Source organism: Mesorhizobium sp. U510, from assembly GCF_059180695.1.
The window spans coordinates 3,912,376-4,136,399 of sequence record NZ_CP180532.1 but is presented as its reverse complement, the minus strand read 5'-3'; the positions used below and the strand labels follow the sequence as shown (position 1 = coordinate 4,136,399).

Here is a 224,024-nt window from a genome sequence, read left to right as displayed (position 1 = left end):
GTGCCGGTTCTTCCCAGGCGCCGAAAGGAAAGGCCGCGTCGTCCGCGACATAGACGAAGCGCCGGTCCGGCATCAGCACGCGCGCCTCGCGCAGCACGGTCAGCCCGCCGACGCCGGAATCGAACATCAGGATCGGCTGGTCAGTCATTGTCGGTTCCCTTGCCGCCCAGCGGCGGCGCGTCCTCATCGTCACCCATAGGCTTGTGCGCCTGGCGATCTGCCTCTGCCTTGCCGGCGCGCGCGGCGGCCGGAAGCCGCCTTGGATCATCGCCCGGCGAGCCGTCGCCGCGCGGCATTGCCGGCGAAAATCTGTCAAGCGAGGAGATGATGCCGCGCAGCACCTTCAGCTCCGGCTCGGCAAAGCCGGCGCGCGTCAGCACGGCGCGCAGATTGTCGACCATCTTGGGCTTCTTCGGCGCCGGCCGGAAATAGCCGCGCGCTTCCAATGCGCCTTCGAGATAGGCAAAAAGGCCGTGCAGCTCTTCCTTGCTGGCCGGCTTCATCTGCGGCCCGGTGAAATTGGTCTTGGTCTCGTCCTCGAGGCCGGACTTCATCCACTCATAAGACATCAGCAGCGCGGCCTGTGCGATGTTGAGCGAGGAGAAATCGGGATCGACGGGAAAGGTGACGATCTCGTCGGCGAGCCCGACCTCGTCATTGTAGAGACCGAAGCGCTCGCGGCCGAACAGGATGCCGGTGCGCTGCCCCATGCCATGGCGGGCGCGCAGCACCCTGCCCGCTTCCACCGGCCCGCGCACAGCCTTGAAGCCGTCGCGCTGCCTGGCGGTTGTGGCGAAAACGAAATTCAGGTCGGCAAGCGCCGAGGCCAGATCGTCGAACACCTTCACGGCGTCGATGACATGGTCGGCACGGCTGGCGGCGGCGCGCGCCTTCTCGCTCGGCCAGCCGTCTCGCGGATTGACCAGACGCAGTTCCGACAGGCCGAAATTGGCCATGGCGCGCGCGACCATGCCGATGTTCTCGCCGAGCTGCGGCTCGACGAGGATTATCGCCGGACCGCCGGGGCCACGCTGAAAGTCTGTTCCGGTCATGTGTTCCAGATGATTGCGCTACGAGGTCACCGCGTCCTGCCATATCGATACGGCTTTTTGAAGAGTTGTCGGTGACCTGGCGACAAATAGCCTTGTCTCGCCACCCCTGTGTTTGCGCGAGAAATCCAAATTCGCTCCATCGGCGGGCTCGAGCAAATGGTCACGCGCCCGTACAAGCAGACCAGCCATGTGCTCCTTCTTCTCAAGAGATGGTGGAGATGTGGGCATCGCGGCACTCTGGCGACGACAAGCTATCCAACCCTATACTCCCTGATGGCCCGGCCTTACTCTTCTTATCGGCAACATCTTCCGGTTAAAGAAATAACCTATTAGCTATATGTATATTTAAATACAGCGATGCGCCTGTCGCTGTGACATAATCTTAGGAAATTGCAATATCAAAACCGCTTGGGGTCAAGCTGTATCGGAGAATGCATTTTGAAGACGGAGCGTGTCTTGCACGCTCCTGTCATTTATCTATGCCCCAAGCGTCTCGACACGGGTTTTCAATGGCCGACACGGGTGTTGGCCAAACGTCAGGAGGGGCAAATGAACGTCTTACGATTTTTCCTTTCAATCGCTGTGTTGCTTCTGGCATCAGTCTTCCTGATTGCTCCGGCTTCCGCGCAAGCGACCCGCACCTGGGTTTCCGGCGTCGGCAACGATGCCGATCCATGCAGCCGAACGGCACCTTGCAAGACGTTTGCCGGCGCCATCTCGAAGACGGCGACGGCCGGCGAGATCAACTGTCTGGACCCGGGCGGATTTGGCGCGGTCACCATCACCAAATCCATCACCATCGACTGCAGAACGACTGAAGGCGGTGTGCTTTCGGCGCTCGTGAACGGCATCATCATAAACACGCCTGTCGGCTCCGTCGTGCATCTTCGCGGTCTCGACATAGACGGCGCGGGCACCGGACTCGACGGCGTGCGGATGACCGGCCAAGGTCAACTGCATATCGAGGACTGCAACATCGAGCGGGTGACCAGCAATGGCGTCGAATTTCTTCCCAACGGTGCCAGCGAACTCTACATAATCAATACGCGGATAGCCGAGGCGGCCGGTGGCGCCATTCTCATCAAAACGACTGGCGCCATTGGCATCAATGCCATCCTGTCCAGAGTGGAACTGACCAACAGCGCCAATGGCATTCTTGTCGACGGCACCGGCAACACCTCTGCCATGAATATGGCACTGACCGACAGCCTGGTCAGCGGCAACACCGGCAACGGAGTGGCGGTCAAGTCCGTCGCCGCGGCATCGTCGGTACGCGCGACGATCGTCAACACCACGATCAGTTCCAATGCCGGCGTCGGCGTCAACGCCAACGGCGCCGCCGCCAGCGGCGCCGGCAGCGCCATCGCCTTTCTCGGCGCCTCGACGGTGTTCGGCAATGTCACCGGGGTCAGCAACACCGGCAGCGGCGCCGTCCAGTCGTTCAAGAACAACATGATCTCCGGCAACGTGGCCGACGGCACGCCGATCACGGCCTTCCCCGGCCCTGGCGGCACGCCGCTGCAATAAGCGCCTGCCGCCTGCGTGCGGCAGCATGAAACAAAGGCGATGCCGCCTGCCTCTCGATGGGCGGTGCGGCATCGGTTTTGTTCACGATTGCAGGATCGGTTCACCGTTCGCGGAAACGCCGAACCGCTCCGTCCCCTTGTTTTGCGGCAATTTCGAACGAAAAACCGCTTCACACTTTTCCTGGAATTGCGCCAGCAGCAGCCTGCTTCCGCATTGCCCCGGTTTGCGCCGCCCGGATCGCTTTGCTATAGGCGAAGTCCCTATCCTGGCGGGGCCGACCCGCCATCCCCCAACTGTTGAACGAGGCATTCTTTCCATGGCGAAGATCAAGGTGGCGAACCCGGTCGTCGAACTCGACGGCGACGAGATGACCCGCATCATCTGGCAGTTCATCAAGGACAAGCTGATCCACCCTTATCTCGACCTCAAGCTCGAATATTACGATCTCGGCATCGAGCATCGCGACGCCACCAACGACCAGGTGACCATCGATTCGGCCAACGCCATCAAGAAATACGGCGTCGGCGTGAAATGCGCGACGATCACCCCCGACGAACAGCGCGTCGAGGAGTTCAAGCTGAAGAAGATGTGGAAGTCGCCGAACGGCACCATCCGCAACATCCTCGGCGGCACCATCTTCCGCGAGCCGATCATCATGAAGAACGTGCCGCGCCTGGTGCCGGGCTGGACCAAGCCGATCATCGTCGGCCGCCACGCCTTCGGCGACCAGTACCGCGCCACCGATTTCCGCTTCCCCGGCAAGGGCAAGCTGACGATCAAGTTCGTCGGCGAGGACGGAAAGGTGATCGAACATGACGTGTTCGACGCGCCCGGCGCCGGCGTCGCCATGGCCATGTACAATCTCGACGAGTCGATCCGCGAATTCGCCCGCGCCTCGCTGAATTACGGCCTGCTGCGCAACTATCCGGTCTATCTGTCGACCAAGAACACCATCCTCAAGGCCTATGACGGCCGCTTCAAGGACATTTTCCAGGAAGTCTACGAGGCTGAATTCGAGGCCGAGTTCAAGGCGAAGAAGCTGTGGTACGAGCACCGCCTGATCGACGACATGGTGGCCTCGAGCCTGAAATGGTCGGGCGGCTATGTCTGGGCCTGCAAGAACTACGACGGCGACGTGCAGTCCGACACGGTGGCGCAGGGCTTTGGCTCGCTCGGCCTGATGACCTCGGTGCTGATGACGCCGGACGGCAAGACGGTGGAAGCCGAAGCCGCGCACGGCACCGTCACCCGCCACTACCGCCAGCACCAGAAGGGCGAGGAAACCTCGACCAATTCGATCGCCTCGATCTTCGCCTGGACGCGCGGGCTGGCGCACCGCGCCAAGCTCGACGACAATACCGAGCTGAAGCGCTTTGCCGAGACGCTGGAAAAGGTCTGCATCCAGACCGTCGAGTCCGGCTTCATGACCAAGGACCTGTCGCTCTTGATCGGCCCCGACCAGCCCTGGCTCTCGACCACCGGCTTCCTCGACAAGATCGACGAGAACTTGCAGAAGGCCATGGCCTAAGAACCCAGCTTTACACATGCCGAAGGCTCCGAAAGGGGCCTTCGCTTTTTTTGGGCCAGCGAAAGCGAAGGGCTGACAGCATGACCAAGCCGATCCTCTATGGCGCGGACTACAGCGTCTATGTGCGCATCGCGCGGATGGCGCTGGAGGAGAAGGGCATCGACTACGAACTCGTGCCGCTCGACATCTTCGCCGCCGAGGGCATCCCGGCCTGGTATCTCGAACATCACCCGTTCGGCCGCATCCCGGCTTTCGAGCATGACGGTTTTCGCCTTTTCGAGACGAATGCGATTACCCGCTATGTCGATGAGGCTTTCGACGGTCCGGCGCTGCAGCCCGCCGATACGCGTGGCCGCGCCAGGATGGGCCAGATGACGGGCATGCTCGACGCTTATGGCTACCGCGCCATGGTCTGGGACGTTGCCGTCGAGCGGCTCGAAAAGCCAGAGCCGGATGAGACCCTGATCGCTAGCGGCCTGAGCCAGGCCCAAACGGTCCTCAGGGTACTCACCTCACTCAAGGCTCCCGGACCTTGGCTCCTCGGCGATCACGTGACACTGGCCGACCTGCATGCCGCGCCGATCATCGCATATTTCCTCAAGGTTGCCGACGGGCAGAAGCTGCTGGCCGAGTTTCCCGAGATTCAGGCCTGGTGGGACCGCATCGCGGCCAGACAAGCCTTTGCCATGACCGAAAAGGCCGATTGAGAGCCAAGGCGGCGCTAAAACCCTATCTCGGGCCGGGTCACCATCAGCCAGAGAATGGCAAGCACGGCGGCGAAAGCCGGCAAGCCGCAAGCAAACCAGATGCGAAACAGGCGTTTCTCTTCGGCGGGCAGCGGCGCGTTTTCGATGGCGGCCTGCCGCGCCAGGTTGCGGATCCGGATCTGAATCCAGACGACCGGCAGCCAGAACAGGCCGGTGACGACATAAAGCAGCAAGGACAGAACGATCCAGCCTTCGTTGAGCGGCCAGCCCAGTGCCTGAGCCAGCAGCACGCCCGTGATCGGCTGCACGATGACGGCGGTCGCCGTAAAAATCGTGTCGGCGATGACGACCGTGCCCGCGACATGGGCGACGAGGTCGGCGCGTCCGCTGCGTTGCGCCATTAGCATGAAGAAGGCGATGCCGGCGCCAGTGCCGAACAGAACCGTGGCGCCGATAACATGCGCCCAGCGCAATATGTCGGCCCAGAGGCTCATCGCTCGTCGAGCACCGCGAGCGCCACCAGCACTAGGCAAAGCGCCGGGATCGTCTTGACCAGCGGTCCCAGTGGATCGAGCCATAGGCCGGGGACAAGGAGCGTCGCGCCCGCCAGATAGGACAGCGTGATCGCAATCATCGCCAGCAGCGCGTGCCGGGCCAGGGATCGAACCACGACAGCCGCGCCAACCAGGATATCCGCAGCACTTCCGACGAGAACCAAGATGTGAGCGAGGCTCGCCGAGACGCCGTGCGAAACAAGGATATCCGCCGCTGCCTCTTGCCGGATCAGACCGACGACACCCGAAACAAGCCAAAACAAGGACAGGCAAGCGAAGATGACAGGCTTTGCCAGCCAGAGGCGGCCGAACCATCGTTCCTGGACATTGGCGGACATATCGGCCAGCGTTGCTTCCAGCGGCTGAAGCGGACGGCCGGAAATTCGGTTCCAAGCCGCTGCGTCGCCCGTGACGCCGCGCGCCACGGCAGCAAGGGCTGCGCTGCGCAGCGGGGACCGCCAGCCGAGAATGCCAAGCATATCGGCAACCGCGCCCGCAAGCCGGCCGAGAATGGCAGGCATCGGCACCACTCTTGCGGGCTGCAGGCCAAGCCACGCACGCAAGGCGGTCAAGACCTCGGCGAGCGGTCTGGCATTGGCTTCAACGAGATCGACGGCAAGTCGGGGCGGCAGCGATCCGGCGACCGCCCGTGACACCGCTTCGGCAACGTCGGTGACCGCCACGGTCTGGATCGGCTGGCGCGTCATGACGGCCGGAACAAAACCCGGAAATGTCGCAAGGGCACGCAGAAGTGCCGTTCCGCCATAGGCGGCGGGCGCGATCACCAGGCCCGGCCGCAGGATGGTCCACGCCAGCGAGGAGCTTGCGACGGCCTGGTCGCCTTGCGCCTTGGTGCTGAAGAAAGGATTTGCCGAAGCGAGATCGGCGCCGATCGCGGAGATCTGCGCAAAGCGGTGAACACCGGCCTGTTCGCAGGCAGCAACGAGTGCCACCACCGAGCCCCGATGAACAGCGTCGAGGCGGTCGCGCGGGCCGTCCTGCAAGGCGCCCGCCGCATTGACCACCGCGTCCATGCCCGCAACCACCGGCAGCCAGTCTTCGGCGGCAAGCAGTTTCGACATGTCCGCCGCGATCCAGCGAACCGCGGGCCGACGCCGCCCGGCATCCTGAACATCGCGGCCGAGACCGGTCACATGATGACCGTCGCGAAGCAAACGGCCAATGACGGCGTCCCCGATCAACCCATAGCCACCGAGGACGAGAACATTCATGTCATGGCTTTCAGGCGGCTTCGAGCGCCGCCTTCACAGCCGCGATCGCATCATTGGCCTTCGAGGCATCCGGGCCGCCGGCCTGGGCCATGTCGGGCCGCCCGCCACCGCCCTGCCCGCCCAAGGCGGCGGAGGCGACGCGCACCAGGTCGACGGCGCTGAAGCGGCCGACGAGGTCGTCGGTAACGGCGACGACGACGCTTGCCTTGTTGTCCTCGCCGGCACCGACAAAGACGACGACGCCGGAGCCGAGCGAGGTCTTGCCGGCATCGGCCAGCGGCTTCAGATCCTTCGGCGAGACGCCGGAGACCGCCTTGCCGAGGAAGCCAACGCCCGCGACCGTCTCGTTCTCCGAGGGTGCACCCGCCGCGGCGCCGCCGCCCAGCGCCAGTTTCTTGCGCGCTTCGGTCAGGTCCTTCTCGAGCTTCTTGCGCTCTTCGAGCAAAGCCTCGACGCGGGCCGGCACGTCGGCGGGCGAGATTTTCAGCACGGCTGCCGCCGCCTTCAGACGCCGATCCTGCTCGTCGAGATGTTTTCTGGCCGCCTCGCCGGTCAGCGCCTCAATACGGCGCACGCCGGCGGCGACCGCGCTGTCGGAGACGACGCGGACCAGGCCGATATCGCCGGTCGCCCTGACATGCGTGCCGCCGCAGAGTTCGACCGAATAGGGCCGGTTGGCCTTGGCGCCGTGCAGGCCCGTGCCCATCGACACGACGCGTACCTCGTCGCCATACTTCTCGCCGAACAGCGCCATGGCGCCTTCCGCAATCGCGTCGTCGACCGACATCAGGCGCGTGGTCACCGGGCCGTTCTGCACGACGATTTCGTTGGCCATGCGCTCGACCTCTTCGAGTTCCTCGGCCGAGATCGGCTTGTTGTGCGAGATGTCGAAGCGCAGACGCTCGGGCGCGACCAGCGAGCCCTTCTGCGCGACATGAGTGCCCAGCACCTCGCGCAGCGCCTCGTGGATCAGGTGCGTGGCGGAGTGGTTCGCCCGCAGCCTGGTGCGGCGCGCATGGTCGACTTTGAGCTCGACGGCGGCGCCGGTCCTGACCGTGCCGCTCGCCACCTTGCCCAGATGCACGAACAGCCCGTCGGCCTTCTTCTGCGTGTCCGCGATCTCGATCGAGAACCCTTCGCCGGAGATGATGCCGGTGTCGCCCATCTGGCCGCCGGACTCGCCATAGAAAGGCGTCTGGTTGACGACCACCGCAACGGCATCGCCCTTTCCGGCGCTGTCGACGGTCTTGCCGTCCTTGACCAGCGCCTGGATCAGGCCTTCCGCCTGCTCGGTCTCGTAACCGAGGAATTCGGTGGCGCCGGTCTGTTCGCGCACGGAGAACCACACCGTCTCAGTGGCGGCCTCGCCAGACCCGGTCCAATGCTTGCGCGCCTCGGCCTTCTGCTGCTCCATCGCATTGGTGAAGCCGGCAAGATCGACCGAGATGTTGCGCTGGCGCAGCGCGTCCTGCGTCAGGTCAAGCGGGAAACCGTAGGTGTCATAAAGCTTGAAAGCCGTCTCGCCATCCAACATGTCGCCGGCATGCAGCGTTTCCGTCGCCTCGGAGAGCAGGCCGAGGCCGCGCACCAGCGTCTTGCGGAAGCGCGTCTCCTCGAGCTTCAGCGTCTCGGTGATCAGCTGTTCGCCGCGCAGCAGCTCGGGATAGGCCTGGCCCATCTCGCGCACCAGAGCCGGCACCAGCTTCCACATCAGCGGTTCGTTCGCGCCGAGCAGCTGCGCGTGGCGCATGGCGCGGCGCATGATGCGGCGCAGCACATAGCCGCGGCCTTCGTTCGAAGGCAGCACGCCGTCGGCGACCAGGAAGGACGACGAGCGCAAATGATCGGCAATGACGCGGTAGGAGGCCACCGTTTCCGCGTCAGGCGCGCGCCCGAGCGCGGAGGACGCCGCATCGATCAAATGCCGGAACAGGTCGGTTTCGAAAACGCTTTCCACGCCCTGCAGGATGGAGGCCATGCGCTCCAGCCCCATGCCGGTGTCGATCGACGGGCGCGGCAGGTCGATGCGCTCCTCCTTCGTCACCTGTTCATATTGCATGAACACCAGGTTCCAGAATTCGAGGAAGCGATCACCATCCTCTTCGGGGCTGCCGGGAGGACCGCCCCAGATGTGCTCGCCGCGATCGATGAAGATTTCCGAGCACGGCCCGCAGGGACCGGTGTCGCCCATCGCCCAGAAATTATCCGAGGTCGCGATGCGGATGATGCGATCATCCGAGAAGCCGGCGATCTTCTTCCAGAAGCCGGCCGCCTCATCGTCGGTGTGATAGACAGTGACCAGCAGCTTGTCCTTCTTCAGCCCGAACTCCTTGGTGATCAGGTTCCAGGCAAGCTCGATGGCACGCTCCTTGAAGTAATCGCCGAAGGAGAAATTGCCGAGCATTTCGAAGAAGGTCAGGTGGCGCGCGGTGTAGCCGACATTGTCGAGGTCGTTGTGCTTGCCGCCGGCGCGAACGCTCTTCTGGGCGGTGGTGGCGCGCGAATAGGACCGCTTCTCCAGACCGGTGAAGACGTTCTTGAACTGCACCATGCCGGCATTGGTGAACATCAATGTCGGATCGTTGCGCGGCACGAGCGGGCTCGAGGCCACGACCTCGTGGCCCTCCTTGCGGAAATAGTCGAGAAAGGTCGACCGGATCTCGTTCACGCCACTCATGACTGCTGCCTTTTCGCGAAAACCGCCGGCGCGGCCGGCGGAAACTGGTGTCTGCTTTCCAGAAATAGACTTGGCCTTTTAGCGGGCACGCTCCAGCCTGTCCAGAAACACGGAACTGGGCCAATCCTGGGAGTCTATTGGCCCCAAAAACGAAAACCGCCGGCGCGAAGGCCGGCGGTTTTGGACGCGGTACTAAAGAACTCGATTACTTAAGCATCAGGTCATAGGCCGACTTTATGGCCGAACTCTGTCCGTTGCCCTACATCGCGCCGGCTTCGTCCTCAAAACCGTCGTCGCCGCCTTCAGACCCGCCATTTTCGAGGAACTTTTCGGCGATCAGCCCGGCATTCTGCCTGAGCGCCAGTTCGATCTCGCGTGCCGTATCGGGATTGTCGCGCAGGAACAGTTTTGCATTTTCGCGGCCCTGGCCGAGGCGTTGCGAATTGTAGGAGAACCAGGCGCCGGACTTCTCGACCACGCCGGCCTTGACGCCGAGATCAACCAGCTCGCCGGTCTTGGACACGCCCTCGCCATACATGATGTCGAACTCTACCACCTTGAAGGGCGGCGCCAGCTTGTTCTTGACCACCTTGACGCGGGTCTGGTTGCCGACGACCTCGTCGCGGTCCTTGACCGAGCCGATGCGTCGAATGTCGAGGCGCACCGACGCGTAGAATTTCAGCGCGTTGCCGCCGGTCGTGGTCTCGGGCGAACCGAACATGACGCCGATCTTCATGCGGATCTGATTGATGAAGATGACCATGGTGTTGGATCGCGAGATCGAGGCGGTCAGCTTGCGCAGCGCCTGGCTCATCAGGCGGGCCTGCAGGCCGGGCAGCGAATCGCCCATCTCGCCCTCGATTTCGGCGCGCGGCGTCAGTGCCGCAACCGAATCGACCACCAGCACGTCGATGGCGCCGGAACGCACCAGCGTGTCGCAGATCTCCAGCGCCTGCTCGCCGGTGTCGGGCTGCGAGATCAGCAGGTTTTCAAGATCGACGCCGAGCTTGCGGGCATAGACCGGGTCGAGCGCGTGTTCGGCGTCGACGAAGGCGCAGATGCCGCCCTTCTTCTGGGCTTCGGCCACCGTGTGCAGCGCCAGCGTCGTCTTGCCCGAGCTTTCCGGCCCGTAGATCTCGATGATGCGGCCGCGCGGCAGGCCACCGACGCCGAGCGCGATGTCGAGGCCGAGCGAGCCGGTCGGCACCGTTTCGATCTCGACGACCTGCTCGTTCGCGCCGAGCCGCATGATCGAGCCCTTGCCGAAAGCCCGCTCGATTTGCGACAGCGCCGCATCCAGAGCCTTTGATTTGTCCACTGCCTTATCCTCTACAAGCCGCAAAGAATTCTGAGCCATGATACATCACCCCTTGGTCGTCAATGAAGGCCGGACAATCCGTAATCCCTGCCATTTTGTACCTTTTTTGTTCTCGTTTGGCAAGAGGGATCAAATATCTGAAAAACAAGTCATATCCGTATTTGTTCTTTTTTCGTACCAAGAGATCGAACAGGAACGCGCCCCACATTGGGCCAGACTGTTCGATTGTATCGATCCGCCGAATCGCCATCTTGCTGGCGAAGGTCTGCGGCGCAGTCTAGCGCTTGTGCAGTCGCAATAACAAAGGGCATATCGCCAGCATGGTGAAATCCATAGAGATACTGGCCGTGGGCGGCGCCCATATCGACCGGCGTGGCCAGGTGTCCGGCGCCTACGTGCCGGCCGCGTCCAATCCCGGCACGATGCGCGAGGATGTCGGCGGCGGCGTGTTCAACGCGCTGCGCAGCACGGTGCGGCGCGGCGTATCGGGCTCGCTGATGTCGATGCGCGGCGGCGATGCCGGGGCCGACACCATTTCGCGAGCCATCGCCGAGGCAGGCATCGCAGACCTGTCGGCGGTCTTCCTCGACCGCACGACGCCGAGCTATACGGCGCTGATCGATCGCGAGGGCGAGTTGATCGTCGGCTTCGCCGACATGGCGCTGTACGATCTGGCGTTTCCCAAGCAGATGAGGCGCTCCAAGGTCCGCGAGGCGATCGCAGCCGCCGATGCCATACTGTGCGATGCCAATCTGCCGTCTTCGGCACTGGAGCGGCTGGTTTCGCTTGCCGCCGGCAAGCCGGTCTATGCCATTGCCATTTCGCCGGCCAAGGTCGTGCGGCTGATACCGGTGCTCGGCGCGCTGGCACTGGTCTTCATGAACCGGCGCGAGGCCGTCGCGCTGGCCGGCGTCAATGCAAATGCCGCCGAGCGAGACGTCGTCGACGGTTTGCGATGCAGCGGCCTTGCCAGCGGCGTCGTGACGGCAGGCAGCGCGCCCGTGCTGGGTTTCGACGAGACAGGCGCTTTTTCGATCCAACCGCCTGCCCCCAGAAAAGTCGCCGACGTCACCGGCGCCGGCGACGCGCTGGCGGGTGCGACGGTGGCAGCCTTGCTGCGCGGCCTGCCGCTGCGCCAGGCCTTGCGCGAAGGCGTCGCGGCGGCGACGCTGGCCATCGAAAGCGCCGACGCCATCCCTGATTTTACCGCGGCAAGCTTCGCGGAAGCGCTGGCACTTGTGCCGGACGCGCAGGAAGTGGCATGAGACCGGCAAATTCATAGTGCCGCTGTATTGCCGGCATGCGCCGCACCGCGAGTTGGAGATCCAGATGAGCCCCGAAACCGCCCGCCCCTTCATCGACATCCACGCACCGGTGGCGCAAGCCCTGGCCGCCGGGCGCCCGGTTGTGGCGCTGGAAAGCACCATCATCACCCATGGCATGCCCTACCCCGACAATGGCGCCATGGCGGCCAATGTCGAGAAGATCATCAGCGACGGCGGCGCCATACCGGCGACGATCGCCGTGGTTGGCGGCCGCATCAAGATCGGCCTGTCCGACGGCGAGCGCGAATCGCTGGCCATGACCGGTGACGCCATGAAGCTGTCGCGCGCCGACCTCGGCTTTGCCGTCGCGCAAGGGCGCACGGGTGGCACGACAGTCGCCGCCACCATGATCGCGGCTGAAATGGTCGGGATAAAAGTGTTCGCCACCGGCGGCATTGGCGGCGTGCACAAGGGCGCCGAGAAGAGCTTCGACATCTCCGCCGATCTCGACGAATTGGCGCGCACGCCGGTCATCGTCGTCTCGGCCGGCGCCAAGGCGATCCTCGACATCGAAAAGACGCTGGAAGTGCTGGAGACGCGAGGCGTGCCTGTCGTCGGCCATGGCTGCGAGACCATGCCCGCCTTCTGGTCGCGGCAGTCGCCGTTCCGCGCCCCGCTGACCCTTTATAAGCCCGAAGAGATCGCGCATTTCTTCCGGACGCGGCAGGCACTGGGCTTGGGTGGCGGCATGTTGATCGCCAATCCGGTGCCGGAAAACCACGAAATCCCTGCTGAAGAGATGGCGGGCTATATCGACGCCGCGCAAAAGGCGGCCGAGGCGCTCAACGTGACCGGCAAGGCGGTGACGCCGTTCCTTCTGGGAAAAATCCTGGAGTTGACCGGCGGCCGCAGCCTCAAGACTAATATCGCGCTGGTCGAAAACAATGCGCGGCTGGCTGCCGAGATCGCCAAGGCGCTGTAGTTCACTTGCCTGCGCGCCGCCCTGCCTCATAGGCGCGGCGCGCCCACACCGTCATCTCGTCGGGATCGTCAAAGGCGCTGTCGGGAATGCTCCAATAGGGCATGGCGACCAGCTTGCCGTGGCGCTTGCCGGTATAGGCCCATTGCTTGCAGCCCTCGGCTTCGAAATCGGGCGCGCTTTGCTCGTCGGCCTTGAGCAGCAACTCGCCGCGCAGCACGATGGCGACGATGACGCCGTCGAAATAGATGCCCTTCCCGCCGAACAGCCGGCGAATGCTGACCGGGCCTAGCCCTGAGAACAGTTCGGCGATGCGTTCATTGTCCATGCCGCAATCATGTCACCGGCATTTGACATTGTCATCGCGCAACGAAAATCATGCTGACAGGTTGACCATTCCGTCGGAGTTCTTGTCATGCCGCTTCTGCTCAAGGGGTCCTGCCGCTGCAACGCCGTGCGTTTCGAGGTGGAGAGCCACACGCCCGTACCGTTCATGCTGTGCTACTGCTCGATCTGCCGCAAGCAGCAGGGCGGCGGTGGTTTCGCCATCAATCTCGGCGCCGACTACGAAACGCTGAACATCAGGGGTAAGCGGAACCTTGGCGTCTACCGTGCCGAGATCGAGGACGACGAGCATCCTCATTGCGAGGTCTCGACCGGCGAGCGCAATTTCTGCCGCAAATGCGGGTCGGCGCTCTGGCTTTACGACCCGACATGGCCGGAGTTGGTGCACCCCTTCGCCTCGGCGATCGACAGCGACCTGCCGAGGCCGCCTGAAAAGGTGCATCTGATGTTGAAATACAAGGCGAACTGGGTCGAACCCGATATCGGCAAAGGCGACAAGACGTTCGACGTCTACCCCGAGGAATCGATCGCCGACTGGCACAAGCGGATGGGGATGTGGGTGGATTAGCGGCCTTCGCCCCGTTTACGGGGACAAGATGAGGCTAGCCGCGGCAGCGCCAACCTTGGAGGGGCCAGTGCTGCCCCTCACCCATCACTTCGTGACACCTTCTCCCCGCAGACGGGGCGAAGTAAGATCAGGCCGAAGCGCGTGCTTCGGCCAGCGCCTTGAGGTCGGCCGGCTTGAGTTCGACCGACTCGCCGCAGCCGCAGGCCGAACTCTGGTTCGGGTTGTGGAAGGTGAAGCCGGTGCGCAGCGCGGTCTGCTCGAAATCCATCTCGGTGCCGAACAGGAAAAGCGCGGCCTCCGGCGCCACATAGACATGGGCGCCGTCGCGTTCGATGTGATCGTCCTTGGTGCTGGGCTCGGTCACCAGGTCGACCGTATATTCCATGCCGGCGCAGCCGCCCTTCTTGATGCCGAGGCGGATGCCGTGCGCGTTGTCTCGGGTAGCCACGATCTCGCGCACCCGGTCTGCGGCCTTTTCGGTCATCGTGATGACGGCGAAGCGTCCCATTCTCTTTCCTTCTCCATTCCATGCAGGTTAAAGGCCTGCCGAATGATTCCTCACCTAAAATGGTGAAGTTTTACCCCTGGCGCAAGTGTACCAGGCTCGACGCTAGTACCACCCCACCGCCACCTGCGCTTCTTCCGACATACGGTCGGGCGACCAGGGCGGGTCGAAGGTCATGTTGACCTCGACGCCGGACACGCCTTCGACGGCGCCGACGGCATTTTCGACCCAGCCCGGCATTTCACCGGCCACCGGGCAACCCGGCGCGGTCAGCGTCATGTCGATCTTGACCGAGCGGTCGTCCTCGATGTCGATCTTGTAGACGAGGCCGAGCTCGTAGATGTCGGCCGGAATTTCCGGGTCGTAGACCGTCTTCAGCGCCGACACGATGTCGTCGGTCAGCCGCGCCAGTTCGTCGGCGGGAATGGCCGAGGCCGATACGATGCCATTTGCAGCCGTTTCCGGCGCGGTCTCTTCGGTTGTGCTCACATCGTCCATGGTCGTCATCACCCAAAGAACTTTCGCGCTTTTTCAAGCGCCTCGGCCAAAGCGTCGACTTCGGCCCTGGTATTGTACATGCCGAACGATGCCCTGCATGTGGAGGTTACACCAAAGCGTTTCAACAGCGGCTGGGCACAATGGGTGCCGGCCCGCACTGCCACGCCCTGCCTGTCTATCACCATCGACACGTCATGGGCATGAATGCCTTGCAGTTCGAAGGAAATGATCGCGCCCTTGCCCGGCGCATCGCCGAAGATGCGCAGCGAGTTGATGGCGCGCAGCCGCTCGTGCGCGTAGGTCTTGAGGTCTTCCTCGTGCGCCGCGATCCGTTCGCGGCCGATCTTTTCCATGTAGTCGAGGGCGGCACCCAGCCCGATCGCCTGGACGATCGGCGGCGTGCCGGCCTCGAAGCGATGCGGCGGCTCGTTGTAGGTAACGATGTCTTCCGTCACCTCCTCGATCATCTCCCCGCCGCCCATGAAGGGGCGCATGCCCTGGAGAATGTCCTTCTTGCCGTAGAGCACGCCGATGCCAGACGGACCGTAGACCTTGTGGCCGGTGAAGACGAAGAAGTCGCAGTCGAGATCCTGCACGTCGATCGGCATATGCACGGCGCTCTGGCTGCCATCGACAAGGACGGGAATACCACGCGCGTGCGCGATGCGCACGATCTCCTTGATCGGCGTCACCGTGCCCAGCGCATTCGACATCTGCGTGATGGCGACCAGCTTGGTGCGGTCGGTCAGCCGCTTCTCGAACTCCTCAATGTGGAAGACGCCGAGATCGTCGACCGGCACCCAGACCAGCTTGGCGCCCTGCCGCTCGCGGATGAAATGCCAGGGAACGATGTTGGAGTGGTGCTCCATGATCGACAGCACGATCTCGTCGCCCTCGCCGATATTGGGCATGCCATAGCCATAGGCGACGGTGTTGATCGCCGAGGTCGTGTTGGAGGTGAAGACGATGTTGTCGGTGCTCGACGCGTTGAGGAAGCGGCGCACCGTCTCGCGCGCCTTTTCATAGGCATCGGTCGCTGCGTTGGACAGGAAATGCAGGCCGCGATGGACGTTGGCGTATTCCTGGCAATAGGCATGCTGGATCGTGTCCAGCACCACCTGCGGCTTCTGCGCCGAGGCGCCATTGTCGAGGTAGACCAACGGTTTGCCATAGACTTCGCGCGACAGGATCGGGAAGTCGCGGCGGATCGCCTCGACGTCGTAGAAATCTCCGATCTTGCCTGGAGCGTTCATCATTTCACCCGTGCGTCACAAACCATTCGTCGAGTCTCGCTTCCAGCGCCTCGACGATCGTCTCGTCGTCCAGTTCCTCGATCACCTCGGCCACGAAGGCCTTGACCAGCAGACCGCGAGCCGACTTCTCGTCGACACCGCGCGCCATCAGGTAGAACAGATGGTCGTGGTCGATTTCGGTCACCGTCGCGCCGTGGCCGCAGACGACGTCGTCGGCGAAGATTTCGAGCTCCGGCTTGGTCGAGAACTCGCCATCGTCCGACAACAACAGCGTGTTGCAGGCCATCTTGGCATTCGTCTTCTGCGCATATTGGTGGACGTTGATGCGGCCCTGGAAGACGCCGCGTGCCTTGCCCGTCACCACGTTGCGGATGACCTCGGTCGAGGTCGTATGCGGCACGGCGTGGTCGAGCACCATCGTCACGTCGGAGTGGGTGTCGCCGGCCAGAAGGTTGATGCCGCGCAGCTTGAAATCAGCGCCTTCGCCCGTCGTCTTGACCATGACCTCCTGGCGCACAAGCTTGCCGCCAGCGTTCATCACGAAAAGCGTCAGTTTCGCGTTCTTGCCGATATGGGCCTTAAACTGCGCCAGATGCGTCGCCCTGTCCGGCTGCTCCTGGACGATCAGCCATGTCACCTCGGCACCCTCGCCAAGCACGAGCTGGCTGACGGAACTGACCAGCGCGGCGCCATCACCCGCCTGACGCTCGACGATAACGGCCTTGGCGCCGGCGCCGACGCGAACGGCCAGGCGCACATGGGTCTGGCCGCCGGCCTGCACATTCTGCAGCTCGATCGGCTTTTCAAGTTCCGTGCCATCGGCGATGTCGACAAAATAACCATCGGCAACGAAAGCGGTGTTCAGCGCGCCTATGGCATCGTCGCTGCCATAGGGATCGAGCCCCGGCGCGATGCTGCCATCAATCAACTTTTCCGACAGGCACTGGACGGCAACGCCCTCGATGGCCGGCACCTTTGCGTCGGACTTGCCGTTCAGGACCGGCAGAACGGCGGAGCCTTCGACGATCGGCGCGATGGCCTTGGCCATGGCGGCTGGATCGAAGTCCGGCACCACGTTCAACAGCCGGCGCAGGTCCGTGTAATGCCAGGATTCGACGCGCCGCGTCGGCAGGCCGTGCTTGATCGCCTCAATCGCGTCGTCGCGCTTCAGCATCACCGCGCCGTCGCCCGGCAGCAGCGACAGCCGGTCGCCGAACGCGTCGATCAACGCTGTCTCGGCCGGTGTCCGCTGCGGTTGTGTGTGCATATTCATCAGTCTTGCCTCTGGCATCTCACGCGGCTTCGCCGATCACGCCGGCATAGCCATTGGCTTCGAGGTCGAGCGCCAGCGACTTGTCGCCGGACTTGATGACCTGGCCCCTGTAGAGCACGTGCACGCTATCAGGCACGATGTGCTCGAGCAGGCGCTGGTAGTGGGTGATGACCAGGAAGGCCCGGTCGGGTGCACGCAGCGCGTTGACGCCGTCGGAAACGATCTTCAGCGCATCGATGTCGAGGCCGGAATCGGTCTCGTCGAGCACGCAAAGTTTTGGCTCCAGCAGCTTCATTTGCAAAATCTCGGCGCGCTTCTTCTCGCCGCCGGAGAAGCCGACATTGAGCGGCCGCTTCAGCATCGCCATGTCCATGCTGAGCGAGGCCGCGGCTTCCTTCACCCGCTTGAGGAATTCGGGGATTTTCAGCGGCTCTTCGCCACGCGCCTTGCGCTGCTCGTTCATGGCCACTTTCAGGAATTCCATGGTCGCCACGCCCGGTATCTCCATCGGGTACTGGAAGGCGAGGAAAATGCCCGACGTGGCGCGCTCGGCCGGATCCATTTCGAGGATCGACTGGCCGTTGTAGAGGATGTCGCCTTCGGTGACTTCATAGTCCTCGCGGCCGGCAAGGATATAGGACAGCGTCGATTTGCCCGAGCCGTTCGGGCCCATGATCGCGGCGACCTCGCCGGCTTTCACCGTCAGATTCAGGCCGCGGATGATTTCGGTGCCGTCATCGACGATGCGGGCATGCAGGTTCTTGATCTCAAGCATTCTTTTGTTTCCTGAATATCTGTCCGGTCAGCCGACCGAGCCCTCAAGCGAGATACCGATCAGCTTCTGCGCCTCGACGGCAAACTCCATCGGCAGTTGCTGGATGACATCCTTGACGAAGCCATTGACGATCAGCGCGATGGCTTCCTCCTCGGGAATGCCGCGCTGCATGACGTAAAATTTCTGGTCCTCGGAAATCTTCGAAGTCGTCGCCTCATGCTCGAACTGCGCCGTCGAGTTCTTGGCTTCCATGTAAGGTACGGTATGCGCGCCGCACTGGTCGCCGATCAGCAGACTGTCGCAGTTGGTGAAGTTGCGGGCGTTGGTCGCCTTGCGGTGCGCCGAGACCTGGCCGCGATAGGTGTTCTGCGAGAAGCCGGCGGCGATGCCCTTGGAGATGATGCGGCTCGACGTGTTCTTGCCGAGATGGATCATCTTGGTGCCCGAGTCGACCTGCTGATAACCGTTGGAAACGGCGATCGAATAGAACTCACCGGAAGAGTCGTCGCCGCGCAGGATGCAGCTCGGGTACTTCCACGTGATGGCCGAACCGGTCTCAACCTGCGTCCACGAAATCTTCGAGCGGTCGCCACGGCAGTCGCCGCGCTTGGTGACGAAATTGTAGATGCCGCCCTTGCCCTCGGCGTCGCCGGGGTACCAGTTCTGCACGGTCGAATATTTGATCTCGGCGTCGTCGAGCGCCACCAGTTCGACGACTGCGGCATGCAGCTGGTTCTCGTCGCGCTGCGGCGCAGTGCAGCCTTCGAGATAAGAGACGTAAGCCCCCTCCTCGGCGATGATCAGCGTGCGCTCGAACTGGCCGGTGTTCTTCTCGTTCATGCGGAAATAGGTCGACAGCTCCATCGGGCAGCGCACACCCTTGGGCACGAAGACGAACGAGCCGTCGGTGAAGACAGCCGAATTCAGCGTGGCGTAGAAATTATCCGAGGTCGGCACGACCGAGCCGAGATATTTCTGAACCAGTTCCGGATGCTCGCGGATGGCTTCCGAGATCGAGCAGAAGATGACGCCGGCCTGCGCCAGCTCCTTCTTGAATGTGGTGACGACGGAGACGGAATCAAACACCGCGTCGACGGCGACGCGGCCGGATTTGTAGACGTTGTCGCTGGGCTCCTCGAGCTCCGAGGCGTCGGTCTTCTGCACGCCGGCGAGGATCTCCTGCTCGCGCAGCGGAATGCCGAGCTTTTCGTAGACCTTCAAGAGTTCCGGATCGACATCGCTGAGCGAGGACGGGCCGGGCGTGCTCTTGGGCGCGGCATAGTAGTAGATGTCCTGGAAATCGATCTTCGGATAGTGGACGCGCGCCCAGGTCGGCTCTTCCAGCGTCAGCCAGCGCCGATAGGCCTCCAGACGCCATTCCAGCATCCAGGACGGCTCGTCCTTCTTGGCCGAAATGAAACGGATGATGTCTTCGCTCAGGCCCTTGGGGGCCTTGTCGACAGCAATCTCGGTCTGGAATCCGTATTTGTATTGGTCGACGTCGATCTTTCGGACCCGATCGATCGTGTCCTGCACAGCAGGCATATGCGTTCTCCATCCACGCCGGGGTCAAGGCCCGGCAGTTTTCAAACTATGGCACCGCGAACGGCAGCCCCTTGAGGCGCCGGAAGTGGCGTAAGTCCCATATAGTGCGTTTCGACCGGAAATTCACCCGGCCACTTGCAAACGCACGGCTCTACCAGGCTGCGAAGCCTGAATTCCCTTTCACCGCGTCAGGCGGCCTGTTCCCTGCCCGCCCGGCGCTGGGCAATTCCCGCCAGCGCGGTTCGGAACAATTCAATGTCCTCGGCGCCCGTCGCAGCACCGATCGACACGCGCAAGGCGCCAAGACTGTCGCCATAGCCCATGGCTTTCAGCACGTGGCTCGGCCCGACCTTGCCCGACGAACAGGCGGAGCCGGCCGACAGCGCCACACCGGCGAGATCGAAGGCGATCTGCGCGGTTTCGGCCTTGATGCCCGCAATAGCGAAGAATGTCGTGTTGGCAAGCCTTGGCGCGTCGGTTCCAAAGATTTCCGCGTCTGGCGCCAGCATTTTCACGATGGCTTCGATCTCGTCGCGGTGCTGGCGCACCGCATCGATCGCCGGCAGGCCGGCCAGTGCTTCGCGCGCGGCGACACCAAAGCCTGATATGGCGGCGAGGTTTTCCGTGCCACCGCGATGGCCCTTTTCCTGGCCGCCGCCATTGATCAGGGGCTTCGGCATCATCAGATCGGCGGCGGCGACGATGGCGCCGACGCCCTTGGGACCGCCGATCTTGTGCGAAGACAGAATCAAATAATCGGCGTAACCCGCTGACATGTCGATGGAAACGCGGCCTGCGGCCTGAACGGCATCGACGACAAGAATGCCGCCAGCGGCCTTGACGATTTCGGCGATGCGATCGATCGGCTGGATCACGCCGGTCTCGTTGTTGGCGCCATGGATCGCGACCAGCGGCAGGCCATCGGCCTTGTCATGACCTGCAAGTGCCCCGGCCAAGGCCGCAAGGTCGGCAATGCCGTTGGCATCGACGCCGATGCGCGTCACCTGCCCCGCCGGGAAGCGTCCGCCATTCAACAGGCAGGGATGATCGGCCTCGCAGACGTAGAGTCGGCTCATGCGCACGCTGCCGCGCCCCATCTGCCAATCGGGGGACAGCAACGTCGAGGCGGCTTCTGTCGCGCCCGAGGTGAAAACGACATGTTCGGGCCTGGCATTGACCAGAGCCGCGACCTCGCGCCTTGCCGTCTCGATCAGGCGCCGCGCGGCGCGGCCTTCGGCATGGACCGATGACGGGTTGGCCGCCACGTCAAGCGCCGCGACCATAGCCTCGCGTGCCGCTGGAAGCAGCGGCGCACTGGCATTATAGTCGAGATAGGCGCGTTTTGCGGCCATTTTCGTCCAGTTGATCCCATCAGAAGCCATTCGGTCGTCGTATGGCGTTATTTCCTTGAAATTCCAAGGCGAGCCGTCCTATTTACGCGGCTTGCGGCGCGGGTGGCCGGGCTCGACGTCTGGCCACTCAGTTTTGAATAGTTCTAAACTAGCTTCTAAGAAGACGCTCGCCCTGCGTCAAGGCCAGAGGAAGACTCGTTCCGGGCGCCGCGCATTCGTATTACCCAAGTGGAGTATTTCATGCCTGAGGTCATTTTCACCGGTCCGGCCGGCCGCCTGGAGGGACGCTACCAGCCCTCCAAGGAAAAGAGCGCGCCGATCGCCATCGTCTTGCATCCCCATCCGCAGTTCGGCGGCACGATGAACAACAAGATCGTCTACGACCTCTTCTATATGTTCCAGAAGCGCGATTTCACCACGCTGCGCTTCAATTTCCGCGGCATCGGCCGCAGCCAGGGCGAATTCGACCACGGCACCGGCGAATTGTCGGATGCCGCCGCCGCACTCGACTGGGTCCAGTCGCTGCACCCGGATTCCAAGAGCTGCTGGGTCGCTGGCTATTCATTCGGCTCGTGGATCGGCATGCAGCTTTTGATGCGCCGGCCGGAGATCGAGGGCTTCATATCGATCGCGCCGCAGCCCAACACCTATGACTTCTCGTTCCTGGCGCCTTGCCCGTCATCGGGCCTGATCATCCATGGCGATGCCGACAAGGTGGCGCCGCCGAAGGATGTGCAAGGCCTGGTCGACAAGTTGCACACGCAGAAGGGCATCACCATCACGCAGAAGACCCTGCCCGGCGCCAACCACTTCTTCGCCAACCACGCCGATCTTTTGATCGAGGAATGCGCGGACTATCTCGATCGCCGGCTGGCGGGCGAATTGTCCGATCCGCGGCCCAAGCGGCTGAGATAAGCAGGAAAGGCGCCAGCGCCGATGTACGAGCCTCCCCATTTCCAGGAAACGCGGCCCGACGTGCTGCATGGACTGATCAGGGCGCATCCGCTCGGAATGCTGATCTCGAACGGGCCTGACGGCCCGGTCGCCAACGCCATTCCCTTCCTGCTCGACGCCGCAGCGGCGCCGAACGGTCGACTGCGGGCTCACCTGGCCAAGGCCAACCCGCACTGGCGCCTCATTGCCGACAATCCGGCGTCGCCCGTGCTCATCGTCTTCCAGGGCGCCGACGCCTATGTGACGCCCTCCTGGTACGAGACCAAGCGCGAGACCGGCAAGGTGGTGCCGACCTGGAACTACGCCATCGTGCAGGTACGCGGCACCGTAAAGGTGATCGACGACCAGGAGTGGCTGACGCGGCAGATCGGCGATCTGACCGCTTCCCAGGAAGGGACCCGCCAGGCGCCCTGGGCAGTGACCGATGCGCCGCCGCCCTTCATCCAGTCGCAGATCAAAGGCATTATCGGGCTGGAGATCGAGATCGGCGAGATCCACGGCAAGTGGAAGGTCAGCCAGAACCGCCCCGTCGCCGATCGCGCCGGCGTGGCGCAGGGGCTGGAAAGCGAAGTCGCTAACGCGTCCGACATGGCTCGCTTGGTAAGGTCCTACGGCGGCCTGGACAGCAATTAATCGGGCAACGACTTATTTTCCGGAGCAATCAGCCGGAACGATGCCTTGCGGACCGGCAACCCTGAGGGCGTCGGACGGAAGATGAAGCCGAGCCGGGCAAAGACCAGCCCGCAAGCCAGCGCGAAGGTGCAGCCAAGGCCGAAGCCGGCCACCGTATCGCTCGGATAGTGCGCGCCGACGAAAACCCTGGTCGAGGCGAGGCAGGCGGTGATCACCAGGGCGATGTACCAACGCCGCGGAAACAAGAGCAGGAGAACGCCGAACACCGCCCCCATCGTCGTGGCATGGCCGGATGGAAAACCGGCGAAGCGCGCGTCAAAGGCGAAGGGGTGCAGGGCGAGCACGCCAAAATCCTGGAAGTAGAGCGGGCGGGCCCGGCCGATCGCATATTTCAGGACATTGACCAGCAGGCCCGACAGGCCGACGGCGCTCAGCACCAGAAAAGCCAGGCAAGTCCAGTTGTAGACGAGCATCAGCGATCGCCGTGAAAGGCTGCGCCAATCGGTCAGATTGGCCCCAACGAGCAAAAGCGCCGACGGGATCAGGTACCAGCCGCCGAGAGCGAACTGGGTCAGGAATTCAGCCACCCCGGCTCCTGACCATTGGCCGTGGACCATCCCTGCCGGTGTATCGAGGCGAACAAAGGCCGCCGCCGTCAGCAACACCCAAACAACGAGCCAGACCGGCCATGCGATGTTGGGGTAGCGCGCGGGACGAGCGGCAAAGCGCCTTCTGACGATCTGCGTGGTGTCGCGAAAATTGCTCAGGGATCGGCGCCCTACCCCAAGGAGCCGACCGGAAACTGTAGGGCGCGATTTTACGAGCATTGGGAATTCGACCCCATTGTTGCCGTCATGGGCATCGACGAGCCGTCATGGGGCCACACGATAGAGGCCGAGCGACAATTTGTCTCCCGACGAATAGTTGAGGCCATCAACTTCCGCGACCCGGTTCATCGATTTGCCTTGCACCGACAGCATGCCATTCAGTTTCTGCTCGTCCTCGATCGGCGCCAGCCCCAGCGCGCAGGCAGGATCGGCAAGCAGATGCTGTGCCACGCCGCCGACATCAGTCAGCACCGTTTTGGTGCCGACCAGGAACACCAGGCTCGGCTCCTGATAACGCGAAGAGGCCAGCACCGTCATGGCGCAAGGCTTGTTGGCAAGCACCGCCTGCTTGATCGCCGGGCTCAGCCAGATCGGCTTCAGCGATGGGGCGATGACGCCGAACAGCAGGGCATAGGTGATGCCGGCACAGGCGGCGGTGGCTCCGATGCGGGGCAGCGGCACCTGCAACTGCCGCGAAAAGGCAAAATAGCCCGTGCCCAGTGCGGCGGCGGCCGCCGGTATGCTCCACCAGGAGAAGCTGTGGGTGAGATAGATCGGCGCTCCAATGCAGACCGCCGCCAGGCCGAGGCTGACCACGACGAGACCAAATGCGGTCGACCACCACAGCCATTGCTGCCAGCGCTTGAGCGGTGCATTGGCGTCCTCAGGCTGCAACATCAGCAGCCAGCCGATCAGCAGAGCCATGCCGGGATAGGCCGGCAGCACATAATGCGGCAGCTTGGTCGGGATCAGCTCGAACACCAGCCAGAACGGGATGTACCAGGCGAGGCAGAAGCGCAGCCTGACATCGTCGCGCATACGGTTGAGGGCCTGGAGGCCGGCGCCGACCGCGATCAGCCCGAAAGGCCACATGAACAGCGAATAGGTCAGCATGTAAAAACCAGGGGGCAGGCCGTGTGATTCCTCGCCCGACGCGACCTTGCCGAGCATGTCCTTGCCGACGGCTTGCTGCAGGAAGGCGCCATGGCTTTTCCAGGTGATCGCGGCAAGCCAGGGTAGTGCGATGACCACGACGAGCAACAGGCCGCGTCCGACCCTGAGCTTCGCCAGCCAGCGACCGTCACGTTCGAACGCGAACAGCACCGCGATGGTCAGCGCCGACAACAGCGGCGCAATCGGCCCCTTAATGAGGATCGCCGCGCCTTGCGCGATCCAGAAAATCCACCAGAGATGACCGGCGACCGGTTCATTGCGGCGCGACGCGAAATAGATCTGCGCCAGCGCGCCTTGCGCCGCCACGCAGCAGGCCAGCAGCATCGCATCGGTCTTGGCGTCGCGCCCCTCGAAGGCCGTGGCGAAGATCGCCGCCATCACCAGGCCGGCGGCGATGCCGGCATTGGCGCCGAAAAGATTGGTTCCCGTCCAGGCGATCGCCAGCACCGCGATGGCAATGCCCAGTGCCGAGATCGTGCGATAGACCCAGATCGGCGCCTCGGCGCCTTTGCCGCTCAGCGTCACCGCCGCCGACTGCAGCCAGTAAATGCCGATCGGCTTCTGGTAGCGCGAGGCCTCCTGGAAGCGGATGTCGACATAGTCGCCGCTCTCGGCCATCTGCTTGGTCGCCTGAACGAAGCGCGACTCGTCACGGTCGATCGGCGGCAGCGATGCCAGCCCCGAAAGCGTCATCGCCAGGCTGAACAGGAAGAGAAAAATGTAGTTCCTGTTCAGCGCCATGCATCAGCCTCTCTAACCATTTTCTCGCAGTGACGGGCCGCTCAATCGACCTTGGTCATCGCCGCCTTGCGCTCATTGGCGATCAGCCAGAGATTTCTGATATAGATGAACATGCCCATGGCCTGGCCGGCGATGAAGACCGGATCCTGGCGCTGGATGGCATAGATCAGAAGCAGGCCGCCGCCGAACAGGGAGAAGAACCAGAAGGCCACCGGCACGACGCTGCGCTTGGCCTTTTCCGAAGCCAGCCATTGTACGACGAAGCGCATGGTGAAGAAGAACTGCGCAACGAAGCCGAGCAGGATCCACGCATCGAATTGCTTGATGAAAACCTGGTGAAGCCAGGTCCCCAGTTCCTGAAGCACGTTAAACACGCTTGATTTCCTCTACTTTTGGCATTCTGCGGCGCCTGCGGCGCAGCCACCAGACACCGCCGAGATCGAGCGCGCCCTGCAGGCCGCGGTCGAAAATGCCGTAATTCGACTTGCCGTGCCGGCGCGAGCGATCCACGACATCGCAATGCACGACGCGATAGCCTTCCTGGATGACCAGGGCCGGGACGAAGCGATGGGTGCCGTCGAAGAACGGCAGTTTGCGCAGGATGTCGGTGTGAACCGCCTTCAGGCCGCAGCCGGTGTCGCGGGTCTCGTCATGCAGGATGGCGTTTCTCAGCCAGTTGGCGAAGCGCGACGCCAGTTGCTTGACCTTGCTGTCGCGGCGCTTGAGGCGCTGCCCCTGGGCGGCGCCGAAATCCGGCCCGGCCTGCCGCAGGGCGTCGACCAGCACCGGAATGTATTGCGGATCGTTCTGGCCGTCGCCGTCGATGGTGGCGACGATGCCGCCGCGAGCCGCCCAGGCGCCCGAGCGCACGGAAAGGCTCTGGCCGGCGGATTTCTGGTGCCGCAGTTCCCGCACCGGAAAGGAACGAAGCGCCGCCTGTTCGGTAAGCACGGCAGCCGTCTCGTCGGTCGAGCCGTCATTGACGATGATCAGTTCGAAGTCGCGCCCGGCCATCGCCGCCTCGATCTCGTCGATCAAGAGCGGCAGGTTTGCCGCCTCGTTCCTGCAAGGAATGACGATGGATATCAATGCGTCCGGCATGTCGCGTCGGGGCTCTGTCGTCGAATGTGGCATTGATGGATGCCGTGCGGTGCCGCTCGAGGTCGTGGGCTGCAAGAACCTTTGGCGCGGCGCCTCATTACGCCAGCCGAAACGATGAAGCAAGCATTCGTGCCGTAAGGCGCGATGCACCGTTTCAACAACCGATGATCGTCAGGAACTCATGATCCTTGGCGCAGAGGCAATCCGGCGCAAGACCGGATTCCACTTTTGCTGATCGCAACCTCCCGGTTGGCGCGCGATCTGACGCAAAACCGGATTCCACTTTTGCTGATCGCGCTTGGATGCTAAACGCGCCCGTTCACATATGCCCCCGCCGGACCGGGCGGACGCTTTCGGGAAAGAAAACATGCCTGCCTTCAAATCCGATTTCCTGCGCACGATGAGCGAGCGCGGCTTCATCCACCAGATTTCGGATGAGACCGGCCTCGACGAGCTTTTCGCCAAGGAAACGGTCACCGCCTATGTCGGCTACGACGCCACCGCCACCAGCCTGCATATCGGCAATCTGATCTCGGCGACCATGCTTTACTGGCTGCAGGAAACCGGACACCGTCCGATCGCACTGATGGGCGGCGGCACGTCGATGATCGGCGACCCGTCCTTCCGCGACGACCAGCGCAGCCTTTTGACGCCCGAGGCGATCGCCACCAACATCGAAGGCATCAAGCGCATCTTCGGCCGCATCCTGCGCTTCGGCGACGGCCCGAACGACGCCATCATGGTCAACAATGCCGACTGGCTGATGAAGCTCAACTATGTCGAGTTCCTGCGCGACGTCGGCCGGCATTTCTCCGTCAACCGCATGCTGACCTTCGACAGCGTCAAGCTCAGGCTCGACCGTGAGCAGTCGTTGTCGTTCCTCGAATTCAACTACATGATCCTGCAGGGCTACGATTTCGTCGAGCTCGCCCGGCGCCAGAACTGCCGCCTGCAGATGGGCGGATCGGACCAGTGGGGCAACATCATCAATGGCGTCGATCTCGGCCATCGCATGGGCACGCCGCAGCTTTACGCCCTGACCACGCCGCTGCTCACGACATCGTCAGGCGCCAAGATGGGCAAGTCGGCAAAGGGTGCGGTCTGGCTCAACGGCGACCTCTTCTCGCCCTATGATTTCTGGCAGTACTGGCGCAACACCGAGGATGCCGATGTCGAGCGCTTCCTGAAGATATTCACCCGCCTGCCGCTCGACGAGATCGCGCGCCTGGCCGCGCTTGGCGGCTCCGAGATCAACGAGGCCAAAAAGATCCTGGCCACGGAGACGACTGCGATCGTCCACGGCCGCGAGGCGGCAAACCAGGCCGAGGAAACCGCGCGCAAGACGTTCGAGGAAGGGGCGCTCGCCGACACATTGCCGACCGTCGGGGCCGACAAGGCAGCACTCGAAGCCGGCATCGGCATCCTGTCGCTGCTGGTCACGGCCGGGCTGGCTTCGTCCAATGGCGAGGCGCGGCGCCACATCCAAGGCGGAGCGGTTCGCATCAACGACCAGACGGTCAATGACGACCGCCGTATGGTCACGCTACAGGATTTGAGTCCGGAAAACGTCGTAAAGCTCTCATTGGGCAAGAAAAAACACGTTCTGGTGCGGCCGGCCTGAGGCCGTTCATCGATATTCGAAGATCGACCGGAATATGCCCGGCGCGATCACCGACAGCGGGTTGACGTCGAGCACCGGCTTGTTGGCATTGCCCCTGAGCCGATAGGTGACGCCGATCAGGCCTCGGTCGCGGCCGTTGCCCAGCAGCGCGCCAACGATGGGCAATTCGCCGAAGATGCGGTTGAGGCCATAGACCGGCATGAAGGTGCCGGTCATGTCCATATTGTTGTTCTGGTCGTAGAGGATGCCCTGGAACGTCGTGCCGATGCGCGGACCGCGCAGCACGCCATTGGCCAGCTTCAGATAGCCGCTGCCTTTCTCGATCTCGGCATAACCGCGTTCGAACTTGACCCGCGACGTGTCGAGATTGCCCTTGACCGCCTGGTTGAGGCTGCGGTTGTCGCCGGCCGGCGTGGTCGAGACGATGGAGGCGAGCTTCGGTTCGTTGACGATGAAGAAGTTGCTGGTGTCGACCTTGCCCTTCATCGGCCCGTCGCCGGCCCCGGTCAGCGCCAGCATGATCGAGCCGCCTTCCATATGCTCGTAGACGTTCAGGAACCTCAATATCGCGCCGGCGTCCGCTGACTTCACGTTGAGCGAGCGCCGGCCGTCGCCGGTTGTGTTGCTGATGGTGATGGCCGCGCCCGAACTTGCCGTGGCGCTGACCTTCAGCCCGTTCACCCTTGAGCCGGCCGCGCTGTAGTCGAGCTTCAAATTGGACAATTGCTCGTCATGGAAGCCTGTGAGCTGCTCGACGTCGGCGCTGACGGAAATGTTGTCTGTTCCGGTCGTCTTGGTCGCGGTGTCCACATCGGATGTGAACTGCTTGATGAGCGAACGGGCGTCGAGCGCGTTGCCATTGATGTCGACGGCGTAGCCCTTGCCTGACCGTTTCACCGAAATCGCGACATCGTCACCCCGGTTCAAGGTGACCTTGCCGAACTTGGCCGACGACAGGGCGCCGTTGATCAGCACGATGCTGCCGTCGATCGAGAATGTTTTGCCGTCGAGGCTGAAATCGGACAGTGTCGTGGTGTCCCCGGCCTTGGTCATGACGAAGGTGACGTTAGCGGGAACCCCTGCCCCCTTGCTCCAGCCGGCCCAGGGAATGTCCAGCCTGGCATTGGTCAGGTCGGCCGACACGTTCTGGTTGCCATCGCCGCTCTTGTCGATCGCGACCTTCACCGTTCCGCCAAGCAGCGGCGTCAGGCCTGGCATGGCCGCGGCACGGACCTTGTCGTCGAGCACCATGGCCACCTTGCGGCTGCGCGCCGGCCCGTTGTCCGCCAACGGCTCGATCAGGTCGAGTTCGGCAGGAATGCCGTTGAGCGCTGCCTTGGCGGAGATCACCGCTTTTTCGGGATCGACGGTGATCGAGCCGTCGGCATCCGTCACGGTCTGGCCCTCGAACGGCTTGGCCAGCGACAGGCCGGTGTAGTCGAGCGACACCAGCCAGTCGAGTTTCGAGGTATCGACGCCGGACTGCAGCGGAATGTCCGCCCGGACATGGCCGGTGACGCTGCCGGACAGGTCCTCAGGTAGGAAGCCGACATGGCGCATGGCGTTGATCGGCTCGTAGGAGGCGAGTTCGGCGACAGCCGGCGCTTCGCCCTCCACATCGATGTCGAGGGCGCCGATGACCGGCGGGCGGTTCGCCGCCTTGACCGCCAGCGTACCGTTGCTGGCCGCCACGGTGCGGCCACTGGGCATGTAAACGGTGCCCGAGGAGAGCGAAATGTCGACGTCATTGCCGTGGAAGGCGACGACGCCGACGGCGTCGCGTATCGGCGGAATACGGCCGGCCGTATCAAAACGCGAGCCTTCGATCTGGAAGCGGCCGAACACCTCCTCGGCCGAAAGCGGCACGCCGTTGCCGAGGCGATCCGGCACGACCTGGAACTGGAGGTCGGCGTCGACGACGCGGCCGCCGAACAGATTATCCAGCACCCACAACCGCGCATTGCGCGCCGAGAACCATGGCCACAGCTGCTTGACGTGCGAGACCGGCATGTCATGGACGTTGAGCGCCAGATTGACCCCGGGGGCCTTGCCGTCAACGAACGCCACGGCCGCGGTGCCGAGCACCTCGCCTGAGGCAGCGGACCGAACGGCGATCTGCTCGGCCACCAATTTATGGCTCTTGGTCTGATAGACGCCGGCAATGCGGGCGAGGAAGGTCAGCGCGGGCTCGGGCGATTCCGATGGCGCCAGGGTCGACCCGTCGCTGGTCAGGTCATAGCGATAGGAGGGTTCCTCGCCCGCCGCCCCTGTCGCCGGCTTTGGCCCTATCGAGCCGCCGAAATTGAAAGAAGACCGGCCGGTTTTCAGCAGCAGCCTGTCGACCTGGATCTTGTTGCTGCCGTGGACAAGCGTCGCGTCGACATCGACATCGGCCGGGAGCAAGCCGCGCGTGCCAAGATCGAGCACCGACCCGGCGGACGACAGAGAGGCCGTCAGCCGTGATTCATTGGTGCCGGACCCTTCAGCTCCTGTCAGCTTCAACGCGATCGCGCCCAGCTTCCCGGCGCCGGCAGCGGTTTCGTCGGCAGATACCAGATCGACGCTCGCATTCAGCGCCGTCACGCGATGCGCAGCGACATCTCGGGTGGCGGAGGCGGCAACCGTTACCTTTCTGCCGTCGACATCCGCCTCCGAGGAAAACTCCACAGCGCCCGGCCCCGATTGTAAGACGGTGGCGTCGGCGATCTTGACCAACTTGATCGCCCCCGCGTCGGGCAGCAGGAATTCGACATTGGTGAGATCGATCCGGCGCATCGAATCTTCCCGTACGGCGTCGAGCGCGCGATGTATGTTGCCGAACAGCGCGTCGGACAGTCTCTCCGGATCAACGAGGCCGTCCTCGTTGCGCAATTGCGCTGTCCAGTCGCCGCCGGACGGCATCGCCGCCACAACGATGTGTGCGTCCGATATCCTGGCGCTGGTCAGCCGCACCTCTCCCCAAAGAAGCGGGATCAGGCGCATGCCGAAGCGGACGCGACCAGCGTCCGCCATAGGTTTGTCGTCTGATGTCCTCAGGCTGACGTCGCTGACCTGGAGCGCGACGAAGCTCGAACTGTCGAGCGTGATGCGCGCCGGCCCGACCGCCACATTAACATCGACACCGGCGAGTTTCTCGATGGCGGTCTCCGCTTCCGCCCGAAGCCGCTCGGAGCCGACCCCGGATGCCCCGACCAGATAGACAACGACCGCGGCCAGCACCATGAACGCGACCATGCCGGCGAACACGCGCGAAAGGATGCGGAAGCCGCGGCCGATCGACGCCTGGCCGAGTGGTGGAACGCGGCACGCGGACGGCAAAGCCCCCAGGTCGGTGATCTCGTCACGCCTGAACCGGATCTTCTCGTGCTGCGGTTGCTCCTGATCCACGCAATCTTCCGTTGTACAAATTCGCTCGTGGACGAATCCCCGGTCGACACTATATCGGTGTGGCGTCGCGCGTAACCTCAAACAAGGGCATCGATATGGCTGACCTCGACGTGGGCGATCTTGCGCCGCAATTCGATCTGCCGCGGGACGGCGGCGGCTCGCTCAGCCTGACCGCGTCGGCCGGCAAACCCGTGGTGCTCTACTTCTATCCACAGGACGACACAACAAGCTGCACCCAGGAAGCGATCAGCTTTTCGCAGCTGAAACCGGAATTCGAGAAGGCAGGCGCCGTCGTGATCGGTCTGTCACCCGACAACGTCAAGAAGCACGACAAGTTCAAATCGAAATACAACCTCACCGTCGACCTCGCCGCCGACGAGGAGCGCAAGGTGATCGAGGCCTACCATCTGTGGGTCGAGAAATCGATGTATGGCCGCAAATATATGGGCGTCGAGCGAGCGACGTTCCTGATCGGCCGTGACGGGCGGATTGCCAGGATTTGGCGCAAGGTCCGGGTCAAGGGCCATGCCGAGGAAGTGCTGGAAGCAGTTCGCGCGCTTTGAGCGTCAAAGCCCAGGACGCTATCGACAATTCCGGTCGCGCGGGAATGGGCTTACTCGTCCGACGTTTGCGCTTTCGGCTGCGGCTGTGCCCGCCAGGATTCCGTGACATGGACCACACGATCAGCCAGCGCGGCGAGATGACCGCGCAGACCGCGCGCGCCGATCATCGACGACAGCCTGGCTGATTGCGTGGCGAAGCGCCGCTTGAAATCCTCGCCGCCGCAGAGAAAATCGACTTTGGCAAGGCCATGGTCGAGCGACCACTGGATATAGTCCATCATCAGCACCATGCCCGGCGAGGCGCGCTCATATTCGGGATCATAGGTGGTGACGAAAGCCATCATCGTGCCGTGCTGCTCGAAATTGATCGAGACGGCGATGATCGTGTCGTCGAGTTCCAGCACGAAGATGCGCAACAGCCCGAGCTCGGCCAGCACCGAAACCAGCGCGGCGAGAACGGGCGAGCCCTCGTCGAACAGGTCGGAGGCACGGCCATGCCGGGCGAGCCAGAGGCGCTTCAGCACCGCGACCCGTGCGAGCACCGGCTCGCGCGGGTCGTCCGCACCCAGCAGGCGGAAACGCACCGCCCCACCTTCCTCCATGAATTTGCGGCCGCGACGGTAGTTCTGCCGGGCCTTCTTGGACAGCGTCTCGAACCATTCCGCCCCACTTTGCCAGGGGCCGACGACACGGTAGCTGATTTCACTGCGGTGGTTGGGTCGAAGGTGCGAGGCCGGATCCAGCAGGCCTCGGACACCGGCATCCGGCAGCAGCCGGTTGAGATAGACGAGGTCGAAGCCGCCCTGATCAAAAACATGCTGCCAGAGGCGGGAGATCACATGCGGATCGCTGTCGGGCGCAACCAGCGCGTCACCATAGTCGCTGTGATCTTTCGCTGCCCATTCGAGCATGCGGATGCCGGAGCGCTTGAAGGTAGCGAGCGCGATCACGCCGTCGAGCCGATCGCCATTCCAGGCAAGCCCGATCCTGAGCGTGCGCCGCTGCTGATGCGGGGTGGTGCGCCACCAGGCCGCGATCCAGTCCGGGTGCTGGAAGACAAGCCCGCCGGCGCGCTGCCAGAGCGCGGCCCAGGCCGGTGCGATCTCGGCCAGACGCGCCGCTGATGTCACGACTTCGAAGGTGCGTGTCCGCGGGATCGCGAGCACGAAGGGAGCGTTCATGGCCGCGTCCCCTCTTCCGATGACTGTACGGTCCGTGGTTTTGCAGGCCGGATGCGCTTGGCAATATGCCCCCACATCCGCTTCAGCGGCATCACATAAAGGCCCGCGAGGGACTGGTAGTCGCGCACATTGCGGTCGACCAGTCCGAACTTGAAGTCCTCGTCAGGTTTCGGCACGCACAATGTTCCGAAGAGTCGGTCCCAGAACGAGAAGAGCAGGCCGAAATTCTTGTCGTAGTGGCGCGGATCGGTGCTGTGATGCAGTTGGTGCCAATGCGGACACAGGATCACATTGTTGAGCGGGCCGAACGAAATCTTGAAATGGGTGTGCCTGACGAAATCCATCATCAGGATGTTGCGCATGACATAGACGTTGACGCCAAAGACGGTCAGTTCGACAAGGTTCAGTGAAATCAGCGACCAGATGCCGAAGCAGACGCCGACGATGAGGCCATCCCAGGCGCGATTCATCAGTTCGTCGAGCGGGTGGACCCGGTCCTTGGTGATCCCGACCATCACCTCGGCCGAGTGATGCACCTTGTGCAATTCCCAGAGCACCGGATAGCGGTGCTGGGCGACGTGATAGAGATAATAGGAAATATCGTAGGCAAGCAGCATGGTGATGGTGAAGATCAGCACCGTCACCGGGCCTGCCGGTCCCTGGACCAGCGGCGGCTGGAACTGGACGAGTGTCGAAAACAGCCAGTTGGTTGCGTAGCCCACCGCCGAGACGAAGACTATTCCGGCGGGCAGCATCAGGAAGGGCATCAGGGCTTTTTTCGTGACCCAGAACAGCAGGTCGGCCCTCGCCGAGGGATGGGTGATGACCTCGTGCGGGATGACGAACTCGAAGAACTCCTTCCAGCTCTTCTCCTCGACCGTGCGCCAATAGGCGACGAGCGCGCTGACAAAAGCAGTCAACAGCAGAAGCCCGGTCGCCAGCAAACTGGTGCCCGAGATCTTGTCGAGGATCTTGCCAACCAGATCGCCCAGCATTCCTGCCGCCATAGTGAATCCCAAACCCCGGTACCGCTTCTAATCGAAAACCGTCAATTAAAAGCGATCGAAGACAGTTAAGGAAACCTAGACCTTGATCGCGACCGACAGGCCGCTCTGCTGGCAGCCGATTGGCGCTCATCGCCAATGATTTCGCGGCATTACGCACGCTTCTTTGGCCATTTTCATACAACCCTCTGCGCGCGCCGCATGCATTCGGCGCCAGGCGATCGATCAGGCAAGCCTTTGTTAACCCTAATAATGTGTAATCAAGCTGTCGTGGTGTCGTAAACGAAAGCTTGGTCCCGTGAACGCAACCGGTCAGTCCGCAGTCTTCGGCAGGCGCAAGGAACCCCACACGGTCATCATAGCCCGCGGCAACGAGATCAGGCATTTCACGATCCGGCCCTGGCTCGCGGCATTCATCGGCTCGGCACTCGCCGCCATTGCCATCGGCTACCTCCTGGCCACCTCCTATCTCGTGCTGCGCGACGACCTGATCGGCGCCACCACCGCGCGCCAGGCGCGCATGCAGCAGGCCTACGAAGACCGCATCTCGGCGCTTCGCGCCCAGGTCGACCGCATCACCAGCCGCCAGTTGCTCGACCAGCAATTGATGGAAAACAAGGTCAGCGAACTGATTGAACGCCAGACGCAGCTCAGCCAGCGCCACGGCCGTCTCGGACCATTGCTCGAGCGCGCCGAGAACGAGGTGGGAGCAGCGCCCGCCGAGGATCCGGCCGCGGCCGCCAAACCGGACAAGCACGCCGAGGTGACCGGCAGCATCAGCCAGCCCGCGCGGAATTATGCGGTCGCGAGCCTGGGTGCCGACCTGGGTGCTGCCGATACCAGGCCGTTCTCCTTGTGGTCGACCCGCACCGATCCGCTGCCCAGCGATACAGCCGCTGATCGTGCCGACAAGCTGTTCGTCTCGATCAACCAGTCGCTGAAATCCATCGAAAACGAACAGCTCACCCGCATCAGCACGCTTGCAGACAATGCCTACAAGAGCGCCGATGCCATCCAGCAGGCGCTGCAGGCGGCCGGACTGCCGGTCGACAGCGATTTCGGCAAGAACGAAAGCGATGTCGGCGGTCCGCTGATCCCGCTCGACAGTTCGATGATCTTCGACAGCAAGGTCAAGGAACTGGACGAAGCTCTGGATACGCTCGACCAGCTGAAGAAGGAAGCGCGCCAGCTGCCGCTTGCCAACCCCGCCCCCGGCCACTCCGTCACCAGCCCGTTCGGCGTGCGCACCGATCCCATCCTCGGCACCGCGGCACTGCATTCGGGCATGGATTTCAGGGCGCCCATCGGCATGGCGGCCAAGGTCACGGCGCCCGGCATCGTTACCAAGGCCGGCTGGAACGGTGGCTATGGCCGCATGGTGGAGGTCGACCACGGCAACGGCTTTGCGACCCGCTACGGGCATCTCAGCGAAATCGACGTGACCGTGGGCGAGAAGCTGGACGCCGGCGCCATCGTCGGCAAGACCGGTAGCAGCGGCCGCTCGACCGGCCCGCATCTGCACTATGAGGTGCGCCACAATGGCGAAGCGATCGATCCCTTGCGCTTCCTCACCGTCGGCAGGAAGGTCGCCCAGTATCTCTGAGGCGCCAGTCCTGACCTGATTGGCACTCAATACCTCTCGAATAGACCTTCCCGCTTCGATTTCGAGGTGAGTGATCGCCATCCGTGCGGCTTTCGGCCGCCTGTTTCGCCTCTTTTGCCTCCCAGCAGACGTATCATCCCCACGCGCCGGCAAGGCGACTAGTCCACGGCCTTCGGCCCTGTCGGTGTTGACACAATTCAAGTTGTAGGATGATATGTATAACCATATACCACAACATCAACGCCGACCCGACAATGACCATCCACGGCATCTCGCCTGACGTTCTCACCGCCCTGGAGCATGTGCTGGGGCAGAGCGGCGTGGCTGCCGATTCGGCCGACATGGCGAAATACCTCGTGGACTGGTCTGGCGATCATCATGGCGGCGCGCTTGCCGTGCTGAAGCCCGCGTCGGTCGCCGAGGTTCAGGCCGCGGTCCGGCTGTGCGGCACGCTGGGGCTGGCGATGATCCCGCAAGGCGGGAACACCGGACTTGTGGCAGGTGCGATCGACATCGGCACAGCCCGAGGCGCGGTGGTGATCAGCCTGGAGCGGCTGAACAGGATCCGCCTTGTCGATGCCGACAATTTCATCCTACAGGCCGATGCCGGCTGCATCCTGCAGCACATCAAGAACGCCGCCGACGAGCAGGACTGCCTGTTTCCGCTGTCGCTCGGCGCGCAAGGCAGCTGCCAGATCGGCGGCAACGCCGCCAGCAATGCCGGCGGCGTCAACGTCTTGCGCTACGGTATGGCCCGCGACCTCATCGTCGGCCTGGAAGCTGTGCTGCCGGACGGCGCGTTGTGGAACGGCTTTTCTGGCCTGCGCAAGGACAATCGCGGCTATGACCTGAAGCAGCTCTTCATCGGCGCCGAGGGCACGCTGGGCATCATCACCGGTGTCGAGATGAAGCTCTTTCCAAAACCCGGCCGCGTCGAGACCGCCTATCTGGGGCTCCCCTCATTCGAAGCGGCGATATCGCTGTTCAGGCGCGCCCGACGCCAATGCTGCGACCTGATATCCGCCTTCGAGATCATCGGCGCGGAATGCATGGAGCTTGCGCGCCTCGCCGACCCGAACATCGTGGCACCGGTCGCCGCGCCGGTCCATGTGCTGATCGAATTGTCGTCGAGTGCCGCGATCGATTTGCGCGCCCTGCTGGTGGATTTCCTTGCCGGCACGATGGCAGAAGACCTCGTCACCGACGCCGCCCTGGCCGAGAGCGGCGCGCAGGCCAGAGCATTCTGGGCCATTCGCGAGGGGTTGGTCGAGGGCCAAGCCAAGCGCGGCTACCATGTGCGCACCGACCTCTCGGTGCGCATCTCCGACATCCCCACGCTCATCGCCCAGGCCCGCCAGTTTATCGAACTGCAGCATCCGGGCTGGATTTCCCAGGCCTACGGCCACGCGGGCGACGGCAACATCCATTTCAACGTCCTGCCGCCGCTCGACCTTGCCGAGCCCGCCGCCCGCGCCACGGGCGCCACCATCACCACTGGCCTATACGACATCGTCAACGCCCTCGGCGGCTCGATCAGCGCCGAGCATGGCATCGGACGCACCCGCCAGCGTGTCTATTGGGCGGGAATGTCAGCAGTCCAGCGTCGGCTCGTCAGCACACTCAAAGATGCCCTCGATCCGGGCGGGCTGATGAACCCCGGCTGCCTCTTTCCCGCGACGGAGACTTCTTCATGAAACAAAGACTGGCCGCCATCGGCACTGTCGAGGCGCTGCCGCACCGGGTCGCGGCGTTCCTCAGCCGCGAGATCGAGTCCGGCGATCTCAATCCGGGCAGCCTGCTGCCGACGGAGCAGCAACTTTCGGAGAAATTCGGCGTCAGCCGCAACGTCGTGCGCGAGGCGATCGCGCAGTTGCGCGCCGACGGCATGGTCGAGGCACGGCAAGGCATCGGCTCCTTCGTCCTGGCGCCGGAACAGCGCGCGGCAATCCGCATCGACCGCGAGACACTGAAGGAGGGGCAGAACATGGAGCGGCTGTTCGAGCTGCGCTGCATCCTCGAGGCGGAATCGGCGGCACTTGCGGCCGAACGGCGCGAGCAGGAGCATCTCGACGCGATCAAGGGCGCGCTCGACCGGATGAGCGGCGAGGAGCGCTGGGAAGACGGCAGCATCGACGCCGATCTGCTGTTTCATCGCGAAATCGCCCGCGCGACCGGCAACAGCTACATCCACACCTTCATTTCCTTCGTCTGCGAACAAATCCGCCGCTCGATCTATTACGCGCGGCAGACCAATCCCTTGCACGATCTGGTGGAGGTCAATGTCGGCGAGCATGTGCGCATCTACGAGGCGTTGGTCGCCGGCGATCCGGCAGCAGCCGAAGCCGCGATGCGCGCGCATATTATCGGCGCTGCCAACCGTGTCGGCGTCAAGCTGCCTTCTGCCCGCGGCGAACGCACCGGCGGAGGGAAATGAGCATGGCTGTCGCAAGCATTACCCGCATTTCCGACGTCTGCCTTCTCGTCGAGGATATCGAGCGGACGGTGGCGTTCTATGTCGACAAGCTCGGCTTTCGCTTGCGCCGCCGCGCCGAAGGTTTCGCCGACTTCCATGGCGAAGGCGTGACGCTGGCCGCCTGGGAAATCGACCACATCAGCCAGCATGCCGGCGTCTCCAAACTGCGGTCGCCGCGCCATGCGCACAAGGTCTGCGTCGCCGTCCAACTCGGCGCGCCCGACGAGATCGATCGACTGCATGCCGAGCTGACGGCAAAGGGCGTGCCGTTTTATGGGCCGCCCGAAAACTATGTCTGGAACGCGCGCTGCGCCTACTTCACCGACCCGGACGACACGCTTTGGGAACTCTACGCCTGGCTCGACGGCGGCCCCGGCGACTACCACGACGAACAGCCGTAGACCACCCGCGCCAAGGGAACGGCGCGCAATGAAGAGACGAGACAGTCTTGCAACAGGAGCGAAAAATGAATGGGAATCACGACATGAACCGCCGCGGCTTCATGAAATCCGGCCTGGCGGCCGTTGCCATGGCATCGGGCGGCATGCAGCTGGTGCTGACTCCGGGCGCGAAGGCCGCCGGCAAGGTCGTCATCCAGTATGACTGGCTGATGTCCAACGGACAGATCGGCGACATCGTCGCCGTCGCCAATGGCTACTTCAAGGATGCCGGGCTCGACGTGGAATTCAGCCCGGGCGGCCCGAACGCCTCGACCGTGCCGCCGGTGATATCGGGCGCGGCACAGCTTGGCCAATTCTCCGAAACGCCCCAACTGTTTGCGGCGCGTGCCAGCGGCGTGCCGGTGAAGATCATCGCTTGCGGATTCCGCACCGGCCCCTACGCGCTCACCTCAAAGGCCTCGAATCCGATCAAGGGCGTGGCCGATCTCAAGGGCAAGAAGATCGGCATCCAGCCGACGGCGCGTTTCGTCATGGACGAGATCCTCGCCAAGAACGGCATGAGCGCATCCGACCTCACCGTCATCAATGTCGGCTTCGACAAGGGACCGCTGGTGCGCGGCGATGTCGACGCCATTGGCGGCTGGATCACCAACACGCAGGCGCTCAGCGTCGTCGGCGACGACCGCATCGATCTTCTGGTGCGCGATCTCGGCTTGAATTCCTATGCCGATGTCTATCTCGCCACAGACGCGGCGATCGAAAAGGATCCGGACACGCTGGCCAAGTTCATCGGCGCGGTCGCCAAGGGCTGGGGCTGGGTGCACGCCAACCCGCAGGAGGCGGTGAAGAAGATGGTCGCCGCCTATCCCGAAATGGACCTCGGCTGGGAAGAGAAGACAGTTAACCTCGTGCTGAGGCTCTCGTTCGACGGCGCGACGGCAAAGGACGGCTGGGGCACGTTCGACCTCGCCTCCATCGAAGAGCAGCTGGCGCTGCTCGACAAGGTCGGCCAGTACCCGAACGGGCGCCCCAAGGCCGCCGACGTCTACACCACCAAGATCCTCGAACTTTCGGCTGCCGACCGGCCGAAGCTCGACGCGCCCGCCGCCTGATGGCGAACGCGATCGAAGCCAGCCGGCTGGACGTCGGCTATGGCGGCCGCCAGACGGCCGTCAAGGTGCTCTCCGGCCTCGACCTCAGCGTCGAGGCCGGCTCCTTCCTGTCGATCCTCGGACCGTCCGGCTGCGGCAAGTCGACCTTGCTCAGAGTGGTCGCCGACCTGCTCGACCCGCTCGGCGGCACGATCAGCGTGCTCGGCGACACGCCGCATGCGGTGCGCTCGCGCCGCGATGTCGGCTTTGTCTTCCAGGACTCGACGCTGCTGCCCTGGCGCACGGTGCGCGACAATGTGCGCCTGCCGCTTGGCGTCGGGCAAGGCAGCCTGACGCGCAAGATCGAGGATCGCAGCGAAGAATTGTTAGAGCTGATGGGGCTTGCCGGCTTTGGCGAACGCCTGCCGCACCAGCTGTCCGGCGGCCAGCGCCAGCGTGTGGCGATCGCCAGGGCGCTGCTTGGCCAGCCGAAGCTGCTGCTCATGGACGAACCGTTCGGGGCGCTGGACGAAATCACCCGCGACCGGCTCAACGACGAGCTTCTCAACCTGTGGCGGCGCACGGGAACGACGATCCTGTTCGTCACCCATTCGATCGCCGAAGCCGCCTATCTCGGCGAGCGTGTCATTGTCCTCGCCGCCAATCCGGGGCGGCTGGTCAAGGATCTGGACATGCGGCCGCTCAAGCAGGACGGCAACCGTTGTAAGCGCGAAGACCCGGCAATCGTCGCCGCCATGGCGGAGCTGCGGGCCGCGCTGGAGCAGGCATCATGAGGCCGGCGCCGCTGTCGCCGCAATTGGCGATAGCCCTGCCCGTTCTTGGCGCTGCGTCGCTGCTGCTCGCCTGGCAGTATCTGCTGCCGCTTCTCGGCGTCCCGGCCTATATCGTGCCGACGCCGACAGCCATATCAGGCGTCTTCCAGAAAAATTTCGCGCTGCTCATGGACAATTTGAGGCCGACGCTGATCGAGGCGCTGGCCGGCTTTGTCATCGGCAATCTGGCCGCCGTGCTGCTGGCGGTCCTGTTCGTGCGCAACCGCATCCTGCAGGCCACCTATTTTCCGATCGTGCTGTTTTTCAACACCATTCCGATCCTGGCACTGTCGCCGATCATCATCCTCATCTTCGGGCTCGGCATGACGCCGAAGATCGTTATCGCCGCGGTGATCTGCTTCTTCCCGACGCTGGTGAACATGATCCGCGGCCTGGATTCGGCCAGCGACAATGAGCACGAACTGTTCCGGGTGCTGTCGGCGACACGTTCGGAGATTTTCTGGAGCCTGCGCCTGCCCCGCGCACTGCCGATGCTGTTCTCGTCGCTCAGGATCGCCTCGGCGACGGCGGTGATCGGGGCCATCGTCGGCGAATGGATCGGCTCGGACAAGGGCCTAGGCGCGCTGATTATCCAGGCGAGCTTCAATTACCAGTCGGACCGACTTTACGCGGCGATCGTGCTGTCATCTTGCCTGTCGATCGTGCTGTTCTGTGCCGTAGTGCTGGTCGAACGCCGGGTCATCAAATACTGAGCAGGCATCTAACCGGTTCGTGCAGGCTTGCACGAGCCGACTTTGGACCGCTTTGATCAGTCGGTATTTTCCGGCTGCGCCGACAGAAATCCGGTCGCCGCCGCAACCAGGGTGGCCGCGCCAACCTTCAAGGCGGCTTCGTCGACGCGAAATTTGGGATGGTGAAGCGGAAAGACCGATCCGACCGCCTCGTTGCGGATGCCGAGCCGGAAATAGACCGAAGGACGCCTCTCGCTGTAATAGCCAAAATCGTCGGCAATGGTCCATCCGGGCGTATCGAGAACATTGTCGGCGCCGATGCAGGCCTTGCCGCTGGCGGCAATCAGCTCGGCCATCTCGCCGTCATTGACCACACCCGGCTCGCCCTTGTGGATGGTGAGCTCCACATCGGCCCCGTGGCTCGCCGCCATGCCCTCCAGGATTTCGCGAACGCGCCGCCAGGCCCGCTCGCGGGTGGCGTCGCTGCCGCTGCGGATGGTGCCCTTCAAGGCGACCTTGCCGGCGACGACATTGTAGGCGCTGCCGCCATTGATGCCGGCGACGGAAATGACCAGCGGATCGTAAGGGTCGATCTCGCGCGAGACGATCTTCTGCAATTCGCCGACCATGGAACAGGCCACGGCGATAGCATCGATGCCCTCATAGGGCTTTGCCGCATGTGCCGCCTCGCCGATTACGACGGCGTCGAACGTATCGCATGCCAGCGTGTAGGGACCCGAACGGACCGCGATCTTGCCGGATGGCGTATACGGTCGACGTGAAGGCAGATCGCGGCGTCGACATCGTCGAGCAGCCCCTCCTCCACCACGCGTTTGCCGCCCGAGGGCGAATCCTCTTCTGCCGGCTGGAAGATCAGGCGGACGGTGCCACCAAAATCGGCTCTTGATCTATGCAGATGCGCGGCAACTGCGAAGCCCATCGATGCGTGGGCGTCGTGGCCGCAGGCATGCATCTCACCGGGATTGGCCGACGCATAGTCGACGCCGGACTCTTCTTCGATCGGCAAGGCATCGATGTCAGCGCGAATGGCAATCTTCCGGTTCGACGGCTTGCCGGTGCCGACTATGTCGACCGCGAGGCCAAAGCCGGCGACATCGCGAATGTCTGATATCCCCTCGCCGGCCAGCATCTGCCTGAGATAACGCTGCGTGTTGGCTTCGTGGTTCGACAGTTCCGGATTGCGGTGCAGATGCCGGCGGATCTCAATCATCTGGTCGAGAATTCCGGCATCGATAGCGACCGTGCCGGAACTTTCAGCACTGGCTGCCACGACGGCCCCCTTAGGATTTGACATGGATCTCTCGCGGGAACTTCGTCAGCGTTTCATGGCCGGTTTCGGTCACCAAAATGGTCTCGCTGACCTCGATGCCCCAACCGTCCATCCACATGCCGAGGATGGAGTGGACGACATTGCCGGGTTGAAGCACCGTCTTGTCGCCGGGTCTCAGGCTGATCGTGTGTTCACCCCAATCCGGCGGATAGGCGACGCCTATGGAATAGCCGATGCGCGATTCCTTCTTCAGTCCGTAACGCTGGATGACCTTGCGCCATGCAGCCTCGACCGCCTCGGCAGTCGTTCCCGGCCTCACCGCATCGAGCACCGCGTCCATGCCTTCGATCACCGCCTTTGCCGTGTCCGCAACCCGCGTCGGCGTCTTGCCGAGCTGCATCGTTCTTGCAAGCCCGGCGGCATAGCGGCGGCAGACACCGGCGAGCTCCAGTGCAATCGTCTCGTTGTCTCCAAACCGCCGGTCACTCCACATTATATGCGGGGCAGAAGCGTTCTCGCCGCCGAGGATGGTCGGCGGAAGGGCGGTGATATCGCCGGCAAAGTCCGGGCTGCCGGCGATCTGCGCCGCCTGGATGGAGGCGATGGCGTCGCATTCGCGCACCCCTGGCGCGATCACCTCGAAGGCCCGCGCGACGGCCGCTTCGGCCAGGGTCGACGCCTTGCGCAGATAGGCGATTTCGGGCGCCGATTTGACCGCGCGGATCCAGTTCACCAGCAGATCGGCGTCATGCCATTTCGCATTGGGGAGTCCGGCGACGAGCCGGGCATGGCCTTTCGGCGAGAAATAATAGGCTTCCAGCTCGATGCCGACATGCCTGTTTCCCCATCCCTTGGCGACGATCCAGCTCGCGATCCAGTCCATGGGGTGGCGATCGGCGCGTTGAACGTGATCCTCCGGGAAGCCAACGACATTCTCGGGCTTCATCCAAGCCGTGAGCAGCCCGCCAGCCGCATCCATGGCGCGGCCGATCCAGACCGGCTCGACCTCCTCCAAGGGAACCAGCACCACCTGCGGCGTGTAGAATGACCAGCCATCATAGCCGGTGATGTAGTGCTGGTTGGCAACGTCGTTGACGACAAGGAGTTCGAGACCGCGCTTCGCCATTTCGGCGCGGATCTTGCGAAGCCGCCGCTGGTACTCGTCGCGGGCAAACGGCAGTTCGATCATATTTGCTCCATGCATTTTTCGACGGTTGCGAACCTCGCCACCATTGAGGCGGTTTCGCTATGGCGGCAATCGGCCAAGGGCGGCAGGTGAACAGGTCCTAAGCCGGTGCGGCTTGCGGCTCTCTTGGGCGGGATGTTGCTCTCGTTTATTTTTGAATTCCATTTGACTGAATAAATCTTTGGTGCGAACCTTACGTCAATCGAGGACGCAAGGCATGGCATTGCGGGGGACCAATCAGGAGTTCGGGCGGCCGTACAACCGGCGCATCGTGCTTGAGTCCATCCGCCTGCATGGGCCGATCGCCCGCGGCGAGATCGCCAGCCGTGTCGGGCTTACCGTCCAGACCGTATCGACGATCGTTCGCGAACTGGAAGAACAGGGCTACATCCTCTCCCTGCGCGTGGAGCCCAAGGGGCGCGGCCTGCCGCCGGCGACGCTGCGGATCAATCCCGAGGGAGGCTATGCCGTCGGTATTCACATCACCCCGTTCGGCATCGATGCCGCCCTGATCAATCTGAGCGGCGACGTGATCGAGAGCACCTACCGCGAGGCCCCGAACGCGACGCCCGACCATGCCTTCGAGCTGATCGGTGCGATGGTGATTGAATTGACCGGATTGCGGGCCGGCGGTCGGGTGCTTGGGGTCGGCCTGGCCCTGCCCGGACCGTTCGGCGTCGAATCCATGAGTTTCGTCGGCCCGACCACCATGACTGGCTGGCAGGATGTGGCGCTGCGCGAGCGACTGGCGGCCTCGACCGGACTGCCTGCCTTCTTCGAAACCGACATGGCGGCCGCCGCCATGGGCGAGCGGCTCTACGGCCTCGGCGCCCAATTCTCCGACTATTACTACCTCTATTTCGGCGTCGGCCTTGGCGGCGTCATGGTTCATGACGGCATCGTGCAGCGCGGCGCCTGGGGGAATGCCGGCGAGGTCGGACACATCCCTGTCGTTCCTGGCGGCGAGGCCTGTCCCTGCGGGAACCGGGGTTGCCTCGAAAGATACCTCTCGCTCGAGGCGCTTCGGCGCTGGAACGGCACAGAGCCCGACTGGATCGCGGAAGTCGCGCCGATCTTTCACAATGCCGTCGCCGTCATCGAGAACCTGTTCGACCCCGAAACGGTCATCCTCGGCGGGCTGGCGTCCACCGACCTGCTGGAACGGCTGGCCGGTTCGACCGGCGGCCTGCACAACTCCGTCTCGGCGCGCAAGGACCGCATCGCGCCCCGGCTGATGGTCGCGCGCGGCGGGCAACATTCGGTGCTGCGCGGCGCCGCTGCCCTCGCGGTTTCCGGGGTCCTGTCGCCGCGCTTCGGCCAGATGTTCGCCGCCGAGCGCGAACGCGGCCGCGATCTTCTGACAGCCAAGGAGGTTGCGGCATGAGCGAACCGCTGCTGGTGCTCGACAACGTCACCAAGAACTATGGCGCGATCGAAGCGCTGAAGGGGATCAGCTTTTCCATCGGCAAGGGCGAGGTCGTGGCGTTGCTGGGCGACAACGGCGCCGGCAAATCCACGCTGGTCAAGATCATATCAGGCGGACTGGAGCCGACCTCGGGCCGCATGCTCTTCGAAGGCAAGGAGTTTCTCGCGAGGTCGCCGGCCGAGGCCAAGGCGGCGGGCATCGAAACCGTCTACCAGGACCTGTCGCTCTGCACCAATGTCGACGTGGTGGCGAATTTCTTCATGGGCCGTGAGATCACCAGGAAGGTGCTCGGCATTCCCGTGCTCGACGAGCGCGCCATGGAAGCCGTCGTCTCCAAGGCGCTGGCCAGCGCCGGTACCCGCATTCCGTCGCTGCGCACCAATGTCGAGCATCTCTCGGGCGGCCAGCGGCAAGCCATCGAGCTCAACCGCTTCGTGCACTGGGGCGGCAAGCTGGTGCTGCTCGACGAGCCGTTCGCGGCGCTGGGCGTCGAGCAGACGCGGCGCGGTCTCGACATGATCCGCCAGGTGGCGAGCCAGGGCATCGGCGTCGTCATCATCACCCACATCATGCAGCAGGCCTTTCAGGTCGCCGACCGGATCGTGGTGATCCGGCAAGGCGTCGTGGCCGGCGATGTGGCGCGCAACAAAACAAGTCCCGATGCGGTGATCAACATGATCACCGGGGAGACGCTTGCCGGTGCCGGACCGGCGGGCTGAGGGACAAAAGAGGGGTCCGGCTTAACAGGGAGCCAACGACATGAAGCGAATACTTCTTGCTGTCTTCGGCATCCTGGCACTGGCCTTTGCCACGCTCACGCCGGCATTCGCCCAGTCCAAGGGTGTCGTCTACTATCTTGTGCCGACACTACTCGATGAATTCCAGACCGGCTCGGTGACCGCGCTGGAGCTGTTCCTCAAGCAGGCCGGTTATGAGTTCAAGTCACTGAACGCCGACAACAAGACCGATGCCCAGCAATCGCAGATGAACGACGTCATCGCACTAAAGCCGGCGGCCATTATCCTCGCGGCTGTCGACTTCAACGCGCTGAAACCGTCCATCGAGGCCGCCCGTGCCGCCGGTATCCCGGTGGTCGAGTTCGACCGCCAGATCACTTCGACACCATCCGACTTCACGTCAGTCGCCGGAACGGTCGAAATCGGCCATGTCGCCGCCGACCAGGCCGAAAAACTGTTGAAGGCCAAAAACGGCTCGGTGAAGGGCAAGGTGCTGCAGGTGCTCGGCGATCCAGGCGATCCCTACACGCTCGACATCCAGAAAGGCTTCGAAGAGAAGATGAAGGCGTTTCCGGACGTCAAGATCATCTCGCTTCCGGCCATGCAGTGGGAAGCCAGCAACGCCGGCACCATCGTCGCCGACCAGATGCTGGCCAACCCCGACATCGACCTGATCTTCAGCCATGCCGCGCACCTCTCGGTGGCCGCCGTCGCCTCGCTCGAGGCCGCCGGCAAGAAGCCGGGCGACGTCATGCTGATGAGCTCGAACGGCGCGCCGGTCGGCCTCGACCTGATCCGCAAGGGCTGGCTCAACGTCGAAGTCGAGCAGCCGCTCTACGCGCAGGCCGCCGCCGTCGCCATGTTCATGGACAAGGTGGTCAAGAAGCAAGAGATCAAGCCCGGCGAATATGACGTGATCGGCCTGAAATCGACCGTGACCAAGGAAGCCTGGGGGCCGAACATCAAGATCCCCGGTGCCGCCATCACCAAGGAGAATGTCGACAACCCGGCTTTCTGGGGCAACCAGAAGCCGCCGACGGACGCCATTAAACCCGTCGAGTAGTCCTGTCGCACGGAGCGCTCCGGGCCATCGCGGCCCGGAGCCAATCCTTCGCAAATCGCGCCATTCGGAAGATCGAATTGATTCTTTCGGGCCATGCACCAGTCGGATCAGCCCCATGAACCCCCGCACCCGCCATGCCCTGGAGCTCATCCTCGACAACCTCGTCTGGTTCATGCTGGTCTTCGTGCTGGTGGTCTTTTCCATCTTCATCCCGAACTATTTCCAGCTCGGAATCTTCGCCAACATCATCGAGGCTTCGAGCGTGCTCGGCGTCATGTCGATCGGCCTGGCGCTGGTCATCATCGCCGGCCACATGGATTTGTCGGTCGAATCCGTCGCCGCACTCAGCGCCATGGCGGTCGGCATCCTGTTCTGCTCATCCGGAATCGGGCTTGGCGTCCAACTGCATCCGGAATGGCTGATGGTTCCGGTGTCGCTGCTGCTGGCGCTGGCCGTGGGCGGCCTGATCGGAGCCTTCAACGGGTTTCTGGTCGTCAAGGTGAAGATGAGCGCGTTCATCATCACGCTGGCCTCCTACATCTGGGTGCGCGGCCTGGTGCTGGTGATTTCGGGCGGCCGCTCGGCGCAGGATCTTGCACCGGCGATCCGCTGGTTCGGCATCCAGCGGCTGATCGGCCTGCCGCTCACCGCCTGGATCGCCATTGCCTGTTTCGTCGTCTTCTCACTGATCATGGCCAAGACACCGTTTGGCAGGCACCTGGTGATGATCGGCGGTAACGAGACGGCGACCTTCCGCGCCGGCATCCGGGTGAACCGCAACCTCATCATCGCCTTCGTGCTTGCCGGCGCTATCGCCGGCCTTGCCGGCTGGCTGCTGGCGATCCGCACCTCGGGCGCCACCGCAAATCTCGGCGTTGGCCTGTTGTTCAACGCCTTTGCCGCGGTCGTCATCGGCGGCGTCAGCCTGAAGGGCGGCGTCGGCACCCTGCCCGGCGTCTACGCCGGCGTGCTGCTGCTCTCGGCCATCAACACGGCGATCAATCTGATGGGGCTGCCGGCCAATTTCACCCAGGTCATCCACGGCCTGCTGGTACTTGCGGCCGTGCTGCTCGACGCATTCAAGCAAACCATTCGCCAAAGACTGGCATGACAGGACGGCTCGCATGGCTGGACGATTGAAAGACAAGGTGGCGCTGATCATCGGCAGCGCGCGCGGCATCGGCAAGGGCACCGCACTGCGCTTTGCCGAAGAAGGCGCACGACTCGTGCTGGCCGACAGCGAGGCCGAGGCCGGGCAAGCGACCGCCAGCGAGCTCGGTGTCCCCTTCATCGGCACCGACATTTCGCAAATGCGCGACGCCGAGGCCGCGGTGACACTGGCGCTGAACCATTACGGCCACCTCGACATCATCGTGCAGAATGCCGGGATCTATCCCTGGCAATTGATCGAGAACACCAGCACCGACGACTGGGATCGCGTCATGGCCGTCAATCTGCGCGGCACCTTCAATGCCACCCGCGCAGCCCTGGTGCCGATGAAGGCGCAGCGCTCCGGACGCATGCTCTACACCTCCTCCATCACCGGACCGCATGTCACAAGCCCCGGCCACGGCCATTATTCGGCGACAAAGGCAGGCATCAACGGCTTCATCCGGGCAGCAGCCCTGGAGTTCTCCGGCTACGGCATTACCGTCAACGGCGTCGAGCCCGGCAACATCCTGACCGAAGCCATCCAGGAGCATCGCGGCGCCGCTTATATCAAGAACATGGAGGATTCGATCCCGCTCGGCCGGCTCGGCAGTCCGCGCGATGTCGCCAATGCCTTCCTGTTCCTTGCCTCGGACGACGCAAGCTACATCACCGGCACGACCATTGTCGTCGATGGTGGGCAATTGCTGCCCGAGGGCAAGGATTTCCGGATGGTGCCGCCTTGATCGCCCATGTCTTTCGGACGGCGCAGGAGCGATCCGCCGGGTAGAGGCGTCAGGAAGCTCGCACCCCCTATGGCCTGCAACCCCTGATGATGAAAAACCCGCCACGGGAGCGACCCGCGGCGGGCTTTTGGAGTGGCTACATCCCGGAGGAATCGACCGCTTGCAATTGTATTGTGAACCGCGTGACCGTGTCAGCCTATGGTGTGATCGCGGAAGACAAGGCCATCACTTGCGATTGCGCCGAAAAGCCCTCGCGCCCTTGCCGAGAGACCTGGCAGCCTCCTTGGCGTCCTGCCAGCCTTTCAGCTTGATTGTCTTGCCCGTGCCCAGCACGGAGGACAAAAAGAACTGCTCGATCTCCTGGCGCAAATCCTGCGGCAAATGGTCGGCAGTCACGGGCTTGTCCGGCGCATCCTCCTTGCGCGGGCAGAAAATATAACGATCGTTGCGGATGACCGCCCCATCAGGGTCCTTCTGCTTCACCCGCAATGCACCGAGCAGATCGCATTTGATGACCACGCCAGGTGCTGTAGCGGCCTGGTGGATCACCATCCCGTCGAGCGGATCACCATCTTCCCCGACGGTGGAAGGTACGAACCCCCAATCATAAGGGTATGTGTTGCCGACCGGCAGCGGCCTTGAATATTGAAAGACGCCCGTCTTGGGGTCGTAGGCGAGCTTGGCGGCTGCTCCGCGCGGCGTTTCGACGACAACGCGAAACAGGTTCCGCGACTTCGCCGGGAGTTTCAGAAAGTTTGTCATGGCTCGTCCATCCAGCGCCCAGATCGCAGTAGCACGCGCGAACAGGCAAAAGGTTCCCGCGTGGCAACCAACGAACGGAACCCGGTGCCGATACAAATGTTCAACGTTGGAGCGAAGGGAGAGTGTGAATGGTCAAGGTTTCGCCGCATGCGCTCAAGGGTATCGGCTATGTGGTCTCGACGGTAAGCGTCATATTGCTGGCGGTGGTCAGCTGGAAAAATGCCTCGCAAGACCCGGTGCTTGCCGCATGCCTGTTCGGTGGCGCCACCACATCGATTGCGGGCATGTGCTGCCGCTGGACATCCTATGCTATCGAAAAGCGGCAGAACAAGCTGTAACGCGCCGGCCTTGTTCAATCGATCTTGCGCGCAGCGTTGACTGTGGGTTGTACGCCGCGCAAACAAGAGCACTGAAATGGCTCATGCAGGCGCGCCGATACGCAAACAGCATCCGGGCACAAGCTGCGTAGCCGAGCTTGGCCTCCCTCACTCCATAACGATACCAAGCACAGCCGCCTTCTTTGTGACGAGGGCTTTCAGATCCGCGTCAGAACGGTCCGTTCCCGTCCTTTGACGAAGCACTTCGATGAATTCGGCCATCGATAGAAAGGCAGGGCCGTCATGCTCCGTGAGCATCGTTTCGACCGCCTTGGCCACGTCGACGGTATCCGGTCCAACTGTCGTCTTCATCCGCCACCTCCGCGCAAGGTCGCCTTAGCGGTCAAGAAACTTCGAAGCCCTGCCAACGTTCCCATCGGCGAAATCGCAACCTGCGAAAAGCCTGCGGAGAATGGTCCGTCCGCATGATCGACGGTGACGAGGAACCAACCCGATCATTCTGTCTGGAGTCTTTCGCCCTCGCCTTCGCAGAGGGCCAGAGGATACGTGCGGGGCTTACCGACTTCAAACGGATCTAGGTTCAATCCTCGGAAGCATCAGGCGCCCATCGTCCTGCCTCCAGGAAGGGCCAAATCGCATCTTCAAGACGACGTGGAATGGTGGGCGATGACGGGCTCGAACCGCCGACATCTTCGGTGTAAACGAAGCGCTCTACCAACTGAGCTAATCGCCCGCTCCGGCGCGGACCTTTAAGCGGTCGGGACCGGCTTCGCAAGGCCAAATGAACAGGTGACGCCCTGTCCGCAGGCCCGATTTGCGAACAAAACGCCGGCTGTCAAAAAACCTTCTCCAGTTTGTTGTTATGATGGTTTGGTGCGCTTGACACCCGGTGGCGAACCCCTTATCCAGCGCCCCAACGACGAACACGGCTGACACGTGCTCGTCAATGCGCGGGTGTAGCTCAGTTGGTTAGAGTGCCGGCCTGTCACGCCGGAGGTCGCGGGTTCGAGCCCCGTCACTCGCGCCATTTCCCTCAAGGATCGCAATCCTTGGCACAGGGAAATGCCGACATGAATTGTCAGAATCCACTTTCAGAAATGAAGGGCCAAGGCGCGGTCTTTCCCGCCCTATCGCCGGTTTTGTAGCCTGGCGGTCGATGAGCATTCGCCGTCGCTGCGCGAATCGTGCGCGGCCGAAAAATTCAGCCACGCCTGCGCGGCAATCTGGCAAACGCGAGGCCACTCCAATAGGCTGAAAAGCAGCTCCTGGAACGACTCGGGCTTGAGCCGCGTTTGACCTTGGGAATCCCACTTGCGGATTTGCCCACAAAGCGCTGGATTCATTTCGCAGGTAGCGGAGTTGCATTCGTAGGCTGCCTGAACGGCATGGAGGACTTATCGTGTCAAACGCACCAAACATTTCTATGCGCACATTATTCACGCTCATGTACCTGGGCGGCGCGACGACGGTCGCCACCGCCCTTTTCCCGGCGACCGCGTCGGCCGACCGATTGCAGCCATGCGCGCGCGAGGGCGGGCTCTGCCGTCTGCCGTATCCCGCCGAAGTGGTCTACGGCGCCCGGGGCCGCACGACCTCGCGCTATTTCGACCGAGACGCGGTGCCGTGTTCAAATCGCGTTTTTGGCGATCCGGCACCGGGCATCCCAAAATCGTGTTTCATCGTCATGCGCGGCCGGGACCAGTCGGATGACAATTACGACGAACCCCGCCGCGAGAGATGGGCAGCCTGTGCCGATGAAGGCGACTACTGCGATTTCTATGGCCGCAAGGTGGTCAGGTACGGGGCACGCGGCCAATTCACGCAGGACGTGTTCCGCAACGGCGTCCAATGCGACAATGATACGTTCGGCGATCCCGCTCCCGGTCGTGAAAAGCGGTGCTACGTCAGGCAATAGCTGATCGGGCTATCGCCGGATGGACATCCAGGGCAGTTTGCCGTTTCATGGAAACAGCGAACTGCCCTAACACTTTGTTTTGGTGCAATTCCATTGGCGCAATTTCAAGGGGAAAGCGCTACGCACTTTTCATGGGTTTGCGCTGGGATTGGAACAGCCTGATGGCCCGGCTGCCCCGCATGCCTCAACCCTTCGCCAGCAGCGCCTCGACCTCTTGCAGCGTCGGCATCGACGGCGCGGTGCCGGGTCGCGTCACCGAGATGCCGGCGACGGCGCAGGCGAAGCGCACCGCCTGCAGCGGCTCCACGCCTCGCGACAGCGCCGCCGCGAAGCCGCCGTTGAAGGCGTCGCCCGCGCCGGTGGTTTCGACAACCGGCCCGGCGCTGATGGCTGCGACATGCTCGGAGCGTCCCTTCGAGTGCAGGAGCGCGCCCTTGTCGCCGAGTGTGACGATGACGGTCCCGACGCCCTTTTCGAGCAGCTTGCCGGCGGCGACCCGCGCCTCATCGACCGACGAGACCTTCAGTCCGGTCAATTCCTCCGTCTCGGTCTCGTTTGGCGTCAGATAGTCGCAGAGCGTGTAGATACGGTCGGGAAGCTTTGCCGCGGGGGCAGGGTTGAGGATGGTTGTCACCCCTGCCCCGCGCGCGATCTCCAGCGCCCGCATCGCGGCATCGATCGGCTGTTCGAGCTGGGTAACGAAGACGCCGGCGCCACGAATCAGGGCGGCATTGGCCTCGATATCGGCCGGCGAGATCAGCATGGCCGCACCCGGACTGACGATGATGGCGTTGTTGCCGCTGCCCTCCTCGACGAAGATGTAGGCGGCGCCCGTATAGCTGTCCGGCGTGTCGATGACGGCGCTTTTCACGCCGGCATCCTGCCAGGTCCGCTTGGCCATGTCGGCGAAGGCGTCGACGCCAAGGCGGGTCAGGAAGGTGGTGTCGGCGCCGAGCTTGCCGGCGGCCACCGCCTGGTTCGACCCCTTGCCACCCGGGCCCAGCTTGAACGAATTGCCGAGGATCGTCTCGCCCATGCGCGGCTGGCGATCGGCGCGATAGGCGGTATCGGCGACGAAGACGCCCAATATGACGACAGGCTTTCCGGCTGCCATATCCCTACTCCGCATCCGGCGGTACGACGCCCTTGCGGAAGGCAAAGCAGCCGTAGAAACGGCGTTCGCCGGTCTGGATGACGCAATAGGCCTGCTTGGCGCGCTCGTAGAAGGCGTAGCGCTCGACCGGCAGCATCGGCCAGGACTTGCCTTCAGCCGCGTCGATTTCCTTTTGCACTTCCTTCTGCACGGGTGGGATCTCGTCCGGCTTGCCGACGATTTCCATGCGCGCGGCCGCGTCGTCGACGAACGTATCCAGCGGATAAAGCGACAGCACTGCCTTGACCACCTCGGCGGCCGGCGCATCGATGCGCAGCAGCCGGCCGAGCGCCGTCTGACGCGCCACCGAATCGGAGGGGAAGTTGGTGTCGGCGATGATCAGGTCATCGCCATGGCCCATCGCCCGCAATGCCTGGAGCACGTCGGCATTGAGCAGCGGATTGATGCCTTTGAGCATGATAGTCCTCGTGATGTCCGTTGAAATCAGAGACGCTTGCCGGTCTCCGCATCGAAAAGATGAATGTGGTCGAGCCTGGGCTTCAGGGTCAGCGTGTCGCCGGGCTTGAAGTCGTGGCGCTCGCGAAACAGCGCCACCATCTCGCGGTCGCCAAAGCGCAGGAACACAAGCGTTTCCGAGCCGGTCGGTTCGACCACCGAAATCTTCGCCGGTACGCCATCGGGATGGATTTCCAGATGCTCCGGGCGCACGCCATAGACGACGGCCTGCCCGTCCTGCGCGGCATTGTCGGCAATCGGGAACAATGTGCCTGATATGTCGACGCCGGGCTTGTCGCCCTTTCGCACAACTCCCTTGAGCAGGTTCATCGACGGCGAGCCGATGAAGCCGGCGACGAAGAGATTGGCCGGCCGGTCGAACAGCTCCAGCGGCGCACCGACCTGCTCGATGCGGCCATCGCGCATGACGACGATCTTGTCGGCCATTGTCATGGCCTCGATCTGGTCGTGGGTGACGTAGATCGTGGTGGTCTTCAGTCGCTGGTGCAGTTCCTTGATCTCGGTGCGCATCTGCACGCGCAGCTTAGCGTCGAGGTTGGACAGCGGCTCGTCGAACAGAAACACCTGTGGATTGCGCACGATGGCGCGGCCCATCGCGACGCGCTGGCGCTGGCCGCCGGAGAGCTGCCGGGGATAGCGCTTCAGATAGGGGTTGAGGTCGAGGATATCGGCGGCGCGCTTGACCCGCTCGGCGACCACGGCCGGATCGGTTTTCCGCAATTTGAGGGCAAAGGCCATGTTCTGCTCGACCGTCTTGTGCGGGTAGAGCGCGTAGTTCTGGAACACCATGGCAATGTCGCGTTTTGCCGGCGGCAAATGGTTGACGACGCGGTCGCCGATGGCGATCGTGCCGCCGGAAACGGTCTCCAGCCCGGCCACCATCCTGAGCAGCGTGGACTTGCCGCAACCCGAGGGGCCGACCAGCACCACGAACTGTCCGTCAGCGATGTCGACGCTGACTTCGTGCAGAACCTTGACGGTTCCAAACGCCTTGGCCACCTTGCTGATTGCGACTTGAGCCATCTCTCCCCCATCGGCTCCAACTGGCCGTAGGCGCAGAAGCTAACCAACGCGCCCTGTCAGGGCAAGTCGGTCTCTTATAGATAAAAACCGTTCTCGTTGACACGGCGTTTGGTTGCGAGAATAGTGGCGGGTGCTGGTCCAAATGTCGGCACCGATCCGCAGGGAATTTCAATCGACGCAGGGTGGGGTCCTGCCTAATTCGTATCCGAGCCGGTAGCACAGTTGTGCTTCATCGTCCGACAGGTGGCCACATCCATTCACACTGATTCTGGGAGGAATAGTCGATGAGAACAGGTCTTTACGATAGGCTGGTCCGGGCCGGCGCCACGCGGCGCGACGTCTTGAAGGGTGCGGCCAGCATGGCCGCGATCGCGGCGGCATCCGGCGCCGGGCTTGGCGCCTTGACGCGCCCCGCTGCCGCCGCAAGCGAACTGCGCTCGAAGATCCTGCAGATTCCCGGCGTTGGCAAAGGTCAGCCGACCGATGCCGATTTCCAGAAGGTCGGCGAACTCTGCCTCGAGGCCACCAAGGCCAATGTCAAGGAAGGCGAATTCGCCGGCGTCGAGCTGACCTTCATGGGCCTCAACAACCAGAACCTGCACAATGTGCTGTTCCGCGGCTTCCTGAAGCCATGGGAGGCCTATACCGGCGCCAAGATCAGCTGGATCGACCTGGCGCAGGCCGACTACAATGCCCGCCTTCAGCAATCGATCGCCACCGGCACCGTCGACTTCGACATCATCGAGATGGGCGCGCCCTTCGAAGGCGATGTCTGCGGCAAGGGGCTGACCTCGGAGATGCCCGACTGGGTCAAGAAGCAGATCGATTTCGACGACCTGGTCAACTACCTGAAGCCGCCGGTCGGCACCTGGGACGGCAAGCAGTATCGCGTCACCATCGACGGCGACACGCACAATTTCAACTACCGCACCGACGTGTTCGCCGATGCCGACCTCGCCAAGCAGTGGAAGGATGGCGGCGGTGAAGGCGAATGGGGCGTGCCGAAGACCTGGCAGCAGGTGCAGGCCGTCACCAAGTTCCTCAAGGGCAAGAAATTCAAGGGTCAGGACGTTTACGGCTATCTCGACGCGCCCAAGCCATGGGGCGGTTTCGGCTTCTACTTCCTGGGCAGCCGCGCCACCGCCTACGCCAAGCATCCCGACGACAAGGCCTGGCTGTTCGACGCCGACACGATGAAGCCGCGCATCAACAATCCGGCTTGGGTGCGCGCCATCCAGGACGTGATCGACGCGCTGCCGTCGGAACCGGCGGACCAGATCAACGCCGACCCGAACACCACCGGGTTCCAGCAGTTCCTGGCCGGCACCGGTTCGATGATCCCCTGGTGGGGCGACATCGGCTCCAACGTCAAGACCAACGATTCCTCGGTCATCGGCGATGTCACCGGCTTCTCGATCCTGCCGGGTTCGGACGATGTCTACAATTCCAAGACCGGCAAATGGGAGAAGCTCGCCAGCGGGCCGAACTATTCGCCGAACTGCGCCTATCTCGGCTGGGGCGTCTATGTCATGGCTCGCGTCGACAAGGACGAGAAGAAGAAAAAGGCGGCATGGTCCGCCGCCGCTCATCTCGGCGGCAAGGACCTGTCGATCTGGACGGCGATGTATCCGTCCGGCTTCCAGCCCTACCGCAATTCGCATTTCGACATTCCGGAATGGGTGGCGGCCGGCTACGACGAGGCCTTCATCACCTCGTATCTGAAGTCGGAAGGCGACAGCTACAACCATCCGAACGCGGCGATCGAGCCACGCATCCCCGGCATCTTCCAGTATTATTCCGCCGCCGAGGACATTCTGGCCAACACCTTCGCCGGCAAGATGAAGGCACAGGAAGGCGCCGATGCCATCGCCGCCGCCTGGGAAAAGCTCACCGACCAGATCGGCCGCGAAAAGCAGATCAAGCTCTACAAGGCCTCGCTCGGCCTGGCCTGATCGTAGCGTGAACCAGGGGTCCGGCGACGAAAGCCGCCGGACCCTGTCTTGACCGGCATCGCCGGTCGCGAAGTGCCTTCTGCAACTGGATGAGACGCGTGGCTGACCAGATTTTGCCCACCAATGATTGGCCGGCAAACGCCGTCCCATCCGACCTGATACCGCCAGGCCGCAAACGCTTGGGCTGGGCGGTGATGGCCGCCGCAACGCTCGGCCTGCTGGCAACGATCCTCGTCCAGATCCTCTACAAGAGCGAAGTCGACACGATCGGCTTCGAGACATGGCGTCCGGTGGTCTATGCCTATGTGCTGTGGGGCGTGGCACTCGGCATCGGCCAGGTGCTGACGCGCGGCGAGGACGGCCAGCGCGCGCTGTTCCTGCTGCCGGCGCTGCTGTTCACCATCGCCATGGTGATCTTCCCGACGCTGTTCGGCTTCTACATCGCACTCACCGACTGGAACCTCTCCTCCTTCAGCGGCCGCAGGTTCAACGGGCTCGACAATTTCTGGCAGATGCTGGGCGATCCCTACTATCGCAACGCGCTGTTCAACATGGTGCTCTACGTGCTCGCCGTGCTGGTCGAATATGTCATCGCCTTCGGGCTGGCGCTGCTGCTCAACGCGCAGATCCGGGCGCGCAAATTCTTCCGCGTCGTCTTCCTGATGCCGCTGATGCTGTCCCCGGTCGCGGTGTCATGGATGATCGGCAAATCGCTGATGGAGTACCGGTTCGGACCGGCGGCAACACTGGCGCGCCATCTCGGCTGGGACAATCCCGCCTTCTTTTCCGATCCCATCATCGCCCGCATATCGATCATGATACTAGATGCCTGGACCTTCATCCCGTTCATGATGATCATGCTGCTCGCCGGCCTGCAGGCGATGTCGCGCGAGGTGCTGGAGGCCGCGCGCGTCGACGGCGCGACCACCTGGCAGACCTTCTGGCAGGTCACTTTCCCGCTGATGTTGCCGGTTTCGGTGACGGCGGTGATCCTGCGCATCATCTTCAAGCTGAAGCTGGCCGACATCATCATCACGGTGACCTCGGGCGGCCCCGGCGGCGCCACCGATTCCGTCTCCAGCTTCATCTACCGCGAATACCGCGACCGCTCCAATGTCGGCTACGGCACCATGCTGGCGATGGCCTATCTGGTCATCATCGTCGTGTTCGTGACCTGGCTGTTGAAGCTTGCCAACCGCTTCGTGCGCAACGTCAATTGAGTGGCCGGATCATGAGCGTTCAGACCACCGAATACACCGTCTCCGAAATCCGCTCTCCGGCGAGCTTCATCACCAGCCGCGTCTTCATCTATGGCGCGCTGGTGTTCTGGGCCTTGATCTGCCTGTTCCCGATCTACTGGACGATAACGACCTCGTTCAAATCGGCGGTCGACGTCACCCAAGGCCATCTGATCCCCTTCGTCGACTTCCAGCCGGACTGGAAAGGCTGGCGCTCGCTCGGCCTGTCGCCGGATTCGATCTTCCAGACCTCCACGGTGCGCGATGAGTTCTTCAAGCGCTTCATGAACTCGGTCATCACCTCGGTCGGCGCGTCGAGCCTCGCCATCGTCATCGGCAGCCTCGCCGCCTACGGCCTCACGCGCTACCGCTACAAGTTCGCCTGGTTCAAGAACGAGGACATCTCCTTCTTCTTCCTGTCGCAGCTGATCCTGCCGCCCGTGGTGCTCGCTCTGCCCTTCCTGGTGCTCTACCGCGAAGTCGGCCTGCTCGACACGCGCATCGGGCTGATCCTGCTCTACACGCTGATGGTGCTGCCGATCGTCATCTGGATCATGCGCGACCAGTTCAACTCCATCCCGGTCGAGCTGGAAGAAGCAGCGCTCGTCGACGGCCTGTCGATCTGGGGGGCGTTCTTCCGCATCGTCATGCCGATCGCGCTGCCGGGCATGGTCGCCGCCTTCATCCTGGCAATGGTGCTGTGCTGGAACGAATATTTCTTCGCTGCCCTTCTGACCTCGACCGATGCCAAGACCATCCCGGTCATGGTGGCGAGCCAGACCGGCTCGCAAGGCATCAACTGGTGGTCGATGGCAGCCCTTGCCACCGCCGCGATCGCGCCGCTGGCGGTCATCGGCATCGCGCTGGAACGCTATCTCATCATGGGCATGACGGCGGGAGCTGTGAAGTGACGAACCAATACTGGTTCGCACGCAACATCCGTGTCGGCTACAAGGGCTACGACCGCTACGGCAAGGGCGTCATGCCGATCGCCTGGCAAGGTCGAGCCGTCATCGCCGGCTTCGTGCTGGCCATGCTGTGCGGCGGCCTGGTCATGGCCCTGGAGGGATTCTACGGCTTGGCATAGCCCTCTATGTCGGCCTGGCGATAGCCGGCGCCGGGACGTTCATCTGGGCCGTTGCCACCAAGAGCGATCCGGGGACAGGTCGATTGCCGATTACCGGGCGGAGCGGCTGAAAAAACCTTTAGGCCTTCAGGATAGCGCGCAGGTGATCCATGATCATGGCGACGCCCTTGTCCCCAAGCTCAGCCGACGCATCCTTGGCGCTCGCCGTATACCAGCTGGTATTGTCGGCGAAGTGGGCGGCATCAACCGCCTCCGGACACAGCGCCAGCATCAGTGATGTCTCGCCGATGCCGGCATGGTCGAACGGGTACTTGCCGTTCATGGCGGCCGGCATCAGCGGATGCACCTGCACCCAGTTGAAGAAATTTTCACCGGCGGCGTGTCCGGCATAATAGTCGGCCATCGTCTCGGAACCCCACCACCCCTCGCCGCGCTGTTTCTCGAGGAAACGGAAGATCGCCTGGCGGCCGGCGGTCTTGAAGGCGAGATCGGTCGGCATGCCGGCGGCGAAATTCTCGGTCTGGTGGTGGATGATGGCGTGGATGTTGCGGAAACCGACGCGCAGCAGGCTGTAGAACAGTTCCTCGCCGAACGGCGCCAGCTGGTTGCCGCCGACCTGCACCGAGCCAGTGCCTTCCGGCGGCGCCACTGCGTAGCTCGCAGCACCGTAGTAGAAGGGCGGCAGGATGACGACATCCCTCTCCTTCTCGAACAGCTCCAGCGTCTTGATGACGGCCAGCGTGTCCATGCCGACAGCCATATGCTCGCCATGGTATTCGAGCACGCCGAGCGGCAGGGCGACCGGCCAATTCTCGGCGATCGCCTGGCGGATCTGGTGCGGCAGCATCAGTTCATAGCGCACGATCTATTCCATATTGGTGTGGCGTGCGCGCATGGCTTCGGGCGAAGCACCGATCAGGGATTTGAGCTTCAGCACCATCACCTCGAACAGCAGGAACAGCGCCCCTTCGAACAGCGAGCCCATCGGCAGGACCGAAGTCTTTTGCGGCCCCTGATCATTGGCCATGGTCTGGGCCGGAATGAGCAGCGTGGCATCGGCCAACCCCGCCGCGCTGCCGCCGGACTGGGCGGTGAGCAGCAGATTGGTCGCGCCGGCATCGCGCGCGACACGCATCAAGGTCAGCACCGTCGAGGTTTCTCCCGGCCCGGAACTGGCCAGGAAGACGTCGCCAGGCCCCAGTGGCGGCGTGGTCATGTCGCCAACCACCGCGACCGGCAGACCGAGATGGTAGAGCCGCATGGCGAAACCCTTGACCTGCAAGGCCTCGCGGCCGCAGCCATAGACGACGATCTGCCTCGCTTCGGCCAGAAGCTTGCAGGCGACGTCGATCTGGCTGTCATCCACGCGCGCCAGCACGTCGCCGAGTTCGTCGAGCGCGGTCTTGAACAGATTTTCGTTCCGGTCGCTCACGACAAACCCACCCTCGAAATCCTCCTCGGATTTTTTCACGAACAGCTTGATTTCATTCATGCTAGCAACCGCGAAAATGCGTGTCCAACGCCGCGCAGCGCTTTTGCCTGATCACAGGCATGATAGTGTCATGTCAGACAAATCAACCCCGGGAAAACTGCAAGACATGAAGACACGGCATTTCGACCGCATCGGCAATGGCGGCCTCACCTTTACGGAGCTCGGCTTCGGCACGGCACCGCTCGGCAATCTCTACCGCGCCGTTTCGGACGAGGATGCCAAGGCCACGCTCGACGCCGCCTGGGAGACCGGCTGCCGCTACTACGACACCGCGCCGCTCTACGGGCTTGGCCTGTCTGAAACACGCCTCAACCCCTTCCTGCGCGGCAAGAAGCGCGACGACTATGTGCTGTCCAGCAAGGTCGGCCGCCTCATGCGCGCCTGCCCGCCGGAGCAGCGCACCGGCATCGGCAAGTTCTTCGACACGCCATCACGCCAGGAGGTCTACGACTACAGCTATGACGGCGTCATGCGTTCGTTCGAGGCCTCGCTCGAGCGGCTTGGCGTCGACAGGATCGACATACTGTTCGTGCACGATGTCGACATCTTCACCCATGGCAGCAAGGAGGCGTCCGACCGGCGCATCGAAGAATTCATGCGCTCGGGCTACTATGGACTGCTGTCGCTGCGCGACCAGGGCGCGATCAAGGCGTTCGGCGGCGGCATCAACGAATGGCAGGTTGCCCAGACATTGGCCGAGCGCGGCGATTTCGACCTGTTCCTGCTTGCCGGGCGCTACACGCTGCTGGAACAGGAGGCGCTGACGTCCTTCCTGCCGCTCTGCCAGAAGCGCGGCATCGGTATCGTCCTTGGCGGCCCCTACAATTCCGGCATCCTGGCGACAGGACCCAAGCCCGGCGCCTATTACAACTATTCCGAGGCGCCGAAGGACATTCTCGAGCGGGTCGCCGGCATCGAGGCTGTCTGCAAACGCCATGGCGTCAGGCTGATCGAGGCGGCGCTGCAGTTTCCGCTGCTGCATCCCTCTGTCGTCTCGGTGATCCCAGGCGGCCAGCGGCCGAGCGAAGTGGAAGGCAACCGGGCACTGCTCGACGCGAAACTGCCGGCTGCGCTGTGGGCCGACCTCAAGAAGGAGGGCTTGATGCGCGACGACGCGCCGACCGCATAGGAGCGTTGCCGCCCCCAATTCGGGCCAAAATGAAAAGCCGGGTACCGGCGTCGGGCACAAAAAATGAAAAGCCGGGCAAGCCCGGCTTTTCTGTCTCTGAAAAGAAAAAACGCTTAGTTGACTGCGTCCTTCAGGCCTTTGCCGGCCGAGAACTTCGGCACGGTGCGTGCCGGGATCTTCACTTCGGCGCCGGTCTGCGGGTTGCGGCCGGTCGAGGCCGCACGCTTTGACACGGTGAAATTGCCAAAGCCGACAAGCCGGACATCGCCGCCCTTCTTCAGTTCGCCGGTGATGACGGAAAACACCGCATCGACCGCCGACTGCGCGTCACCCTTCGAAATGCTCGCGGCGTCGGCGACAGCGGACACCAGTTCGTTCTTGTTCATAAAAATTCCCTTCCATGAGAACACCGGAACTAACGACTCATCCGGCAGGAAACGGACTTTAGAAAGAAGCGCTGCCGCAACCAAGTCGAAAAGCCCGGAAAAAGTGGAAAAAAGCCCGGAAATCCGGGGTTTTTCACATGAAAAAGCCGGGCGCGAGGCCCGGCTTTCCGTTTGTGCACTGCAACCTTAGAAAGAATCTAATGTGCAAGCGACTTTCCAGCGTCATCGGCACTGTCGGTCGTGGCCGGCGGATTGACCGGTTCGACCCATTCGATCGGCTCCGGCATACGCACCAGCGCATGGCGCAACACCTCACCGACGCGCGAGACCGGAATGATCTCCATGCCGTTCTTCACATTGTCCGGAATCTCCGCCAGATCCTTGGCGTTGTCTTCCGGGATCAGCACCTTCTTGATGCCGCCGCGCAGCGCGGCGAGCAGTTTCTCCTTGAGGCCGCCGATCGGCAAGATGCGGCCGCGAAGCGTTATCTCGCCAGTCATCGCCACATCGGCCCGGACCGGAATGCCCGTCAGCACCGACACAATGGCTGTCGCCATGGCAGCACCAGCGGACGGACCATCCTTCGGCGTGGCGCCTTCCGGCAAGTGCACGTGGATGTCGCGCTTGTCGAACAGCGGAGGCTCGACGCCGAAATCGAGGGCTCTTGAGCGGACATAGGAGGCCGCCGCCGAGATCGATTCCTTCATCACATCGCGCAGATTGCCGGTCACCGTCATGCGGCCCTTGCCGGGCATCATGACGCCTTCGACCGTCAGCAGTTCACCGCCGACTTCCGTCCAGGCAAGACCGGTGACGACACCGACCTGATCGTCAGCCTCGACCTGACCGAAACGATAGCGCTGGACACCAAGGTAATCGGCGAGGTTCGCCGCCGTGATGCTCACCGTCTTCTTCTTCGTCTTCAGGATCTCGGTCACGGCCTTGCGCCCGAGCTTCATCAGCTCGCGCTCCAGGCTTCTGACACCCGCTTCACGGGTGTAGGTCTGGATGATGGCACGGATCGCATCCTCGCCGACGGAGAATTCCTTCGGCTGCAGCGCGTGATCGCGGATCACCTTCGGCATCAGGTGCCGCTTGGCGATTTCGATCTTTTCGTCCTCGGTGTAGCCGGCGATACGGATGATCTCCATGCGGTCCATCAAGGGCGCAGGGATGTTCAGCGTATTGGCCGTCGTCACGAACATCACGCTCGACAGGTCGTATTCGACCTCGAGGTAATGGTCCATGAACGTCGAGTTCTGCTCGGGATCGAGCACCTCGAGCAGCGCCGACGACGGATCGCCACGGAAGTCCTGGCCCATCTTGTCGATCTCGTCGAGCAGGAAGAGCGGGTTGGACTTCTTCGCCTTCTTCATCGACTGGATGACCTTGCCGGGCATCGAACCGATATAGGTGCGCCGATGGCCACGGATTTCGGCTTCGTCACGCACGCCGCCGAGCGCCATGCGGATGAATTCGCGGCCGGTCGCCTTGGCGATCGACTTGCCAAGCGAAGTCTTGCCGACGCCGGGAGGGCCGACAAGGCACAGGATCGGCCCCTTCAGCTTCTTCTGGCGGCTCTGGACGGCCAGATACTCGACGATGCGGTCCTTGACCTTGTCGAGGCCGAAGTGATCGGTGTCGAGCACGTTCTGGGCGTAGGCCAGGTCCTGCTTGACCTTGGAGTTCTTGCCCCACGGGATCGACAGCAGCCAATCGAGGTAGTTGCGCACGACGGTCGATTCCGCCGACATCGGCGACATCGTCCTCAGCTTCTTCAACTCGGCTTCCGCCTTTTCGCGGGCTTCCTTGGAGAGCTTGGTCTTCTTGATGCGCGCCTCGATCTCGGCGGCCTCATCGCGGCCGTCCTCGCCCTCGCCGAGCTCCTTCTGGATCGCCTTCATCTGCTCGTTGAGGTAGTACTCGCGCTGCGTCTTCTCCATCTGGCGCTTGACGCGCGAGCGGATGCGCTTCTCCACCTGCAGGACGGAGATTTCCGCTTCCATGAAGCCCATCGCCTTTTCCAGCCGCTCCTTGACCGAGAGCGTGGCCAGCATTTCCTGCTTTTCAGGGATCTTGATGGCGAGATGCGAGGCAACCGTATCGGCGAGCTTGGAATAGTCGTCGATCTGGCTGGCGGCACCCACCACTTCAGGCGAGATCTTCTTGTTCAGCTTGACGTAGTTCTCGAAGTCGGTGACGACCGAGCGGGCCAGCGCCTCAACCTCGACCTCCTCCTCTTCCGGCTCGACCAACGCGGTGGCGCGGGCCTCGTGGAAATCGGGACGGTCGGTGAACGAAACGATCTTGGCACGCGAAGCGCCCTCGACCAGGACCTTGACGGTGCCGTCGGGCAGCTTCAGCAATTGCAGCACATTGGCGAGCGTGCCGATGTCGAAGATGGCATCGGGCTCGGGATCGTCATCGGCAGCATTCATCTGGGTGGCAAGCAGGATCTGCTTTTCCTGACCCATCACCTCTTCCAGCGCCTTGATCGACTTTTCGCGCCCGACAAAGAGCGGAACGATCATGTGCGGGAACACCACGATGTCGCGCAGTGGGAGAACTGCGAAGACGCCGTCGCTGGGAGCCTTGGATATTTTGGCCATTGTCCAACCTTTCATGTCGCGGTCGCCATCAGGCCAACCGCGAATCTTATATTAACGACCGGGGATCGTTCCGCCTACCACCGTTTGTGACGGGAGTTTTACAGCACAGAAATCGGGCACCTCGGCCTTCTCGTGTTAGGTGGATGCAAGCAGGGCAAAGATCAAGAGTTAACATCGCCTGCAATCCACTCCATCGCCGAGGTCGCGTGCTCTACACAGCAAAACGGCGCCGCGACGGCGCCGTTCCACAAAAATATGCGGTGAAGTGCCATATCAGGCACTGACGTTGCCCTTCTTTTCCTTCTGTTCGGAATAGATGTAGAGCGGTCGGGCGCTGCCGGTCACCACTTCTTCCGAAATCACCACTTCGCGCACGCCTTCGAGCGCCGGCAGTTCGAACATGGTGTCGAGCAGGATCGCTTCCATGATCGAGCGCAGGCCGCGCGCGCCGGTCTTGCGCTCGATGGCGCGCTTGGCGATAGCCGACAGGGCGTTCTCGTGGAAGGTCAGGTCGACATTTTCCATCTCGAACAGCCGCTGGTACTGCTTGACCAGCGCGTTCTTCGGCTCGGTCAGGATCTGGATCAGCGCTGGTTCGTCGAGGTCTTCCAGCGTCGCCAGGACAGGCAGACGGCCGACGAACTCCGGAATGAGGCCGAACTTCAGGAGGTCCTCGGGCTCGACCTGGCGGAAGATGTCACCGGTGCGGCGGTCCTCCGGCGAGGCGACCGTGGCGCCGAAACCGATCGAGGTCTTGCGGCCGCGATCCGAGATGATCTTGTCCAGGCCGGCAAAGGCGCCGCCGCAGATGAACAGGATGTTGGCGGTGTCGACCTGCAGGAATTCCTGCTGCGGATGCTTCCTGCCGCCCTGCGGCGGCACGGAAGCGACGGTGCCTTCCATGATCTTCAGCAGCGCCTGCTGCACGCCCTCGCCGGACACGTCGCGGGTGATCGAGGGATTGTCGGACTTGCGCGAAATCTTGTCGATCTCGTCGATGTAGACGATGCCGCGCTGGGCGCGCTCGACATTGTAGTCGGCCGACTGCAGGAGCTTCAGGATGATGTTCTCGACGTCCTCGCCGACATAACCGGCTTCGGTCAGCGTCGTGGCGTCGGCCATGGTGAAGGGCACGTCGATGATGCGGGCCAGCGTCTGCGCGAGCAGCGTCTTGCCGCAACCGGTCGGGCCGATCAGCAAAATGTTGGACTTGGCCAACTCGACATCGTTGTTCTTGCCGGCATGCGCGAGACGCTTGTAGTGGTTGTGGACGGCCACCGACAGCACGCGCTTTGCGTAGGGCTGGCCGATGACATAGTCGTCGAGAACCTTGAGTATCTCCTGCGGTGTCGGCACGCCCTCGCGCGACTTCACCATCGAGGTCTTGTTCTCCTCGCGGATGATGTCCATGCAGAGTTCGACGCATTCGTCGCAGATGAAGACCGTCGGACCGGCGATCAGCTTGCGCACCTCATGCTGGCTTTTGCCGCAAAACGAGCAATAAAGCGTGTTCTTCGAGTCACCGCTGTTGTTGCCGACCTTGCTCATTTCCCTGTCCTTTCATCGCCGCCCGCCGATGGTCTGGCTGAAAGGGCGCATACTCTATTTATCGCGGGAATCCGCCGCCGCCAGTGTCCCGGCTCCCGCAACGTATTCCGTACGAAACACAAATCAGAAAACGTGGCAATGATTCGCAGCAACCCCACACAAAGCTAAGCCGTCGAAAATCAACATAGCCTTAACGTAGGCAATCCCGACCGTCGAGGGAACAGCCAATTGTGGCCGAAATGCCGCAAGACGCGCCAAAAGCGCGTGATGGTGTCATCCAACTGCCACCAAGCCCTTATGCCACGGCGCTCTCAGCCGGCTCGCGCGACGAAATGACCTTGTCGATGAGGCCGAAATCCTTGGCTTCGTCGGCGGTCATGAAATGGTCGCGGTCGAGCGTGCGTTCGATCTCCTCGTAGCTCTTGCCGGTGTGCTTGACATAGACCTCGTTGAGACGGCGCTTCAGCTTGACGATATCCATGGCGTGGCGCTCGATGTCGGAGGCCTGGCCCTGGAAGCCGCCGGACGGCTGGTGAACCATGATGCGGGCGTTCGGCGTGGCGAAACGCATGTCCTTGTGGCCGGCGGTCAGAAGCAGCGAGCCCATCGAGGCCGCCTGGCCGATGCAGAGCGTCGATACAGCCGGCTTGATGAACTGCATGGTGTCGTAGATCGCCATGCCCGAAGTGACCACGCCACCCGGCGAATTGATGTAGAGGTTGATTTCCTTCTTCGGATTCTCGGCTTCCAGGAAAAGAAGCTGCGCGCAGACCAGCGTCGCCATGCCGTCCTCGACCGGACCGGTGATAAAAATGATGCGCTCCTTGAGGAGGCGCGAGAAGATGTCGTAGGCCCGCTCGCCGCGATTGGTCTGTTCGACCACCATCGGAACGAGGTTCATGTAGGTTTCGACGGGGTTTTTCATCGGTTATCTCTTATCTCGCGGTGGGATTCCGGCGCCGGGAATGCTGGCAGATCGGGCAGAATCGGTTCTGGATCGTTGTTCCGTAGATAGGATGCCGGCTCATCCTTGTGCAAGGCCGACCCGTCCTAGCCATCTGGGTAAGTCGAATCAAGCTTTACGGCCAAGGATTCGCATCGCTGACGCCTGCACCGGTTCCGGAGCAGACGGTACCGGGCCGCAACGTAGCAGTTTCTTAACCGCGTCACTTAACGAAATGCGCCAAAACCGCTTTTCTCAGCGGCACCTTTCCCTACAATTCAACGTTGAACTTGTGCCTACGGTTCAAACAGGGGGAGTGTCATGTTCAGGAGAAGCGCATCCTTCGCCATTGCCGGGCTGGCCATGCTTGGCACGACTTCGCAGACGGCGGCCGGAGGCCGCGCCGTGGAATGCTACGAACCGGTCCACACGCCTGACGTCTACGACACGGTCTATGAAGACGTGATGGTCAGTCCGCCCGGCCAGCAGGTCGACTACACCCCGCCGATCTACGGCACACGCGAACGCGTGGTGATGACGGTTCCGGCACAAGTGACCTACGAGGTCGTGCCTGCCGTTACCCGCACCGTCTACCACACGGTGAGGGTCGATGGCGGCGGCTATTCCTGGGAATGGCGCGTCATCCATGGTCGCAGGGTTCTGTGCAAGATCTGGCACAAGGCGCGCTACGAACGCGTCGCCGAGACGGTGGTGATCCAGCCGGAGCGCACAAGGCGCGTCGTCATTCCGGCGCAATACGACCAGATCGCCGAGGAAGTGCTGGTGCGGCCGGAGCGAAGGCGCATCATCGATGTCCCCGCCTCCTACCTGACCGTCGCGCGGCGCGTGGTGGTCAGAGAAGGGTCGTCTGGCTGGCGGCGCGTGCATATTCCGAGGCACTGCCAGGACTAGGCCACCTCCGCCCGCAGCCACGCCTTCAGGCCGTCGTTATCGCCATCGCCGACAGCCGCCGCAACGCGCCTGCCGACCGCCGCGCCGAACTTGTAGCCATGGCCTGAGCAGGCCGAGACAACAAGGCACTTACCTTTCGCATGCGCCATGAATTTTTCGTCGGCGGTGAAGGTGTAGGCGCAGGTGACCACCTCGGTCACCTCATACTCCTGGATGCGGGCGATCGGTGGCGAAAAGAGGCTGCGGATCGCCTCCCCCTCGCCCGGCACAGGCTGACGGTTCCAGTCGGCGTCGCTCGTCGGCACCCTGTGCAGCCCGGAACCGAATTTCATGCCGGCGCCGCCGGAAGGCGGGATCACGTAGCCGTCGACCGCGCCGCCGACGTCGAGGACGACCGGTGCCACCTCCCAGGCCGCCTTCAGGTCAGCCGGCGGCTCGACATAGGCAAGGGCTGTCCGATAGGTCTTCAGTTCACCGTCCAGTTCCGGAAACAGTTTCAGCACCCAGGCGCCAGCAGCGACGACGATGCGGTCGGCCTGCATGGTTTCGCCGCTTTCGAGCACGATGCGGCCAGTTTCTGACTCGATCGCGGTCACCTTGCTGTGTTCGTAGACATTGGCACCATTGGTACGCAGCCAGGCGGCAAGGCCGGAAGCGATCTTGCGGCAATGGAGCGCGCCGCCTTCCGGCGAATAATAGGCATAGCGGAACGTGCCCGGCTCGAGAAAAGGCCAGCGCTTGACGGCGGCGTCTGGTTCGAACAGTTCGAAGGGGAAATTCCCCTCTTCCAGGCCCTCGCGGTATTCCTCGGCTTCGTCGCCCGGTTCGCGCGAAATGCAGACGAATCCGCGCGCATCGAGGTGGCTTTCGCCGAGATCGGTCCACATCTCGTCCCAGGCCTCGTAGGCTTCGGTGATCAGCCGGCCATAGCCGCTTCGGGCGCGGTAGGCGCGGCGGATGATGCGGTGATGATCGCCGGACGCGGCCAGCGGATTGGGGATCGGCCCCTGCTCGACGATCGACACGCTGTGGCCGGCCTTGACCAGCGACCACGCCGTGGAAAGACCGGCAATCCCCGCGCCAACAACGATCACGTTCATCGTTCACGCCTTCCGCAGCCGCATTGGCTGGCTCAATTCATTGGAGTGCGGGCGCCAACATACGGTCTGGAATGAGGCTGGCAAGCCGCGCTATGGGTCTGGCATGACCAATTCGACGCTCCCCTATCTTGCCTTTGATCCAGCCACTGGCCAGTTGCGGCTCGACCCGCACGAGCCGGCTTTCTTCCTGAACCCGTACGAGGCTTACGCCTTCCTGCACGGCGTCTCGAACGCCTTCTTCTGGGAGGAATTCGGCTTCTGGTGCTTGGGCGGCTTCGACGATGTCAACCGGCTGCTGCGCGACCGCCGCTTCGGCCGCCAGAACCCGGCCGGCATTCCCGACAGCCGTGGTGTTGGCCAGGACCGAAGCCATCTCAAGGCGTTCGACGGCATTGAAGCCAACTCCATGCTCGAATTGGAACCGCCAGTGCACACGCGGCTGAGAACACTGGTCAACCGGGCCTTCGTCTCGCGCCAGGTCGAGCGGCTGCGGCCGCGTGTCGAGGCGCTCGCCAACGAGCTGATCGACCGCTTTGACCCGGCCGGGCCGGTCGACCTGCTTCCCGCCTTCGCCTCCCCCCTGCCGATCACCATCATCGCCGAAATGCTCGGCGTGCCGGTCGAGATGGGGCCGCAACTGCTCGACTGGTCGCATCAAATGGTCGCCATGTACGTTCATGGCCGCACGCGCGAGACCGAGGAGACGGCCAATCGCGCCGCAGGCGAATTCACCGGTTTCCTGCGCGGCTACATTGTCGAGCGACGCAAGAACCCCAGCGACGATCTGCTGTCGCTGCTGATCTCGGCACAGGAGGACGGCCAGAGGCTGTCGGAGGACGAAATGGTGTCCTCGGCCATACTGCTGCTCAATGCCGGCCATGAAGCGACCGTGCATCAGGCCGGCAACGCCGTGCGCTCGATCCTGGCGCAAGGCGGCGATCCCAGCCGCTTCTTCACCTCGGCGGAAGCGACAGCCGCAACCGTCGAAGAATGCCTGCGCTTCGACGCGCCGCTGCACATGTTCACGCGCTACGCCTACCAGGAAATCGAGATTGCGCCCGGCATCGTCGTGCAGCCGGGCCAGACCATCGGGCTTTTGCTCGGCATGGCCAATCATGATCCGCGCGCCTTTGCCGAACCGCAGGCCTTCCGGCCGGACCGGAGCGACCAGAAGAACGTGTCCTTCGGCGCCGGCATCCATTTCTGCATCGGCGCGCCGCTGGCGCGGCTCGAATTGCAGGTGTCGCTGAAGACTTTGTTCGAGCGGCATCCGCGGCTGCATCTTGCCGAACAGCCCCGCTTCCGCGACACTTACCACTTCCATGGGCTGGAAATGCTCGCCGTCGACTTCTGAACGATCGCGGGCCTGGGGCTGCGCGATGAGACTGTTCTGGAGACCGGCGACGGCGTTCGCATTGGCGTTTCTATGCGCCAGCCTGGGCACGGCGCGTGCCCAGCAACAGCCGGAGAACATCCCGTGGGAGAACAGCATGGCCATCGCGCAGAAGATGGCGATAGGCCTCCTGGAGCGGCAGACCGGATCGAAGGGCCTGCCGCTGGCATCCTTCGCCATCGAGGTCGATCTCAATCTTGACGGCTTGCCTGAGATCTTCGCCTACCGCTATGCGCCGGGCTGCGACGGCGTCAATTGCGGCAACTTCCTGTTCGTCCTGGAAGGCGACAGCTATCAGGAGGTTCTCGGCGACATTCCCGGCGCGCGGCTGGTGCCGCAGGACAAGATCGCGCTCAGCCCCTTCAAACGGAACGGCTTTTTCGACATCCAATCCGACACGATGACTATCGGCTGGGGCGGAAAGCGCTATGTCGACGCTTCCACCCTTCCCGCTTCGACGCTTGATGGCACCGCTTTCGTGGCGGCCTGCCAGAAAAACAAGTTGAGCGAACAGCCGTCGCAGGGTGAAACGGAGCAGGTGAGCGCCGCTTGCCAATGCCAGTTCAACCGATTCCAGAAGGTCGGCTTCACGCAGGCCGACCTTGACGCCTATGCGGCCTCACTCATGGGCGAAGATTTCGACTATCCGATAGGCGACAAGGAGGATGCCTGGCTCGCTCTATCGAAAAGCGCCCAGGACGTCGCCACGGGCTGCGAGGTCGCGAGCGGCAAAAGCCAATGGCCGCCGGCCTATTTCGACCATGGCGACCAGCCGCAGCAGAAGCTGAATTTCGGCGCCTTTCTCGACGCCTGCCCGGCGCAGGATTTCATCATGACCAACCACAAGATTGGCTCGCCCGATCGCGCGCTCGCACTATGCGGCTGCGTCGCCCGCGAAATCCCGACCTATGGCGTCAGCCAGCAGGGGCTCGACCTCCTGGCGCAATATTATCGAGACGAGATCACGGACGCCGATATCGAAGCCCAGGACGCCGATCTGCTGACCGCGCATGACAAGGCGTCGGAAGCCTGCCTAAGCCAGTTTCCGGCGAAGTGATCACAGCTTGATCACATACTCCTTGCGGGTGGTTTCAAGCACTTCCCAGCTGCCCTTGAAGCCCGGCCTCAGCACGAAACTGTCACCCGACTTGACCGTGCGCGCTTGCCCACCGTCTTGCGCGATCACCGAAACGCCGGACAGGATGTGGCAGAATTCCCACTCGTCATAAACGATGCGCCATTTGCCGGGAGTCGATTCCCAGATGCCGGCATAGAGGCCGCCGTCCCGCTCCTCGACGTTCCAGGTGCGGAATTTTGGATCGCCCGAGATCAGGCGATCCGGCGCGGGCGCGCCGGATTCGGGTTCGACGCTCTTGGTGTCGACGGAAAGAAAAGCGGCCATCAGCAATCAAACCTTGGCGAGTGCCTGTTCGAGGTCGGCGACAATATCGGTGACGTCCTCGATGCCGATCGAAAGCCGCACGGTGTCCGGGCCGGCGCCGGCCTTGACCTTCTGCTCGTCGGAGAGCTGGCGGTGCGTGGTTGACGCTGGATGGATGACCAGCGACTTGGTGTCGCCGACATTGGCCAGATGCGAGAACAGTTCCAGCGCCTCGACGAATTTGACGCCGGCCTCGTAGCCGCCCTTGAGGCCGAAGGTGAAGACGGCGCCGGCGCCCAGCGGTGAGTATTTCTTCTGCAGCGCGTTGTTCTTGTCGCTGGGCAGGCCGGGGTAGTTCACCCAGGCGACCTTGGGGTGGTTGGACAGCCAGCCGGCGACCGTGACGGCGTTGTCGCAGTGACGCTGCATGCGCAGCGGCAAGGTTTCCAGGCCAGTCAGGATGAGGAAGGCGTTGAAGGGCGAGATCGCCGGGCCGAGATCGCGCAGGCCAAGCACGCGCGCAGCGATGGCGAAAGCGAAATTGCCGAAGGTTTCGTGCAGGACGAGGCCGCCATATTCGGGGCGCGGTTCCGACAGCATCGGGTACTTGCCCGACTTCGACCAGTCGAAGGTGCCACCATCGACAATGACGCCGCCGATCGAATTGCCATGGCCGCCGATGAACTTGGTCAGCGAATGCACGACGATATCGGCGCCGTGCTCGATCGGACGGATCAGATAGGGCGAGGCCAGCGTGTTGTCGACGATCAGCGGCAAGCCATGCTTGCGGGCGATGTCGCCGATCTTCTCAATGTCGACGAAAGTGCCGCCCGGATTGGCCAGGCTCTCGATGAAGATCGCCTTGGTCCTGTCGTCGATCTGGCTCTCGAAGGTCGAGATGTCGTTGGTGTCGGCCCAGCGCACTTCCCAGCCATAATTCTTGAAGGCATGACCGAACTGGTTGATCGAGCCGCCATAGAGCCTTGTCGCGGCGACGAAATTGTCGCCCGGCTGCATCAGATTGTGGAAGACGATGACCTGCGCGGCGTGGCCGGATGCGACCGCGAGGGCAGCCGTGCCGCCTTCGAGTGCGGCGACGCGCTCCTCGAGCACGGCCTGCGTCGGGTTCATGATACGGGTGTAGATGTTGCCAAACGCCTTCAGGCCGAACAGGGACGCGGCGTGGTCGGCATCATCGAAGACGAAGGAGGTCGTCTGGTAGATCGGCGTGGCGCGCGCGCCGGTGGCCGGATCGGGCTTGGCGCCGGCATGGACGGCGAGCGTGTTGAAACCGGGCGTACGGGTCACTTAAAACCTCCCTCGAGAACCTTCTGAAAATCGCCGAGCATTCTTGGCGAAGCCGGGCATGGAATGCAAAGAAGAAAATACCCTTCGGCGTGGGACCTTCGACCAAGCTGCAGGAAAATACGGCGCTAGCCGGAATAATTTTGCGCTTCTCGCTCGCGGCCTATTTCTGGCGCACGCCGAAACTCTGGAAGCCCTGGCGCATCAGCGGCTTCTTGGACGACAGCACCCCGGAATTGACACCGGTCCAGCCGATCTCGCCGGAGAGCTTGCCGTATTCGATCTTGGGGCAGCGGTTCATCACCACCTTGATGCCGGCGGCCTCGGCGCGAGCGGCGGCCTCGTCATGGCGCACACCGAGCTGCATCCAGATGACTTTCGGCAAGGGATCGAGCCGCAATACCTCGTCGACGATGCCCGGCACCGCGGTCGCGGCGCGGAAGATGTCGACCATATCGATCGGCTCCGGAATATCGGCCAGACTGGCATAGGTCATCCGGCCGAGGATATCCTTGCCGGCCTGGCCCGGATTGACCGGAAACACCGAAAAGCCCTTGGCCAGCAGGTATTTCAGCACGAAATAGCTCGGCCTGACGTCATTGGCCGACGCGCCGACCATGGCGATGGTCTTCACCGAATTGAGGATGCCGGCGATGTAGGTGTTGTCGTAGCTATCGTGATTCATGCCTCGTCCTCATACAACGCCTCGGCGAGAAAACCATCCGGGTCGTTGCTGAAATCGCGCAACATGCGGAAGTGGTCCGTATCACGAAAGTCGGCGGGCTCGAGCCCGAAGCGGCTGATGCGGAACAGCCGCGCGCCGGGACAGGCCATCAACAATGGCGAGTGCGTCGCCATGATCACCTGCGCGGTGCCGGACTGGTCCATGCGCCGCAGCATCTTCAGCAGCTCGATCTGGCGCGACGGCGAAAGCGCGCTCTCGGGCTCGTCGAGGATGTAGATGCCTTGCCTGCGGCAGCGCTCCTCGAAGAAGCGGATGAAACCCTCGCCATGCGACCAGGACAGGAAATCCGGCGGCGTCCCGCCCGATTCCCTAGCTGCCTCGTCGAGGTAACGGGCAACGGAATAGAAGGATTCGGCGCGGAAGAACCAACCCGCGGTAACCTTCGGCAGCCAGTGGCAACGAAAATTGTCGGCCAGTGCGGCACCGCTCTTGTCGATGGCACGAGAGTGGTCGACCGGGCGGTAACCCTTGCCGCCGCCGGCCTCGTCATAGCCGGCCAAAGCACCAATCGCTTCCAGCAGCGTCGATTTGCCGGTGCCGTTCTCACCGACGATGATGGTGATCGGCGTGGTGAATTCGAGTTCGAAGTCACGGCCGCGAAACAGCGGCAGGTTCCAGGGATATTTTTCCCAGTCCGCGACCCGCGCTGGGTCAAGCAGGACGCGCTTGAGGTATGGTGCCTTGAGCCGCGTCAGCTGTTTGCGGTAAGCCATCACCCGGGCAACGAAATCGTGCCGTCTTGCGCGATCGGAAAGGCCGGATTGTGCGCCACTTCCCAGACGTGCCCGTCCGCATCGGCGAAATAGCCGTACCAGCCACCCCAGAAGGCGCGGCCGGCCGGCTTGACGATACGGCCGCCGGCTTTCTCGGCCATGGCGAGCACCTCGTCGACCTCGGCGTCGGAGCGGGTGTTGTAGGCGAGATAGACGGCGGACGGCGCTCCGGCGAATGTAATGCCGGAATCCGCCTCGGCACTGGCGCGCGGGAACAGCCCGAGAATGACCCCGCCCATCTGGAAGAAGGCGACGCCGTCCGTTATCGCGGCATGCCGTTGCAGACCCATGGCTTCGTAGAAGCGCACGGCGCGATCGAGATCGTCCGTGGCGATGGTGACGATGGAGATGCGCGGCTCCACGGCTACTCGTCCGTCCATTCCGGCTTGCGCTTGCCGATGAAGGCGCCGATGCCTTCCTCGGCGTCCCGCGCCAACATGTTCTCCACCATGACGCGGCCGGTATAGGCATAGGCGTCCGCCAGGCCCATTTCGGCTTGCGCGTAAAAGGCCTCCTTGCCGGTCTTGACCACCAAAGATGATTTGGAAGCAATGGTTTGCGCGTATTTGGTGACGATCTGATTCAGGTATTCGCGCGGCACGACGCGGTTGACCAGGCCGAACTCCTTGGCGGTTGCCGCGTCGATCGTCTCGCCGGTCAGCAGCATCTCCATCGCCTGCTTGCGCGAGACGTTGCGCGACAGCGCCACCATCGGCGTCGAGCAGAACAGGCCGATATTGACGCCCGGCGTGCAGAAGGTCGCCTCATGCGAGGCGATCGCCAGGTCGCAGCTGGCGACAAGCTGCAGGCCGGCGGCCGTCGCGAGGCCGTCGACTTCTGCGATGACCGGCACGGGATGGCGCACGATCGCCTGCATCAGCTGGGCGCAAGCGGCGAATGTCTCTTCGAAGAAAGCCTTGCCGCGATCGGCGTCGGCGCGGCGCGCGGTCATTTCCTTGAGATCATGGCCGGCACAGAACACTTTCCCGGCCGCCGACAGGATGATGACACGAACCGCCTTGTCAGCCCTGGCGCGGTCGAGCTCCGCCGTCAGCGCCGCCATTACCGCTAGCGACAGAGCATTGGCCGGGGGATTGGCGAGGGTGAGCCGCAGCAGGCCCTTGTCCAGCCTGGTCGTGACCGGCCCCTCGGCAGCAACAGGCTTGATGGCAAGTATTTCGGCCATGGCTAAGGTCTCCGCGATTCCGGTCGGGCTTACGGACTATCTAATATCGGATCGGCTTTCATCCAACACCCATCGCTTGCGCCAGAAGGCCGAAGATGTTGCCAGCAACGCCCTGCCGCGTTCATACAGGCTTGGCGTAAAAGCGAGAGACCGACATGCCCGCCCAGACCAACCTCAAGCCGATGCTGACCGCAGCACAAGTCAATGTGCTGATGGAAACCGTCTATCCCCAGCTCAACGAGCAGTTCAAATATTATGAGGCCATCGACGTTTTCCCAGGCGGCTGCACCGTGCGGCTCAATGCCGGCGAGCGGCATTTGCGTCCGGGCGGCACGGTGTCCGGTCCATCGCTGTTCACGCTGGCCGACATTGGCGGCTATGTCTGCGTGCTTTCCCATGCCGGGCCGGATGCGCTGTCCGTGACGGTTAACCTCGACATCAACTTCGTGCGCAAGGCCGAGGCCGGGCCGATCGATGGCCATTGCCGCATCCTGAAGCTGGGAAAGAGCCTGATGGTGTTCGACATCGACATCGTCGCCGGCCCGGAAGCGCACACGATCGCGCACGCCACCGGCACCTATTCGATCCCACCGAAGCGCACCGGTGATGTGGTAAAATAATACCTTTTTACTAAGCTATTGTTTTTACTGCCGTTTCTTCGCTAAATGGCTTTTTGATCGGCTTGACGCGCAATTCCCCGTCGCCTATAAGCCCTCACGAAGCAGCGGCCCGCAAAGGCCGCCGTTTTGTTATTGGCGGCGGGCAAGCGTCTCATCGCCAATCCAAGCAACAAGAAACGCCTTCTCTTTGAAGGTCAAAACCGAGAGCAGAAAACATGACAACCTTTTCGCAGAAGCCTGCGGATGTGGTGAAGAAGTGGATCCTGATCGACGCCGAGGGTCTCGTCGTCGGCCGTCTCGCCACTGTCATCGCCAATCATCTTCGCGGCAAGCACAAGCCGACCTTCACCCCGCATGTCGACGACGGCGACAATGTCATCGTCATCAATGCCGACAAGGTGGTGTTCACCGGCAAGAAGTTCACCGACAAGGTCTATTACTGGCATACCGGCCACCCCGGCGGCATCAAGGAGCGCACCGCGCGCCAGCTGCTCGAGGGTCGCTTCCCCGAGCGCGTCGTCGAGAAGGCCGTTGAGCGCATGGTCCCGCGTGGTCCGCTCGGCCGTCGCCAGATGAAGAACCTGCGCGTCTATGCAGGCGCCGAGCATCCGCATGTCGCCCAGCAGCCAGAAGTCCTCGACGTGGCCAAGCTGAATTCCAAGAACAAGAAGGTCGCATAAGATGGCTGAGCTTTCCTCGCTCGCAGAACTGGGCGCCGCCACCGGCAACACCAATACGCAGGCCGCGGCACCCGTCCACGTCCAGAAGCTCGACAAGTCGGGCCGCGCCTATGCCACCGGCAAGCGCAAGAACGCCATTGCGCGCGTCTGGGTGAAGCCGGGTTCCGGCAAGATCGTCGTCAACGACAAGGAATTCGCGACCTATTTCGCGCGTCCGGTCCTGCAGATGATCCTCAACCAGCCGATCATCGCCTCCAACCGTTCGGGCCAGTATGACATCGTCGCCACCGTCGTCGGCGGCGGCCTCTCCGGCCAGGCCGGCGCGGTGCGTCACGGCATCTCCAAGGCGCTGACCTACTACGAGCCGGCGCTGCGCGCCGTGCTCAAGAAGGGCGGCTTCCTGACCCGCGACAGCCGTGTCGTCGAGCGCAAGAAGTACGGCAAGGCGAAGGCCCGCCGCTCCTTCCAGTTCTCGAAGCGCTAAGGGCTCCGCAGTTTCGACAATCGAAAGGCCGCCTCCGGGCGGCCTTTTTGCATTGCGAATCCCTATCCTGCGGAATGATCCGCGTCGCGGATGAACAGGAAGGCGCAGAGCGCCGAGAACGCCACGGCGAGCGCGGAGGCGAGGAAAGCAAGCTGCATGCCCTGGATCGTGCCCAGCGCCAAAGCGGAGCCGAACAGCGCGACGCCGATCGCCCCACCCGACTGGCGCACCGTGTTGAGCACGCCCGAGGCTGTTCCCGAGATTGCCGTCGGCACGGACGACAGCAACGCCGTGGTCATGGCGGGCACCGCAAGACCGATGCCGACCGGCAGAAACAGCAGCCGCCACAGCAGCGACAGATAAGAGGTGTCGGCCTGGATCAGCGCCATCAGGCCGAAACCGGCCGCGCCGATAAGCAGGCCGATCGCCATCGGCGACCGAGGGCCATACGTCGCGGCGATGCGTCCGGCGGCAATGTTCGACACGGTGACCGCCGCCATGAACGGCAGGAAGGCGAGCCCGGTCATTTCAGGCGAAAAATGCCTTTCCTGCTGGAAATAGAGGCTGAGCATGAAAATCGTGCCGTAGAGCGTCAGATTGACCGCCAGTCCAACGAGGCTGGTCGCCGCCGGCACGCGGCTGGCAAATAGCTTCAGTGGAAACATCGGCGCCTTGGTCCGGCTCTCGACCAGCAGGAACAGGCTTCCGGCCACTGCAGCCACGGCCAGTCCGCTGATAACCGGCAATGAAGCCCAACCGGACGAGCCGGTTTCGATGAAGGCGCCGGTCAGCGAAAACAGCGTCAGCACGACAAGCCCCTGCCCGGCCCAGTCGATCGGCGGCTTTTCAGCCTTCAGCGGCGTTTCGCGTAGAAACCGGTAGGCCATCCAGATGGCAAGAGCGCCGATGGGCAGGTTGACCAGGAAGATGCTTGCCCAGCCGAGCGACCCGACCATGAAGCCGCCGAGCACCGGCCCGGCCGAAAGCGCAACACCGCCTGCCGCCGTCCACAGGCCGACGGCCCGCGCGCGGCGCGCCTTGTCCGAAGCGTAGGCACGGTTGAGCAGCGCCAGCGAACACGGCATCAGCAATGCCGCACCCGCGCCTTGCACGGCGCGCGCCGCGATCAGCACCCAAGGGCTCCCTGCCAGGCCACAGACCAGCGAGGCGATGCTGAACAGCGCCATGCCGCCGACGAACACCCGGCGGGCGCCGATCCTGTCGCCGAGCGCACCGCCGGCGAGCAGCAACGAGGCGAAGGCAAGCGTGTAGGCATCGACCACCCATTGCAGGCCGCCTATGCCCATCGAAAGTGCAGCGCCGATCCTGTTGAGGGCGAGATTGACGATGGAGACATCGAGCTGCACCACCACGAACCCGAGACTGGTCGCGGCGACAGTGGCGGCATATGTGGCGCGGGGCTTGGAAAAGATGGTGTCGGTCATGCCTTGGCATAACGGCTTCTCGCTGACACCGTTCCGTCAGGAGAGGCCAGCCTGCGACAACCAGTCAGGGATGCCGATCCCGGCAAATCAATTGATGCTGGCGGTCGCGGCGGGTTCGATGCGTTCGCCCGTCCCGGCATAGGGCACGCGGTAACCGTTCGCCGCCAGCCAATCGATGGCCGCCTTCGGTTCGTCGGTCTGGATGATGGTGGCGCCGCGATCGGCCCAGAAACCCCAGGCTTCGCGCGGCAGGCTGGCCTGGACCGCCAATTCGTCGCCACGGCCGCCTGCGAGAAACCCGCCGGGCTTGTTGACGATGGCATAAGTGTCGGCCCAGATGTGCCAGTTGCCCCGCACCGCGGCCGCGCGCATGCGCGTGCTGAACAACGGTCCGCCGGTTTCGGTCAGCGTCTCGGCGCCAGCCCGCCAGTTGATCAGCTCGATCGCGCGCGGCGAGAAGGCGTGGTCGACCGTTTCGGCGAAACCGGCATCATGCACCGCGTCATCGGCGATGATCGGCATGAACTGGACGCCGCCGCCGATCGCGGCCATGGCGGCCTTCACCGTGGCAATCCTGGTCTGGTTCCAGAGGTTCTCCTTGACGATGACCTGGTCGGCCATGCCGAGATCGCGCGCCACCGCGATCATGCCCGGCAGGTCGCCGACTTCGAGCTTGTTGTCGAGATTGATCAGGATCCGGTCCCTGGTCGCCAGCAGCATCTCGCGCAGCGTCGAAACCCTCTCGTCGGTGACGGCGCGGGTGCCCTCGATCACCAAGCGGCAGGTCTTCAGTTCGGCCAGCGTGTATTTTGCCACCTCGCCGTTGCAGGTCGTGGTGCGGTCGAGCCAGCTGTCATGCATGACGACGAACGCGCCGTCCTTCGAGCGCCTGATGTCGACCTCGACGATCTCGGCGCCCATGGCGATCGAGCCTTCGACGGCGGCGAGCGAATTTTCCGCATAAAGCGTCTTGTCGGCCTGCATACTGCCTGCGCGATGGGCGGCCACCATGACATGGTCGCGCCACTGGTTGGCATGCTCGAAGCGGTCGAGGATCTGCCTGGCGCGGCTTTCGTCCGCAAAGGCCTGACCGGAGACGGCCGCAAGGGTCGTGCAAAGCAGAAGGCTCAGCCAGATCGTCCGCATTCGAGAATCGCTCCTTGCCGGATCGAAGCCGGGATAGGCGATGCCCATGACATCTGGGTGAACGAAGCCGGCTAGCGGATGGTCGCGATATCTGGCGTCAAATGCGCTTCGAGAGCCGGCGGAACCAGGCCATCGCCGGCATTTCAATGAAACGCCAGGTGATCCACGATGCGGCGATGGTGGCGACGAGCATGATGACGATTGCAACCGTTCCGGCCCAGCCGGTGCCGAAGCCCGTCGCCGGCGAGCCGCGCAGCACGATGTCGCCGACGAGGCCGAGGCCAAGCTTGTGCTTGACGAGCCCGGCAACGTTGATCAGGCGCGCCTGCACGAAGATGTGGACCATGTAAATCGAGTAGGACAGCGCGCCGAGCGTCAGCATGACCGGCGCCCGTAGCAAGGCGGAAATCCAGCCGCCTTCATGGGCGAAGAGAAACAGCGCCAGCGCGAACACCAGGGGTGCCGCGATGCCGAAATCATTGCTGCCCGCCAGCGACACGAAAAACACGATGGCCGCCACCATGACGATTTCGGCAAGGGTCCAGCTCAGCCGCGGGCCGCTTCTGGCGAGGAGCTGTCGTGCCCCTGCAATGGAATCATGCTGAAACCAAGCCAGCAGGGCGCCGAGCGAGAAGCCGTAGAGGCAGCGGATGAAGCCGAAATCGTAGGATACGTCCATATGATGCGTGGAGAAACCAAGCAGGAACAGCGGCGCGGTGACGGCGGCGGCGAAAAGCCATATCCAGGCACGCGCGCCGGCGATGAAGACCACGCCGGCAAACAGGAGATAGGCGAAGAACTCCGCCGAAATGCTCCAGCTTGGCGCATTCCAGGTCAGATGATCCTCGAAGCCCATCCCTTGCAGCAGGAGCAGATTGGCAAGCAGGCTCTTCAAATCGAAACCGCCGGTGAAGGGGGCAGCGCCGGTGCCATGCAATTGCGGCAGCATCAGCCGCAGCAGTTCGAAGCCCGCAAAGGCCGCGAGCATGATGACATGCAGCGGATAGATGCGGCCGAACCGCACCAGCGCGAAGCGGGCGACCTCTACCGGCTGACTCAGCCGATCGGCATAGCTGCTGGCGATGACGAAGCCGGAAAGGACGAAGAAGAAATCGACGAAAAGATAGGACGAACCGATGAAGGCGCTCTGCGAGATCGCGGAAGCGGTCGGGAAATGAAACAGCGCCACAAGCAGCGCGCAGATGCCGCGCCACGAATCGAGAACCTGGAAGCGCTCGCCGGCTATCGTGCCGGCATGGGTCGACACCACGGCATCGGACGGATTAAGAAACGCGGCCTGCGTCATGATGGTACAAATCCTGTCTTGCCGTGGCACCCGGGCGGCGCCGTTTCGTCTCCCCAAGCTGTGACTGGCATCTTCCATGCCGGTTCTGTAGTTGTTGCACCCCGATGAAAACGAGGACCAGTAATGGCGACCAAGAACATCGACCATGCCTTCACCGCCCGCTCCAAAACGGGCGGCGCCCTTGAGCCGACCTATTCCGGCGCGCTGTCGTTCATGCGGCGCAAATACACCAAGGACGTGAAGGGCGCGGATGCGGTGGTGTGGGGCATTCCCTTCGACGCCGCCGTCACGAACCGGCCCGGCGCCCGTTTCGGGCCGCAGGCGATTCGCCGCGCCTCGGCGATCCTCGACAATGACCCTCAGTATCCATTCTCGCGCGATCTGTTCGAACATCTCGCGGTGGTCGACTATGGCGACTGCCTGCTCGACTCCGGCAACCACCAGAAAACCCCCGGCACGATCGAGCGCGAAGCGGCGAAGATCCTGAAATCAGGCGCCTTCCTTTTGACGCTGGGCGGCGACCATTTCGTCACCTGGCCGCTGCTCAAGGCACATGCCGCCATCCACGGACCGCTCGCTTTGGTGCAGTTCGACGCGCATCAGGATACCTGGGAGGATGACGGCAAGCGCATCGACCACGGATCCTTTGTCGGCCGTGCGGTCAAGGAAGGCATCATCGATCCGGACCGTTCGATCCAGATCGGCATCCGCACCCACGCCCCTGATACGTTCGGCATCAAGATCCTCTACGGCCACGAAATCGAGGAGATGCGTGCCTCCGACATCGCCTACGCCATCGTCGACCGCACCGGCGGCAAGAAGACCTACCTGACCTTCGACATCGACTGCCTCGACCCGGCCTATGCGCCCGGAACCGGCACGCCGGTGGCCGGCGGCCCGTCCTCGGCGAAGATCCTGTCGACGCTGCGCCAGCTCAACCAGGTCGATATTGTCGGCGCCGATGTCGTGGAGGTTGCGCCGGCCTATGATCACGCCGATATAACGGCGATCGCCGGCTCGATGGTGGCCATGCAGTATCTCGGCCTGCTGGCTGAACGAAAGGCACGGCAGGAAGAGATGAACAACGGCAATCACAACGGTGCCGCGGTGAATCACGGCAACGGTATATAGTCTCGGAATATCAGGGAATTTGATCAGGTCATGAAACCGAAAATCTTCATCGACGGCGAGCACGGCACCACCGGCCTGCAGATCCGGGCGCTGCTTGCCGAGCGTGGCGACCTGGAGATCATTTCCATCCCCACCGAGCGCCGCAAGGAGACGGCGGCGCGCGCCGAATTCCTCAATGCGGCTGATATCGCGATCCTGTGCCTGCCGGACGATGCGGCGAAGGAGAGCGTCTCGCTGATCGCCAACGACACCACCAAGGTCATCGATGCATCGACCGCGCATCGCGTCGCCGAAGGCTGGGCCTATGGCTTCGCCGAGATGGACAAGGACCAGGCCAAGACGATCGCCACGGCCAAGCGCGTCGCCAATCCCGGCTGCTGGCCGCAGGGACCGATCGCCACGCTGAGGCCACTGGTCACGACAGGCCTGCTGCCGGCGGGTTTCCCCATCACCGTCAACGGCATTTCGGGCTATTCGGGCGGCGGACGCCCGATGATCGAGGACTACGTCGCCAAGGGCGAGGACGCCTCGGAGTTCCTGCCCTATGGCCTCACCCTGCAGCACAAGCATGTGCCGGAACTGCGGGCCTATGCAAAACTGTCACATGACCCGATCATGCAGCCGGCGGTCGGCAATTTCGCCCAAGGCATGATCACAGTGGTGCCGCTGCAGCTCGGCGGCCTCGAGCATGTGCCGACAGGCGCGGAGCTTCATGCAGCCATTGCCGACCATTTCGCCGCCATCAAGGGCGGCGTGGTCGAGGTGGCGCCCTATGCGCACCTGGAGCGCATGCCGGAGATCGATCCCGAGATCTACAACGGCACCAACCGCATGAAGGTCTATGTCTTCGCCAACGACAAACGCGCGCAGGCGCTGCTGCTGGCGGTCTACGACAATCTCGGCAAGGGTGCCTCGGGCGCAGCCGTCCAGAACATGGACCTGATGCTCGGGCTTTGATGGACGCACCAGTTTTCCCGGCGCGCTGGAAAGTCAGCGCGCCCGAACTCATTGCCGAGACCTTTTCGAGCCGCATCTGGAAGGTTGTTCGCGGCGACGGCTCGCCGGCTGTCGTCAAGGCGCTCAAGCCTTTCGACGATGTCGCCGACGAACTGCGTGGCGAGTATTTCCTCGCCTGGCGGCGCGGTGAAGGCGCGGTGCGCCTGCTTGGCCGCGACGGCCACAGCATGCTGCTGGAATATGGCGGCGACACCTTGCTTACCCAGGTTCTCGATGAACAGGGCGACAATGCCGCAACCGCAATCGCGGCTGAGGTGATGGCGAAACTGTTTTCGCCGTCGCATCACCCCTTTCCGCCCGAGCTGCAGCCGCTCAGGGAGCGGTACGCCAGCCTGTTCAGGAAAGCCGCAACCGACCGAGACGCGGGTCATGCCAGCATCTATGTCGAGGCAGCGTCGATCGCCGGACGGCTGCTGGATAATCCGCACGATATCAGGCCCTTGCATGGCGACCTGCACCACGACAACATCCTGCAGGGATCGCGCGGCTGGCTGGTGATCGATCCGAAGGGCGTGCTCGGCGATCCCGGCTTCGACGCCGCCAACATGTTCTACAACCCGCTCGACCGCGACGCGCTTTGCCTCGATCCCCAGCGGATCGCACACATGGCCGAAGTCTTTGCCAAGACGCTGGGGCAGTCGCCGCCGGCGATACTGGACCATGCCATCGCCTATGGCTGCCTGTCCGCGGCCTGGCACCACGAGGACGACAACGCGGTCGATGAGAACCGCGAACTGTCGATCGCCAAGGCGATCCGGGCGGTGCGGGCGAATTTCTGACCTGAGGGGCGGGCCAAGCGGCTCGGGATCAACTCCTGAGCACGATCTCCTGCGGCAAGGGATAGGCGCCCTTGGTGCCGCGCCAGTGCGCGGCAGCGAAACCCAGCACGATCAGTGCGAAACCTTGATGCGTCAGCGCCATATGCAGCGGCACCTGCATCAGCAGTGTGCCGATGCCGATCGAGGCCTGCACCAGCACCAGCACAAACAACAGCGTCGCGCGGCGGGCATGGGTTGAGCCGGGCAGTCGACGACGCGTGGCGATCATGTGCCAGAGCGCGACGGCGAAGACCGTATAGGCGCCGAGCCGATGGATGAACTGCACCGTCTTCGGGCTTTCGAAGAAGTTGCGCCATGCCGGCTCGAGGATCAGCAGATCGCCGGGGATGATCTTGCCGTCCATCAGCGGCCAGGTGTTGTAGCTCAGGCCGGCGTCGAGCCCGGCGACCAGGCCGCCGAGATAGATCTGGATCAGCGCCAGGAACACGATGAAGCCGGCCAGGCGCTGCGTCGAGCGATCGGCGGCGGGCTCCGAATGCGGCGCCAACCCACGCGCGACGACCATGGTGGCGGTGAAGATCAGCGCCGCCAGCGTCAGATGCGTCGCCAGCCGGTACTGACTCACGGACACACGGTCGACCAGGCCTGAGGCCACCATCCACCAGCCGATGGCGCCCTGCAGGCCGCCGAGGAGAAGAATACCGACGAGTTTCGGCCCAAGGCCGCGCTCGATGCGGCGGCTCACCCAGAAGAACAGCAGCGGCAAGGCGAAGACCAGGCCGACGCTGCGCGCCAGCAGACGGTGCGCCCATTCCCACCAGAAGATCGACTTGAACGCCTCGATGCTCATGCCCTTGTTGAGCTCGGTGTATTGCGGGATCTGCTGGTAGCGCTGGAATTCCTCCTGCCACTCGGCGTCGTTGAGCGGCGGGATGACGCCATGGATCGGCTGCCATTCGGTGATCGACAGGCCGGACTCCGTAAGCCGCGTGGCGCCGCCGACCAGCACCAGTGCAAACAGCACCAGAAGCACGACATAAAGCCAGCCGCGCACAAGCGCGCGGTTGTGCAGGTCGCGGTCGCGGGCGACGTATGGGTGGGCGGCTGATATGGCAGCCATGATCTGTCCAGTCCGGTTGAATGTCGCGGATTGGTGAACCATAGCATCCGTGCTGGCAAGACCATGCAGCGCGGCACGCCGTCGCGCCCGATGTCGCGGGTTGCGCGTGTCCTGCGTTCGGCCTAAGCGGTAGCGATCAACGAGGCCAAGCCATGCCCATTCGCCTGAAAAAGCTGATCGGAATGTTCCTGCTGGTGGCACTGGTCATCATCTATGCGCTGGTCGCATCGATCTTCGCCGTCGCCCGGCTGTCGGAGTCCAGCGCGTTGGTGCAATTCCTGTTCTTCCTGCTCAGCGGCCTGCTCTGGGTGCTGCCGGCGATGGGCATCATCAAGTGGCTGATGCTGGAGCCGCGCTCGAAAGGCTGAAACGGGCTGCCTTGGCTCGCAGCTCATACGCTGCTGGATCAGCGCGCAAGGCGGATTGACGGCAAACCCGGTCAGATGGTGACGACCATCTTGCCAGCATTGGCGAGCGGCGTCGTCACGCCCGACAGCATGGTGCGGATATGGGCAAGGTTCTGGTAGCGGCCATTGATCGAAATGCGCGGCAAGGCATGCAGGAAGCCGGCATGTCCGGCGCGCAGCACGCCATGGCGGGTCGTCACGGCGGAGACATAGCCGGCGTCGCGGGCAAAGCCGACTTCGCGGCAGCCGACGGCGCTTGCATAGCCATAGGGATAGGCGAAATGGAGTGGTTCGCTGCCAAGCTCTGCTCGCAACATGCCCTTCACGGCGTCGATCTCGCGCCGTGCATCGGCCTCGGAAAGCCGCTTCAGGTTGCTGTGGTTGATCGTATGGGCGCCGATCGTAACCAGCGGATGCGCGGCGACGGTGCGGATCTCATCCCAGTTCATCAGCGTCCGCAGGCGCGAGGCGTCCGCGTCGACGCCGTTTGAACTGGCGAGATCGCGCAGCACGGTGCGCAGATCTTCCTCACGAACCTCGGTGGCCAGGTAGGCGTGCAGCCGGGTTATGGCCTGGCTTTTCCTGGCCGGGGTCGCGCAATCGATCACCGCCGGACCATTCGAGGTCGACAGAGTCAGGCGGTCCGACGCGTTGACGATATCCTCGGCCACATCCCACCAAAGATCGGCGGTGCCGTCGATCAGCCCCGGCGCCACATAGATGGTGATCGGCGCGCGGTGCTTCTCCAGCACCGGCAGGGCCTCGGTCATGTTGTCACGATAGGCATCGTCTGCGGTGATGGTGGCGAACCGGCCGCCCTTGCCGCCTGCCTTGATGCGCTGCACGGCCTCGTCCATCGAGACGAAAACATAGCCGTCCGCTTTCATGTCGGCGATCACGGCGTCAAGGAAACTGGGGGCGATGTTAAGGTGCCGGTTAACGCTGTCAGGCTTTTCCGGTGTCGCAGTCACGCGGTGCAGCATCAGGATGGCACCGATGCCGCCGACAAATGGCCTGGCCAGTGGTGCGAGGCCGGTATAGCGAGCGACGTTGAGCGCCAGTTTCCGGATTGCCTCCCCACCGTCGATCATTCATTCACCTTTTGCGCCTAGGCTGATCCAAGCACGGAATACGCCTGCGCGCCCCCCAAATCGGGATCAATACGCCTTAAGGATTGAGGTATGGTTGACGCAATGGCGTCATTTGACGGCAATCGGCTTGCGGCGACCGAGGCTTCGCCACGCGCCCTGCCGAAGGATGCCGCCGGGCCATCGGTCTCCGTCGTGGGTGCGGACGGGCTGGCGGCCTATGCGGAATTCTGCCGGTCGGCGCTTTATGCGCCGGCCCAGGGCGCAACATGGATCCTGAACTGGGCCGCGCAGCTCGAGCCCGATCTGTTGGTGGCGACGCTCACTCTCGGAGGCAAGCCGGTCATCGCACTGGCGCTGGAGGTTGTCAGCCAGGGCCCGTTCCGGGTCGCCCGTTTCATGGGCGGCCGCCATGCCAATGGCAATTTCGCGGCCGCTGACCCGCAATGGCTGGCCAGGGCGGAGAGCGCGGTCGTCGGCTCAGTGTTTGGGGCCATTGCCAAGGCTAGGCCCGACATCGATCTCATCGCGCTGGAACGATTGCTGCCCGATCTCGACGGCATCGCCAATCCGCTCGCATCGCTCGATCATTTCTCCAGCCCCAATCTTTCGCTGGCCGTCGACCTTGGCGGGGGCTTCGATGCGCTGCTGCTGCGCGCCAGCGGCAAGCGCAAACGCAAGAAACATCGGTCGCAGATGCGCAAATTCGACGCCGTCGGCAGCCATCGGCGCATCGAGGCGCGCAGCCCGGACGAGGTGGAGAGATTGCTCGACGCCTTCTTCGAGATGAAGGAGCTCCGCTTTCGCAAGATGGGCATTGCCAATGTCTTCGGCGGCGACCAGACACGCGCCTTCTTCAGGGCGCTGTTCACGCAGGCCCTGGCCGAGGACACGCCCTCTTTCGTGCTGCATGGCTTGGAAGTCGCCGGCAAGCTACGCGCCGTCACCGGGTCGAGCCGCTCCGGGAAACGCCTGATCTGCGAGTTCGGAGCGATCGCCGAGGATGATCTCGCATCCAGCAGTCCCGGCGATTTCCTGTTCTTCGACAACATCCAGGAAGCCTGCGAGACGGGTTTCGCCGTCTACGATTTTTCCGTCGGCGACGAGCCCTACAAGCGGCAATGGTGCGATATCGAAACCCGGCATTTCGAGGTGCTGGTCCCGCTGACGCTGAAGGGCCGTGCGCTGGCGCAGACGCTTCGCCAGGGCGCGCGGCTGAAGGCCTTCGTCAAGAACAGCCCGACGATCTGGAAGCTGACCAAGATGCTGCGCCGCAAGGCAGCCGGACAGGCAGCAGCTGCCACGGACGAAAACTAGCCGTCAGAAATTGAGAGCCTCGCGAAGCGCCGGCCCCGCCCTGACGCGCAGATCGAGATCGGCCTCGATATGGTCGATGTGGCGCAGCATCAGCTGGCTGGCCCGTTCGCAATCGCTGCTCTCCAGCGCGCCGACAATTTCGGTATGCTCGCTGTGCCCGCAGGCTGACACGCCAGACCGCCCGTAAAGCGCGATGACAAGCGAGGAGCGCGCGACCAGTTCCTCCATGAAGCGCTGCAGGATGGCGTTGCCGGCGACCGAAGCAAGCAGCAGATGAAAATCGCCGGACGCCTTGATCTCGGAACGCCGCGCGGTCGGACCGCGCTCGGCGATGAAGCGGCCCTCCTCGTCGAGTTGAGCCCTGAAGGCGGCGATGTCGGCTGATGTGACGCGCCCGCAGGCGGCAATGGCAATGCCGGGCTCGATCAGCCGGCGCGAGGCGAACACCTGGCGCGCCTCCTCGGGCGAGGGGTTGGCGACGAACGCGCCGCGGTTGCGCTCCGTGCGCACCAGGCCTTCGAAGGACAACATCTGCAGGGCCGCGCGCGCCACGGTGCGCGACACATCGAACAGCGTGCCGACCTCGCCCTCCGACAGCTTGGTGCCCGGCGCCAGCCGGCGGTCGACGATGGCGTCGCGCAGATTGTCGCGGATCGCCTGCGCGCGATCCTGGTTGGCGCTATCGGTGGAATAGATGTGATCGGCAATATTCATGGCGATGATGTTCCCGCACCCTTTTAACGCGACTCGCCGTCTGCGCACGAGAGGCAAAGTGAACACAAAGCCGAAAAAGATTGCATACGATTTTTGTGCATATCGCGCACAATCGCCCATAATTTGTGCAATGCACAAAGCCGCCCGCCAGATAGGCAACGGCCGACAGGCCTGATTTTCTAGACAATTCAAATGTTTGGCCAGTCACCCCGATATTGGCACGCATGATGCATTGGTTAATGCGACCAAACGGGGAAGCCTGAATGTCCAAAGCCGCCGAGATCGACATCGTGTCCGTTTCGAAAGTCTATGGAACGACGACCGCCGTCGAGGATATCAGCCTGAAGATACCGGCGGGCACCTATTGCTGCCTGCTCGGTCCCTCCGGCTGCGGCAAGACCTCGACGCTGCGCATGATCGCCGGCCACGAAAGCATTTCATCGGGTGACGTCCGGCTCGGCAACACCGTCGTCACCGACCTGCCGCCGGCCAAACGCGGCACGGCGATGATGTTCCAATCCTATGCGCTGTTCCCGCATCTCGACCTCATCGACAATGTCGCCTTCAGCCTGAAGATGAAAGGCGTCGACAAGGAAAAGCGCCGCGCCAAGGCGCTCGACATGCTGAAGCTGATGCAGATGGAGGCCTATGCGACGCGCCGCCCGGCGCAGCTCTCCGGCGGTCAGCAGCAGCGCGTCGCGCTCGCCCGCGCTCTGATCACCGATCCCGAAGCGCTGCTGCTCGACGAGCCGCTTTCGGCGCTCGATCCGTTCTTGAAGATCCGCATGCGCGCCGAGCTGAAGAAATTGCAGACGTCGCTCGGTATCACCTTCGTCCACGTCACCCACAGCCAGGAGGAGGCGATGGCGCTTGCCGACCTGATCGTGGTGATGAATGACGGCCGCATCGAACAGGCAGCGCCGCCTCGCGACGTGTTCGAGCGGCCGGCCACGGCCTTCGTCGCGCGCTTCATGGGCGATCACAACGTCATCTCCGGCCGGGTCACCGGCGGCCGAGACGGCATGGTCGTCTTCGACGTCAACGGCGGCGGTTCGCTCGCCACCAGCGGCGCAGCACAGGAAGTGGGCGCGCCGATCGACATCGCCATCCGTACCGACCATGTGCGCATCGGCGAGGCACCCGCGCCCGGGCTCGGCTTCACCGGCATCGTCGCCAACATCGAATATCGCGGCGCCACGGTGAAGCTCTCCGTCACTGGCGCCGGCATCGACGACTTCACCGTCATCATCGACGATTCCGACTTCTTCGCCAAACCCGTCGCCATTGGCGACGCCGTACCGCTCGCCTGGGATGCCGGGGATGCAATCGTCCTCGGCCGCCTTCATTGATGAGATCAACCAAGCAAAACAAGACAGGGGAATAGACATGACAGACACAATGCAACCCAAGCAAAACAAGACTGGCATCTCGCGCCGCTCGCTGCTCAAGACGGGTGCGGCCGCGGTCGGCTTCGCCGCCGGCTCGGGCGTCATCACGGGCTTCCCGACCATCTGGGCGCAGTCCAACATCACGCTGCGCCAGTTTGGCACCGGCGTGTCGAACCTCAACGCCATTGCCGACAAGTGTAAGGCTGACCTCGGCATCACGCTGGAGATGACGGCAACCGATTCCGACGCCGCCGCCCAGCGCGCTGTGACCCAGCCCGACAGCTACGACATCGCCGATATCGAATACTGGATCTGCAAGAAGGTGTTCCCCACCGGCGTGCTGCAGCCGATGGATGTCAGCAAGCTGAAATATTACGACGAGCTGGTGCCGCTGTTCAAAACCGGCAAACTCACTCCCGACAGCGTGATCGCCCAGGGCACGGCGCCACACACGGTGGGCTACGTCGAGGCGCAGGACTCCAAGACCTTCGCCAAGGCGCCGACCAACTGGTTCACCATGGTGCCCACCATCTACAACGCCGACACGCTGGGCATCCGCCCCGACCTCGTCGGCCGCGATATCACTACCTGGGCCGACATCATGGACCCGGCCTTCAAGGGCAAGACCGCCATCCTCAACATCCCCTCCATCGGCATCATGGACGCAGCCATGATCATGGAAGCCATGGGCAACATTAAATATGCCGACAAGGGCAACATGACCAAGGACGAGATCGACAAGACGATCGACTTCCTGATCAAGGCCAAGCAGGGCGGCCAGTTCCGCGCCTTCTGGAAGTCCTTCGACGAGAGCGTCAATCTGATGGCATCGGGCGAAGTGGTCATCCAGTCCATGTGGTCGCCGGCGGTGGCCGCCGTGCGCTCCAAGGGCATCCCTTGCCGCTTCCAGCCGCTCAAGGAAGGCTACCGCTCATGGGGCGGCGGTCTCGGCCTTGCCGCCCACCTCAAGGGCGCGGAGCTCGACGCTGCCTACGAATACATCAACTGGTACACATCGGGCTGGGTTGGCGGCTACCTCAACCGCCAGGGCTACTACTCCGCCAACATGGTCTCGGCCAAGAAGTTCATGACCGAGGACGAGTGGGGCTACTGGATCGAGGGCAAGCCGGCCAAGGGCGAGATCAAGGCACCGGACGGCACCGTCATGGAGAAGGCCGGCGCCGTTCGCGATGGCGGCTCTTTCGAGGAGCGCATGGGCAAGGTCGCCTGCTGGAACTCGGTGATGGACGAGGACCGCTACATGGTGAAGCGCTGGAACGAGTTCATCGCGGCGTAAGGAACAAGCGCCTCTCCTCTTCCCCTTCTCCCCCTGGAGAAGGGGAAGGCAGCTCCGCCCGGACAGCAAACCCGCACCGAGAGCCTAGATGACAGTCGCCCTCGAACGCCCCACCATAGCCGCCAGTCCTATCAGGCGTCGCCGCCGCTTTTCGCTCGGTGCCGTCACGCCCTATCTGCAGTCGGCTCCGCTCGCGCTGATCCTCGGCGCGTTCCTGCTTTTGCCCATCATCATGATCGTCGTCGTGTCCTTCTGGGATTACGACTTCGCAGCCATGTATCCGGATTTCCTGACAACCAACTATTCCGACGTGCTGGGCTCCTGGGTCACCTGGAAGACCTATCTCAATACCATCAAATTCGCGGCCATCGTCTGGGCGCTGACCTTGTTCATCGGCTTCTGGGTCGCCTATTTCCTCGCCTTCCACATCCGCACCACGGCCATGCAGATGGTGCTGTTCCTGGTCTGCACCGTGCCGTTCCTGACCTCCAACATCATCCGCATGATCTCGTGGATCCCGGTGCTCGGCCGCAACGGGCTGATCAACTCGACGCTGGTGCATATGGGTCTGGTGCCAAAGCCCATCGAATGGCTGCTCTATTCCGAATTCGCGGTCGTGCTGGCCATGGTGCATCTCTACACGCTGTTCATGGTGACGCCGATCTTCAACACGTTGATGCGCATCGACCGCTCGCTGGTCGAGGCCGCGCGCGATGCCGGCGCCTCCGGCTGGCAGGTGCTTTGGAACGTCATCATTCCACTGGCCAAGCCCGGCATGGCGATCGGCACCATCTTCGTCGTCACGCTGGTGATGGCGGATTTCTCCACCGTGCAAGTGATGTCGGGCGGCCAGAGCGCTTCCGTGGCGCTGATGATGAAGAACCAGATGTCGCTGCTGCAATATCCGGCCGCCGCCGCCAACGCCGTGGTGCTTTTGGTGCTGGTGCTCTTGATGGTCGCCGGCATTCTGCGCATCGTCGATATCCGCCGGGAGCTTTGACGTGAGCCACGAAAAACGCACCCTCGAATTCTACGTGCTGGCGGCCTTCTTCGCGCTGTTCGTGCTGTTCCTCTACGGTCCGCTGTCGGCGATCCTGATCCTGTCGTTCCAAGGCGAGACCGGTGGCCTCACCTTCCCGCTCAACGGTGTGTCGCTGCACTGGTTCGCCAATCTGTTCGAGCGCCAGTCGGTCGGCGATTTCGGCGGCAGCTTCAAGCGCTCGCTGGTGCTCGGCCTGATGGTGATGGTCGTCACCGTCATCGTGTCGCTGCTGGCAGGCCTTGCCTTCCGCCGGAAGTTTCGCGGCGCCACCGCCCTGTTCTATCTGGCCGTCGCCAGTCTCGTCGTGCCCTCCATCATCATCTCGCTGGGCATCGGCGTGGTCTTCCAGCAAGTCGGCTTGCGGCCCGCCTGGTATACGTCGGCCTTCGGCGCGCATCTGACCTGGACCCTGCCGTTCGGCGTGCTCATCATGTTCGCCGTCTTCAACCGCTTCTCGCCGGCCTATGAGGAGGCCGCGCGCGATCTCGGCGCCACCTCCTGGCAGACCTTCGTCCATGTCGTGCTGCCGATGATCGCGCCGAGCCTGATCGGCGTCGGCCTGTTCGGCTTCACGCTCTCCTATGACGAGTTCGCCCGCACGTTGATGACATCGGGAACCTTCAACACGCTGCCGCTCGAGATCTACGGCATGACCACCAATGTCACGACGCCGGTGCTCTACGCGCTGGGCACGGTGACCACGGTGTTCTCCTTCCTGGTGATCCTGGCGACGCTGGGCGCCATCCTCTATGTCGGCCGCCGCCGGGCGAGAGCATGACCGTGCAGATCCTGGTGGTGAACCCCAACACGACGGCGAGCATGACCGAGACGATCGCGGCGGCCGCACGCGGCGTCGCCGGCGCCTGGACCGAAATCATCGCTGTCACCTCGTCCACGGGGCCGGCCTCGATCGAAGGCTATTATGACGAGGCGCTGGCCGTGCCCGGCCTTTTGATGGAGATCGCCGCCGGCGAACGCCGTGGCGTGCAGGCGGCGGTCATCGCCTGCTTCGACGACACCGGGCTCGACGCCGCGCGGGCCATGGCAAACATCCCCGTCATCGGCATCTGTGAGGCGGCACTCAGCATAGCCTCCTTCATCGCCCAGCGCTTCACCGTCGTGACCACCACCGAACGCTCCCGCGTGCCGGTAGAGGGGCTGGTGCAGCGCTACGGCATGACTGGACGGGCGCGTGTGCGGGCCGCCGACATTCCGGTGCTGGCGCTCGAGGACCCGGCGTCAGGCGCGATCGGCAAGCTGCGCGACGAGATCGCCCGGGCCGTGGAGGAGGATCGTGCCGAGGCGATCGTGCTTGGCTGCGCCGGCATGGCAGACCTTGCGCACCAGTTGCAGGCGGATTTCGGACTGCCTGTCATCGACGGTGTGGGCGCCGCGATCAAGCAGGCCGAAGCGCTCATCGCGCTCGGCCTTTCGACATCGAAGCGCGGCGCCTACGCCAGCCCGCTGGCCAAGCCCTATCGCGGCATGCTGAAATCGTTCTCGCCCGGAGCAGTCGCCGCGGAGTGAGCACCATGAATCGAACCATCCGCACGCTGTCGCTGGGGGAATTGTCCGGCCTCATCGACTGGGCGGCTGCGGAGGGCTGGAATCCCGGCCTTGAAGATGCTGCGATGTTTCAGGCCGCGGACCAGGAAGGCTTCATCGGTGCCTTTGTCGGGGACGACATGGTCGCCGCGATCTCGGCGGTAGCCTATGGGCAGGATTTCGGTTTCATCGGCCTCTACATCTGCCGCCCGGACATGCGCGGCAAGGGCTACGGCAAGGCGGTGTGGACCGCGGGCATGGACAGGCTGGTCGGGCGCGCCATCGGCCTCGATGGCGTCCAGGAACAGCAGGCCAACTACCGGAGCAAGGGGTTCATGCCGGTCTACGAGACCATCCGCTACAGCGGGCGCCCTGCTTCCCTGCCCGCCGCCGCCGAGCGGCCTCGTATCGTGACCGCGCAGCCGGTGCCCGACATCATAGCCTACGATGCGCTTTGCTTTCCTGCGCCCCGGCGCTCATTCCTGCAGCGATGGCTGCTGTCGCCACATCATGCCGTGGCGGCGATCACGTCGCGGGGAACGGCCGGCTATGCGGTGGCGCGAGCCTGCCGAAGCGGCTTCAAGATCGGCCCGCTTTTCGCCGACAACGTGCAGACCGCGCTTGAATTGCTCGGGGAGCTGGCGGGCGCATGCGAGGGTGGCGAATTGAACATCGACGTGCCGACTACCCAGGTGGATTTCATCGCGGCGCTCGAGGCGGCCGGTTTCTCACCGACCTTCAGCACCACCCGCATGTACAAGGGCTCGCCGCCGAAGCTCGATGCCAAGAGGGTGTTCGGCGTGACGACTCTGGAGCTGGGATAGGCCGAGCGCGCGGGTTTCAGGCCGCGGAGCGCCGTCCCGGAGTGCCCGGCGGCTCGTGGCCAAGCGGTGTCACCAGCGTCAGGTCGGGATAACCGCTTTCGATCAGCTTGACCGCGGCCTTGGTGACCTCGTCGTCCGGTTCGAGCATGGACAGGAACACCTCGGTGGTTTCGGCTCCCAGACGACTGATGCCTTGCGCGTCGGCCGGCCCGCATTCGACCACCACCAGATCATAGGCGGTGGTCAACGACTGCATGATGATCGGCAGCCGGTCGGCGGCGCGCATGGCGCGGACCGGATCGGCGGTGCCGACGGGAATGACGTGGCAATCAGAATAGAGATCGGCATGGATCACGTCGCTGAACTGCGCCTGCGAGGCGAGCAGGTCGGTGATCCCCGGTAAAAGCCCGCTGTCCAGCATCGGCCGTGAGGCAGCGCCCGAGGCGGTGAGGTCGAGCAACAGGACGCGCAGGCCGGCGTCGGACACTTCGCGCGCCACCAGGATCGCCGACGCAGCTGCCTCGTCGCCTTCGGGCGAAACGAATATGGCGCGGGCGGCCCCGCTGGCGATCAGCTTTTCCGCGGCCTTCTCGATGTCGATCTCACCGAGCACCGAGCGCGGCCTCTGGGCCTCGACAACCGGCTCCGGCTCGGCAACCGATTCGACTTCGGCGACAGGCTCTGCCTTGACGGCAGGCTCGGGCTCGGCAACGGGCCGCGGCTGCATCACTATCTGCGGTTCCGTGACCGCTACGGGCCATTGCGCCTCGGCGCCACGATCGACGAACCCGCTGGCGACAACCGGCTCCAGGCGGGATGGCTCAGGGGCGTCCGGCTGCTGGCGCGCCGTTGCCGGCATAGCCACTTCGTCGATCGGCGCAAAACGGGCGCCTGGGGCCGGGCGCATGGCGCGGCCCGAGAAGAGTTCCCTGAGCAACGTGAATATGGCCGCGAGCAGAAGCGAAGCCGCAGCAGCCGCGCCAACGATCGGCCCAACCTTGGGGAAGTATGGCTCGGAGGGCACCGAAGCCGGTGAGGCGACGCGGGCGTCGACCGGCACATAATTGCGGTCCTGACGCGAAGCTGCCTCGCGGTAATTGGTCAAATAGAGCTCGAGCTGCTGGCGCTTGGCGGCGGCGTCGCGCTGCAGCGCGTCGAGATCGACCTGCTGCTCGCCGGCTTGCGCCGAAGCCGCCTTCAGTTGATTGACGTCGGAGACGAGCTGGCTTTCGCGCGCCTTGGCGGCGTCGGCCTGCATCACCAGGCCCTTCATGATCTTCTGGGCTTCGTTGCGTATCTGCGCGTCGAGATCGGCGAGCTGTGATTTGGCGGCGCGAACGCGCGGATGATTGTCGAGCATCGTCGTCGACAGATCGGCGATGGTGGCGCGCAGCTCGGCCTGCCGTTCCCGCAAACGCTGGATCAGGTCGGACGACAGCACTTCGGGCAGCGAATCCAGCGAGCCGCCATTCTGCAGCGCCTTGCGCACGCTGTCGGCGGTGCCTTCGGCCGCGGCGCGATTGGCCCGCACCCGCGACAATTCCGTCGACAGCTCGGCCAGCTGCTGGGTGGCAAGGGTGGCATTGTTGCCGCCCATCAGCAGGTCGGATTGCGCACGGTAGGCCGCGACCTTGGCCTCGGCATCCCTGACCTGCTTCGACAGGTCGGCGATCTCGGGCGCCAGAAAGTCGGCGGCGGCGGTGTTCAATTCGCTCTTGGCCGCGCCCTGCCCCGCAATATAGGCAGCGGCAATCGCGTCGGGGATGGCGGCGGCGAGCTTGGGATCCTCGGAGGAGAACTCGATGGCGATGATGCGGGTCTTTTCAACGCCGAAGACGTTGAGCTTCTCGCGCATCTTCTTCAACACGCGTTCGTCGGCCGGAACATCCATCGGATCGTTCTTCAGCCCAAGCAGGATCAGCACGCGGCTGAGCGCCGACATGTTGATCGTTTCGTCGAACTCACGCAGCCGCGCCAGGCCGAGTTTCTGCGCCACCTGCTTGAGGATTTCGTTGGACGAAATGATCTGGACCTGGGTGGCGACGCCTTGTTCATCCAGGATCGGCTTGTCGCCATCATTGTTGCTGCCGGCCGGACGAGTATAGATGGATTCACGCGGGGCGATTTCCACCTGCGTCTGGGCCTTGTAATGCTTGGTCGCGAATGAAGCGAACGCAAACGCCAGACCGGTCACCACCAGAACGAAGAGCAATATGCGCAGCCAGTTCCTCGCCAGGCTGGCGAAGAGCTGCCTGAGGTCAACGTCGACATCTGCGGCCGCGGACTGAACGGACATGCATCCCTACTCCGAAACTGGGTCAGGACGCACCGTAAACAACTATGGTAACTCAGCCGTTAAGATCACGGTAATCCTCCATTAGGGATTACTGGCGGCGCCCAAGAAAAACGATAAAAATGCTTCGTGCAGCGCTATCGGCCGGCTCCTTTACCGGCCATTAACCCTAACAGGATGATAACGGACCCGATCCCAGATGTTTGCTGCGACGCCGCAGCGGCCAGTCGAAGGTACGTATCCGATCATGAAAAGCACTGCTTCCCTCTTTCACGCTCTGCTTGCCGTATCGATGCTTGCCGGCTGCTCCAGCTACCGCCCGACGCCGGCAGCCTTCCACGAGGTCCTCGACCAGCCTTACCGTCTCGGTGCCGGCGACCGTGTCCGCGTCACCGTGTTCGAGCAGGATGGCCTGACCAACACCTACAGCGTCGACCAATCCGGCTACCTCTCCTTCCCGCTTGTCGGCGCCATTCCGGCGCGTGGCCACACCGCGCAGCAGATGGAAAAGGAGATCGCCGACAAATTGCGGCAAGGCTATCTGCGCGACCCCGACGTCTCGGTCGAGATCGATCGCTACCGGCCGATCTTCGTCATGGGAGAAGTGGGTGCCGCCGGCCAGTATTCCTACGTGCCCGGCCTGACCGTGCAGAAGGCCATCGCCATTGCCGGTGGCTTCTCGCCGCGCGCCAACCAGGAAAGCGTCGACATCACCCGCGACATCAACGGCAAGGTGATGACCGGCCGCGTGGTGACATCCGATCCGCTGCTGCCCGGAGATACCGTCTACGTCCGCGAACGCCTGTTCTGACAGACACCACGTGGCGGACAAGCTCAGGATCGTCCACTGCTTTCGTTCACCGGTCGGAGGAATTTTCCGGCATGTGCGCGACCTGACCGAAGCACAGGTCGCCGCTGGCCATGTGGTCGGCATCGTCTGCGATTCGACCACAGGCGGGGAATTCGAAGAGCGCCTGTTCGAGCAGATGAAGGACATGCTGGCGCTCGGCATCCATCGCACGCCAATGCAGCGCCATGTCGGCCCGGGCGATCTCGCCTCGGCCCGGCGCACCTACAGGATCATCAAGGAATTGCGGCCGGACGTGTTGCATGGGCACGGCGCCAAGGGTGGCGCCTATGCCCGTCTGTTCGGCTCCTTGTTGCGGGTATCAAGGTCTCGCGTAGCCCGCCTTTATTCGCCGCATGGCGGCTCCCTCCACTATGACGAAACGACAGCCACGGGGAAGCTGTTCTTCGCGCTGGAGCGCTCCATGGCGCATTTCACCGATTGCCTGCTGTTCGTCTCGGACTACGAGCGGCGAACCTATCGCAGGAAGGTGGGCGAGCCGCCGATCCCCAACACACTGGTCTACAACGGACTGCGCGCCGCCGAATTCGAGCCGGTACTCATCGGACCCGATGCGGCGGATCTGCTCTATATCGGCATGATGCGCGACCTGAAGGGACCCGACATCTTCATCGACGCTTTGGCCGCCGCCGGCCCGCGGCTTGGCCGCGCACTGAGCGCGGTGATGGTCGGCGACGGCGACGACCTGCCGCGCTACCACGCGCAGGTAAAGCGCCTGGGACTTCAAGGCCATGTCCGCTTCCTGTCGCCGATGCCGGCCAGGGAAGCCTTCGCACTTGCCGAGCTCGTCGTCGTTCCATCCCGTGCGGAAGCCATGCCCTATATCGTGCTGGAAACACTTGCCGCGGCAAGACCGATGATCGCCACCTCCGTCGGCGGCATACCGGAGATCTTCGGTTCCGGCTCCCCTGCCCTGATCCGCCCCGATCCGGCCGAACTGGCCGGCAAGATGAGCGAGGCGCTGGCCGACCTTGCCGCCTATGGCGCCCTGATGCCCGATGGCCCTGGCCTCAGGGCGCGCTTCGGTGCCGACGTGATGGCCGCAGAAATCGAGAAGGCCTATTTCGCCGCGCTCGGCAGGTAACGCCTGAGCGTTTCCAAAGCCACGCGTTGTTTCAAGGGTTTCTTAGCTCTCTTTTGCTATTCACCCCGGGGAAGCTTGCGGACTGTTCCATGAATGAGATCGATCCCGCGCGCCGCTTTTCACCCGAAGCGGTGCGTAAATTCGACGGCCCGACCGATGGCGATGCGCCCGGCGGCATGAACGATGTCGCCCGGCAGGTCGCGTCGCAATACCGGCGCGATACGATGTCGCCGATCATGGTCAGCGGCGTCCTGCGCATGGTCGAATTCGGGCTGCTGTTCCTGTCGGGGCTCTGCGTCTATTTCTACTTTGTCGGTTTCTTCAACTATCTCGCCTGGCAATATCCGGTGACCATCGCCACCGCGTCGTTCCTCGCCGTGGTGCTGCTCGACGTTACCGACTGCTACCAGGTGGTCTCGCTGATGCGGCCGATCGCCAATTTCGGCCGCATCCTGCTGGTCTGGGCCGGCGCCTTCGCCCTGATGGCATTGACGGCCTTCGCCACGAAGATGTCAGAAGACTATTCGCGGCTTTTGTTCGGCACCTGGTTCGTCGTCGGCTTCGTTCTCTTGTTCGGCCTCAGACTGGTGATGTCGAGGCTGATCCGGCGCTGGGCGCGCGACGGCCGCATGGAGCGGCGCGCCGTCATCGTCGGCGGCGGCAAGGCGGCGGAAATCCTGATTCGCTCTGTCGAAAAGCAGCCCTACAACGACATCCGCATCTGCGGCATCTTCGATGACCGCTCCGACAAGCGCTCGCCGCCGATCGTTGCCGGTTATCCCAAGCTCGGCACAATTTCGGAATTGATCGAGTTCGCCCGCATCGCCCGCATCGACATGCTGATCGTGTCGCTGCCGCTGACCGCCGAGACGCGCGTGCTGCAGCTGTTGAAGAAGCTGTGGGTGCTGCCGGTCGACATCCGGCTTTCGGCGCATTCCAACGCGCTGCAGTTCCGCCCGCGCGCCTATTCCTTCATCGGCTCGGTGCCGATGCTCGATATTTTCGACAAGCCGATCAACGATTGGGATTCGGTCGCCAAGCGCGCCTTCGACATCGTTTTCTCGCTGATCGGTATCATCGTCTTCTCGCCGGTGATGCTGGCGACCGCGATCGCCATCAAGCTCGACAGCAAGGGGCCGGTGCTGTTCAAGCAAAAGCGGCACGGCTTCAACAATGAGATCATCGAGGTCTACAAGTTCCGCTCGATGTACACGGACCGGTCGGATCCGACCGCCAAGCAGACCGTGACCAAGAACGATCCGCGCGTCACCCGCGTCGGCCGCTTCATTCGCAAGACCTCGATCGACGAACTGCCGCAGTTCGTCAATTCGCTGCTGGGCTCGCTGTCGCTGATCGGCCCGCGCCCGCATGCGATCGCCGCGCAGTCGCACAACCTTCTCTACAACGAGGTGGTCGACGGCTATTTCGCTCGCCACAAGGTCAAGCCCGGCGTCACCGGCTGGGCGCAGATCAACGGCTGGCGCGGCGAGATGGACACCAACGAGAAGATCCGCATGCGGACGGAATACGACCTCTACTACATCGAGAACTGGTCGCTGCTGTTCGATCTCAAAATCCTGTTCCTGACGCCGATCCGGCTGCTCAACACGGAAAACGCCTATTGAGCGCGATTTCCCATGAGCTGCCGCAGGCCGCGGTCAACGCCAAGCTGATCGCCCTGATTTCCTCCAGTGCGGTGGTGGTCGGCATCCTTCTGTCCGGCTTCGTCATCAGCGAGCCGGCGCCCTACGAAATCTACATGGCCGGGCTGATCGCCATCTGGGCGCTCTTCGGCCTGCGGATTTCGCGCGCGGCCATGCCGCTTCTGGTGCTGCTGGTGACGATGAACATCGGCGGGATGATCTCCATGACGCAGATGGCGGACCTCGCCTTCACGCCGCTCTATCTCTCCGTGTCATTGTTTCTCGCCTTCAGCGCGGTGTTCTTCGCCTCGGTCACCGCCACGCAGCCAGGCCTCTACCGGCCGATCTTCAATGCCTATGTCGTCTCGGCGGTGGCGACCTCGCTGCTTGGCATAGCAGGCTATTTCCATGCCTTCCCCGGCGCCGAAATGTTCACCAAATACGACCGCGCCGCCGGCGCCTTCCAGGATCCCAACGTCTTTGGGCCGTTCCTGGTGCTGCCCGGCATCTATCTGCTCTATCTGATCCTGACAGGATCGATCGCGCGCATGCCGCTGCTGGCGGTGCCGCTGCTGATCATCGCATTGGGCATCTTCTTCTCCTTCTCGCGCGGCGCCTGGGGCATGTTCGCCGTCTCTGCCGTGCTGCTCACCGGCTGCCTGTTCCTGCAGAGCGCTAGCGGCAAGTTCCGGCTGCGCGTGGTGATCATGACCATCGCCGCGCTGGCACTGCTGACGGTCGCCATCATCGTCATCCTGCAATTGCCCGGTGTGTCGGAGATGTTCTCCAGCCGCGCGCATCTTGAACAGAGCTATGACACCGCCCGCCTCGGCCGCTTCGCCCGCTACGGAATCGGCTTCCAGATGGCGATGGAGCATCCGTTCGGCATCGGGCCGCTGGTCTTCGGCAAGATGTTCGGCGAGGACACGCACGACGTCTGGCTGAAAATGCTGATGGATTATGGCTGGCTCGGCTTCGTGTCGTTCCTGACGCTCGTCGTCTGGACCATGGTGGCCGGGTTCCGCATCCTGCTGCGCGACCGGCCGTGGCAGCCCTATCTGTTGTGCGCCTATGTCGCCTTCATCGGCAATATCGGCCTCGGCACCTTCATCGACATCGACCACTGGCGCCATATGTATCTGCTGCTCGGGCTGGTGTGGGGCGCCATCGCGCTCGAATACCGCCATCAGCGGCTGTCGCGGCCGGCATTTCGAGGCGCGCCGGCGATCGCATCCACACCCGCGTAATAAACGCCGAATTTCGGTTGACCCGGGCAGGGTTATCACGATACATCGCGCTCGGTCCGGAGTGTAGCGCAGCCCGGTAGCGCACTTGACTGGGGGTCAAGGGGTCGTCGGTTCGAATCCGGCCACTCCGACCATTTTAAGACAAGGACTTGCCCCCAAAAGTCCACCTTCATTTTCCATCTCTAGGGTAACTCAGGGGGGTAACACTCTCCCTTTCGGTGGCGTCCAGCGAGCTGGCGGCGCATCGCTCGCGTCTGGCGGTCGGTCAGGACTTCTTATCCCCGTTTGGATTTGGCACCGGTGCCTCTCGGACATCTCGCGGTGGTGGATCGACATGTTCAAGCTCCGAGGGCGCTTGATTGCCGCGATGAGGGACTGGTGTCTTCTTCTGGTCGGGCTCCTTCGGAGGAGGATCTTTGTTTCTGTTTTGCATATCAAGTTTCCAGCCCCTGCCGGCCGCGGGAGTAGCCGCGGCGCTGCAAGAAGGAAACCGAATCGTCAGCCTCTTGTTCCCGTTGTGCCCGTTAAAAGCCCGCCACCGTGAGGCAGCGGATGCTGGCGCGGAATGAGGCTGCGGAAGTGACACTGAAATTCGTCAGGCACCTTGCGCTTGTGGCACTACACCTGTCGGCGGTAGCCCTTCATGCGGATGTGCTCTGGCTCTACATTGGAGTGAGCAGACGCTTCGGGTCAGCCAGCACAGCGCTTCCTCGAGCCAGACTGGTCAGGCCCAGCGGCCACTGCTGCTAGTCCCCGCTACGACCAAGCCGCTGGGCCGCTCCATAGAAGAAAACCTCACCGGTATGCGGGCCCTTTGTCGGTCATTGCCCGCCCCCCTTCGAGAGGTTGCCTGCGCGTCGGGGCCGACCGATCGCAAGTTTCACCAAGGTCGCGTCGGACGCACGGCCAGAGCCGAGCGGAGCTTTACCCAGAGCCGCCTGGGCTCAGGGAGCAGGTGCGCCTTCGTGAATAGATTTCCTGACCTCGGAACGGAACTCAGGCGTATCGTGTTCCCCATGAACAGACACAGCGTGTTGTACCGCAGCCTCGATCAGTTCATCCTCCCGATCCGCGGAGATAGCAACGGTGCATTTCATTTCGCTCGGGAATTCTCGGCAGTCAATGTATTTGCGTGCCATCGGTTCCTCCTGGAAATCTCGCCGTTTTCGGCGACCAAACAGCATACTCCTGCCCGCTGAGGCAAACAATCTACGTCTATGGGGTGGGGTCGTCAGCTTTTCGGCCATGCGGAGCATCGCTCGATCGCTATTGACAGACATCGATCCATTCGGCGCCGGTGAGGTCGACCATGCGCTGCGGGCTGAGCCGCACGGCCGCATTGGTGGCTCCGGCGGCAGGCACCACTTCTTCGAATTCGCGCAGCGAGACATCGCAATAGACAGGCAGTGGTGCCGGCAGGCCGAACGGGCAGACACCGCCGACAGGATGGCTCGTGGCGGCAACCACTTCGTCCGCGTCCAGCATGCGCGGCTTGCCGCCGAACTGGTCCTTGAACTTGCGGTTGTCCAACCTGGCGATGCCGCTGGTCACCACCAGCATGGTGCGCTCGCCGACGCGCAGGCAGATCGTCTTGGCAATCTGCGCCGGCAGGACGCCATGCGCCTGCGCCGCCAGCGTCACCGTCGCCGAGCTTGCTTGCGTGACAATGACCTCGATGTCAGTTGCATGAGCGGCGAAGAAGGCACGAACGGAGTCCAGGCTCATATCGAAAAAACCACGGTTCAACCTCGGTACATGGCAGGCGCGATTGGCGCGGATTTGGATGCCGCAGGTATAAACACGCGCGATCTGTAGATCGGCAAGCCCGGCCTGATAGAGAACGCCGTCACATCAACAAGAAACCCGCCAGGCGGGCCTTGGCGGGTTCTTTTGTATGGCTGGTCCAGGCCTATGCCAGGGGTCGGCCTTGCGCGGCCGGTATCGGCGCGGCGGCAGCGATGAGGGCGTCCTGAGGCAGGCGAAGCGCGGACGCAATACGACGCAGCTTCGACGGATCGGCCGCCCGGCCGTTCTCGATGTCCTCGATCTCGCCGACCGACAGGCCGCAGGTCAGGGAAAGCTCTTCCACACTGTATCCGCGGGTTTCCCGCATGGCTCTGAGGGTGGTGTAATTCGGCCCGATCTCACTGGCTAACGGTTCGGAGAGGGCATGGCTTTTTGCATTGTTGGGCATTGGCAACTCCGCTGGCTGAAAGAGTTTGATCAAAATGGAGCGTTGCCTGAGACGAGCAGGAACATGCCCGCTCACCAGCGATTTGCCAAGAGCCAAACAGGCCGTCACGCTATCGTGAACCGGACCCGCAAGGCGATCCACGCACATCGACGCCCATCAAGTTCTTTTGAACGGCCCGGCACCTTTTTGCCCGGAGGTTTAGGCCCACCTGTTCGTTGTTCTGATGCGCCGGCGTGAAAACCATCCGGTTCCAGCCGGCCCGTTCCCAGAAGGATCCCCACTATGAACTTCAAGACGTCCCTCCTCGTGCTCGGCACGATTTCCAGCCTTTTCATCGCCGGAGCGGCGACCGCCCAGGCGGCTGACACGCTACGCGTGCGCGGCACGGTGGTCAGTTTCGAGCCGTCGCTGCTGACCGTCAAAACCCGCCAGGGCGACACCTCCGCGATCAAGCTCAATACCGGGTGGAAGATCTCCGGCGTCGCCAGCGCCTCGCAAAAGGACATCAAGCAGGGCGACTTCCTCGGCATCGCCTCCGTCTCGAAGGCGGATGGCGGCAGCGGCGCGCTGGAGGTGGTGATTTTCCCAGCCGCCCTGAAAGGCACCGGCGAAGGCGACCGTCCCTGGGATCTGCAGCCGAACAGCCGCATGACCAACGGCACCGTGGCCGACGTCACCGACATAAGCGGGCGCGCCGTGACGCTGACCTACGACAACGGGCAGACCAAGAAGATTTCGATCCCCGACGACACGCCCGTCGTGACCTTCGCCCCGGCCACGCCGGCCGATCTCAAGCCGGGCGCGACGGTCTTCGCCACCGCCCAGCGCGAGGCTGACGGGACGCTGAGTTCCAGCCGCGTCGTGGTGGGAAACAATGGCGTGATCCCGCCGATGTAGCCGAAATCAGCGGCAAGAGCCGGCTTTTCGGCCCTCACAATAAAGTGTCGGGAAGCCGGTCCCCAGAAACACGCCGGAAACAAAATTCTACAATCGGGAAATACTGACGAAAAAAATCAGGAGCGTAATTCCATTCGCGGCGATCGGGCCATCGACCCGATTTTAAGATCTGCCGGCGAAAGAAGGAAACGATCCATGAAGAAGTCCCTCCTCTCGGCCCTCGGGCTTGCAGTTGCACTCGCTTTCACGGCGCCGGTCATCGGTGCGACGAGCGCCGATGCGGCCCCGATGGCAAAGCATCATCGTCATCACCGCGTCCATCATCACCATGTTCGTCATCACCGCGTTCACCACTACGTTCATCACCGCCACCATGTGAAGAAGGCCTACTAAATACAGACTGCCAACGAGAAGACCGGCCTTGTTTTCTTGTTCAAGGCTGGTCTTCTCCTGGTCATGCAATGCCAAGCCCGAGACCGGGCCTTCGCGAACAGGGCCAGGCATCCCGATGATGGCCAGGCCGATATCTCCTGGACAGACAGCATCGTTCTGCCGGTCGCGCGATTGCAGCTCACGCTTCGCCAACCCGCCCTTGTGACGCGATTTTTCCTGAAGCTGAGCTATCTGCCCAATCCCGCCGCGTCCGTGCGCTCGCCATGAGCTGCGATACCTGCCCCGAGACCACCATGCCGACGCGTGCTGGGGCGGCTGCCGCTCTGATCACATCCCCGCACGCCCATGCCGATGACATCCCCCGCGCGTCCATGCCGACGCGCTCCGTACGGGATGCCAAAGCACGGCTGATCACTGGCGCGCAAAGCCCCTGCCGAGGGCGGCGCGCATTTTTATCCACGCCCGCATGAACCTTTCCTTCGAGGGCGGCACTCAGCCTGCATGGACGCCGGCAAGGCGATCCCCAACCAGACGGACGCCGGCAAGGCGATCCCCAATCAAACGGAAGGAAATGCAGAAATGACCAACATCTCGAGCTTCAAGCGCCTCTCGCTCGCTGCCGCCATCGCCATTTCGGCAATCGGCTCGATGTCGATGACGAATTCGGCTTTCGCCAACGGCACGCACCCCACCGGCGACGGCGGCGCGGTTTGCAAGGGCGCCGGCCACTGTCTGGTACTCTCGATCGAGTGCAAGGGCACCTATACCGACGCCACCGATAAGGATGGCACGGTCTATGGCAAATGCAGCCAGACCGCGCAGGTTTCGCCCCAGGCCAAGATCAAGCTCGCGAAGTAACCACTGACAGCGAAGAGAATGGCGGCTCACCCTCCAAGGGCCGCCGCCATTTTCTTGTTTGAATTCCTTGTCTTATGACCGAGAGCGCCCCTTAGCGCCGGCTGAACAGCAGGCTGGCGACCAGACCGAGCACCACAAGCCCAACCGCGGCGGCCGCAGCCGGATGGTCACGAGCCGATTTCTCGACCACCCTGCCCTGTTTGCGGATTGCCGGCATCGCATCGCGCAGGCGTCCCGCGAGATCCGAATACGTGTCGAAAGCGGCATCGCGGCCATCTTCATAGTAGGCGCCACCCCGCTTTGACACCGCCTTGCGCAACGCCGCGAGTTCCCTCGAGAGGGCCGCGACCTGCTTTTCGAGGTCGATGTCCGAAAGGGTCGAAAAAGATGCCATCATGCGTTTCCTTGTCTTGCCATGCGACGTCGTCTTGCTGAACGACGTCTTGCAGAAGGAAACGTAACGCCTCACCCCGAGGCGGGTTCCGGTATCGAGGCTTCAATGCGCTTCGCGCTGATGTCAGCGCACCTGGTCAAGCAGGCGCTTGCATTCCAGGAGGTCGAACAGCGCCTCCTGCAGCAGCGCGCGATTGTCGCGCGAGAGTTTCGACGAGTCCGGCTGAACCGGGCCTTCCTCATCGCTCTTGCCCAGGCCGAAAAAGCGGCGGCTCGGCTTGACCCTTGGCTGACCTACCAGCTCGTCATCGCCGCCGCGCGGCTGTGCCGCCGGCGTCAGAGGCACCTGATCGGCCTGCTTTCGTTGCGAGATCGCCTCGACGGCGGCCATGTCCCCATTGCCGATTGCAACCAGGAAATGATTGCCGTTCTCGCGCAGCAGCTTCTGCACGCCCTTGATGGTGTAGCCTTGGTCGTAGAGCATGTGGCGGATGCCCTTGATCAGTTCGACATCCTGCGGCCGGTAATAGCGACGGCCGCCGCCGCGCTTCATCGGCTTGATCTGGTTGAAGCGTGTCTCCCAGAAGCGCAGCACATGCTGTGGCAGGTCGAGATCTTCGGCGACCTCGCTGATGGTACGGAAGGCGTCAGGGCTCTTGTCCATGGGCGAAATCCTCACGCTGGAGCGTGATCCGGAACGGTCTTCAGCGAGATCAGGCTCAACAAAGAGAAGCTCATTCCGTTTGCGCGGAATGGATCATACGCGGAACACCAATCCGGCCATGCTGCCGAATCGGGCCTTATTTCAGCGGTTTGTGAAGCAATATTCAAGCCCGGCGTGATCGCGGGGCAGGTTTTCAACCGTACAATGAAGGCTATTTGCCGCCCTTTGCCTTGCTGTTCTGGTGAGAGCGCAAGATGCGGTTCTTCAGCACGTTGGACGATTTGAACGTCATCACCCGGCGCGGCAGGATCGGCACCTCTTCGCCGGTCTTGGGATTGCGCCCGATGCGCTCGTTCTTGGAGCGGACATGGAACGTCGCGAAAGACGACAGCTTGACCGTCTCGCCACGCACAATGGCTTCGCAGATTTCGTCCAGAACGGCTTCGACCAGTTCGGCGGATTCAGTGCGCGACAGGCCGACCTTTCGGTAGACGGCCTCCGCCAGGTCGGCACGCGTAAGTGTCTTTCCCCCCATGCGACCGTCCCATCAGTTCAAAACGTAAAATCGGCACAACAACGGCAGAGCCTAAGTAATTGATCCGGCAAGGTCAAGGACCGAAACCGAGCCGTTCGGCACTTACCAGCGAACCAGAACGGCGCCCCAGGTGAAGCCGCCGCCCATGGCTTCCAGGAGGACGAGGTCGCCCTTCTTGATGCGGCCATCGGCAACGGCCACCGCCAGCGCCAGCGGCACGGAGGCCGCCGAGGTGTTACCGTGCAAATCGACCGTAACCACCACTTTTTGCTCTGCTATCCCGAGCTTCTTGGCGGATGCGTCAATAATTCGTTTATTGGCCTGGTGCGGCACGAACCAGTCGAGATCGTCGGCCGATATGCCGGCGGCCGAGAAGGTTGCCTCGATGACGTCGGTGATCATGCCGACCGCATGCTTGAAGACTTCGCGGCCTTCCATCCTGAGGTGACCGACCGTTCCCGTGGTCGACGGTCCGCCGTCGACGAAAAGCTTGTCCTTGTGCACGCCGTCGGAGCGCAGGCTGGCCGCCAGGACACCGTGGTCGGCAATCGTGCCAGCTCCCTCGCCCGCCTCCAGGACAAGTGCCCCTGCGCCATCGCCGAACAGCACGCAGGTCGAGCGGTCGCTCCAGTCGAGGATGCGTGAGAACGTTTCCGAGCCGATCACCAGCACACGTTTGGCGAGCCCCCCACGGATGTAGAGGTCGGCTGTCGTCACCGCATAGACGAAGCCCGAACACACCGCCTGCATGTCGAAAGCGAAGCCGTGATGCATGCCGAGCCGGTTCTGGATCTCGACCGCGGTGGCCGGGAATGTGTTGTTGGGCGTCGACGTTGCCAGCACGATCAGGTCGATGTCATCAGGCGTCAGCCCGGCATTGGCAAGGGCGGCACGTGCCGCGGCCTCTCCCAGGGAAGCCGTCGTCTCGTCGTCGGCCGCGATATGACGCTGGCGGATGCCGGTACGCTGGGCGATCCACTCGTCCGAGGTTTCAACCATGCCCTCGAAATCGGCATTCTTCATGATGCGGCGGGGCAGCGCGGCGCCCGTGCCGCGCACGACTGATCTGATCAAAGTTCTTTCCTATTCCTTCGCGTCGGTAACGACGTCGGATTTCCGGGATGACAGGGCACGCGGGTTGCGCGCATGAAACAGGTCCAGGTCGGCTTCGATGCGGTCGAGCAGATTGTTGCGCACCATGTCATAGCCGAGCTCGATCGCCGCGGCGAACCCGTCCGAATCGGCACCGCCATGGCTTTTGACGACAATGCCGCTCAGCCCCAGGAAGACGCCGCCATTGGAGCGGCCGACATCCATCTTTTCGCGCAGGCGATCGAAGGCGCCCTTGGCGAAGACATAGCCGATCTTGGCCATCAGGGTGCGGCTCATCGCGGCGCGCAGATAGCCTGCGATCTGGCGAGCGGTGCCCTCCGCGGTCTTCAGCGCGATGTTGCCGGCGAAGCCCTCCGTCACCACAACATCGACCGTACCCTTGCCGATATCGTCGCCTTCGACAAAGCCATGATAGTTCATCGAGGCCATGTTGGCCTCGCGCAGCATGCGCCCTGCCTCCTTGACCTCTTCCTGGCCCTTGATCTCTTCGACGCCGACGTTGAGCAGGCCGACGGTGGGCCTAGCAATGCCGAATACGGCGCGCGCCATGCCGGTGCCGAGAATGGCAAAATCAATGAGCTGTTGCGCATCGGCGCCAATGGTGGCGCCGACGTCCAGAACCACGCTTTCGCCGCGCAATGTCGGCCACAATGCCGCGATCGCCGGGCGATCGATGGTGGCCATGGTGCGCAGGCAGAATTTCGACATCGCCATCAGCGCGCCGGTGTTGCCGGCGGAGATACAGGCGTCAGCGGCGCCCGACTTGACCGCTTCGACCGCCTTCCACATCGACGACTTCCAGCGGCCATGGCGCAACGCCTGGCTGGGCTTGTCGTCCATCCTGACCGCGATCTCGCAATGGAAGAATTCGCTCACCTCGGCCAATTTGGGGAACTTGGCCAGTTCGGGGCGCACAAGTTCCTCACGTCCGTAGATGACGAAGCGGATGTCGGGACGGCGAGTCGCGACCGTCATGAGCGCCGGAATGACCACGGCTGGTCCGTGATCGCCGCCCATGGCATCGATGGAAATCCTGATCACGCGGTATTTATCTCACGGTTATGCGGCAGGTCGCTTTAGTGATCGCGAAGGTTCGGCGAAAATAGCGGTTTTGGGTTTTCACACAACCGACTTTTCCATCGCGGGCGAGGTTTTCAGGATTTTCCCAGCAAGGATCGCAGTTTTTGCTGAAATTCATTCTCCACCGCTTCGGTCTCGCCGCCGGCATCCAGCGACGCGCCCGACTTGCGCGGATAGGGGTTGATCGCCAGTCCGAAGAACTGCTCGGCGAGAGCGCCGACATCGATCGTGTCGCCGGGGAATGTTTCGGGGCTGTCGGGACCATCCGCATCGAGCAGGATCTCGCCGCCGCCCTCGAACCCCTGCCGCCCAAGCTTGGAATCCTCGGGCAGCAGCAGCGCCTCGACCGGCTCGTCGATATGCGCTTCAACGGGATCGAGCGTGACGATGCAGGCTTGGGTGATATCGGCCTCGACACGGCCGCTGACCTTGACGCCATTGCGTTTCCAGGAAGCGACGAGGAGTTCGGCGCGATAGGCTTCGACTGACAGCAGCCCGTGCTCCTCGGCAAGCGCGGCGCGCTGGGCGGCATCGGCCTCGATCACCACCGGCAGGCCCTTCTGCGGCAGCCGGGCGACATTCGCGAAAAAGGAAACCGGACTAGGCGGATCAGCATGTTTCATCAAGCACCTCCCTTGGCGAGCGGAAACACCGCCGTGCCGGAAACGATCGATTGCGACGGCTGCGCGGCCAGTTGCCGGCAGGCGTCGGCGACATAGTCGGCCAGTTGCGACGCCTCCGGCCATGGACCGGTATCGGGCCGGACATTGCGGGCAAGCGCCGCGGTCAGCCCGTCACGATCGCTTCTTTCCAGCGCATCATCATAGGCGGCGGTGCGGCCATAGAACATCTTCGCCAGTTTCTTCATGCGCTTGGGCACGCCGACATCGCCAATGCCGAGTTCCCGCAGCGAATGATCGACGTCGAGAAAGAACTCGTCGATCAGCACCTGGGCGATCTCCTGCGCCACGCCGCCCTCGCCACGCAAGCGATGCTGGAACAGGAACATATGCAGCGAAAGCATCTCGAAACGGCCGAGCGGTGTGTCCGGCACATTCCAGTGGGAATAAAATACAGTCTGCCGCGCCGCCGCCACGATTTGTGCGTAAAGCGCGTCCGTTATGGCGCGGTTGGCGTAGCGTTCGCGACCAAAAAGGCGCTGGAACATGGGGATGGTCTCCCGGGGACCGTTTGTTGAATTGGCCTTGTTGCATCGGCAGGCAAGCTGGTTTACCGGTTTTGCGGCCCAGCGCAAGTTGCGGCGATATAATGGAGAATTGTTGTTGCGCGCGCTGAATTTCAAGTCGACCTTCTCGTCCAGGCCTGCCGGCGCAATCTCGCTGCTGCTCGTCGTTTCGGCGCTTTCGGCGTGTCACGCCAACAAGATGATCGGCGACCTCAATCCGAGCGAAACGTTCACGCAAGGTTACGTCTACGATCAGCAGGCCGTCGATTCGGTGCCCGTCGGTTCCAGCCGTGAGCAGGTGCTTCTGGCGCTTGGCACGCCGTCGACCACGGCGACTTTCGACAACGAGGCCTTTTATTACATTTCGCAGACGCGCAAGCGCTATGTCGCCTTCGATAAGCCTAGGCTCGTCGACCAGAAAGTTCTGGCGGTCTATTTCGGCGCGGATGGCCGCGTCACCCAGATCGCCAATTACGGCATGAAGGATGGCAAGATCTTCGACTTCATCTCGCGCACCACGCCGACTGGCGGCAAGGACCAGAACTTCCTCAGCCAGATCATCAACGGCGCCAGCAAGCTGGCGCCCGGCATCCCCGGCGGCGGCACTCCCTGATCATCAGATCCTGCTTCCCTCGGGAAGGCAGCAACATCTCAGGCGACCAAAAGCCCGTGGGAGCGATCTCACGGGTTTTTGTTTGGCCAAGGTGAGCCAGGACGGCCAGCACGGTGCAAGCCGGCGTCAAAAACCAGCGGGTCTTGGGGTTTGAAGTGAGCAACGGGCCTGATCCGGGCCAAACAAAAACCCGCGGGGATCGCTCCCCGCGGGTTTTATCTAACGGCCAGGCTCCGTTCAGCCGTGCGCGAGCACGGCCAGAAGCAGGAGCGCGACGATGTTGGTGATCTTGATCGCCGGGTTGACCGCGGGGCCGGCGGTGTCCTTGTAGGGGTCACCGACCGTATCGCCGGTCACCGAAGCCTTGTGCGCTTCGGAACCCTTGAGATGCTTGACGCCGTCCTTGTCGACAAAGCCGTCCTCGAACGACTTTTTCGCGTTGTCCCAGGCGCCACCGCCCGAAGTCATCGAGATGGCGACGAACAGGCCGTTGACGATGACGCCGAGCAGCGAGGCGCCGAGGGCGGCAAAGGCCGAGGCCTTCGACCCCGAGATCAAGAGCACGCCGAAATAGACGACGAGCGGCGCCAGCACCGGGAGCAGCGACGGGATGATCATTTCCCGGATCGCCGCCTTGGTCAGAAGGTCGACGGCTCGTGCGTAGTTCGGCTTGGAGGTGCCGGCCATGATGCCGGGATCCTCGCGGAACTGCTTGCGCACCTCCTCGACGATGGCGCCCGCCGCGCGGCCGACGGCCGTCATGGCGATGCCGCCGAACAGATAGGGGATCAGGCCGCCGAAGATCAGGCCGGCGACAACGTAAGGGTTGGAGAGATCGAAGGAAATCTCGCCCATGCCCTGGAAGTAGGGATATTTGTCGCCGTTGGCGGCAAAGAACTTCAGGTCGTTCGAGTAGGCGGCGAACAGCACCAATGCGCCGAGGCCGGCCGAGCCGATGGCATAGCCCTTGGTCACGGCCTTCGTGGTGTTGCCGACAGCGTCGAGCGCGTCGGTGGAGTGGCGCACTTCCTTGGGCAGACCGGCCATTTCGGCAATGCCGCCGGCATTGTCGGTGACCGGGCCGAAAGCGTCGAGCGCAACGATCATGCCGGCGAGGCCGAGCATGGTGGTGACGGCGATCGCCGTGCCGTAGAGGCCGGCGAGCTGGTAGGTCGAGATGATGCCGCCGACGATGACGATGGCCGGCAGCGCCGTCGATTCCAGCGAGACCGCGAGGCCCTGGATGACGTTGGTGCCGTGGCCGGTGACCGACGCCTGGGCAATCGAGTTGACCGGGCGCTTGTTGGTGCCGGTGTAGTATTCAGTGATCACCACGATCAAACCCGTCACCGCAAGCCCGATCAGGCCGCAGATGAAAAGGTTCTTGCCGGTGATGACCATGCCGGCGACCGTGCCGATCTCGCCCCAGCCAAGGCATACCGAGGTGGCGACGCCGAGGCCGACGATCGACAACAGGCCGGTCACGATCAGGCCCTTGTAGAGCGCGCCCATGATCGAACCGTTGGCCCCGAGCTTGACGAAGAAGGTGCCGACGATCGAGGTCAGGATGCAGGCGCCGCATATGGCGAGCGGATAGAGCATCGCGGCGCCGAGAATGGCGGTGCCGCCGAAGAAGATGGCGCCGAGAACCATGGTGGCAACGACCGTCACCGCATAGGTTTCGAACAGGTCGGCGGCCATGCCGGCGCAGTCGCCGACATTGTCGCCGACATTGTCGGCGATGGTGGCCGGATTGCGCGGATCGTCCTCGGGAATGCCGGCTTCGACCTTGCCGACGAGATCGCCGCCGACATCGGCGCCCTTAGTGAAGATGCCGCCGCCGAGACGGGCGAAGATGGAGATCAGCGAGGCGCCGAAGCCGAGCGAGACAAGCGAGTCAATGACGATGCGGTCATTGGGCTGCAGGCCCATGAAATGAGTCAGGATGAGGTAGTAGATCGAGACGCCGAGCAGCGCCAGGCCCGCCACCAGCATGCCGGTGATGGCCCCCGACTTGAAGGCGATGTCGAGACCGGCGGCCAGACTGTTGGAGGCCGCCTGTGCGGTGCGCACGTTGGCACGCACCGAAACATGCATGCCGATGAAGCCGGCAGCGCCCGACAGGACGGCGCCGATCAGGAAGCCGATCGCGGCGGTGATCGAAAGCAGCCACCAGGCGAGCAAGAGCACGACCACGCCAACGATGGCGATGGTGGTGTACTGGCGCGCCAGATAGGCTTGCGCGCCTTCGCGGATGGCGGCGGAGATTTCCTGCATGCGTGCGTTGCCCTGGTCGGACGCAAGGACCGAACGTGTCGCCCAGATAGCGTATAGGACAGAAAGCAAGCCGCAGGCGATGACGGCGGAAATAATGGTCATTGCCGATTTTTCCTCGATTGTTGGCCCAAATGAACCCCTCCCTGGGCCGATGAGACAAAGATGGAATCCCGCGAACGGAATCCGCCTCTTCGCATCGGTGTATGCGAAACAGTGCCGCGAACGTCAAGATATTGTTCAGTTTTTGCCCGGCTTTCGCCCAAAAGACAAAAGTCGCGACGACCCTGCCTGGCGCGGTCCTCATTTAGATCGATTGAAATGACCCAAAGGATCGTGCCGACAGGCCGTCAGCATCCCGAAGGACTACTCCGCCTCACGTCCCATGCGCCGCGCCGCATAGCGCTCGATCGCCGACAATCCGTCATAGATCAGCACGGCAAGGGCCGCCACGATCAGGCCGCCCTGCAGGATGAAAGCAAGATTGTTGGACAGAAGGCCAGCGATGATCACCTCGCCCAGCGTCTTGGCGGCAACCGTCGAGCCTATGGTGGCGGTGGCCAGGCTGATCACCACCGAGAGCCTGATGCCGCCCAGGATGATCGGCGCGCTGAGCGGCAGCTCGACCTTGGTGAGCCTTTGCCAGCCGGTCATGCCCGAGCCGCGCGCCGCCTCGACGACATTGGCCGGCAGCGTCGTCAGCCCGGTCAGAGCATTCTCGAAGATCGGCAGCAGGCCATAGAGAAACAGCGCGATCAAAGTCGGCTTCTCGCCGAAGCCGACAGCCGGCACGGCGAGCGCCAGGACCGCCACCGGTGGGAAAGTCTGGCCGATATTGACCAGGCTGCGCGACAGCGGCAGGAATTCGGCGCCCGCCGGCCTGGTGACAAGGATGGCCAGAGCCACCGCAACGATGGTCGCGGCGACGGTGGCGATCAGCACCGTGCGCAAATGCAGCAGCGTCAGCGTCAGCAGGCTGCCCTGATTGTAGATCACCGGCGCGTTGTTCTCGGTCAGCGGCTTGAGCATCGGCTCAAACCAGCCCGGACTGGTGACGAACGCCACAAGCAACACCACCAGCGCAAGCCTGAGCAGCAAAGGCAGCCAGGCTTTCATGCCGGCCTCGCCGCCCGCTTGACCAGCCCATCCACCGTAACGCGGCCCAGCGGCTTGCCGTCGGCGCCTTTGACCGGCAGCGCCGGCCGGCCTGTCCATAGGAGTTCAGCCAGCGCATCGCGCTGGCTGGCATCGCCGGGGATGGCTTCGCCCTCGGCGGCGCCGTTTTCCACCGCGTCACGCACCCGTCCGAGCGACAGCAGCCTGAATGGCCTTTCGCTGGCGCCGACCAGGGTCTCGACGAAGCTGCTGGCCGGGTTTGCCAGGATCTCGGCGGGTTTGGCGTATTGCACGAGCTTGCCGGCATCCATGACGGCGATCTTGTCGCCCATATGCACGGCCTCTTCCATGTCGTGGGTGACGAGGATGATGGTGGTGCCGAAGCGCTTCTGGATCGCCAACAGATCCTCCTGCGCCTTGGTGCGGATGATCGGATCGAGCGCGCCGAACGGCTCGTCCATCAACAGCACGTTGGGTTCGGCGGCGAGCGCGCGGGCCACGCCGACCCGCTGCTGCTGGCCACCGGACAGTTCGTGCGGGTAGCGCGGTCCGAATTCCTGGGGGTCGAGCTGATAGAGTGTCATCAGCTCATCGACGCGCGCCCTGATGCGATTCTTTTCCCAGCCAAGCAGGACCGGCACGGTGGCTATATTCTGCGCCACGGTGCGATGTGGAAACAGGCCGTGGCCTTGGATTGCATAGCCGATGCTTCGGCGCAGTTCGTAGCCCGGCACCGAACGATTGTCGGCGCCGTCGAGCTTGATAATGCCAGCGGTCGGTTCGACCAGCCGGTTGATCATGCGCAGCAGCGTCGTCTTGCCCGAGCCCGAGGTGCCGACAATGACGGCGATGGTACGTGGTTCGATGACCATCGAGACGTCGTCGACGACGGTGGTCGTGTCATAGCGCTTGGTGATGCCTTCGATCTCGATCATGCCGTTTCAACCCTGCGCTTGGTGGCGGTCATTTCGATCACTGCGTCGAGGATGATGGCGGCGGCGAAGGCGAGCGCCACGGTCGGCACCGCGCCGAGCAGCACCAGGTCCATCCCGGTCTGGCCAACGCCCTGGAAGACGAAGACGCCAAAGCCGCCGCCACCGATCAGCGCTGCGATGGTGGCGAGGCCGATGTTCTGCACCAGCACGATGCGGATGCCGGTGAGGATCACCGGAAAGGCCAGCGGGAATTCGACGCCGAACAGGCGCTGGCGGTCGGTCATGCCCATGCCGCGCGCCGCGTCGTTGGCGGCGCGCGGCACGCCAGCGAGGCCGACCACGGTGTTGGCCACAACCGGCAGCAGCGAATAGAGGAACAGGGCGACGAAGGCCGGCGCGGTGCCGATGCCACGAATGCCGAGCGCGGCCGCTCCAGGCACATGCGTGGCGATCCAGCCGAGCGGCGCGATCAGCAGGCCAAACAGCGCGATCGAAGGAATGGTCTGGATGATGTTGAGCACGTTGAGCACTCCGGCCCGCAGCCTTTCGACACGATGACAGAGTATGCCGAGCGGTAGGCCGACGACGACCGCCGCAAGCAGCGAGCCAAGCGCCAGCGTCACATGCTTGGAACCTTCGGCCCAGAAACTGTCGGCGCGGTTGGCGTATTCCTTCAGGATGGAAAGGTCGTTCCAGGCTCCCGACACTAGCAGCAGCCCGATGGCCACGGCGGCGGCGACCAGTACAGCGACGCGGGCCCAAGGCGACAAGTTCAGGCGCGTCAGCACGTCCGCCAGCAAAAGCGTGAAGGCGAAGATGAGTACCCAGAAACCGGAGGCCGGCGATACCCTGGCAAAGGTGTTGCCGGCCGGCGTCAAGAATGTGCCGGCAACTCCGACGAGCAGCGCGAGCGCGGCAAGCGCCACGACACTGGCCGCAAGGCGCAGCATAAGCGGTGTCCTGAAGAGCGCCATGAGCGCCGCGACGATCACGATAGCCATCAGCAATGGCCCGGCGGTTGCTGGCAGCGCCTCGAGAATCGAGCGCGCCTGGCCCGGAGCGATCCGATTGGCGCGGAACGTGGCGAAGGGAGCGAGGAACGCCGCATAGGCCGCGATCGCGGCAATGACCACGCCGAGCTTGTCGAAACGGATCTTCACGCCCTTCCCCGTCGGTCGTTCCGGCGCGCCGCGCGAGCGGCGCGCCGGAATCGTCCTACTTCAGAAAGCCGTTTTTCTTCAGGAAGTCCTCGGCGACGCCCTTGACCGGTTCGCCGCCAACCTGCACACGGCCGTTTAGCTCCTGTAGCGTGACCAGGTCGAGCTTGGCGAAGACCGGCTTCAGCAGCGTCTCGATCTCGGGATGTTGCTTGAGTACGGATTCACGGATGATCGGCGCCGGCTGGTAGACCGGCTGAACGCCCTTGTCGTCCTCAAGCACGACAAGGCCGGATGGCGCGATGCCGCCATCGGTGCCGTAGACCATGGCGGCGTTGGCGCCACTGGTCTGGTTGGCGGCCGCGGCGATGGTCGCCGCCGTGTCACCGCCCGAAAGCGTGATCAGCTGGTCCGGCTTCAGCGTGAAGCCGTAGGTGGTCTGGAAGGCCGGAAGGGCGGCCGCCGAATTGACGAACTCGGCGGAAGCCGCGAGCACCACCTTGCCGCCGCCGGCGACGTATTTGCCGAAGTCCGAAAGCGTGACGAGCTTGTTCTGGTCCGTCACTTCCTTGCGCAGGGCGATCGCCCAGGTGTTGTTGGCCGGCGCCGGCGACAGCCAGACGATTTTGTTGGCGTCGTAGTCGAGCTTCTTGGCCGTCTCATAGGCCTTGGCGGCGTCCTTCCAGACCGGGTCATCGGCCTTCTCGAAGAAGAAGGCGGCGTTGCCGGTGTATTCGGGATAGATGTCGATCTCGCCGGCGGTGATCGCCTTGCGCACCACCGGCGTGCCGCCGAGCTGAATGCGGTCCGATGTCTTGATGTTGTTGGCGTTGAGAACGAGCTGGATGATGTTGCCGAGCACGCCACCCTCGGTATCGATCTTCGAAGAGACGACCACCTGAGCACTGGCGGAAGTTGCCGTGATGGCCAGCGCCAATGCCGCGCCGGCGAAACCCTTGACTGAAAACATTGTGAAAACCCTTTGCTGTGAACCGGAATGCGGCGGCCGCATATGAGCATGGCTTCAACGGCCAGTCGGGGCACACGGTTTCATAACAATAGGCACAGACGCAATAATTTTGTTTCAGATCGGCAAATTCAACCGAAGCAATCCTGACAGCATCATGTCAGCTCGACAGCAGTTCAGGGATCAGGTGCGCGCGTTGCGCGGGGCCGTCAACTTGAGCGCGCCGAGGGCCACGAAGCACAGAACTGTGACCGGAAAGATCATCCAGTTCAGCATCTCCCAACCCCAGGCGTTGTAGACCATGCCCGACAGCAGCGACGCGCAGGCGACGGAGCCGAACAGGACGAAGTCGTGGAACCCCTGCACCTTGCCCTTTTCCGACGGCCTGTAGCTGGCCGCGACCATGGCGGTGGCGCCGATGAAGCCGAAATTCCAGCCAAGGCCGAGCAGGATCAGCGACGTCCAGAATTGCCACAGCGCCAGGCCCGACAAGGCAACGGCAGCACAGCCGATGAGCAGGATCAGGCCGATGGCGACGATGCGCTCGGCGCCGAAGCGATGGATCAGCGAGCCGGTGAAGAAGCTCGGCGCGAACATCGCCATGACGTGCCAGGAAATGCCAAGCGTCGCATCGTCCTCCGACAGGCCGCAGCCGACCATGGCCAGCGGCGCGCCGGTCATGACGAAGCTCATCAGCGCATAACTGCCGACGGCGCAGAACAGTGCGGCGACGAAGCGCGGCTTGGTGACGATTTCGGACAGGGGCCTGGCATCGCCGCCGGAAACGTCAACCTTGCTCGCCGCCTTCGCCGGCAGGCGCAGAAACGACAGGATAATCGCGCCCACGGCTGCCAGCGGCAGGATGGAGGCGAACGATCCGGCAAACATCACCGGTGCGAACAGTTCCCGGGTAAAGATGACGATCTGTGGCCCGAGGATGGCGGTGATAATGCCGCCGGCCAGCACAAAGGAGATGGCGCGCGCCTTGAACTGCGGCGGCGCATTGTCGGCGGCGGCGAAGCGGAATTGCTGGACGAAGGCTCCACCGATGCCGATCACCAGCAACGCGAACGCGAACAACCAGAAACTACCGTGGAAAAGCGCCAGCGTGGCAATCAGGCCGCCAAGCGCGGTGACGACAGTCCCGGTCATGAAGCCGCCCCGCTGGCCCAGTTGGCGGATAATGGCCGCGGCGGGTAAGGCGCCGAGAGCGACACCGACATTGAAGCCGGTGATCGGCGCCGTCGCCAGCGATTTGTCGGCACCAAGCAGGTATTGGCCGGCCAGCGCGCCCATCGAAATGGCGATGGGCGCCGCCGAGCCGATGATCGCCTGTGAGGCGGCGAGAATCAGCGCGGTGCGCCGCGCCTCCCTGCCCGTCTCAATGGCGATAGCCGTCACGATGCGTCCTTGCCGCGCCCCTCGCCGCGCACCCGGCGTGACACGCGGTCGAGCACGGCATTGACCAGCTTCGGCTCGTCTTCCTCGTAGAAGGCCTTGGCTATGTCGACATATTCCGAAACGATGACCGCCACCGGCACGTCTTCGCGCTTCATCAATTCATAGACGCCAGCGCGCATAATGGCGCGCAGCGTCGAATCGAGCCTAGACAGCGGCCAATCATCGGTCAGCGCCTGGCGGATGACTGGATCGATGGTTTTCTGGTTCTCGACGACGCCGGTCAGGATGGCGCGGAACCATTGGGCGTCCGCCTCGCGATAAAGCGCGCCGTCGACTTCCTTGCCAAGCCGGAACGCCTCATATTCGGCGGTGATCTCGAAGACGCCGCTGCCGGCGACATCCATCTGATAGAGCGCCTGCACGGCGGCCAGACGGGCCGCGCCACGCTTGTTGGCATGGCGCACAGCGGGCTGTCCGGGCGAAGCGGGTTCGCTCACGATCGCGCTCCCAATTGTTCCTTGAGCGCGATCATGGTCAGCGCCGCACGCGCGGCAAAGCCGCCCTTGTCGCCTTCCGAGCGCTTGGCCCGCGTCCATGCCTGCGCATCGTTCTCGGTGGTCAGGATGCCGTTGCCGACGCAGACCGAGTCCTGCACGGACAGGTCCATCAGCGCGCGGCTGGATTCATTGGCGACGATATCGAAGTGATAGGTGTCGCCACGGATGATCGTGCCGAGCGCGACAAAACCATGGTAATTTGTGCCGCCTTCCGCCGCGCCATCCAGCGCGAAGGTGATCACTGCGGGAATTTCGAGCGAACCTGGAACGGTGACGACGTCGTAAGTCGCGCCCGCTTCCTCGAGCGCGCTCGTCGCGCCGTCGAGCAGCGCGTCGGCAAGGTCGTCGTGAAAGCGCGCTTCGACAATCAGCAGATGCGCCTTCGCCTTCGGACGAATGAAGGCTTTGCCGTGTTGGGATGTACCAGCCATAAAAGTCTCCGGGGGGTTGCCGGTGACTTAGGCCGAAGCCAGATTGATCGCAAGCAGAAGATTGCTGGAGGGTGCCAGACGCGTTGGACCGGCCGGTTCGGCAGACTTGCTAGAGCCCCTCTTTCGCCGCCTCGATCAGCCGCGCGGCGTAGCGGGCCATGGTGTCGATCTCGAGATTGACGCGGTCGCCGAGCTTGCGCTCGCCCCAGGTGGTCACGGTCAGCGAGTGGTGGATCAACAGCACGTCGAAGCGGGTGCCCTCGACCTTGTTGACGGTGAGCGACGTGCCGTCGAGTGCGACGGAGCCCTTTGGCGCGATGAATTTGGCCAGATGGCGCGGCGCCTCCAGCGTGAAGCGCACCGCGTCGCCCTCGTCCTTGCGCTCGACGATCTCGGCGGTGCCGTCGACATGGCCCGACACGATATGGCCGCCGAGCTCATCGCCGATCTTCAGCGCCCGTTCGAGATTGACCTTGCTGCCGGATTTCCAGCTCGAGGCCGTGGTCAGCCGCAAGGCCTCTTCCCAGGCTTCGACCTCGAACCAGCGCGCGTTCGAGCCATGTTCGGGCAGCGCCGTGACCGTCAGGCAGACGCCGCCGCAGGAAATCGAGGCGCCGATGGCGATGGTTTCGGGGTCATAGGCGGTATCGATACGCAAGCCGACGCCTTCGCTGAGCGGCTTGATAGCCGCGACGGTGCCGATATCGGTGACAATTCCGGTAAACATCGATGCTGATCCCTAGAGCATGATGCCGAAAAGTGTGAAGCGGTTTTCGGACGACATCATGCTCTATCTCTTTGATTTAGAGCCGGATTCGGATTTCAGGTCGAACAGACCTGAAATCATCCGGCTCTAGAGGTCCCTTACCCACTCGGCGTAGCTGTCCTCGCCAAAACGCATCTCGCGCAGTTTGCGGAAGCCTGCCGGGATATGGTCTGCATCAACCGGCGATGCAATGCCATCCTCGCCGATCGCCTCCGGCCCCTGGAACAACACGATGCGGTCGACCAGATCTTCGTCGAGGAATGCCTTGGCGACCTGGGCGCCGCCCTCGACCAGCACGCTTGCCATGCCGAGCGCCGCCAAGTCTTCGAGCAGTTCCGGCAAGGCGACGACGCCGTCATGGGTTTCGGTACCGATGAAGCGTACGCCGGCGCGTTCGAGTGCAGCGCGACGGTGCGGATCGGCCTCAAGACACGCAGCGACATAGAGCGGCACGCGGTCGACACCGGAAACCAGCTTCGAGGCTTCCGGCAGCCGGATCTGGCGATCGAGGATGATGCGCGCCGGCGAACGGTTTTCCAGCCCCGGCAGTCGCACAGTCAGCGCCGGATCGTCTTCCAGCGCCGTGCCTATGCCAATCAGGATGGCGTCGGACTCCGCGCGCATCAGATAGACATCGCGACGCGCGATCTCGCCGGTGATCGCAACCTGGCCGGCGCCTTTCCTGCCGATCTTGCCGTCGCTCGAAAGCGCAAGCTTCAGCGTCACTTCCGGGCGTTTTCGCAGAGATCGAATCAAATAGCCTGCCATCTGCTCGGCGGCTTCCGTGGCCAGCACCTTCTCCACCACCTCGATGCCGGCGGCGCGCAGGATGGCATAGCCCTTGCCGGAGACACGCGGATCCGGATCGCTGGCAGCCCCCACGACGCGCGCAATGCCGGCATTGACCAGGGCATTGGCGCAAGGCGGCGTGCGGCCGTGATGGGCGCAAGGTTCCAGCGTGACATAGGCGGTGGCACCACGCGCGAGCTCGCCGGCCTCGGCCAACGCCTCGGTCTCGGCATGCGGCCGGCCGCCAATGGCGGTGACACCGGTACCGACGATCATCGGCCCCTCGCCGTCATCGCGCACGATCAGCGTGCCGACAGAAGGGTTGGTGGAGGTGCGGCCAGCATTCCTGCGCGAAAGCCGCAAGGCGGCGGCCATGAAACGACGATCAAGGGCCGCTTGTTCGGCCTCGCTCAGTTGCGATGCTGCCATGCTCAGCCGGCGTCCTCTTCACTCTTGTCTTCGTCGCCCTTCAGCTCGCCCAGGAGTTCATGGAAATCCTTGGCCTCGCGGAAATTGCGGTAGACCGAGGCAAAACGCACATAGGCAACGTCGTCGAGCGACTTGAGCGCCTCCATGACCAGCCGGCCGACCTCGCCGGAGGCCACTTCCGTCTCGCCGGAGCTTTCGAGCTGGCGCACGATGCCGGTCACCGCGCGGTCGATGCGTTCGGGATCGACATTGCGCTTGCGCACCGCGATCTCGACCGAGCGCAGCAGCTTGTCGCGGTCGAACGGCACTTTCCGGCCCGACTTCTTGACCACGACCAGATCGCGCAACTGGACGCGCTCGAAGGTGGTGAACCGGCCACCGCAATCGGGGCAGATACGCCGCCTGCGGATCGCCGCGCCATCTTCGGCGGGGCGCGAGTCCTTCACCTGCGTATCTTCGGACTGGCAATAGGGACAGCGCATGGAGAGCCTTGGGTTCGCGAATCTGGTGAGGCGAAAGGCTTAGAGCCTTTCCGACCGGGATTGAAGCCGTTGCGTCTCTTCAACGGACTGCAGCATCAGAGATAGCGAGGCGCGAGGAAGATTGCCAGCGCGGCAACCAGCCAGACGGCGATGCCGCCGGCAACAGCCAGGCGATAGTCGACCTTGTCTATGAACAACCAGCAGGCGCCGAGGAAGGCAAGATAGGTGGGAATTGTCTTCATTCCGGCAAGGCAGGCATCGCGAAAACCGCCCGGATCGCCTTTGGCGCCGACGGCGAGCAAGGCAATGACGGCAAAGGTCGGCGCCAGCGGCAGGATACCTGGCAGGACATTGCCCCGTTTGGACGCCCAGACGATCAGCGCCGTCACCAGCCCGCCGACCACACCCTTCCAGACGATGTCCATCCGCGGTCCCTACCGCGACCAGGCCGTCACGGCGCGACGTCCTTGGTCGGGAAGCCGCAAGACGTCCCGAGGTTGCGGTAGGCCTTGGTGAAGCCGTCCATAGGGATGCTGGCGAAGGCCTGCTTGCCGAAAGTCACGTCGAGCGAGACGACCTGACGCATGGCTCGCAGTAGCGCGAGACTGGTCTTGGCCTGATTGTCGACCGTCCAGCTCGGACGGCCGATGCCGGCATCGTTGGAATAGACCGTTGCCGAAACCTTGACCCCGGGATCGCCGAACGTCGCAGCGATCTTCTTGCCGGTCGGCAGTTGCTTGTTGTCGACGGTGAGCATGATGGCCGGATAGGCATTAGGCGGCAGCGCATCGCCGGTCGAGATCGACAAGGTCAGCGTACCCGAATTGCCGCTCGCATCGTAGAACGCCGTCGAAGCCGCGCAGGTCTTGTGCGCATCCTGGCCGGTATCGAGTGTATCGACCATGGTTGTCCATCGGCCGAAGGTGCTTGTGACAGGCATGTCCGGAGCGGGCTGTGTCTGCGCCGAAGCAGGTCCACAGACGGCCAGCCATCCCACAGCGCCGAGCAAGGCGATACGAAAATTGCGCATCATCGTTTCTCCAGTTCCATGCGCCACCCGATCAGGGGTGGCGCACCGCCGGCGGATAAAAGATGACGCTTCGCGCCTGGTCAATCGATAAGGATGTCAGCCGAGATAGGGATAGAGCGGAAACCGATCGGTCAGCGCCACGACCTTGGCCTTGACCGCCGCCTCGACCGCGGCATTGCCCTCGTCCGAATTGGCGACCTTGAGACCATCCAGCACTTCGGCGATCAGCTTGCCGATCTCGCGGAATTCGGCCTGGCCGAAGCCGCGCGTGGTGCCGGCCGGGGTGCCGAGACGCACGCCCGAGGTGACGAAGGGCTTTTCCGGGTCGAAGGGAATGCCGTTCTTGTTGCATGTGATGTTGGCGCGGCCAAGGGCTGCCTCGGCGCGCTTGCCGGTGGCGTTCTTGGGGCGCAAATCGACCAGCATCAGATGGTTGTCGGTGCCGCCGGAGACGATGTCGAGGCCCGTCTCCTTGAGGCTCGAAGCCAGCGCCTTGGCGTTGGCGGCCACACTCTCGGCATAGACCTTGAAGCTCGGCTTCAACGCCTCGCCGAAGGCCACCGCCTTGGCGGCGATGACATGCATCAGCGGGCCGCCCTGCAGGCCGGGGAACACCGCCGAGTTCATCTTCTTGGCGATGTCTTCGTCGTTGCACAGGATCATGCCGCCGCGCGGGCCGCGCAGCGACTTGTGCGTGGTGGTCGTCACCACATGGGCGTGCGGCAATGGCGAGGGATGCACGCCGCCGGCGACCAGGCCCGCAATATGCGCCATGTCGACCATCAGATACGCGCCGACCGCATCCGCGATCTCGCGAAAGCGCTTCCAGTCCCAGATGCGCGAATAGGCGGTGCCGCCAGCCAGGATCAGCTTCGGCTTGGTCTCATGCGCGGTCTTCTCGATCGCGTCCATGTCGAGCAGATGGTCTTCCTTGCGCACGCCGTAGGAGACAACCTTGAACCACTTGCCGCTCATGTTGACCGGCGAGCCGTGGGTGAGATGGCCACCGGAATTGAGGTCGAGGCCCATGAAGGTGTCGCCGGGCTGCAGCAGCGCCAGGAACACCGCCTGGTTCATCTGGCTGCCGGAGTTCGGCTGGACGTTGGCGAAATTGCAGCCGAACAGCTTCTTCGCCCGCTCGATGGCCAGTTCCTCGGCCACGTCGACGAACTGGCAGCCGCCATAGTAGCGCTTGCCCGGATAGCCCTCGGCGTATTTGTTGGTCATGATCGACCCCTGCGCCTCGAGCACCGCACGGGAAACGATGTTTTCCGAGGCGATCAGCTCGATCTCATGACGCTGGCGGCCAAGCTCGTTACGGATGGCGCCGAAAATCTCCGGATCGGCGTCTTCCAGCGTGGTTTCGAAGAAGGATTCGAATTTGTTCGACGCTGCCGCTGCTGTTGCCATGGCCTGAAATCCTCCGGTTCGGGGCAATTTGCTTATGCTTATCGTTGCCCCAAAACCGCTGCACACTTTTGGGCGACACGCATTGCCGCGCCATTAACACAGTTGTTTTCGACCCGCCACGTTTGCGGCGCGAAATTTGCTGGCCGGTTTGCGGCAGAGACTGCAAATCCGCGGCCGCTGAGCACCGCCGGTGCTATTTCCGTGTCTGCCTGCCGTTCAAAAGGGCTTCTGTCAGGGTGATCTCGGTGAACAGCGCCCGCGCTGTGTGGTCGTTGATCTCGCCGCGGCGAAGCATGGCGCGCAAGGCGTCACGCTCGGCGGCGATGCCGGCGAGCCTCAGATCGATCTCCAGCCTTCCCGCCTCGCGCACCTCGGCGCGCGCCTCATCGGCCTCGTCGGACGCCGCGATGCGGCGCCGGTAGGCAGCGACAATGCCGTTGGCGGCAGCGAGCTTGAGGCCTGGCACATCGCCCTCCTCTTCATCGGTCTGCGCGATGCTTTCGAGGTGGGCGATCGCCGCCTTCGCCGCGCCGACACGCGCCATGCGTTCCTCGGCGGCGCCGGCGTCTTCGCCGGGCTCGACCAGGCCGCGCGCGATCACCGGCAACGCCAGGCTGGCGATGACCAAGGAACAGATGATGACGCCGGCGGCGAGGAAGATGACCAGGTCGCGCGCGGGGAATGGCGAACCGTCCTGGAGGGCCAGCGGCAGCGACAATATGCCGGCCAGCGTGATGGCGCCGCGCACGCCCGCAACCGATCCGGCGAGCCGCACCCGCAGGCCGAACGGTTCGGCCTGCCGCTTGCCGAGCCGCGCCGCAAAACCCGCTGTGATGTCGCCAATCCAGATCCAGACGAAGCGGAGCGCGATCAGGCAAAGGGTCAGCAGCAGAACCGTCAGGACCGGCTCCAGAAGCCAATGGCGGCTGGACAGTTCGGGCGGCACCTTGCGAATGATTTCGGGAAGCTGCAGGCCAAGCACGATGAACAGCGCGCCGTTGAAGACGAAGGAAAACGTTGTCCAGAGCGAGATCGTCTGCATGCGCGCCGAGACGCCGAGAAAGCGGAATATCCCGGTGCTCCCGGTCAAGAGACCGGCGGTCACCGCGGCCAGGATGCCCGAGGCCCCGAAATGCTCGGCGCCGAGATAGGCGACGAAGGGCAGCAGAATGGTGATCAGCACCTGCGCCTCGGCCGGCACGCCGCCTATGCGGTTCAACAGTTGCAGCGCCTTGGCGGCGACGAACAAGGCCGCCACGCCGGCGAGGATACCGACCGCCACGGCGTAGACAAAACTCAGCGAAGCGGCGGCAAAGGAAAAACTGCCGGTCAATGCCGCCGCGACGGCAAAGCGGAACATGACCAGGCCCGACGCATCGTTGAGCAGGGACTCGCCTTCCAGAATGTGCATCAGCCGCGCCGGGACGACGTTCCTGTCGACGATCGAGGAGACGGCCACCGCATCGGTCGGCGACAACACGGCCGCGAGCGCGAAGGCAACGACCAGCGGAATGCTCGGCACGAGCCAGTGCAAGGCATAGCCGAAACCGACAATGGTGAAGAAGACGAGGCCGATGGCAAGGTCGAGTATCGGCCCGCGCAGTGCCACCAGCTCGCGCTTGGGCGCGCCGAAAGCATCGCTGAAGAGCAGCGGCGGAATGAACACCAGTAGGAACAGTTCCGGATCGATCTCGACATGGATGCCGCGCACCGGCCAGGCAAGGGCAGCACCTATGGCGATCTGCAGGACCGGCAGCGGCACCCGCACCAGCCGCACCAGCGCGCCTGAAACGGCGACGAAGACCAACACGACGAGGACGAAGATGGCGGCTTGCATGGCGCGATTCCGGCTGTTTAACGAACCATGCGCAATCGCCGGTCTCGCGTCCAGACAGCGCCGGGACGGCAGTGACCGATGGGGCAGCAGACCGTATGGCCGGCATCAAAAGGCGGTGGCGCGGCTGGTCAACCAGCAACTGATCTAACGATCCCGCAAACAAAAGGCCGCCCATTCGGGCGGCCTTTCGTCAGAATTATCAGTCTTTTAGAGCGAAGAGGTAATCTGCAGTTCGCTGGCGCCGTCCAAAGCGTAGACGTCGTCGCGGAACTGGACGACGCCGGGTCCGGTCGACCAGGCCGAGAGATAGAGGAAGTGCACCGGCACCGGGTTGGTGACCTGGATCGGCGTGTTCTGGCCGGTCTTGATCGCCGCCTCGAAATGCTGACGGTCCCAGCCGGGCGTGTCGCGCAGGATCCAGGTGACGAGATCGCGCACGTTCTGGACGCGCACGCAGCCCGAGGAATTGAAGCGCATCATCTTGCCGAACAGGCTCTGCTGCGGCGTGTCGTGCATGTAGACGCCGTCCGGGCTCGGGAAGTTGATCTTGACCGACGCCATGGCGTTTTCCGAACCGGGATCCTGGCGGAACCGGTACTTGGCCGCATCATCCGTCGACCAGTCGACATTCATCGGATCGACTTCGCTGCCATCCGGCGCGAACAGGCGGATATGGCTGTTCTTCAGATAGTTGGGATCCTTCCGCATCAGCGGAATGATGTCCTTGCGCACGATCGAGACCGGCGCGTTCCAGTATGGGTTGACGATGATCTCGTTGATCTTGGAATTGACGATCGGCGTCTGGCGATCGATCTTGCCGACGATAGCGGTGTGGCGGAGCACGACACGGTCATTCTCGACGGCTTCGATCTGTGCGGCCGGAATGTCGACCAGCACATAGCGGCTGCCGAGCGTGCCGGCCTTCTCCTTCAGCCGCTGCAAATTGGTCTGCAGCTGGCCAAGCCGGACCTGCGCCGAAACATTCATCGCCGCATAGGTGTATTTGCCCATGGAACCGTCAGCCGGCAAGCCATGGCGCAGTTGGAAGCGCTTGACGGCCGAGTCGACATAGGAATCGAAGGCGGTCGAAATGCCGGCGCTCTGCGACAGGTCGCCAGAGACGATGAGCCGCTTGCGCAGCGGGACGACATCCGGGTCATCGACGCCGAGTTCCAGTTTCTTGGTCGCGGGAACCTCTACCCAGCCGCCCTGCCCGACAATGTTCTGATACTGCGCGACCGCCTGCTCGGTAAACGCAACGGTCTGCGTGCTGAAGATCGGCAGTGTCGAGGCCACCTTGCCGCCTTCGCTGGCGCGGGCATCGAACTGGTCGTCCCAATTGCCGCGGGCCGAGGATTTCAGGATATCCCCGATCACGTCCTGCGCGCTCGCGCGGCCGGCCACCATGGTGGCGGCGAGCAACGAGGCTCCGGAAAGGAAAAAGCGGCGGCTGGTTCTCATGGACGTTCCAGACATTCTTGTAGCATTCGATCAGGGGCGATTTTGCCCGCACTCTAAAGTTGGCAATCTTAACAATTAGCCAACCATGTCCGCATCGGTTCGGCCACAAACGCGTGACGCACCGTCCGGTTCCAGGTGAACACATGGCCTTGACCGCAGCTTCACCGGCATCCTCGGTCCCATTGGAATATGGCGGCAACGTGGCCTTGGCCCGCAATTTGCGCCGCCCGGCATGGCGAAATGAAAGGGGCGTGGTTTTTCGGTATCGAAGCCGCCCTGTCGCGCATTGTCAGGGCCGGGGCGCCAAGGGCAGGAACCGAGGCGTTTCATCCGCGCAGACGGCTAGGGCCCTGGGTTGGTCTTGGCTTCCAGTTCCGAACACCGTTGCAGCACCTGGTACTCGGGATACCGCAATATCTTGTTGTCATCGAGCTTGAGCAACAGCGCGCGTCGCTTCTCGACACTCTGCTCATCATCCGAGCAGGTCATGTCCAGGATGACGGCGTCCAGGCCCCTGAGCTTCTGGACCCTGTCGAGGGTGCACCCAACTTCCCACATGTCCACCGATTTGTCGGTGAAGGTTACCCTGGAATCATTGTTCTCGCAGGGGCTGCTGCCTTCGATGGCGAAGGAATCTTTCCACCATTCCTGCGCGAAAGCCATCGCCGGTGCCGCCAAGAGCACCGCGGCAACCGAACAGATTTTGCAACAGCTGCTCCGACCCATCATGCCCCCTTGTACGGCGACACTAGCATTGTGGAGGCGAAAGCAAAGTGCGCGGCGGAACTCGCCGCTCACGGCTCCAAGTGCTGCATCGGTCAAGCGACGGCCACGCCAACTGCTGGCCGGCTGTCCATGATCAGAAAAAGGGCCGGTGCTTTCGGCACCGGCCCCTGACTGAAGGTCGCTGTTCGGGCCGTGCTTCTGCGGCACGGCTGCCGTTCGTGGATGGCTTACATCCGGTAGGCGATGGTATCGTTCCAGAAGCGGTCGAGCCGCTGCAAGGCGCGGTTCATCTGCTTGAACTCGTCCGTGTTGATGCCGCCGACCTGCTCGATCGAGCCGACATGGCGCTCGTAGAGACCGGCGACGACGTCGGCCACCTCATTGCCCTTCGGGGTCAGCGAAACGCGGACCGAACGACGGTCGATGCGCGAGCGCTGGTGGTTGATGAAGCCGAGATCGACCAGCTTCTTCAGATTGTAGGAGACGTTCGAGCCGAGATAGTAGCCGCGCGAGCGCAACTCGCCGGCGGTCAGCTCGGAATTGCCGATGTTGAAGAGCAGCAGCGCCTGGATGGCATTGATGTCGGAACGGCCGTTGCGGTCGAATTCGTCCTTGATGACATCAAGCAGACGGCGGTGCAGCCGCTCGACCAGCTGCAGCGATTCCATGTACAGCGAACGGATAGCCTCGCGGCGATCGTCGGAAACGTTGGCGGTCTTCGCCGCCGGACGCGAATTGATCATTGTCTTTGCCTCTCGTTTGTCGCCCTGGTGATTTTTTGTTTTTCACCTTGATCGCGACACTATCGAATACTCATAAAATTCGACTTAAACGCTAGGGCTAACAAGAGCTTACCGGTAAGAGGTTTCGGAAGAGGCTTAACGAACGGTCACCCGAGTAAGGATAATTAACCTAAAGGCTTAGGCACTTATCGCAGGGCTCAATCCGGTCGTTTGCCATGTCGTCAACGGCCTCAATGGCTTAGTGCCGGACGGGGCGTTTCTGCAGCCAGATGACGACGCGAAAGACGATGTAGAGCAGCGCCACCGCCGCATGCGAGACGACGATCAGCGGCCGATGGCCAAAAAGCTCGGGAAAACCGGCATACATGACGGTCTCGGTGACCGCGCAGATGAACCAGATCACCGGGCCCCACGAGGCCAGCATCCACAACCCCGCCGCGGCAAAGGGGAAAAAAACGGCGAGCATCACCGCCGCCACCTGCCAATGCACCGGCATCAGGTCGAAACGCCACAGCGGTCCGGGATAGAAGCCGATCAGCTTGATCCAGTACAGGATGCCGAACAGCAGGCAGTAGCCGGCGATGACGCGCTGGAACCAGGCGAAGATCACCTCGACCGTCGAGGGCTGCAGCACGACGCGTCTCGACGTCACCTCGCTCATAGCAGGAGTTCCCGTTCGCCGAGCGGGGCGAAATAGGCCTCGACATCCGCCTCGCCGACCGCGTCGAGCGTTGCCGGCCGCCATTGCGGCTTCGACCCCTTGTCGATAATGGCGGCGCGGATGCCTTCGTAGAAATCGTGGCCTGCAACCATGCGGTTGAGGATGCGGAACTCCATCTTCATGCACTCGTCCATCGACAAGGTCTGCCCGGCGCTGATCTGCCGCCAGGCGACGCGAAGGCTGGTGGGCGAGCGCGTGCGCATCGTCGCCAGCGTGTTTGCCGCGAATTCGTCGGTGCCCGCCGCGCGGTCAAGACTGTCGATGACATCCTGCAGCGACGGCTGAGCGAAATGGCGAGAGATCGCTTCCAGCGCCGCCCTGTCGGTCTCCCGCTTTGCCGGGACGAAGAAACCGCGCAGCACCGATTCCGGATCGCCGGTCAGCACCAGCCGATCAAGAAAGCTGGCCTGGTCCTCGGCCTTGATGGTGTGGGTGGCCAGCCCCGACCACAGCGCATCGCCATAGCGGATGCGGTTGCCGGTCAGGGCCAGGTACATGCCGAAGGAGCCACCAAGGTCGGGCAGCAAATGACTGGCGCCGACATCCGGGAAAAAGCCGATGCCGACCTCCGGCATGGCGAACTGGGCATTCTCGGTCATCACCCGGTGCGAGCCGTGAAAGGAAATGCCGACGCCGCCGCCCATGACGATGCCGTCGATGAGCGCCACATAGGGTTTCTTGAAGCTGTTGATGTGGGCGTTGAGCCTATACTCGTCGGCGAAGAACTCGACCGGCGGCTTTCCACCCCGGCCGGCTTCATAAATGTGCAGGATGTCGCCTCCGGCCGAAAACGCCCTGCCCTCGGCCTTGACCAGGACGACGTCCACGCCATCGTCGCACTCCCAGGCATGCAGGGCCTTGCCCAGCGCCCTGACCATGCGATGGGTGACGGCATTGAGCGCCTGCGGCCGCGTCAGCGTGACGACACCCGCCCTGCCCGAGCGCTCGAAGCGAATTTCGTCGCCTCCATCAAAATCCATCGCCAGAGAATCCCCTCCCCCGCGCCTGCGGGACTGAAGTGCTAAAGGCGCCGCATGGGTGCGTCAATGGCAGCAGCCTGTGCACCGTGGTCTTGGCGACTGGCGCCGGCCGATGCTACGAAGATCGCCGCCGTTGCAAGCGACGCGCCGATATCGCGCGCAGACGGCGTCGGAGAACAGTTGGCCATGCCCGGATTTCTTCGTGCCGTGCTTTTGACGGTCGTACTTGTGACAACCGGCTTTGCACCGCGTGCTGCATTCGCCATCACGACCGACGATCTCTACCAGTCTCGGACCATCGTCACCGGCCAGGGCGAGGTGAACCGCCGGATAGGCTTCAAGGATTGCCTGGACCGGGTCCTGGTCAGGGTTTCAGGCGATCAACGCCTGCTGGAGAAACCCGAAATGGCGGCTCTGCGCGACAAGGCCGGCGATTTTGTCGACGCCTTCCGCTACCACGACCGGCTGGAGGGCATTCCGATCCATGACGAGCAAGGCACGCATGACCGGCCGCATGATCTGACCTGTCTCTACAAGCCCACCACGGTCGACAAGCTGCTCGCGCAGCTCGGCAGCAAGCCCTGGCTTGGCGAGCGGCCAACGCTCGCCGTCTTTCTCACCGTCGAACAGGGCGCGAGGCATTTCGCGCTCAGCGCCGAGGAAGAGCGTGGCAAGACGATGCGCGAGTTTTTCGTCAATGCCACCGATCCGCTGTTGATGCATGTCGTATTTCCGAAGGCGGTACAGCTGGCCGAGCTGGACGAAAAAGGGCTGCGCACCGACGACATGGCAAGGCTGGATCTGCTGGCCAAACAGGCCGGTGGCGCGCAAGCGCTCGCCGGCAGCATCGTCTGGAGCGACAAGGATCTCGGCTGGATCGCCGATTGGCGCCTCGCCGATCACGGCAAGACCTATCGCTGGCAGGTGCGTGGCGTCAGCTTCGACGAGGCGTTCCGCGTGGCAATCGGAGGCGCTGCGCAGATTCTTTCGGGTAATGGCCAGCCCTGACCGGATAGATATGGCGGGACGCGCCCATCTCTGCTTTGCCGAGCATCTGCCTACAAGGCAGAGATTGGCGACTTCGGCCTGGCACAATCGTGTCGCATTGGTCAGCGGCAAGGGCTCGTGGTAAAACCCGCTGATCCGGAGTATTGGCCATGAACAAATTCACCCCGACAAAGCCAGCCGGCGCGCGTAGCGTCGACGACGTGACCGGCAGCCGCCGTCTGCGCCGCATGCGCAAGGCCGACTGGTCGCGCCGCCTGGTACAGGAGAACCGGCTTTCGGTCGACGACCTGATCTGGCCGATCTTCGTTGTCGAGGGCAGGAACGTACGCGAGCCGATCGCCGCCATGCCGGGTGTCTTCCGCCTGTCGGTTGATCTTGCCGTCAAGGAGGCCGAACGCGCGGCCAAGCTCGGCATTCCGGCACTCGCCACCTTCCCCAATGTCGAACTGGCCCTGCGCGACCAGACCGGCTCGCACATTCTCGATCCGGAAAACATCATCAACCGCGCCACCCGTGCGATCAAGGACGCGGTGCCCGGGATCGGCATCATCACCGACGCCGCGCTCGACCCGTTCACTAGCCACGGCCATGACGGCATCCTGCGCGACGGCATCATCGTCAACGACGAAACGGTCGAACAGGTCGCGGCGGCGGCCGTCATCCAGGCAGCGGCCGGCGCCGACATCATCGCGCCATCCGACATGATGGACGGCCGCATCGGCGCCATCCGCGACGCGCTCGATGCCAACGGCTTTCAGGACGTCGCGATCATGTCCTATGCGACGAAGTTCGCCTCGGCCTTCTACGGCCCCTATCGCGAGGCGGTCGGCACCGCCGGCCTGCTCAAGGGCGACAAGAAGACCTATTATATCGACCACGCCAATTCGGACGAGGCGGTGCGCGAGGCCGAACAGGACATTGCCGAGGGCGCCGACATGCTGATGGTCAAGCCCGGCCTGCCCTATCTCGACATCATCCGCCGGCTGAAGGACGAGTTCCAGATGCCGACCTTCGCCTACCAGGTGTCGGGCGAATATTCGATGATCAAGGCGGCGGGCGCCAATGGCTGGATCGACGGCGAGAAGGCGATGCTGGAATCGCTGCTCGCCTTCAAGCGCGCCGGCTGTGACGGCATCCTGACCTATTTCGCGCCCGAAGTGGCCGAAATGCTGAAGGGGTAGACCGGCCTCCCCGGCAAAGCCTTTCAGTAGACGTCACCAGTCTTTCCACCGGTCGGCGGTTCTTTCGAATTCCAGCAGACAAAAACCGGCAGCCGCGGCTATGATAGCCGCACGGCCGGAGGCGGCCGGCAGCCGCACCTCGCCCGAAGGTATGGCGGACGCCTCCAGAGGATGCTTCTGATCCATTTCATGGTTGGGCGATCGGCGGCCGTCCCAGCGGCCGGTTGTCATCCGAACCGATCATCACGAAACAATAGGGACACCGCTTGGCGGCGAGATCCGGGTATGTGTCTTTTCGCCTTAGAAAATAGCGCTTGCAATTCGCAACCGGTTTGCTAAACAGCAACCGATTGCAAAATACAACTGGTTATCGAGGAGGCTTTCATGTCCAAGCTGCGTGTCAACGCATTCACCCTATCGCTCGACGGCTATGGCGCCGGTCCCGATCAAGATCTGCAAAATCCGCTCGGCATCGGCGGGGAATCCTTGCACAAGTGGTTTGTCGACACCCGCACCTTCCGCAAGATGGTGCTCGGAAAAGATGGCGGCACCGCCGATGTAAACGATGGGTTCGCGGAGCGCAGTTTCGAAAATGTCGGCGCTTGGATTCTCGGCCGCAACATGTTCGGGCCGATCCGCGGCGAATGGCCTGACGACAACTGGAAAGGCTGGTGGGGCGACAACCCTCCCTACCACGTGCCGACTTTCGTGCTGACGCACCACGCGCGGGCACCCATCACGATGGAAGGCGGGACGACCTTTTATTTTGTGACCGACGGCATCCATTCGGCGCTCGAGCAGGCGAAGGCGGCGGCTGGCGGCAAGGATGTGCGGATCGGTGGCGGCGTCGCCACCATCCGGCAATATCTGCAGGAGAGCTTGATCGACGAGATGCATCTTGCAATCTCGCCGGTGCTGCTTGGCAAGGGCGAGCACCTCTTCGCCGGCCTGGATATGTTGAAGCTCGGCTATCAATGCACCGAGCAGGTGGCGACGGCGCTTGCCACGCATGTGGTGATCAAGCGGGGTTAGCCACTTTCTCCCCGTTCCACGGGGAGAAATGTCCGGCAGGGCAATGAGTGGCGGCGCCGACGTTTGGAGGTTAGAGCGTCCGATGGCAATAAATTCATCAACGCCAGCGCCGCCCTTCGGCGTTCGTTGTTCGAAAAGCCAAGCAGTTGGCTTTTCGTCTGCTGCGCAGACCACTCCTCACCTCCCCGTGACACGGGGAGAATGAAAAGGCGCTCAATACTTCTCCGGCACGTAAAGCTCGCGCGGCAGCGTCTGGCGCTCGTATTCGGGATTGAAGACGCGTTCCGGCAGCGTGATCTCCTCGTGCGGGACCTCTTCATACGGCATCTGCTTGAGCAGATGATCGATGCAGTTCAGCCGCGCCCGCTTCTTGTCATTGCCCTCGACGATGAACCAGGGCGCCTCGGGAATATTGGTGCGGGCGAAGGTCTCTTCCTTGGCCTTGGTGTACTGCTCCCAGCGCACGCGCGATTGCAGATCCATCGGCGACAGTTTCCACTGCTTCATCGGGTCATGGATGCGCATCAGGAAGCGCATCTGCTGCTCCTCGTCGGTGATCGAGAACCAGTATTTGACCACTGTGATGCCCGAGCGCACCAGCATCCGCTCGAACTCGGGGACGTCGCGGAAAAATTCCTCGACCTGGCCCGCATCGGCAAAGCCCATCACCCGCTCGACTCCGGAGCGGTTGTACCAGGAGCGGTCGAACAGCACGATCTCGCCGCCTGCCGGCAGATGCGGAACATAGCGCTGGAAGTACCATTGCGACTTCTCGCGTTCGGTCGGCGCCGGCAGCGCAACGACGCGGCAGATGCGCGGGTTGAGCCGCTGTGTTATGCGCTTGATGACGCCGCCCTTGCCGGCGGAGTCGCGGCCCTCGAAAATCACCACCAGCTTCTTCTTGTGGTAGGCGACCCAGGACTGCAGCTTGATCAATTCGGACTGCAGCGTGATCAGGTCGCGAAAATATTGCATGCGGTCGATCGAAGGCGGATGCGCGTTCTTGTAGATCTTGGCGATCTCCATCGACAGCGCCGGCTCCGACATTTCGAGCTCATAGTCTTCGTCGAGCGTGTCGGCGAGCTCGGCTTCGAGCCAGTCCTTGGCGGGAGAATTCTGTCTTAGCTCAGTCATTTGCACTGCTCCGCTTGCAAGCCCTGTCGGTTCCCGTACGGCGCCCAAATTGCTGGCCAGCAGCCTGGAAAGGGAAACACCTGAGCCGACTTCAATATAGACCGGCAGTGACGGTTTTATTGCAGCTCGGGCGCGATATATGCCGCCGGAGCGTCTGCTCTGTCCAATCGATCCATCACCATGCCATGGCGACAAGCCGCCCGAATTGTCCTACAAATCCACGGTCGCATTCCGGGCTCCCCCTTGGCCCCGCCGCCATTCAACACAATCGCGAGGACTGACATGGAATACCGCACCCTTGGCCGTTCGGGCCTTAAGGTTTCGACACTGACTTTGGGCACCATGACCTTCGGCGGCACCGGGCCTTTCGCCGCGGTCGGCAACAGCGATCTTGCCGAAGCCAGGCGCATGATCGACATGTGCATCGACGCCGGCATCAACCTCATCGACACCGCCAATGTCTATTCGAACGGCCTGTCGGAGGAGATCATCGGCGAAGCGCTCGGCGGCAAGCGCAGGAACGACGTGCTCATCGCCTCCAAGGCGCGCATGCGGATCGGCAGCGGACCGAACGACGAAGGCCTGTCGCGCCACCATCTGATCCGCGAATGCGAGAAGAGCCTGAAGCGGCTGAGGACCGACGTCATCGACATCTATTTCGTCCACCAGTGGGACGGGCTTACCCCGGTCGAGGAAACGGTCGCGGCGCTCGACACTTTGGTCAACCAGGGCAAGGTGCGCTATATAGGCTGCTCCAACTGGTCCGGCTGGCAGGTGATGAAGGCGCTCTCGATCAGCGACAGCCGCCACCAGCAGCGCTTCGTCACCCAGCAAATCCACTACACGCTGGAGGCGCGAGAGGCGGAATATGAACTGCTGCCGATCTCGGTCGACCAGGGACTGGGCGTGCTGGTCTGGAGCCCGCTCGCCGGCGGCCTGCTGTCCGGCAAATACCACCGCGACAGCCCGACCGCACGGCAACTCGCTGGCTGGTCCGAGCCGCCGATCCGCGACGAGGACCGGCTCTGGCGGATCGTCGATGTGCTGGTCGAGATCGGCAAGGCTCGCGGCGTATCGGCCGCTCAGGTGGCGCTGGCCTGGCTGCTCGGCCGCCCCGCCGTCTCCTCGCTGGTGATCGGCGCCCGCAACGATGCCCAGCTCAAGGATAATCTCGCTGCCGCAAGCCTGGCGCTCAGCCCTGAGGAACGCCAGCGCCTCGACGCGGTCAGCCGGCCGCCCGTGCTCTACCCCTATTGGCACCAGCAACTGACGGCAAGGGATCGCTTCGGCCCCGCCGACATGGTTCTCGACCGTAGCGTGATCTGACCACCAGGCGGAGGCGCTAGCCCTGGATGAAGCGCCACAGTTCGGGATCGGGTTCGATCTGGCCGCTGAGCACGAAATATTTGTAGAGCACGAGCAGGGAGATCGCCTGCTCGTGCCGCTCATTGGAGAATTTCCGGCAATAGGCGTTGGCTGCGGCGATGATGCGCTCGGCCTGCGCCGGATGCCGTTCGAAATAGCGCACCTTTTCGCTGAGATCGGCAAAATCCGGATCGAGCGGCACATAGTGGACATTGGCCTCGAGCTGCCGCTCCGCAAACCATGTCTCGTATGTCGGTGGCGGCATCAGGCAAAGCGACTTCGAGTTCAAGATCCATTTGAGGTTGGTCGCCACGTCATTGCCCTCGAGCGAGACGATGTAGCGGTAGCGCTGGTGCTGGCTGATGCTGAGAAAGGGCTTGGCGTATTCGGCCGGTGCGTTCGGCTTATGCGAGCCGGCATCGCAGAACGGCAGGTCGCGCACCGCTTGCAGAAACCGTGTCCTGATCGGATTGTTGAGATCACCACGCCAGACCACCATAGGCAACTTGTCGGCGAACGAGGTGGCGTCAGCCGGCATCTGGAAGTGGCGGAACTTGTCGAGCTTCATGATGACCGCGTTCTGGTCGTCATCACGGATCGGCCGATCCTTGACGATCGTCGGCACCTTCGGTACGTCCCTGACGTCGCCGAATTCGACGTCGATGAGCAATCCGGGATCGAAATAGCGGGCGAATTCCTTCAGGTCGTAATAGTACATGGTCGGCGTGAAGGGCAGTTTGCTGATGCGCACCGCATTGGCGCTTGGCGCGAAACCATCCTGCAGCTTGTTGTAGTCATTCAGCCGCCGCCGCGCCGCCTCGTCGGAAAGCATGGCCTGTTCGAGGCGAGCAGCCAGCCTGCGGCGGAACAGGGCTTGTGGAATGACATCGCGCACGACGTTTCGCGCATAGTAGAAAACCCGTGCCGACGTCCGCGCAATTGTGGCCATGATTTACTTGGTCAAAACAAACGGGCAGCTCTCAAATACGCTGGCGCCCCGCGTTTCCTACATCATTATGGCGCCGATCTGGCAAGCCCCCACGGATCTCCGGGGCCGTGCACTCGCACTGTCGTTTCAGCTGTTGTGTTTGACGGCTAATGCTCCTAGGCAGGGTCGGAGCCGCAAGGCAGGTCAAAAGGAGCCGATATGGCGCGAGCACCAAACTACGATCAGGAACGCAAGGAACGCGACCGGCAGAAGGCGGCGAAGAAGGCCGAAAAGCTGGCGGCCAAGGTTGCCGCGCGCGAACGTTCCAAGCCCGAGGCAGAGATCGAAAACGAAACGGCGGAATGACGGCAAAAGGCCCGCATATGCGGGCCTTGCCTCAATCCAGCCAATGGCTCTGCGTCAGGCAGGAGCCTTGTCGCTGACAAAAACGTCCACTTCGCGCGCCGCGGCGATAAAGGCACGCCGCGCGTTCATGGCCGGCTTGTCGCCGGCCAGCGCATCGTGGCAGGCCTGCAGCGCCGCGCGATGCTTGGGACTGCGCTTGCCGGGCCAGCTGTTGAGGAGGTATTCGGATGCCTCGCGGGCCGTTCGCAAGAGCTGAGTGCTTCCCGCCGTGACGGACTTGACGGTCACGGGTGTTTCAAATCGGTTGTTTTCCATCGCCGCTCTTACGCCATCGGCGTCCGTGAAGCGAGGCCGAAAGTGGGCTTGGCGTGAGGCGTCGCCTGTTTTTGCCGGCGAGCGCCCTGCCCTATAGCGGTGCTAAGCAGCCACGACGGCAAATCCCCTGGCGCGAAGGCCGCGTCGGTCGTTGGCGAGCGACGTCACAAGCCGGTCGCGGCTGCCGACGATGTGGGCAGAAAGCAGGCGGGCTGCCTGATCGGCATCGCCAAGGCGTGCCGCGGCCAGAATGGCTCGGTGTTCGGCCCAGGCGCGACCAAGGGCCGCTTCGTCACGCACTTCCAGCCAGCGAGCGCGCGACAGGCGTGTCATGGCATCGCGCACGGCCCTGAACAGAAATTCGTTGCCCGACAGGCGCGCCAGCTCGATGTGAAAATCCATGCCGACACGATGCCACTCCTCGCGCGGCGTATTGTCGTCGCAGGAATCGAGCATCGCCTCGATGACGTCGATGGCGCTGCTTTCGGCATGCATGCATGTCAGCCGCACAGCCGCGACCTCGACTGCTTCGCGATAGACCGCGATCTGCTCGAGCTCGGCAAGGTTGATGGGCGATACCGTCCAGCCGCGGCCATCCCTGCCCACCAGCCCCTCGGTCTCCAGCCGCAGAAGTGCTGCCCTGACCGGCGTGCGCGAGGCGCCGAAGCGGCCTTCGATCCAACGCTCGGTCAATTTCTCGCCTGGACCGATCTCGAGCCCCAGGATCATCTCGCGCAACTGCCGTTCGACATTCTGCATCTGCGACATAGCGCTTCCTTGTTCCGAAGCCGCATTGACAGCAGCTGGGTTGGAGTTCATGACGGATACCAGTTTGGTATCCCAAAATGGTATCCGCAACAAGCGCTGATATCGAGCAGGCAGGACATGACACAGGAAGACACGCAACAGAGCGGTTACAACATCCACTGGCGGCGCAATCTCGCCGTCTGTTTCGCTGGCTCGTTCAGCACGCTCATCGCCATGACCCTGCTGTTGCCCTTCCTGCCGCTTTATGTGGAACAGCTCGGCGCGCAGGGTCATGCCGCCATCGTGCAATGGTCCGGCGTCGCCTATGGCGCCACCTTCTTCGCCGCGGCCTTGGTCGCGCCATTGTGGGGGCGGCTGGGCGATCGCTATGGCCGCAAGGTGATGCTGGTGCGCGCCAGCTTCGGCATGGCGATCTGCATGTCGCTGACCGGCATGGTCGAGACGGTCTGGCAATTGGTGCTGCTGCGCCTGCTGATCGGCTTTGCCGGCGGCTATTCCTCGGGGTCGACCATACTGGTGGCCATGCAGACGCCCAAGGACCGTTCCGGCTGGGCGCTGGGCGTGCTGTCGGCAGGAATAACGGCGGGCTCGCTGGTCGGCCCCCTGCTTGGCGGTACGCTGCCGCCAGTGATCGGTATTCGCGCCACCTTCCTTCTGTCCGGCGGCGTCATCTTCCTTGCCTTCCTGGCAACGACCTTCCTCATCAAGGAGACACCGCGCCTGAAGCCGGTAAAGGCGGGATCGGCAGCCAGGTCGAAAAGCGGCTGGTCACGGATTCTGGACAAACGCCCGGTCGTGGCCATGCTGATAACCGGCATGCTGCTGGCCTTCGCCAACATGTCGATCGAGCCGATCATTACCGTCTATGTGCAGCAGCTCATCGAGGATCCGAGCCGGGTGACGATGGTCGCCGGCGTGGTGATGTCGGCGGCGGCGCTGGGCACCATCCTGTCGGCGTCCTGGCTCGGCAAGCTCGCTGACCGCGTCGGCCACTGGAACGTCGTCGTCGGAGCGCTGGCCGTCTCAGCCCTGCTGCTCATTCCGCAAGCCTTCGTCACCGATGGCTGGCAACTGATCGGGTTGCGCTTCCTGATGGGTCTGGCGCTCGGCGGCTTGCTGCCTTGCATCACCAGCGTCATCCGACACAACATCCCAGACGGCGTCGGCGGCAATGTGCTTGGCCTGGCGATCTCGGCGCAGTATGTCGGGCAGGTTGCGGGACCATTGACCGGCGGCTTCGTCGGCGGTCATTTCGGCATGCGGGCGGTGTTCCTCGGGACATCGGCACTGATGGCCGGCGGCGCCGTCTACAACTGGATTGTCCAGTCGCGGCGCACACGGCGTATGGCGCTGGAAGCAAGTGAGTCCTGAGAGCGTTAGAGGGAGTGGCCAACATGAATTCCGCCGAACCAACCGCCAGCCGTCTCCTTGTGCTTGCCGGCGGTCTCGTCGGCGCGGCGGGCGTGGCGCTGTCGGCGGCGGCCGCGCACCGCGGCGGCGGCTTCACCGGCACGGCCGCGTCGTTCCTCTTGATGCACGCGCCGGTCTTCGTCGCCGTCGGCCTCATGGGCGCGAATCGCTGCCTGCGCATCGCGAGCCTCGTCCTGCTTGTCGGGCTCCTGCTTTTCGCGGGCGATCTCCTCGCCCGCGATTTCCTCGGATCGAGACTGTTTCCGATGTCGGCGCCGATCGGAGGCACACTGCTCATCGCCGGCTGGCTGGGGATAGCGATTTCCGCCCTGGTACGCCCGCGTTCCTAGGCCAACTACGCAGGCATCAATCCCTGAGACGTTCGGTACGAAGCCAAAGATCGCGATTGCGCGCGGCCGGCTTCGTCAGGCGCCGCATCTTCGGCCGCTCCGCGGCCGGCGTGATGCCCCAGTAGTTGCGATAGATGTCCTCGAACAGATGTTTGATGGGGTGCATGGTCTTTCTCCACGGAATTGAATCGATCCAATCGGTGAGCAAAAAAACGCCGATCAGTTTCGCCTGCGCTCTGCAAGGAAGCGAAGGTCGCGAATCCATGGTCCGGCCCTGCCCCGGAGCCTGGAGCCGTTGGCGCCCGGCCCGATGCTCCAGTGGTTGCGATAGATGTCCTCGAACAGATAATTGACGGGATGCATGGCGCACCTCCCCTTGACATTCAGCAGCACAAATCTGCGACTTGGATCGATTCAAACGTAGGTCTTCATGCATCTTCGGTCAAGCAAAATTTGAATCGATCCAACGAAAGTGCTAGATGCAGATCGGGAACGTGCTAAATGCATGTCAGGAGGCACGCACAATGGCGTCACTCACCGTAGGCAATCGAAGACCCGTCCGGCTGGCCGACATCGCCAAGGCCGCCGGTGTTTCGCACGGCACCGCATCCAATGTCTTCAGCCGCCCCGAGATCGTGCGCGAGGAAGTCCGCGAACGGGTCAAGGCGGCGGCCGAGGCGATGGGCTATGGCGGACCGGACCCCAAGGGCCGCCTGTTGCGCGCGGGCAAGGTCAACGCCATTGGCGTCGCCACGGCCGAACCCCTCTCCTACTTCTTCGACGATCCCTTCGCACGCGTCATGATGGCGGGCATCTCGCAGGCTTGCGACGCGACAGGCGCCGGCATCTCGCTGGTCTCGGCCGCCAACAACGAGCAGCTTGCCTGGAACATCCAGAGCGCCCTGGTCGACGGCTTCATCGTCTTTTGTATCGAAGGCGGTTCACGCCTGGTGCAGTTGGCACGCGAGCGCAAATTGCCTTTCGTGGCGCTCGACCTCGCTTCCGAGGATGGGTCGGTCGCGACAATCGGCATCGACAATGTCGCCGGCGCGGCCATGGCGGCGCGCCATCTCACCGGCCTCGGGCACCGCCGCTTTGCCGTGCTGGCGCTACAGTTTGTCGACGGCAGGACAGGCCCCGTTTCCCCCGAGCAGGTGCAGACCGCGGTTTATGCGGGGACGCGAGACCGGCTCACCGGCTATTTCCAGGAGCTGTCGCGGGTTGGCGTCGACACATCCAAAGTGCCCGTCTACGAGACCGCCAACGATGCGACCAGCACGATCGCGGCACTCGAGGCGATCTTCGGCGTCGCCGAACCGCCCACGGCGATCCTGGCAATGTCGGACAGGATGGCTTTGGTGGCGCTCGAATGGCTGAGCGCGCGCAAACTGAAGGTCCCCGACGATATTTCGATCGTCGGGTTCGATGGCGTTCCGGAAGCTGCGGTGTCCGAGCCGCCATTGACCACCGTCGCCCAACCGATTGCCGAAATCGGCCGTCTCGCCGTCAAGGCGATCCTGGAAAACGACGGCACGACAAATCGCAGGCAACTGCCGGTCGAACTGATCCTGAGGGCCTCGTCGGCTCCTCCACGCGGCTGACCCACCCGCCACTCAACGATTGGCCCTCGCCACCGCCGAGATGCCGAAAGACGCACGCACCGGCGTGACATCTTTTTGCGACGTGCGGACCTTGCCCGAGCCGCCGATGGTCGACAGCCATTCGAGATAGAAGGCGAGCGCGAACTGCATGGCGATGCCGGCCGAAAGCAGCAGGGTGTCATAGGCAAGCCCGCCCGGATTGATCAGTTTCATCACCTGCGCGACCATGGCGATCACCGTGCCGGCGATGAAGACCGGCAGCGAGCGTTTTCCCAGTATCGCCAGTGGGTGGTCGTGGCTGGTGCGGAACAGGTTCGACAGTGCCGGCAAGGCGACGATGAGGTAGCTGACCGCCAGTATATGCAACAGCCGCGGCAGCGACAGGAAGGTTTTGTCGAAGCCACCGATCACCACGGGAAGCTTGAACCACGTTATCTGCCCCCAAAGTGGGCTGTGCACCCAGACCAGCGCCGTCGCCACATAGGCCGCGGCCGCGCCGACCAGCCAGCGGTTGACCGGAATGACGCCGCCGCGCCTGACATGCAGCATGGCGGCAAGGCCGATATTGAACAGGAACTGCCAGGACAGCGGGTTCAGGAACCAGAAGCCGGGTTCGGGATAGTTGGGCGGAGCGATCTGCCAGATGCCGGCAATCAGCCACAGCGCACCGGACGCGGCAAGTGCCGCGGCAGGCCGGTAGCTGATGAGCAGGACGAAGGCCGGAGCCATCAAAAGCAGCGCGGCATAGACCGGCAGGATGTTGTTGTAGCCAAGCTGATGGCCGAGCGTGACGATGCCGACCAGCACTTCCGGCGTGTTTTTCATCAATGGTTCGATGTTGATCAGCTTCAGCAGCTCCGGGCGCCTGGTGAACACCGCCACGGCGCAGAACAAACCGATCACCACCATCGTGGTGACGATGTGGGCGACGTAGAGCACGCCTGCGCGCCGCCACATCTTCAACGTGGCCAGAAGCCGGTCACCCGGCCGGAACTTCGTGCCGTAGGCAAGCGCGACAGAGATGCCGGAAATCAGCACGAAAGCCTCCGCCGCGTCCGAGAAACCGAAATTCTTGTAGGTCAGGGTTTCGAAAGCCGTGCCGGGCACATGGTCGATGAAAATGATGATCAGGGCCAGCGCGCGCAGCACATCGATACGCGTATCGCGATCCGAGATACGCGTATCGCGTTCAGGGATACGCAAATTGCGATCCGACAAAACAGGGGTAGTCATCGACAAAAGGCCTCAAAGCTGGTTGTTCATGTCCAGCAATGCGACCCCCGGCGCACCGCTTCGATTCCTCCCACGCGGAGTATATCGGCGCATAAACGGGCCGGAATGCGCCCGGTTCAATCAACTTTCGCGGAGCATGAAAATATTGCGTTTTGAAGCCGGCAAATTGAGCGGAACCTCATATAATCAAGAGGATGAGGGATGATCGGCGACGGCATCGAAAACGCCCCCCTGGTCACGGATATGGCCTTTGCCTACCGCCTCCTGGGCGCTGGCAGAGACAGCCGTCAGTGCCTGTTCCTGCTGCATGGGTCGGGTGTCGACGAGACCACTTTGGTGCCGCTGGCAAGACGGATCGCGCCCACCGCCACGCTGGTCGCGGCGCGAGGCCGCATCCCCCAGGAAGACGGTTTCCGCTGGTTCGAGCGGATAGACCCGACGCGCTTCGAACAGAAGAGCATCCTTGCCGAAACGGCGGCTTTCGCGGCATTCACAAACGAGGCCGCCAAGCGCCATGGGCTTAATCTCGACCACGCAACTTTTCTCGGCTATTCGAACGGCGCCAATCTGGTTTCCAGCCTGATGCTGCTTCATCCGGGCATCGTCCGCAGGGCTGTACTGCTGCGGCCTATGCCCGTGCTCGACCATGTGCCGGCGGCCGATCTCGCCGGCATACGGTCGCTGATCATCGCCGGTGCCGCCGACGAAACCTACGGGCCCTTCGCGCCGGCGCTGGTGACGCTGCTCAGCCGGCACGGCGCCGAGATCGACGCCCGGATCATCCCCTCGGGTCATGAAATCGGCGATCCGGACGCCGCCATCGTCAGGCAATGGCTGGTGGGGCCGGCTGCCGTGGCGTAGGCCCAATCACAGGCCGCGACCCGTGCCCGCGCTCCGGCAATCGTCAGGAGCGCCAGAGCCCTACCGCCCCATCCTGTTCCAGGCATCAAGCCCGGCGATCTTGTAGGCTTCCGCCAGCGTCGGATAGTTGAAGGTGTTGTTGACGAAGAAGTCGACGGTGCCGCCGAGATTGATGACGGCCTGGCCGATATGGATGAGCTCGGTGGCGCCCTCGCCGACAATGTGCGCGCCGAGCAGGCGGCGTGTTTCGATCGAGAACAACAGCTTGAGGAAGCCGGTGTTGACGCCCATGATGTGGCCGCGCGAGGTCTCGCGGAAACGCGCGACGCCGACCTCATAGGCGGCCCCACTTTCACGCACCTGTTCCTCGGACTGACCGACGGTCGAGATCTCCGGCACCGCATAGATGCCATAGGGGAAGGTTTCGGGCGGCGGCGGCAGGGTCACGCCGAAAGCGTGGCAGGCGGCCACCCGGCCCTGCTCCATCGAGGTCGAGGCGAGACTCGGAAAGCCGATGACGTCGCCAGCGGCGTAGATGTTGGGGACGCTGGTCTGGAAGGTCTGCGGATCGACCTTGATGCGGCCTCGGGAGTCGGCCTCGATGCCGACCACGTCGAGCCCCAGGCTGCCGACATTACCGGTGCGGCCAGCAGCGTAGAGCACGACTTCCGAGCGGATGGTGCGGCCATCGGCCAGTTCCACCTCGGCCGCCTCGGGCTTGGAGCGGATTTCCTTGACCGCGCTGCCAAGCCTTATCGTCATGCCGCGATCGCGCATCTGGTGGATGAAATCGTCGACGATCTCGCGGTCAACGAAATCGAGGATGGAATTGCGCGGCTCGACCAGCGTCACCGGCACGTCGAGCGCGGAAAAGATCGTGGCGTATTCGACGCCAATGACACCGCCTCCGATAACCGTCAGCGTGCGCGGCAGGCGGTCGAGTTCCAGCATCTCGTCGCTGTCGAAGATTCGGGTCTTGTCGAACGGCACATCGCGTGGCCGGTGCGGCCTGGTGCCGACCGCGATCAGCGCATTGGCGAATCCGACTTCGCTGTAGTCGCCATTGTCCGATGTCAGGCTGACCTTGTTGGGGCCGAGAAATTTTACCGAGGCGCGTGCGCTCTTGACGGTGTTGCGCATGAACTGGTGCTGTAGGACCTCAACCTCGTGGTCGAGCGTCTTGTGCAGGCGCTCGATGAGGTCGCCGACGGAAATGTCCTGCTTGACCCGATAGCCGCGTCCATAAAAACCGCGCTCGCGCCAGCCTGAGAGATTGAGCACGGTTTCGCGCAGCGTCTTCGAGGGAATCGTGCCGGTGTGCACGGAGACGCCGCCAAGACGCCGGCCGCGGTCGACCACCAGCACCGATTTGCCGAGCTTCGCCGACTGCACCGCGGCGCGGCGGCCGGAGGGGCCGCTGCCGATGACCAGCATGTCATAGTCCATAGTGCCCCGTCCCTCTGCCCTTGAGCGCTTTTGTTGCGCCGCAGCAAGCTAATGCTATCCGCACGGCAAATTCAACCGATTCGGATTGTGTCTCGCGTCGCTCTTGCCTTGCGCCCGGGCGAGAACCCCGACCTTGATTCCGACACAGGCCTTTACCATTTCATTTACGAGCGGCCCGCACCCTATGTCGGGCCCTGTTACGAGGAAATGACATGAACGCGCGCGTTCTCGACGGCGAAATCATCAACACCCGGCTTGACGATGTCAGGGCCTATGAAGGCGTGCGCACACGGCGCATCCTGGCCTTCGTGCTCGACTACATCATCGTCGCGCTGATCACCATTCCTTTTGCCATACTGGTGTTCTTCCTCGGGCTTTTGACCCTCGGTCTCGGCTGGATGCTGTTCGGCGTCCTCGTGCCGGCCGTCGCCATTCTCTACATCTGGAACACGCTGGGCAGCGCCGACCAGGCGACCACGGGCATGAAGATGATGGGTATCCGCCTCGATCGTCTCGACGGGCGGCCGATCGACGGGCTGACCGCCGTCGTCCATTCCGTGCTGTTCTGGGCGGGCAACGTCATCCTGTCGCCGCTGGTCCTGCTGGTGACCCTGTTCTCCGACCGCAAGCGCACGCTGCACGACCTTTTGCTCGGCACGGTGGTCAGCCGCACCGGCCGCTGAAGGCGTTTTCGGGAGCGCTTCCGCCTTGTCGGCGCAAATGTGAAGGCGTTCGCATGCCAGCATCTTCACAATCCTGTTGAATTTTTTGCTTTCCGCGCCAAAGGTAGAGCGACTCGAAGGAGCGTTTCCAAGACTTAGATGACGCAGCATCCGACCCAGTCGCCGCAGTTCTTCCTGACAGCGCCGTCGCCGTGCCCCTATCTCGACGGCCAGTTCGAGCGCAAGGTGTTCACGCATCTGGTTGGCGACAAGGCGTCGGAGATGAACGACCTCTTGACGCAAGGCGGCTTTCGGCGCTCGCAGAACATCGCCTACCGGCCGGCCTGCGAGACCTGCCGCGCCTGCGTTTCCGTACGCATCCTTGCCCAGGAATTCACCGCCAGCCGCAACATGAAGCGCGTGCTGCAGCACAATTCCGACCTCGTCGGCGCCATGCACAATGCCGAGCCGTCGACCGAACAATATTCGCTGTTCCGCAGCTATCTCGATGCCCGCCACCGTCGCGGCGGCATGTCCGACATGACGGTGCTCGACTATGCCATGATGGTCGAGGATACCCATGTCGACACCAAGGTGATCGAATACCGGCGACGTGGGCCCGACACCTTCATCACCGGCAAGGGTCAGGGTGAACTCATCGCGGTGGCGCTCACCGACAAAATGGCCGACGGCCTATCGATGGTCTATTCCTACTTCAATCCCGATTTCGATGAGCGTTCGCTCGGCACGTTCATGATCCTCGATCACATCGCCCGCGCCAGGGCGATGGGCCTGCCCCATGTCTACCTCGGCTACTGGGTCAACGGCTCGCGCAAGATGAATTATAAGATGCGCTTCATGCCGCAGGAGCATCTCGGCCCCAAGGGCTGGGAACGCTACACCAACGAAGCGGTTTCACGCTGAGTTTTTCCACGATCCACGCTTAAACAACTTCAAGGCAGGGATGCTGGTCTTTCAGCCGGTCGGCTGGGGAGAGTGCGCCATTGCACCGGTCAGCCCTCGGCCTGCATCTCATTGCGAAAGTTACTGCATGTCCCCGCACAACGATCACCAGAAGGGTCTCTTGATAACCGCCATCGGCGGGCTGACGCTGACCGTCGACATACCACTGATCCGCCTCGCCGATGGCGGCGCATGGACCATCATGCTGCTGCGCACCAGCACCACATTCGTCGCGGCGATGATCATCTGGTCGGTCTGGCGGGCACTCAGCCGAAATGCCCCGCCGCTCATCCCCGGCTGGGCCGGCATGATCGTGGCGACCTTGTATGGGCTGACAGGGATCAGCTTCGTCACCGCCGTCTATCACACCTCGACCGCCGACCTGGTGTTCATCCTGGCCTTCAACACTGTATTCGCAGGGCTATTGTCCTGGATATTCCTGCGGGAAAGACCTCGGCTGGTGACCATCGCGGCGATGCTGATCATGATCCTGGGCGTGCTGGTCATCGTCGGCGGCTCGGTCGGCACCGGCAAGCTGTTCGGTGATTTCATGGCGCTGTGCTCGGCCTTCTTCATCGCGGTCGCCATCACCATCTCGCGCGCCAGCGGCAAGGACATGGGCTTCACCTCACTCGTCGGCGTGCTTCTGCCGATGGCGCTCGCCGCCCTCATGGTGTCAGGCGAAGGCTTTCACGTGAACGCGCCCTGGTGGATCATCTTCAACGGCGCCGTCATCATGCCGATCTCGTTCTTCTGCCTCGCCGCCGGGCCGAAATACATTTCGGGGCCGGAAGTGGCGATGTTCTATCTGCTCGAAACCGTGCTGGCGCCGGTCTGGGTGTGGATGATCTTTGCCGAGACACCGACCCGCAACAGTCTGATCGGTGGCGCGATCCTTATCGTCACGCTGGTCGCCCATTCGCTCTGGCAACTGCATGACGGCCGTAGGCAGCGGGGTGACCTTGCGGTGCAGCATCCGGTCTAACCTGTAATTGATGGGCCCAGCGCAAGTTGCGTTTCGGGATCAGGCGCTGGCCTTCTTCGCCACGCCGGGTTCCGGCAGGATTTCGATTTGCGGCGGCCCGCCTTCGATCTCGGCCGCCGAGTCGGCGGTCAACTCGTCGACCAGTTCCACCTCTCGCAGCCACTCGCGCCAGATGGCGACCAGCAGCGCCATCAGCACCGGGCCGATGAACAGGCCGAGGAACCCCATCGTCTTGACGCCGCCGATCAGACCGAAAAAGGTCGGCAGGAAGGGCAGCTTTATCGGCCCGCCGACGAGCTTCGGGCGCAGTGTCTTGTCGACGATGAACAGTTCGACCGCGCCCCACAGGAACAGCGCCAGACCGGCCATGGGCGAGCCGCTGGCGGCGAGATAAATCGAGACAAGGGTGAAGGACAAAGGCGCCCCGCCGGGGATGAGCGCCATGACGCCGGTCAGGGCGCCAAGCGTCACCGGCGACGGCACGCCGGCCAGCCAGTAGGCGATGCCCAGCACCAACCCCTCGCCTATGGCGATGACGGTCATGCCGGTCACAGTCGAGGAAATGGTCGCCGGGACGACGCGCGAAATCCGCTCCCATCGCGTCGGCAGGATGCGTTCTCCCAGGCGATCGACCTGACCGGCAAAATGCTCGCCGTCACGATAGGCGAAGAACAGGGCGATCATCATGAACAGCAGTGTCAGAAGCAACCCAAAGGCACTGCCGCCTGCGGCGAGCGCGCCGCGATAGATGCTGCCTATGTTTGCGCCGCTGATCAGCTGGATCAGTTCACCAATGCCGCCGGGATGACCAAAATTGGTGGTCCATTGCTCGTTCAGCCAGTCGCCTATGACAGGCATCGTCGCGATCCAGTGCGGCGTCACGGCACCATGCCGATTGGTCTCGATCGCCCAGCCGACCCACTCGCGCACCTCGTTGATGGCGTAGGTGCCGGCAAGCCCGATCGGTATCACCAGGAAGGCGAGGATGAACAGGATGGCCAGAGTGGCGGCGATGGTGCGGTTGCCGCCGACGCCGGTCAGCAGCCGCTGATAAAGCGGCCAGCTGGCGAAGGCGATGACGAGCGCGGCCAGCACCGGGAACAGGAAGCCATGGAAGAAATAGACGCCGGCGGCGACGATCAGCACCAGCAGCCAGCGGGCCGCCGACAGCGGCGGAATGACAGCCGACCGCAGCGGCGTCGACAGGCCGAACAGGCGCTGCTGCCGTTCCGGTTTCTGGATCCTGGATTCCTTCAAACGCCCGTCTCTCCCAAACACCCTTCCCATTATGCACTGATATAGTGCAGCAATCGTGACGATACTCCAAATGATTGGGGTGCCTTTCTTCCTTCTCCCCCTGCGGGAGAAGGTGGATCGGCGCGATAGCGCCGAGACGGATGAGGGGGGGTCCAGCGGAGTGAGGCGTTGGCGTTCCCTGGAACACCCCTCATCCGACCTCGCTTCGCGAGGCCACCTTCCCCCACACAGGGGGGAAGGAAGAGACGTTTAGCTACCCGAACTTGCCCGTCCTCGGGAAACCCTTCGGCACCATGCGGCCGGCCGACGCCCGCGCGCCGATCCATTCGGCGAGTTCCTCGCGCGACCTTGTGAAGGTGCGGTCGGCCGAGTCCTGCCAGGACAGGCCCGTCTCCAAGCTGAACGGTTTGAGATCGAGCAGGCCGCCATCCTTGTATTTCTGCAGCCGCACGCCCTTGCCGCGGCCCATCTCGGGAATTTCCGAAAGCGCGAACACCAGCATTTTCCGATTCTCGCCGACGATGGCGAGGTGATCGCCGGTGACCGGTACGCAACGCTTGGCCTCGTCCGGCGCCTTGACGTTCATCACCTGCTTGCCCTTGCGGGTGTTGGCGACAACTTCCTCCTCCGACACGATGAAGCCGTTGGCGTCATAGGAGGCCAGCAGCAGCTTGCGCTTCGGATCGTGGACGAAGGCGGTGACGATGTCCTGGTCGTTGTCCATGTCGACGATGATGCGGATCGGCTCGCCATGGCCGCGCCCGCCCGGCAGCCGGTCGGCGCCGATGGTGTAGAACTTGCCCCCTGTCGTGAAGACCAGCACCTTGTCGGTGGTCTGCGCATGGAAGGCGAGCTTGAGACTGTCGCCCTCCTTGAAGGTCAGCGTCGAAAGGTCGGCCAGATGCCCCTTCATCGCCCGCAGCCAGCCCTTTTCCGAAACCACCACGGTGACCGGCTCGCGCTCGATCATGGCGTGGGCGATGTCGGTCAGGTCGTGCTCGGGTGCATCGGCGAACTGGGTGCGGCGCTTGCCAAGCTCGGTCTCCGGGCCGAACTTGTCGCGGATGTTGGTGACTTCCCACTTGATCGTCGACCATTGCTTGGCATCGGACGCCAGCAGCGCCTCGATCTGCTTCTTCTCCGCGCTCAGGCCGTCGAACTCCTTGCGGATCTCGAACTCTTCCAGCTTGCGCAAGGCGCGCAGGCGCATGTTGAGGATGGCTTCTGCCTGGGTATCGGTGAGCGACCAGCGGGCCATCATCACCTGCTTGGGCTCATCCTCCTCGCGGATGATCTTGATCACCTCGTCGATGTTCAGATAGGCGATCAGGTAGCCGGCGAGGATCTCCAGCCGTCTTTCGATCTCGCCCAGGCGATGTTTCGAGCGGCGGATCAGAACGTCGCGGCGATGGTCGAGCCATTCCTGCAGCACGCCCTTCAGCGACAGGACGTTGGGCACCTTGCCGCGCGACAGCACGTTCATGTTGAGCGGGAAACGGCTTTCAAGCTCAGTGAGCTTGAACAGCAATTCCATCAGGATGCCCGGGTCGACGGAACGGCTCTTGGGCACCAGCACGACGCGGATGTCTTCCGCACTTTCGTCCCTGATGTCCTCGAGCAACGGCAGTTTGCGCGCCATCAACAGCTCGGCGATCTTCTCGATCAACCGCGCCTTCTGCACCCCATAGGGGATTTCGGTGACGACGATGCTCCAGGTGCCCCTGCCCTGGTCCTCCTGGCTCCATTTCGAGCGGACACGGAAGCCACCGCGGCCGGTCTCGTAGGCTTCGAGGATGGAAGCGCGGCTGTCGACGATGATACCGCCGGTCGGGAAATCCGGACCCTGGACGAAATCCATCAGCTTCGAGACCGGCGCATCGCGATGCTCGATCAGGTGCAATGCGGCGTTGCAAAGCTCGGCCGCGTTGTGCGGCGGGATCGATGTCGCCATGCCGACCGCGATGCCGGACGAGCCGTTGGCCAGCAGGTTCGGGAAGGCGCCGGGGAGCACCACGGGCTCCTCGTCTTCTTCATTGTAGGTCGGCCGATAGTCGACGGCATCCTCGGTGATGCCGGACAACAATTCGGTCGCCACATCGGTCATGCGCGCTTCGGTGTAGCGCATGGCGGCAGCGTTATCGCCGTCGATGTTGCCGAAATTACCCTGCCCGTCGACCAAGGGATAGCGCATGGAAAAATCCTGCGCCAACCGCACCAGCGCGTCGTAGATCGACTGGTCGCCATGAGGATGGAACTTGCCCATCACCTCGCCGACGATGCGGGCGCATTTGGCAAAACCCTGGTCGGGGTTGAGCCTGAGCAGCCGCATGGCGTGCATGATGCGGCGGTGGACCGGCTTCAGCCCGTCGCGAACGTCGGGCAGCGCCCGGTGCATGATGGTCGACAGCGCATAGGCGAGATAGCGCTCTTCCAGCGCCTTCTTCAGATCGACCGGTTCAATGTGATCACCACCGCCATTTTCAGGCGGCAAAAGCCTTTTTCCCATGGGCTGGGACTAGCTGAGCGGGTGATTCGCGGCAAGAGGCCGACAGACATACCCGCCGTTCTGCAACATGAAACCGCACGCCTGGGGATGTCGACCAACATCAGCCTGTTACATCAGGCCTCTATGGCCAAGCGTGATGATATCGGGCAACCGGCTCTTCATGACAAATTCACCGATTTGCGCCAAGACGGTGGGATCGAGTTTGCCTTTCACTGTGATTTTCGACCATGGTACCGGGATACGCCTTTTTCCCGTCCAGTTCGTCACGGAATGGTGATGGTGCAAAGAATTGAAAAACAATTTCAGGACACTCTCAGGGACCTTGCGATGACAATCAAACGCTCAACTCTCCAGAAACTGGCTTTTTCGACCTTCTTGCTCACGCTGCCGCTAAATGCGGCCCTTGCCCAGGATGCCGCGGTTGCCGACCGGCTGAAGGCGGCGCTGGCGGCACAGGGCGTCGACATCTCCTGGACCGGCGTGACCGGCGACAACACCAGCATGGTGCTGCAGGGCGTTGCCATCAAGCCGGCGGCGGAAAAGGAAGCCCTCACCATCGGCGACGTCAAGCTAGAGAACGTGACCGCGGCCAATGGCGGCTTCGATATCGGTACCGTCTCTACCTCGGCCTTCGAACACGCCAAGGACGGCGTCACCCTCAACCTCAGCCCCTTCGTCATCCATGACATGACGGTTCCGGCCGATGGCGCCACCGGCCCGCTGGGCTCGCTGATGATGTACAAGTCCGCCGAACTCTCCAACATGACGGTCAAGGTCGCCGACAAGACCGCCTTCTCGATGGACGGGCTTGCCGTCGAGATCACGCCGCCGGCTGACGGCAAGGCGATGGAATTCACCGCCAACACGGAAAAGTTCAACGCCGACCTGACACTGGTCGACGATCCCAAGTCCAAGGAAGTCATCAACGCGCTCGGCTACCAGAACATTTCGGGCAATCTCGAAATGGCCGGCACCTGGCAGCCCTCGGACGGCAAGATGGAACTGTCGAAATACGACATCTCCGTCGAGAATGCCGGCACGCTCGGCATGACCTTCGACCTCGGCGGCTACACGATCGACTTCATAAAGTCGCTGCAGGAAATGCAGAAGAAGATGGCCGCGCAGCCTCAAGGCGCCGACAATTCGGCACAAGGCATGGCCATGCTCGGCCTGTTGCAGCAGCTTTCGTTCAACAGCGCCTCGATCCGCTTCGACGACGATTCGCTGACCGGCAAGGTGCTGGAATATGTCGGCAAGCAGCAGGGCATGTCGGCCAAGGACGTCGCCAACCAGGCCAAGGCGATCGTGCCGTTCGGCATGGCGCAGCTCAACAATCCGGAACTGACGGCGCAGGTGACCGCGGCGGTCAGCAAATATCTCGACGATCCGAAGAGCCTCGAAATCTCGGCCGAGCCCCCGGCATCGGTGCCGTTCGCGCTGATCATGGCTGGCGCCATGTCCAACCCGCTCGACCTGCCGAAGACGCTCGGCGTCAGCGTCAAGGCGAACGAGGACTGATCGAACGCCCTCAGGATCTACAAAAAAGCCCGGCAGCGATGCCGGGCTTTTTTGTGGGATTATCGAGTCGAAAGAATCGGTTCTGGCGGGTTTTTAAAGTACCGCTCGAAACTCGCGATCAGGCGTCCTTCTTGATCGGCGCGACACGCAGCGCCAGTTCGCGAAGCTGCTGCGGGCTGGCTTCAGACGGCGCATTCATCAACAGATCGTAGGCCTGCTGGTTCATCGGGAACATGGTGACCTCACGCAGGTTCTTGGCGCCAACCAGCAGCATCACGACGCGGTCGATGCCGGCGGCCATGCCGCCATGCGGCGGCGCGCCATACTGGAAGGCGCGGTAGAGGCCGCCAAAGCGTTCCTCGACGGTCGCACGGTCCAGTCCGACCGTCTCGAACGCCTTGACCATGGTTTCGGGCAGATGGTTGCGGATGCCGCCTGATGCAATCTCGAAACCGTTGCACACCATGTCGTACTGGAAGGCCTTGATGCCGAGCAGATCCTCGCCGTTCAGCGCATCGATGCCGCCCTGCGGCATCGAGAACGGGTTGTGGGCGAAGTCGATCTTCTTCTCCTCCTCGTTCCATTCGAAGAACGGGAAGTCGACGATCCAGCACAATTCGAAACGCTCGCGGTCAACGAGATTCAGCTCCTCGCCGGCGCGCGTGCGCGCGGCACCAGCGAAGGAGACGAATTTCTTCGGATCACCCGCAACGAAGAAGGCGGCGTCGCCGTCGGCAAGGCCGAGCTGCTGGCGGATCGCCTCGGTGCGCTCCTCGCCGATGTTCTTGGCGAGCGGGCCGGCGCCTTCGAGCCACTTACCATCAGGAGTTTTTGCGTGCTGCTCGCGCCAAGCCTCCAGAGCCGCAACAGCTTGCACATGGCTAGCATTTGCAACTGCGGGTGGAGACATTTCTTTGAAACCCAGTTGCTCAAAAGTGGGCTCCTCAACTTCCCGCCAGAAGATGTAGCCCAGCCCCGGCTGGCCCTCGCCCTGTGCCCAGGAATTCATGCGGTCGCAGAAGGCACGGCTGCCGCCGGTCTTGGCCGGAATGCCCCACACTTCGGCCTTCGCATCATTGGCCAGGATGTTGGCGAACACCTTGAAGCCGGAATCGCGGAAATGGTCGGAGACGGCCTGCATCTCGATCGGGTTGCGCAGGTCCGGCTTGTCGGAGCCGTATTTGCGCATGGCGACATCGTAGGGAATGCGCTGGAACTTCTGCGTCACCGGCTTGCCATTGGCAAAGGTCTCGAAGACCCCGCGGAGGACGGGCTCCATCGTATTGAGCACGTCGTCCTGCTCGACGAAGCTCATTTCGAGGTCGAGCTGATAGAACTCGCCGGGCAGACGATCCGCGCGCGGATCCTCGTCCCGGAAGCAGGGCGCGATCTGGAAATAGCGGTCGAAGCCCGACACCATGATCAGCTGCTTGTACTGCTGCGGCGCCTGCGGCAGCGCGTAGAACGTGCCGGGATGGATGCGCGACGGCACCAGGAAGTCGCGCGCGCCTTCTGGCGACGAAGCCGTCAGGATCGGCGTCGAGAATTCGGTGAAACCGACCTCGCCCATGCGTTTGCGCATCTCGGCAATGATCTTGGTGCGCGCCACGATGTTCTTGTGCAGCGTGTCGCGGCGCAGGTCGAGGAAGCGGTACTTCAGCCTGATGTCCTCGGGATAGTCCGGCTCGCCAAACACCGGCAGCGGCAATTCCTTGGCAGCCGACAGCACCTCGATTTCGCGTGCGAAAATCTCGATCTCGCCGGTCGGCAGGTTGGCGTTGACCGTCTCCGGCAGGCGCGCCTTGACCTCGCCGTCGACACGGATGACCCATTCGCCGCGCACGGTCTCTGCGACCCTGAAGGCCGGCGAATCGGGGTCGGCGACGATCTGGGTCAGGCCGTAGTGGTCGCGCAAGTCGATGAACAGCAGGCCGCCATGGTCGCGCACGCGATGCACCCAGCCCGACAGGCGAACGGAAGAGCCGACGTCGCTCTTTCTCAACTGGGCACAGGTATGGCTGCGGTAACGGTGCATTGTCATTGGTAAAGTCCGGGGTACTGGGTGGCAGGCCAAAGCATCAAAGCCCGGCCCAAAATTTGCGCGAAAAGCGCATGGGAGGCCGGATTTGTCAAGGCAAGGAGACATCGGGCCGTATCCAGGTTCGACCGCCAGGGTTTAAGTCTTTGCCGGCCTTAACGCATTGCCGCTAGACGTGCTTCCTGAGACAACGCACTTATCAAGCGATCTGGAGACCCCACGTGCCAAAACGCACTCTCCCGCCGGGAATAGGCCCGCACAATGGCCGCGAGATGGAACTGATGCTTCAGGGTGACAAGCCAATGGCCTTGTTCTCGGTCGAACCGGGTATGGACGCCGAAGATATTGGCGACGCGGACTTTGAGCCGTTTGTAGAAACAGGTCGTATTCTGAGGTTCACCCACACTGATCCTGGAACCTTGGTGGAGGAGCGCCGCTACTGCCTGCCTACAGAAGAATGGCGCTGCAAGCTCAGCCTGTTGATCTCCAGAATGTGTCGCAGCGGAGAGGCCTTCGACGTCTTCACATCGAATGATCTGGCCAGGCTTGAAGGAACCCTTCTCGGTTACTCGAAGCAAGATATCGAAGTGTTCATCGCACATGCGGCGTCGTGGAAGTAGCTCGCCGCCTTCAAGCAAAGTGGATTTCGGCGCCCTGGCGTTCGAAATCGGCGAGGATCGCGGCCGGCGCGGTCTTTTCGACCACCAGATGGCGGATCGCTTCGGCGCCGGCGACGCGATAAGGCGCCGCGGTGGCCAGCTTGTCGTTGGTGACGGCGATGACGATGCCGGCGCTGTTCCTGGCCATGGCCCGCTTGACCTCGGCCTCGGCCGAATCGAATGCCGTCACACCGCGTGAGGCATCCAGGCCGCACGAGCCAAGGAAAAACAGGTCGGCGCCAAGCTGTGCAATGGCGGCCAGCGTGTCGGCGCCGACGCAGGTTCCGAGGTCGCGGACAAACCTGCCGCCAAGCACGGTCAGTTCGACCAGGGGATGGTCGGACAGCGCCGAGGCAACGCCGAGCGAATTGGTGGCGATGGTCAGTTCGAGGTCGCAGGGAATGGCCTTGGCGATGGCGGTGTTGGTGCTGCCGCCGTCGATGAACAGGGTCTGTCCGCTGGAGAGCAACGCCATGGCCGTGCTCGCCAGCCGCGCCTTCTCCTCGACCGCATGGCCCCCGCGCAGACCGATGGGGGCCGCGGCAAAGGGCGCCGCCGCAACCGCGCCGCCATAGACCCGGCGACAGTGCCCGGCTTTCGCCAGTTCCCTGAGGTCACGGCGCACCGTGTCCTCCGAAACCCCGAAGCGGCTCGCCAGTTCGCCCGCCAGCACACTCCCCTCCGCCGCGAGGCGGTCACGGATAAGTTGGTGCCGTTGATCGGTCAGCATTGCCTGTTTCGCCTGATCTTATTTCTCTGTGCACGTTCTTGCATGTTCTGCACGTTTATGCAAGGAGTGGCCGACTGGGCTGTCGCACAAGCCAGCCTCCCTTCCTTTGAAAGCGCCGCCATGAGCTTTGGTCTCAACCTTGCCCCGCAACACCGCGTCTATGCCGGGTTCGCGATCTATTCCTTCGCGATGGGCAACATCTTTCCACGGCTGCCCGACATTAAGCACGCCATGGGCATTGGGGACGGCACGCTCGGCCTCAGCCTGATCGGAACGCCGATCGGCACCTTGACGGCACTGACGCTCGCGACGCCGCTGCTCGAGCGCGTCGGCTTCCGCCGCGCGCTGCTCGTCCTGGTACCACTGCTGGCGCTTGCCTATGCCGTTGCGGTGCATGCGCCGGGGCCGCTCGCGCTTTTCCTCATGCTCTTTCCAGTCGGCCTGATGATCGGCAGCGTCGAGATCATGCTCAATGTCGAGGCCGACCGGACCGAATTCCTGGTCAAGCGTCGCATCATGAACCGCGCGCATTCGTTCTGGAGCATGGGCTTTTTCGGCGCCGGCCTGTTCGGCGGGGCTCTTGCGCATCTCGGCATATCGCCGCAACTGCATCTGGCGCTGATCGTGCCGATCGTCGCGATCTCGATGGCGCTGTTCCTCGGCGGCTATCAGCCGGCGCCGAGTCGCTTCGTCGGCACCGGCAAGAAGGCACCCATGCTGGCGCGGCCGACCCTGCCGATCCTTGTTCTCGTCGCGGTGACACTCTCGGCGATGCTGATGGAAGGCGCCAGCATCGACTGGTCGGCGATCTATATGCGCACCGTGTTCGAGTCCGGCCCCTTCGTCGCCGGTTTCACCGTGGCGCTGTTCGCCTTTTCCCAGGCAACCACGCGCTTCTTCGCCGACAGTTTCGTCGACCGCTATTCGCCAAGCGGCGTGGCGCGGGTGCTGCTGGCAATGATGGCGACCGGCGTGCTCGTTGTCTTTTTCTCGCCCGCGCCGTTCTTCTCCATGCTGGGCTTTGCGCTTCTGGGGATCGGTACCAGCGCCCTCTTCCCGCTGGCGATCTCGGCTGCCGCCCAACGGACGGATCGACCGGCTGCGATCAATGTCGCGGCACTGTCGCAGATCTCCTTCGTCGCCTTCCTGCTCGGCCCGCCGCTGCTCGGCTTCGTCTCGGACCATTGGGGCATCCGCTCGGCCTTTGGTATCGGCATTCCGTTCATTATCCTCAGCCTGCTGACCGCGGGATCGCTTGGCCGGCGGCCGGCCGCCGACAAACCGGCCGCTTCGGTGGATGAGCCGCTCGAACCGACGCGTGACAAGATACTTGCGCGGGCAGCAGAGGGGTGACTGAAGGTTTCCCTCGCCGCGGACGGGACGGCCGGCCAGGTAAGATCGCGTCGCGAAACTGAGGTCGGCAGTTGGACCATACGGACCTGCGTCCGCTCCAAACCAGGCAATATAGTGGGGGCGCTGCAGAACCGCGATTGATCCTGCAAGCGGCAATTGCCGCTGGCATTGGTGGGAGGGATAGTTCAAGAAGGGATCACCGATACGTGATCGCCTTTTTCATGTCCTCCATCCGCCCGCTGATCCCGCTTCTTCTCGCCGCAGGCATCCTGCTCGGCGGCAATGGGTTGCAGAGCACGCTGATTGCGCTGCGCGGCGCGCAGGAGGGGTTTTCCGCTTCCGACATCGGCCTGATGGGCACGTTCTATTTCGCCGGCTTCCTGCTCGGCTGCCTGGCCATCACCCGCATCATGAAGGCGGTCGGCCATATCAGGGCGTTTTCGGCGCTGGCCGCGATTGCCTCGGTCGGCACTCTGCTTTTGGTGCTGGTGCTCGATCCAGTGATGTGGTGCGCGGTGCGCTTTGCCGGCGGCTTCTGTTTTGCCGGGCTGTTCACCATCGTCGAAAGCTGGCTGAATTCCGGCGTCACCAACAAGGACCGCGCCCGCGTGCTGGCGATCTACCGGATGGTCGATACCGGCTCGGTGACATCGGCCCAGTTCCTGATCCCCGTCTTCGGCGCCGGCGGCTTCACCATCTTCGCCATCATGTCGATCATGATCACGCTGTCGCTGGTGCCGGTCTCGCTCGGCGACCGTTCCAACCCGACGCCGCCGGAGGAGGTCAAGCTCGACCTGGCGCGCGTCTGGCGCATTTCGCCACTCGGCTGCTTCGGCTGTATCGCCGTCGGCGTGACCAACAGCGCCTTTCGCACGCTGTCGCCGGTCTATGCCGAGCAGATCGGCATGTCGGTCGCCGATGTCGTCACCTTCGTCAGCGTCGGCATCTTCGGCGGCGCCATCATCCAGTATCCGCTCGGCTACCTCTCCGACCGATGGGACCGGCGCCGGGTGCTGTTGCTGACGACCTGCTGCGCGATGCTTTCAGCCCTGGCGCTGGTGTTCATCGCCGGCAGCAATCCGCTGCTCAACTTCATCATCATCTTCATCTTCGGCTGTTTCGCCATGCCGCTTTATTCGCTGTCGGCGGCGCATTCCAACGACCGCGCCGACACGGGGGAGTTCGTGCTGATCAATGCGGCGCTGATGCTGTTCTATTCCTTCGGCGCCATCGGCGGCCCTTTCGCCGCCTCGACAGTGATGCAGCATTTCGGGCCGAGCGCGCTGTTCGTGTTCAGCGCCACCGTCTATGCGATCTTCATCGCCGTCATCCTCTACCGCATGCAGGCACGCTCCGGCGTGCCCGTGGGCAAGCGCGGCCGCTTCATCGCGCTGCTGCGCACGTCGACCGTTTTTGCGCGGCTGGCTAAGCGCAATGGCGATTCCGATGGTCCGGGAAGCCGATGATGGCTGCGCCAAAGCTTGACGAAAGCCTTTCCGGCTGAAATCTAGGAAGACCTTACTCCTGCCAAAAGCGATTTGATGCACGTCATCACCACCCAGAAAGAACTCGAGACCGTTCTCGCCGCTTTCGAAAAGTCGGATTTCGTTACCGTCGACACCGAGTTCATCCGCGAAACGACCTTCTGGCCGATCCTGTGCCTGATCCAGATGGCGGCGCCTGGCGTCACCGCGCTGATCGACCCGCTGTCGCCCGACATCAACCTCGCCCCGTTCTTCCGGCTGATGGCCAACGAGGCCGTGGTCAAGGTCTTCCACGCAGCGCGCCAGGACATCGAAATCATCGTCCATCTCGGCGATCTCGTGCCGCACCCGGTGTTCGACACGCAGGTCGCGGCCATGGTCTGCGGCTTCGGCGACAGCGTTTCCTACGACCAGCTCGTGCAGCGCATCACCGGCGCGCGGCTCGACAAGTCGTCGCGCTTCACCGACTGGCGCCACCGGCCGCTGTCCGACAAGCAGCTCGACTACGCGCTCGCCGACGTCACCCATCTGATCGAGGTCTATCAGCATTTGAGCGCCGAACTGGCGCGGGAGAACCGCGCCCACTGGCTGAACGAAGAGATGGACGTCCTGACCTCGCGCGAGACCTACGATCCGCATCCGGAGGACGCCTGGAAGCGGCTGAAAATGCGGCTGCGCAAGCCGCAGGAACTTGCGATCGTGCAGGCCGTGGCGGCATGGCGCGAGCGCGAGGCGCGCGAGCGCGACGTGCCGCGCGGCCGCGTGCTCAAGGACGACGCGATCTACGAGGTGGCGCAGCAGGCGCCGCGCGACGCGGCGGCCCTCGCCAAGCTGCGCACAACGCCCAAGGGCTGGGAGCGCTCCTCGACGGCGACGGCCCTGCTTGGAGCGGTCAACACCGCGCTGGCCTTGCCCAAGGAGCAGATGCCGAAACTGCCGAAGAATTTCCAGCCGCCGGAAGGCTCGAGCGCCGCGGCCGAACTGTTGAAAGTGCTGCTCAGGATCGTCGCCGAGAAGCAGGGCGTGGCCTCGAAGGTGCTGGCCTCCAGCGACGACATTGACCGCATCGCCGCCGAGGGCGAGGACGCCGACGTGCCGGCGCTGCAGGGCTGGCGGCGCGCCGTCTTCGGCGAAGCGGCACTGAAGCTGGTGCGCGGCGAGATCGGCATAAAGTTCGACAAGCGTAAAATAGCGGTGTTCGACCTCTAGAGGCTTCTGGCCGATGGGTTCGGATCAGGACGAGAACCGGCGATACGAGGCGATCGACGCATTGCGTGCGATCGCCGTGATGCTGGTGCTGATCTTCCACTATACGTCCCGCTTTCCCGCCGACTACATCGGGTTCGACCACCAGATGACGCTGCCATGGCAAGGGATAGTTGGCGTCTTTCTCTTTTTCATTATCAGTGGCTACTGCATCGCGATGACAGCCGAGCGGTCTGAGACCGTGTGGGTGTTCTGGCTGCAGAGATTTACGCGGCTGGAGCCCGCGCTCATCGCCTGTATCGCGACCACGCTTATTGTGGTTGCGGCTCTGGGTCTTCCGGGAAGAGAGGTTTCAGCGCTCGACGGCCTGAAAAACGCAAGCTGGGTAACCCTGTTTGTTCCAACGCCGCTGGTCGACGGCGCCGACTGGTCACTGCTTGCGGAAGCAAAATTCTACTTTGTGTTCGGCCTCATCTTCTACCTCTGGCCAAATCGCGTTCTCGTCCTTTTCACCAGCTTTACCGTTCTGGGCGCAATTGCATATTTTTCCGGGTTGTGGAGAGACCATCAGGCTCTGATTTTTCCCTTCAAGGGCATCGCCATGCCGTATTTTCTGTTCCCCTACAGCCTCTTCTTTTTGATGGGCATCGCGGCGAGGCGATCGACCCGAACCGTGCAGATGGTCGTGACAGCCGCATGCCTGATGGTTGTTGTCAAACTGTGGGGCGGTTCAGCATTCAGTGCCTGGGTCATCGCGCTTTCAATTGTTGGGGTCATCGGGGTCCAGCTGCGCGATATCAAGATCTGGCGAAGCGTGAGTTACATCGGCTTGATCAGCTATCCTCTGTATCTTCTGCACCAGAATGTCGGTGTCGCGATCATACGATGGCTGGCTCCGTGGGTCGGCTCCCCGTATCTTCGGATCGGCATAGCGTTCTGCACCGTGGTCGCCATTGCAGCATTCGTCGCGTGGACGGTCGAGCATAGATTTCGGCGGAGGATCGAAATCTATGCGTCGCGCTTGATGTCGAGGGCTGCAACCCCCGCGTGACCCTGCCTCAGACGAGGCCGAGCAGGTGCAGCGCGAACCAGATCCAGGCCAGCGCCAGCACCACCGCGCCAGCGAAGAAAGAACGGCTGCGCAGCCGCAGATTGTTGCTGGTCAGGTGAACCCAGGCATGAAAATAGCGCGTCAGGACGAAAATCCACGCCAACGTCAAGGTCAGATAGTTGACGCCGTTGGTGACGTGCAGCGTAAGGCACAGCACATAGAAAAGCACCGGCAGTTCGAACTGGTTGCACAGATTGGCGGCAACGGTGACGCTGGACGCCGGCTCGGTCGAGCGGGCCTTGTACTGTCCGACCTTGGCCTCACCTGATTTGACTGCGTCATATCTGCGGCGCCCCAACACGCCGTAGACGATGTAGACCAGAGCCACATGCGCCAGAATGGGCCAGAAGATCGTGGTCTGGTTCATGACATTCCCCTGCCCTGTCCGGTACCATGCTTAGAGTGTTCCACCGTCTTCACGGAAACGGCGAACCACTCTAACTCTTTGTTTTGACGCAATTCCCCAGGGAAAGCGCTACGCGCTTTTCCCGGAATTGCTCGAGCGTCTCTGACCCACCAGCCAAAACGCGGCGATGACGACCACCGGGATGGCGAGCAGCGCGAATTTGGTGACGATCAGAGCCGAGGCGAAAGACAGCGAATCCGGATTGGCCGACAGGAAATCGGACAGAAGCCGCGCCACGACGATGTTCTGGGCATAGTCGGCCAGCGTGTAGGGCAGCACCAGCACCAGCGCGAAGATCGACTGCACCTGCCCGGGAAGCTCGCGGAAGTTCTGCAGGCGCCGGCCAGTGGCCAGGACCAGGCTCACCAAGGTCAGCGACAGCAGCGCCGGGAACAACAGATCGAAGGTCAGATAGTGCCAGACCAGAATGATCTCGCCGCCGCGCCGGCCGAGCGCCGTCAGCCAGGCCATGCCTTCGTCGGGTGTGAAACCGAAATAGCGCATGTCGAGCGACGGCAGGCCGCCGCTCAACTGGCGGAAATAGAAGAATTCCATCACCGTCATGGCGATGAAAACCGCCGCCGACAGGAAACACAATGCGGCCGCGTGGCGTGGCAGCCGCAGGACCGTCGCGGTCAGGCTCCGCCCGAGCCCGTATTGTTCAGGCTCCGCCGGGATAGTTCGGGCTTTCGCGGGTAATCGTGACGTCATGGGCGTGGCTTTCACGAAGTCCGGCGTTGGATATGCGCACAAAAGTGGCGCGCTCGCGGAAATCGGCAAGGTCGCGGCCACCGACATAACCCATAGCGGCTTTTAGGCCGCCCGCAAGCTGGTGCAGCACGCCAGACACAGGTCCTTTGTATGGAACCTGGCCTTCAATGCCTTCCGGCACCAGTTTGAGGGTATCGCGCACCTCGGCCTGGAAGTAGCGATCGGCCGAGCCGCGCGCCATGGCACCGACCGAGCCCATGCCGCGATAGGCCTTGAAGGAGCGGCCCTGGTGCAGATAGACCTCGCCCGGGCTTTCGTCGGTGCCGGCCAGCAGCGAGCCGATCATGGCGGCGCTGGCGCCGGCGGCGAGCGCCTTGGCGAGATCGCCGGAATATTTGATGCCGCCATCGGCAATCACCGACACACCCGATTTGTGCGCCGTCTCGACCGCCGACATGATGGCCGAAAGCTGCGGCACGCCGACACCGGCAACGATGCGGGTGGTGCAGATGGAGCCCGGGCCGATGCCGACCTTGACGGCGTCGGCGCCAGCATCGATCAGCGCCTGCGTGCCTTCGGCGGTGGCGACGTTGCCGGCCAGGATGCGCACCGAGTTGGAGAGTTTTTTCGCCCGGGTGACAGCGTCGAGCACGCGCTGCGAGTGGCCGTGCGCGGTGTCGATGACCAGAAGGTCGACGCCGGCGTCGATCAGGCGCTCGGCGCGCTCAAAGCCATCGTCACCGACACTAGTGGCGGCCGCCGCGCGCAGGCGGCCCTGCGCATCCTTGGTGGCGTGCGGGTTGAGCTGCGACTTCTCGATGTCCTTGACGGTGATCAGGCCGACGCAATTGCCCTGCTTGTCGACGACGACAAGTTTTTCGATGCGGTGCTGGTGCAGAAGCCGTTTGGCTTCGTCCTGGTCGACATTCTCCTTGACCGTGATCAGGTTCTCACGGGTCATCAACTCATAGACCTTCTGCGCCGGGTCGGAGGCAAAGCGCACGTCGCGGTTGGTCAGGATGCCGACCAGCCGGCCGGTCTTGTGGCCGCCCGTGCCGCCATTCTCGACCACCGGAATGCCCGAGATCGAATAGGTGCGCATCAGCGACAGCGCATCGGCGAGCGTGGCGTCCGGACCGATGGTGACCGGATTGACCACCATGCCGGATTCGAATTTCTTCACCTGCCGTACCTGCTCGGCCTGTTCGGCCGGCGAGAAATTGCGGTGGATGACGCCGATGCCGCCGGCCTGGGCCATGGCGATGGCAAGGCGCGCCTCGGTGACGGTGTCCATCGCGGCGGAGAGGATCGGCACGTTGAGGTCGATGTCGCCTGCAATGCGGGTGCGGACATCAGTTTCGCCGGGCATGACCTCGGAGTGACCGGGCTGCAAAAGCACATCGTCAAAGGTCAGCGCCAGTGCGCCTGTGGACGTTTCGATGATTTTTGCCATGGCCAGCCCTTTAGAATGCGGAAAAAGCGCTGGACCGGAATGGACAGCGCCGACTCTCATCTTCCCTTTCAGGATTGGCGCTGGCTGGTAACACGTCGCGACGCGGATGAAAAGCCGATCGTTGCATTGCACAACAGCGTCTTCGACCATTTGATTGCGCCACCCGTGGTTGCGGTCGCACAAAAGTGACAGCAATTTAACACGACATCGGTGTCCAGCCATGATAACCGCCCCCTGTATCGGTTCGCCCCCGGCCGAATAGAAAATTTGAAAACGGTCACGCTTGTGAATCGCACCATTCCGCTGATCCTGGCGGTCGCACTTTTCATGGAAAACATGGATTCGACCGTCATCGCGACATCGCTGCCGGCGATCGCCATCGATATCCATACCAGCCCGATCGCGCTCAAGCTGGCGCTGACGGCCTATCTTGTGTCGCTGGCGATCTTCATTCCAATCAGCGGCTGGATGGCCGACCGCTTCGGCGCCAAGAACATTTTTCGCGCCGCGATTGCGGTGTTTATCGTCGGCTCGGTCGCCTGCGCCTTGTCCGGTTCGCTGCCGGCCTTCGTGGTGTCGCGCTTCCTGCAAGGCATTGGCGGCGCCATGATGACGCCGGTCGGGCGCCTGGTGCTGGTGCGCGCCACGCCCAAGAGCGACCTGGTCGCCGCCATGTCGTGGCTGACCGTTCCCGCACTGGTCGGACCGCTGGTCGGTCCCCCGATCGGCGGCTTCATCACCACCTATTTCACCTGGCACTGGATCTTCCTGATCAATGTGCCGATCGGCCTGGTCGGCATCTGGCTGGCGACGCGCTTCCTGCCGGAAACCGAATCGATGGAGACGCCGCCGCTCGATTTCATCGGCTTCGTGCTGAGCGGGCTTGCGGCATCCGGAGTGGTCTTCGGCCTGTCCGTGGTCAGCCTGCCCTATCTGCCGCCGGCCACCGGCTTCATCACCGTGGGGGTCGGGCTGCTGTCGGGCGCGCTCTACCTCATGCATGCGCGGCGCGCCAAAAATCCGCTGCTGGCGCTCGAACTGTTCCGCAACCAGGTGTTCCGCTCATCGGTGCTTGGCGGCTCGCTGTTTCGCATCGGCATCGGAGCAGTGCCGTTCCTGCTGCCGCTGATGTTCCAGATCGGCTTCGGGCTGACGCCGTTCCAGTCTGGCATGATCACCTTCGTCTCGGCGATCGGCGCCATCGGCATGAAATTCGTCACCGCGCTGATTTTTCGCGTTGCCGGCTTCCGCCGCGTGCTGATCGTCGGCTCGCTGGTCGCCGCCGCATCGATCGCCATCTACGGCCTCTTCACCCCCGAAACGCCTTACGTGCTGATGCTGGCCATATTGCTGGTCGGCGGCTTCATCCGCTCGATGTTCTTCACCGGCGTCAACGCGCTCTCCTATGCCGAAGTGTCGGCCGAAGACACCAGCAAGGCAACACCGATCACGGCGGTGTTCCAGCAATTGTCGATCGCGCTCGGCGTGGCGCTGGCCGGCGGCATTCTGGAAGTCTCGACCTCGATCCATGGCGGACCGCTGACGCTGGGCGATTTCCACATCGCCTTCTTCATCGTGGCGGCGGTATCGGCGGCGGCGTCGCTGTCCTTCATGCGGCTGGCGCCCGACGCCGGCAATGCCGTCTCCGGCCATGGCCGGCTGACGACGCCCAAGCCGCTGGAACCCGTGAGATCGCCGGGGGAGTGAAGGCCGGCTCAGCGGTCAGCGTCCCCCGGCCCTTCGCTATGGCTCCGGGCGCTCGAGTCCTTCGGAACGTCCACTGGACGTTCCGATCCGCCTGACGGCGGACCGGACTCTCGCCCCTTAAAATCTTTGGCCAACAGATAAAGCTCGACCGATTCATCGCGCGAGGCCGGCGGCTTGACGTGGTGGACGGAGCGGAAATTCTTCTTGAGCATGGAGAGCAGTTCGTTCTCGGCGCCGCCCTGAAAAGTCTTGGCGAGGAAATGGCCGCCCGGTTTCAGGACGGACAGCGCGAAATCGGCCGCCACCTCGCACAGATGCATGGTGCGGATGTGGTCGGTGCGCTTATGGCCGGTGGTTGGCGCCGCCATGTCGGACAGCACGACATCCGGGTCCCCACCCAGCGCTTCGGCGAGCTTGCGCGGCGCATCCGGATCCAGAAAATCCATCAACAGCACCGGCGCGCCGGGCACGGCGTCCATCTCCAGATAGTCGATGCCGACGACATGCGGATTTTCCGCCGTCGATTTCGTGCGTGCGGCCGCGACCTGGCACCAGCCGCCGGGGGCGGCACCGAGGTCGATCACCTTCATGCCGGGCTTCAGCAGATGGTGCTTGTCGTCGATCTCGATCAGCTTGTAGGCCGCGCGCGAGCGATAGCCGTCGGCCTTCGAGCGCTGGACATAGGGATCGTTGATGTGGCGCTGCAGCCAACGTCGCGACAATTCCTTCAGGCCGCTCTTCTTCTTGATCCGCGTCTTCAGCACGCGAATGCTGGCCGATCCTGGATTTTCCGGTTTCTTGGTCATTGTCGGCCACGCCCATCGTTGCGCCAGACGCCGTCATCGGCCATCAGCTCGCTCAATATGCCTTCGCGCAGGCCACGGTCGGCGACGCGCAGCCGCTCCGAGGGCCAGACGGCGCGGATCGCTTCGAGGATAGCGCAGCCGGCCAGCACCAGATCGGCGCGGTCGGCGCCGATGCAAGGGTTGGCGCAGCGCTGCTGGAAATCCCAGCCGACCAGTCGTTCCACCATGCGGTCGACGCTGTCGCGGTCCATCCACAGCCCGTCGACCCGACGACGGTCGTAACGCTCGAGATCTAGGTGGACGCCGGCCAGCGTCGTCACCGTGCCGGACGTGCCGAGCAGATGGAAATTCGGGCTGGCCTTGAGGTGGCTCAGCCGGTCGCGACCGTCGAAGCTCGCCAACCGGCCAGCGACATCGTCGACCATGGCGTTGAAGATCTCGCGCGTGACGGTACGGCCACCAAAGCGCTCGGCCAGAGAGACGACGCCGACCGGCAGCGACGTCCACGAGACGATATGGTTGGCGAGCCGCGGCGAGCGGCGGCCGGTGAGATCGATCAGCGCGATCTCCGAAGAGCCGCCGCCGATGTCGAACAGGACGACGCCCTGCGTGTCGCGCTCGACCAGCGAGCCGCAGCCGGACACCGCCAGCCGCGCCTCGGTCTGGCGGTCGATGATCTCGAGCTTCAGGCCGGCCTCGCGCTCGACGCGTTCGAGGAATTCGACGCCGTTCTCCGCGGAGCGGCAGGCTTCCGTGGCGATCAGCCTGGCCTTCCTGATCTTGCGGCTGCGCAATTTGTCACCGCAGATCTTCAGCGCCTCGACGGCGCGATCCATCGCCGGCTGGCCGAGCCGGCCATTAGCGGTGAGCCCCTCGCCCAGCCTGACGATGCGCGAGAAGGCGTCGATGACGCGGAACTGGCCATGCCGTGTGGGAACGGCGACCAGCAGCCGGCAATTGTTGGTGCCGAGGTCGAGGGCCGCAAAGACCGGCAGCTCATGCACCGGCGGCCGGCGCGTGCCCTGTTCGGGGCGCGGCGCTTGAGCGACGGGGGAGATTGCCGGCGCCGTCGGCTGCTTCGCTTCCAAAGCCGGGGCGGCCTGGCCTGGCACCGGCGATCGATTGCCCTGCGTTTCGTCGCGCGCAAAAACCTTGCGCCCGCGCCTTCGCTTGCGCCGCTTCTTGGGCTTGCCCTTCTGGTGATGGGGCGCGTCGCCCGCCTGCCCAGCGGCGGAGCGCGGCTCCGTCGGGCGGCGTTGCTGCCAGCCGGCAGTCCCCGAGCCCGATGGCCCTGGGGAAGCGCTGGACGCGCCCACCTCCGACGCGCCTGCGCCGGTGTCGCGGTCTTCCACTGTCGTTCCTTCCGGCGCCGCGCGAACCGGTGAAGGACGCAGCAGGCGCTTTGGCATGTTTCAAGTTGCCGCCAGACTAACAGTGCCGTGGCCGATCACCAAGAGCCGCATGCCGAATTTTGCCGGCTGGGCGAGACGGCCCTTTTGCGCCGCCGCGTAATGTACCCGCAAGGCTGGATTGGTAGCGCGGATGCCGGCGAAGACAACGCTGGCCGCAGCCGATGCCTTGTCGCCTGCCGTTTGCGCTGCTTTCGCTGCGGGCAGATCTTGCCGGCGGCCGGCGCGACATGTGTTCGCGGTTGAATAGCCGGCTTCAATGAGGCATTTCTGAAATGAATGGAAGTCACCGGGCGGCCGGGCTCCCACCATCAAGCGAAAAGGAAGCGGGCACGCAGCGCATGGCAGTCAGGCAATGAACTGGAAACGCTATTTCTGGCCGGTCGTCGGCATCGCCGCGGTGATCTTCTCGCTGCTGCTGCTCTGGCATGAACTGCGCGGCATTTCGCTCGACGATGTCTGGGATGGGCTCGCCGCCATCCCAACCCGCGGCTGGGTGCTGGCGGCGCTGAGTTCCGTCATCGCCTATGCCGCGCTCGCCGGCTACGACCACATCGCGCTGCTGCATATCGGCAAGCGTGTGTCGTGGCTGTTCGTGACGCTGTGCTCCTTCACCACCTATGCGCTGTCGCACAATATCGGCGGATCGGTCTTTTCCGGCGCCGTCATCCGCTACCGTGCCTATGGCACAAGGGGCCTGACCGGCCAGGATGTCGGCGTGCTGGTGGCGATCTGCTGGATCACCTTCGTGCTGTCGACGATTCTCGCCTCCGGCCTCGTGCTGGTGTTCGAGCCTCAGATCATCGATCGGTTCTCGGGCGTCGCCCATCATGGCCTGTCGGAAGCGGCGGGCATCGCGATGCTGCTCCTCGTCGCCGCCTATATCTTCGGCAGCTGGCTGCATCTGCGCCCGCTGAAGATCGCCAGCTTCCAACTGCACTATCCGGCACTGCCGATCGTCGCCAGGCAATTGCTGATCGGCCCGATCGAACTGATTGCCGCCGCGGCGATCATCTTCTTCGCCCTGCCCGAGGTGCACAATCCCGGCTATTTCGTCGTGCTTGGCGTCTTCCTCGTCTCCTTCTCGATCGCCCAGATCTCGCACGCGCCGGGCGGACTCGGCGTGTTCGAGGTGGTCTTCCTCACCGGCCTTTCCGACATGGAGCCGGTCGGCGTGCTGGCGGCGCTGCTGGTGTTCCGGCTGTTTTACCTGATCATCCCGCTGATTCTGGGCCTGGGCGTGGTGCTGTTCTTCGAGCGTTCGCAGTTCAGCCGGACAGAGAGCTGAGGCGCGGATGGGATCTTGTGCCCGCCGCGCGCACCTGAACCCCGGCGTCTGAAACCAGCTGTCAAAACGGAACGATTGAACCACACAGCAGGCTTGACTATTTTCCGCTGGCGGCTACAAGGCAGCGCTCAAGCGGCTCAGCCGTTCGGCCCGCGCGGTCCATGACCGCGCTTGCTGGGGAATAGGTTAACGGTAGACCCACGGACTCTGACTCCGTTAGTCCTGGTTCGAATCCAGGTTCCCCAGCCACTCTTTATTCATAATTTGAATCAGCAGCTTACACAGAACTTTATGTCCTGATGCGGGCCATTCCAGGTCACCCGTTCAGGTGGTGAGCGCGGCTGTGGTCGACCTTCGCAGATATAAAAGCAATTGCTAATATAATGGAAAGGTGCCAGCATTGGACTCCGCGTCGCGTATGGGAGGATGCCATGGCCGATGGTGGAATGAATGTCACCAAGTTTGAATCCAAATCTCACGACAACCCGGATGAGGTTCGCTCGCCCGCCAAGACACGCGTCGAGGTGGTGCGGCTTCCAGGCTTTACGCTCGGGCGGCTCAATATGGAGCCGGGATGGAAATGGTCCGAATGCGTGAAGCCGGTCGTCAAGACGGATAGCTGTCAGGTATCGCATGTCGGCTACGTCGTGTCCGGAACCATCACCATCAAGATGAATGACGGGACTCAGAAGACGTTCACGAAGGGTACGTCCTATACCATCCCGCCCGGCCACGACGCCTGGGTGGAAGGCAACGAACGCTTCGTCTGCATCGAAGTCATGAGCGCCGAGCAATACGCCAAGCCGGCGTAGGGCAGGCTGCAAACCTGCTGGCTAAAAGGCTCGCGTCGGGCCGCGAGACTGTCGGCGCGGCATGAATATGTAGCGAACAACCGCCGCGCCCATCAGCGCGGTGACATAGTCGTGGTTGCGCGCCGGTCGCCTCATCCCTTCCACATTGTCGATCGAAGAACAGCCTGCATATGCTCCGGGAGGTCGAGTTCGCCGCGCGCCTCTATCTCCAGAAGATATCGGGCCTTGGCCAGGCGATCGCCTTCCTCGACCGCGGCATGGCCGCAGATGGCGAGCAGCGCCCTCTCCTCCTCCCGGCTGGCTCCGCCGGAGTCGCCGCCTAAATCGTGCAGCGCCTTGCCGAACGCCGCATATGCAATCCTGTGCGCCTCAATCAGCTCTCGCAATCTATCTGACGGTTCCTGGTCTCGGCCCGGCGACCCTGTGGCGCGTGCGGTTGCCGCAACCGTCGAGGCGACGGCTGCGCTGCCGGAGTGGAAAAGCAAGGCGCGGCGGTTGATCCTGGACGTGGCGAACTCTCCCATTGCTTCGATGGCTATCAGATCGATGACATGACAGACCGTAACACGACGGCTTGCACATTCTTGTCAGGATGGAAGGCCTCAAGGCAGCCGACAGCAAGCGCGGGCTGGCTGATGCCGCCGCACCTGAAACAAGCTTCCCGTCCGAGAACACGCACGGCGCGTCACTTTGGGCGGCTTGAGGCAGGTGAGATTTCCGGAGTGAAAAAGATTGATGGTGGCAGGTGCGTTCCAATGGCTAAGTTGCGTAGAAGTTTCCAGCACGAGGCCGGATAATGGTCACTGACACCGAGTTCATTCACGAAAGCATCCGCCAAGGCTGCGTGACGCTTGCCGATGGTGAATTCCTCATCGACAGGCTGGTGAAGTATGTCGGCAACGGAAGGATCCGTTGGCATGTCGAGTTTCGTGGGCATCGCGTCGAGTTCACGACCGGCCAGATCAAGAAGCAGCCGACCTTCCGCAGGAAGATGCTCGAACAGGCCGGTGTGCTGCCGCCGCAGCGCGCGGGTTTCGATTATAGGCGATGGGCACTCGATCTGAGAAAGAATGCCATCGAGCTTCCTTGGCGGGATCGACCGGTCGATGCCGGTTTCTCGATCGACAGCCTTGTCAGTCTTGGAGGCGACCGCTGGACGGTCGACTATCAAGGCAAGGTCATCAAGTTCACGACGACCAAACTGCGCAGGCAAACCAGTTTCCGCAAACGCATGCTGGCCAAGGCCAAGGTGCTGCCACCCCAACTGGATCCGGTCGCCTATCGGAAGTGGATGGACTGGCTGATTCAAAACGCCACGGAGGCCGCACCGCAGGCCAGCGATGCTTTGATGAGCGAGAAAAGCTGGCTCGACGACCTGCCGGAGCTGGCCGGCTGGCAAAGCGAGGCGCCGCGCGAAGAGACCAACTAAGGGCGGCGCGCCACCGACAATCCCTTCACCCAAACCGCGCAGGGGGGAGCGCCTGCAGCAAGGTTGACGCGCGTTGGTGGTATGACCATAACACCAGCACGGTCTGGTGGCGGGACGGTGACGCATCGGTCTGCAAAACCGACGTAATGGGTTCAATTCCCATTCAGACCTCCATTTTCAAAGCCGCCCACGCCACGCACAAGCAGGGTGGCTTTCTTGTCAGAGACGCCAGCCTACCCTCTTAAACAGCGGCGGTGCCACCATGGCGCTTGCAACGCTTGGAGGCACACATTGATGGCGAGGGAATCCAGCCGCGGCCGGCTCACCGTGGCAACGCGGCTCCTCCGCGAACTCGAAGATCGGGGCGACAATCGTTTGGAAACAGGCCAAATGGCCCTCCAAAACGCCTTTTTGTTGCGCTGTAGCAACATGCTTTGGGGAAAGCGTGCGCTTCAACCATGCAATTGCGTTCCGTAAGGGAATTCCTGTGATACTGATACATAGAGTTCGGGTCAGGCATAGCTCCAGGCGGGGACAGACTATGAAATACATTTTGGCAGCAGCATTTTTTGGCGCCACCCTTTCCTCGGCCATGGCGGCCGATGTTGTGAATGAACTTCCGGTCGCTTCCACGTATGATTGGACAGGCGCCTATATCGGCGGCCAGATCGGTTACGCTTGGGGCAAGGACCATATCCAGGACGAGAACATCGCCAGCGGCGATTCAGATTATTCGGATAGCTTCAGGCTCCGTGGGGTCACCGGCGGTATTTTTGCCGGCTATAACATGCAATGGGGCAATATCGTCGGCGGCGTCGAAGGCGATATCGAGGCCTCCGGAATTGTCGGCCACAACCCGGACTGGCCGTTCGGAACTGACGACAATACCCATATCGACGCCCAGGGCTCATTGCGCGGGCGCCTGGGTTATGCCTTTGACAACTGGATGCCCTATGTCACCGGCGGTTTGGCGCTGGGAGACATTCACACGAAGTTCGAAGACGGGCCGGCAACGGATTCCAAGTCGACAATCAAGGCCGGCTGGACGGTCGGCGCGGGCCTCGCTTACGCTTTCAACAAAAACTGGGTCGGCCAGGCCGAATATCGCTATACAGATTTCGGCAAGGTCACGACTGCAACCGATAACACTGACTCGGGTTGGGAAGAGCACGAACACCTCAAGACCAACGAGGTCCGAATCGGGATCGCCTATAAATTCTGATTTGCAGATCCTGTATCAGGTCGCCCGCACAGCAGTTCCAAATATCGGTGCGTGTCCCGTATAATGGCGCCATTATATGGTGATGCGGATATGCGGGTGAAAATAGCCAAAGTGCAAGTTAGTCCGGATCGTGCCGAAGGTCAGAAAGCTTTGGGCACACCGACTGCGCTTGTCTGACGAAGGCAATGAGTCAGACGAGCCGGGAAATGGACCACTTCAACCTCGGCACCTATCGCCGCTCGATCTCCACCCGCTCCACTGAGACCCAGCGCTGGTTCGATATCGGGCTCAACTGGTGTTACGGCTTCAACCACGAGGAAGGCATCAAGTGTTTTGAGAAGGCGTTGCAGACCGATCCCGGCTGCGCGATGGTGCATTGGGGCATCGCCTATGCCGCCGGGCCTTTCTACAATCTGACCTGGAAGGAACATGGCGAGGCCGAGGCCAACAGCGCGACCAGGCGCTGCTTCCAGCATGTCCAGCTGGCGCGCGCCCATGCGGCTGGCGCCAGCGAGATCGAACGGCGATTGATCGAGGCGCTGGCCTCTCGCTTTCAGAAGCCGCACAAGGTGAGACCACAGGATTTCGAACGATGGGATGATGCCTATGCCGCCGCGATGCGGCGGGTTTACCACGATTTTCCCGACGATCATGATGTGATGGCGCTGCTGGTCGAGGCGCTAATGATGCGCACGGTGCGGCGGCTGTGGAACCTCAAGACGGGGGAACCGGCACCGAATTCGGACGTGCTGGAAGCCCTGGAGGTTTGCGAGCGGTCGATCCGGCTTGCCGACGAGGCAGGTGCCTCACAACACCCGGCGATCCTGCACCTGCACATCCATCTCCTGGAAATTTCGACCATGCCGGAACGCGGCTTGCGCTCGGCCGACCGGCTCGGCGAAATGTGCCCGGATGCCGGGCACATGAACCATATGCCTGGGCATATCTACGTGCTGTGCGGCGACTATGAGAAGGCGAGGATCGCCAGCGAAAAGGCGGTCCGCGCCAACGACCTCTATCTCGCCTATGCCGATGAGCCGACCTATTATCTGCTCGGCTGCTGTCACGATCTGCATCTGATGATGTTCACATGCATGTTCCTTGCCCAGTATCGGCCAGCGCTGTGGGCCGCCGACAAGGTGCGCAGCCTAGTGACGCGAGACGTGGTCGGCATCCAAGACCGCCCAAAACTCGCCCAGACCGTGGAAGGCTATCATGCGATGAAATCGCATGTGCAGGTGCGCTTCGGCCGCTGGCAGGAGATCATCGCCGAACCGGCGGTCGAAGAGCCCGGCCTGTATGTGCTGACGGCGGCCATGCAGCACTATGCCAAGGGTGTCGCGCATGCGACGCTGAGGCAATTCACGGAAGCCGAGCGCGAGCGCGACCGGTTCCACCGGCATATGGAGACCATTCCGACCGAACGGCGTTTCCTCAGCAACCCGACCCGCGCCTCGCTCGCTGTCGGTGCCGCCTTGCTCGACGGCGAGCTTGCCTACCATCAGGGCCGGCACGAGGAGGCCTATGGCCATTTGCGCCAGGCAGTCGAGCTGGATGACAACCTCTCCTACACCGAGCCATGGGCGTGGATGCACCCGCCCCGCCATGCGCTGGCGGCACTGCTTCTCGACCAGGGCCACATGCAAGAGGCCGAGGAGGTCTATCGCGACGATCTCGGCCTCACCGGCAAGGTGCAGCGCTGCACCCAGCACCCGGACAATGTCTGGGCGCTGCACGGGCTGGTGGAATGTTTGCGGCGGCGTGGCGAGAGCGAGGAGTTGCTGGCCCTGCAGGCAAGACTCGCCACGGCGCTGGTCAAGGCGGATGTGGCGATCAGCTCGTCATGCCTGTGCCGAACGAGCGTGCAGCGCGGCTGCTGAGATTCCGATCTGACGATGTTCCTATTCGAAGCCGACCTTCAGGAGATGGAAGCTCGAGCCGCCACCGCACAGACCGAGCCTTGGATCAGGATCTTATGGCCGCGGCGCGGCGGCATCAGCCGATCAGGCCAGGCTGAATGAACGGCTTTCCTCAATTAGCGCAGAGCAGTCGATCTCATCATGAAATTGGGCGTATGCATCAGGTGCAAGCCAGGAAGCGTAGGACCGAAGCCGCTTGAGCCTGGCCGTTTTCTCGAGCCGCGCCAGCCGCTCATCTTCGGCTGGTTGGGTGCGAGCCGGCCTCTTGTTCCTCTCGGCAGGATCATACATATCGACTATCCTCGGTCGGAGCCTATGAAGAGGCCGCTCAATGAGGGAGTTGGCCCACTCACCGGAATATGGACCTGTTGCTCCGGCGGTCCGCTCTCCAATTGGGCTGGATGCCACCACAAGCGCGGATGAAAGTCGCCATCCATTTTGATGAAGCTGCCGCAATTGGCCGGGCTCGGCAGAGCCATCCTCAAGCGTCATCACCCCCGACCCAGTTCGTCAGGCATGTGTCGGACGAGCGCGCAAACCATTCCGTCGTTGAAGTGGGCTGTCGCCCTCATGTGAATGGCGCCGTCCGCTACGAGAATATCTGCGCCAGTTCGTCGATGCTTGCGCCTTCCTTGACCTGGCGCAGTTCGACATAACTGACCGCGGCGGCGATCGACAGCACCATGGAGATCACGGTCTGCACCAGCGCGGCGCCCAGCTGCGCCAGAATCCCGCCAAACAGGACGAAAACCAGCAATATCCCCCACTGGGTGACCATCGCGATGATCATCAATATGAGAAACAGGCCAAACAGCGACCAGCGGTTTCCCTTGGTCAGGGCACGGCTGCGTGACATCGAGCCGAAAACGCCACGCCGCTCCTGGATCAGGACCGGCACCGACATCGACCATCCGAGCCACAAGATGATGCCGGGCACGATCAGGGCCAGCATGGCAAGGACCGAGCCAAAGGCGACGAGGAAGCCAATCGCCAGCGTCGGCAGCAGGAAGCGGATCGCAATCTGAATACAGTCGCCGAAGGAGGGCCGCCTGCCGTTCAGGTCCTCGATCGTCGCCCGGACCAGTGACGACTGAAGCAGCATGGTGAAAACGAAGGAAACCAGCCCGGCGACGAGGCTGAGATAGGAATTGCGGAACATCGCATGGGGATCCGCCATTGCACCCGGATCACCATGCAACATCGCGTCGACCTGCGGCTGGCTCCACAACCGGACAAGCAGCGTCGGCACGCCGGCGAACAGCGCGGCAAGGCCAAGGCAAAGCCCGATGTTGCGGCCTAAGACGGCAAAGGTGTTGTTGAACACCCTGCCGATCTCGAACCGGCCGGGTTGTCCCAATGTCGCAGTGGTCATGATATTCCCCCGAGCCGCCGCAACATCCAAACAACCAACCTCGAAAGTAAATCTGCCAAGATTAAAAGGCTTCGTCCAGTGGACTTGCAATTGTCCAGGCGTATTGCCAGTGTCGACACCGAACCGCAGGTGCAGAGGGGCGAGCGGGTGACAGTCGCACAGCCGCAGGACGCCGAATGGCTGGCAAAGATACACAAGCAGTTGCTTGCGGACGATTCCATCCAGTTTGACTTGCCGACACTGGTGCAGCCCGAGCCGCCGGAATGGCTGCGGCCTTTTCTGGAGGCATTGGCGAAGATCGGCCCTTACATGATCTACCTGTTCTGGGGCGCGGTGATCGTCGGCGTCGCGGTCATCGCGCTTCTCGTTGCCCTCGAAGCCAAGGGCGTGGCATGGCGCCTGCCGTGGCGGCGCGCCCGTAAGGAGGCAGAGGCGGAGGAGGCATGGCGCCCGAATGCGAGTGCCGCGCAGATCCTGCTGTCCGAGGCCGACGCACTCGCCGCGCGCGGCGAGTATGACGAGGCGGTGCATCTTCTGCTTCGCCGCTGCGTCGCCGACATTGCCGGGCGGCTGCCCGACTTTCTGCGCCCGTCGCTCACTTCACGCGACATCGCCAGCGCCACGTCGTTGCCGGCGCGGGCACGCAGCGCCTTCAGTGAGATCGCGCGCATTGTCGAGGCAGCGCTGTTTGCCCGCCGGCCGGTCGGAGCGGAAGGCTGGCAGCAGGCGCGTGGCGCCTATGAACGCTTCGTCTTCAGGGATGCCTGGACATGAGCGCGCCAGCGGTCGACGCCGCGCAGGAACCGTTCAGCCGCAAAACCCTGTTCTGGGGCATCTTTGCCAGCTTGCTGGCCGCGGCGGGGTTTTTCCTGCTGTCGACCTACGCGCCGGACTTTCGCCAGCCAGAAGGCGGCGGCACGCCGCTCTCCAAGGGCGGCTCCGGCTATGCCGGGCTCGTCGAATGGCTGAAACTCGCCAATGGACAGGCGCCACTCATGGCGCGCAGCGAGGAAGCGCTCGGCTCCGGCCTGGCGTCCGAATTCCTGCTGATCGTCACCATCGCGCCAAACAGCGACCCGGCCGCGCTGGCAAGGATCATCAAGCTTCGCTCCCGCAAGGCCACGCTGTTCGTGTTGCCCAAATGGATCATCTTGCCGCTGCAAGACCATGAAGGCTGGGAGATGAAGCTCGAACGGCTGCCCGATACGGTCGTCAACGACTGGCTCGGGCGCATCGCCAAGGCCAAGCTCGGCGAAGGCAAGAGTTCGGTCGGGCAGATCGACGTCGCAGGCCGCATGGTCACCGCGCCGGAAGACCTGCAATGGGTGGCGGATGACCACCCCTTGATCGCGGCGGGCAACGGCAAGGCCATTCTCACCGAGCTCGACGACGAGCCGTTCTACATCCTGACCGACCCCGATCTGATCAACAACGCGGCGCTGAAGGATCAGCAAAAGGCGGCGGCGGCACTGGACATGATCGCCATGCTGGAGCCCGGAAAGGGCGCCGTGATGTTCGACCTGACGCTGCATGGCGTCGGGCAGAAATACGATCTCGCCAAGCTTTTGGTCGAGCCACCCTTCCTGGCGCTGACGCTGTCGGTGCTGGCGGGGGCCGCCCTTGCCTTCCTGCATGGGCTCGGCAGGTTCGGACCGCCGCGCTCCGAGGCCCGGGCGATTGCCTTCGGCAAGCGGGCGCTGGTCGACACCACCGCGATGCTCCTGAAGCGCGCCGGGCGGCTCGGGCAGCTCGGCGATCGGTATGCGACGCTGATGCGTGCGCGTGCCGGCGCATTGCTCGGCGCGCCGCAAGGCTTGCCGGGCGAAGCGCTCGACCGCTGGCTCGATTCCCGCGACCGAAGCGAAACGCAGGGCTTCAGCCGCCGCTTCAAAGCCGCGAGCGAAGCCAGGACCCTGGTGCAAATGCATGAGGCAGCGGAAGCGCTGCATGAATGGACGACAAGGAGGCTCGGTGAACGTCGATGATGTGAAGGCCCTGGCGACCGCGATCAGGGAAGAAGTGGCGAAAGCGATCACCGGGCAGCGCGACACGGTCGATCTGATGCTGACGGCATTGTTTGCCGGCGGCCACATATTGCTGGAAGGCCCGCCGGGAACCGCCAAGACCATGACCGCGCGATGCTTCGCGCAAGCACTTGGCGTCGCCTATGGCCGCATCCAGTTCACGCCCGACCTGATGCCTGGCGATATCGTCGGCTCCAACATCTACAATTTCCAGAGCGGGCAGTTCACGCTGACGCGCGGGCCGATCTTCTGCGACCTTTTGCTCGCCGACGAGATCAACCGCACGCCGCCGAAGACGCAGGCCGCCCTTCTGGAGGCCATGCAGGAACACGCCGTCACCTTCGACGGCACCACGCATGCGCTCAGCCAGAACTTCATGGTGGTGGCGACGCAGAACCCGATCGAGCATCAGGGTGTCTACCCCCTGCCCGAGGCGCAACTCGACCGCTTCCTGTTCAAGCACCGGGTGAGCTATCCCGATCTCAAGGAGGAACAGGCTATCATCGTGCATCACGGCGGCGGCACCGCCTCGCATGATATCGCGCAATACGGCATCAAGGCGCAGACGGACCGCAAGACGCTGGAGGCGGCACTTGCCACGGTTGGTGAGGTGACGCTGGTTGACGATGTCGTCGGCTATATCGCTGCCCTTGTGCGCCGCACGCGCGAAAGCCCGGACCTCGAGGTTGGCGCCAGCCCACGGGCGGGCGCCATGCTGGCGCGCGCGGCACGCGCCAGGGCGGCTCTCGACGGCCGCGCCTATGTCATCCCCGACGACGTCAAGGCGCTCGCCATACCGGCGCTGCGCCACCGCGTCATCCTGTCGCCGGCGGCGCAGATCGATGGGCGGCTTGTCGAGCAGATCGTGTCCGATCTCGTCGACCAGACGGAGGCGCCGCGTTGATCTACCCGACCGGCAGAGCGGTGTGGGCTGCGGCGGCCGGGGCGATCCCTGCCTTCCTGATCGCGCTTGCGCTGCCGCATGTCTGGTATCTGGGCCTGCTGTGGATCTGCGCGCTGCTGGCATTTCTCGCTGTCGACGCGGCGGCCGGGCGTGGGCGTGCCTCGCTCAGCGCCAGTCTCTCGGCGCCGCCGCAGGTCGGCGTCGGCGGACGCTTTACCGTGCACGTCGCGGCCAGCCTCGGCCAGCGGGCGCGCAGGCTGCAAGCGCGTGTCGGCCACGATCAGCGTGTGGAGCCGGTCGGCCGCACAGGCGGCGCGTTGCCCGCGAATGGCGGCACGCTCGATCTCGAATTCACGGCGCGCCGGCGCGGCATTGCCAGTTTCGACCGAGTCTGGCTGCGCTGGAAAGGCCCGTTCGGACTGACCTGGAACCAGGTGGTCCTGCCGATGGACCGCAAGGTGGCGGTGCTGCCCGACGTCAGCAGCGCGCGCGATGAGGCCATCACCTTGCTGCAGCGCTCCGCGCTGGCCGACGGCCACGCGCAGAGGCGAGCCGGCCAGGGTCGCGAGTTCGAGGCGCTGAAGGACTATCAGCCAGGCATGGGCCGGCGGATGATCGACTGGAAGCGCAGCGCACGCCACGGCAAGCTTCTAGCGCGTGAGTTCAGGGTCGAGGAGAACAACAACATCGTGCTGGCGATCGACAGCGGCCGGCTGATGTGCGAGCCGGTCGACGGCGTGCCGAAAGTCGACCGGGCGGTAACGGCAGCACTTCTGTCGGCCTTCATTGCGCTCAAGGGCGGCGACCTCGTCAGCCTGTTCTCCTTTGATGCCACGCCCCGCGTCTCGAGCGGCGCGGTGCGCGGCTCGCCGAGTTTCACGATGATCCAGAAGCGTGCGGCCGAGATCGACTATTCCAGCGCGGAGACCAATTTCACGCTGGCGCTGACGACATTGGCGGCCAAGCTCGACCGTCGCTCGCTGGTCATCGTCTTCACCGATTTCGTCGACCCGATCAGCGCCGAATTGATGCTACGCACCGTCGGCAGGCTGACCGAGCGGCATCTGGTGCTGTTCATGCTGATGAAGGATGTCGAACTGGAGACGCTGGCCGACATGCAGCCTGCGAAACCCGAGGATGTGGCCCGCGCGGTCACCGCGGGCGGCCTGCTTCGGGAGCGGCAAGTGGTGATCGGGCGACTGCGGCTGCTTGGCGCGCATGTGATCGAGGCCGACCATCAGCGGCTCGGTCCGGCCCTGGTCGAGCGTTATATCCAGCTCAAGGAGGAAAACCTCCTATGACGCTGCCCGCAGGCACCGATGCCGTACGCCAGTCGCTGGCAAGCTTCCGCCACGAGCGCGAGGCCGACTGGAAGGCGTTCGAGGCGCTGCTGGCCCGCGTCGAAAAACGCGCGCCGCGCACGCTTTCGGAAGACGAGTTGCTGTCGCTGCCCCTGCTCTATCGTTCGGCGCTGTCGTCGCTCTCGGTGGCCCGTGCAACGTCGCTCGACAGCGCGCTGATCGCCTATCTGGAGGCGCTCAGCCTACGCGGGTACTTCTATCTCTATGGCGCGCGACGCGGCTTGAGGCAGCGCGTCGGCGATTTCTTCCTGCGTGACTGGCCGGCGGCAATCCGCGATCTGTGGCGCGAGACCTGGGTGTCGGTCGCACTGACTGTCGTCGGCGCCATTGCCGGCTACTGGCTGGTCGCCTCCGACAAGCGCTGGTACGACGCCATCATCGCGCCCAGCCTTGCCGGCGGGCGCAACCCGGATTCGTCGGTCGAAGTGCTGCGCAGCGTGCTGTACGATGGCGGCAGCAGCCACTTCCTGTCCGGCTTCGCCGCTTATCTGTTCACTCACAACACGCAGGTGGCGATCCTGGCCTTTGCTCTGGGCTTCGCCTTCGCGGTGCCGAGCGTGCTGATCATCCTGATGAACGGATGCATGCTGGGCGCGCTATTCCAGGTCTATGCGGCCAAGGGGCTGGGCTTGGAGCTCGGCGGCTGGCTGTCGATCCACGGCACGACGGAACTGTTCGCCATCGCGCTGGCGGGCGCGGCAGGCATGCGGATCGGCACGCGCATCGCCTTCCCCGGAGAACTGACCCGGATGGCGGCCGCGGCCCAGGCCGGGCGGGTGGCGGCGACCGCCATGGTCGGCGTCATGGTGATGCTTCTGTTTGCCGGCCTGCTCGAAGGCATCGGCCGGCAGACGATCACCAGCGATGCGACGCGCTACGCCATAGGCGGCGGCATGCTGGCCTTGTGGATCGCCTACTTCTACCTGTTCCGGATGGTGCGGCATGGCAACGGCTAGGAACCCTGCCGAGCTGATAAGGCCGCTGATCACGCCGGAAGGTGTCGACCTCAGGGTCAAGCTGGCGGACGCCGGTACGCGGGCTTCAGCCTTCCTGCTCGATGTGGTGATCATCGTCGCTGCCGCCATTGCGGTCACCCTCGTCGTCATCTTCGGCCTCGGCGGCCTTGGTGTGAAGGAGGCAGAGCCGCTCTTCATCGTCTGGATCATCTTCATCTTCCTGCTGCGCAACGTCTATTTCATCGCCTTCGAGGCGGGGCGGCGGGCCGCGACGCCCGGCAAGCGGATCGTCGGCGTGCGGGTCGCCTCGCGCAGCGGCGCGGGTCTCACCATCGATCAGGTCATCGCACGCAACCTGATGCGCGAGATCGAGGTCTTCCTGCCGCTGTCGATCATCGCCGCGCGCGGCGGCGCCGGCGTCGCCGACACGCTGTCGACGATTTTCGGCCTGGTGTGGGCGTTGCTGTTTTCGCTGTTTCTATTGTTCAACCGCGACCGGCTGCGCATTGGCGACCTGCTTGCCGGAACCTGGGTGGTGGAGACACCGAAATTCAAGCTGGTCGAGGACCTTTCACAGCGAAAGGACCCGGTCGACAAGCGCTTCCATTTCAGCCCGGAGCAGCTCGACGCCTATGGCATCGCCGAATTGCACAAGCTGGAAGACGTGCTGCGCCGCGACGATTATGCCGCGATGAAGGCAGTTGCCGAGACCATCGGCCGCAAGATCGGCGCGAAGGTCGAACCGATCGATTCAAAGGCCTTTTTGACCGCCTACTACGGTGATCTGCGGGCGTATCTCGAGCGCAAGCTGCTGCTCGGCAACCGCAAGGCGGACAAACACGCGCGGTAGCGCGGGGCCAAGCCGAGTTTGGCCTGCCCTACCTCAGCCACTTCTCATAGTCGGCCACCAGCAGGTGCACCGGGGCGACATCCTCGTCGATGTTGGAGAAGCGGCCGATCGGCTCGCGGAAGACATTGTCGGTGAGATCGTCGTTGACGGTCGACACCTCGCCGATCAGCACGTCCTTGCCCTCGGCCCAGAAGGCATGCCAGACGCCAGGCAGGAGCGTGACGCTCTGGCCCGGGTCGAGCTTCAGCAAACCGCCCGCCGGCAGCCTATGGATGGTTCCATCGACCGGCACCGACACCTCGGCCTTCGGGTCGATGCCGCCGTCGCGATCGTGCATGAACAGTTCCAGCACCAGCTTGCCGCCGCCACGGTTGATGATGTCCTCGGCCTTGATGTTGTGGCGGTGCATCGGCGACAGCTGGTCCTTGCGCGAGATCATGATCTTCTCGGCATAGAGCATGCCCATGCCCTTCTTCATATCCTCGTAGCGGCCGTTGCGCACGGTAAACAGGAACAGGCCGAGTTCGTTGAATTTTTCCTGGCCGTAATCGGTGATGTCCCAGCCGAGACGCGAGGTGTAGATGGCCGAAGAATCGACCTGGCGCGCCTTCATCTCCTCGGGCGACCAATAGGCGAAGGGGGGCATGATGTAGCCGAACGAGCGGATGAAAGCGTCGGCTTCGCGGATGATTTCGTTGATGGCGGAACGTTTCATGATCGTGACCCTTCGTGTCTACACGCTTTAGGTTGTTGCATGTCGTCATCCCAAAACCGCTGGGCACTTTTGGGCGTCATGCATTGCAAATCGCATAGCCGAACGCCGCTGCGGTGTCGATCCATCTCACTGCCTGCCGTGCCCTTCGCCATGCAGGGATGGCCCAGCGATCCGGTCCGCTGGCCGCGTGACATCAAGCACTTTCAGGCTCATAAACCCTGCGAATTCTCACAGGAATAGAAGATGCCGACCGTCCACGACCTTGATACGCCGTCGATCCTGATCGACGCCGCGCGCGCCGAAGCCAACATCGCCCGCGCACAGGCCCATGCCGACAAAAACGGACTGAAGCTCAGGCCGCATATCAAGACGCACAAGCTGCCCTATTGGGCGAAGAAGCAGGTGGCGGCGGGTGCCGTCGGCATAACCTGCCAGAAGATCGGTGAGGCCGAGGTGATGGCCGATGCCGGATTGTCCGATATTTTTCTGCCCTACAACATTCTCGGCCGCGCCAAGCTGGAACGGCTGAAGGCGCTGCACGGCCGCGTAACCCTGTCGATCACAGCGGACAGCACGGAAACGCTGGAAGGGCTGGCGGCGGCTTTCACCGATACCGGCCATCCTCTCCAGGTTCTGGTCGAATGCGACACCGGCATGGGCCGCTGCGGCGTGCAAACGGCTGATGAGGCGGTTGCGCTGGCAAGGCTGATCGACAAGGCCGGTGGCCTCGCCTTCGGCGGGCTGATGACCTATCCTGCCGCTGGCCGCGCGGCCAAGGCCGAAGCCTGGCTTGCGAAAGCCAAGCAGGCGCTGGCCGCTTCGGGCCTCGCTTGCGAACGCATCTCCAGCGGCGGCACCCCGGACATGTGGCGCTCCTGCAATGCATCGGTCGTCACCGAATATCGCCCTGGCACCTACATCTATCTCGACCGCTATCAGGTCGCCAAAGGCGTCGGCACCCTCGACGATTGCGCGCTGACGGTGCTCGCCACCGTCGTCAGCCACCCAACGGCAACACGCGCCATCCTCGATGCTGGCAGCAAGGCGCTGTCGAGCGACACGCTCGGGCTAGAGGATTTTGGCGAACTGCTCGGCGCTCCCGATGCAAGGGTCACCGGACTCAGTGAAGAACATGGCACTGTCACGCTTTCCGGTGATGCGAAGCTGCGCATCGGCGAGCGCGTGCGCGTGGTGCCCGACCATTGCTGCGTCGTCACCAATCTGTTCAACGAGGTCAACCTGATCGACGGCGAGCAGGTGCTCGAAACGCTGCCGGTGGCAGCGCGGGGGAAAATGGGTTGAGTGGCCTTCCCTTCTCCCCCTGTGGGAGAAGGTTAAGCCCGCTCCGCCTGCCGAGCCGCTACCCGCCGCATGGCGATCACCCGGCGGCGGCGGATTTCGGTGCGCATCGCCATCAGGTGCAGCGTGAAGAACAACGCCGTGAAACCGACGGCCATGACTAGCAGCGGCCAGAGCAGGCTGGGGTCGATGGTCGGGCCGTCCATCCGGAACACCGAGGCTGGCTGGTGCAGCGTGTTCCACCAATCGACCGAGAATTTGATGATCGGGATGTTGATGAAGCCGACCAGCGTGATGATGGCGGCGGCCCAGGCGGCGCGGCTTGCATCGTCGAGCGCACGGGTCAGCGCGATGATGCCGAGATACATCAGGAACAGCACGAAGACCGAAGTCAGGCGGGCATCCCAGACCCACCAGGTGCCCCACATCGGCTTGCCCCAGATCGAACCGGTGATCAGCGCAAGTGCCGTGAAGACCGCACCGATGGGAGCCGCCGATTTCAGCGCGACATCGGCCAGCGGATGCCGCCAGACCAGTGTGCCAAGGGCTGAGACCGCCATCAGCGAGTAACACATCATGGCGAGCCAGGCGAAGGGCACATGGATGTACATGATGCGCACGGTGATGCCTTGCTGGAAATCCTCAGGTGCGGCGAAGCTCATATAGAGGCCGACCGCAAGGATGAGCGCGGCGATCGTCGCCAGCCATGGCACGACCTTGTCGGCCAGCCCAACGAAGCGCGTCGGGTTGGCAAGGTCCATCCAGCCGCTCAGGCGTGAAGTCGTATCGCTCATGCGGCTTTACATAGACCGACAGCGCGATCGGGGCAATCGAGCGGTGGTGTCGCAGGCTTGGTTACCCTCCCCCTTGTGGGAAGGGTCGCTGCGAAGCAGCGGGATGGGGGCGGCGCTGCCCCCACCCGGATCTTCGGTCCGGCCTCCCCACGAGGGAGGTAAAAGATGATGCTTACGCGGCCTCGCCCTGCACGGAGCGGCTGAGGCGGCGGACTTCCTCGTCGTTGAGCAGGCCGCCGGCACGCAGCAGGCTGGCGAAGCGGCCGTTGCGCAGCGACAGCTCGGCGAAGCCGCCCATTTCGACCACCCTGCCCTTGTCCATGAACACGACCAGATCGGCGTCGCGAACGGTGGTCAGGCGGTGGGCGATGATAAAGGTGGTGCGGTCGCGCCGCAATTCGTCGATCGCTTCCTTGACGCGGTCCTCAGTCTCGACGTCGAGCGCGCTGGTCGCCTCGTCGAGCACCAGGATCGGGGCGTCCTTCAATACCGCGCGAGCGATGGCGATGCGCTGGCGCTCGCCGCCGGAGAGCTGGCCGCCACGTTCGCCGACCACCGTGTCGTAGCCATTGCTCTTGGCCAGGATGAAGTCCTGCGCGGCAGCCGCGACGGCGGCGGCGTAAATCTCGTCATTGCTGGCTTCGGCACGGCCGACGCGGATGTTGTCCTCGATCGAGCGGTTGAGCAGTCCGGCATCCTGGAACACCGTGGCGATCGAATGGCGCAGCGACTTGCGGGTCACGGTGCGGGTGTCGATGCCGTCGATCAGGATGCGGCCGCTCGACGGCGAGAAGACGCGCTGCAGCAAATTGATCAGCGTCGTCTTGCCGGCACCCGTCGGTCCGACGATGGCGACGGTCTGGCCGGCCTGAACCTCGAAGGACACATCGCTGACGCCCTGCCCCGAATTGGCGAATTCGAAGTTGACATCCTCGAAGCGGACATGGCCGGTGACATTGGTAAGGTCGCGCAGGCCATCCGGTTCGGCGGCATCGGCGGCCGAGTCCTCGAGCTTGTAGAACTCCTCGAGCTTGGCGCGAGCCTCCGAAATCTGGTTGGCGAAAGCCGACATCTGGTCGAGCCGCGAGATCAGCAGCGTGGCGAAGCCGGTGAAGGCGATGACATCACCGACGCGCAACTGGCCATGGGTCACCAGATAAGCGCCGATCAGAAGCACCACCATCATCGAGATGGTCGACGACAGACGATTGAGCGCATTGGCGATGGCCCACCAGTCGAGCACCGGGTTCTGCGCGTCGAGCAGGTTCTTGACATAGCGGCGCAGAGTCTCGGCCTCATGGCCAAGGCGGTTGTAGCTCTGGAGAACGGCGACGTTGCTCACAGAGTCCGTCACATGGGCGAACACCTTGTGGTAATGGCGCTCGACGGCTGCCTGGCCCGCCTTGGTGCGCTTCATCACCAGACGGCCGATGCCGACATAGAGCACGCCAAGCGCGAGCAGGACCATCGACATGCGGACATCCATGCTGAGCGCCGTCGGCACGAGAAGGACGAGCGCGACAGCCGTGGACAGATGCTGGCGCATGAATTCGAGCCATAGGCTGAACAGCGTCTCAACAGCACGCAGCAGCGTGTGCAGGGCGTTGGACGTGCCGCGCTGATGATGCCAGGCAAGCGGCATGGTGATGACGCGCTCGAAGGACTGGCACAGCACTTCGCTACGCCGGGCGTGAGCAAAGCGGTCGGCGCCGCGCGCCACCAGGACGAAAGCGATGACGTTGAAGGCGCCCAAACCGGCCCACACGGCAAGCGTGGAGAATACAGAGCCATGCGCGGAGATGGCATCGATCACCCGGCCAAACATGATCGGCTCCAGGATGGCGATAGCGGCAAGTGCGACATTGGCGCCGCAAATCAGCGCGACGCGCCTCTTGTCGGCGGCCAGATAGCCCAGCGCTCTCCAATAGATCTGCAGAAGTGACACTTCAGCTACTCCGCCAATTCTCTACTGTGCTCAATGCGGTATTGTGCACTGCACCATTGCTTGACACGTAACGGTTGACGCGTCGCAAAACAATGCCCGTCTATCGCTTCCGTTCCCATTTTGCGAACAAAAGATGACGACGATGCGAAATCTGACGTGATCACCTAACGGTTTGAGATAAAAGGTGAAATGCCAGCCTTGCGGCAAAATCATGGCAGTGGCCGAGCGCTGCCACATTTTTAATCACCGCAGGCTTGCATGAAGTGTCAGGCAATGCCTGGCGGATGCCGTCGCCAATCGCACGCAAGTAAACATTCGCGGCGTCGCGCGCCCCGAAGGACGCGCGACTTATTGACTTAAGGTATTGATTTTACGCCGGTATCTTGACCACGACCTCGGTCTTGGTACCAGCTTTGGGTTCGAAGGAGGCGGACTTTGTTTTCGAGCCGTCGACTTCAAGCGAGATCGTCTTGGTCTTTTTATCGCGAACGACATGAACCTTGATCTCGGCGCCCAGCATCTTCAGGGAAGCCTGGTAGCCATCCCAATGGCTGGGCAGTTTCGGCCGGAACGTGATCTGCTTGCCGCGCCGTTCGATGCCGAGAATGCCTTCGACCGCCGCCCGGTAGAGCCAGCCCGCCGAGCCGGTGTACCAGGTCCAGCCGCCGCGCCCGCCCTTGTCGTCTCCGGCATAGATATCGGCCGCCACCACATAGGGTTCGACGCGGTATTGCTCGGCCGAGGCCTCGTCGGATGCGTGGTTGACCGGGTTCAGCATGGAGAAGCAGCGATAGGCCTCGTCCGTCTGCCCCATCTCGGCCAGCGCTATGACGAACCACGTCGCCGCATGCGTGTACTGGCCGCCATTCTCGCGCACACCGGGCGGATAGCTCTTGATGTAGCCGGGGTCCTTCTGCGTCTTCGAGAAGGGCGGCGTGAACAGTTTGACGATCTTGAGCTTGTCGTCGACGAGCAGGTTGGTCGCCTGCTGCATCGCCGTCGTCGACCGCGCCGGGTCGCCCTCGCCCGAAAGCACGCTCCAGGACTGGGCGATGGAGTCGATCCTGCACTCTTCGGAGGTGCGCGACCCCAAGGGCGTGCCGTCGTCAAAACTGCCGCGCCGGTACCACTCGCCATCCCATGCCGTGCTCTCAAGCGCCCGCTTCAGCGCCTCGGCATGCTTTACCCAGGTCTGCGCTCGCTTGCTGTCGCCCTCGCTCTTGGCGACGGCGGCGAAGTCGCCCAGCGTCTTCAGCAGGAACCAGCCTAGCCACACACTCTCGCCCTTGCCGTGCTCGCCGACACGGTTCATGCCGTCGTTCCAGTCGCCGCCAAGGATCAGCGGCAGGCCGGCAGGACTGCTGCGCTTGATGGCCAGGTCGAGCGCACGCGCGCAATGGTCGTAAAGCGACACCGTCTTCTTCGAGATTTCCGGGGTGAAGAAGGCATCGTGTTCGCCCTCGCCCAGCGCCTGCCCGTCGATGAAGGGCAGTTGCTCCTTGAGGATGGCGGCGTCGCCGGTCACACTGAGATAGCGCGCCGTGGCGTGGGCCAGCCAGACCACATCGTCGGAGATCATGGTACGCACGCCGGCTCCGGTGCGCGGCAACCACCAGTGCTGCACGTCGCCTTCCGGGAACTGCCGCCGCGCGGCGTTGAGGATCTGGTCGCGCGCCAGGGTCGGATCATGCGCCAGCAGCGCCAGCGTGTCCTGCAGCTGGTCGCGGAAGCCGAAGGCGCCGCTTGCCTGGTAGAAGGCCGAGCGGGCGCGGATGCGGCAGGCCAGGCTCTGATAGGGCAGCCAGTGATTGACCATGGCATCGAGCGCCTTGTCCGGCGTCTCGACCTGAATGGTGTCGAGGAAACCGCGCCACTCGCGCTCATTGTCAGCCAGGCGCTGGTCGAAATCCTTGCCTCGGTGCGCCTGCACCAGCGCGCTCGCCTGCGCGGGGGTGTCGGCATCGCCGAGCAGCCACAGCAGCGTGACGTCGCCGCCGGCCGGAATCTCGACGTCGCGGGCGATCGCCGCGCAGGGGTCATCCCCGGCTTCGACACGGCCCGACAGGGCCGCGCCGGTCAGCACCGCGTGCGGCAGCTCGCTGGACCCGTGCCGGCCGAGGAATTCGGAGCGATCCGCCGTCACCGAATGAACAGCGGCATCGGCGGCGAGGAAAGCCACCCGCTCGCTGAAATCGAGCCCATAGGGGTTTTGCGCCAGCAACGCGCCGGTCGCCCCGTCGCGGGACGGGACGATGGTGGCGGCCGTCCGCGACCGATGCCCGCCAAGCACCCATTCGGCGTAGGCATAGACGCGCAGCCGCGCCGGCACCGCGCCTGAATTCTGGATGCGCAGCCGCGTGATCTTCACCGGATCGACGGGGTCGACCACATGGGTCAGGTCCATCGACAAAGGCCCACGCTTCGAGCGGAAGGTGGAGAAGCCCTGGCCATGCCAGGCCTCGTAGGTCATCGAGGGATCGCGCACCACGGCGGCGATCGGCGAGAACGCCCTGCCGCTAGCCTGATCGTAGATATAGATGCCCTCTCCCGGCCGGTTCGAGACCGGATCGTTGGACCACGGCGTCAACTGGTAATCGCGGCTGTTGCGGCTCCAGGTGAAGGCAGCACCCTCGGCCGACGTATGGAAACCGAACGAGGCGTTGGAAACGACATTGATCCAGGGCTGCGGCGTGGTGCGCCGGCCAGCCAGACGCACCACATAGTGCCGTCCGTCGCCGTCGAAACCGCCAAAGCCGTTCCATTGGCTGAGGCCAGAGCCATCGGCACTGACATCCGCCACTGACTGCGAGGCAAAGGCATGCGCCGCCGGGATTTCGCGCGGAGCCGGCGATCCGGTGGACGGCAAGCCATCGCGCGCCTGCAAGGCAGCCGCCTCGGCCCGTTCGATCTGATCGAAGATGGTGCCGTTGCGCGTATGCAGCACCACCCGGGCGACGGCGAGCAGCGTCTTGTAGGTGGTCTCTTCCATCAGGTCGCGGCGCACCGCGAAAATGTGCTGGCGGGGACCGAGTTCCTTGCCGCGCAGACGGCTGTTTTCGCACAGCGTCTCGACCGCGCGCTGCAGGTCCTGGACATAGGACGAAGCCTGCTCGTTGACGACGACGAAGTCGATCATCATGCCGCGGGTGCGCATATATTCCTGGAAGCGCAGCGCCTGGGCGACGATTTCCAGATCGGCTACGTCGCCGATCCTGACCAGGAAGATCGGGAAATCGCCCGAAATGCTGGTCGGCCACAGGCTCGACTGTTTGCCCAGGCCCGAAGCGAGGGATTCGGCCGGCAAGCGCAGGAACGCGTCGGGGTAGATCAGATAGCGCGCCAGTTTCTGCACATTGGCGGCATCGGTCAGGCTGAGGCCCATATGGCGGGTCTGCACCTGGCTGCGCGTCCAGGCAAGCATGGCCTGGCGGGCAAAGCTCTCCTGATGGTCGAGGCGGTTTATCGCTTCTTCCAGCTCGGTGCGGTTGGCCCCGACCACGGTCCAGAAGGTCAGCGATATCTTCTTGTTGGCGGGCACGCGCACCTGGCGGCGCAGCGAGGCGATGGGATCGAGCGTAAAGCCGGAATGGCCGCCGAGCCTGGCGCCCGGATCGAAAGCCGCGGCATCGACGATCGAGCGGCCACGGCCGATGAAGGCGCGCCTGTCGGTCTCGGCCTCGGCATCGCGCGCCGGTCCGGACGGATCGGTGACGAAATGCGCCAGCGTGATATCGGGCTCGCTGGTCTCGCGCTTGCGGCGCGTGGCGAAGATCGCTCCTTTATTGGCGGCGATTTCAGTCTCCACGAACATCTTGGAGAAGGCCGGATGCGCGTTATCGGACGCCTCCAAACCCAGTACCAGTTCGGCAAAGGACGTCACCTCGATGAAACGATCGGACGTGCTTTCATTGTAGAGCGTGATACGACGGCCTTCGCCATTGCCTTCGGAAACGACGATGCATTCGACCTCGGAGCGCAATGTGCCGACCAGTTTGACGAAGCTCGCCTTGTCGTCGGAGAACAGGGTCTGCACCTTCTCCTCTGCCGCGCGCTTTGGCTCCGCCGTTGCCGACCACCAGTCGCCGGTGCTGACGTCACGCAGGAAGATGTAGGAACCGAGACGGTCCTCGACCGGGTCCGGTTGCCAGCGCGTAACGGAAAGATCGCCCCAGCGGCTGTAGCCGGAGCCGGTTGCCGTCACCATCACCGAATAACGGCCGTTCGACATCACATTGGTCGAGCGGAGCGACCGCAGCGGATCGAGCACGATGCGGGTGTCGGGGCTCTCGGTTTCGGTCTCGTCCTTGGCGCGCTCGTCCGCCTCGGTCCTGACGGTCGCGGTCGGGATGTCGCGCGGGGCCCTTTCCTGCAGCAGGAGTTCAGCCGATTCAATGACCGGGTCGCTGTGGAAACGGTCGCGCAGGCGACCCTCGAAGATCGCGTCGGCGACCGCCGCGATCGACATGCCCGAATGGTGCGCATAGTAGTTCAGCACGACCGCGTGGTTGGTCCCTTCAGGCACCCGCTGCGGCGTGAAATCGACCGCATCGTAAAAGCCATGCGGGCCAAGCGCACCGATGTCGCGCAGACGCGCCAGATTGTGCACGGCTTCGCGCGGGTTGAACTGCGCCGCCAATATGGTGGCGTAGGGGGCTATCACCGTGTTCTGGCCAAGGCCGCGCTTCAGCCCAAGCCCGGGCACGCCGAAATTGGTGTACTGGTAGGTCAGTTCGCGGTCGCGGGCGTTGTAGGCCGCTTCCGAAATGCCCCAGGGCACGTTTTTCTGGCGACCGTACTGGATCTGGCGCTTGATGATGAGTTTGCTGGTCTGGTTGAGGATCGAGCCCTGCGCCTCCTTCATCACCAGCGGCGGCATCAGATACTCGAACATCGAGCCCGACCAGGACATCAGCGCGCCCTGGAAGCCGATCTCGACGATCGGACGGCCGAGCCGGAACCAATGTTCGGTCGGCAGGTCGCCCTTGGCGATGGCGAACAGGCTGGTCAGCCGCGCCTCGGAGGCGAGAAGGTCGTAGCAGCTTTCGTCGAGCTGGTGCTCCTCGACCCGATAGCCGATCGACAGCAGCTTACGCTCCGGCCGCATCAGGAAGGCGAATTCCATCTCGAAGGCGAAACGACGGGTGCGCTCGCGCAAGGTCAGAAGTTTGGCGCGTAGCGCTTCGACGGCGTTGTCGTCGCTGTGGGCATCATGGACATGCGCCTCGCAAGTGGCTTCCAGCCTCGCCGCCCAGTCGACGATGACGTCGCTCTGGGCCGACGCCGCCTCGGTGTGGATGGCGGTGGCCAGCTTGCGGATCTCGCCCGCCAGCACGGCGAGGTTGATGGTGCGGATCGAGGCCATTTCCGGCTGCGCCTTGATCGTCTCGACGGCGCGCCGCATGCCGTCCAGGCGATCGACGAGGCGCTGGCGCAGAGGCCTGAGCTGACGGCGGTCGTCGGGCAACTCATCGAGGCTCTCGCTCAGGATGGTCACCGTGTCGAGAATGCCTTCGAAATCACCCTGGAGGTGAACGGAAGGCGCTTCAGCCCATTCGGCACAGGCAGCCGCCACAGCCACCAAATGGCCGGCGAGATTGCCGCTGTCGACAGCCGAAATGTACAGCGGGTAGAGCGGCTTCAGCGTCGTGGTGTCGTACCAGTTGAAGAGATGGCCGCGGTGGCGCGGCATGCTCTCTATGGTCGTCATGGTGGCGTCGATGCGGGTGATGGCATCCGACAGGCTGATCCAGCCGAAATCGCGCGCCGAGACCACCGACAGGAGATAGACGCCGACATTGGTCGGCGACGTGCGCGGCGCCACGACCGGTGCCGGGCTTTCCTGGAAATTGTCCGGCGGCAGATTGTGATGCTCCGCCGTGACGAAGCTCTCGAAATAGTGCCAGGTGCGCCGCGCAATAGTGCGCAGCGTATGGATATCGGCCTGCGATATACGCAGCCGGTCCTCGGTTTCGGCCGAGCGGCTGATCCAGCTGGCAATCGCCGGCGAGCCGATCCAGAATAGGGCGAAGAAGAAGGCGACGAAGGCGCCGGTGGAATCGGCCAGCACCGGAATGGCCAGGCCGACGAAACCGATGATCACGGCGCCGTACATCATGCCGTAATAGGAGCCGACATCGTTGTCGCCGGCCTTGTGCGCCTGGGAAGCGGTGCGCCATTCCAAAAGATTCTGGCGGCTGACGAACAACCGGTAGAGCGTGCGCACGATGGCGTCGCCCATCATCCAGGCATTGTGCGCCATCAGCACGATCTTCAGCGCCACCATGGCGGTGCCGAAGGCGACGTCGCGCGCCAGCGCCGAGAAATGGCCGCGCGGCGTCTGGTCGCCGCTCTTGGGCAGGATGGCGTTGACCACGTCGAAGGTCGGCGCCATGAACAGGCTGAGGATCAGCAAGGCCTGCCATTGCGCGGCCTGCGTGAAGGGCAGCAGGGTCCAGCCTGCGATCGCCGCCATCACCCAGAAGATCGGCGTCAGCGAGCGGCGCAGATTGTCGACCATCTTCCAGCGCGACAGGGCCGGAACGCCGGAGCGCGGATCGAGGATGAAGCCCAGAAGCTGCCAGTCGCCGCGTGCCCAGCGATGGTGACGCGAGGCGTCGACCGAGTAGCGGGTCGGATAGTCCTCGACCAGTTCGACGTCGGTGACCAGTGCAGCGCGCGCCAGCGCGCCTTCGAGCAGATCGTGGCTGAGGACGGTGTTTTCCTCGATGCGGCCTTGCAGGGCGGCCTCGAAGGCATCGACATGGTAGAGGCCCTTACCAGTGAAGGACCCGTCGCTGAAGACATCCTGGTAGAGGTCGGAAACGGCGAAGACATAGGGGTCGAGGCCGCGATTGGCCGAGAACACACGCTGGAAGAACGAGGCCTCGTCGCCTGATGTCAGCGAAGCGGTGATGCGCGGCTGCAGGATCGTGTAACCGGCGGTGACGACGCGCCTGGCGGCGTCGAAATGCGGGCGGTTGAGCGGGTGGCAGAGCTTGCCGACGAGGCTCGCCACCGCGTCGCGGGTGGTGCGCGTGTCGGCGTCGAGCGTCATAACATGGACGACTTTTTCCGGCAGCGGCACGTCGAGCGGCAAGAAAGTGGTGTCGCTGTCGCCGCGCAGCAGAAGGTCAAGCTCATGCAGCTTGCCGCGCTTGCGCTCCCAGCCCATCCAGGCCCCTTGAGCGGCGTTGAAGAGGCGGCGGCGGTGCAGGATATAGAAGCGCGGCGCGCCTTCCGAGGGATAGCGGGCGTTGAGACGGGCGATCTCGGCGCGGGCATATTCGAGAATCTCGGTGTCGGCCGCATCGATCTCGATCTTGCTGTCGGGCCAGTCCGACAGCAGCGCGAAATGGATCTCGTCCACCAGATTGGCAAGGTAATGGACTTCGAGGTTGCGGATGTTCTCCTCGACATCGTCGCGCGAGCCGATCAGCGACGGCACAACCACCAGCGTGCGCGCCTCGGGCGGCACACCGTGCCTGTAATCGTAACCGATCAGGCGTGTCGGCTTGAGGAAGAGCGAGACCACCGTGTTGAAGAAGGCCAGCGCGCCCTCGCTCGCCGGCACGGCAAACAGCGCCAGCATCAGGACGATCGAGGTCACCGACAGGCCGAGATTGGCCAACGCATTGCCGGTGAGGACGAGAAGCAGGGCCGTCAGCGCGAAGACCGGCAGGACAATGCCCAACCATCCGGTCTTGGTGAACGTCCGCTTGACCGTCTGGCTGATGGTGGGCCGATAGCCGATCGCTTTTTCCAGCTCCAGACGGCGCGGACCGACGAGGAAGAAGCCGACATCGGTATGCGCGGACGGAGCCGGCGCGGAATCGTCGCCATCGCCGGCCGATACATGTTCGCCGGCGGCGTGTTCGCTAGCGGCCTGGCCGGCCAGTTCGATCGCCTTTTCGGCGACGCGGTATTCCGACAGGTTCGAGCGGCGGGCAAGTTCCTCGATCGCGGTGCGGTATTGGTCGCGCGAGAAGAAATCGAGCGCGGCAAAATCGGTGCGCTCGCGCAGCACGGTGTCGATGCGGCTGACGCCTTCGAACCACACCGTCCAGTCGACGTCGTTGATGAGGCGCAGGCCGCGGATGATGTTGCCGGTCGTCACATTGCCGCTGGACAGCGTGTGATGCTCGGAGATGATGATCTCCTCGGCATCGGAGCCGGTCTTTTCGAGCTCGCCTTCCAGCCATTCCAGGGCCTTGCCGGCATTCTGCGAACCATCGCGCAAGCGATAGAGAAGCTGCGTGGCAAAGGTGGTGTCCTGTGCGTGAGCGCTGAAATTGGCCAGGATCGCCTGGCGGTCGGCACTCTCGTCGGTCGCCAGCACCTTGTCGGCCACATCGTTGGCGATCTGGCGCATCTGGCGGGTGCGATTGACCCTGACGGCCAGCCGGCGGAGATTTTCGATAAGCACGAAGCGCAAAAGCGATGGCAGCGCCCAGAGTTCACCGATCTTCAGCGGCTCGACTGACTGAAAACCCTGGACGATGGACTTGAACATGGTCGCCGAGACGGAACTGTCCGAATGCGCCACATAGGTCCAGGCCAGCGCCAGCGCACGCGGCACGGTGCCGCCGTCAGGCAGTTTCAGCGTCGGCAGCTGACGATAGAAGCGGCGCGGCAGATCGCGCTTGACCTGGAAAATGGTCTCTTCGACCAGATAATTGTTGTCGAGCAGCCATTGCGCGGCCGGCGTGATCGTCTCACCCTTGGCCTGCGCCGCATTGGTCGAACGGTAGACTTCGAGGATCTTCTTGGCGCTGTCGCGGATGCGGGCCTGGAAATCAAATGGGATCAGGCCGAAAAGGTCGGCGAGATCGCCCTTTGCCAGGCTTTCACCGAGCAGCCTCAGGCGCTCCTCCGGCAGGAATGTCGACCTTATCGGCTCTTCCGTAATGGCCGGAAAGCTCGCGCTTGTCTTCTCGATCTGGGCAGGATTCGTCTGAATATTCATTGAAAATTCCGTAAGCGGGCACTCAGCGGCGTCACCGCCACGGCAATGGCCCTAAAACCGGTTCAAATGCAATTGGTTGCATCAACCCCTATGCCGAAAGTTTGTTTCCGCACCACGACAGAGCGTCATCTTTCGACTGAACTCAAAGACGAGCGCCCCTCGCTCCCGTCGGGTTCGATCGGCGGAGAGGATTCGGGCTTTTTCGTGATGCCGGCAGGAGCTTACGCTATATTTCGCCCGTATTGCGATCATGTTTGGAAACAGGCGGTAACCGTTGGCGCGAAGCCTCAGGCGGCGGCGGTTATCCGGACCACGAACAGCGTCGTATCCCGCGCCGGCTCGACCTTCAGGATGGGAGCATCCGGCCCGATCACCAGCGTGTCGAGCGACCCGAGGCGAATTGACCCGGCCTCGGGGAAGAAAGCTTCGCCCTTCTGACAAAGGATGAGGGTCGAACCGGCCCGGGTCGCGATGTCCACAGGCTGCGAAATCGCCAGCCGCTCGACCGAATGCAGCATGCGGCCGCGGCGCGTCATGACGTTGAGATCGGTGATCGGGCCGGCGATCAACGCGGCGCTGGTCGGCAGGTCGGCTGGAAAGGCAAAAGGCGCGGATGCCGGCGTCAGCCGCACCGCGGGCCGGTCGGCGACATCGAGCACGATCCCCTCGCCTTCCAGCACCGACAACGTGCGATCTATGCCGGCAAAGCTGGAAAACGGCCCACTGCCCTCGACGCGGGCCATCGACATGCGCCAGTCGAACTCGTCAAGGCCGGCGCCGTCAGGCGAGACGGCCATCTCGGTCGTCGTGCCGCCGCCGTTCTTCCACGGCATGACGCGGTAGTCGACGGCACGAAGAATGCGCATGATTTCAGCCTATCAGCCGAGAATGCCGGGCAAATTGAGCTGATGCTCCTTGGCGCACTCGATGGCGATATCGTAGCCGGCATCGGCATGACGCATGACGCCGGTCGCCGGATCGTTCCACAGCACGCGCTCCAGGCGCCTGGCGGCATCCTGCGTACCGTCGGCGACGATGACCATGCCGGCATGCTGGGAAAAACCCATGCCGACGCCGCCGCCATGATGCAGCGACACCCAGGTGGCGCCCGACGCGGTGTTGAGCAATGCATTGAGCAGAGGCCAGTCGGAGACGGCATCGGAGCCGTCCTTCATCGCCTCCGTTTCGCGGTTCGGCGAAGCGACCGAGCCGGAATCGAGGTGATCGCGGCCGATGACGACCGGCGCCTTGAGTTCGCCCTTGGCGACCATCTCGTTGAAGGCGAGGCCGAGCCGATGGCGGTCGCCGAGACCGACCCAGCAGATGCGCGCCGGCAGGCCCTGGAAGGCGATGCGCTCGCGCGCCATGTCCAGCCAGTTGTGCAGATGGGTGTTGCCAGGCGTCAGTTCGCGCACCTTGGCGTCGGTCTTGTAGATATCCTCCGGATCGCCAGAGAGTGCGGCCCAGCGGAACGGGCCGATGCCACGGCAGAACAGCGGACGGATATAGGCCGGCACGAAACCCGGGAAGGCGAAGGCGTTCTCGAACCCTTCGTCCTTGGCGACCTGGCGGATGTTGTTGCCATAGTCTAGCGTCGGCACGCCGGCGTTCCAGAAGGCCACCATCGCCTCGACATGTTCACGCATGGAAGCGCGGGCAGCCTTCTCGACCGCCTTGGGGTCGCTGACGCGCTTCTCGCGCCACTCGGCCATGGTCCAGCCCTTCGGCAGATAGCCGTTGATCGGGTCGTGGGCCGAAGTCTGGTCGGTGACCATATCGGGGCGGATGCCGCGCCTGAACATTTCCGGCACGATCTCGGCGGCATTGCCGAGCAGGCCGACCGACTTCGCCTCGCCGGCCTTGGTCCAGCGCTCGATCATTTCCATCGCTTCGTCGAGCGTCTCGGCTTTCTCGTCGACGTAGCGGGTGCGCAGGCGAAAATCGATGGAGTCCGGGTTGCATTCGATGGCCAGGCAGCAGGCGCCAGCCATGACGGCGGCCAGCGGCTGTGCGCCGCCCATGCCGCCGAGGCCGCCGGTCAGGATCCACTTTCCCTTGAGGTTGCCGCCGTAGTGCTGGCGGCCAGCTTCAACAAAGGTTTCATACGTGCCCTGCACGATGCCCTGCGTGCCGATATAGATCCACGAACCGGCCGTCATCTGGCCGTACATCATCAGGCCCTTTTTATCGAGCTCGTTGAATTTGTCCCAGGTCGCCCAGTGCGGCACGAGGTTGGAATTGGCGATCAGCACACGCGGCGCATCGGTGTGGGTGCGGAACACGCCGACCGGCTTGCCGGACTGCACCAGCAGCGTCTCGTCCTCGCCAAGCGTCTTCAGCGAGGCGACGATGCTGTCGAAATCGTTCCAGGTGCGTGCCGCCCGACCGATGCCGCCATAAACGACCAGTTCGTTGGGGTTCTCGGCGACATCGGGGTCGAGATTGTTCATCAGCATGCGCAGCGGCGCTTCGGTCGTCCAATATCGGGCGTTGAGCTTGTCGCCGCGGGGGCTGCGCACTTCACGGATGTTGTGGCGAGGATTGTTCATCATTGTCCCTTTCGAATGAGATGCGCGGTGCTGCGGGAGCCGTCGGCGCTAATCCAAGTGATCCGCTCGTTGGCAGGATTGGAGGAATCGATCGTCATGGTGTAGCAGGCCCAAACATCAGAGGGCGGCCACAGCGAGCAGTACTGGTCACCCCGCACGTCCCAGCGGCCTATCTGGTGACTGCCGCCTCTGGCATAGCTTGTTGCGCCGCCGTCATCGAAGTCTTGGGACCAGCCGTCGCCCTGGACCTGCGCGCCCTTCAGATCGGCAAGGATTTCCGGCCCTTTCATCGCCACTTCGGCGGCGAATGCCGAAACGATTGCAGCTAGAACCAGCCCCCCCGCGAGAAGGAATGTCCTGACATGTCCGGTCACTGCGTTCCTCCGAAGAATTGCCGATCAGCCCTGCGCCCAGGCAATCGCGGTTTTCAGAATGTTCTCCAGCGTTACGCGGATCGGCGCCGCAAATCCGGCTTCGTAAGGCACCGGCCAATTGTCAGGCGAGCCCTTCTCCTCGGGCTCGCGCATGTAGCCACGGTTGGAGAGCTCCATCTGCAGCGCATGCACGCCGCTTTGTGGCTGGCCGAAATGGCGCGTGATCCAGCCGCCCTTGAAGCGACCATTGACGACCCATGTCTCGCCAGTTCCGACCAGGATTGCGGCGACCCTTTCCTGCAGGATGGGATCGGCGCTCTTGCCGTCGTTGGTGCCGAGGTTGAAGACTGGCAGCGTGCCTTCGAACAGACGCGGCAATACCGAACGGATCGAATGGCAATCGTAGAGGACGATGTTGTCATGCAGGCCACGCAAGCGGTCGATTTCGGCCTGCAAGGCAGCATGGTAAGGCACGAAGAATTTTTCGCGACGCTCGTCGACCTCCGACGGTCCCGGCTCCTCGCCCTCGCGGTAGAGCGGGTCACCGTCGAAGGTCTCGGTCGGGCACAGGCTGGTGGTCGCCTGGCCGGGGTAGAGCGAGGCGCCGGATGGGTCGCGATTGACGTCGATCACGGTTCGCGAGATGGCCGTGTGAACGACGGTTGCGCCGAGGTCGTTGGCGAAGTCATAAAGCTTGTCGATCCACCAGTCACAATCGCGGCGGCCGAGCCAGGGCGACACCAGCCGGGGTTCGAGGCCGGCGAGGTCGATGCCAGTGTGCGGGATCGACACCAGCAGCGGTGCTGTGCCTCGGCTGACGGTAAGCCAGGGTGTGGCAGTCATCATGCCGCTCCCGCGATCGACGGCAGCGCCACCGCGCCGGCAGCCCTGACGGTCGCACCGCTGCGCACCATGGCGATTGCCTTTTCCATGTCGGGGTGGAAGTGGCGGTCATTGTCGAGATGCGGCACTTCAGCCCGGACCAGTTTGCGTACCGCTTCCAACGCGTTGCTCGACGCCAGCGGCTGGTGGAAGTCACAGCCTTGCGCGGCGGCCAGCAATTCGATGCCGATCACCGCCGTGGCGTTCTCGACCATGCCGATCAGCCGGCGTGCGCCGTGTGCCGCCATCGACACGTGGTCTTCCTGGTTGGCCGAGGTCGGGATCGAATCGACGCTGGCCGGATAGGCCTTCTGCTTGTTTTCCGAAACGAGTGCGGCCGCCGTCACCTGCGGGATCATGAAGCCGGAGTTGAGGCCCGGCTTGGGCGTCAGGAAGGCCGGCATGCCTGACAGCGCCGGATCGACCAGCATGGCGACGCGGCGTTCCGACAGCGAGCCGATCTCGCAGACGGCCAGTGCGATCATGTCGGCGGCGAAAGCCACCGGCTCGGCGTGGAAATTGCCGCCGGAAAGGGCCGTGTCATCCTCGGCGAAGATCAGCGGATTGTCGGTGACGCCATTGGCCTCGGTGCCGAGCGTATCGGCCGCCTTGCGCAACACGTCGAGCGCGGCGCCCATCACCTGCGGCTGGCAGCGCAGGCAATAGGGATCCTGCACGCGCTCGTCGCCGACACGATGCGATTCACGGATGGCGCTACCGGCCATCAGATTGCGCAGTGCCTCCGCCGTCTCGATCTGGCCACGGTGCTTTCTCAGGAGATGAATGCGCGGGTCGAACGGCGCGTCGGACCCCTTGGCGGCATCGGTCGACAGCGCGCCAGCAACCAGCGCCGACTGGTAGAGCACTTCGGCTTCGAACAGAGCGGCGAGCGCATAGGCGGTCGAAAACTGCGTGCCGTTGAGCAGCGCCAGACCTTCCTTGGCGCCCAGCGTCACCGGCTCGAGGCCGTGCGAGACGAAAGCGACCTTGGCCGGGAAACGACCATGCGGGGTAAAGCATTCGCCGACGCCGATCATCACCGCCGTCATGTGGGACAGCGGTGCAAGATCGCCGGACGCGCCGACGGAACCTTGCGCCGGCACCACCGGGATGACGTCGTTGGCGAGCATCGCTTCCAGCAAATCGATGGTTTCGGGTCGCACCCCGGACGCACCCTGCGCCAGGCTGGCAAGTTTCAACGCCATCATCAGCCGGGCAATTGCGACCGGCATCGGCTCGCCGACGCCGGCGGCGTGCGACAGCACGATATTGCGCTGCAAGGTTTCGAGATCGCCGGCCGGGATGCGCACGCTGGCCAGTTTGCCGAAGCCGGTGTTGATGCCGTAGACCGGCTCGCCCTTGGCGACGATCCGGGCGACGGCCTCGGCGCTCGCCTTGATTCTTGGACGGCAGGCCTCATCCAGCTTCGGCACGGCGCCACGGTAGATGGCGCGCCAGTCGGCCAGCGTCGCATTGCCAGGCTTCAGGGTCAGTTCGGTCATTGTCCTCTCCAGATGCGGGCATGGAGCGGGTTGAAGCCCATGCGGTAAACGAGTTCGGCCGGGCGCTCGATGTCCCAGATCGCCAGGTCGGCGGATTTGCCGGCTTCCAGCGTGCCGGCCTTGTCGAGAAGGCCAAGTGCACGCGCAGCCTCGCGGGTGACGCCGGCAAGGCATTCATCGACGGTCAAGCCAAAAAGCGTCGCGGCCATATTCATGGTGAGCAACAGCGAGGTGAGCGGCGAGGTGCCGGGATTGCTGTCCGTCGCCACCGCCATCTTCACGCCATGACGGCGGAACAGGTCGACAGGCGGCTTCTTGGTTTCGCGGATGAAGTAATAGGCGCCGGGCAGGATGGTCGCCACCGTGCCGGCCTTCGCCATCGCGGCAGCGCCTGCCTCATCGGTGTATTCGAGATGATCCGCCGACAACGCGCCATAGCTGGCGGCAAGTGCTGCGCCGTGCAGATTCGAAAGCTGGTCGGCATGGAGTTTCACGGGCAGTCCGAGCGCTCTGGCCTTGTCGAAGACGCGTGCGATCTGCTCCGGCGAAAAGGCGATGCCTTCGCAAAAACCGTCGACGGCGTCGGCAAGTTTCTCAGCGGCGACGTCGGGCAGGATCGTGGCGGCGACGAGATCGATGAAGGCGTCCTTGTCGCCCTTGGCTTCGGGCGGCAGCGCGTGCGCGGCGAGGCAGGTCGTGCGGATTGTGACGGGGCGCTCATTGGCCAGCCGGCGGGCGGCACGCAACGACTTCTTCTCATTGTCGAGATCGAGGCCATAGCCCGATTTGACCTCGACCGTCGTGACACCTTCGGCCATCAGCGCATCGAGGCGCGGCAGCGTCTGGGCAACAAGGTCATCCTCGTTTGCCGCGCGCAGCGACTTGACCGAAGACACAATGCCGCCGCCGGCCCGGGCGACTTCCTCATAGGTGGCGCCGGCCAGCCGCATCTCGAATTCATTGGCGCGGTTGCCGGCATAGACAAGATGCGTGTGGCAATCGATCATGCCCGGCGTGATCCAGCGGCCCTCGCAATCGACCGTGTCCGCGCCCTGCCCCGCCGAAGCCGGCATCGAGGCCTCCGCGCCGGCGTAAACAATGAGACCATCGCGCGCGGCGATCGCGCCTTTCTCGACAATGCCGAGGCCCGCCACACCGTCGGCCATGGTCGCCAGGCGCGCATTGCGCCAGACACGAAGGCCGCTCTTCCCGTTTGCTCCACCCATCATCTTTTCCATTTGAAAGGATGACGATTATGTATATACATATCGAAACGCGACGCAAGTGGTCTCGTCGCTTAGGCATGCAGATTTGGAGACGGACGTGACGGCGATCTTTGCGGAACAGGCGCTGCTGCCCGAGGGCTGGCAAGGCAATGTCAGGATCGCGCTCGATGATGGCCGCATCGCCTCAGTCGAGGCCGGCGCCACCCCGCAGGCCGGTGATGAGCGCCACGCCATTCTCGTGCCCGGCATGCCGAACCTGCACAGCCATGCCTTCCAGCGCGGCATGGCCGGCCTTGCCGAGCTTCGCGGCCCGTCGGCCGACAGTTTCTGGAGCTGGCGCGAGGTGATGTACCGCTTTGCGCTATCGATGACACCAGACCAGGTCGAAGCGGTCGCCGCGCAGCTCTATGTCGAGATGCTGGAGGCCGGTTTTTCCCGCGTCGGCGAATTTCACTATCTGCACCACGACCGCGACGGAAACCCCTACGCCAATCTTGCCGAGATGGCCGAGCGCATCGCCGCCGCCGCCGGCGAAACCGGTATCGGCCTGACGCTGCTGCCGGTGTTTTACGCGCACTCCTCCTTCGGCGGAGCGGCTCCGAACGAAGGTCAAAGGCGATTCATCAACGATGTGAATCGGTTCTCCCGGCTTGTTGAGAAGTCCAGCGAATCGGTTCGCGCGTTGAATCAAGCTGTCGTCGGCGTCGCCCCGCACAGTCTGCGCGCCGCGACGCCGGAGGAATTGACCCAAATTGCTGCTTTGGCGCCGAATGGGCCGGTCCACATCCACGTCGCCGAACAGGTGAAGGAGGTCGAGGACTGCCTCGCCTGGTCCGGCGCGCGTCCGGTCGAGTTCCTGCTGGCCAACACCAAAATCGACCGGCGCTGGTGCCTGATCCACGCCACCCATATGACCGACGCCGAAACCATCGGCATGGCCAAAAGCGGCGCCATCGCCGGTCTTTGCCCGATCACCGAGGCCAATCTCGGCGACGGGACGTTTGCCGCGCCGTTATTCACCGAGCATGGCGGCCGCTTCGGTATCGGCTCCGATTCCAACGTGCTGATCGGCCTGCCCGACGAATTGCGCCAACTCGAATATTCGCAGCGCCTCGCCCACCGCGCCCGCAATGTGCTGGCGGTGGCCGGCGGCTCGACCGGGCGGGCACTGTTCGACGCAGCACTCGACGGCGGCAGCCAGGCGCTCGGCGCCGGTGCCTCGCAGATCGCCGCCGGCGCCGCCGCAGATCTCGTCTCGCTCGACGCCGGCCATCCTTCTCTGGCCGGCAAGGCAGGCGACGCCATCCTCGACGCCTGGATCTTCGCCAATGGCAGCACGATCGATTGCGTCTGGGTGCACGGCAAGAAGCAGGTCAGCGGCGGCAGGCATGCCAGGCGCGAAGCTATCGCCGAGCGTTTTCGCGCCGTGATGAGGGCGCTTTCGGCATGAGCACGGTCGAGACGGCGGATGCGGACAGCGGCGGTTCCCTGCACCAACGCATCCTGTCCGACATCAGCGAAAAGATCCTGTCGGGCGCCTGGGCGCCCGGACATCGCATTCCGTTCGAGCACGAACTGACGACCGAGTACAATTGCTCGCGCATGACGGTGAACAAGGCGCTGTCGCAGTTGGCCAAGGCCGGGCTGATCGAACGCCGCCGCCGCTCGGGCAGCTTCGTCCGCCGGCCGCAGTCGCAGGCAGCAGTGCTGGAACTTCACGACATCAGGATCGAAGTCGAAGCGCTTGGCCTCCTCTATCGCTACGAGCGGCTGGAACAGCTCAAGCGCCGCAGCAATGCGGACGACAGAGCGCTGCTCGGCCTGTCCGCCGCAGGCTCGGTGCTCTGGATCGAAGGCCTGCATTTTGCCGGCGAACGGCCCTTCGCACTCGAGCAGCGCCTGATCAATCTTTCCGCGGTTCCGGAAGCCGGGAACGAAGAGTTTCTGGAGATCGCCGCCGGCCCCTGGCTGATCGGCCGCGTTCCATGGAGCGAGGCCGAGCATCGCATCCGCGCCATGGCCGCCGATGAGGCTATCGCCGACGCGCTCGACATCGATCCGGGCGCGCCATGCCTTGTGGTCGAGCGCCGCACCTGGAGCGCTGAACACCCGGTTACCCATGTGCGGTTTATCTATCCGGCGGAAAGCCATACGCTGGTGGCGAGATTCACGCCGTCGCAGGGGTGAGGCGTGTCCAGCCGACGGCTGGCGAAAAGCCAACGATTTGGCTTTTCGAACGCCGAACGCCCGGAGCCATAGCGAAGGGCAGTTGCGCAGTCCGGGACAAGACCCGATCTCCCCCCTTGTGGGGGAGATTGGCAGTTTCAGCGCCGTGCCTTAAATCGCCGCCGTAACGATAATCTCGACCAGATATTCCGGGCCAGCCAACTTGGCTTCGCCGGTGGCGCGGGCGGGGGTGTGGCCCTGCGGCACCCACTTGTCCCATTCCGAATTCATCTCGGCGAAGGTACCCATGTCCGCCAGCCAAATGATCGCCTGAACGATCTTGGTCTTGTCGGTGCCGGCCTTGGCCAGCAATTCGTCGATGGCCGCCAGAATGTCGCGGGTCTGCGAGGCGACGTTGCCGCCGGGCTCGCCGACCTGGCCGGCCAGATAGACGGTGTTGCCGTGGATGACGATCTGACTCATGCGCGGGCCAACATCGATGCGACGAATGCTCATGGGAGGTTCCTTCCTGTTATGGGTGGCGACTGTTTAGAGTTGCGGTTCGCTTCGGGCAAGGCCGCCGGGGCCAAATCCCCTTGGACCAGTGCGCAGAGGACTCACGGCAAGTTGAGCCGTCGGTCGCAATTCCGCCCGATTGGCTTGTTGACTAATGTAATAACATCACATATCCAATCGGCCCTGCCCGCGGCCGGGTTTCGCTGCTCCACGGACCGACATGACCCAGACCTGCCTGACATTTCGTGACCTGACGCTGGGCTATAACAGCCACCCGGCGATCCACCATCTCGACGGCACGATCCGCAAGGGCTCGCTGACCGCCGTTGTCGGCGCCAACGGCTCCGGCAAGTCGACGCTGATGAAGGGCATTGTCGGCGTGCTGAAGCCTATGGCCGGTGAGGTTGCTCGCGCACCCGGCGTGCGCGCCGCCTACCTGCCGCAGCAATCGGAGCTCGATCGCTCCTTTCCCGCCCGCGTCGTCGACCTGGTCTCGCTCGGTCTCTGGCCGAAGCGCGGCATGCTCGGCCGCTACACATCAGAGGATCGCGCGGCGGTCAGCCAGGCGCTGATGGCGGTCGGCCTCGGCGGCTTCGAGAAGCGGCCGATCGACACGCTGTCGGGTGGCCAGCTGCAGCGCACGCTGTTTGCCCGCGTGCTGCTGCAGGACGCCGACCTGATCCTGCTCGACGAGCCATTCAACGCCGTCGATGCCAAGACGGTCGGCGATCTGATCGCCCTGATCAAGCGTTGGCACGGCGAGGAACGGACCATCATGGTCGTCGTCCATGATCTCGATCTGGTGCGGCAGAATTTTCCGGAGACGCTGCTTTTGGCCCGCCAGCCGATCGCCTGGGGCGAAACGCGCGAGACGCTGAAGCCGGAAAACCTGCTGCGCGCCCGTCGCTTCCATGAAGCCTGGGAGGAGAACGCGCCCTGGTGCGAGCCGGACGGGCACGGTCATGATCATGCCCATGGCCACGATCATCATGGCCACGATCACGACCATGACGCCGGGCCGAGGGCTGTCTGATGGACGCGCTCTACGGTCTGTTCATCGCACCGTTCGCCGATTTCGGCTTCATGCAGCGGGCGCTGTTCGGCTCGCTGATGCTGTCGTTGGGCGCCTGCCCGATCGGCGTCTTCCTGATGCTGCGGCGCATGAGCCTGTCGGGCGACGCCATGGCGCATGCCATCCTGCCGGGCGCGGCCGCCGGCTTCCTGTTCTATGGGCTGGAAATCCTGCCGATGACCATTGGCGGGCTGATCGCCGGTATTATCGTCGCGCTCGGCGCCGGTGCTGTCTCGCGTTTCACCATCCAGCGCGAGGACGCCTCGATGGCGGCCTTCTATCTGATTTCGCTGGCCATCGGCGTGCTGATGGTGTCGATCCGCGGCTCAAGCGTCGATCTCATGCATGTGCTGTTCGGCACGGTGCTGGCGCTCAACAATGAGGCGCTGACGCTGATCGGCGGCATCGTCGCGGTGACGCTGGTCAGCCTCGCCATCTTCTGGCGGGCGCTGGTCGCCGAATGCCTCGATCCGCTGTTCCTGCGTTCGGTCAGCCGCATGGGCAGCCCGGTGCACTTCATCTTCCTTGGTCTCGTCGTGCTCAACCTCGTCGGCGGATTTCAGGCGCTCGGCACGCTTCTGTCGGTCGGACTGATGATGCTGCCGGCGGCAGCCGCCCGCTTCTGGACGGTGCGCGTCGAGCCAATGTGCGTGCTGGCCGTGCTGATCGGCTTTGCCTCCTGCATCGCCGGGCTGCTGTTGTCCTATCACGCCTCGCTGCCGTCCGGACCTGCCATCATCCTGTCGGCCGGTGTCGTCTACTTCGCCTCGATCCTGTTCGGCACGCGCGGCATTCTGCGCGCCCGCATCATCCATCACCGTCACAGAACGGCCTGATCCCTCGCCCCTCGAAAGGAGACCCCGCCTATGCTGAGATCCATCCGTGCCGCTCTGGCGATGAGCGTTATAACATTAACTGCCTTTGGCGCATCGTCGGCGTTCGCGGCGCCGCTGAAAGTCGTCGCCAGCTTCACCGTCATTGCCGATTTTGCCAAAAATGTCGGCGGCGATCGTGTCGACATCACCACCATCGTCGGCCCGGATGGCGATGCCCATGTCTATGAGCCGAGCCCGGCCGACGCGGTCGCCATGGCCAAGGCCGATATCGTGCTGGTCAATGGCCTGCATTTCGAAGGCTTTTTGCAGCGGCTGGTCGATGCCAGCGCCACCAAGGCCTCGATCGTCACCTTGACCAAAGGCGTGACGCCGATCGACTTCAAACCTGAATTCGCCGACGCCGACGCGGCCGAAGGTGCCGGCACCGGTGGCGGCAAGACCGTTACCGATCCGCACGCCTTCCAGTCGATCGCCAACGCCAAGATCTATGTGAAGAACATCGCCGAGGCTTTCTGCGCGGCCGACAGCGACGGCTGCGTCGGCTACCAGACCAATGCCGCCGCCTACACCAAGAAGCTCGATGCGCTGGAAGGCGAAGTGAAGGCCGCGATCCAGTCGATCCCCGAGGCCAAGCGCGTCGTCATCACCTCGCACGACGCCTTCGGCTATTTCGAACACGAATACGGCCTGACCTTCCTCGCCCCGCAAGGCATTTCTACCGATTCCGAACCGTCGGCCGCCGATGTCGCCAAGCTGGTCGAGCAGGTGAAGCAGGACAAGGCGGCGGCGATCTTCGTGGAAAACATCACCAACCCGCGCCTGATCGAACAGATCGCCAGCGAAACCGGCATCAAGGTGGGCGGCACGCTCTACTCGGATGCGCTGTCGCAGCCCGATGGCCCAGGATCGACCTATATCGACATGATGCACAACAACATCCGCCAGATCAAAGGCGCGATCCTCGGCAGCTGAGGAGCGCCGTTCCCGGAAAAGGCGGAGGCCTTCCAGCCCGAACTGTGGCGATGCCTGCCCGTTGGAATCCTCGCCGGAAACGTCTATCTCTGCAGAACGATTTCCGCTGGCGGATTGCCGGCCACGTCGGGGAGTGGCAAGACTCCCTGCAAATCAGATTGCGAGGATGCTGCGATGGAATACCGCGAAATCAGCGACGACTATTCGGTCTCTGGCCAGATCCAGCCCGAAGACGTCGCCGCCATCAAGGAAGCCGGTTTCAAGAGCGTCATCTGCAACCGGCCGGATGACGAGCAACCCGGCCAGCCTTCGGCCAAAAGCATCGGATCGGCGGTCGAAGCCGCCGGCCTCGCCTTCCGCTATATCCCCGTCATCAGCGGCCAGATCACCGCCGAGAATGTCGAGGACCAGGCCGAGGCGCTGGACGAAATGGAGGGCCCGGTGTTCGCCTATTGCCGCTCCGGCGCGCGCTGCACGAATCTGTACGGGCTGATCCAGCAGTCGAAGGGTTAGATCGGCAGCGCGCCGGTTTCCTTCAACGTTTCCAGCACGATCGCCGTCTTCACATGCTGCACGGATTCGTGCGGCAGGAGCACGCCGTTGACGAACTCCGACAGCGACTTCAAGTCGGGCGTCACCACCTTCAGGATATAGTCCATCTCGCCGGTCAGCGCGTGCGCCTCCTGCACCTCGGGCAGCCGCGCCACCAGTTCGCCGAAGCGCTGGGCGTTGTCGCGATTGTGGGTGGCCAGGGTCACCGAGATGACGTTGACCAGCGAGAAGCCGAGCTTGTCGCGGTCGAGCACCGCCCGATAACCCTTGATGTAGCCGTCCTCTTCGAGGCGCTGGCGGCGTCGCGAGCATTGCGACGCCGACAGGTTCACCCGCTCCGAGAGATCGTTGTTGGTCAGCCGCGCATCGCCTTGCAAGAGCGCCATTATCTTGCGGTCAAATTGGTCAACGCGCGTCTCATCCATGGTTTTATCTCTCAACATGCATGCTTCACGCATGACATCATCATTTCAAGCGTTTGAATGCAAGCACCATGCGCCTCCTCCGCGCTATGATGGCGTCAGATGGCCTTTTCGGGCCAAGCCAGCTTTGGAGGAACACCATGGGTCCCTTTCCACACGACGCCCCGCCCGCCAAAATCAGCAAGGACAACCCGGCCGGTACCGATGGTTTCGAGTTCGTCGAATTCGCGCATCCGGAGCCGCAGAAGCTGGCCGAACTGTTCACCCGCATGGGCTATGTGGCGGTCGCCAAGCATCGCAGCAAGGACATCACCGTCTGGCGCCAGGGCGACATCAACTATGTCGTCAATGCCGAGCCGGGCTCGCATGCCATGAAGTTCGCCGACAAGCACGGCCCGTGTGCCGCCTCGATGGCATGGCGCGTGGTCGATGCCAAGCACGCGTTCGACCATGCCGTCTCTAAGGGCGCCACGCCTTACGAAGGCGACGACAAGGCGCTCGACGTGCCGGCCATTGTCGGTATCGGCGGTTCGCTGCTCTATTTCATCGGTGCCTACGGCAAGAAGGGCTCGGCCTACGACGCCGAATTCGAATGGCTCGGCGCGCGCGATCCTCGGCCGCAAGGCGTCGGTTTCTATTATCTCGACCACCTCACCCACAATGTCTATCGCGGCCAGATGGACAAATGGTGGGATTTCTACCGCGAACTGTTCGGCTTCAAGCAGATCCATTTCTTCGACATCGACGGCAAGATCACCGGCCTGGTCAGCCGCGCCATCACCTCGCCCTGCGGCAAGATCCGCATTCCGCTCAACGAATCCAAGGACGAGACCAGCCAGATCGCCGAGTATCTGAAGAAGTACAATGGCGAGGGCATCCAGCACATCGCGGTCGGCACCGATGAGATCTATGCCGCCACCGACAAGCTCGCCGCCAACGGGCTGAAATTCATGCCCGGTCCGCCGGAAACCTATTACGACATGTCCTATGACCGCGTGAACGGCCATGACGAGCCGATTGAGCGGATGAAGAAGCACGGCATCCTGATCGACGGCGAAGGCGTAGTCGACGGCGGCATGACCAAGATCCTTTTGCAGATCTTCTCGAAAACCGTGATCGGGCCGATATTCTTCGAGTTCATCCAGCGCAAGGGAGACGAAGGCTTTGGCGAAGGCAATTTCCGCGCGCTGTTCGAATCGATCGAGCAGGACCAGATCAAGCGCGGCGTGATCAAGGTGGATGGCAAGGCGGCCTGAAGCCAAACTAGACGCTTACGGCTCCACCGGTTATGACGTTTTTTTAGGTAATAACCGGTCCTAGCCACGAACGTATGCATCTCGGAAGCGAAAGCCAAACTATCGGAGCTCGTTAGGCGCGCGGAGGCGGTGAGGATATTGCGCTCACGCGCCATGGGAAAATTGTTGCAAGGCTCGTGTCACCGGCCACGAATGGCGTTTTGCCCCGCATTGGCGCCTTCAAAGGCAGCGTCAGTATCGCGGAAGATTTTGACGAACTAGGCCCCAGGTGGGCTGAATATGAAATAATGGGTCACAATCCCAGCCACTCGACCTCCGCCTTCCTCAGCTTGATGTCGTAGTCGAGCAAAAACTCGTCCAGCTGCGGTGGCGCGACCGAAGTGCTGGAAAGCATGGCGTGCACCTGGCCGCGATGGTGGATGTCGTGCAGGAAGACATGGGCCAGGATGTCGCCGATGCGTTCGGGAATCATGCCGTCCTCGCGCCGGTCGGTGATGACGCGGCGGTCGAGATCGGCTTCCTTCAACCCATCGCAGAAGGCGATCAGCCGCCGGTCGGCCGCGGCTTGCGCGGCAAACAGCGCGTGGGGTTCGTCGAAGGGCACGAACTCATCATGGGCAGCGGCGCCGACGCCGCCCTCTTCGAGAAAATCGAGATAGAGATGATCGACCGCGAGAATGTGGTTGAGCGTCGCCTTGATCGACGGGAAGAAACTGGTGCGCTCGGCCTCGAACTCACCCGGCTTGAGCGCGAGCACGGCGCGATAGAGCCGGTCGTTCGACCAGAGATTGTTGCCGGCCATGCGGCGCAGATGGTCAAGCAGGGTCATGGTTTCATCCTGCGGAGCGGGTCAGATGCAAGCCTGCCGCCATAATCGCGAAGCCGGCAAGAACGATTAGCAGCAACCCGTTCATGCGCCGACGCATGGCTTGCGTTTCCGGATCCCGTGCGACCTTCATATTGGTGATGGTGTGAAGCATCATCGCTTTGCGCGAGTAGCCACTGCGGTTGATCAGGTTCGGCGAGCGCGCCTCGATGCGATAGCTCAACCGGATCGCCAGGATAAAGACGACCAGAATGGCGATCGCGCAGACACCGGCCAGCAGATAGAACGCCTCCCCCGCCATTCTACATTCCCCTATCCCTGGTATTTCTCGACCTTCTGCTCGATAGCGCCGAAGATCGAATGGCCCGTACTGTCCTTCATCTCGATGCGCACCGTGTCGCCAAAGCGCAGGAACGGCGTGCTCGGCTCGCCTGACACAATGGTCTCGATCATGCGCAGTTCGGCGATGCAGGAATAGCCGGCGCCGCCAGCCGAGACCGGCTTGCCCGGGCCGCCGTCGAGCTTGTTGGAGACCGTGCCCGAGCCGATGATGGTGCCTGCCACCAGCGGCCTTGTGCGGGCGGCATGGACGATCAGCGCCGGAAAATCGAAGGTCATGTCGACGCCGGCATTGGCGCGGCCGAACGGCTTGCCGTTGAGGTCGGCAAGCAGCGGCAGGCTGACCTTGCCACCATCCCAGGCATCGCCCAGTTCGTCCGGCGTCACCGCGACCGGCGAAAAGGCCGAGGACGGTTTAGACTGGAAGAAGCCAAACCCCTTGGCCAGTTCCGGCCCGGTGAGCGCGCGCAGCGTCACATCGTTGACCAACATGACCAGCCGGATCGCGGCGCGCGCCTCTTCGAGGCTAGCGCCCATCGGCACGTCGTCGACGATGACGGCGACTTCCGCCTCCATGTCGATGCCGAAAGCTTCGTCGGCTACGCGGATCGGATCGCGCGGTGGAATGAAGGAGTCCGAGCCACCCTGGTAGATCAGCGGATCGGTCCAGAAACTTGCCGGCATCTCGACGCCACGCGCTTTGCGCACCAGTTCAACATGGTTCACATAGGCGGACCCGTCAGCCCATTGATAGGCGCGCGGCAGCGGCGAATGCGCATCGTGCTCGTGAAAGCGGGCTGACGGCACCGCATTGTTCTCCAGCGATTCCGCTATTGTGCCGAGATGCGGCGAGACCCTGCGCCAGTCGTCGAGTGCCGCCTGCAGCGTGCGCGCCAGGAATGAGGCATCGGTGTACTGCGTCAGGTCGCGCGAGACGACGACGAGTTTCCCGTCGCGCGTCCCGTCCTTCAATGTGGCAAGCTTCATGCGGTTTCCTCTTCTTGCGCAGCTTTGGCGCCGCTTAATTCCACAACAAGGCCGTCGCGGGCGATCGTCAAGTCGCCGGCCCATGTTTTCCTGACAGCAGCAAGCCAGTCGACCTCGCCGATCTCCGCATCGTCAGCGGGAATGAGGTGGTTGAGCACCAGCCTCTTCACGCCGGCATCGCTGGCGATGCGTCCCGCGTCCTCGGCAAAGCTGTGGCTGGCGAGCAGATGTTCCCTGATCCGTGCGCCGTTGCCGGCTCTGGCAACCAGCCGCTCGATGCCCTCTTCCAACATGGCTTCATGGACGAGAATGTCGGCATCCTTGGCGAAATCGGCGAGCGGTGGAAAGAAAGCCGTATCGGCGGAGAACACCACGCTTTTGCCGCCCTGCTCGAAGCGCAGGGCAAAACAGTCGGTCACCGGCGGATGATCGACGCGCAACGCCGTCACCTTGAGGCCGTGTTGATCGAGCACATGGCCCTCAGCGAATTCGCTGATCGAAACCAGTTCGCGAATGTCAGGCCGGCCCTCATCAACGATGCGGATTTCGATGTCGAACTCCATCGCCTGGCAGAAGCGCCGCCAGTAATGGCCGGTGCCGGGCGGGCCGAACACATTGACCGGTGTCGCCAGCCCCGCCGTCCAGGCGGTGTGGACCAGCGGCCCGAGTTCCAGCAAATGGTCGGAATGCAGATGGGTGATGAAGATCAGGTCGAGCGCCTTCAGGCTGATCCCGGCATCGACCAGACCGCGCGTCACGCCGAGCCCGCAATCGACGACGATGGTTCGCCCTCCGATCTCAAGCAGTGAGGAGCTCGGCCACGGTCCGCCTGGCCGCAGCGCCGGGCCGCCCTTCGAGCCCAGCAGCACCAGCCGGTCCGGCATTGGCTTGCCGCTCAAGACCAGTCGCCCTCGGGCGTGCCATTGAAGCGCTTCTTTAGGTCGGCCCAGCAGTCGATGTAATTGTCCTGCCGGGTTTCCAGTTCGGCGCCGTAGCGGGTCAACATCTGCGGAAAGCGGGTTTCGAACATGAAGGCCATTGTGTTGTCGAGCTTGACCGGTTTCAGCTCCGCGCGCGAGGCCTTTTCGAAGCCAGGCGCATCCGGGCCATGGGCCAGCATCAGATTGTGCAGGCTGATGCCGCCGGGAACGAAGCCTTCCTCCTTGGCATCGTACTGGCCGTGGATCAGCCCCATGAACTCGCTCATGATGTTGCGGTGATACCAGGGCGGACGGAACGTATCTTCGGCCACCAGCCAGCGCGGCGGGAAGATGACGAAGTCGATGTTGGCTGTGCCTTCCTCGCCGCTTGGCGCCGTCAGCACGGTGAAGATCGATGGATCAGGGTGATCGAACAGGATGGCGCCGACCGGCGAAAAGGTCGCCAGATCATATTTGTAGGGCGCGTAGTTGCCATGCCAGGCGACGACGTCGAGCGGCGAATGGCCGATCTCGGTGACGTGGAAATTGCCGCACCATTTTACGATCAGCCGGCACGGCGTCTCCTTTTCCTCGAACCAGGCGCAGGGCGTCTTGAAGTCGCGCGGGTTGGCCAGGCAATTGGCGCCGATCGGGCCGCGGTCAGGTAAGGTCAGCTTGGCGCCGTAGTTTTCGCAGACATAGCCGCGCACTTCAGCGTCGACGAGCTCGACCTTGAAGACGAGGCCGCGCGGCAGCACGGCGATCTCGCCGGGCCGCAGTTCAATGACGCCCATCTCGGTGACGAAGCGCAAGGCGCCGACCTGCGGCACGACCAGCAACTCGCCGTCAGCGTTGAAGAAATGATCGTCGACCATCGATGTGTTTGCGACATAGACATGGGCTGCCATGCCGGTCTGCCCGAGCACGTCACCGGCCGTGGTGATGCTACGCATGCCCTGAATGAAATCGGTTGGCTCCTTCGGCATCGGCACCGGGTTCCAGCGATACTGGCCAAGCTCTAGTTCGTGATCGCCGACATTCGGCGCCGTCTTCCACAAGGGATAGCTCGCTGCCTTGAAACGGCCGGTGTGCTTGACGCTCGGCCGGATGCGATAGAGCCAGGAGCGCTCATTGGTGCCGCGCGGTGCGGTGAAGGGCGAGCCGGAAAGCTGCTCGGCATAGAGGCCGTAGGCCGGCCGCTGCGGCGAGTTCCGGCCTTGCGGCAGTGAGCCGGGGAGTGTCTCGGTCTCAAAATCGTTGCCGAAACCCGGCATGTAGGAAAAGGCCATCCGATCCTCCCTGATCCCGGCTCCAAGCTTCAAAATGCCAAGTCTGCCGGTGATATTGACCAAACTGGTTTCATCTGTAACCATCGAAAATGTAACTATCAACGGCCACGGCGCGCGTCATGGAACCCGACATTCTGGAGCTGGAAAGCTTCCTGCCCTACCGCCTCTACCGGCTTGCCGATGCCGTCAGCCGCGAATTCTCCAGGATCTACCGGGATCGCCACGGCCTGACGCGACCGGAATGGCGCACGCTTTCAGGCCTCGGCCAGCGCGGCACGATGACGGCGACCGAGCTCGGCGAGCAATCGGCCATGCACAAGACCAAGGTCTCGCGCGCGGTGGCCGAGCTGGAACGGCGGCGCTGGCTGACGCGCACGCCCGATGAAAGCGACCGGCGCGTCGAGCACCTGGCGCTGACCAAAGCGGGGCTTGCCGCCTATCGCGAGATGGTGCCGCTGGCGAAGGCGTTTGAAAGGCAGCTGCTGGAGAGGTTGAGCCACCAGGAGCGGGCTGCGATTGTCAGCGGAGTAGCCGCGCTGGAGGGCGCCTTGGAAGGAAAGTAGCTGATAGGCTGGCGCGAGGCGCCCCCCTCTCCTATCGGCAAACTACCAATCCATCACCACCTTGCCCGAGCTGCCGCTCCTCATCGCGTCAAACCCCTCCTGGAAATCGTCGATGCCAATCCGGTGCGTGATTAACCCGGTCACATCGAGCGGGCCCTGCACCAGCGCGATCATCTTGTACCAGGTCTCGAACATCTCGCGGCCATAGATGCCCTTGAGATGCAGCATCTTGAAGATGACCTTGTTCCAGTCGATCTCGAAGCCGGTGGGCGCGATGCCGAGGATGGCGATCTTGCCGCCATTGTTCATGGTGTCGATCATGTCGCGGAAGGCGGGTGCCGCGCCCGACATTTCGAGACCAACATCAAAACCCTCGGTCATGCCTAGCGCCGGCATGACGTCGCGCAGCTTTTCCTTGGAGGCGTCGACGACATGCTGGACGCCGAGCTTTTTCGCCAGCGCCAGCCGCACCGGGTTGATGTCGGTAATCACCACTTTGCGCGCACCGACGCATTGCGCCACCAGCGCACCCATGATGCCGATCGGCCCGGCGCCGGTGACCAGCACGTCCTCGCCGACAAGATCGAAGGACAGAGCGGTGTGGACCGCATTGCCGAGGGGATCGAAGATCGCGGCGATCTCGTCCGGCACGTCGTCCGGGATCGGCACGACATTGTGCTGCGGGATCGCCAGATATTCGCCGAAGGCGCCGGGCCGGTTGACGCCGACGCCGAGTGTGTTGCGGCACAGATGCCCTCGCCCCGCGCGGCAGTTGCGGCAGTGGCCGCAGACGATGTGGCCCTCGCCCGAGACACGCTGGCCGACCTTGTATTCGGTGACCGCGGCGCCGAAATCGGCCACCGTGCCGACAAACTCATGGCCGGTCACCATCGGCACCGGCACGGTCTTCTGCGCCCACTGGTCCCAATTGTAGATGTGCACGTCGGTGCCGCAGATCGCAGTCTTCCTGATCTTGATCAGCACGTCGTTGGGGCCGATCTCCGGCACCGGCACCTCTTCCATCCAGATGCCTGGCTCGGCCTTGGCCTTCACCAGCGCCTTCATCATGTTCGACATTCTTTTGTCCCTTGAATCTCTTGATCCGGAATCGCTTTTCGGCGCCAGCCGCTCAGGCAATCACGCCCAGCTCCCTGCCGACCGCGCCGAAGGCCTCGACCGCCCTGTCGATATCGGCGCTGGAATGCGCCGCCGACATCTGCGTGCGGATGCGCGCCTGGCCCTTCGGCACCACCGGGAAGGAAAAGCCGATGACATAGATGCCGCGCTTCAGCATGCGCGCCGCCATCTCCTGCGCCAGCGTCGCATCGCCCAGCATCACCGGAATGATCGGATGGTCGGCCCCGGCCAGCGTGAAGCCGAGTTTGCCCATCTGCGATCTGAATCGCGCCGCATTGGCATAGAGGCGTTCGCGCAAGGCGTCGCCATTGCGGATCAGTTCGAACACCTTGATCGAGGCGCCGGCGATCGCCGGCATCAGCGTGTTGGAGAACAGATAGGGCCGCGAGCGCTGGCGCAGCCAGTCGACCACTTGCCTCTTGCCCGATGTGTAGCCGCCCGAGGCGCCGCCGAGCGCCTTGCCGAGCGTGCCGGTGATGATGTCGACCCTGCCCTCGACGCCGCAATGCTCGGCCGAGCCACGGCCATGTCTGCCGACGAAGCCGACCGCATGGCTGTCGTCGACCATGACCATGGCATCGTATTTGTCGGCAAGGTCGCAGACGCCCTTCAGGTTGGCGATGATGCCGTCCATCGAAAACACGCCGTCGGTGGCGATCAGCCGGAAGCGGCAATCCCTGGCTTCCTTCAGCCGCGCCTCGAGATCGGCCATGTCGTTGTTGGCGTAGCGGAAGCGCTTGGCCTTCGACAGCCTGACGCCATCGATGATCGAGGCGTGGTTCAGCGCATCCGAGATGATCGCGTCTTCCTCGCCAAGCAGCGTCTCGAACAAGCCACCATTGGCGTCGAAGCAAGAGCCATAGAGGATGGTGTCTTCCAGGCCAAGGAAGGATGAGATCGTCGCTTCGAGCTCCTTGTGTTCCTCCTGCGTGCCGCAGATGAAGCGCACCGACGCCATGCCGTAGCCATAGCGGTCCAGAGCCTGCGTGGCCGCCTTTCGCAGGTCGATGCTGTCGGCGAGGCCGAGATAGTTGTTGGCGCAGAAGTTCAGCACCTTCTCACCGCCGACTTCGATCTGTGCCGACTGCATCGAGGAAATCACCCGCTCTGACTTGTAGAGGCCAGCTGATTTGAGCCCGGCAAGCTCGCTGTCGATATGGGAGAGAAATGCTGCGGTCATGATCGGGCCTCGTTTGACGTGGCCAGACTGTCGTCCCGCCTGCGCAAAAAATCCATCGCAAAAGCGACCGGATGGGGTGGCCGGGCAGCATCAGATGAAACGCACGGTCACAGCCGAGGCCACCAGTTGGGAACACTCGCGCCAACCAATGTTCAAATGCAGACCGGCGGCGAAAGGAGCCGATAACCATTTCGCGATCTTTCCGCGTCTTCTCCTTGCCGTCCGGCCGTCGGTTTCCGGTCCTGTTAACGTTTGCGGTTCAATGGTGCTCATACAGGAATCCGTTGGCGAGAGGGCCGCCCCCGAACATGTCGCAGCAGCCGGTGCAAACCGTTTCAGGCAAGCTCATATTGCTGATCAAGGCCGGCTATTGGCTGGCGCTGCTGATCATTGCCGCCATGGTGGCGGCCTCCTTCGTCCTGCTGCAGCAGACGATGGCCACGCAGCAGCACAACAACAACTTGCTCGACATTGTCGGCACGCAGAAGACCCTGTCGCAGCGTATCGTCTTCCTGGCCAGTGCAACGGGCGCCGCCTCGCGCGACAAGCGGCCGGCATTGGTCAGCGCGCTGAAGCAGGCCACCGCTGAATTCGAGACCAACTACGATCTGTTGCTCGAGCAGACCGGCGCGGATCCGCAATCGCCGGCCAAGCTCGATCCGAAGTCGATCGAGAGCGTGCTTTTCGCCAAACCCTTCCATCTCGATTATTTCTCGGTTGGGCTGATCGCCAATGGCGACCGTCTGATCTCAGCCCTTGAATCGCAACTCAATCTCGACAATGACGGCTACAAAGGCGGCGCCGAACGCGTCAACCTCGATGCCTCGGTCGCCAACGCCACCCTGTCGGGCTATGCCGCGCTTGGACAGCGCATCAGTGCCGATGCCGACGAGCGCTCCGAAAAGCTGCTCGCGCTTCACCGCACGCTGTTCTACGCCACCCTCGGCGTCATCCTGCTGGTGGCGCTGTTTATCTTCAGGCCGATGTCCAACGCGATCCTGCGCAAGACGCGTGAGCTGGTCGATGCGCGCAATTCGATGGCCTTCATCGCGGTTCATGACGGCCTGACCGGTCTGCACAACCGTACCTTCCTGACCGATCATTTCGACACGCTGATCAAGGGCGCACACCGCCGGCGCGAACGGCTGGCGGTGGTCCAGCTCGACCTCGACCGCTTCAAGCAGATCAACGATACGCTCGGCCACGCCGCCGGCGACTATGTCCTGGTCGTCACGGCCCAGCGCATGCGCGATTCCTGCCGGGCATCGGATCTGTGCGCGCGGCTCGGTGGCGACGAATTCGTGATGATCCTCAACGGAGCGGGCAGCACCGAGGACATCAACATGCTCGCGCGACGCATCCTGGCGCACATCAACGAGCCGATCGTCTTCCAGGGCACCACCATCCTTCCGGGCGCCAGCGGCGGCATCGCCGTCTATCCGATCGACGCCGACAACGCGCAGGACCTGCTCGTCCATGCCGATCTGGCGCTATACTCCGCCAAGAAAATGGGCGGCGGCAACTTCTCGTTCTTCTCGGAGGAGTTGCGCCGCGAGCTCGACTACCGCAAGCAGCTCGAACACGACATCAAGGTCGCCATCTCCGAGCGGGCATTCCAGGTCTATTTCCAGCCGCAGGTCTCCTTGACCGACGGCACGATCAGCGGCATCGAGGCCCTGGTGCGATGGAACCATCACGAGCGCGGCATGATCTCGCCGGGCGAGTTCATTCCGGTCGCCGAGAAATGCGGTTTCATGCCGGAGATCGGCCGCATCGTCATCAGCAAGGCGATCAACGAAGCCGCCGAATGGAACCGCGCCGGGATTGCCTTCGGACGGCTTGCCGTCAATGTCTCGGGCACCGAGTTGCGCGAGCACGATTTCGATGCGTTCCTGTTCGAGACGCTGGAAAAGGCCGGACTGCCGCCGCAGAAACTGTCGCTGGAAATCGTCGAATCCGTCATTCTCGACGATGAGAAGACAGGCATCGCGGCGAAGCTGCGTCACATCAGGGCCGCCGGCGTCCATCTGGAGCTCGATGATTTCGGCACCGGCTATGCGTCGCTCAGCCACGTCAATCCCAATGAGATCGATCGGCTCAAGATCGATCGCCGCTTCGTCCAGAACATCCATGAGAATGGCGACAACTCGAAGATCGTGCGCGCCATCACCGAGCTTGCCCGCGGCCTCGGCATATCCATCGTCGCCGAGGGTGCTGAAACCGAGGCCGAACTCGACTCGCTGATGGCGATCGGCTGCGACCAGGTACAGGGCTATTCCATCGCCTTCCCGATGCCGCAGGACAAGGCGCTGGAATGGCTGACCGCTCGCATGCCGAAGAAGGCCAAACTGCGGGTCTTGCAGGGCAGCCTGGCGTAACGGCCCGCCTTGACAACCAGCCGCCGAAATGGCGGCCTGTCGCAAGTGCAAGCGGATCGCTGGAACTTATGACATTCTTTCGGTTTGTCCTGGCGGCCGTTCTGATGTCCGCGCTGCCGGCCCATGGGGCTGATCGCACCATCTATCTCACCTTCGACGACGGCCCGCTGAACGGCACCAGTAACATCCTCGACGTGCTGCAGGCAGAGCAGGTTCCGGCAACACTGTTCATGGTCGACATGCATGCCGAGGCCAGTGCGTCCAACAAGGCGCTGGTGCGGCGCGCCGAGGCGATGCCGCTGGTGACGATCGGCAATCACAGCTACAGCCACGCCTATAATCACTACCGGCACTTCTATGGCGATACGGAAGGGGTGGTTGCCGACATGCTCATGGCGAATGCCGTGCTGGGCCTGAAGCCCGCGGTGCGTGCGCGACTGCCGGGGCGCGATGTGTTCCGGCTGCCCTCCATGTCAAAGGACGACAACTCGCTCGGGCCCGCGCAAACCGGCCGCGAGGACCCCGACTACGAGTTCGTCGCCGCTTCCGGCTTCTATCTCTATGGCTGGGACCACGAATGGGTGCACAAGGACAGCGGCGAGCCGGTACAGAGCGTCGATCATCTGGTCAGCGAGATCGATCATCTGTTCGGCTATGGCCACTTCGCCAAGCCGGGCAAGCTGATCCTCTTGATGCATGACGAGATGTTCCAGGACGGTTTTGACGGCAAGACGAAGCTTACCGACCTGATCACCGCGCTGAAGCTGCGCCACTACGCCTTCGGAGCGATCCCGAATTATGACAACTGAGCCAATGGTTCGGTGTTCCTAGCTTTCGACATTGTCGCGCAGCGCCGCCAGCACCTGCGCAAACTCCGCCAGGCGCTCGTCGGGCAGCCCCGTGCGAAGCCGCTTGTCGAAGGCAAGCGCGGCCTGGCGCAACGTCTCGAACAGCGCTTCTCCCGCTTGCGTCAATTCGACCAGATGGACCCGGCGGTTGACGGGATCGCGGCGGCGCGTCAGCAGGCCCTGTGCTTCCATCGCGTTCAGGTGGTGGGTCAGCGTCGCGCCCTGAATGCCGATCATGCCGGCGAGTTCGCGCTGATTGGCGAGTTCGCTCGACTTGACCGATAGCAGCGTGAGCCAGACCGGCAAGGTCCCGCCCGCTTCGACCAAAGCGGCGTCGAAGGCCTGGGCGACAAGCTTGGCGGTGCGGCCGAGATTCATGCCGACTGGCGGGCGTTCAAAGGGCGTCATTGCCGGACACTAGACGGTGTTTTTCCCAGATGGAACTGACTCCCGCTTTATACATTGACATCTAACTGTTAGATATCTAATTGTTAGATACCCTGCAGATGAGAGGAGAGCCGTCATGCAATATGTCTACATCGTCGTCATCGGTCTTCACGTCATGGCAGGGGTGTTCTGGGCCGGCACCACCGTCACGCTTGCCCGCGATCCCGAGATCAAGGCAGAACGCTTCATCCAGCCGCAGCTGGGCGCTGCCGGCATGGTTTTCCTGACCGGGGCGCTGCTGTGGTATTTCTTCCATGGCGCCTATTTCGGCTCGATGGAAATGGTGCTTGCACTCGGCATCCTCGCGGCTTTCGCCGCCGCCGGCGTGCTCGGCGCGATGGTCAGGGCGCCCAGCCGGCGGCTTGCCGGCGCCAATGCGGAAATCGAAACGCAACTGCGCGCCAGAATGGCCATGGGCGAACGCATCGCTGCCTGGCTGCTGGTGGTCACGGTGCTGTGCATGGCGATCGCCCGGATGGTCTGAGCATCGTCCGCGCCACAAAGCTTTGAGATCGCACGTTGCCGGCGGTGAGCCAACGACGTGCGGGCGCGCGGCCGGGCCGGCGTACATGGGCTCTCGTATGCAGGTCCGACCGCGCGCCACCGACGCCAACAATTGCGCCGGCCCGAGCGGGCCTTACGTCAGATCCGCAGGCCGAACCTGATGCCGTCATAGATGGCGGCGTGAATGTTACGCGAAGCGACCGCATCGCCGATGCGCAACAGCACGAAGCCTGCTTCGGGGTTGCGTGCCGGGAAAATGTCGCCGCCGCCGACCAGACGTTCATAGTCGATCGCACCGCCATTCTTCGAGAGCGGCTTCAGGCTGAGGTAGAGATCGTCGAGCGGCGCCGTGCCGTGCTCGACCACCACCTGGTCGACCCTGCGTTC

215 protein-coding genes, 5 tRNA genes and 1 pseudogene (2 of these 221 only partly in view) are annotated in these 224,024 nt (G+C 63.2%); 100 read left to right on the top strand and 121 right to left on the bottom strand.

All coding sequences use genetic code 11. The features are described 5' to 3' along the window. Together murI and ACLGL5_RS21535 are read right to left on the bottom strand one after the other, a co-directional pair. Window positions 1–148: the start of a glutamate racemase gene (gene murI, locus ACLGL5_RS21540; RefSeq protein ID WP_038652567.1), read on the bottom strand. 641 nt of this gene lie to the left of the window's left edge; the window shows 148 of its 789 coding nt (coding positions 1–148); its start codon is at window positions 146–148; its stop codon lies beyond the left edge, outside the window. Beyond that, window positions 141–1,052 carry an RNA methyltransferase gene (locus ACLGL5_RS21535; RefSeq protein WP_069091984.1) on the bottom strand — a complete coding sequence of 304 codons (912 nt, stop codon included), beginning with the start codon at window positions 1,050–1,052 and terminating at the stop codon, window positions 141–143. The genes murI and ACLGL5_RS21535 overlap by 8 nt, the downstream gene beginning before the upstream one ends. A 549-nt stretch (window positions 1,053–1,601) precedes the next feature. Here ACLGL5_RS21535 and ACLGL5_RS21530 point away from each other — a divergent pair. The 3 genes from ACLGL5_RS21530 (at window position 1,602) to ACLGL5_RS21520 (ending at window position 4,814) form a co-directional block, all read left to right on the top strand. Further along, the gene (locus ACLGL5_RS21530; protein ID WP_069091983.1) at window positions 1,602–2,579 is read left to right on the top strand and encodes a right-handed parallel beta-helix repeat-containing protein; all 978 of its coding nucleotides are present in this window, start codon (window positions 1,602–1,604) and stop codon (window positions 2,577–2,579) included. Window positions 2,580–2,895: 316 nt separating this feature from the next. Beyond that, a complete protein-coding gene (locus tag ACLGL5_RS21525; protein WP_069091982.1) occupies window positions 2,896–4,107 on the top strand; it encodes an NADP-dependent isocitrate dehydrogenase in 1,212 nt (403 codons plus the stop codon). Between the two features lie 80 nt (window positions 4,108–4,187). Next, window positions 4,188–4,814 (top strand): glutathione S-transferase family protein, encoded by a 627-nt coding sequence (locus tag ACLGL5_RS21520; protein WP_019857768.1) that lies wholly within the window; start codon window positions 4,188–4,190, stop codon window positions 4,812–4,814. A 14-nt stretch (window positions 4,815–4,828) separates the two neighbouring features. Here ACLGL5_RS21520 and ACLGL5_RS21515 read toward each other — a convergent pair whose 3' ends face one another. From ACLGL5_RS21515 to recA, 4 genes are all read right to left on the bottom strand, one after another. Beyond that, a complete protein-coding gene (locus tag ACLGL5_RS21515) occupies window positions 4,829–5,308 on the bottom strand; it encodes a DUF2269 family protein (RefSeq protein WP_019857766.1) in 480 nt (159 codons plus the stop codon). Next, complete coding sequence (locus ACLGL5_RS21510; RefSeq protein WP_019857765.1) at window positions 5,305–6,600, bottom strand: SDR family oxidoreductase; 1,296 nt, start codon at window positions 6,598–6,600, stop codon at window positions 5,305–5,307. Before ACLGL5_RS21510 ends, ACLGL5_RS21515 begins: the two co-directional genes overlap by 4 nt. 10 nt (window positions 6,601–6,610) lie before the next feature. Then, window positions 6,611–9,277, bottom strand: a complete 2,667-nt coding sequence (gene alaS, locus ACLGL5_RS21505; protein WP_019857764.1) for an alanine--tRNA ligase — start codon at window positions 9,275–9,277, stop codon at window positions 6,611–6,613. Between the two features lie 259 nt (window positions 9,278–9,536). After that, complete coding sequence (recA, locus tag ACLGL5_RS21500; RefSeq protein ID WP_010909075.1) at window positions 9,537–10,634, bottom strand: recombinase RecA; 1,098 nt, start codon at window positions 10,632–10,634, stop codon at window positions 9,537–9,539. A 281-nt stretch (window positions 10,635–10,915) separates the two neighbouring features. Here recA and ACLGL5_RS21495 point away from each other — a divergent pair, with 281 nt between their 5' ends. Together ACLGL5_RS21495 and ACLGL5_RS21490 are read left to right on the top strand one after the other, a co-directional pair. After that, window positions 10,916–11,860 carry a carbohydrate kinase family protein gene (locus tag ACLGL5_RS21495; RefSeq protein WP_019857763.1) on the top strand — a complete coding sequence of 315 codons (945 nt, stop codon included), beginning with the start codon at window positions 10,916–10,918 and terminating at the stop codon, window positions 11,858–11,860. 64 nt (window positions 11,861–11,924) lie between these two features. Then, window positions 11,925–12,842, top strand: coding sequence for a pseudouridine-5'-phosphate glycosidase (locus ACLGL5_RS21490; protein WP_027046767.1), 918 nt, complete (start codon window positions 11,925–11,927; stop codon window positions 12,840–12,842). A gap of 1 nt (window position 12,843) precedes the next feature. Here the strand turns inward: ACLGL5_RS21490 and ACLGL5_RS21485 are convergent, their stop codons facing one another. Beyond that, complete coding sequence (locus tag ACLGL5_RS21485) at window positions 12,844–13,167, bottom strand: TfoX/Sxy family protein (RefSeq protein ID WP_069091981.1); 324 nt, start codon at window positions 13,165–13,167, stop codon at window positions 12,844–12,846. Between the two features lie 87 nt (window positions 13,168–13,254). Here ACLGL5_RS21485 and ACLGL5_RS21480 point away from each other — a divergent pair, with 87 nt between their 5' ends. Then, window positions 13,255–13,752 (top strand): GFA family protein, encoded by a 498-nt coding sequence (locus ACLGL5_RS21480; RefSeq protein ID WP_069091980.1) that lies wholly within the window; start codon window positions 13,255–13,257, stop codon window positions 13,750–13,752. 127 nt (window positions 13,753–13,879) lie between these two features. Here the strand turns inward: ACLGL5_RS21480 and sufA are convergent, their stop codons facing one another. The 7 genes from sufA to ACLGL5_RS21445 all read right to left on the bottom strand — a co-directional run bounded on the left by sufA (window position 13,880) and on the right by ACLGL5_RS21445 (window position 20,953). Further along, entirely contained in the window at window positions 13,880–14,260 is a 381-nt protein-coding gene (sufA, locus tag ACLGL5_RS21475) for a Fe-S cluster assembly scaffold SufA (protein ID WP_069091979.1), read from the bottom strand. A 102-nt stretch (window positions 14,261–14,362) separates the two neighbouring features. Beyond that, a complete protein-coding gene (locus tag ACLGL5_RS21470) occupies window positions 14,363–14,755 on the bottom strand; it encodes an SUF system Fe-S cluster assembly protein (protein WP_027046765.1) in 393 nt (130 codons plus the stop codon). An 8-nt stretch (window positions 14,756–14,763) separates the two neighbouring features. Then, complete coding sequence (locus ACLGL5_RS21465) at window positions 14,764–16,008, bottom strand: cysteine desulfurase (protein ID WP_069093395.1); 1,245 nt, start codon at window positions 16,006–16,008, stop codon at window positions 14,764–14,766. A gap of 4 nt (window positions 16,009–16,012) precedes the next feature. Next, window positions 16,013–17,281, bottom strand: a complete 1,269-nt coding sequence (gene sufD / locus ACLGL5_RS21460; RefSeq protein WP_494372761.1) for a Fe-S cluster assembly protein SufD — start codon at window positions 17,279–17,281, stop codon at window positions 16,013–16,015. A gap of 19 nt (window positions 17,282–17,300) precedes the next feature. Beyond that, complete coding sequence (gene sufC, locus ACLGL5_RS21455) at window positions 17,301–18,056, bottom strand: Fe-S cluster assembly ATPase SufC (RefSeq protein ID WP_038646395.1); 756 nt, start codon at window positions 18,054–18,056, stop codon at window positions 17,301–17,303. Between the two features lie 27 nt (window positions 18,057–18,083). Further along, on the bottom strand, window positions 18,084–19,601 hold the full coding sequence (sufB, locus tag ACLGL5_RS21450) for a Fe-S cluster assembly protein SufB (RefSeq protein WP_019857752.1): 1,518 nt from the start codon (window positions 19,599–19,601) through the stop codon (window positions 18,084–18,086). Window positions 19,602–19,789: 188 nt separating this feature from the next. Next, window positions 19,790–20,953, bottom strand: coding sequence for a cysteine desulfurase family protein (locus tag ACLGL5_RS21445; protein ID WP_069093394.1), 1,164 nt, complete (start codon window positions 20,951–20,953; stop codon window positions 19,790–19,792). 240 nt (window positions 20,954–21,193) lie between these two features. On the opposite strand from ACLGL5_RS21445, the gene ACLGL5_RS21440 reads away from it, so the two are divergent. Together ACLGL5_RS21440 and ACLGL5_RS21435 are read left to right on the top strand one after the other, a co-directional pair. Continuing rightward, window positions 21,194–21,868, top strand: a complete 675-nt coding sequence (locus tag ACLGL5_RS21440; protein WP_027046762.1) for an alpha/beta hydrolase — start codon at window positions 21,194–21,196, stop codon at window positions 21,866–21,868. 21 nt (window positions 21,869–21,889) lie between these two features. Continuing rightward, window positions 21,890–22,540, top strand: coding sequence for an FMN-binding negative transcriptional regulator (locus ACLGL5_RS21435; RefSeq protein ID WP_069091977.1), 651 nt, complete (start codon window positions 21,890–21,892; stop codon window positions 22,538–22,540). Here the strand turns inward: ACLGL5_RS21435 and ACLGL5_RS21430 are convergent. The 4 genes from ACLGL5_RS21430 to ACLGL5_RS21415 form a co-directional block, all read right to left on the bottom strand. Next, window positions 22,537–23,127: a phosphatase PAP2 family protein gene (locus ACLGL5_RS21430; protein WP_223217740.1), complete on the bottom strand. Its 591-nt coding sequence runs from the start codon at window positions 23,125–23,127 to the stop codon at window positions 22,537–22,539. The two genes, ACLGL5_RS21435 and ACLGL5_RS21430, sit on opposite strands and share 4 nt — an antisense overlap. Window positions 23,128–23,412: 285 nt before the next feature. Continuing rightward, on the bottom strand, window positions 23,413–25,062 hold the full coding sequence (locus tag ACLGL5_RS21425; RefSeq protein WP_069091976.1) for an ArnT family glycosyltransferase: 1,650 nt from the start codon (window positions 25,060–25,062) through the stop codon (window positions 23,413–23,415). A gap of 41 nt (window positions 25,063–25,103) precedes the next feature. After that, entirely contained in the window at window positions 25,104–25,436 is a 333-nt protein-coding gene (locus tag ACLGL5_RS21420) for a lipid-A-disaccharide synthase N-terminal domain-containing protein (RefSeq protein ID WP_010909058.1), read from the bottom strand. After that, window positions 25,429–26,163, bottom strand: coding sequence for a glycosyltransferase family 2 protein (locus tag ACLGL5_RS21415; RefSeq protein ID WP_027051599.1), 735 nt, complete (start codon window positions 26,161–26,163; stop codon window positions 25,429–25,431). The genes ACLGL5_RS21420 and ACLGL5_RS21415 overlap by 8 nt, the downstream gene beginning before the upstream one ends. Window positions 26,164–26,530: 367 nt before the next feature. Between ACLGL5_RS21415 and tyrS the strand changes: the two genes are divergently transcribed. Then, the gene (gene tyrS / locus ACLGL5_RS21410) at window positions 26,531–27,784 is read left to right on the top strand and encodes a tyrosine--tRNA ligase (RefSeq protein WP_064982731.1); all 1,254 of its coding nucleotides are present in this window, start codon (window positions 26,531–26,533) and stop codon (window positions 27,782–27,784) included. 6 nt (window positions 27,785–27,790) lie between these two features. On the opposite strand, the gene ACLGL5_RS21405 is transcribed toward tyrS, so the two are convergent. Continuing rightward, window positions 27,791–31,171, bottom strand: a complete 3,381-nt coding sequence (locus ACLGL5_RS21405) for a DUF3971 domain-containing protein (RefSeq protein ID WP_069091975.1) — start codon at window positions 31,169–31,171, stop codon at window positions 27,791–27,793. A gap of 95 nt (window positions 31,172–31,266) precedes the next feature. On the opposite strand from ACLGL5_RS21405, the gene ACLGL5_RS21400 reads away from it, so the two are divergent. Next, the gene (locus ACLGL5_RS21400) at window positions 31,267–31,734 is read left to right on the top strand and encodes a peroxiredoxin (protein WP_038646379.1); all 468 of its coding nucleotides are present in this window, start codon (window positions 31,267–31,269) and stop codon (window positions 31,732–31,734) included. Between the two features lie 50 nt (window positions 31,735–31,784). Here ACLGL5_RS21400 and ACLGL5_RS21395 read toward each other — a convergent pair whose 3' ends face one another. Together ACLGL5_RS21395 and ACLGL5_RS21390 are read right to left on the bottom strand one after the other, a co-directional pair. Next, window positions 31,785–32,915 carry a GNAT family N-acetyltransferase gene (locus ACLGL5_RS21395; protein WP_038646376.1) on the bottom strand — a complete coding sequence of 377 codons (1,131 nt, stop codon included), beginning with the start codon at window positions 32,913–32,915 and terminating at the stop codon, window positions 31,785–31,787. Next, on the bottom strand, window positions 32,912–33,910 hold the full coding sequence (locus ACLGL5_RS21390; protein ID WP_069091974.1) for a sterol desaturase family protein: 999 nt from the start codon (window positions 33,908–33,910) through the stop codon (window positions 32,912–32,914). The genes ACLGL5_RS21395 and ACLGL5_RS21390 overlap by 4 nt, the downstream gene beginning before the upstream one ends. Window positions 33,911–34,217: 307 nt before the next feature. On the opposite strand from ACLGL5_RS21390, the gene ACLGL5_RS21385 reads away from it, so the two are divergent. The 7 genes from ACLGL5_RS21385 to ACLGL5_RS21355 all read left to right on the top strand — a co-directional run bounded on the left by ACLGL5_RS21385 (window position 34,218) and on the right by ACLGL5_RS21355 (window position 41,033). Continuing rightward, a complete protein-coding gene (locus ACLGL5_RS21385) occupies window positions 34,218–35,522 on the top strand; it encodes a M23 family metallopeptidase (RefSeq protein ID WP_038646373.1) in 1,305 nt (434 codons plus the stop codon). 254 nt (window positions 35,523–35,776) lie between these two features. Next, the gene (locus ACLGL5_RS21380) at window positions 35,777–37,216 is read left to right on the top strand and encodes an FAD-binding oxidoreductase (protein ID WP_069091973.1); all 1,440 of its coding nucleotides are present in this window, start codon (window positions 35,777–35,779) and stop codon (window positions 37,214–37,216) included. Continuing rightward, a complete protein-coding gene (locus ACLGL5_RS21375) occupies window positions 37,213–37,956 on the top strand; it encodes a FadR/GntR family transcriptional regulator (protein ID WP_038646368.1) in 744 nt (247 codons plus the stop codon). The genes ACLGL5_RS21380 and ACLGL5_RS21375 overlap by 4 nt, the downstream gene beginning before the upstream one ends. Then, complete coding sequence (locus ACLGL5_RS21370) at window positions 37,953–38,396, top strand: VOC family protein (RefSeq protein WP_019857737.1); 444 nt, start codon at window positions 37,953–37,955, stop codon at window positions 38,394–38,396. Before ACLGL5_RS21375 ends, ACLGL5_RS21370 begins: the two co-directional genes overlap by 4 nt. An 83-nt stretch (window positions 38,397–38,479) precedes the next feature. Beyond that, entirely contained in the window at window positions 38,480–39,508 is a 1,029-nt protein-coding gene (locus tag ACLGL5_RS21365) for an ABC transporter substrate-binding protein (protein WP_069093393.1), read from the top strand. Continuing rightward, window positions 39,508–40,281 (top strand): ABC transporter ATP-binding protein, encoded by a 774-nt coding sequence (locus ACLGL5_RS21360; protein WP_069091972.1) that lies wholly within the window; start codon window positions 39,508–39,510, stop codon window positions 40,279–40,281. The genes ACLGL5_RS21365 and ACLGL5_RS21360 overlap by 1 nt, the downstream gene beginning before the upstream one ends. Beyond that, window positions 40,278–41,033: an ABC transporter permease gene (locus tag ACLGL5_RS21355; protein WP_069091971.1), complete on the top strand. Its 756-nt coding sequence runs from the start codon at window positions 40,278–40,280 to the stop codon at window positions 41,031–41,033. Before ACLGL5_RS21360 ends, ACLGL5_RS21355 begins: the two co-directional genes overlap by 4 nt. Window positions 41,034–41,089: 56 nt before the next feature. Here ACLGL5_RS21355 and ACLGL5_RS21350 read toward each other — a convergent pair. Together ACLGL5_RS21350 and ACLGL5_RS21345 are read right to left on the bottom strand one after the other, a co-directional pair. Then, a pseudogene (locus ACLGL5_RS21350) lies at window positions 41,090–42,243 on the bottom strand (M20 metallopeptidase family protein). Between the two features lie 70 nt (window positions 42,244–42,313). Beyond that, the gene (locus ACLGL5_RS21345) at window positions 42,314–43,492 is read right to left on the bottom strand and encodes a M24 family metallopeptidase (RefSeq protein WP_069091970.1); all 1,179 of its coding nucleotides are present in this window, start codon (window positions 43,490–43,492) and stop codon (window positions 42,314–42,316) included. Window positions 43,493–43,706: 214 nt separating this feature from the next. On the opposite strand from ACLGL5_RS21345, the gene ACLGL5_RS21340 reads away from it, so the two are divergent. From ACLGL5_RS21340 to ACLGL5_RS21320, 5 genes are all read left to right on the top strand, one after another. Further along, complete coding sequence (locus ACLGL5_RS21340; RefSeq protein WP_069091969.1) at window positions 43,707–44,873, top strand: ROK family transcriptional regulator; 1,167 nt, start codon at window positions 43,707–43,709, stop codon at window positions 44,871–44,873. Further along, the gene (locus tag ACLGL5_RS21335; RefSeq protein WP_019857729.1) at window positions 44,870–45,634 is read left to right on the top strand and encodes an ATP-binding cassette domain-containing protein; all 765 of its coding nucleotides are present in this window, start codon (window positions 44,870–44,872) and stop codon (window positions 45,632–45,634) included. The genes ACLGL5_RS21340 and ACLGL5_RS21335 overlap by 4 nt, the downstream gene beginning before the upstream one ends. A 40-nt stretch (window positions 45,635–45,674) precedes the next feature. Then, window positions 45,675–46,715, top strand: a complete 1,041-nt coding sequence (locus ACLGL5_RS21330; RefSeq protein WP_019857728.1) for a sugar ABC transporter substrate-binding protein — start codon at window positions 45,675–45,677, stop codon at window positions 46,713–46,715. 115 nt (window positions 46,716–46,830) lie between these two features. Beyond that, window positions 46,831–47,826 carry an ABC transporter permease gene (locus ACLGL5_RS21325; RefSeq protein ID WP_019857727.1) on the top strand — a complete coding sequence of 332 codons (996 nt, stop codon included), beginning with the start codon at window positions 46,831–46,833 and terminating at the stop codon, window positions 47,824–47,826. A 13-nt stretch (window positions 47,827–47,839) separates the two neighbouring features. Next, entirely contained in the window at window positions 47,840–48,610 is a 771-nt protein-coding gene (locus ACLGL5_RS21320) for an SDR family NAD(P)-dependent oxidoreductase (RefSeq protein WP_038646358.1), read from the top strand. 225 nt (window positions 48,611–48,835) lie between these two features. Here the strand turns inward: ACLGL5_RS21320 and ACLGL5_RS21315 are convergent, their stop codons facing one another. Next, the gene (locus tag ACLGL5_RS21315; RefSeq protein WP_240564664.1) at window positions 48,836–49,468 is read right to left on the bottom strand and encodes an inorganic diphosphatase; all 633 of its coding nucleotides are present in this window, start codon (window positions 49,466–49,468) and stop codon (window positions 48,836–48,838) included. A 32-nt stretch (window positions 49,469–49,500) separates the two neighbouring features. Here ACLGL5_RS21315 and ACLGL5_RS21310 point away from each other — a divergent pair, with 32 nt between their 5' ends. Further along, window positions 49,501–49,710 carry a hypothetical protein gene (locus ACLGL5_RS21310; RefSeq protein WP_019857723.1) on the top strand — a complete coding sequence of 70 codons (210 nt, stop codon included), beginning with the start codon at window positions 49,501–49,503 and terminating at the stop codon, window positions 49,708–49,710. Window positions 49,711–49,857: 147 nt separating this feature from the next. Here ACLGL5_RS21310 and ACLGL5_RS21305 read toward each other — a convergent pair whose 3' ends face one another. Both ACLGL5_RS21305 and ACLGL5_RS21300 read right to left on the bottom strand, forming a co-directional pair. After that, window positions 49,858–50,061 carry a hypothetical protein gene (locus ACLGL5_RS21305; RefSeq protein ID WP_064982716.1) on the bottom strand — a complete coding sequence of 68 codons (204 nt, stop codon included), beginning with the start codon at window positions 50,059–50,061 and terminating at the stop codon, window positions 49,858–49,860. Window positions 50,062–50,367: 306 nt separating this feature from the next. Continuing rightward, window positions 50,368–50,443: transfer RNA gene (locus ACLGL5_RS21300), tRNA-Val, on the bottom strand. Between the two features lie 217 nt (window positions 50,444–50,660). Here ACLGL5_RS21300 and ACLGL5_RS21295 point away from each other — a divergent pair. Both ACLGL5_RS21295 and ACLGL5_RS21290 read left to right on the top strand, forming a co-directional pair. Then, window positions 50,661–50,737 (top strand) — tRNA-Asp (locus ACLGL5_RS21295). Between the two features lie 372 nt (window positions 50,738–51,109). Beyond that, a complete protein-coding gene (locus ACLGL5_RS21290) occupies window positions 51,110–51,625 on the top strand; it encodes a hypothetical protein (RefSeq protein ID WP_027046753.1) in 516 nt (171 codons plus the stop codon). Window positions 51,626–51,809: 184 nt separating this feature from the next. Here ACLGL5_RS21290 and rbsK read toward each other — a convergent pair whose 3' ends face one another. Genes rbsK through ACLGL5_RS21275 form a run of 3 tightly spaced genes read right to left on the bottom strand, consistent with a single transcriptional unit; the run spans window position 51,810 to window position 54,278 of the window. Continuing rightward, window positions 51,810–52,739 (bottom strand): ribokinase, encoded by a 930-nt coding sequence (gene rbsK, locus ACLGL5_RS21285; protein ID WP_069091968.1) that lies wholly within the window; start codon window positions 52,737–52,739, stop codon window positions 51,810–51,812. 4 nt (window positions 52,740–52,743) lie between these two features. Beyond that, complete coding sequence (locus ACLGL5_RS21280; protein WP_019857679.1) at window positions 52,744–53,196, bottom strand: RbsD/FucU family protein; 453 nt, start codon at window positions 53,194–53,196, stop codon at window positions 52,744–52,746. Window positions 53,197–53,222: 26 nt separating this feature from the next. Beyond that, on the bottom strand, window positions 53,223–54,278 hold the full coding sequence (locus ACLGL5_RS21275) for an ABC transporter ATP-binding protein (protein WP_019857678.1): 1,056 nt from the start codon (window positions 54,276–54,278) through the stop codon (window positions 53,223–53,225). A 284-nt stretch (window positions 54,279–54,562) separates the two neighbouring features. Between ACLGL5_RS21275 and ACLGL5_RS21270 the strand changes: the two genes are divergently transcribed. From ACLGL5_RS21270 to ACLGL5_RS21255, 4 genes are all read left to right on the top strand, one after another. Beyond that, entirely contained in the window at window positions 54,563–56,230 is a 1,668-nt protein-coding gene (locus ACLGL5_RS21270) for an ABC transporter substrate-binding protein (RefSeq protein WP_064982608.1), read from the top strand. Window positions 56,231–56,319: 89 nt separating this feature from the next. Continuing rightward, window positions 56,320–57,450, top strand: coding sequence for a carbohydrate ABC transporter permease (locus ACLGL5_RS21265; RefSeq protein ID WP_019857676.1), 1,131 nt, complete (start codon window positions 56,320–56,322; stop codon window positions 57,448–57,450). An 11-nt stretch (window positions 57,451–57,461) separates the two neighbouring features. After that, window positions 57,462–58,379, top strand: a complete 918-nt coding sequence (locus ACLGL5_RS21260; RefSeq protein WP_019857675.1) for a carbohydrate ABC transporter permease — start codon at window positions 57,462–57,464, stop codon at window positions 58,377–58,379. Beyond that, window positions 58,376–58,555, top strand: a complete 180-nt coding sequence (locus ACLGL5_RS21255) for a hypothetical protein (RefSeq protein ID WP_069091967.1) — start codon at window positions 58,376–58,378, stop codon at window positions 58,553–58,555. The genes ACLGL5_RS21260 and ACLGL5_RS21255 overlap by 4 nt, the downstream gene beginning before the upstream one ends. A 118-nt stretch (window positions 58,556–58,673) precedes the next feature. On the opposite strand, the gene ACLGL5_RS21250 is transcribed toward ACLGL5_RS21255, so the two are convergent. Further along, window positions 58,674–59,417, bottom strand: a complete 744-nt coding sequence (locus ACLGL5_RS21250) for a creatininase family protein (protein ID WP_069091966.1) — start codon at window positions 59,415–59,417, stop codon at window positions 58,674–58,676. A gap of 3 nt (window positions 59,418–59,420) precedes the next feature. After that, on the bottom strand, window positions 59,421–59,987 hold the full coding sequence (locus tag ACLGL5_RS21245; protein WP_069093392.1) for an SIS domain-containing protein: 567 nt from the start codon (window positions 59,985–59,987) through the stop codon (window positions 59,421–59,423). 166 nt (window positions 59,988–60,153) lie between these two features. Between ACLGL5_RS21245 and ACLGL5_RS21240 the strand changes: the two genes are divergently transcribed. Then, window positions 60,154–61,176 (top strand): aldo/keto reductase, encoded by a 1,023-nt coding sequence (locus ACLGL5_RS21240; RefSeq protein WP_069091965.1) that lies wholly within the window; start codon window positions 60,154–60,156, stop codon window positions 61,174–61,176. A 113-nt stretch (window positions 61,177–61,289) separates the two neighbouring features. Here ACLGL5_RS21240 and ACLGL5_RS21235 read toward each other — a convergent pair whose 3' ends face one another. From ACLGL5_RS21235 to clpP, 4 genes are all read right to left on the bottom strand, one after another. Further along, window positions 61,290–61,562, bottom strand: a complete 273-nt coding sequence (locus ACLGL5_RS21235) for an HU family DNA-binding protein (RefSeq protein ID WP_006201846.1) — start codon at window positions 61,560–61,562, stop codon at window positions 61,290–61,292. A gap of 197 nt (window positions 61,563–61,759) precedes the next feature. Beyond that, entirely contained in the window at window positions 61,760–64,171 is a 2,412-nt protein-coding gene (gene lon, locus ACLGL5_RS21230; RefSeq protein WP_069091964.1) for an endopeptidase La, read from the bottom strand. 273 nt (window positions 64,172–64,444) lie between these two features. Then, the gene (clpX, locus tag ACLGL5_RS21225; RefSeq protein WP_010915651.1) at window positions 64,445–65,719 is read right to left on the bottom strand and encodes an ATP-dependent Clp protease ATP-binding subunit ClpX; all 1,275 of its coding nucleotides are present in this window, start codon (window positions 65,717–65,719) and stop codon (window positions 64,445–64,447) included. 295 nt (window positions 65,720–66,014) lie between these two features. Continuing rightward, window positions 66,015–66,644, bottom strand: coding sequence for an ATP-dependent Clp endopeptidase proteolytic subunit ClpP (gene clpP / locus ACLGL5_RS21220; protein ID WP_010915650.1), 630 nt, complete (start codon window positions 66,642–66,644; stop codon window positions 66,015–66,017). A gap of 339 nt (window positions 66,645–66,983) precedes the next feature. Here clpP and ACLGL5_RS21215 point away from each other — a divergent pair, with 339 nt between their 5' ends. After that, window positions 66,984–67,574 (top strand): hypothetical protein, encoded by a 591-nt coding sequence (locus tag ACLGL5_RS21215; RefSeq protein WP_069091963.1) that lies wholly within the window; start codon window positions 66,984–66,986, stop codon window positions 67,572–67,574. Here the strand turns inward: ACLGL5_RS21215 and ACLGL5_RS21210 are convergent. Continuing rightward, on the bottom strand, window positions 67,571–68,674 hold the full coding sequence (locus tag ACLGL5_RS21210) for an NAD(P)/FAD-dependent oxidoreductase (protein ID WP_069091962.1): 1,104 nt from the start codon (window positions 68,672–68,674) through the stop codon (window positions 67,571–67,573). The two genes, ACLGL5_RS21215 and ACLGL5_RS21210, sit on opposite strands and share 4 nt — an antisense overlap. A 103-nt stretch (window positions 68,675–68,777) precedes the next feature. On the opposite strand from ACLGL5_RS21210, the gene ACLGL5_RS21205 reads away from it, so the two are divergent. Together ACLGL5_RS21205 and ACLGL5_RS21200 are read left to right on the top strand one after the other, a co-directional pair. Beyond that, the gene (locus ACLGL5_RS21205) at window positions 68,778–70,028 is read left to right on the top strand and encodes a cytochrome P450 (protein WP_069091961.1); all 1,251 of its coding nucleotides are present in this window, start codon (window positions 68,778–68,780) and stop codon (window positions 70,026–70,028) included. 25 nt (window positions 70,029–70,053) lie between these two features. Next, window positions 70,054–71,124: a hypothetical protein gene (locus tag ACLGL5_RS21200; protein WP_244748206.1), complete on the top strand. Its 1,071-nt coding sequence runs from the start codon at window positions 70,054–70,056 to the stop codon at window positions 71,122–71,124. On the opposite strand, the gene ACLGL5_RS21195 is transcribed toward ACLGL5_RS21200, so the two are convergent. From ACLGL5_RS21195 to ACLGL5_RS21170, 6 genes are all read right to left on the bottom strand, one after another. Beyond that, entirely contained in the window at window positions 71,125–71,469 is a 345-nt protein-coding gene (locus ACLGL5_RS21195; protein ID WP_027046750.1) for a cupin domain-containing protein, read from the bottom strand. Between the two features lie 6 nt (window positions 71,470–71,475). Next, window positions 71,476–72,756: an O-acetylhomoserine aminocarboxypropyltransferase gene (locus ACLGL5_RS21190; RefSeq protein WP_019857664.1), complete on the bottom strand. Its 1,281-nt coding sequence runs from the start codon at window positions 72,754–72,756 to the stop codon at window positions 71,476–71,478. A gap of 160 nt (window positions 72,757–72,916) precedes the next feature. Then, entirely contained in the window at window positions 72,917–73,438 is a 522-nt protein-coding gene (locus ACLGL5_RS21185; protein ID WP_019857663.1) for a CoA-binding protein, read from the bottom strand. Next, window positions 73,435–74,211 (bottom strand): AAA family ATPase, encoded by a 777-nt coding sequence (locus ACLGL5_RS21180; RefSeq protein ID WP_019857662.1) that lies wholly within the window; start codon window positions 74,209–74,211, stop codon window positions 73,435–73,437. Before ACLGL5_RS21180 ends, ACLGL5_RS21185 begins: the two co-directional genes overlap by 4 nt. Further along, a complete protein-coding gene (locus ACLGL5_RS21175) occupies window positions 74,211–74,633 on the bottom strand; it encodes a VOC family protein (RefSeq protein ID WP_027046749.1) in 423 nt (140 codons plus the stop codon). The genes ACLGL5_RS21180 and ACLGL5_RS21175 overlap by 1 nt, the downstream gene beginning before the upstream one ends. A 2-nt stretch (window positions 74,634–74,635) precedes the next feature. After that, a complete protein-coding gene (locus ACLGL5_RS21170; protein WP_069091959.1) occupies window positions 74,636–75,457 on the bottom strand; it encodes an enoyl-CoA hydratase in 822 nt (273 codons plus the stop codon). A gap of 155 nt (window positions 75,458–75,612) precedes the next feature. Between ACLGL5_RS21170 and ACLGL5_RS21165 the strand changes: the two genes are divergently transcribed. The 3 genes from ACLGL5_RS21165 to rpsI all read left to right on the top strand — a co-directional run bounded on the left by ACLGL5_RS21165 (window position 75,613) and on the right by rpsI (window position 77,241). After that, window positions 75,613–76,077, top strand: coding sequence for a PaaI family thioesterase (locus ACLGL5_RS21165; protein WP_019857659.1), 465 nt, complete (start codon window positions 75,613–75,615; stop codon window positions 76,075–76,077). 215 nt (window positions 76,078–76,292) lie between these two features. Continuing rightward, complete coding sequence (gene rplM, locus ACLGL5_RS21160) at window positions 76,293–76,757, top strand: 50S ribosomal protein L13 (RefSeq protein ID WP_010915638.1); 465 nt, start codon at window positions 76,293–76,295, stop codon at window positions 76,755–76,757. A 1-nt stretch (window position 76,758) separates the two neighbouring features. Further along, entirely contained in the window at window positions 76,759–77,241 is a 483-nt protein-coding gene (rpsI, locus tag ACLGL5_RS21155) for a 30S ribosomal protein S9 (protein ID WP_010915637.1), read from the top strand. A gap of 62 nt (window positions 77,242–77,303) precedes the next feature. Here rpsI and ACLGL5_RS21150 read toward each other — a convergent pair whose 3' ends face one another. The 3 genes from ACLGL5_RS21150 to ACLGL5_RS21140 all read right to left on the bottom strand — a co-directional run bounded on the left by ACLGL5_RS21150 (window position 77,304) and on the right by ACLGL5_RS21140 (window position 81,138). Next, window positions 77,304–78,686: an MFS transporter gene (locus ACLGL5_RS21150; protein WP_069091958.1), complete on the bottom strand. Its 1,383-nt coding sequence runs from the start codon at window positions 78,684–78,686 to the stop codon at window positions 77,304–77,306. Between the two features lie 87 nt (window positions 78,687–78,773). Next, the gene (locus ACLGL5_RS21145) at window positions 78,774–79,832 is read right to left on the bottom strand and encodes a glycerophosphodiester phosphodiesterase family protein (RefSeq protein WP_019857657.1); all 1,059 of its coding nucleotides are present in this window, start codon (window positions 79,830–79,832) and stop codon (window positions 78,774–78,776) included. A 97-nt stretch (window positions 79,833–79,929) separates the two neighbouring features. Beyond that, the gene (locus ACLGL5_RS21140; RefSeq protein WP_069091957.1) at window positions 79,930–81,138 is read right to left on the bottom strand and encodes an acyltransferase family protein; all 1,209 of its coding nucleotides are present in this window, start codon (window positions 81,136–81,138) and stop codon (window positions 79,930–79,932) included. Window positions 81,139–81,261: 123 nt separating this feature from the next. Between ACLGL5_RS21140 and speB the strand changes: the two genes are divergently transcribed. From speB to ACLGL5_RS21125, 3 genes are read left to right on the top strand one after another with little or no spacing between them, the layout of a single operon-like run. After that, complete coding sequence (speB, locus tag ACLGL5_RS21135) at window positions 81,262–82,269, top strand: agmatinase (RefSeq protein WP_010915634.1); 1,008 nt, start codon at window positions 81,262–81,264, stop codon at window positions 82,267–82,269. 30 nt (window positions 82,270–82,299) lie between these two features. After that, entirely contained in the window at window positions 82,300–83,226 is a 927-nt protein-coding gene (gene argC / locus ACLGL5_RS21130) for an N-acetyl-gamma-glutamyl-phosphate reductase (RefSeq protein ID WP_069091956.1), read from the top strand. Continuing rightward, window positions 83,226–84,065 (top strand): aminoglycoside phosphotransferase family protein, encoded by an 840-nt coding sequence (locus ACLGL5_RS21125; RefSeq protein WP_069091955.1) that lies wholly within the window; start codon window positions 83,226–83,228, stop codon window positions 84,063–84,065. Before argC ends, ACLGL5_RS21125 begins: the two co-directional genes overlap by 1 nt. A gap of 28 nt (window positions 84,066–84,093) precedes the next feature. Here ACLGL5_RS21125 and ACLGL5_RS21120 read toward each other — a convergent pair whose 3' ends face one another. Beyond that, the gene (locus ACLGL5_RS21120) at window positions 84,094–85,185 is read right to left on the bottom strand and encodes a COX15/CtaA family protein (protein WP_083246722.1); all 1,092 of its coding nucleotides are present in this window, start codon (window positions 85,183–85,185) and stop codon (window positions 84,094–84,096) included. A gap of 152 nt (window positions 85,186–85,337) precedes the next feature. On the opposite strand from ACLGL5_RS21120, the gene ACLGL5_RS21115 reads away from it, so the two are divergent. Continuing rightward, window positions 85,338–85,553, top strand: coding sequence for a DUF2842 domain-containing protein (locus ACLGL5_RS21115; protein ID WP_019857652.1), 216 nt, complete (start codon window positions 85,338–85,340; stop codon window positions 85,551–85,553). A 71-nt stretch (window positions 85,554–85,624) separates the two neighbouring features. On the opposite strand, the gene ACLGL5_RS21110 is transcribed toward ACLGL5_RS21115, so the two are convergent. Continuing rightward, complete coding sequence (locus ACLGL5_RS21110) at window positions 85,625–86,683, bottom strand: polysaccharide deacetylase family protein (protein ID WP_064982568.1); 1,059 nt, start codon at window positions 86,681–86,683, stop codon at window positions 85,625–85,627. A gap of 90 nt (window positions 86,684–86,773) precedes the next feature. On the opposite strand from ACLGL5_RS21110, the gene ACLGL5_RS21105 reads away from it, so the two are divergent. Beyond that, complete coding sequence (locus ACLGL5_RS21105) at window positions 86,774–87,997, top strand: GNAT family N-acetyltransferase (protein ID WP_069091953.1); 1,224 nt, start codon at window positions 86,774–86,776, stop codon at window positions 87,995–87,997. Window positions 87,998–88,000: 3 nt separating this feature from the next. On the opposite strand, the gene ACLGL5_RS21100 is transcribed toward ACLGL5_RS21105, so the two are convergent. After that, window positions 88,001–88,711 (bottom strand): GntR family transcriptional regulator, encoded by a 711-nt coding sequence (locus ACLGL5_RS21100; RefSeq protein ID WP_038646315.1) that lies wholly within the window; start codon window positions 88,709–88,711, stop codon window positions 88,001–88,003. A 263-nt stretch (window positions 88,712–88,974) separates the two neighbouring features. Between ACLGL5_RS21100 and ACLGL5_RS21095 the strand changes: the two genes are divergently transcribed. From ACLGL5_RS21095 to ACLGL5_RS21070, 6 genes are all read left to right on the top strand, one after another. Next, window positions 88,975–90,060 (top strand): ABC transporter ATP-binding protein, encoded by a 1,086-nt coding sequence (locus ACLGL5_RS21095; protein ID WP_069091952.1) that lies wholly within the window; start codon window positions 88,975–88,977, stop codon window positions 90,058–90,060. 37 nt (window positions 90,061–90,097) lie between these two features. Next, window positions 90,098–91,396, top strand: coding sequence for an ABC transporter substrate-binding protein (locus tag ACLGL5_RS21090; RefSeq protein WP_038646310.1), 1,299 nt, complete (start codon window positions 90,098–90,100; stop codon window positions 91,394–91,396). A gap of 88 nt (window positions 91,397–91,484) precedes the next feature. Next, window positions 91,485–92,396 (top strand): ABC transporter permease, encoded by a 912-nt coding sequence (locus tag ACLGL5_RS21085; RefSeq protein WP_069091951.1) that lies wholly within the window; start codon window positions 91,485–91,487, stop codon window positions 92,394–92,396. Window position 92,397: 1 nt separating this feature from the next. Then, entirely contained in the window at window positions 92,398–93,216 is an 819-nt protein-coding gene (locus ACLGL5_RS21080) for an ABC transporter permease (protein ID WP_010915623.1), read from the top strand. Further along, entirely contained in the window at window positions 93,213–93,965 is a 753-nt protein-coding gene (locus tag ACLGL5_RS21075) for an aspartate/glutamate racemase family protein (RefSeq protein ID WP_069091950.1), read from the top strand. Before ACLGL5_RS21080 ends, ACLGL5_RS21075 begins: the two co-directional genes overlap by 4 nt. 5 nt (window positions 93,966–93,970) lie before the next feature. Beyond that, window positions 93,971–94,807, top strand: a complete 837-nt coding sequence (locus tag ACLGL5_RS21070; protein WP_069093391.1) for a GNAT family N-acetyltransferase — start codon at window positions 93,971–93,973, stop codon at window positions 94,805–94,807. A gap of 16 nt (window positions 94,808–94,823) precedes the next feature. Here ACLGL5_RS21070 and ACLGL5_RS21065 read toward each other — a convergent pair whose 3' ends face one another. Beyond that, window positions 94,824–97,103, bottom strand: coding sequence for a GumC family protein (locus ACLGL5_RS21065; RefSeq protein ID WP_494372760.1), 2,280 nt, complete (start codon window positions 97,101–97,103; stop codon window positions 94,824–94,826). Between the two features lie 244 nt (window positions 97,104–97,347). Between ACLGL5_RS21065 and ACLGL5_RS21060 the strand changes: the two genes are divergently transcribed. The 5 genes from ACLGL5_RS21060 (at window position 97,348) to ACLGL5_RS21040 (ending at window position 102,076) form a co-directional block, all read left to right on the top strand. Beyond that, complete coding sequence (locus ACLGL5_RS21060) at window positions 97,348–97,911, top strand: polysaccharide biosynthesis/export family protein (RefSeq protein ID WP_027046744.1); 564 nt, start codon at window positions 97,348–97,350, stop codon at window positions 97,909–97,911. 10 nt (window positions 97,912–97,921) lie between these two features. Further along, the gene (locus ACLGL5_RS21055) at window positions 97,922–99,052 is read left to right on the top strand and encodes a glycosyltransferase family 4 protein (RefSeq protein WP_038646304.1); all 1,131 of its coding nucleotides are present in this window, start codon (window positions 97,922–97,924) and stop codon (window positions 99,050–99,052) included. An 89-nt stretch (window positions 99,053–99,141) separates the two neighbouring features. Beyond that, the gene (locus ACLGL5_RS21050) at window positions 99,142–100,677 is read left to right on the top strand and encodes an undecaprenyl-phosphate glucose phosphotransferase (RefSeq protein WP_494372759.1); all 1,536 of its coding nucleotides are present in this window, start codon (window positions 99,142–99,144) and stop codon (window positions 100,675–100,677) included. Then, window positions 100,674–101,942 (top strand): O-antigen ligase family protein, encoded by a 1,269-nt coding sequence (locus ACLGL5_RS21045; protein WP_069091948.1) that lies wholly within the window; start codon window positions 100,674–100,676, stop codon window positions 101,940–101,942. Before ACLGL5_RS21050 ends, ACLGL5_RS21045 begins: the two co-directional genes overlap by 4 nt. A 57-nt stretch (window positions 101,943–101,999) precedes the next feature. Then, window positions 102,000–102,076, top strand: a tRNA-Pro gene (locus ACLGL5_RS21040). Between the two features lie 810 nt (window positions 102,077–102,886). Here the strand turns inward: ACLGL5_RS21040 and ACLGL5_RS21035 are convergent. The 3 genes from ACLGL5_RS21035 to ACLGL5_RS21025 form a co-directional block, all read right to left on the bottom strand. After that, the gene (locus tag ACLGL5_RS21035; RefSeq protein WP_080643723.1) at window positions 102,887–103,081 is read right to left on the bottom strand and encodes a DUF1059 domain-containing protein; all 195 of its coding nucleotides are present in this window, start codon (window positions 103,079–103,081) and stop codon (window positions 102,887–102,889) included. Window positions 103,082–103,208: 127 nt separating this feature from the next. Then, on the bottom strand, window positions 103,209–103,667 hold the full coding sequence (locus tag ACLGL5_RS21030; protein ID WP_069091947.1) for a YbaK/EbsC family protein: 459 nt from the start codon (window positions 103,665–103,667) through the stop codon (window positions 103,209–103,211). A gap of 184 nt (window positions 103,668–103,851) precedes the next feature. Next, window positions 103,852–104,136, bottom strand: coding sequence for a helix-turn-helix domain-containing protein (locus tag ACLGL5_RS21025; RefSeq protein WP_069093390.1), 285 nt, complete (start codon window positions 104,134–104,136; stop codon window positions 103,852–103,854). 282 nt (window positions 104,137–104,418) lie between these two features. Here ACLGL5_RS21025 and ACLGL5_RS21020 point away from each other — a divergent pair, with 282 nt between their 5' ends. Further along, on the top strand, window positions 104,419–105,033 hold the full coding sequence (locus ACLGL5_RS21020; protein ID WP_019857634.1) for a hypothetical protein: 615 nt from the start codon (window positions 104,419–104,421) through the stop codon (window positions 105,031–105,033). 162 nt (window positions 105,034–105,195) lie between these two features. Here ACLGL5_RS21020 and ACLGL5_RS21015 read toward each other — a convergent pair whose 3' ends face one another. Further along, window positions 105,196–105,618 (bottom strand): hypothetical protein, encoded by a 423-nt coding sequence (locus ACLGL5_RS21015; protein ID WP_069091946.1) that lies wholly within the window; start codon window positions 105,616–105,618, stop codon window positions 105,196–105,198. A gap of 387 nt (window positions 105,619–106,005) precedes the next feature. Between ACLGL5_RS21015 and ACLGL5_RS21010 the strand changes: the two genes are divergently transcribed. Then, window positions 106,006–106,284 carry a hypothetical protein gene (locus ACLGL5_RS21010; RefSeq protein ID WP_069093389.1) on the top strand — a complete coding sequence of 93 codons (279 nt, stop codon included), beginning with the start codon at window positions 106,006–106,008 and terminating at the stop codon, window positions 106,282–106,284. A gap of 91 nt (window positions 106,285–106,375) precedes the next feature. On the opposite strand, the gene ACLGL5_RS21005 is transcribed toward ACLGL5_RS21010, so the two are convergent. The 7 genes from ACLGL5_RS21005 to ACLGL5_RS20975 form a co-directional block, all read right to left on the bottom strand. Then, complete coding sequence (locus ACLGL5_RS21005) at window positions 106,376–106,678, bottom strand: MDR/zinc-dependent alcohol dehydrogenase-like family protein (RefSeq protein ID WP_027046742.1); 303 nt, start codon at window positions 106,676–106,678, stop codon at window positions 106,376–106,378. A gap of 123 nt (window positions 106,679–106,801) precedes the next feature. Continuing rightward, complete coding sequence (locus ACLGL5_RS21000) at window positions 106,802–107,341, bottom strand: MerR family transcriptional regulator (protein ID WP_027046741.1); 540 nt, start codon at window positions 107,339–107,341, stop codon at window positions 106,802–106,804. A gap of 211 nt (window positions 107,342–107,552) precedes the next feature. Further along, window positions 107,553–107,876: an integration host factor subunit alpha gene (locus ACLGL5_RS20995; RefSeq protein WP_010915609.1), complete on the bottom strand. Its 324-nt coding sequence runs from the start codon at window positions 107,874–107,876 to the stop codon at window positions 107,553–107,555. Window positions 107,877–107,978: 102 nt separating this feature from the next. Continuing rightward, window positions 107,979–108,950, bottom strand: a complete 972-nt coding sequence (locus ACLGL5_RS20990) for a beta-ketoacyl-ACP synthase III (RefSeq protein WP_019857627.1) — start codon at window positions 108,948–108,950, stop codon at window positions 107,979–107,981. A gap of 9 nt (window positions 108,951–108,959) precedes the next feature. Beyond that, window positions 108,960–110,030: a phosphate acyltransferase PlsX gene (gene plsX, locus ACLGL5_RS20985; protein WP_019857626.1), complete on the bottom strand. Its 1,071-nt coding sequence runs from the start codon at window positions 110,028–110,030 to the stop codon at window positions 108,960–108,962. A gap of 113 nt (window positions 110,031–110,143) precedes the next feature. Continuing rightward, window positions 110,144–110,692, bottom strand: coding sequence for a YceD family protein (locus ACLGL5_RS20980; RefSeq protein ID WP_069091945.1), 549 nt, complete (start codon window positions 110,690–110,692; stop codon window positions 110,144–110,146). Beyond that, window positions 110,692–111,237: a ubiquinol-cytochrome C chaperone family protein gene (locus tag ACLGL5_RS20975; protein WP_038646279.1), complete on the bottom strand. Its 546-nt coding sequence runs from the start codon at window positions 111,235–111,237 to the stop codon at window positions 110,692–110,694. The genes ACLGL5_RS20980 and ACLGL5_RS20975 overlap by 1 nt, the downstream gene beginning before the upstream one ends. A 115-nt stretch (window positions 111,238–111,352) precedes the next feature. Between ACLGL5_RS20975 and ACLGL5_RS20970 the strand changes: the two genes are divergently transcribed. Beyond that, window positions 111,353–111,868 carry an outer membrane protein assembly factor BamE gene (locus tag ACLGL5_RS20970; protein WP_038646277.1) on the top strand — a complete coding sequence of 172 codons (516 nt, stop codon included), beginning with the start codon at window positions 111,353–111,355 and terminating at the stop codon, window positions 111,866–111,868. Window positions 111,869–112,105: 237 nt separating this feature from the next. Here ACLGL5_RS20970 and ACLGL5_RS20965 read toward each other — a convergent pair whose 3' ends face one another. The 20 genes from ACLGL5_RS20965 to ACLGL5_RS20870 form a co-directional block, all read right to left on the bottom strand. Next, window positions 112,106–114,247 (bottom strand): sodium-translocating pyrophosphatase, encoded by a 2,142-nt coding sequence (locus ACLGL5_RS20965; protein WP_038646275.1) that lies wholly within the window; start codon window positions 114,245–114,247, stop codon window positions 112,106–112,108. Between the two features lie 261 nt (window positions 114,248–114,508). Beyond that, on the bottom strand, window positions 114,509–115,258 hold the full coding sequence (locus ACLGL5_RS20960; protein WP_019857621.1) for an ABC transporter permease: 750 nt from the start codon (window positions 115,256–115,258) through the stop codon (window positions 114,509–114,511). Continuing rightward, window positions 115,255–116,193, bottom strand: coding sequence for an ABC transporter ATP-binding protein (locus ACLGL5_RS20955; protein ID WP_064982550.1), 939 nt, complete (start codon window positions 116,191–116,193; stop codon window positions 115,255–115,257). The genes ACLGL5_RS20960 and ACLGL5_RS20955 overlap by 4 nt, the downstream gene beginning before the upstream one ends. Then, window positions 116,190–117,353, bottom strand: a complete 1,164-nt coding sequence (locus ACLGL5_RS20950; RefSeq protein ID WP_069091944.1) for an ABC transporter permease — start codon at window positions 117,351–117,353, stop codon at window positions 116,190–116,192. The genes ACLGL5_RS20955 and ACLGL5_RS20950 overlap by 4 nt, the downstream gene beginning before the upstream one ends. 55 nt (window positions 117,354–117,408) lie before the next feature. Then, window positions 117,409–118,320, bottom strand: a complete 912-nt coding sequence (gene osmF, locus ACLGL5_RS20945; RefSeq protein ID WP_027046738.1) for a glycine betaine ABC transporter substrate-binding protein OsmF — start codon at window positions 118,318–118,320, stop codon at window positions 117,409–117,411. 180 nt (window positions 118,321–118,500) lie between these two features. Continuing rightward, complete coding sequence (locus tag ACLGL5_RS20940; protein ID WP_019857617.1) at window positions 118,501–119,718, bottom strand: MFS transporter; 1,218 nt, start codon at window positions 119,716–119,718, stop codon at window positions 118,501–118,503. After that, complete coding sequence (gene nusB, locus ACLGL5_RS20935) at window positions 119,715–120,215, bottom strand: transcription antitermination factor NusB (RefSeq protein ID WP_019857616.1); 501 nt, start codon at window positions 120,213–120,215, stop codon at window positions 119,715–119,717. The genes ACLGL5_RS20940 and nusB overlap by 4 nt, the downstream gene beginning before the upstream one ends. After that, window positions 120,212–120,706, bottom strand: a complete 495-nt coding sequence (gene ribH, locus ACLGL5_RS20930) for a 6,7-dimethyl-8-ribityllumazine synthase (protein ID WP_069091943.1) — start codon at window positions 120,704–120,706, stop codon at window positions 120,212–120,214. The genes nusB and ribH overlap by 4 nt, the downstream gene beginning before the upstream one ends. Window positions 120,707–120,815: 109 nt before the next feature. Continuing rightward, complete coding sequence (locus ACLGL5_RS20925) at window positions 120,816–121,433, bottom strand: riboflavin synthase (RefSeq protein ID WP_019857614.1); 618 nt, start codon at window positions 121,431–121,433, stop codon at window positions 120,816–120,818. A gap of 126 nt (window positions 121,434–121,559) precedes the next feature. After that, the gene (gene ribD, locus ACLGL5_RS20920) at window positions 121,560–122,690 is read right to left on the bottom strand and encodes a bifunctional diaminohydroxyphosphoribosylaminopyrimidine deaminase/5-amino-6-(5-phosphoribosylamino)uracil reductase RibD (protein ID WP_019857612.1); all 1,131 of its coding nucleotides are present in this window, start codon (window positions 122,688–122,690) and stop codon (window positions 121,560–121,562) included. A 2-nt stretch (window positions 122,691–122,692) separates the two neighbouring features. After that, window positions 122,693–123,172, bottom strand: coding sequence for a transcriptional regulator NrdR (gene nrdR / locus ACLGL5_RS20915; RefSeq protein ID WP_019857611.1), 480 nt, complete (start codon window positions 123,170–123,172; stop codon window positions 122,693–122,695). 95 nt (window positions 123,173–123,267) lie between these two features. Continuing rightward, window positions 123,268–123,597, bottom strand: a complete 330-nt coding sequence (locus tag ACLGL5_RS20910) for a GlpM family protein (RefSeq protein WP_069091942.1) — start codon at window positions 123,595–123,597, stop codon at window positions 123,268–123,270. Between the two features lie 26 nt (window positions 123,598–123,623). Continuing rightward, the gene (locus tag ACLGL5_RS20905) at window positions 123,624–124,202 is read right to left on the bottom strand and encodes a hypothetical protein (RefSeq protein WP_171903327.1); all 579 of its coding nucleotides are present in this window, start codon (window positions 124,200–124,202) and stop codon (window positions 123,624–123,626) included. A gap of 96 nt (window positions 124,203–124,298) precedes the next feature. Then, window positions 124,299–125,612, bottom strand: a complete 1,314-nt coding sequence (gene glyA / locus ACLGL5_RS20900; RefSeq protein WP_019857608.1) for a serine hydroxymethyltransferase — start codon at window positions 125,610–125,612, stop codon at window positions 124,299–124,301. Window positions 125,613–125,805: 193 nt separating this feature from the next. Continuing rightward, entirely contained in the window at window positions 125,806–127,449 is a 1,644-nt protein-coding gene (locus tag ACLGL5_RS20895; protein WP_069091940.1) for a Na+/H+ antiporter, read from the bottom strand. Window positions 127,450–127,656: 207 nt separating this feature from the next. Next, the gene (locus tag ACLGL5_RS20890) at window positions 127,657–128,910 is read right to left on the bottom strand and encodes a L,D-transpeptidase family protein (RefSeq protein ID WP_494372758.1); all 1,254 of its coding nucleotides are present in this window, start codon (window positions 128,908–128,910) and stop codon (window positions 127,657–127,659) included. Between the two features lie 342 nt (window positions 128,911–129,252). Beyond that, window positions 129,253–129,573 (bottom strand): hypothetical protein, encoded by a 321-nt coding sequence (locus ACLGL5_RS20885; RefSeq protein WP_196232817.1) that lies wholly within the window; start codon window positions 129,571–129,573, stop codon window positions 129,253–129,255. Between the two features lie 290 nt (window positions 129,574–129,863). Beyond that, window positions 129,864–130,379 carry a transcriptional regulator LdtR gene (ldtR, locus tag ACLGL5_RS20880; protein WP_013896002.1) on the bottom strand — a complete coding sequence of 172 codons (516 nt, stop codon included), beginning with the start codon at window positions 130,377–130,379 and terminating at the stop codon, window positions 129,864–129,866. Between the two features lie 238 nt (window positions 130,380–130,617). Then, entirely contained in the window at window positions 130,618–131,040 is a 423-nt protein-coding gene (locus ACLGL5_RS20875; protein ID WP_019857605.1) for a DUF6163 family protein, read from the bottom strand. Continuing rightward, window positions 131,037–132,080: an enoyl-CoA hydratase/isomerase family protein gene (locus ACLGL5_RS20870; RefSeq protein ID WP_069091939.1), complete on the bottom strand. Its 1,044-nt coding sequence runs from the start codon at window positions 132,078–132,080 to the stop codon at window positions 131,037–131,039. Before ACLGL5_RS20870 ends, ACLGL5_RS20875 begins: the two co-directional genes overlap by 4 nt. A gap of 186 nt (window positions 132,081–132,266) precedes the next feature. Here ACLGL5_RS20870 and ACLGL5_RS20865 point away from each other — a divergent pair, with 186 nt between their 5' ends. From ACLGL5_RS20865 to ACLGL5_RS20855, 3 genes are all read left to right on the top strand, one after another. Further along, window positions 132,267–133,088, top strand: a complete 822-nt coding sequence (locus ACLGL5_RS20865) for a DUF8605 domain-containing protein (protein ID WP_494372757.1) — start codon at window positions 132,267–132,269, stop codon at window positions 133,086–133,088. A gap of 149 nt (window positions 133,089–133,237) precedes the next feature. Further along, window positions 133,238–134,269: a porphobilinogen synthase gene (gene hemB / locus ACLGL5_RS20860; RefSeq protein WP_019857603.1), complete on the top strand. Its 1,032-nt coding sequence runs from the start codon at window positions 133,238–133,240 to the stop codon at window positions 134,267–134,269. A 384-nt stretch (window positions 134,270–134,653) separates the two neighbouring features. After that, a complete protein-coding gene (locus ACLGL5_RS20855; protein ID WP_064982525.1) occupies window positions 134,654–135,301 on the top strand; it encodes a dihydrofolate reductase family protein in 648 nt (215 codons plus the stop codon). Window positions 135,302–135,514: 213 nt separating this feature from the next. Here the strand turns inward: ACLGL5_RS20855 and ppk2 are convergent, their stop codons facing one another. After that, a complete protein-coding gene (gene ppk2, locus ACLGL5_RS20850; RefSeq protein ID WP_044550210.1) occupies window positions 135,515–136,435 on the bottom strand; it encodes a polyphosphate kinase 2 in 921 nt (306 codons plus the stop codon). A 282-nt stretch (window positions 136,436–136,717) separates the two neighbouring features. On the opposite strand from ppk2, the gene ACLGL5_RS20845 reads away from it, so the two are divergent. Beyond that, complete coding sequence (locus tag ACLGL5_RS20845) at window positions 136,718–137,761, top strand: aldo/keto reductase (RefSeq protein ID WP_019857600.1); 1,044 nt, start codon at window positions 136,718–136,720, stop codon at window positions 137,759–137,761. A 16-nt stretch (window positions 137,762–137,777) separates the two neighbouring features. Here the strand turns inward: ACLGL5_RS20845 and ACLGL5_RS20840 are convergent, their stop codons facing one another. Next, window positions 137,778–138,749, bottom strand: a complete 972-nt coding sequence (locus ACLGL5_RS20840) for a glycosyl transferase family 90 (protein ID WP_019857599.1) — start codon at window positions 138,747–138,749, stop codon at window positions 137,778–137,780. A 198-nt stretch (window positions 138,750–138,947) separates the two neighbouring features. Here ACLGL5_RS20840 and ACLGL5_RS20835 point away from each other — a divergent pair, with 198 nt between their 5' ends. After that, window positions 138,948–139,094 (top strand): hypothetical protein, encoded by a 147-nt coding sequence (locus tag ACLGL5_RS20835; protein ID WP_019857598.1) that lies wholly within the window; start codon window positions 138,948–138,950, stop codon window positions 139,092–139,094. A gap of 54 nt (window positions 139,095–139,148) precedes the next feature. Here ACLGL5_RS20835 and ACLGL5_RS20830 read toward each other — a convergent pair whose 3' ends face one another. Together ACLGL5_RS20830 and ACLGL5_RS20825 are read right to left on the bottom strand one after the other, a co-directional pair. Then, window positions 139,149–139,409, bottom strand: coding sequence for a DUF982 domain-containing protein (locus ACLGL5_RS20830; RefSeq protein ID WP_010915577.1), 261 nt, complete (start codon window positions 139,407–139,409; stop codon window positions 139,149–139,151). A 102-nt stretch (window positions 139,410–139,511) separates the two neighbouring features. Beyond that, complete coding sequence (locus ACLGL5_RS20825; protein ID WP_019857597.1) at window positions 139,512–140,177, bottom strand: GntR family transcriptional regulator; 666 nt, start codon at window positions 140,175–140,177, stop codon at window positions 139,512–139,514. Window positions 140,178–140,294: 117 nt separating this feature from the next. Between ACLGL5_RS20825 and ACLGL5_RS20820 the strand changes: the two genes are divergently transcribed. Both ACLGL5_RS20820 and ACLGL5_RS20815 read left to right on the top strand, forming a co-directional pair. Continuing rightward, window positions 140,295–141,548: a multidrug efflux MFS transporter gene (locus ACLGL5_RS20820; RefSeq protein WP_019857596.1), complete on the top strand. Its 1,254-nt coding sequence runs from the start codon at window positions 140,295–140,297 to the stop codon at window positions 141,546–141,548. A 23-nt stretch (window positions 141,549–141,571) separates the two neighbouring features. Continuing rightward, the gene (locus tag ACLGL5_RS20815; RefSeq protein ID WP_019857595.1) at window positions 141,572–141,937 is read left to right on the top strand and encodes a DUF423 domain-containing protein; all 366 of its coding nucleotides are present in this window, start codon (window positions 141,572–141,574) and stop codon (window positions 141,935–141,937) included. A 16-nt stretch (window positions 141,938–141,953) separates the two neighbouring features. On the opposite strand, the gene ACLGL5_RS20810 is transcribed toward ACLGL5_RS20815, so the two are convergent. After that, window positions 141,954–142,103 carry a hypothetical protein gene (locus tag ACLGL5_RS20810; protein WP_019857594.1) on the bottom strand — a complete coding sequence of 50 codons (150 nt, stop codon included), beginning with the start codon at window positions 142,101–142,103 and terminating at the stop codon, window positions 141,954–141,956. Window positions 142,104–142,461: 358 nt separating this feature from the next. Between ACLGL5_RS20810 and ACLGL5_RS20805 the strand changes: the two genes are divergently transcribed. After that, window positions 142,462–143,538 carry a LacI family DNA-binding transcriptional regulator gene (locus ACLGL5_RS20805; RefSeq protein ID WP_069091936.1) on the top strand — a complete coding sequence of 359 codons (1,077 nt, stop codon included), beginning with the start codon at window positions 142,462–142,464 and terminating at the stop codon, window positions 143,536–143,538. Between the two features lie 12 nt (window positions 143,539–143,550). On the opposite strand, the gene ACLGL5_RS20800 is transcribed toward ACLGL5_RS20805, so the two are convergent. After that, window positions 143,551–144,771, bottom strand: coding sequence for an OpgC family protein (locus ACLGL5_RS20800; RefSeq protein ID WP_027046732.1), 1,221 nt, complete (start codon window positions 144,769–144,771; stop codon window positions 143,551–143,553). 201 nt (window positions 144,772–144,972) lie between these two features. On the opposite strand from ACLGL5_RS20800, the gene ACLGL5_RS20795 reads away from it, so the two are divergent. Beyond that, window positions 144,973–145,632, top strand: a complete 660-nt coding sequence (locus ACLGL5_RS20795; protein WP_038646230.1) for an alpha/beta hydrolase — start codon at window positions 144,973–144,975, stop codon at window positions 145,630–145,632. A 60-nt stretch (window positions 145,633–145,692) separates the two neighbouring features. On the opposite strand, the gene sthA is transcribed toward ACLGL5_RS20795, so the two are convergent. Beyond that, window positions 145,693–147,078 carry a Si-specific NAD(P)(+) transhydrogenase gene (gene sthA, locus ACLGL5_RS20790; protein WP_069091935.1) on the bottom strand — a complete coding sequence of 462 codons (1,386 nt, stop codon included), beginning with the start codon at window positions 147,076–147,078 and terminating at the stop codon, window positions 145,693–145,695. Between the two features lie 212 nt (window positions 147,079–147,290). Between sthA and ACLGL5_RS20785 the strand changes: the two genes are divergently transcribed. The 3 genes from ACLGL5_RS20785 to ACLGL5_RS20775 all read left to right on the top strand — a co-directional run bounded on the left by ACLGL5_RS20785 (window position 147,291) and on the right by ACLGL5_RS20775 (window position 149,688). Next, window positions 147,291–147,761, top strand: coding sequence for an RDD family protein (locus ACLGL5_RS20785; RefSeq protein WP_069091934.1), 471 nt, complete (start codon window positions 147,291–147,293; stop codon window positions 147,759–147,761). A gap of 138 nt (window positions 147,762–147,899) precedes the next feature. Then, window positions 147,900–148,664: an arginyltransferase gene (locus tag ACLGL5_RS20780; protein ID WP_069091933.1), complete on the top strand. Its 765-nt coding sequence runs from the start codon at window positions 147,900–147,902 to the stop codon at window positions 148,662–148,664. Between the two features lie 127 nt (window positions 148,665–148,791). Next, window positions 148,792–149,688: a DMT family transporter gene (locus ACLGL5_RS20775; protein WP_069091932.1), complete on the top strand. Its 897-nt coding sequence runs from the start codon at window positions 148,792–148,794 to the stop codon at window positions 149,686–149,688. A 39-nt stretch (window positions 149,689–149,727) separates the two neighbouring features. On the opposite strand, the gene ACLGL5_RS20770 is transcribed toward ACLGL5_RS20775, so the two are convergent. Together ACLGL5_RS20770 and parC are read right to left on the bottom strand one after the other, a co-directional pair. Beyond that, the gene (locus tag ACLGL5_RS20770; protein ID WP_038646226.1) at window positions 149,728–150,945 is read right to left on the bottom strand and encodes an AI-2E family transporter; all 1,218 of its coding nucleotides are present in this window, start codon (window positions 150,943–150,945) and stop codon (window positions 149,728–149,730) included. Between the two features lie 253 nt (window positions 150,946–151,198). After that, entirely contained in the window at window positions 151,199–153,451 is a 2,253-nt protein-coding gene (parC, locus tag ACLGL5_RS20765; protein ID WP_494372756.1) for a DNA topoisomerase IV subunit A, read from the bottom strand. A gap of 327 nt (window positions 153,452–153,778) precedes the next feature. Here parC and ACLGL5_RS20760 point away from each other — a divergent pair, with 327 nt between their 5' ends. Beyond that, window positions 153,779–154,969, top strand: a complete 1,191-nt coding sequence (locus ACLGL5_RS20760) for an aq_1923 C-terminal domain (protein WP_027046730.1) — start codon at window positions 153,779–153,781, stop codon at window positions 154,967–154,969. A 118-nt stretch (window positions 154,970–155,087) separates the two neighbouring features. Here the strand turns inward: ACLGL5_RS20760 and aspS are convergent, their stop codons facing one another. Next, window positions 155,088–157,004: an aspartate--tRNA ligase gene (gene aspS, locus ACLGL5_RS20755; RefSeq protein ID WP_069093388.1), complete on the bottom strand. Its 1,917-nt coding sequence runs from the start codon at window positions 157,002–157,004 to the stop codon at window positions 155,088–155,090. Window positions 157,005–157,228: 224 nt separating this feature from the next. Here aspS and ACLGL5_RS20750 point away from each other — a divergent pair, with 224 nt between their 5' ends. After that, window positions 157,229–157,627 carry a hemin receptor gene (locus ACLGL5_RS20750; protein WP_069091931.1) on the top strand — a complete coding sequence of 133 codons (399 nt, stop codon included), beginning with the start codon at window positions 157,229–157,231 and terminating at the stop codon, window positions 157,625–157,627. Between the two features lie 10 nt (window positions 157,628–157,637). Here ACLGL5_RS20750 and ACLGL5_RS20745 read toward each other — a convergent pair whose 3' ends face one another. Further along, on the bottom strand, window positions 157,638–158,396 hold the full coding sequence (locus tag ACLGL5_RS20745; RefSeq protein ID WP_064984746.1) for a DeoR/GlpR family DNA-binding transcription regulator: 759 nt from the start codon (window positions 158,394–158,396) through the stop codon (window positions 157,638–157,640). A 120-nt stretch (window positions 158,397–158,516) separates the two neighbouring features. On the opposite strand from ACLGL5_RS20745, the gene ACLGL5_RS20740 reads away from it, so the two are divergent. The 4 genes from ACLGL5_RS20740 to ACLGL5_RS20725 all read left to right on the top strand — a co-directional run bounded on the left by ACLGL5_RS20740 (window position 158,517) and on the right by ACLGL5_RS20725 (window position 163,490). Next, the gene (locus ACLGL5_RS20740) at window positions 158,517–159,749 is read left to right on the top strand and encodes an MFS transporter (protein WP_019857576.1); all 1,233 of its coding nucleotides are present in this window, start codon (window positions 158,517–158,519) and stop codon (window positions 159,747–159,749) included. Window positions 159,750–159,970: 221 nt separating this feature from the next. Then, on the top strand, window positions 159,971–161,215 hold the full coding sequence (locus ACLGL5_RS20735; RefSeq protein WP_064985063.1) for an MFS transporter: 1,245 nt from the start codon (window positions 159,971–159,973) through the stop codon (window positions 161,213–161,215). Between the two features lie 75 nt (window positions 161,216–161,290). After that, a complete protein-coding gene (gene rnd / locus ACLGL5_RS20730) occupies window positions 161,291–162,442 on the top strand; it encodes a ribonuclease D (RefSeq protein ID WP_010915555.1) in 1,152 nt (383 codons plus the stop codon). A 13-nt stretch (window positions 162,443–162,455) separates the two neighbouring features. Beyond that, window positions 162,456–163,490 carry an acyltransferase family protein gene (locus tag ACLGL5_RS20725; protein ID WP_069091930.1) on the top strand — a complete coding sequence of 345 codons (1,035 nt, stop codon included), beginning with the start codon at window positions 162,456–162,458 and terminating at the stop codon, window positions 163,488–163,490. A 7-nt stretch (window positions 163,491–163,497) separates the two neighbouring features. Here the strand turns inward: ACLGL5_RS20725 and ACLGL5_RS20720 are convergent, their stop codons facing one another. The 3 genes from ACLGL5_RS20720 to guaB all read right to left on the bottom strand — a co-directional run bounded on the left by ACLGL5_RS20720 (window position 163,498) and on the right by guaB (window position 166,120). Beyond that, window positions 163,498–163,917 carry an MAPEG family protein gene (locus tag ACLGL5_RS20720; protein ID WP_069091929.1) on the bottom strand — a complete coding sequence of 140 codons (420 nt, stop codon included), beginning with the start codon at window positions 163,915–163,917 and terminating at the stop codon, window positions 163,498–163,500. Between the two features lie 108 nt (window positions 163,918–164,025). Beyond that, entirely contained in the window at window positions 164,026–164,667 is a 642-nt protein-coding gene (locus tag ACLGL5_RS20715; protein ID WP_083246716.1) for a hypothetical protein, read from the bottom strand. Then, entirely contained in the window at window positions 164,618–166,120 is a 1,503-nt protein-coding gene (guaB, locus tag ACLGL5_RS20710; protein ID WP_010915551.1) for an IMP dehydrogenase, read from the bottom strand. Before guaB ends, ACLGL5_RS20715 begins: the two co-directional genes overlap by 50 nt. Window positions 166,121–166,159: 39 nt before the next feature. Between guaB and ACLGL5_RS20705 the strand changes: the two genes are divergently transcribed. Together ACLGL5_RS20705 and ACLGL5_RS20700 are read left to right on the top strand one after the other, a co-directional pair. Next, window positions 166,160–166,309, top strand: coding sequence for a hypothetical protein (locus ACLGL5_RS20705; protein ID WP_155772703.1), 150 nt, complete (start codon window positions 166,160–166,162; stop codon window positions 166,307–166,309). Window positions 166,310–166,405: 96 nt separating this feature from the next. After that, window positions 166,406–167,827, top strand: a complete 1,422-nt coding sequence (locus tag ACLGL5_RS20700) for an MFS transporter (protein WP_027046726.1) — start codon at window positions 166,406–166,408, stop codon at window positions 167,825–167,827. 8 nt (window positions 167,828–167,835) lie between these two features. Here ACLGL5_RS20700 and ACLGL5_RS20695 read toward each other — a convergent pair whose 3' ends face one another. Both ACLGL5_RS20695 and ACLGL5_RS20690 read right to left on the bottom strand, forming a co-directional pair. Next, complete coding sequence (locus tag ACLGL5_RS20695; RefSeq protein ID WP_494372755.1) at window positions 167,836–168,633, bottom strand: RlmE family RNA methyltransferase; 798 nt, start codon at window positions 168,631–168,633, stop codon at window positions 167,836–167,838. After that, on the bottom strand, window positions 168,630–169,985 hold the full coding sequence (locus ACLGL5_RS20690) for a Ppx/GppA phosphatase family protein (RefSeq protein ID WP_019857568.1): 1,356 nt from the start codon (window positions 169,983–169,985) through the stop codon (window positions 168,630–168,632). Before ACLGL5_RS20690 ends, ACLGL5_RS20695 begins: the two co-directional genes overlap by 4 nt. 412 nt (window positions 169,986–170,397) lie before the next feature. Between ACLGL5_RS20690 and ACLGL5_RS20685 the strand changes: the two genes are divergently transcribed. The 3 genes from ACLGL5_RS20685 (at window position 170,398) to ACLGL5_RS20675 (ending at window position 172,142) form a co-directional block, all read left to right on the top strand. Continuing rightward, a complete protein-coding gene (locus tag ACLGL5_RS20685) occupies window positions 170,398–171,330 on the top strand; it encodes a lysylphosphatidylglycerol synthase domain-containing protein (protein ID WP_064984753.1) in 933 nt (310 codons plus the stop codon). Between the two features lie 175 nt (window positions 171,331–171,505). Next, window positions 171,506–171,579, top strand: a tRNA-Gln gene (locus ACLGL5_RS20680). A 182-nt stretch (window positions 171,580–171,761) separates the two neighbouring features. Continuing rightward, entirely contained in the window at window positions 171,762–172,142 is a 381-nt protein-coding gene (locus tag ACLGL5_RS20675; protein ID WP_019857555.1) for a cupin domain-containing protein, read from the top strand. Window positions 172,143–172,273: 131 nt separating this feature from the next. Here the strand turns inward: ACLGL5_RS20675 and ACLGL5_RS20670 are convergent, their stop codons facing one another. Next, window positions 172,274–172,528, bottom strand: a complete 255-nt coding sequence (locus ACLGL5_RS20670; protein WP_223217745.1) for a hypothetical protein — start codon at window positions 172,526–172,528, stop codon at window positions 172,274–172,276. Window positions 172,529–172,938: 410 nt separating this feature from the next. Here ACLGL5_RS20670 and ACLGL5_RS20665 point away from each other — a divergent pair, with 410 nt between their 5' ends. The 4 genes from ACLGL5_RS20665 (at window position 172,939) to ACLGL5_RS20650 (ending at window position 176,673) form a co-directional block, all read left to right on the top strand. Next, a complete protein-coding gene (locus ACLGL5_RS20665) occupies window positions 172,939–173,571 on the top strand; it encodes a hypothetical protein (protein WP_064984755.1) in 633 nt (210 codons plus the stop codon). 100 nt (window positions 173,572–173,671) lie between these two features. After that, window positions 173,672–173,745, top strand: a tRNA-Cys gene (locus ACLGL5_RS20660). Window positions 173,746–174,112: 367 nt separating this feature from the next. After that, window positions 174,113–174,793, top strand: a complete 681-nt coding sequence (locus tag ACLGL5_RS20655) for an outer membrane protein (RefSeq protein ID WP_019857552.1) — start codon at window positions 174,113–174,115, stop codon at window positions 174,791–174,793. A gap of 206 nt (window positions 174,794–174,999) precedes the next feature. Next, a complete protein-coding gene (locus tag ACLGL5_RS20650) occupies window positions 175,000–176,673 on the top strand; it encodes a hypothetical protein (protein WP_069091928.1) in 1,674 nt (557 codons plus the stop codon). A 123-nt stretch (window positions 176,674–176,796) separates the two neighbouring features. Here the strand turns inward: ACLGL5_RS20650 and ACLGL5_RS20645 are convergent, their stop codons facing one another. Further along, window positions 176,797–177,003, bottom strand: a complete 207-nt coding sequence (locus tag ACLGL5_RS20645; protein ID WP_210184879.1) for a hypothetical protein — start codon at window positions 177,001–177,003, stop codon at window positions 176,797–176,799. Between the two features lie 298 nt (window positions 177,004–177,301). Beyond that, complete coding sequence (locus ACLGL5_RS20640; RefSeq protein WP_069091927.1) at window positions 177,302–178,084, bottom strand: YciC family protein; 783 nt, start codon at window positions 178,082–178,084, stop codon at window positions 177,302–177,304. 90 nt (window positions 178,085–178,174) lie between these two features. On the opposite strand from ACLGL5_RS20640, the gene ACLGL5_RS20635 reads away from it, so the two are divergent. From ACLGL5_RS20635 to ACLGL5_RS20610, 6 genes are read left to right on the top strand one after another with little or no spacing between them, the layout of a single operon-like run. Then, a complete protein-coding gene (locus ACLGL5_RS20635) occupies window positions 178,175–178,858 on the top strand; it encodes a DUF4129 domain-containing protein (protein WP_083246960.1) in 684 nt (227 codons plus the stop codon). After that, window positions 178,855–180,069, top strand: a complete 1,215-nt coding sequence (locus tag ACLGL5_RS20630) for a DUF4350 domain-containing protein (protein ID WP_069091926.1) — start codon at window positions 178,855–178,857, stop codon at window positions 180,067–180,069. Before ACLGL5_RS20635 ends, ACLGL5_RS20630 begins: the two co-directional genes overlap by 4 nt. Continuing rightward, a complete protein-coding gene (locus ACLGL5_RS20625; protein WP_069091925.1) occupies window positions 180,056–181,012 on the top strand; it encodes an AAA family ATPase in 957 nt (318 codons plus the stop codon). Before ACLGL5_RS20630 ends, ACLGL5_RS20625 begins: the two co-directional genes overlap by 14 nt. Then, window positions 181,009–182,313, top strand: a complete 1,305-nt coding sequence (locus ACLGL5_RS20620) for a DUF58 domain-containing protein (protein ID WP_069091924.1) — start codon at window positions 181,009–181,011, stop codon at window positions 182,311–182,313. The genes ACLGL5_RS20625 and ACLGL5_RS20620 overlap by 4 nt, the downstream gene beginning before the upstream one ends. Next, entirely contained in the window at window positions 182,310–183,329 is a 1,020-nt protein-coding gene (locus ACLGL5_RS20615) for a stage II sporulation protein M (RefSeq protein WP_069091923.1), read from the top strand. Before ACLGL5_RS20620 ends, ACLGL5_RS20615 begins: the two co-directional genes overlap by 4 nt. After that, window positions 183,316–184,179: an RDD family protein gene (locus ACLGL5_RS20610; RefSeq protein WP_038646185.1), complete on the top strand. Its 864-nt coding sequence runs from the start codon at window positions 183,316–183,318 to the stop codon at window positions 184,177–184,179. Before ACLGL5_RS20615 ends, ACLGL5_RS20610 begins: the two co-directional genes overlap by 14 nt. 28 nt (window positions 184,180–184,207) lie before the next feature. On the opposite strand, the gene ACLGL5_RS20605 is transcribed toward ACLGL5_RS20610, so the two are convergent. Next, window positions 184,208–184,894 (bottom strand): D-lyxose/D-mannose family sugar isomerase, encoded by a 687-nt coding sequence (locus ACLGL5_RS20605; protein ID WP_027046725.1) that lies wholly within the window; start codon window positions 184,892–184,894, stop codon window positions 184,208–184,210. A gap of 243 nt (window positions 184,895–185,137) precedes the next feature. Here ACLGL5_RS20605 and ACLGL5_RS20600 point away from each other — a divergent pair, with 243 nt between their 5' ends. Next, the gene (locus ACLGL5_RS20600) at window positions 185,138–186,196 is read left to right on the top strand and encodes a D-TA family PLP-dependent enzyme (RefSeq protein WP_069091922.1); all 1,059 of its coding nucleotides are present in this window, start codon (window positions 185,138–185,140) and stop codon (window positions 186,194–186,196) included. Between the two features lie 32 nt (window positions 186,197–186,228). On the opposite strand, the gene ACLGL5_RS20595 is transcribed toward ACLGL5_RS20600, so the two are convergent. From ACLGL5_RS20595 to hutI, 9 genes are all read right to left on the bottom strand, one after another. Next, complete coding sequence (locus ACLGL5_RS20595) at window positions 186,229–186,987, bottom strand: heme ABC transporter permease (protein ID WP_019857541.1); 759 nt, start codon at window positions 186,985–186,987, stop codon at window positions 186,229–186,231. A gap of 172 nt (window positions 186,988–187,159) precedes the next feature. Further along, on the bottom strand, window positions 187,160–188,932 hold the full coding sequence (locus tag ACLGL5_RS20590; RefSeq protein WP_494372754.1) for a glucan ABC transporter ATP-binding protein/ permease: 1,773 nt from the start codon (window positions 188,930–188,932) through the stop codon (window positions 187,160–187,162). A gap of 370 nt (window positions 188,933–189,302) precedes the next feature. Beyond that, window positions 189,303–197,894 carry a glycoside hydrolase family 94 protein gene (locus tag ACLGL5_RS20585; protein ID WP_069091921.1) on the bottom strand — a complete coding sequence of 2,864 codons (8,592 nt, stop codon included), beginning with the start codon at window positions 197,892–197,894 and terminating at the stop codon, window positions 189,303–189,305. Window positions 197,895–198,181: 287 nt separating this feature from the next. Next, a complete protein-coding gene (locus ACLGL5_RS20580; RefSeq protein WP_069091920.1) occupies window positions 198,182–198,760 on the bottom strand; it encodes a HutD/Ves family protein in 579 nt (192 codons plus the stop codon). Between the two features lie 12 nt (window positions 198,761–198,772). After that, a complete protein-coding gene (gene hutU, locus ACLGL5_RS20575) occupies window positions 198,773–200,446 on the bottom strand; it encodes a urocanate hydratase (RefSeq protein WP_171903282.1) in 1,674 nt (557 codons plus the stop codon). Continuing rightward, window positions 200,443–200,817, bottom strand: a complete 375-nt coding sequence (locus ACLGL5_RS20570) for a hypothetical protein (RefSeq protein WP_069091919.1) — start codon at window positions 200,815–200,817, stop codon at window positions 200,443–200,445. The genes hutU and ACLGL5_RS20570 overlap by 4 nt, the downstream gene beginning before the upstream one ends. Window positions 200,818–200,841: 24 nt before the next feature. Continuing rightward, on the bottom strand, window positions 200,842–201,660 hold the full coding sequence (hutG, locus tag ACLGL5_RS20565) for an N-formylglutamate deformylase (protein ID WP_069091918.1): 819 nt from the start codon (window positions 201,658–201,660) through the stop codon (window positions 200,842–200,844). Then, window positions 201,660–203,201 (bottom strand): histidine ammonia-lyase, encoded by a 1,542-nt coding sequence (hutH, locus tag ACLGL5_RS20560; protein WP_069091917.1) that lies wholly within the window; start codon window positions 203,199–203,201, stop codon window positions 201,660–201,662. Before hutH ends, hutG begins: the two co-directional genes overlap by 1 nt. Further along, complete coding sequence (hutI, locus tag ACLGL5_RS20555; protein ID WP_171903281.1) at window positions 203,198–204,427, bottom strand: imidazolonepropionase; 1,230 nt, start codon at window positions 204,425–204,427, stop codon at window positions 203,198–203,200. The genes hutH and hutI overlap by 4 nt, the downstream gene beginning before the upstream one ends. A 97-nt stretch (window positions 204,428–204,524) precedes the next feature. On the opposite strand from hutI, the gene ACLGL5_RS20550 reads away from it, so the two are divergent. Beyond that, window positions 204,525–205,877 carry a formimidoylglutamate deiminase gene (locus ACLGL5_RS20550; protein WP_069093384.1) on the top strand — a complete coding sequence of 451 codons (1,353 nt, stop codon included), beginning with the start codon at window positions 204,525–204,527 and terminating at the stop codon, window positions 205,875–205,877. Next, entirely contained in the window at window positions 205,874–206,614 is a 741-nt protein-coding gene (hutC, locus tag ACLGL5_RS20545; RefSeq protein ID WP_069091915.1) for a histidine utilization transcriptional repressor HutC, read from the top strand. Before ACLGL5_RS20550 ends, hutC begins: the two co-directional genes overlap by 4 nt. Before the next feature lie 150 nt (window positions 206,615–206,764). Here the strand turns inward: hutC and ACLGL5_RS20540 are convergent, their stop codons facing one another. Next, on the bottom strand, window positions 206,765–207,109 hold the full coding sequence (locus ACLGL5_RS20540; RefSeq protein WP_019857529.1) for a RidA family protein: 345 nt from the start codon (window positions 207,107–207,109) through the stop codon (window positions 206,765–206,767). A gap of 220 nt (window positions 207,110–207,329) precedes the next feature. On the opposite strand from ACLGL5_RS20540, the gene aztA reads away from it, so the two are divergent. The 4 genes from aztA (at window position 207,330) to ACLGL5_RS20520 (ending at window position 210,502) form a co-directional block, all read left to right on the top strand. Then, the gene (gene aztA / locus ACLGL5_RS20535; RefSeq protein WP_069091914.1) at window positions 207,330–208,142 is read left to right on the top strand and encodes a zinc ABC transporter ATP-binding protein AztA; all 813 of its coding nucleotides are present in this window, start codon (window positions 207,330–207,332) and stop codon (window positions 208,140–208,142) included. Next, window positions 208,142–209,017 (top strand): zinc ABC transporter permease AztB, encoded by an 876-nt coding sequence (gene aztB, locus ACLGL5_RS20530; protein ID WP_019857527.1) that lies wholly within the window; start codon window positions 208,142–208,144, stop codon window positions 209,015–209,017. Before aztA ends, aztB begins: the two co-directional genes overlap by 1 nt. 30 nt (window positions 209,018–209,047) lie before the next feature. Beyond that, the gene (gene aztC, locus ACLGL5_RS20525; RefSeq protein WP_064984786.1) at window positions 209,048–209,989 is read left to right on the top strand and encodes a zinc ABC transporter substrate-binding protein AztC; all 942 of its coding nucleotides are present in this window, start codon (window positions 209,048–209,050) and stop codon (window positions 209,987–209,989) included. A gap of 174 nt (window positions 209,990–210,163) precedes the next feature. Further along, on the top strand, window positions 210,164–210,502 hold the full coding sequence (locus ACLGL5_RS20520; RefSeq protein ID WP_019857525.1) for a protein tyrosine phosphatase family protein: 339 nt from the start codon (window positions 210,164–210,166) through the stop codon (window positions 210,500–210,502). Here the strand turns inward: ACLGL5_RS20520 and ACLGL5_RS20515 are convergent. Continuing rightward, the gene (locus ACLGL5_RS20515; RefSeq protein WP_027046722.1) at window positions 210,499–210,966 is read right to left on the bottom strand and encodes an Lrp/AsnC family transcriptional regulator; all 468 of its coding nucleotides are present in this window, start codon (window positions 210,964–210,966) and stop codon (window positions 210,499–210,501) included. The genes ACLGL5_RS20520 and ACLGL5_RS20515 overlap by 4 nt on opposite strands. Window positions 210,967–211,103: 137 nt before the next feature. Here ACLGL5_RS20515 and hppD point away from each other — a divergent pair, with 137 nt between their 5' ends. Next, on the top strand, window positions 211,104–212,219 hold the full coding sequence (gene hppD, locus ACLGL5_RS20510; protein ID WP_069091913.1) for a 4-hydroxyphenylpyruvate dioxygenase: 1,116 nt from the start codon (window positions 211,104–211,106) through the stop codon (window positions 212,217–212,219). A 292-nt stretch (window positions 212,220–212,511) separates the two neighbouring features. Here hppD and ACLGL5_RS20505 read toward each other — a convergent pair whose 3' ends face one another. From ACLGL5_RS20505 to hmgA, 5 genes are read right to left on the bottom strand one after another with little or no spacing between them, the layout of a single operon-like run. Then, window positions 212,512–213,048: a DinB family protein gene (locus ACLGL5_RS20505; protein ID WP_069091912.1), complete on the bottom strand. Its 537-nt coding sequence runs from the start codon at window positions 213,046–213,048 to the stop codon at window positions 212,512–212,514. A 4-nt stretch (window positions 213,049–213,052) separates the two neighbouring features. Further along, window positions 213,053–213,346, bottom strand: coding sequence for a hypothetical protein (locus ACLGL5_RS20500; RefSeq protein ID WP_064984788.1), 294 nt, complete (start codon window positions 213,344–213,346; stop codon window positions 213,053–213,055). A gap of 11 nt (window positions 213,347–213,357) precedes the next feature. Beyond that, window positions 213,358–214,371: a fumarylacetoacetate hydrolase family protein gene (locus ACLGL5_RS20495; RefSeq protein ID WP_038646158.1), complete on the bottom strand. Its 1,014-nt coding sequence runs from the start codon at window positions 214,369–214,371 to the stop codon at window positions 213,358–213,360. Next, complete coding sequence (locus tag ACLGL5_RS20490) at window positions 214,368–215,255, bottom strand: MBL fold metallo-hydrolase (protein ID WP_069091911.1); 888 nt, start codon at window positions 215,253–215,255, stop codon at window positions 214,368–214,370. The genes ACLGL5_RS20495 and ACLGL5_RS20490 overlap by 4 nt, the downstream gene beginning before the upstream one ends. 11 nt (window positions 215,256–215,266) lie before the next feature. Further along, entirely contained in the window at window positions 215,267–216,580 is a 1,314-nt protein-coding gene (gene hmgA / locus ACLGL5_RS20485) for a homogentisate 1,2-dioxygenase (protein WP_069091910.1), read from the bottom strand. Between the two features lie 119 nt (window positions 216,581–216,699). On the opposite strand from hmgA, the gene ACLGL5_RS20480 reads away from it, so the two are divergent. Next, complete coding sequence (locus tag ACLGL5_RS20480; RefSeq protein WP_019857516.1) at window positions 216,700–217,143, top strand: MarR family winged helix-turn-helix transcriptional regulator; 444 nt, start codon at window positions 216,700–216,702, stop codon at window positions 217,141–217,143. Window positions 217,144–217,185: 42 nt separating this feature from the next. On the opposite strand, the gene tdh is transcribed toward ACLGL5_RS20480, so the two are convergent. From tdh to ACLGL5_RS20465, 3 genes are all read right to left on the bottom strand, one after another. Continuing rightward, complete coding sequence (gene tdh, locus ACLGL5_RS20475) at window positions 217,186–218,220, bottom strand: L-threonine 3-dehydrogenase (protein WP_019857515.1); 1,035 nt, start codon at window positions 218,218–218,220, stop codon at window positions 217,186–217,188. A gap of 52 nt (window positions 218,221–218,272) precedes the next feature. Beyond that, window positions 218,273–219,460 (bottom strand): glycine C-acetyltransferase, encoded by a 1,188-nt coding sequence (locus ACLGL5_RS20470; protein ID WP_069091909.1) that lies wholly within the window; start codon window positions 219,458–219,460, stop codon window positions 218,273–218,275. 90 nt (window positions 219,461–219,550) lie between these two features. Continuing rightward, the gene (locus ACLGL5_RS20465) at window positions 219,551–219,733 is read right to left on the bottom strand and encodes a hypothetical protein (RefSeq protein WP_141700922.1); all 183 of its coding nucleotides are present in this window, start codon (window positions 219,731–219,733) and stop codon (window positions 219,551–219,553) included. Between the two features lie 35 nt (window positions 219,734–219,768). Between ACLGL5_RS20465 and ACLGL5_RS20460 the strand changes: the two genes are divergently transcribed. Together ACLGL5_RS20460 and ACLGL5_RS20455 are read left to right on the top strand one after the other, a co-directional pair. After that, a complete protein-coding gene (locus tag ACLGL5_RS20460) occupies window positions 219,769–221,838 on the top strand; it encodes a putative bifunctional diguanylate cyclase/phosphodiesterase (protein WP_064984797.1) in 2,070 nt (689 codons plus the stop codon). Between the two features lie 104 nt (window positions 221,839–221,942). Further along, window positions 221,943–222,647 carry a polysaccharide deacetylase family protein gene (locus ACLGL5_RS20455; RefSeq protein WP_245307127.1) on the top strand — a complete coding sequence of 235 codons (705 nt, stop codon included), beginning with the start codon at window positions 221,943–221,945 and terminating at the stop codon, window positions 222,645–222,647. An 18-nt stretch (window positions 222,648–222,665) separates the two neighbouring features. On the opposite strand, the gene ACLGL5_RS20450 is transcribed toward ACLGL5_RS20455, so the two are convergent. Next, a complete protein-coding gene (locus tag ACLGL5_RS20450) occupies window positions 222,666–223,094 on the bottom strand; it encodes a MarR family winged helix-turn-helix transcriptional regulator (RefSeq protein ID WP_019857512.1) in 429 nt (142 codons plus the stop codon). Window positions 223,095–223,209: 115 nt separating this feature from the next. On the opposite strand from ACLGL5_RS20450, the gene ACLGL5_RS20445 reads away from it, so the two are divergent. Further along, entirely contained in the window at window positions 223,210–223,617 is a 408-nt protein-coding gene (locus ACLGL5_RS20445; protein ID WP_019857511.1) for a hypothetical protein, read from the top strand. Between the two features lie 158 nt (window positions 223,618–223,775). Here the strand turns inward: ACLGL5_RS20445 and ACLGL5_RS20440 are convergent, their stop codons facing one another. Further along, window positions 223,776–224,024 carry the 3' portion of an oxidoreductase gene (locus ACLGL5_RS20440; RefSeq protein WP_069091907.1) on the bottom strand. It continues 1,797 nt past the right edge of the window, so 249 of the gene's 2,046 nt are visible here — the last part of the coding sequence; the start codon falls outside the window, past its right edge; the stop codon is at window positions 223,776–223,778.

Excerpts from the sequence above, each read along its gene's own strand:
- ACLGL5_RS21535 (WP_069091984.1), bottom strand. The coding sequence starts at position 1,052 with ATGACCGGAACAGACTTTCAGCGTGGCCCCGGCGGTCCGGCGATAATC.
- ACLGL5_RS21530 (WP_069091983.1), top strand. The coding sequence starts at position 1,602 with ATGAACGTCTTACGATTTTTCCTTTCAATCGCTGTGTTGCTTCTGGCA.
- ACLGL5_RS21525 (WP_069091982.1), top strand. The coding sequence starts at position 2,896 with ATGGCGAAGATCAAGGTGGCGAACCCGGTCGTCGAACTCGACGGCGAC.
- ACLGL5_RS21520 (WP_019857768.1), top strand. The coding sequence starts at position 4,188 with ATGACCAAGCCGATCCTCTATGGCGCGGACTACAGCGTCTATGTGCGC.
- ACLGL5_RS21515 (WP_019857766.1), bottom strand. The coding sequence starts at position 5,308 with ATGAGCCTCTGGGCCGACATATTGCGCTGGGCGCATGTTATCGGCGCC.
- ACLGL5_RS21510 (WP_019857765.1), bottom strand. The coding sequence starts at position 6,600 with ATGAATGTTCTCGTCCTCGGTGGCTATGGGTTGATCGGGGACGCCGTC.
- alaS (WP_019857764.1), bottom strand. The coding sequence starts at position 9,277 with ATGAGTGGCGTGAACGAGATCCGGTCGACCTTTCTCGACTATTTCCGC.
- recA (WP_010909075.1), bottom strand. The coding sequence starts at position 10,634 with ATGGCTCAGAATTCTTTGCGGCTTGTAGAGGATAAGGCAGTGGACAAA.
- ACLGL5_RS21495 (WP_019857763.1), top strand. The coding sequence starts at position 10,916 with ATGGTGAAATCCATAGAGATACTGGCCGTGGGCGGCGCCCATATCGAC.
- ACLGL5_RS21490 (WP_027046767.1), top strand. The coding sequence starts at position 11,925 with ATGAGCCCCGAAACCGCCCGCCCCTTCATCGACATCCACGCACCGGTG.
- ACLGL5_RS21485 (WP_069091981.1), bottom strand. The coding sequence starts at position 13,167 with ATGGACAATGAACGCATCGCCGAACTGTTCTCAGGGCTAGGCCCGGTC.
- ACLGL5_RS21480 (WP_069091980.1), top strand. The coding sequence starts at position 13,255 with ATGCCGCTTCTGCTCAAGGGGTCCTGCCGCTGCAACGCCGTGCGTTTC.
- sufA (WP_069091979.1), bottom strand. The coding sequence starts at position 14,260 with ATGGGACGCTTCGCCGTCATCACGATGACCGAAAAGGCCGCAGACCGG.
- ACLGL5_RS21470 (WP_027046765.1), bottom strand. The coding sequence starts at position 14,755 with ATGGACGATGTGAGCACAACCGAAGAGACCGCGCCGGAAACGGCTGCA.
- ACLGL5_RS21465 (WP_069093395.1), bottom strand. The coding sequence starts at position 16,008 with ATGAACGCTCCAGGCAAGATCGGAGATTTCTACGACGTCGAGGCGATC.
- sufD (WP_494372761.1), bottom strand. The coding sequence starts at position 17,281 with ATGAATATGCACACACAACCGCAGCGGACACCGGCCGAGACAGCGTTG.
- sufC (WP_038646395.1), bottom strand. The coding sequence starts at position 18,056 with ATGCTTGAGATCAAGAACCTGCATGCCCGCATCGTCGATGACGGCACC.
- sufB (WP_019857752.1), bottom strand. The coding sequence starts at position 19,601 with ATGCCTGCTGTGCAGGACACGATCGATCGGGTCCGAAAGATCGACGTC.
- ACLGL5_RS21445 (WP_069093394.1), bottom strand. The coding sequence starts at position 20,953 with ATGGCCGCAAAACGCGCCTATCTCGACTATAATGCCAGTGCGCCGCTG.
- ACLGL5_RS21440 (WP_027046762.1), top strand. The coding sequence starts at position 21,194 with ATGCCTGAGGTCATTTTCACCGGTCCGGCCGGCCGCCTGGAGGGACGC.
- ACLGL5_RS21435 (WP_069091977.1), top strand. The coding sequence starts at position 21,890 with ATGTACGAGCCTCCCCATTTCCAGGAAACGCGGCCCGACGTGCTGCAT.
- ACLGL5_RS21425 (WP_069091976.1), bottom strand. The coding sequence starts at position 25,062 with ATGGCGCTGAACAGGAACTACATTTTTCTCTTCCTGTTCAGCCTGGCG.
- ACLGL5_RS21415 (WP_027051599.1), bottom strand. The coding sequence starts at position 26,163 with ATGCCGGACGCATTGATATCCATCGTCATTCCTTGCAGGAACGAGGCG.
- tyrS (WP_064982731.1), top strand. The coding sequence starts at position 26,531 with ATGCCTGCCTTCAAATCCGATTTCCTGCGCACGATGAGCGAGCGCGGC.
- ACLGL5_RS21400 (WP_038646379.1), top strand. The coding sequence starts at position 31,267 with ATGGCTGACCTCGACGTGGGCGATCTTGCGCCGCAATTCGATCTGCCG.
- ACLGL5_RS21395 (WP_038646376.1), bottom strand. The coding sequence starts at position 32,915 with ATGAACGCTCCCTTCGTGCTCGCGATCCCGCGGACACGCACCTTCGAA.
- ACLGL5_RS21390 (WP_069091974.1), bottom strand. The coding sequence starts at position 33,910 with ATGCTGGGCGATCTGGTTGGCAAGATCCTCGACAAGATCTCGGGCACC.
- ACLGL5_RS21380 (WP_069091973.1), top strand. The coding sequence starts at position 35,777 with ATGACCATCCACGGCATCTCGCCTGACGTTCTCACCGCCCTGGAGCAT.
- ACLGL5_RS21375 (WP_038646368.1), top strand. The coding sequence starts at position 37,213 with ATGAAACAAAGACTGGCCGCCATCGGCACTGTCGAGGCGCTGCCGCAC.
- ACLGL5_RS21370 (WP_019857737.1), top strand. The coding sequence starts at position 37,953 with ATGAGCATGGCTGTCGCAAGCATTACCCGCATTTCCGACGTCTGCCTT.
- ACLGL5_RS21365 (WP_069093393.1), top strand. The coding sequence starts at position 38,480 with ATGAACCGCCGCGGCTTCATGAAATCCGGCCTGGCGGCCGTTGCCATG.
- ACLGL5_RS21360 (WP_069091972.1), top strand. The coding sequence starts at position 39,508 with ATGGCGAACGCGATCGAAGCCAGCCGGCTGGACGTCGGCTATGGCGGC.
- ACLGL5_RS21355 (WP_069091971.1), top strand. The coding sequence starts at position 40,278 with ATGAGGCCGGCGCCGCTGTCGCCGCAATTGGCGATAGCCCTGCCCGTT.
- ACLGL5_RS21345 (WP_069091970.1), bottom strand. The coding sequence starts at position 43,492 with ATGATCGAACTGCCGTTTGCCCGCGACGAGTACCAGCGGCGGCTTCGC.
- ACLGL5_RS21340 (WP_069091969.1), top strand. The coding sequence starts at position 43,707 with ATGGCATTGCGGGGGACCAATCAGGAGTTCGGGCGGCCGTACAACCGG.
- ACLGL5_RS21335 (WP_019857729.1), top strand. The coding sequence starts at position 44,870 with ATGAGCGAACCGCTGCTGGTGCTCGACAACGTCACCAAGAACTATGGC.
- ACLGL5_RS21330 (WP_019857728.1), top strand. The coding sequence starts at position 45,675 with ATGAAGCGAATACTTCTTGCTGTCTTCGGCATCCTGGCACTGGCCTTT.
- ACLGL5_RS21325 (WP_019857727.1), top strand. The coding sequence starts at position 46,831 with ATGAACCCCCGCACCCGCCATGCCCTGGAGCTCATCCTCGACAACCTC.
- ACLGL5_RS21320 (WP_038646358.1), top strand. The coding sequence starts at position 47,840 with ATGGCTGGACGATTGAAAGACAAGGTGGCGCTGATCATCGGCAGCGCG.
- ACLGL5_RS21310 (WP_019857723.1), top strand. The coding sequence starts at position 49,501 with ATGGTCAAGGTTTCGCCGCATGCGCTCAAGGGTATCGGCTATGTGGTC.
- ACLGL5_RS21305 (WP_064982716.1), bottom strand. The coding sequence starts at position 50,061 with ATGAAGACGACAGTTGGACCGGATACCGTCGACGTGGCCAAGGCGGTC.
- rbsK (WP_069091968.1), bottom strand. The coding sequence starts at position 52,739 with ATGGCAGCCGGAAAGCCTGTCGTCATATTGGGCGTCTTCGTCGCCGAT.
- ACLGL5_RS21280 (WP_019857679.1), bottom strand. The coding sequence starts at position 53,196 with ATGCTCAAAGGCATCAATCCGCTGCTCAATGCCGACGTGCTCCAGGCA.
- ACLGL5_RS21275 (WP_019857678.1), bottom strand. The coding sequence starts at position 54,278 with ATGGCTCAAGTCGCAATCAGCAAGGTGGCCAAGGCGTTTGGAACCGTC.
- ACLGL5_RS21270 (WP_064982608.1), top strand. The coding sequence starts at position 54,563 with ATGAGAACAGGTCTTTACGATAGGCTGGTCCGGGCCGGCGCCACGCGG.
- ACLGL5_RS21265 (WP_019857676.1), top strand. The coding sequence starts at position 56,320 with ATGAGACGCGTGGCTGACCAGATTTTGCCCACCAATGATTGGCCGGCA.
- ACLGL5_RS21260 (WP_019857675.1), top strand. The coding sequence starts at position 57,462 with ATGAGCGTTCAGACCACCGAATACACCGTCTCCGAAATCCGCTCTCCG.
- ACLGL5_RS21240 (WP_069091965.1), top strand. The coding sequence starts at position 60,154 with ATGAAGACACGGCATTTCGACCGCATCGGCAATGGCGGCCTCACCTTT.
- ACLGL5_RS21235 (WP_006201846.1), bottom strand. The coding sequence starts at position 61,562 with ATGAACAAGAACGAACTGGTGTCCGCTGTCGCCGACGCCGCGAGCATT.
- lon (WP_069091964.1), bottom strand. The coding sequence starts at position 64,171 with ATGGCCAAAATATCCAAGGCTCCCAGCGACGGCGTCTTCGCAGTTCTC.
- clpX (WP_010915651.1), bottom strand. The coding sequence starts at position 65,719 with ATGAGCAAGGTCGGCAACAACAGCGGTGACTCGAAGAACACGCTTTAT.
- clpP (WP_010915650.1), bottom strand. The coding sequence starts at position 66,644 with ATGAAAAACCCCGTCGAAACCTACATGAACCTCGTTCCGATGGTGGTC.
- ACLGL5_RS21215 (WP_069091963.1), top strand. The coding sequence starts at position 66,984 with ATGTTCAGGAGAAGCGCATCCTTCGCCATTGCCGGGCTGGCCATGCTT.
- ACLGL5_RS21210 (WP_069091962.1), bottom strand. The coding sequence starts at position 68,674 with ATGAACGTGATCGTTGTTGGCGCGGGGATTGCCGGTCTTTCCACGGCG.
- ACLGL5_RS21205 (WP_069091961.1), top strand. The coding sequence starts at position 68,778 with ATGACCAATTCGACGCTCCCCTATCTTGCCTTTGATCCAGCCACTGGC.
- ACLGL5_RS21200 (WP_244748206.1), top strand. The coding sequence starts at position 70,054 with ATGAGACTGTTCTGGAGACCGGCGACGGCGTTCGCATTGGCGTTTCTA.
- ACLGL5_RS21195 (WP_027046750.1), bottom strand. The coding sequence starts at position 71,469 with ATGGCCGCTTTTCTTTCCGTCGACACCAAGAGCGTCGAACCCGAATCC.
- ACLGL5_RS21185 (WP_019857663.1), bottom strand. The coding sequence starts at position 73,438 with ATGAATCACGATAGCTACGACAACACCTACATCGCCGGCATCCTCAAT.
- ACLGL5_RS21180 (WP_019857662.1), bottom strand. The coding sequence starts at position 74,211 with ATGGCTTACCGCAAACAGCTGACGCGGCTCAAGGCACCATACCTCAAG.
- ACLGL5_RS21170 (WP_069091959.1), bottom strand. The coding sequence starts at position 75,457 with ATGGCCGAAATACTTGCCATCAAGCCTGTTGCTGCCGAGGGGCCGGTC.
- ACLGL5_RS21165 (WP_019857659.1), top strand. The coding sequence starts at position 75,613 with ATGCCCGCCCAGACCAACCTCAAGCCGATGCTGACCGCAGCACAAGTC.
- rplM (WP_010915638.1), top strand. The coding sequence starts at position 76,293 with ATGACAACCTTTTCGCAGAAGCCTGCGGATGTGGTGAAGAAGTGGATC.
- rpsI (WP_010915637.1), top strand. The coding sequence starts at position 76,759 with ATGGCTGAGCTTTCCTCGCTCGCAGAACTGGGCGCCGCCACCGGCAAC.
- ACLGL5_RS21150 (WP_069091958.1), bottom strand. The coding sequence starts at position 78,686 with ATGACCGACACCATCTTTTCCAAGCCCCGCGCCACATATGCCGCCACT.
- ACLGL5_RS21145 (WP_019857657.1), bottom strand. The coding sequence starts at position 79,832 with ATGCGGACGATCTGGCTGAGCCTTCTGCTTTGCACGACCCTTGCGGCC.
- ACLGL5_RS21140 (WP_069091957.1), bottom strand. The coding sequence starts at position 81,138 with ATGACGCAGGCCGCGTTTCTTAATCCGTCCGATGCCGTGGTGTCGACC.
- speB (WP_010915634.1), top strand. The coding sequence starts at position 81,262 with ATGGCGACCAAGAACATCGACCATGCCTTCACCGCCCGCTCCAAAACG.
- argC (WP_069091956.1), top strand. The coding sequence starts at position 82,300 with ATGAAACCGAAAATCTTCATCGACGGCGAGCACGGCACCACCGGCCTG.
- ACLGL5_RS21125 (WP_069091955.1), top strand. The coding sequence starts at position 83,226 with ATGGACGCACCAGTTTTCCCGGCGCGCTGGAAAGTCAGCGCGCCCGAA.
- ACLGL5_RS21120 (WP_083246722.1), bottom strand. The coding sequence starts at position 85,185 with ATGGCTGCCATATCAGCCGCCCACCCATACGTCGCCCGCGACCGCGAC.
- ACLGL5_RS21115 (WP_019857652.1), top strand. The coding sequence starts at position 85,338 with ATGCCCATTCGCCTGAAAAAGCTGATCGGAATGTTCCTGCTGGTGGCA.
- ACLGL5_RS21110 (WP_064982568.1), bottom strand. The coding sequence starts at position 86,683 with ATGATCGACGGTGGGGAGGCAATCCGGAAACTGGCGCTCAACGTCGCT.
- ACLGL5_RS21105 (WP_069091953.1), top strand. The coding sequence starts at position 86,774 with ATGGTTGACGCAATGGCGTCATTTGACGGCAATCGGCTTGCGGCGACC.
- ACLGL5_RS21100 (WP_038646315.1), bottom strand. The coding sequence starts at position 88,711 with ATGAATATTGCCGATCACATCTATTCCACCGATAGCGCCAACCAGGAT.
- ACLGL5_RS21095 (WP_069091952.1), top strand. The coding sequence starts at position 88,975 with ATGTCCAAAGCCGCCGAGATCGACATCGTGTCCGTTTCGAAAGTCTAT.
- ACLGL5_RS21090 (WP_038646310.1), top strand. The coding sequence starts at position 90,098 with ATGACAGACACAATGCAACCCAAGCAAAACAAGACTGGCATCTCGCGC.
- ACLGL5_RS21085 (WP_069091951.1), top strand. The coding sequence starts at position 91,485 with ATGACAGTCGCCCTCGAACGCCCCACCATAGCCGCCAGTCCTATCAGG.
- ACLGL5_RS21075 (WP_069091950.1), top strand. The coding sequence starts at position 93,213 with ATGACCGTGCAGATCCTGGTGGTGAACCCCAACACGACGGCGAGCATG.
- ACLGL5_RS21070 (WP_069093391.1), top strand. The coding sequence starts at position 93,971 with ATGAATCGAACCATCCGCACGCTGTCGCTGGGGGAATTGTCCGGCCTC.
- ACLGL5_RS21065 (WP_494372760.1), bottom strand. The coding sequence starts at position 97,103 with ATGTCCGTTCAGTCCGCGGCCGCAGATGTCGACGTTGACCTCAGGCAG.
- ACLGL5_RS21060 (WP_027046744.1), top strand. The coding sequence starts at position 97,348 with ATGAAAAGCACTGCTTCCCTCTTTCACGCTCTGCTTGCCGTATCGATG.
- ACLGL5_RS21050 (WP_494372759.1), top strand. The coding sequence starts at position 99,142 with ATGAATGAGATCGATCCCGCGCGCCGCTTTTCACCCGAAGCGGTGCGT.
- ACLGL5_RS21035 (WP_080643723.1), bottom strand. The coding sequence starts at position 103,081 with ATGGCACGCAAATACATTGACTGCCGAGAATTCCCGAGCGAAATGAAA.
- ACLGL5_RS21030 (WP_069091947.1), bottom strand. The coding sequence starts at position 103,667 with ATGAGCCTGGACTCCGTTCGTGCCTTCTTCGCCGCTCATGCAACTGAC.
- ACLGL5_RS21025 (WP_069093390.1), bottom strand. The coding sequence starts at position 104,136 with ATGCCCAACAATGCAAAAAGCCATGCCCTCTCCGAACCGTTAGCCAGT.
- ACLGL5_RS21020 (WP_019857634.1), top strand. The coding sequence starts at position 104,419 with ATGAACTTCAAGACGTCCCTCCTCGTGCTCGGCACGATTTCCAGCCTT.
- ACLGL5_RS21010 (WP_069093389.1), top strand. The coding sequence starts at position 106,006 with ATGACCAACATCTCGAGCTTCAAGCGCCTCTCGCTCGCTGCCGCCATC.
- ACLGL5_RS21005 (WP_027046742.1), bottom strand. The coding sequence starts at position 106,678 with ATGGCATCTTTTTCGACCCTTTCGGACATCGACCTCGAAAAGCAGGTC.
- ACLGL5_RS21000 (WP_027046741.1), bottom strand. The coding sequence starts at position 107,341 with ATGGACAAGAGCCCTGACGCCTTCCGTACCATCAGCGAGGTCGCCGAA.
- ACLGL5_RS20995 (WP_010915609.1), bottom strand. The coding sequence starts at position 107,876 with ATGGGGGGAAAGACACTTACGCGTGCCGACCTGGCGGAGGCCGTCTAC.
- ACLGL5_RS20980 (WP_069091945.1), bottom strand. The coding sequence starts at position 110,692 with ATGAAACATGCTGATCCGCCTAGTCCGGTTTCCTTTTTCGCGAATGTC.
- ACLGL5_RS20975 (WP_038646279.1), bottom strand. The coding sequence starts at position 111,237 with ATGTTCCAGCGCCTTTTTGGTCGCGAACGCTACGCCAACCGCGCCATA.
- ACLGL5_RS20965 (WP_038646275.1), bottom strand. The coding sequence starts at position 114,247 with ATGACCATTATTTCCGCCGTCATCGCCTGCGGCTTGCTTTCTGTCCTA.
- ACLGL5_RS20960 (WP_019857621.1), bottom strand. The coding sequence starts at position 115,258 with ATGAAAGCCTGGCTGCCTTTGCTGCTCAGGCTTGCGCTGGTGGTGTTG.
- ACLGL5_RS20955 (WP_064982550.1), bottom strand. The coding sequence starts at position 116,193 with ATGATCGAGATCGAAGGCATCACCAAGCGCTATGACACGACCACCGTC.
- osmF (WP_027046738.1), bottom strand. The coding sequence starts at position 118,320 with ATGTTTTCAGTCAAGGGTTTCGCCGGCGCGGCATTGGCGCTGGCCATC.
- ribH (WP_069091943.1), bottom strand. The coding sequence starts at position 120,706 with ATGGCTGGTACATCCCAACACGGCAAAGCCTTCATTCGTCCGAAGGCG.
- ACLGL5_RS20925 (WP_019857614.1), bottom strand. The coding sequence starts at position 121,433 with ATGTTTACCGGAATTGTCACCGATATCGGCACCGTCGCGGCTATCAAG.
- ribD (WP_019857612.1), bottom strand. The coding sequence starts at position 122,690 with ATGGCAGCATCGCAACTGAGCGAGGCCGAACAAGCGGCCCTTGATCGT.
- nrdR (WP_019857611.1), bottom strand. The coding sequence starts at position 123,172 with ATGCGCTGTCCCTATTGCCAGTCCGAAGATACGCAGGTGAAGGACTCG.
- ACLGL5_RS20910 (WP_069091942.1), bottom strand. The coding sequence starts at position 123,597 with ATGGACATCGTCTGGAAGGGTGTGGTCGGCGGGCTGGTGACGGCGCTG.
- ACLGL5_RS20905 (WP_171903327.1), bottom strand. The coding sequence starts at position 124,202 with ATGCGCAATTTTCGTATCGCCTTGCTCGGCGCTGTGGGATGGCTGGCC.
- glyA (WP_019857608.1), bottom strand. The coding sequence starts at position 125,612 with ATGGCAACAGCAGCGGCAGCGTCGAACAAATTCGAATCCTTCTTCGAA.
- ACLGL5_RS20895 (WP_069091940.1), bottom strand. The coding sequence starts at position 127,449 with ATGCAAGCCGCCATCTTCGTCCTCGTCGTGTTGGTCTTCGTCGCCGTT.
- ACLGL5_RS20890 (WP_494372758.1), bottom strand. The coding sequence starts at position 128,910 with ATGAGAACCAGCCGCCGCTTTTTCCTTTCCGGAGCCTCGTTGCTCGCC.
- ACLGL5_RS20885 (WP_196232817.1), bottom strand. The coding sequence starts at position 129,573 with ATGGCTTTCGCGCAGGAATGGTGGAAAGATTCCTTCGCCATCGAAGGC.
- ldtR (WP_013896002.1), bottom strand. The coding sequence starts at position 130,379 with ATGATCAATTCGCGTCCGGCGGCGAAGACCGCCAACGTTTCCGACGAT.
- ACLGL5_RS20875 (WP_019857605.1), bottom strand. The coding sequence starts at position 131,040 with ATGAGCGAGGTGACGTCGAGACGCGTCGTGCTGCAGCCCTCGACGGTC.
- ACLGL5_RS20870 (WP_069091939.1), bottom strand. The coding sequence starts at position 132,080 with ATGGATTTTGATGGAGGCGACGAAATTCGCTTCGAGCGCTCGGGCAGG.
- ACLGL5_RS20865 (WP_494372757.1), top strand. The coding sequence starts at position 132,267 with ATGCCCGGATTTCTTCGTGCCGTGCTTTTGACGGTCGTACTTGTGACA.
- hemB (WP_019857603.1), top strand. The coding sequence starts at position 133,238 with ATGAACAAATTCACCCCGACAAAGCCAGCCGGCGCGCGTAGCGTCGAC.
- ACLGL5_RS20855 (WP_064982525.1), top strand. The coding sequence starts at position 134,654 with ATGTCCAAGCTGCGTGTCAACGCATTCACCCTATCGCTCGACGGCTAT.
- ppk2 (WP_044550210.1), bottom strand. The coding sequence starts at position 136,435 with ATGACTGAGCTAAGACAGAATTCTCCCGCCAAGGACTGGCTCGAAGCC.
- ACLGL5_RS20845 (WP_019857600.1), top strand. The coding sequence starts at position 136,718 with ATGGAATACCGCACCCTTGGCCGTTCGGGCCTTAAGGTTTCGACACTG.
- ACLGL5_RS20840 (WP_019857599.1), bottom strand. The coding sequence starts at position 138,749 with ATGGCCACAATTGCGCGGACGTCGGCACGGGTTTTCTACTATGCGCGA.
- ACLGL5_RS20835 (WP_019857598.1), top strand. The coding sequence starts at position 138,948 with ATGGCGCGAGCACCAAACTACGATCAGGAACGCAAGGAACGCGACCGG.
- ACLGL5_RS20830 (WP_010915577.1), bottom strand. The coding sequence starts at position 139,409 with ATGGAAAACAACCGATTTGAAACACCCGTGACCGTCAAGTCCGTCACG.
- ACLGL5_RS20825 (WP_019857597.1), bottom strand. The coding sequence starts at position 140,177 with ATGTCGCAGATGCAGAATGTCGAACGGCAGTTGCGCGAGATGATCCTG.
- ACLGL5_RS20820 (WP_019857596.1), top strand. The coding sequence starts at position 140,295 with ATGACACAGGAAGACACGCAACAGAGCGGTTACAACATCCACTGGCGG.
- ACLGL5_RS20815 (WP_019857595.1), top strand. The coding sequence starts at position 141,572 with ATGAATTCCGCCGAACCAACCGCCAGCCGTCTCCTTGTGCTTGCCGGC.
- ACLGL5_RS20810 (WP_019857594.1), bottom strand. The coding sequence starts at position 142,103 with ATGCACCCCATCAAACATCTGTTCGAGGACATCTATCGCAACTACTGG.
- ACLGL5_RS20805 (WP_069091936.1), top strand. The coding sequence starts at position 142,462 with ATGGCGTCACTCACCGTAGGCAATCGAAGACCCGTCCGGCTGGCCGAC.
- ACLGL5_RS20800 (WP_027046732.1), bottom strand. The coding sequence starts at position 144,771 with ATGACTACCCCTGTTTTGTCGGATCGCAATTTGCGTATCCCTGAACGC.
- ACLGL5_RS20795 (WP_038646230.1), top strand. The coding sequence starts at position 144,973 with ATGATCGGCGACGGCATCGAAAACGCCCCCCTGGTCACGGATATGGCC.
- sthA (WP_069091935.1), bottom strand. The coding sequence starts at position 147,078 with ATGGACTATGACATGCTGGTCATCGGCAGCGGCCCCTCCGGCCGCCGC.
- ACLGL5_RS20785 (WP_069091934.1), top strand. The coding sequence starts at position 147,291 with ATGAACGCGCGCGTTCTCGACGGCGAAATCATCAACACCCGGCTTGAC.
- ACLGL5_RS20780 (WP_069091933.1), top strand. The coding sequence starts at position 147,900 with ATGACGCAGCATCCGACCCAGTCGCCGCAGTTCTTCCTGACAGCGCCG.
- ACLGL5_RS20775 (WP_069091932.1), top strand. The coding sequence starts at position 148,792 with ATGTCCCCGCACAACGATCACCAGAAGGGTCTCTTGATAACCGCCATC.
- parC (WP_494372756.1), bottom strand. The coding sequence starts at position 153,451 with ATGGGAAAAAGGCTTTTGCCGCCTGAAAATGGCGGTGGTGATCACATT.
- ACLGL5_RS20760 (WP_027046730.1), top strand. The coding sequence starts at position 153,779 with ATGACAATCAAACGCTCAACTCTCCAGAAACTGGCTTTTTCGACCTTC.
- aspS (WP_069093388.1), bottom strand. The coding sequence starts at position 157,004 with ATGCACCGTTACCGCAGCCATACCTGTGCCCAGTTGAGAAAGAGCGAC.
- ACLGL5_RS20745 (WP_064984746.1), bottom strand. The coding sequence starts at position 158,396 with ATGCTGACCGATCAACGGCACCAACTTATCCGTGACCGCCTCGCGGCG.
- ACLGL5_RS20740 (WP_019857576.1), top strand. The coding sequence starts at position 158,517 with ATGAGCTTTGGTCTCAACCTTGCCCCGCAACACCGCGTCTATGCCGGG.
- ACLGL5_RS20735 (WP_064985063.1), top strand. The coding sequence starts at position 159,971 with ATGTCCTCCATCCGCCCGCTGATCCCGCTTCTTCTCGCCGCAGGCATC.
- rnd (WP_010915555.1), top strand. The coding sequence starts at position 161,291 with ATGCACGTCATCACCACCCAGAAAGAACTCGAGACCGTTCTCGCCGCT.
- ACLGL5_RS20725 (WP_069091930.1), top strand. The coding sequence starts at position 162,456 with ATGGGTTCGGATCAGGACGAGAACCGGCGATACGAGGCGATCGACGCA.
- ACLGL5_RS20720 (WP_069091929.1), bottom strand. The coding sequence starts at position 163,917 with ATGAACCAGACCACGATCTTCTGGCCCATTCTGGCGCATGTGGCTCTG.
- ACLGL5_RS20715 (WP_083246716.1), bottom strand. The coding sequence starts at position 164,667 with ATGACGTCACGATTACCCGCGAAAGCCCGAACTATCCCGGCGGAGCCT.
- guaB (WP_010915551.1), bottom strand. The coding sequence starts at position 166,120 with ATGGCAAAAATCATCGAAACGTCCACAGGCGCACTGGCGCTGACCTTT.
- ACLGL5_RS20705 (WP_155772703.1), top strand. The coding sequence starts at position 166,160 with ATGGACAGCGCCGACTCTCATCTTCCCTTTCAGGATTGGCGCTGGCTG.
- ACLGL5_RS20695 (WP_494372755.1), bottom strand. The coding sequence starts at position 168,633 with ATGACCAAGAAACCGGAAAATCCAGGATCGGCCAGCATTCGCGTGCTG.
- ACLGL5_RS20685 (WP_064984753.1), top strand. The coding sequence starts at position 170,398 with ATGAACTGGAAACGCTATTTCTGGCCGGTCGTCGGCATCGCCGCGGTG.
- ACLGL5_RS20675 (WP_019857555.1), top strand. The coding sequence starts at position 171,762 with ATGGCCGATGGTGGAATGAATGTCACCAAGTTTGAATCCAAATCTCAC.
- ACLGL5_RS20665 (WP_064984755.1), top strand. The coding sequence starts at position 172,939 with ATGGTCACTGACACCGAGTTCATTCACGAAAGCATCCGCCAAGGCTGC.
- ACLGL5_RS20655 (WP_019857552.1), top strand. The coding sequence starts at position 174,113 with ATGAAATACATTTTGGCAGCAGCATTTTTTGGCGCCACCCTTTCCTCG.
- ACLGL5_RS20650 (WP_069091928.1), top strand. The coding sequence starts at position 175,000 with ATGGACCACTTCAACCTCGGCACCTATCGCCGCTCGATCTCCACCCGC.
- ACLGL5_RS20645 (WP_210184879.1), bottom strand. The coding sequence starts at position 177,003 with ATGTATGATCCTGCCGAGAGGAACAAGAGGCCGGCTCGCACCCAACCA.
- ACLGL5_RS20640 (WP_069091927.1), bottom strand. The coding sequence starts at position 178,084 with ATGACCACTGCGACATTGGGACAACCCGGCCGGTTCGAGATCGGCAGG.
- ACLGL5_RS20630 (WP_069091926.1), top strand. The coding sequence starts at position 178,855 with ATGAGCGCGCCAGCGGTCGACGCCGCGCAGGAACCGTTCAGCCGCAAA.
- ACLGL5_RS20615 (WP_069091923.1), top strand. The coding sequence starts at position 182,310 with ATGACGCTGCCCGCAGGCACCGATGCCGTACGCCAGTCGCTGGCAAGC.
- ACLGL5_RS20610 (WP_038646185.1), top strand. The coding sequence starts at position 183,316 with ATGGCAACGGCTAGGAACCCTGCCGAGCTGATAAGGCCGCTGATCACG.
- ACLGL5_RS20605 (WP_027046725.1), bottom strand. The coding sequence starts at position 184,894 with ATGAAACGTTCCGCCATCAACGAAATCATCCGCGAAGCCGACGCTTTC.
- ACLGL5_RS20600 (WP_069091922.1), top strand. The coding sequence starts at position 185,138 with ATGCCGACCGTCCACGACCTTGATACGCCGTCGATCCTGATCGACGCC.
- ACLGL5_RS20595 (WP_019857541.1), bottom strand. The coding sequence starts at position 186,987 with ATGAGCGATACGACTTCACGCCTGAGCGGCTGGATGGACCTTGCCAAC.
- ACLGL5_RS20585 (WP_069091921.1), bottom strand. The coding sequence starts at position 197,894 with ATGAATATTCAGACGAATCCTGCCCAGATCGAGAAGACAAGCGCGAGC.
- ACLGL5_RS20580 (WP_069091920.1), bottom strand. The coding sequence starts at position 198,760 with ATGCGCATTCTTCGTGCCGTCGACTACCGCGTCATGCCGTGGAAGAAC.
- hutU (WP_171903282.1), bottom strand. The coding sequence starts at position 200,446 with ATGATGAACAATCCTCGCCACAACATCCGTGAAGTGCGCAGCCCCCGC.
- hutG (WP_069091918.1), bottom strand. The coding sequence starts at position 201,660 with ATGACTGCCACACCCTGGCTTACCGTCAGCCGAGGCACAGCACCGCTG.
- hutH (WP_069091917.1), bottom strand. The coding sequence starts at position 203,201 with ATGACCGAACTGACCCTGAAGCCTGGCAATGCGACGCTGGCCGACTGG.
- hutI (WP_171903281.1), bottom strand. The coding sequence starts at position 204,427 with ATGGGTGGAGCAAACGGGAAGAGCGGCCTTCGTGTCTGGCGCAATGCG.
- hutC (WP_069091915.1), top strand. The coding sequence starts at position 205,874 with ATGAGCACGGTCGAGACGGCGGATGCGGACAGCGGCGGTTCCCTGCAC.
- ACLGL5_RS20540 (WP_019857529.1), bottom strand. The coding sequence starts at position 207,109 with ATGAGCATTCGTCGCATCGATGTTGGCCCGCGCATGAGTCAGATCGTC.
- aztA (WP_069091914.1), top strand. The coding sequence starts at position 207,330 with ATGACCCAGACCTGCCTGACATTTCGTGACCTGACGCTGGGCTATAAC.
- aztB (WP_019857527.1), top strand. The coding sequence starts at position 208,142 with ATGGACGCGCTCTACGGTCTGTTCATCGCACCGTTCGCCGATTTCGGC.
- aztC (WP_064984786.1), top strand. The coding sequence starts at position 209,048 with ATGCTGAGATCCATCCGTGCCGCTCTGGCGATGAGCGTTATAACATTA.
- ACLGL5_RS20520 (WP_019857525.1), top strand. The coding sequence starts at position 210,164 with ATGGAATACCGCGAAATCAGCGACGACTATTCGGTCTCTGGCCAGATC.
- ACLGL5_RS20515 (WP_027046722.1), bottom strand. The coding sequence starts at position 210,966 with ATGGATGAGACGCGCGTTGACCAATTTGACCGCAAGATAATGGCGCTC.
- hppD (WP_069091913.1), top strand. The coding sequence starts at position 211,104 with ATGGGTCCCTTTCCACACGACGCCCCGCCCGCCAAAATCAGCAAGGAC.
- ACLGL5_RS20505 (WP_069091912.1), bottom strand. The coding sequence starts at position 213,048 with ATGACCCTGCTTGACCATCTGCGCCGCATGGCCGGCAACAATCTCTGG.
- ACLGL5_RS20500 (WP_064984788.1), bottom strand. The coding sequence starts at position 213,346 with ATGGCGGGGGAGGCGTTCTATCTGCTGGCCGGTGTCTGCGCGATCGCC.
- ACLGL5_RS20495 (WP_038646158.1), bottom strand. The coding sequence starts at position 214,371 with ATGAAGCTTGCCACATTGAAGGACGGGACGCGCGACGGGAAACTCGTC.
- ACLGL5_RS20490 (WP_069091911.1), bottom strand. The coding sequence starts at position 215,255 with ATGCCGGACCGGCTGGTGCTGCTGGGCTCGAAGGGCGGCCCGGCGCTG.
- hmgA (WP_069091910.1), bottom strand. The coding sequence starts at position 216,580 with ATGGCCTTTTCCTACATGCCGGGTTTCGGCAACGATTTTGAGACCGAG.
- ACLGL5_RS20480 (WP_019857516.1), top strand. The coding sequence starts at position 216,700 with ATGGAACCCGACATTCTGGAGCTGGAAAGCTTCCTGCCCTACCGCCTC.
- tdh (WP_019857515.1), bottom strand. The coding sequence starts at position 218,220 with ATGTCGAACATGATGAAGGCGCTGGTGAAGGCCAAGGCCGAGCCAGGC.
- ACLGL5_RS20470 (WP_069091909.1), bottom strand. The coding sequence starts at position 219,460 with ATGACCGCAGCATTTCTCTCCCATATCGACAGCGAGCTTGCCGGGCTC.
- ACLGL5_RS20465 (WP_141700922.1), bottom strand. The coding sequence starts at position 219,733 with ATGAGCACCATTGAACCGCAAACGTTAACAGGACCGGAAACCGACGGC.
- ACLGL5_RS20460 (WP_064984797.1), top strand. The coding sequence starts at position 219,769 with ATGTCGCAGCAGCCGGTGCAAACCGTTTCAGGCAAGCTCATATTGCTG.
- ACLGL5_RS20455 (WP_245307127.1), top strand. The coding sequence starts at position 221,943 with ATGTCCGCGCTGCCGGCCCATGGGGCTGATCGCACCATCTATCTCACC.
- ACLGL5_RS20450 (WP_019857512.1), bottom strand. The coding sequence starts at position 223,094 with ATGACGCCCTTTGAACGCCCGCCAGTCGGCATGAATCTCGGCCGCACC.
- ACLGL5_RS20445 (WP_019857511.1), top strand. The coding sequence starts at position 223,210 with ATGCAATATGTCTACATCGTCGTCATCGGTCTTCACGTCATGGCAGGG.